At 36.1% G+C, this 230,686-nt stretch carries 207 protein-coding genes, 1 tRNA gene, 1 other RNA gene, 2 pseudogenes and 3 riboswitches (2 of these 214 cut by a window edge); of the genes and pseudogenes, 47 read left to right on the plus strand and 164 right to left on the minus strand.

What is annotated here, in order from left to right:
* Together BUC25_RS06350 and BUC25_RS06355 are read right to left on the minus strand one after the other, a co-directional pair.
* A protein-coding gene (locus BUC25_RS06350) for a YbaN family protein (protein ID WP_073200870.1) crosses the window boundary here: on the minus strand, positions 1-411 show its 5' portion. 3 nt of this gene lie to the left of the window's left edge; only the first 411 of its 414 coding nucleotides appear in the window; it begins with the start codon at positions 409-411; the stop codon falls past the left edge of the window.
* Positions 412-424: 13 nt separating this feature from the next.
* Positions 425-1,006: a molybdenum cofactor guanylyltransferase gene (locus BUC25_RS06355; protein ID WP_073200872.1), complete on the minus strand. Its 582-nt coding sequence runs from the start codon at positions 1,004-1,006 to the stop codon at positions 425-427.
* Between the two features lie 257 nt (positions 1,007-1,263).
* Between BUC25_RS06355 and BUC25_RS06360 the strand changes: the two genes are divergently transcribed.
* Positions 1,264-1,992, plus strand: a complete 729-nt coding sequence (locus BUC25_RS06360; protein ID WP_073200874.1) for a Crp/Fnr family transcriptional regulator — start codon at positions 1,264-1,266, stop codon at positions 1,990-1,992.
* Between the two features lie 39 nt (positions 1,993-2,031).
* Here BUC25_RS06360 and mobB read toward each other — a convergent pair whose 3' ends face one another.
* The 7 genes from mobB to BUC25_RS06395 form a co-directional block, all read right to left on the minus strand.
* Positions 2,032-2,511, minus strand: a complete 480-nt coding sequence (gene mobB, locus BUC25_RS06365) for a molybdopterin-guanine dinucleotide biosynthesis protein B (RefSeq protein WP_073200876.1) — start codon at positions 2,509-2,511, stop codon at positions 2,032-2,034.
* Positions 2,512-2,745 carry a molybdopterin converting factor subunit 1 gene (moaD, locus tag BUC25_RS06370; RefSeq protein WP_073200878.1) on the minus strand — a complete coding sequence of 78 codons (234 nt, stop codon included), beginning with the start codon at positions 2,743-2,745 and terminating at the stop codon, positions 2,512-2,514. It abuts the gene before it with no gap.
* Complete coding sequence (locus BUC25_RS06375; protein WP_073200880.1) at positions 2,738-3,214, minus strand: molybdenum cofactor biosynthesis protein MoaE; 477 nt, start codon at positions 3,212-3,214, stop codon at positions 2,738-2,740. Before BUC25_RS06375 ends, moaD begins: the two co-directional genes overlap by 8 nt.
* Before the next feature lie 98 nt (positions 3,215-3,312).
* Complete coding sequence (locus BUC25_RS06380) at positions 3,313-4,551, minus strand: molybdopterin molybdotransferase MoeA (RefSeq protein ID WP_073200882.1); 1,239 nt, start codon at positions 4,549-4,551, stop codon at positions 3,313-3,315.
* Between the two features lie 13 nt (positions 4,552-4,564).
* Positions 4,565-5,578, minus strand: coding sequence for a ThiF family adenylyltransferase (locus BUC25_RS06385; RefSeq protein ID WP_170862656.1), 1,014 nt, complete (start codon positions 5,576-5,578; stop codon positions 4,565-4,567).
* 17 nt (positions 5,579-5,595) lie between these two features.
* Positions 5,596-6,612 (minus strand): GTP 3',8-cyclase MoaA, encoded by a 1,017-nt coding sequence (gene moaA / locus BUC25_RS06390; protein ID WP_073200884.1) that lies wholly within the window; start codon positions 6,610-6,612, stop codon positions 5,596-5,598.
* Positions 6,613-6,726: 114 nt separating this feature from the next.
* On the minus strand, positions 6,727-7,164 hold the full coding sequence (locus BUC25_RS06395; RefSeq protein ID WP_073200886.1) for a DUF86 domain-containing protein: 438 nt from the start codon (positions 7,162-7,164) through the stop codon (positions 6,727-6,729).
* A gap of 138 nt (positions 7,165-7,302) precedes the next feature.
* Here BUC25_RS06395 and BUC25_RS06400 point away from each other — a divergent pair, with 138 nt between their 5' ends.
* Positions 7,303-7,584, plus strand: a complete 282-nt coding sequence (locus tag BUC25_RS06400; RefSeq protein ID WP_073200888.1) for an SAV0927 family protein — start codon at positions 7,303-7,305, stop codon at positions 7,582-7,584.
* A gap of 13 nt (positions 7,585-7,597) precedes the next feature.
* Here the strand turns inward: BUC25_RS06400 and BUC25_RS06405 are convergent, their stop codons facing one another.
* Positions 7,598-7,873 carry a YutD family protein gene (locus tag BUC25_RS06405; RefSeq protein WP_073200890.1) on the minus strand — a complete coding sequence of 92 codons (276 nt, stop codon included), beginning with the start codon at positions 7,871-7,873 and terminating at the stop codon, positions 7,598-7,600.
* A gap of 120 nt (positions 7,874-7,993) precedes the next feature.
* Between BUC25_RS06405 and BUC25_RS06410 the strand changes: the two genes are divergently transcribed.
* A complete protein-coding gene (locus tag BUC25_RS06410; protein ID WP_073200892.1) occupies positions 7,994-8,944 on the plus strand; it encodes a M23 family metallopeptidase in 951 nt (316 codons plus the stop codon).
* A gap of 764 nt (positions 8,945-9,708) precedes the next feature.
* Here BUC25_RS06410 and BUC25_RS06415 read toward each other — a convergent pair.
* The 17 genes from BUC25_RS06415 to BUC25_RS06490 all read right to left on the minus strand — a co-directional run bounded on the left by BUC25_RS06415 (position 9,709) and on the right by BUC25_RS06490 (position 24,147).
* Positions 9,709-9,810 carry a methionine/alanine import family NSS transporter small subunit gene (locus BUC25_RS06415; RefSeq protein ID WP_073200894.1) on the minus strand — a complete coding sequence of 34 codons (102 nt, stop codon included), beginning with the start codon at positions 9,808-9,810 and terminating at the stop codon, positions 9,709-9,711.
* A gap of 27 nt (positions 9,811-9,837) precedes the next feature.
* Positions 9,838-11,319 (minus strand): sodium-dependent transporter, encoded by a 1,482-nt coding sequence (locus tag BUC25_RS06420; RefSeq protein WP_073200896.1) that lies wholly within the window; start codon positions 11,317-11,319, stop codon positions 9,838-9,840.
* Between the two features lie 338 nt (positions 11,320-11,657).
* Positions 11,658-12,449 carry a sporulation protein YunB gene (yunB, locus tag BUC25_RS06425; RefSeq protein ID WP_073200898.1) on the minus strand — a complete coding sequence of 264 codons (792 nt, stop codon included), beginning with the start codon at positions 12,447-12,449 and terminating at the stop codon, positions 11,658-11,660.
* Between the two features lie 62 nt (positions 12,450-12,511).
* Entirely contained in the window at positions 12,512-13,609 is a 1,098-nt protein-coding gene (locus BUC25_RS06430; protein ID WP_073200900.1) for an HD-GYP domain-containing protein, read from the minus strand.
* Positions 13,610-13,715: 106 nt separating this feature from the next.
* Positions 13,716-14,024: a YunC family protein gene (locus tag BUC25_RS06435; protein WP_073200902.1), complete on the minus strand. Its 309-nt coding sequence runs from the start codon at positions 14,022-14,024 to the stop codon at positions 13,716-13,718.
* A 50-nt stretch (positions 14,025-14,074) separates the two neighbouring features.
* The gene (locus BUC25_RS06440; RefSeq protein WP_073200904.1) at positions 14,075-15,487 is read right to left on the minus strand and encodes a bifunctional metallophosphatase/5'-nucleotidase; all 1,413 of its coding nucleotides are present in this window, start codon (positions 15,485-15,487) and stop codon (positions 14,075-14,077) included.
* A gap of 15 nt (positions 15,488-15,502) precedes the next feature.
* Positions 15,503-16,336: a sulfite exporter TauE/SafE family protein gene (locus tag BUC25_RS06445; protein ID WP_073200906.1), complete on the minus strand. Its 834-nt coding sequence runs from the start codon at positions 16,334-16,336 to the stop codon at positions 15,503-15,505.
* Positions 16,337-16,600: 264 nt separating this feature from the next.
* Positions 16,601-17,998 carry a Fe-S cluster assembly protein SufB gene (gene sufB, locus BUC25_RS06450; RefSeq protein WP_073200908.1) on the minus strand — a complete coding sequence of 466 codons (1,398 nt, stop codon included), beginning with the start codon at positions 17,996-17,998 and terminating at the stop codon, positions 16,601-16,603.
* A 33-nt stretch (positions 17,999-18,031) separates the two neighbouring features.
* Positions 18,032-18,472 (minus strand): Fe-S cluster assembly sulfur transfer protein SufU, encoded by a 441-nt coding sequence (gene sufU, locus BUC25_RS06455; protein WP_058306821.1) that lies wholly within the window; start codon positions 18,470-18,472, stop codon positions 18,032-18,034.
* Positions 18,462-19,682, minus strand: a complete 1,221-nt coding sequence (locus BUC25_RS06460) for a cysteine desulfurase (RefSeq protein WP_073200910.1) — start codon at positions 19,680-19,682, stop codon at positions 18,462-18,464. Before BUC25_RS06460 ends, sufU begins: the two co-directional genes overlap by 11 nt.
* Entirely contained in the window at positions 19,682-20,989 is a 1,308-nt protein-coding gene (gene sufD / locus BUC25_RS06465) for a Fe-S cluster assembly protein SufD (protein ID WP_073200912.1), read from the minus strand. The genes BUC25_RS06460 and sufD overlap by 1 nt, the downstream gene beginning before the upstream one ends.
* Positions 20,990-21,004: 15 nt before the next feature.
* Complete coding sequence (gene sufC / locus BUC25_RS06470) at positions 21,005-21,790, minus strand: Fe-S cluster assembly ATPase SufC (protein ID WP_058306818.1); 786 nt, start codon at positions 21,788-21,790, stop codon at positions 21,005-21,007.
* Between the two features lie 313 nt (positions 21,791-22,103).
* Positions 22,104-22,256, minus strand: coding sequence for a YuzK family famiily protein (locus BUC25_RS19915; RefSeq protein ID WP_483188985.1), 153 nt, complete (start codon positions 22,254-22,256; stop codon positions 22,104-22,106).
* Positions 22,257-22,477: 221 nt separating this feature from the next.
* Entirely contained in the window at positions 22,478-22,786 is a 309-nt protein-coding gene (locus tag BUC25_RS06475) for a thioredoxin family protein (protein WP_073200914.1), read from the minus strand.
* Between the two features lie 15 nt (positions 22,787-22,801).
* Positions 22,802-23,152, minus strand: a complete 351-nt coding sequence (locus tag BUC25_RS06480; RefSeq protein WP_170862657.1) for a toprim domain-containing protein — start codon at positions 23,150-23,152, stop codon at positions 22,802-22,804.
* A gap of 183 nt (positions 23,153-23,335) precedes the next feature.
* Positions 23,336-23,719 (minus strand): glycine cleavage system protein GcvH, encoded by a 384-nt coding sequence (gene gcvH / locus BUC25_RS06485; protein ID WP_073200916.1) that lies wholly within the window; start codon positions 23,717-23,719, stop codon positions 23,336-23,338.
* Positions 23,720-23,790: 71 nt separating this feature from the next.
* Positions 23,791-24,147 (minus strand): arsenate reductase family protein, encoded by a 357-nt coding sequence (locus tag BUC25_RS06490; RefSeq protein ID WP_073200918.1) that lies wholly within the window; start codon positions 24,145-24,147, stop codon positions 23,791-23,793.
* 653 nt (positions 24,148-24,800) lie between these two features.
* On the opposite strand from BUC25_RS06490, the gene BUC25_RS06495 reads away from it, so the two are divergent.
* Genes BUC25_RS06495 through BUC25_RS06505 form a run of 3 tightly spaced genes read left to right on the plus strand, consistent with a single transcriptional unit; the run spans position 24,801 to position 26,843 of the window.
* Positions 24,801-25,553, plus strand: coding sequence for a metal ABC transporter ATP-binding protein (locus BUC25_RS06495; protein WP_073200920.1), 753 nt, complete (start codon positions 24,801-24,803; stop codon positions 25,551-25,553).
* 13 nt (positions 25,554-25,566) lie between these two features.
* Positions 25,567-26,439 (plus strand): metal ABC transporter permease, encoded by an 873-nt coding sequence (locus BUC25_RS06500; protein WP_073200922.1) that lies wholly within the window; start codon positions 25,567-25,569, stop codon positions 26,437-26,439.
* Complete coding sequence (locus tag BUC25_RS06505) at positions 26,436-26,843, plus strand: Fur family transcriptional regulator (RefSeq protein ID WP_073200924.1); 408 nt, start codon at positions 26,436-26,438, stop codon at positions 26,841-26,843. Before BUC25_RS06500 ends, BUC25_RS06505 begins: the two co-directional genes overlap by 4 nt.
* 194 nt (positions 26,844-27,037) lie before the next feature.
* Here the strand turns inward: BUC25_RS06505 and BUC25_RS06515 are convergent, their stop codons facing one another.
* A complete protein-coding gene (locus BUC25_RS06515) occupies positions 27,038-27,274 on the minus strand; it encodes a universal stress protein (protein ID WP_073200927.1) in 237 nt (78 codons plus the stop codon).
* Positions 27,275-27,445: 171 nt separating this feature from the next.
* Between BUC25_RS06515 and BUC25_RS06520 the strand changes: the two genes are divergently transcribed.
* Positions 27,446-28,591 (plus strand): glycosyltransferase family 4 protein, encoded by a 1,146-nt coding sequence (locus BUC25_RS06520; protein ID WP_073200929.1) that lies wholly within the window; start codon positions 27,446-27,448, stop codon positions 28,589-28,591.
* 290 nt (positions 28,592-28,881) lie between these two features.
* Here the strand turns inward: BUC25_RS06520 and BUC25_RS06525 are convergent, their stop codons facing one another.
* Complete coding sequence (locus BUC25_RS06525; protein WP_073200931.1) at positions 28,882-30,042, minus strand: acyl-CoA dehydrogenase family protein; 1,161 nt, start codon at positions 30,040-30,042, stop codon at positions 28,882-28,884.
* A gap of 155 nt (positions 30,043-30,197) precedes the next feature.
* On the opposite strand from BUC25_RS06525, the gene BUC25_RS06530 reads away from it, so the two are divergent.
* The 4 genes from BUC25_RS06530 to BUC25_RS06545 all read left to right on the plus strand — a co-directional run bounded on the left by BUC25_RS06530 (position 30,198) and on the right by BUC25_RS06545 (position 34,574).
* Complete coding sequence (locus tag BUC25_RS06530; protein ID WP_084543394.1) at positions 30,198-31,697, plus strand: spore germination protein; 1,500 nt, start codon at positions 30,198-30,200, stop codon at positions 31,695-31,697.
* Between the two features lie 7 nt (positions 31,698-31,704).
* A complete protein-coding gene (locus BUC25_RS06535; RefSeq protein WP_073200933.1) occupies positions 31,705-32,802 on the plus strand; it encodes a GerAB/ArcD/ProY family transporter in 1,098 nt (365 codons plus the stop codon).
* Positions 32,795-33,880 carry a Ger(x)C family spore germination protein gene (locus tag BUC25_RS06540; RefSeq protein WP_073200941.1) on the plus strand — a complete coding sequence of 362 codons (1,086 nt, stop codon included), beginning with the start codon at positions 32,795-32,797 and terminating at the stop codon, positions 33,878-33,880. Before BUC25_RS06535 ends, BUC25_RS06540 begins: the two co-directional genes overlap by 8 nt.
* Before the next feature lie 61 nt (positions 33,881-33,941).
* Entirely contained in the window at positions 33,942-34,574 is a 633-nt protein-coding gene (locus BUC25_RS06545) for a YczE/YyaS/YitT family protein (protein ID WP_073200943.1), read from the plus strand.
* Positions 34,575-35,218: 644 nt separating this feature from the next.
* On the opposite strand, the gene BUC25_RS06550 is transcribed toward BUC25_RS06545, so the two are convergent.
* The 7 genes from BUC25_RS06550 to BUC25_RS06580 form a co-directional block, all read right to left on the minus strand.
* A complete protein-coding gene (locus tag BUC25_RS06550) occupies positions 35,219-35,575 on the minus strand; it encodes a response regulator (protein ID WP_280174046.1) in 357 nt (118 codons plus the stop codon).
* A 29-nt stretch (positions 35,576-35,604) separates the two neighbouring features.
* Positions 35,605-36,072, minus strand: a complete 468-nt coding sequence (locus tag BUC25_RS06555; protein ID WP_073200947.1) for a chemotaxis protein CheW — start codon at positions 36,070-36,072, stop codon at positions 35,605-35,607.
* Between the two features lie 21 nt (positions 36,073-36,093).
* Positions 36,094-36,558: a chemotaxis protein CheX gene (locus BUC25_RS06560; protein WP_073200948.1), complete on the minus strand. Its 465-nt coding sequence runs from the start codon at positions 36,556-36,558 to the stop codon at positions 36,094-36,096.
* Positions 36,559-36,807: 249 nt separating this feature from the next.
* Entirely contained in the window at positions 36,808-37,869 is a 1,062-nt protein-coding gene (locus tag BUC25_RS06565; RefSeq protein WP_073200950.1) for a siderophore ABC transporter substrate-binding protein, read from the minus strand.
* A 276-nt stretch (positions 37,870-38,145) separates the two neighbouring features.
* Positions 38,146-38,913, minus strand: coding sequence for an iron ABC transporter ATP-binding protein (locus tag BUC25_RS06570; protein WP_073200952.1), 768 nt, complete (start codon positions 38,911-38,913; stop codon positions 38,146-38,148).
* Complete coding sequence (locus BUC25_RS06575; protein WP_073200955.1) at positions 38,910-39,863, minus strand: iron chelate uptake ABC transporter family permease subunit; 954 nt, start codon at positions 39,861-39,863, stop codon at positions 38,910-38,912. Before BUC25_RS06575 ends, BUC25_RS06570 begins: the two co-directional genes overlap by 4 nt.
* Positions 39,853-40,806, minus strand: a complete 954-nt coding sequence (locus tag BUC25_RS06580) for an ABC transporter permease (RefSeq protein ID WP_073200957.1) — start codon at positions 40,804-40,806, stop codon at positions 39,853-39,855. The genes BUC25_RS06575 and BUC25_RS06580 overlap by 11 nt, the downstream gene beginning before the upstream one ends.
* A gap of 320 nt (positions 40,807-41,126) precedes the next feature.
* Here BUC25_RS06580 and BUC25_RS06585 point away from each other — a divergent pair, with 320 nt between their 5' ends.
* From BUC25_RS06585 to BUC25_RS06595, 3 genes are all read left to right on the plus strand, one after another.
* Positions 41,127-41,726, plus strand: a complete 600-nt coding sequence (locus BUC25_RS06585) for an anthranilate synthase component II (protein WP_073200959.1) — start codon at positions 41,127-41,129, stop codon at positions 41,724-41,726.
* Positions 41,727-43,439: an aminodeoxychorismate synthase component I gene (pabB, locus tag BUC25_RS06590; RefSeq protein WP_084543395.1), complete on the plus strand. Its 1,713-nt coding sequence runs from the start codon at positions 41,727-41,729 to the stop codon at positions 43,437-43,439.
* A 70-nt stretch (positions 43,440-43,509) separates the two neighbouring features.
* Positions 43,510-43,938, plus strand: coding sequence for a BrxA/BrxB family bacilliredoxin (locus BUC25_RS06595; protein ID WP_073200960.1), 429 nt, complete (start codon positions 43,510-43,512; stop codon positions 43,936-43,938).
* Positions 43,939-44,449: 511 nt separating this feature from the next.
* Here BUC25_RS06595 and BUC25_RS06600 read toward each other — a convergent pair.
* From BUC25_RS06600 to BUC25_RS06640, 9 genes are all read right to left on the minus strand, one after another.
* On the minus strand, positions 44,450-45,685 hold the full coding sequence (locus BUC25_RS06600) for a C40 family peptidase (RefSeq protein ID WP_084543396.1): 1,236 nt from the start codon (positions 45,683-45,685) through the stop codon (positions 44,450-44,452).
* 528 nt (positions 45,686-46,213) lie between these two features.
* Positions 46,214-46,846, minus strand: a complete 633-nt coding sequence (locus tag BUC25_RS06605) for a YesL family protein (protein ID WP_073200962.1) — start codon at positions 46,844-46,846, stop codon at positions 46,214-46,216.
* A gap of 65 nt (positions 46,847-46,911) precedes the next feature.
* A complete protein-coding gene (locus tag BUC25_RS06610) occupies positions 46,912-47,751 on the minus strand; it encodes a carbohydrate ABC transporter permease (RefSeq protein WP_073200964.1) in 840 nt (279 codons plus the stop codon).
* A gap of 3 nt (positions 47,752-47,754) precedes the next feature.
* The gene (locus BUC25_RS06615; RefSeq protein WP_073200966.1) at positions 47,755-48,651 is read right to left on the minus strand and encodes a carbohydrate ABC transporter permease; all 897 of its coding nucleotides are present in this window, start codon (positions 48,649-48,651) and stop codon (positions 47,755-47,757) included.
* 227 nt (positions 48,652-48,878) lie between these two features.
* Positions 48,879-50,225, minus strand: a complete 1,347-nt coding sequence (locus BUC25_RS06620; RefSeq protein ID WP_073200968.1) for an ABC transporter substrate-binding protein — start codon at positions 50,223-50,225, stop codon at positions 48,879-48,881.
* Positions 50,226-50,348: 123 nt separating this feature from the next.
* Positions 50,349-51,890, minus strand: a complete 1,542-nt coding sequence (locus tag BUC25_RS06625) for a response regulator (protein WP_073200970.1) — start codon at positions 51,888-51,890, stop codon at positions 50,349-50,351.
* Complete coding sequence (locus BUC25_RS06630; protein ID WP_073200972.1) at positions 51,865-53,649, minus strand: cache domain-containing sensor histidine kinase; 1,785 nt, start codon at positions 53,647-53,649, stop codon at positions 51,865-51,867. The genes BUC25_RS06625 and BUC25_RS06630 overlap by 26 nt, the downstream gene beginning before the upstream one ends.
* Before the next feature lie 98 nt (positions 53,650-53,747).
* Positions 53,748-54,134 (minus strand): fluoride efflux transporter CrcB, encoded by a 387-nt coding sequence (gene crcB, locus BUC25_RS06635; RefSeq protein ID WP_073200974.1) that lies wholly within the window; start codon positions 54,132-54,134, stop codon positions 53,748-53,750.
* The gene (locus BUC25_RS06640; protein WP_073200976.1) at positions 54,131-54,547 is read right to left on the minus strand and encodes a fluoride efflux transporter FluC; all 417 of its coding nucleotides are present in this window, start codon (positions 54,545-54,547) and stop codon (positions 54,131-54,133) included. The genes crcB and BUC25_RS06640 overlap by 4 nt, the downstream gene beginning before the upstream one ends.
* 440 nt (positions 54,548-54,987) lie before the next feature.
* Between BUC25_RS06640 and BUC25_RS06645 the strand changes: the two genes are divergently transcribed.
* From BUC25_RS06645 to BUC25_RS06655, 3 genes are all read left to right on the plus strand, one after another.
* On the plus strand, positions 54,988-55,314 hold the full coding sequence (locus tag BUC25_RS06645) for an ArsR/SmtB family transcription factor (RefSeq protein WP_073200977.1): 327 nt from the start codon (positions 54,988-54,990) through the stop codon (positions 55,312-55,314).
* Positions 55,315-55,418: 104 nt separating this feature from the next.
* Positions 55,419-55,934, plus strand: coding sequence for an SRPBCC family protein (locus tag BUC25_RS06650; protein ID WP_073200979.1), 516 nt, complete (start codon positions 55,419-55,421; stop codon positions 55,932-55,934).
* A 30-nt stretch (positions 55,935-55,964) separates the two neighbouring features.
* On the plus strand, positions 55,965-56,882 hold the full coding sequence (locus BUC25_RS06655) for a VOC family protein (protein ID WP_073200981.1): 918 nt from the start codon (positions 55,965-55,967) through the stop codon (positions 56,880-56,882).
* Positions 56,883-57,698: 816 nt separating this feature from the next.
* Here BUC25_RS06655 and ssrA read toward each other — a convergent pair.
* The 5 genes from ssrA to secG form a co-directional block, all read right to left on the minus strand.
* Positions 57,699-58,039, minus strand: a transfer-messenger RNA (tmRNA) gene (ssrA, locus tag BUC25_RS06665).
* Positions 58,040-58,170: 131 nt separating this feature from the next.
* On the minus strand, positions 58,171-58,635 hold the full coding sequence (gene smpB, locus BUC25_RS06670; protein ID WP_073200985.1) for an SsrA-binding protein SmpB: 465 nt from the start codon (positions 58,633-58,635) through the stop codon (positions 58,171-58,173).
* 111 nt (positions 58,636-58,746) lie between these two features.
* The gene (gene rnr / locus BUC25_RS06675; protein WP_073200987.1) at positions 58,747-61,020 is read right to left on the minus strand and encodes a ribonuclease R; all 2,274 of its coding nucleotides are present in this window, start codon (positions 61,018-61,020) and stop codon (positions 58,747-58,749) included.
* Positions 61,021-61,058: 38 nt separating this feature from the next.
* Positions 61,059-61,799 carry an alpha/beta hydrolase gene (locus tag BUC25_RS06680; RefSeq protein ID WP_073200989.1) on the minus strand — a complete coding sequence of 247 codons (741 nt, stop codon included), beginning with the start codon at positions 61,797-61,799 and terminating at the stop codon, positions 61,059-61,061.
* A gap of 135 nt (positions 61,800-61,934) precedes the next feature.
* On the minus strand, positions 61,935-62,165 hold the full coding sequence (gene secG, locus BUC25_RS06685) for a preprotein translocase subunit SecG (RefSeq protein ID WP_058306779.1): 231 nt from the start codon (positions 62,163-62,165) through the stop codon (positions 61,935-61,937).
* 427 nt (positions 62,166-62,592) lie between these two features.
* Between secG and BUC25_RS06690 the strand changes: the two genes are divergently transcribed.
* From BUC25_RS06690 to ptsP, 3 genes are all read left to right on the plus strand, one after another.
* Positions 62,593-63,540 (plus strand): alpha/beta hydrolase, encoded by a 948-nt coding sequence (locus BUC25_RS06690; protein WP_073200991.1) that lies wholly within the window; start codon positions 62,593-62,595, stop codon positions 63,538-63,540.
* A 102-nt stretch (positions 63,541-63,642) separates the two neighbouring features.
* Complete coding sequence (locus tag BUC25_RS06695) at positions 63,643-63,912, plus strand: phosphocarrier protein HPr (protein WP_018930942.1); 270 nt, start codon at positions 63,643-63,645, stop codon at positions 63,910-63,912.
* Positions 63,913-63,919: 7 nt separating this feature from the next.
* On the plus strand, positions 63,920-65,635 hold the full coding sequence (gene ptsP / locus BUC25_RS06700) for a phosphoenolpyruvate--protein phosphotransferase (RefSeq protein ID WP_073200993.1): 1,716 nt from the start codon (positions 63,920-63,922) through the stop codon (positions 65,633-65,635).
* 122 nt (positions 65,636-65,757) lie between these two features.
* Here the strand turns inward: ptsP and BUC25_RS06705 are convergent, their stop codons facing one another.
* The 24 genes from BUC25_RS06705 to BUC25_RS06820 all read right to left on the minus strand — a co-directional run bounded on the left by BUC25_RS06705 (position 65,758) and on the right by BUC25_RS06820 (position 97,771).
* A complete protein-coding gene (locus BUC25_RS06705) occupies positions 65,758-66,087 on the minus strand; it encodes a hypothetical protein (protein ID WP_073200995.1) in 330 nt (109 codons plus the stop codon).
* Positions 66,088-66,227: 140 nt separating this feature from the next.
* The gene (locus tag BUC25_RS06710; protein ID WP_073200996.1) at positions 66,228-67,241 is read right to left on the minus strand and encodes a GGDEF domain-containing protein; all 1,014 of its coding nucleotides are present in this window, start codon (positions 67,239-67,241) and stop codon (positions 66,228-66,230) included.
* Between the two features lie 106 nt (positions 67,242-67,347).
* Positions 67,348-69,387 (minus strand): iron ABC transporter permease, encoded by a 2,040-nt coding sequence (locus BUC25_RS06715; protein ID WP_073200998.1) that lies wholly within the window; start codon positions 69,385-69,387, stop codon positions 67,348-67,350.
* A gap of 4 nt (positions 69,388-69,391) precedes the next feature.
* Positions 69,392-70,420 (minus strand): ABC transporter substrate-binding protein, encoded by a 1,029-nt coding sequence (locus BUC25_RS06720; RefSeq protein ID WP_073201000.1) that lies wholly within the window; start codon positions 70,418-70,420, stop codon positions 69,392-69,394.
* Between the two features lie 293 nt (positions 70,421-70,713).
* Positions 70,714-72,000 carry a phosphopyruvate hydratase gene (eno, locus tag BUC25_RS06725; RefSeq protein ID WP_073201002.1) on the minus strand — a complete coding sequence of 429 codons (1,287 nt, stop codon included), beginning with the start codon at positions 71,998-72,000 and terminating at the stop codon, positions 70,714-70,716.
* A 25-nt stretch (positions 72,001-72,025) separates the two neighbouring features.
* Complete coding sequence (gene gpmI, locus BUC25_RS06730) at positions 72,026-73,564, minus strand: 2,3-bisphosphoglycerate-independent phosphoglycerate mutase (RefSeq protein ID WP_073201004.1); 1,539 nt, start codon at positions 73,562-73,564, stop codon at positions 72,026-72,028.
* Positions 73,561-74,319: a triose-phosphate isomerase gene (gene tpiA / locus BUC25_RS06735; RefSeq protein ID WP_073201006.1), complete on the minus strand. Its 759-nt coding sequence runs from the start codon at positions 74,317-74,319 to the stop codon at positions 73,561-73,563. Before tpiA ends, gpmI begins: the two co-directional genes overlap by 4 nt.
* Before the next feature lie 19 nt (positions 74,320-74,338).
* Complete coding sequence (locus BUC25_RS06740) at positions 74,339-75,520, minus strand: phosphoglycerate kinase (protein WP_073201008.1); 1,182 nt, start codon at positions 75,518-75,520, stop codon at positions 74,339-74,341.
* Positions 75,521-75,606: 86 nt separating this feature from the next.
* Positions 75,607-76,614 (minus strand): type I glyceraldehyde-3-phosphate dehydrogenase, encoded by a 1,008-nt coding sequence (gene gap, locus BUC25_RS06745; protein WP_073201011.1) that lies wholly within the window; start codon positions 76,612-76,614, stop codon positions 75,607-75,609.
* Positions 76,615-76,662: 48 nt separating this feature from the next.
* Positions 76,663-77,682, minus strand: coding sequence for a sugar-binding transcriptional regulator (locus BUC25_RS06750; RefSeq protein ID WP_073201013.1), 1,020 nt, complete (start codon positions 77,680-77,682; stop codon positions 76,663-76,665).
* A 118-nt stretch (positions 77,683-77,800) separates the two neighbouring features.
* A complete protein-coding gene (locus BUC25_RS06755; RefSeq protein WP_073201015.1) occupies positions 77,801-78,055 on the minus strand; it encodes a glutaredoxin family protein in 255 nt (84 codons plus the stop codon).
* Positions 78,056-78,577: 522 nt separating this feature from the next.
* Positions 78,578-79,540: an L-lactate dehydrogenase gene (locus BUC25_RS06760; protein ID WP_073201017.1), complete on the minus strand. Its 963-nt coding sequence runs from the start codon at positions 79,538-79,540 to the stop codon at positions 78,578-78,580.
* A gap of 224 nt (positions 79,541-79,764) precedes the next feature.
* Positions 79,765-83,613, minus strand: a complete 3,849-nt coding sequence (locus BUC25_RS06765) for a ThuA domain-containing protein (protein WP_073201019.1) — start codon at positions 83,611-83,613, stop codon at positions 79,765-79,767.
* 621 nt (positions 83,614-84,234) lie between these two features.
* Positions 84,235-85,317, minus strand: a complete 1,083-nt coding sequence (locus tag BUC25_RS06770; RefSeq protein WP_073201021.1) for a substrate-binding domain-containing protein — start codon at positions 85,315-85,317, stop codon at positions 84,235-84,237.
* Positions 85,318-85,438: 121 nt separating this feature from the next.
* Positions 85,439-86,434, minus strand: a complete 996-nt coding sequence (locus tag BUC25_RS06775; protein WP_073201023.1) for an ABC transporter permease — start codon at positions 86,432-86,434, stop codon at positions 85,439-85,441.
* 16 nt (positions 86,435-86,450) lie between these two features.
* The gene (locus tag BUC25_RS06780; protein WP_073201024.1) at positions 86,451-87,926 is read right to left on the minus strand and encodes a sugar ABC transporter ATP-binding protein; all 1,476 of its coding nucleotides are present in this window, start codon (positions 87,924-87,926) and stop codon (positions 86,451-86,453) included.
* 144 nt (positions 87,927-88,070) lie between these two features.
* Entirely contained in the window at positions 88,071-88,658 is a 588-nt protein-coding gene (locus tag BUC25_RS06785; RefSeq protein WP_170862658.1) for a hypothetical protein, read from the minus strand.
* 334 nt (positions 88,659-88,992) lie between these two features.
* A complete protein-coding gene (locus tag BUC25_RS06790; RefSeq protein ID WP_073201028.1) occupies positions 88,993-89,580 on the minus strand; it encodes a CalY family protein in 588 nt (195 codons plus the stop codon).
* 754 nt (positions 89,581-90,334) lie between these two features.
* The gene (locus BUC25_RS06795; protein ID WP_073201030.1) at positions 90,335-91,252 is read right to left on the minus strand and encodes an alpha-hydroxy-acid oxidizing protein; all 918 of its coding nucleotides are present in this window, start codon (positions 91,250-91,252) and stop codon (positions 90,335-90,337) included.
* Positions 91,253-91,330: 78 nt separating this feature from the next.
* Positions 91,331-91,435: riboswitch (SAM riboswitch) on the minus strand.
* Between the two features lie 134 nt (positions 91,436-91,569).
* Entirely contained in the window at positions 91,570-93,282 is a 1,713-nt protein-coding gene (gene acsA, locus BUC25_RS06800; RefSeq protein ID WP_073201032.1) for an acetate--CoA ligase, read from the minus strand.
* Between the two features lie 24 nt (positions 93,283-93,306).
* Positions 93,307-94,035 carry an ABC transporter ATP-binding protein gene (locus BUC25_RS06805; protein WP_073201034.1) on the minus strand — a complete coding sequence of 243 codons (729 nt, stop codon included), beginning with the start codon at positions 94,033-94,035 and terminating at the stop codon, positions 93,307-93,309.
* A gap of 15 nt (positions 94,036-94,050) precedes the next feature.
* Positions 94,051-94,914 carry an ABC transporter permease gene (locus tag BUC25_RS06810; RefSeq protein WP_073201035.1) on the minus strand — a complete coding sequence of 288 codons (864 nt, stop codon included), beginning with the start codon at positions 94,912-94,914 and terminating at the stop codon, positions 94,051-94,053.
* Between the two features lie 29 nt (positions 94,915-94,943).
* Entirely contained in the window at positions 94,944-95,948 is a 1,005-nt protein-coding gene (locus tag BUC25_RS06815; protein ID WP_073201037.1) for an aliphatic sulfonate ABC transporter substrate-binding protein, read from the minus strand.
* Between the two features lie 26 nt (positions 95,949-95,974).
* A complete protein-coding gene (locus tag BUC25_RS06820) occupies positions 95,975-97,771 on the minus strand; it encodes a PLP-dependent aspartate aminotransferase family protein (protein WP_073201040.1) in 1,797 nt (598 codons plus the stop codon).
* Between the two features lie 99 nt (positions 97,772-97,870).
* Positions 97,871-97,978: riboswitch (SAM riboswitch) on the minus strand.
* Between the two features lie 71 nt (positions 97,979-98,049).
* Positions 98,050-98,167: riboswitch (SAM riboswitch) on the minus strand.
* Positions 98,168-98,389: 222 nt separating this feature from the next.
* On the opposite strand from BUC25_RS06820, the gene BUC25_RS06825 reads away from it, so the two are divergent.
* Together BUC25_RS06825 and clpP are read left to right on the plus strand one after the other, a co-directional pair.
* Positions 98,390-98,462 (plus strand) — tRNA-Arg (locus BUC25_RS06825).
* A gap of 760 nt (positions 98,463-99,222) precedes the next feature.
* A complete protein-coding gene (clpP, locus tag BUC25_RS06830; protein ID WP_073201042.1) occupies positions 99,223-99,819 on the plus strand; it encodes an ATP-dependent Clp endopeptidase proteolytic subunit ClpP in 597 nt (198 codons plus the stop codon).
* A 38-nt stretch (positions 99,820-99,857) separates the two neighbouring features.
* On the opposite strand, the gene BUC25_RS06835 is transcribed toward clpP, so the two are convergent.
* The 6 genes from BUC25_RS06835 to BUC25_RS06860 form a co-directional block, all read right to left on the minus strand.
* Positions 99,858-100,115, minus strand: coding sequence for an HPr family phosphocarrier protein (locus tag BUC25_RS06835; RefSeq protein ID WP_073201044.1), 258 nt, complete (start codon positions 100,113-100,115; stop codon positions 99,858-99,860).
* A gap of 114 nt (positions 100,116-100,229) precedes the next feature.
* Positions 100,230-101,177, minus strand: coding sequence for a DNA-binding protein WhiA (gene whiA / locus BUC25_RS06840; protein ID WP_073201046.1), 948 nt, complete (start codon positions 101,175-101,177; stop codon positions 100,230-100,232).
* A 37-nt stretch (positions 101,178-101,214) separates the two neighbouring features.
* Positions 101,215-102,168: a gluconeogenesis factor YvcK family protein gene (locus tag BUC25_RS06845; protein ID WP_073201048.1), complete on the minus strand. Its 954-nt coding sequence runs from the start codon at positions 102,166-102,168 to the stop codon at positions 101,215-101,217.
* A gap of 4 nt (positions 102,169-102,172) precedes the next feature.
* Complete coding sequence (rapZ, locus tag BUC25_RS06850; protein WP_073201050.1) at positions 102,173-103,054, minus strand: RNase adapter RapZ; 882 nt, start codon at positions 103,052-103,054, stop codon at positions 102,173-102,175.
* Positions 103,055-103,302: 248 nt separating this feature from the next.
* A complete protein-coding gene (gene trxB, locus BUC25_RS06855) occupies positions 103,303-104,253 on the minus strand; it encodes a thioredoxin-disulfide reductase (protein WP_073201053.1) in 951 nt (316 codons plus the stop codon).
* Positions 104,254-104,323: 70 nt separating this feature from the next.
* The gene (locus BUC25_RS06860; RefSeq protein ID WP_073201055.1) at positions 104,324-105,328 is read right to left on the minus strand and encodes a tetratricopeptide repeat protein; all 1,005 of its coding nucleotides are present in this window, start codon (positions 105,326-105,328) and stop codon (positions 104,324-104,326) included.
* A 244-nt stretch (positions 105,329-105,572) separates the two neighbouring features.
* Here BUC25_RS06860 and BUC25_RS06865 point away from each other — a divergent pair, with 244 nt between their 5' ends.
* Positions 105,573-106,484, plus strand: a complete 912-nt coding sequence (locus BUC25_RS06865; protein ID WP_073201057.1) for a ketopantoate reductase family protein — start codon at positions 105,573-105,575, stop codon at positions 106,482-106,484.
* 225 nt (positions 106,485-106,709) lie between these two features.
* Here the strand turns inward: BUC25_RS06865 and BUC25_RS06870 are convergent, their stop codons facing one another.
* From BUC25_RS06870 to BUC25_RS06920, 11 genes are all read right to left on the minus strand, one after another.
* On the minus strand, positions 106,710-107,240 hold the full coding sequence (locus BUC25_RS06870) for an acyltransferase (protein WP_073201060.1): 531 nt from the start codon (positions 107,238-107,240) through the stop codon (positions 106,710-106,712).
* 1 nt (position 107,241) lies between these two features.
* The gene (ppaX, locus tag BUC25_RS06875) at positions 107,242-107,883 is read right to left on the minus strand and encodes a pyrophosphatase PpaX (RefSeq protein WP_073201063.1); all 642 of its coding nucleotides are present in this window, start codon (positions 107,881-107,883) and stop codon (positions 107,242-107,244) included.
* 117 nt (positions 107,884-108,000) lie between these two features.
* On the minus strand, positions 108,001-108,846 hold the full coding sequence (lgt, locus tag BUC25_RS06880) for a prolipoprotein diacylglyceryl transferase (protein ID WP_073201065.1): 846 nt from the start codon (positions 108,844-108,846) through the stop codon (positions 108,001-108,003).
* 81 nt (positions 108,847-108,927) lie between these two features.
* Positions 108,928-109,890, minus strand: coding sequence for an HPr(Ser) kinase/phosphatase (hprK, locus tag BUC25_RS06885; protein WP_073201068.1), 963 nt, complete (start codon positions 109,888-109,890; stop codon positions 108,928-108,930).
* 696 nt (positions 109,891-110,586) lie between these two features.
* Positions 110,587-110,928, minus strand: coding sequence for a phage holin family protein (locus BUC25_RS06890; protein WP_073201070.1), 342 nt, complete (start codon positions 110,926-110,928; stop codon positions 110,587-110,589).
* Position 110,929: 1 nt separating this feature from the next.
* Positions 110,930-111,127 carry a PspC domain-containing protein gene (locus BUC25_RS06895; protein ID WP_073201071.1) on the minus strand — a complete coding sequence of 66 codons (198 nt, stop codon included), beginning with the start codon at positions 111,125-111,127 and terminating at the stop codon, positions 110,930-110,932.
* A gap of 96 nt (positions 111,128-111,223) precedes the next feature.
* Entirely contained in the window at positions 111,224-111,880 is a 657-nt protein-coding gene (gene bshB2 / locus BUC25_RS06900) for a bacillithiol biosynthesis deacetylase BshB2 (protein ID WP_073201074.1), read from the minus strand.
* A gap of 18 nt (positions 111,881-111,898) precedes the next feature.
* A complete protein-coding gene (locus tag BUC25_RS06905) occupies positions 111,899-112,252 on the minus strand; it encodes a YojF family protein (RefSeq protein WP_073201076.1) in 354 nt (117 codons plus the stop codon).
* A 440-nt stretch (positions 112,253-112,692) separates the two neighbouring features.
* Entirely contained in the window at positions 112,693-115,548 is a 2,856-nt protein-coding gene (gene uvrA, locus BUC25_RS06910) for an excinuclease ABC subunit UvrA (protein WP_073201078.1), read from the minus strand.
* Between the two features lie 5 nt (positions 115,549-115,553).
* Positions 115,554-117,539 (minus strand): excinuclease ABC subunit UvrB, encoded by a 1,986-nt coding sequence (gene uvrB / locus BUC25_RS06915; protein WP_073201080.1) that lies wholly within the window; start codon positions 117,537-117,539, stop codon positions 115,554-115,556.
* A 787-nt stretch (positions 117,540-118,326) separates the two neighbouring features.
* The gene (locus tag BUC25_RS06920; RefSeq protein WP_073201082.1) at positions 118,327-119,904 is read right to left on the minus strand and encodes a peptide chain release factor 3; all 1,578 of its coding nucleotides are present in this window, start codon (positions 119,902-119,904) and stop codon (positions 118,327-118,329) included.
* 154 nt (positions 119,905-120,058) lie between these two features.
* Here BUC25_RS06920 and BUC25_RS06925 point away from each other — a divergent pair, with 154 nt between their 5' ends.
* Positions 120,059-123,286, plus strand: a complete 3,228-nt coding sequence (locus BUC25_RS06925; RefSeq protein ID WP_073201323.1) for a DEAD/DEAH box helicase — start codon at positions 120,059-120,061, stop codon at positions 123,284-123,286.
* 1 nt (position 123,287) lies between these two features.
* On the opposite strand, the gene BUC25_RS06930 is transcribed toward BUC25_RS06925, so the two are convergent.
* The 15 genes from BUC25_RS06930 to BUC25_RS07000 form a co-directional block, all read right to left on the minus strand.
* Positions 123,288-124,478 (minus strand): PDZ domain-containing protein, encoded by a 1,191-nt coding sequence (locus BUC25_RS06930; RefSeq protein ID WP_073201083.1) that lies wholly within the window; start codon positions 124,476-124,478, stop codon positions 123,288-123,290.
* 341 nt (positions 124,479-124,819) lie between these two features.
* A complete protein-coding gene (locus BUC25_RS06935) occupies positions 124,820-126,301 on the minus strand; it encodes a S41 family peptidase (RefSeq protein ID WP_073201085.1) in 1,482 nt (493 codons plus the stop codon).
* Positions 126,302-126,448: 147 nt separating this feature from the next.
* A complete protein-coding gene (locus tag BUC25_RS06940; protein WP_073201087.1) occupies positions 126,449-127,867 on the minus strand; it encodes a murein hydrolase activator EnvC family protein in 1,419 nt (472 codons plus the stop codon).
* Between the two features lie 36 nt (positions 127,868-127,903).
* On the minus strand, positions 127,904-128,797 hold the full coding sequence (gene ftsX, locus BUC25_RS06945) for a permease-like cell division protein FtsX (protein WP_073201089.1): 894 nt from the start codon (positions 128,795-128,797) through the stop codon (positions 127,904-127,906).
* Positions 128,787-129,473: a cell division ATP-binding protein FtsE gene (ftsE, locus tag BUC25_RS06950; RefSeq protein WP_073201091.1), complete on the minus strand. Its 687-nt coding sequence runs from the start codon at positions 129,471-129,473 to the stop codon at positions 128,787-128,789. Before ftsE ends, ftsX begins: the two co-directional genes overlap by 11 nt.
* 191 nt (positions 129,474-129,664) lie before the next feature.
* Positions 129,665-130,531 (minus strand): YitT family protein, encoded by an 867-nt coding sequence (locus BUC25_RS06955; protein WP_073201093.1) that lies wholly within the window; start codon positions 130,529-130,531, stop codon positions 129,665-129,667.
* 67 nt (positions 130,532-130,598) lie between these two features.
* Positions 130,599-131,700, minus strand: a protein-coding gene (gene prfB / locus BUC25_RS06960) for a peptide chain release factor 2 (protein ID WP_139251787.1) whose coding sequence is annotated in 2 segments (ribosomal slippage) — positions 130,599-131,627 and positions 131,629-131,700 — 1,101 coding nt in all. Because the reading frame shifts where the segments join, the coding sequence is not laid out codon by codon here.
* A gap of 19 nt (positions 131,701-131,719) precedes the next feature.
* On the minus strand, positions 131,720-134,230 hold the full coding sequence (secA, locus tag BUC25_RS06965) for a preprotein translocase subunit SecA (protein WP_073201095.1): 2,511 nt from the start codon (positions 134,228-134,230) through the stop codon (positions 131,720-131,722).
* Between the two features lie 408 nt (positions 134,231-134,638).
* Complete coding sequence (hpf, locus tag BUC25_RS06970) at positions 134,639-135,199, minus strand: ribosome hibernation-promoting factor, HPF/YfiA family (protein WP_073201097.1); 561 nt, start codon at positions 135,197-135,199, stop codon at positions 134,639-134,641.
* A 691-nt stretch (positions 135,200-135,890) separates the two neighbouring features.
* Complete coding sequence (gene fliT / locus BUC25_RS06975; protein WP_073201099.1) at positions 135,891-136,244, minus strand: flagellar protein FliT; 354 nt, start codon at positions 136,242-136,244, stop codon at positions 135,891-135,893.
* Positions 136,244-136,642 (minus strand): flagellar export chaperone FliS, encoded by a 399-nt coding sequence (gene fliS / locus BUC25_RS06980; RefSeq protein WP_073201101.1) that lies wholly within the window; start codon positions 136,640-136,642, stop codon positions 136,244-136,246. Before fliS (BUC25_RS06980) ends, fliT (BUC25_RS06975) begins: the two co-directional genes overlap by 1 nt.
* Positions 136,643-136,669: 27 nt before the next feature.
* Positions 136,670-137,032, minus strand: coding sequence for a flagellar protein FlaG (gene flaG / locus BUC25_RS06985; RefSeq protein WP_073201103.1), 363 nt, complete (start codon positions 137,030-137,032; stop codon positions 136,670-136,672).
* Positions 137,033-137,325: 293 nt separating this feature from the next.
* Complete coding sequence (locus tag BUC25_RS06990; protein WP_073201105.1) at positions 137,326-138,636, minus strand: hypothetical protein; 1,311 nt, start codon at positions 138,634-138,636, stop codon at positions 137,326-137,328.
* Positions 138,626-139,747, minus strand: coding sequence for a DUF58 domain-containing protein (locus BUC25_RS06995; protein ID WP_073201107.1), 1,122 nt, complete (start codon positions 139,745-139,747; stop codon positions 138,626-138,628). Before BUC25_RS06995 ends, BUC25_RS06990 begins: the two co-directional genes overlap by 11 nt.
* Positions 139,744-140,706, minus strand: a complete 963-nt coding sequence (locus tag BUC25_RS07000) for an AAA family ATPase (RefSeq protein ID WP_073201109.1) — start codon at positions 140,704-140,706, stop codon at positions 139,744-139,746. The genes BUC25_RS06995 and BUC25_RS07000 overlap by 4 nt, the downstream gene beginning before the upstream one ends.
* Before the next feature lie 244 nt (positions 140,707-140,950).
* On the opposite strand from BUC25_RS07000, the gene BUC25_RS07005 reads away from it, so the two are divergent.
* The 5 genes from BUC25_RS07005 to BUC25_RS07025 all read left to right on the plus strand — a co-directional run bounded on the left by BUC25_RS07005 (position 140,951) and on the right by BUC25_RS07025 (position 145,075).
* A complete protein-coding gene (locus BUC25_RS07005; protein WP_073201111.1) occupies positions 140,951-142,012 on the plus strand; it encodes an NAD(P)/FAD-dependent oxidoreductase in 1,062 nt (353 codons plus the stop codon).
* 258 nt (positions 142,013-142,270) lie between these two features.
* A complete protein-coding gene (locus BUC25_RS07010; RefSeq protein WP_073201113.1) occupies positions 142,271-142,882 on the plus strand; it encodes a TasA family protein in 612 nt (203 codons plus the stop codon).
* Positions 142,883-142,987: 105 nt separating this feature from the next.
* A complete protein-coding gene (gene tapA, locus BUC25_RS07015; protein WP_073201115.1) occupies positions 142,988-143,866 on the plus strand; it encodes an amyloid fiber anchoring/assembly protein TapA in 879 nt (292 codons plus the stop codon).
* Entirely contained in the window at positions 143,856-144,401 is a 546-nt protein-coding gene (gene sipW / locus BUC25_RS07020; RefSeq protein ID WP_342039387.1) for a signal peptidase I SipW, read from the plus strand. The genes tapA and sipW overlap by 11 nt, the downstream gene beginning before the upstream one ends.
* Positions 144,402-144,445: 44 nt before the next feature.
* Positions 144,446-145,075: an LPXTG cell wall anchor domain-containing protein gene (locus BUC25_RS07025; RefSeq protein WP_073201119.1), complete on the plus strand. Its 630-nt coding sequence runs from the start codon at positions 144,446-144,448 to the stop codon at positions 145,073-145,075.
* A 53-nt stretch (positions 145,076-145,128) separates the two neighbouring features.
* On the opposite strand, the gene BUC25_RS07030 is transcribed toward BUC25_RS07025, so the two are convergent.
* From BUC25_RS07030 to BUC25_RS07045, 4 genes and pseudogenes are all read right to left on the minus strand, one after another.
* Complete coding sequence (locus BUC25_RS07030) at positions 145,129-146,358, minus strand: anti-sigma-I factor RsgI family protein (protein WP_073201121.1); 1,230 nt, start codon at positions 146,356-146,358, stop codon at positions 145,129-145,131.
* On the minus strand, positions 146,340-147,062 hold the full coding sequence (sigI, locus tag BUC25_RS07035; RefSeq protein WP_073201123.1) for an RNA polymerase sigma-I factor: 723 nt from the start codon (positions 147,060-147,062) through the stop codon (positions 146,340-146,342). Before sigI ends, BUC25_RS07030 begins: the two co-directional genes overlap by 19 nt.
* A gap of 855 nt (positions 147,063-147,917) precedes the next feature.
* A pseudogene (locus tag BUC25_RS19840) lies at positions 147,918-148,214 on the minus strand (DUF5667 domain-containing protein); the annotation flags it as partial.
* Positions 148,215-148,229: 15 nt separating this feature from the next.
* On the minus strand, positions 148,230-148,709 hold the full coding sequence (locus tag BUC25_RS07045) for a hypothetical protein (protein ID WP_073201128.1): 480 nt from the start codon (positions 148,707-148,709) through the stop codon (positions 148,230-148,232).
* Positions 148,710-148,980: 271 nt separating this feature from the next.
* On the opposite strand from BUC25_RS07045, the gene BUC25_RS07050 reads away from it, so the two are divergent.
* From BUC25_RS07050 to BUC25_RS19850, 3 genes are all read left to right on the plus strand, one after another.
* The gene (locus tag BUC25_RS07050; protein ID WP_073201130.1) at positions 148,981-149,742 is read left to right on the plus strand and encodes an EAL domain-containing protein; all 762 of its coding nucleotides are present in this window, start codon (positions 148,981-148,983) and stop codon (positions 149,740-149,742) included.
* Between the two features lie 523 nt (positions 149,743-150,265).
* Positions 150,266-150,727 carry a glycosyltransferase family 2 protein gene (locus tag BUC25_RS19845; protein WP_073201132.1) on the plus strand — a complete coding sequence of 154 codons (462 nt, stop codon included), beginning with the start codon at positions 150,266-150,268 and terminating at the stop codon, positions 150,725-150,727.
* The gene (locus tag BUC25_RS19850; protein WP_073201134.1) at positions 150,721-151,548 is read left to right on the plus strand and encodes a glycosyltransferase family 2 protein; all 828 of its coding nucleotides are present in this window, start codon (positions 150,721-150,723) and stop codon (positions 151,546-151,548) included. The genes BUC25_RS19845 and BUC25_RS19850 overlap by 7 nt, the downstream gene beginning before the upstream one ends.
* A gap of 343 nt (positions 151,549-151,891) precedes the next feature.
* Here BUC25_RS19850 and fliT (BUC25_RS07065) read toward each other — a convergent pair whose 3' ends face one another.
* The 6 genes and pseudogenes from fliT (BUC25_RS07065) to BUC25_RS19855 form a co-directional block, all read right to left on the minus strand.
* The gene (gene fliT / locus BUC25_RS07065) at positions 151,892-152,245 is read right to left on the minus strand and encodes a flagellar protein FliT (protein ID WP_073201136.1); all 354 of its coding nucleotides are present in this window, start codon (positions 152,243-152,245) and stop codon (positions 151,892-151,894) included.
* Positions 152,245-152,700, minus strand: coding sequence for a flagellar export chaperone FliS (fliS, locus tag BUC25_RS07070; RefSeq protein WP_342039389.1), 456 nt, complete (start codon positions 152,698-152,700; stop codon positions 152,245-152,247). The genes fliT (BUC25_RS07065) and fliS (BUC25_RS07070) overlap by 1 nt, the downstream gene beginning before the upstream one ends.
* Positions 152,692-152,904: pseudogene (locus tag BUC25_RS19685) on the minus strand (flagellar protein FlaG); the annotation flags it as partial. The pseudogene BUC25_RS19685 and the gene fliS (BUC25_RS07070), both read right to left, overlap by 9 nt.
* A gap of 311 nt (positions 152,905-153,215) precedes the next feature.
* The gene (locus BUC25_RS07080) at positions 153,216-153,392 is read right to left on the minus strand and encodes a YjfB family protein (RefSeq protein ID WP_073201138.1); all 177 of its coding nucleotides are present in this window, start codon (positions 153,390-153,392) and stop codon (positions 153,216-153,218) included.
* 24 nt (positions 153,393-153,416) lie between these two features.
* Positions 153,417-155,495: a flagellar filament capping protein FliD gene (fliD, locus tag BUC25_RS07085; RefSeq protein WP_244535150.1), complete on the minus strand. Its 2,079-nt coding sequence runs from the start codon at positions 155,493-155,495 to the stop codon at positions 153,417-153,419.
* Positions 155,496-155,825: 330 nt separating this feature from the next.
* On the minus strand, positions 155,826-156,041 hold the full coding sequence (locus BUC25_RS19855; protein ID WP_073201139.1) for a GDP-mannose 4,6-dehydratase: 216 nt from the start codon (positions 156,039-156,041) through the stop codon (positions 155,826-155,828).
* A 57-nt stretch (positions 156,042-156,098) separates the two neighbouring features.
* Here BUC25_RS19855 and BUC25_RS19860 point away from each other — a divergent pair, with 57 nt between their 5' ends.
* A complete protein-coding gene (locus BUC25_RS19860) occupies positions 156,099-156,347 on the plus strand; it encodes an NAD-dependent epimerase/dehydratase family protein (protein WP_425292869.1) in 249 nt (82 codons plus the stop codon).
* A gap of 56 nt (positions 156,348-156,403) precedes the next feature.
* Here the strand turns inward: BUC25_RS19860 and BUC25_RS19865 are convergent, their stop codons facing one another.
* The 17 genes from BUC25_RS19865 to BUC25_RS07180 all read right to left on the minus strand — a co-directional run bounded on the left by BUC25_RS19865 (position 156,404) and on the right by BUC25_RS07180 (position 170,465).
* Positions 156,404-156,514 carry a GDP-mannose 4,6-dehydratase gene (locus BUC25_RS19865; protein WP_073201141.1) on the minus strand — a complete coding sequence of 37 codons (111 nt, stop codon included), beginning with the start codon at positions 156,512-156,514 and terminating at the stop codon, positions 156,404-156,406.
* The gene (locus tag BUC25_RS07105; protein WP_073201144.1) at positions 156,511-158,325 is read right to left on the minus strand and encodes a motility associated factor glycosyltransferase family protein; all 1,815 of its coding nucleotides are present in this window, start codon (positions 158,323-158,325) and stop codon (positions 156,511-156,513) included. Before BUC25_RS07105 ends, BUC25_RS19865 begins: the two co-directional genes overlap by 4 nt.
* Positions 158,315-158,932 carry a DUF8042 domain-containing protein gene (locus BUC25_RS07110; RefSeq protein WP_139251788.1) on the minus strand — a complete coding sequence of 206 codons (618 nt, stop codon included), beginning with the start codon at positions 158,930-158,932 and terminating at the stop codon, positions 158,315-158,317. The genes BUC25_RS07105 and BUC25_RS07110 overlap by 11 nt, the downstream gene beginning before the upstream one ends.
* Before the next feature lie 94 nt (positions 158,933-159,026).
* A complete protein-coding gene (gene hag, locus BUC25_RS07115; RefSeq protein ID WP_073201148.1) occupies positions 159,027-159,866 on the minus strand; it encodes a flagellin Hag in 840 nt (279 codons plus the stop codon).
* 123 nt (positions 159,867-159,989) lie between these two features.
* Complete coding sequence (csrA, locus tag BUC25_RS07120) at positions 159,990-160,220, minus strand: carbon storage regulator CsrA (protein ID WP_073201151.1); 231 nt, start codon at positions 160,218-160,220, stop codon at positions 159,990-159,992.
* Position 160,221: 1 nt separating this feature from the next.
* On the minus strand, positions 160,222-160,668 hold the full coding sequence (fliW, locus tag BUC25_RS07125; RefSeq protein WP_084543399.1) for a flagellar assembly protein FliW: 447 nt from the start codon (positions 160,666-160,668) through the stop codon (positions 160,222-160,224).
* A gap of 12 nt (positions 160,669-160,680) precedes the next feature.
* A complete protein-coding gene (locus BUC25_RS07130) occupies positions 160,681-161,271 on the minus strand; it encodes a DUF6470 family protein (protein WP_073201155.1) in 591 nt (196 codons plus the stop codon).
* A gap of 58 nt (positions 161,272-161,329) precedes the next feature.
* Positions 161,330-162,244, minus strand: coding sequence for a flagellar hook-associated protein FlgL (gene flgL / locus BUC25_RS07135; RefSeq protein ID WP_073201157.1), 915 nt, complete (start codon positions 162,242-162,244; stop codon positions 161,330-161,332).
* Between the two features lie 10 nt (positions 162,245-162,254).
* Positions 162,255-163,730: a flagellar hook-associated protein FlgK gene (gene flgK / locus BUC25_RS07140; RefSeq protein WP_073201160.1), complete on the minus strand. Its 1,476-nt coding sequence runs from the start codon at positions 163,728-163,730 to the stop codon at positions 162,255-162,257.
* 18 nt (positions 163,731-163,748) lie between these two features.
* Complete coding sequence (locus tag BUC25_RS07145) at positions 163,749-164,246, minus strand: flagellar protein FlgN (protein ID WP_073201161.1); 498 nt, start codon at positions 164,244-164,246, stop codon at positions 163,749-163,751.
* A gap of 25 nt (positions 164,247-164,271) precedes the next feature.
* Positions 164,272-164,529 carry a flagellar biosynthesis anti-sigma factor FlgM gene (gene flgM / locus BUC25_RS07150; protein WP_073201163.1) on the minus strand — a complete coding sequence of 86 codons (258 nt, stop codon included), beginning with the start codon at positions 164,527-164,529 and terminating at the stop codon, positions 164,272-164,274.
* A gap of 187 nt (positions 164,530-164,716) precedes the next feature.
* Positions 164,717-165,124, minus strand: a complete 408-nt coding sequence (locus BUC25_RS07155) for a TIGR03826 family flagellar region protein (RefSeq protein ID WP_073201165.1) — start codon at positions 165,122-165,124, stop codon at positions 164,717-164,719.
* Between the two features lie 62 nt (positions 165,125-165,186).
* A complete protein-coding gene (locus tag BUC25_RS07160) occupies positions 165,187-165,879 on the minus strand; it encodes a ComFC family protein (protein ID WP_073201167.1) in 693 nt (230 codons plus the stop codon).
* The gene (locus BUC25_RS07165) at positions 165,876-167,213 is read right to left on the minus strand and encodes an ATP-dependent helicase ComFA (protein ID WP_073201169.1); all 1,338 of its coding nucleotides are present in this window, start codon (positions 167,211-167,213) and stop codon (positions 165,876-165,878) included. Before BUC25_RS07165 ends, BUC25_RS07160 begins: the two co-directional genes overlap by 4 nt.
* 47 nt (positions 167,214-167,260) lie before the next feature.
* Positions 167,261-168,103: a DegV family protein gene (locus tag BUC25_RS07170; protein WP_073201171.1), complete on the minus strand. Its 843-nt coding sequence runs from the start codon at positions 168,101-168,103 to the stop codon at positions 167,261-167,263.
* Positions 168,104-168,502: 399 nt separating this feature from the next.
* Positions 168,503-169,204 carry a response regulator transcription factor gene (locus BUC25_RS07175; protein ID WP_073201173.1) on the minus strand — a complete coding sequence of 234 codons (702 nt, stop codon included), beginning with the start codon at positions 169,202-169,204 and terminating at the stop codon, positions 168,503-168,505.
* Between the two features lie 115 nt (positions 169,205-169,319).
* Positions 169,320-170,465 carry a sensor histidine kinase gene (locus BUC25_RS07180; protein WP_073201175.1) on the minus strand — a complete coding sequence of 382 codons (1,146 nt, stop codon included), beginning with the start codon at positions 170,463-170,465 and terminating at the stop codon, positions 169,320-169,322.
* A 159-nt stretch (positions 170,466-170,624) separates the two neighbouring features.
* Between BUC25_RS07180 and BUC25_RS07185 the strand changes: the two genes are divergently transcribed.
* Positions 170,625-171,257 (plus strand): YigZ family protein, encoded by a 633-nt coding sequence (locus BUC25_RS07185; RefSeq protein WP_073201178.1) that lies wholly within the window; start codon positions 170,625-170,627, stop codon positions 171,255-171,257.
* Positions 171,258-171,421: 164 nt separating this feature from the next.
* On the opposite strand, the gene BUC25_RS19320 is transcribed toward BUC25_RS07185, so the two are convergent.
* The 3 genes from BUC25_RS19320 to BUC25_RS07195 all read right to left on the minus strand — a co-directional run bounded on the left by BUC25_RS19320 (position 171,422) and on the right by BUC25_RS07195 (position 172,642).
* The gene (locus BUC25_RS19320) at positions 171,422-171,580 is read right to left on the minus strand and encodes a hypothetical protein (protein WP_170862659.1); all 159 of its coding nucleotides are present in this window, start codon (positions 171,578-171,580) and stop codon (positions 171,422-171,424) included.
* Positions 171,581-171,628: 48 nt separating this feature from the next.
* On the minus strand, positions 171,629-172,132 hold the full coding sequence (locus BUC25_RS07190) for a VanZ family protein (RefSeq protein ID WP_073201180.1): 504 nt from the start codon (positions 172,130-172,132) through the stop codon (positions 171,629-171,631).
* A 183-nt stretch (positions 172,133-172,315) separates the two neighbouring features.
* On the minus strand, positions 172,316-172,642 hold the full coding sequence (locus BUC25_RS07195) for a helix-turn-helix domain-containing protein (protein WP_073201182.1): 327 nt from the start codon (positions 172,640-172,642) through the stop codon (positions 172,316-172,318).
* Positions 172,643-172,945: 303 nt separating this feature from the next.
* On the opposite strand from BUC25_RS07195, the gene BUC25_RS07200 reads away from it, so the two are divergent.
* Together BUC25_RS07200 and BUC25_RS07205 are read left to right on the plus strand one after the other, a co-directional pair.
* Positions 172,946-173,527: a class D sortase gene (locus BUC25_RS07200; protein ID WP_073201185.1), complete on the plus strand. Its 582-nt coding sequence runs from the start codon at positions 172,946-172,948 to the stop codon at positions 173,525-173,527.
* A 111-nt stretch (positions 173,528-173,638) separates the two neighbouring features.
* Complete coding sequence (locus tag BUC25_RS07205) at positions 173,639-175,666, plus strand: penicillin-binding transpeptidase domain-containing protein (RefSeq protein WP_073201187.1); 2,028 nt, start codon at positions 173,639-173,641, stop codon at positions 175,664-175,666.
* A gap of 997 nt (positions 175,667-176,663) precedes the next feature.
* On the opposite strand, the gene BUC25_RS07210 is transcribed toward BUC25_RS07205, so the two are convergent.
* The 3 genes from BUC25_RS07210 to BUC25_RS07220 all read right to left on the minus strand — a co-directional run bounded on the left by BUC25_RS07210 (position 176,664) and on the right by BUC25_RS07220 (position 179,007).
* Positions 176,664-177,659: a Gfo/Idh/MocA family protein gene (locus BUC25_RS07210; RefSeq protein ID WP_073201189.1), complete on the minus strand. Its 996-nt coding sequence runs from the start codon at positions 177,657-177,659 to the stop codon at positions 176,664-176,666.
* Positions 177,660-177,673: 14 nt separating this feature from the next.
* Positions 177,674-178,447 (minus strand): SDR family oxidoreductase, encoded by a 774-nt coding sequence (locus BUC25_RS07215; RefSeq protein WP_073201192.1) that lies wholly within the window; start codon positions 178,445-178,447, stop codon positions 177,674-177,676.
* Positions 178,448-178,572: 125 nt separating this feature from the next.
* The gene (locus tag BUC25_RS07220; RefSeq protein WP_244535157.1) at positions 178,573-179,007 is read right to left on the minus strand and encodes an IDEAL domain-containing protein; all 435 of its coding nucleotides are present in this window, start codon (positions 179,005-179,007) and stop codon (positions 178,573-178,575) included.
* Positions 179,008-179,237: 230 nt separating this feature from the next.
* Between BUC25_RS07220 and BUC25_RS07225 the strand changes: the two genes are divergently transcribed.
* Positions 179,238-180,278: an FUSC family protein gene (locus BUC25_RS07225; protein WP_073201195.1), complete on the plus strand. Its 1,041-nt coding sequence runs from the start codon at positions 179,238-179,240 to the stop codon at positions 180,276-180,278.
* Positions 180,279-180,706: 428 nt separating this feature from the next.
* Here BUC25_RS07225 and BUC25_RS07230 read toward each other — a convergent pair whose 3' ends face one another.
* Both BUC25_RS07230 and BUC25_RS07235 read right to left on the minus strand, forming a co-directional pair.
* On the minus strand, positions 180,707-182,437 hold the full coding sequence (locus BUC25_RS07230) for a methyl-accepting chemotaxis protein (RefSeq protein WP_073201197.1): 1,731 nt from the start codon (positions 182,435-182,437) through the stop codon (positions 180,707-180,709).
* A 293-nt stretch (positions 182,438-182,730) separates the two neighbouring features.
* The gene (locus BUC25_RS07235; protein ID WP_073201200.1) at positions 182,731-184,458 is read right to left on the minus strand and encodes a methyl-accepting chemotaxis protein; all 1,728 of its coding nucleotides are present in this window, start codon (positions 184,456-184,458) and stop codon (positions 182,731-182,733) included.
* A 210-nt stretch (positions 184,459-184,668) separates the two neighbouring features.
* Here BUC25_RS07235 and pxpB point away from each other — a divergent pair, with 210 nt between their 5' ends.
* The 3 genes from pxpB to BUC25_RS07250 are packed head-to-tail and all read left to right on the plus strand — an operon-like array spanning position 184,669 to position 187,044.
* A complete protein-coding gene (gene pxpB / locus BUC25_RS07240) occupies positions 184,669-185,367 on the plus strand; it encodes a 5-oxoprolinase subunit PxpB (protein ID WP_073201201.1) in 699 nt (232 codons plus the stop codon).
* On the plus strand, positions 185,348-186,310 hold the full coding sequence (locus BUC25_RS07245; RefSeq protein ID WP_073201202.1) for a 5-oxoprolinase subunit C family protein: 963 nt from the start codon (positions 185,348-185,350) through the stop codon (positions 186,308-186,310). The genes pxpB and BUC25_RS07245 overlap by 20 nt, the downstream gene beginning before the upstream one ends.
* The gene (locus BUC25_RS07250) at positions 186,307-187,044 is read left to right on the plus strand and encodes a 5-oxoprolinase subunit PxpA (protein ID WP_073201203.1); all 738 of its coding nucleotides are present in this window, start codon (positions 186,307-186,309) and stop codon (positions 187,042-187,044) included. The genes BUC25_RS07245 and BUC25_RS07250 overlap by 4 nt, the downstream gene beginning before the upstream one ends.
* Positions 187,045-187,510: 466 nt before the next feature.
* On the opposite strand, the gene BUC25_RS19015 is transcribed toward BUC25_RS07250, so the two are convergent.
* The 5 genes from BUC25_RS19015 to BUC25_RS07295 form a co-directional block, all read right to left on the minus strand.
* Positions 187,511-193,762, minus strand: a complete 6,252-nt coding sequence (locus BUC25_RS19015; RefSeq protein WP_084543400.1) for an immunoglobulin-like domain-containing protein — start codon at positions 193,760-193,762, stop codon at positions 187,511-187,513.
* Positions 193,763-193,785: 23 nt separating this feature from the next.
* Positions 193,786-194,772, minus strand: coding sequence for a galactofuranose ABC transporter, permease protein YjfF (gene yjfF / locus BUC25_RS07280; protein WP_244535151.1), 987 nt, complete (start codon positions 194,770-194,772; stop codon positions 193,786-193,788).
* Positions 194,769-195,812 (minus strand): ABC transporter permease, encoded by a 1,044-nt coding sequence (locus BUC25_RS07285; RefSeq protein ID WP_084543401.1) that lies wholly within the window; start codon positions 195,810-195,812, stop codon positions 194,769-194,771. Before BUC25_RS07285 ends, yjfF begins: the two co-directional genes overlap by 4 nt.
* Position 195,813: 1 nt before the next feature.
* A complete protein-coding gene (locus BUC25_RS07290) occupies positions 195,814-197,325 on the minus strand; it encodes a sugar ABC transporter ATP-binding protein (RefSeq protein ID WP_342039388.1) in 1,512 nt (503 codons plus the stop codon).
* A 571-nt stretch (positions 197,326-197,896) separates the two neighbouring features.
* Entirely contained in the window at positions 197,897-198,976 is a 1,080-nt protein-coding gene (locus tag BUC25_RS07295; protein WP_073201205.1) for an ABC transporter substrate-binding protein, read from the minus strand.
* Positions 198,977-199,240: 264 nt separating this feature from the next.
* On the opposite strand from BUC25_RS07295, the gene BUC25_RS07300 reads away from it, so the two are divergent.
* The 4 genes from BUC25_RS07300 to BUC25_RS07315 all read left to right on the plus strand — a co-directional run bounded on the left by BUC25_RS07300 (position 199,241) and on the right by BUC25_RS07315 (position 204,875).
* Positions 199,241-200,488, plus strand: a complete 1,248-nt coding sequence (locus BUC25_RS07300; protein WP_073201206.1) for a HAMP domain-containing protein — start codon at positions 199,241-199,243, stop codon at positions 200,486-200,488.
* A gap of 133 nt (positions 200,489-200,621) precedes the next feature.
* Positions 200,622-202,379 carry a sensor histidine kinase gene (locus tag BUC25_RS07305; protein ID WP_073201207.1) on the plus strand — a complete coding sequence of 586 codons (1,758 nt, stop codon included), beginning with the start codon at positions 200,622-200,624 and terminating at the stop codon, positions 202,377-202,379.
* Positions 202,376-203,875 carry a response regulator gene (locus BUC25_RS07310; RefSeq protein ID WP_073201208.1) on the plus strand — a complete coding sequence of 500 codons (1,500 nt, stop codon included), beginning with the start codon at positions 202,376-202,378 and terminating at the stop codon, positions 203,873-203,875. The genes BUC25_RS07305 and BUC25_RS07310 overlap by 4 nt, the downstream gene beginning before the upstream one ends.
* Positions 203,876-203,927: 52 nt before the next feature.
* Positions 203,928-204,875, plus strand: a complete 948-nt coding sequence (locus tag BUC25_RS07315) for a substrate-binding domain-containing protein (protein ID WP_073201209.1) — start codon at positions 203,928-203,930, stop codon at positions 204,873-204,875.
* Between the two features lie 206 nt (positions 204,876-205,081).
* On the opposite strand, the gene BUC25_RS07320 is transcribed toward BUC25_RS07315, so the two are convergent.
* The 14 genes from BUC25_RS07320 to lacZ all read right to left on the minus strand — a co-directional run bounded on the left by BUC25_RS07320 (position 205,082) and on the right by lacZ (position 223,670).
* Entirely contained in the window at positions 205,082-205,714 is a 633-nt protein-coding gene (locus BUC25_RS07320) for a YesL family protein (RefSeq protein WP_073201210.1), read from the minus strand.
* Between the two features lie 472 nt (positions 205,715-206,186).
* A complete protein-coding gene (locus tag BUC25_RS07325) occupies positions 206,187-207,197 on the minus strand; it encodes a LacI family DNA-binding transcriptional regulator (RefSeq protein ID WP_073201211.1) in 1,011 nt (336 codons plus the stop codon).
* A 260-nt stretch (positions 207,198-207,457) separates the two neighbouring features.
* Positions 207,458-208,342, minus strand: a complete 885-nt coding sequence (locus tag BUC25_RS07330) for an ABC transporter ATP-binding protein (protein ID WP_073201212.1) — start codon at positions 208,340-208,342, stop codon at positions 207,458-207,460.
* A gap of 1 nt (position 208,343) precedes the next feature.
* On the minus strand, positions 208,344-211,190 hold the full coding sequence (locus BUC25_RS07335; protein WP_073201213.1) for an ABC transporter permease: 2,847 nt from the start codon (positions 211,188-211,190) through the stop codon (positions 208,344-208,346).
* Positions 211,191-211,207: 17 nt separating this feature from the next.
* Positions 211,208-212,239, minus strand: a complete 1,032-nt coding sequence (locus BUC25_RS07340) for an efflux RND transporter periplasmic adaptor subunit (protein WP_244535159.1) — start codon at positions 212,237-212,239, stop codon at positions 211,208-211,210.
* Complete coding sequence (locus BUC25_RS07345) at positions 212,214-212,909, minus strand: ABC transporter ATP-binding protein (RefSeq protein WP_073201215.1); 696 nt, start codon at positions 212,907-212,909, stop codon at positions 212,214-212,216. Before BUC25_RS07345 ends, BUC25_RS07340 begins: the two co-directional genes overlap by 26 nt.
* 42 nt (positions 212,910-212,951) lie before the next feature.
* Positions 212,952-214,697 (minus strand): methyl-accepting chemotaxis protein, encoded by a 1,746-nt coding sequence (locus BUC25_RS07350; protein ID WP_073201216.1) that lies wholly within the window; start codon positions 214,695-214,697, stop codon positions 212,952-212,954.
* Positions 214,698-214,989: 292 nt separating this feature from the next.
* Positions 214,990-215,613, minus strand: a complete 624-nt coding sequence (locus BUC25_RS07355; RefSeq protein WP_073201217.1) for a YesL family protein — start codon at positions 215,611-215,613, stop codon at positions 214,990-214,992.
* 10 nt (positions 215,614-215,623) lie between these two features.
* Positions 215,624-216,646, minus strand: a complete 1,023-nt coding sequence (locus BUC25_RS07360; protein WP_073201218.1) for a LacI family DNA-binding transcriptional regulator — start codon at positions 216,644-216,646, stop codon at positions 215,624-215,626.
* A gap of 33 nt (positions 216,647-216,679) precedes the next feature.
* Entirely contained in the window at positions 216,680-217,525 is an 846-nt protein-coding gene (locus tag BUC25_RS07365; protein WP_073201219.1) for a carbohydrate ABC transporter permease, read from the minus strand.
* Between the two features lie 13 nt (positions 217,526-217,538).
* Positions 217,539-218,459, minus strand: coding sequence for a carbohydrate ABC transporter permease (locus BUC25_RS07370; protein WP_073201220.1), 921 nt, complete (start codon positions 218,457-218,459; stop codon positions 217,539-217,541).
* Between the two features lie 69 nt (positions 218,460-218,528).
* A complete protein-coding gene (locus BUC25_RS07375; RefSeq protein WP_084543403.1) occupies positions 218,529-219,860 on the minus strand; it encodes an ABC transporter substrate-binding protein in 1,332 nt (443 codons plus the stop codon).
* Positions 219,861-220,324: 464 nt separating this feature from the next.
* Complete coding sequence (locus BUC25_RS07380; RefSeq protein WP_073201222.1) at positions 220,325-220,507, minus strand: cold-shock protein; 183 nt, start codon at positions 220,505-220,507, stop codon at positions 220,325-220,327.
* Between the two features lie 64 nt (positions 220,508-220,571).
* Entirely contained in the window at positions 220,572-223,670 is a 3,099-nt protein-coding gene (gene lacZ, locus BUC25_RS07385) for a beta-galactosidase, LacZ type (RefSeq protein ID WP_073201223.1), read from the minus strand.
* 137 nt (positions 223,671-223,807) lie between these two features.
* On the opposite strand from lacZ, the gene BUC25_RS07390 reads away from it, so the two are divergent.
* Positions 223,808-224,791, plus strand: coding sequence for a LacI family DNA-binding transcriptional regulator (locus tag BUC25_RS07390; protein ID WP_073201224.1), 984 nt, complete (start codon positions 223,808-223,810; stop codon positions 224,789-224,791).
* Positions 224,792-225,379: 588 nt separating this feature from the next.
* Here the strand turns inward: BUC25_RS07390 and BUC25_RS07395 are convergent.
* The 4 genes from BUC25_RS07395 to BUC25_RS07410 form a co-directional block, all read right to left on the minus strand.
* Positions 225,380-226,144, minus strand: coding sequence for a sugar phosphate isomerase/epimerase family protein (locus tag BUC25_RS07395; protein ID WP_073201225.1), 765 nt, complete (start codon positions 226,142-226,144; stop codon positions 225,380-225,382).
* Between the two features lie 90 nt (positions 226,145-226,234).
* Entirely contained in the window at positions 226,235-226,852 is a 618-nt protein-coding gene (locus BUC25_RS07400) for a hypothetical protein (protein ID WP_073201226.1), read from the minus strand.
* A gap of 119 nt (positions 226,853-226,971) precedes the next feature.
* Positions 226,972-227,976 (minus strand): dienelactone hydrolase family protein, encoded by a 1,005-nt coding sequence (locus BUC25_RS07405; RefSeq protein ID WP_073201227.1) that lies wholly within the window; start codon positions 227,974-227,976, stop codon positions 226,972-226,974.
* A 237-nt stretch (positions 227,977-228,213) separates the two neighbouring features.
* Positions 228,214-229,101, minus strand: coding sequence for an RluA family pseudouridine synthase (locus BUC25_RS07410; protein WP_244535152.1), 888 nt, complete (start codon positions 229,099-229,101; stop codon positions 228,214-228,216).
* Positions 229,102-229,262: 161 nt separating this feature from the next.
* Between BUC25_RS07410 and BUC25_RS07415 the strand changes: the two genes are divergently transcribed.
* On the plus strand, positions 229,263-230,663 hold the full coding sequence (locus BUC25_RS07415) for a Na+/H+ antiporter NhaC family protein (protein ID WP_073201229.1): 1,401 nt from the start codon (positions 229,263-229,265) through the stop codon (positions 230,661-230,663).
* Positions 230,664-230,678: 15 nt separating this feature from the next.
* Positions 230,679-230,686, plus strand: partial view of an alpha/beta hydrolase gene (locus BUC25_RS07420; RefSeq protein ID WP_073201230.1) — the 5' end (the start) only. It continues 838 nt past the right edge of the window; only the first 8 of its 846 coding nucleotides appear in the window; its start codon is at positions 230,679-230,681; the stop codon falls past the right edge of the window.

Raw genomic sequence — 230,686 nt, forward strand, 5'->3', positions numbered from 1 at the left:
TTGATGCCCGTTTTTTAATTTACTATTGTTTAGATTCTTCTTTTTCTTTAACAAGGGAGAAGTAGAAATGAAGATTGTTACAAAAAGAGCGACACCGATCATAAAAACTTTTACATAAAATAAGGGAATCACTGTCAATGTAAATAAAACACTTGTCCATACAATGATTACAGCAAAAAGTTTAATTCGAATCGGGACACCTTTTCCACTTTGATAATCTGCCAGATATTTACCAAAGTATTTATTGGTGACAAGCCATTGATGTAAAGCTTTCGATGATTTACCAAAGCAAAAAGCCGCCAATATAACTAAAGGAGTTGTTGGCAATAAAGGCACAATGATACCTATTAGTCCGATAATAAGACTTATACTTCCACCGATCAACCACAATGTTCTTTTAATATTCCACATAAGATCACTCCAATTAGTCCTTCAGATAGCGTTTATAGTCTTCTTCAGTATTAATATTAGCAAAAAACACCCCCTCTTCAGATGGGAAATCAACATATTTGACTGCTAACTTAGCTAGTAATTGATGCATGGAACGTTTGTTAGTTTTGAGTTGCTGTTGGATCACTTGCATTGCTCTCGCATGGTATAAACCTACTAGAGGTTGTAATTGATCGTTAACACGCGGAATAACTGCTTCACAATCTATACTGCGACATTTTATTATTTCGGAAAGTATCGATTCTTTCATTAAGGGTGTGTCCACAGGCAATACCAGAAACCATTCAGATGTAGCCTTTTGCATTGCTGAATATATACCTGCTAAAGGACCTGCACCCTTATATTGATCGATATCGGTTATTACAGATATTTTAGCGCTCTCTACTGTAATTTGTTGTTCCAAACGCTTCACCACATATATATGATCAGTTAAAGGTTTGATCAGTTGTATTGCTTTTTGATAAAAAGGTTCATTATAATACCTTGCAAATGCTTTATCTGTTTTATATCTACTTGATTTTCCACCGGTTAATAAAACTCCCGTTATATTATTCATCATCAACACCCTTTCGTTCAAACATTCACAAAATAGTCAATTTTCCTTCACTAAATTGTTTATTCTTAATCATCAATCCTTTAATTCATTGTGATAAACTTAAACAAAATAGTTAGAAAAGTTATATAAAGTGACTTCAATTAGTAAAAGTTAGTTCCCGGAGTATCCTTATTTAAACTTTACAAGCGATATTAGAATGGTTAGCCTCGTCCGCCAACGTCTTGCTGTCTATTATTTTTCTAAATGGAGGGTTCATTATGCAACCTGTAAAACAGTTAACCAGAAAAAACCGAAAGCATTATAATCAAATTTCCGCAGAATTACGAGAATTATTAGAATCAATTAGTACGACAAAAAAAGTGAGAAAAGACACGTTTTTATTTCAAGAAGGCATGGATGCTCAGGAAATATATATTTTAAAATCTGGTTTAATCCGTATTGAAAAATTAACTTCAGATGGTAAAGAACTTACATTAAGACTCTGCAAAACGAATGATATAATTGGTGAACTTACGTTATTTAGTGACGATGCTAAGTATTTATTAAGTGCAAAAGTGCTAACTGCTGGCGAAGTATTAGTAATTGATCGAAAAAATCTAGAAGAAGCACTAGTGGAAAATGGCAAGCTAACCTTTGAATTTATGAGATGGGTCAGTAACCATATGCGCGTTTTTCAATCAAAAATACGTGATTTATTATTAAACGGAAAAAAAGGTGCATTATACAGTACATTAATCCGTTTAACTAATAGTTATGGTATCGAAACAAATGACGGTATATTAATTGAAATGGCTTTAACTAATCAGCAGCTGGCTAACTTTTGTGCAACTACAAGAGAAAGTGTTAATCGGATGCTCAGTGAATTAAGAAAGCTTGATATCATAGAAGTAAAGAAAACAGGTCATATTTTGGTGAAAGATATTCAGTTTTTGCGTGATGAAATTGGTTGTGAAAATTGTCCGATTGAAATTTGTAATATAGATTAGTTTAATCTGAAGCTGGTACAATTCACTTTGGTACTAACTTCATTTAATTGTATTCCATTCAAACGTAGCAAAGTCTTGCTCAATTTGTCTTATAAGCTCTTTATTCCTTTTGTCATCAAAAGGTTGGCAGGTGGCTTTCACATTTTTTACTCTTTTCAGTAATGTCTCGTCTCCTTCATCCAACAGAACTACCTTTGGAAAAGGGATGTTCTTATATCCTTCTACTATCACAACATCTATATTTAAACTATTATATATATCTAATAATTGCGTGAGCGACAATTTTTCATTAAGACCCGTCATCACAAATTGCTGTGCTCCTATTACAGTTGATAATGCTGCACCACTTTCCATATGTTGATAGCTATCGGTGTTTTTTACTTGATCCGGTTCTCCTCCATGCCCATGATGTTTAATGGTTGCTACTTGATAACCAGAACTTCGTAAATAGTCGACCCAACTATTAATTAACGTAGTTTTTCCGCTATTTTTATAACCTACAACTTGGATCAGATACATTTATCCACCACTTACAGGAGGAATAATCGCTACCGTATCTCCTGCCTTAATAATATCATCATCTAATGCATACGACTCGTTAACTGCTATCATCGACTCTTTAATTTGTTGAAAGCCATACGTATTTTGTAGCTGCTCTTTTAATTTCTTTACCGTAACATTAGAAAGATCCATTGTTATGTTATCTGTACCTGCTTCTTCCTGTAATTGAGCGAATAATAGAATTTCAATCATTTGTCTCATCCTTTATATCTGGTTTTGCATTGGGATATCGGACATTTTCTAATTGATCACCAATCCATGCTTCCCCATCGTCCCATTGTTCCTTTTTCCAAATTGGTACTATTTGTTTAATACGTTCAATAGCATACTCGTTCGCTTGATAGGCCGCCTTGCGGTGTGGCGAAGAAACGGCAATAACAACAGCAACTTCTAATATATCTAAAGAACCAATACGATGGGTGATCGCTACCTTTGTTCCTTCCCATTTTTGTATAATTTCTTCTCCAATTTTAGCAAGCATTTTTTCAGCCATCGGTTTATATGCTTGGTATTCCAAATATATGGTACGTTTTTCAGCAGTTAATTCACGCACTGTACCAATAAAAGTGGTGATTGCCCCTGCATTTCGATCCTCCACTTTTTTGATGATCAGTTCAATAGCAATAGGTTCTTCTACGATCTCAAATAGTTTTTGTTCCATTATTAAACTCCTCTAAATTACGTTAATTACGATGGTATCGTTCCAACGAAATAATTCAAGCTTTAACAGACAACGATCAGGTAAATTTCTTTATCACTTTATTCCAATATATGAATGATGACTTGACTTCCCTTCACATAACCGTTGCTTCCTCCAGGCAATTGAATCAAACAATTAGCAGCAGCCAAGCTATGCACCATATTCGATTTGTCCTTACCCGCAGGTCGTACGGACAGCTCCCCATGTTCGATTGAATAAGTCCCTCTCATAAAACGGTCAAAAGGGTTATCTTTTGAAATAACGACCGCTAGCTTTGCATGTTTTTTCTGATTACCGATCGCTTTTTTTCCTAAATAAGAGTCAATAATTGGTTTTGTGAATAATTCGAATCCGACATAACAAGCGGATGGATTACCTGATAAACCAAATAAAATTTGATCCTTTAATGTTGCAACAGTTGTCACACTTCCAGGACGCATTGCTATTTTATTAAATAACACATTTGCTTGCATTTCTTGATAAATCTCTGGTAAAAGATCAAAATCACCTACAGATACTCCACCGGTTGTAATGAGAAAGTCAACTTCCTTAATTACCTCTGTCATTTTCTCTAAACTCTCTGGTAAATCATCTGTAAGTTGACCAAAATATTTTGGGATAGCTCCAGCTCGCTTGATCTGTGCCATTATCATATATGCATTACTATTTCGGATTTTTCCAGGTTCCAAAGGCTGATCAACTTCTAACAATTCACTGCCTGTTGCAATAACACCGATCACAGGCTTTTTAGTTACCGGAACATCTGCATAACCAAATGTTGCAAGTAAAGCGGTGATTCCTGGATTTATAACAGTTCCCTTTTCAACTAATACTTTGCCTTTTTTAATATCTTCTCCTCGAAAAGAAATGTTGTCATGACGATTCAAGCTTTTTCTAACAGAAACAAATCGTTTTCCTTTTTCTTCAAACATTTCCGTATCTTCTAACATAACCACCGCATCAGCGTTAGTCGGAACTTGAGCACCTGTCATAATCCTTACCGCCTGTTGCTCTTCTAAACGATTGGGATAGATACTTCCTGCACCGATATGACCTACTATCTCTAAAACACTTGGGTTATTTTCGTTAGCTTGTGGTGTGTCTTGTGCTCGTAAAGCATATCCGTCATATGGAGAACGATCAAATGCAGGAACATCATGATCAGCAAGAATGTCTTTTGCCAGGACTCTTTGATAGGATTCTGATAAGGCTACATACTCAGTTTCACCTGTTACAGTATGATCACAAACTCGTTGTATCGCTTCTGTAACTGCAATCGGCTTTCTTTCATTTAACATATCTTCTCCCCTCCTACCCTACAACTTGATAATAGATCTTTTTCGCATCCTCAATCGAGTTCGTTCCATGCACAAACACACGTCCATCATGGAAAAAGACAAGTCGTTTAGTATCAATCACTACTGACACTAAAAAAGGATTTGCTTTGACTTCACCAAATCGAGATAATTTGGTATGTAAGCTTTCTAATGGATATTGCTGACCTCGAATTTGCACCGTTTCTCTTCCACATAACACTTCAGATTTTGTTCTATTATTATAAGACAATGTTGGATAAGTTGGAGTATTCCCACAGCTTTTACAATTTTCTTGTTTTGATCTACTTACATCTATTTGTTGATAATGATTATGCCACAAATCAAATAAAATAAGCTGGGTTCGAATCTTTTGGTCAGCTTCAATTAAAATCTTAATCGCTTCCGTTGTTTGATGTGTGACGACCATTTGAACAGCAGGGCCAATAACGCCTACTGCATCACACGTGGCACCGAATACCGGTGTTACTTTTAATAGGCAGTCTAAACACGGAGTTTGACCGGGTATTATTGAAAAAGTCATACCGGAGCTGCCGACACAAGCACCAAAAATCCATGGAACCTGATGTTTATTGGCAAGGTCATTAATAATGAAACGTGTATCAAAATTATCTGTGGCATCAATGATTAAATCTACTTGTTTTACATAGTTCACCATAGTATCTGCAGTAGCATCGATTACTACTGGATTTATTTTGGTTTCACTATTAATGGCTGTAAGTTTACTAGCAGCAGCAACCGCTTTTGGTGTTTTGTTCTCCACGTCTGCTTCCGTAAACAAATGCTGTCGCTGCAGATTAGTAAGTTCAACATAATCTCGGTCGAGTAATGTTAACTCTCCAACACCAGCACGAGTAAGCATCTCGGCAGCAGAGGAGCCTAGTGCACCACACCCAACCATCAATACATGCTTACTAGCTAATTTTGCTTGTCCTTCTTGACCAATTGGTGCAAATAACGTTTGACGATGATATCTATTCATGCCTGACATAGCACATATTCCTTTCTTTAACCACCTATATATGACATTTCAATTTTCTTGCGGTTTTTCGCGGTTTCCTCTGTTCGTTCATCGGAATATCGATCATCACGGTATTTCCATCTGGAGATAATTGTTTCAGTTAATTCCTGATTGGTTGCACCATCTCTAAGGATATCTTTTAAATTCAAACCTTCTCCCGCAAATAAGCAGGTAAAGAAATGGCCATCAGCTGCAATTCGTGCTCTTGTACATGACGAACAGAATGATTCTGAAACAGAGGTAATAAAGCCTACTTCAATATCTGTTCCTGTATATCGATATCGTTTAGCAACTTCACCAAAATAAGCTGGGTCAACGGCTTCTAAGTCGTGTTCGTTTGCAATCATTTCGAATATCTCTTTTTTAGTAACAACATGTTTGAAATCCCAGCCATTGGTTTGTCCGACATCCATAAATTCAATAAAACGTAAAGTTACACCTATTTTCTTAAAGAAATTAGCCATTGGCAAAATCTGATGATCATTCATTCCTTTCTTGACCACCATATTTACTTTAACTTTAAGGCCTGCTTCTTTAGCTTTTATAATACTATCAATCACCGGCTGTGATTTTACATTACTATCATTTATTTTCATAAACGTCTCATCGTCAATTGCATCTAAACTTACATTTACCCTTTTTAAACCTGCCTGTTTTAATCCGGTTGCCATCTTTCCTAATAAGACACCATTTGTAGTCAAACCAATATCCTCTAGTCCGTCTAAATTTGCCAACCGTTCAATCAAATGTTTAATATCTCGACGTAATAATGGTTCACCACCTGTAAGGCGAATTTTTCGGACACCTAACTCTAAAAACACCTTCGTTAACCGTTCAATTTCTTCAAAACTTAACAAATGTTCTTTAGGTAAAAAAGCAAAATCTTTTCCGAAAATCTCACGAGGCATGCAATAGCGACAACGGAAATTACAACGATCTGTCACAGAAATCCGTAAATCCTGAAGGGCACGACCAAATTTATCTGTTATGACTGACTGTTGCATAAAACCGCTCCATTTCTTTAATAAATTTATATATTTAGTTAAACATAATACTTAATAAAATTTTGTGATAAAAATCACAACAATTCCTAGCTTGTACTTCAACATTTCAGAATTTTATTGGTTTGAAAATGTATTTGCTACACCCATTTCATTGGCTAAATAGCTACGTATTTGTTTTGTGAAATTGGAGTACGTTTTTTGATGTTCACTAAAAATATTTTTGATCAAATCATGATCGATTTTTTGATAATTTTGTACGAGTTCTTTTCTTATATTTATTATGGATTCATAAGCTTGTTGGTCATTTTCATGGAGTACTTTTTCATCTATTAGAATGTAAATAATATCAAGGTAACTACCGGGATCGCGCATAATAAAACCATCAATCATCATGTTACCAATATCCAAAATTGATTCGATCAATACTTGAGTGGTACGTTCCAACGCTAACAAATCCCATTTTGTTTCAAACTGCTTTTCTTTTATTAAGGAAAACGTTTCATCAAAAAAATCTAGGGTTGCATTCATTTTTCTCATATCAACAAAGTACACAGTATTCCTCCTATTACTTATTACTATCATGATATCATATAATAACACCTGTCGTTAAAGATAATTGTCTGATAACCTTACAAGAATTTACACTTTTATTAGAAAAGAATATACTAAATAAAAAAAGGAGTTTTTTCAATGAGTGAAATGAAACCAAGCTATTTTAAAGATGAGAAGGAACCAAGTAACACTCGGTTTATCAGCTTTAAAGGGGGATCAGAACGCTTTGATCTTGCCATCATCACTGCGAATTCACTGGGAGATGATTATATAATACTGGACATGAATAGCAATAAATACTCTCGACTTAATACAGAAACCATTGATCAACCAAATTATGTCGAGCATGCATTGCAATATAATGAAATGGAAGCAGAAGACTTTAGAGCATATATAAAGCCACTGTTAAACAAAAACTAACACTAAGGTAGTGTTAGTTTTCTATTTGTTTTACAATGAAAAAACGGCAACCAAAATTGCAATACTCGTATAAATAATCTTCACATGTACTTATTTTCGTATCAAAAGTCGCTTTTGGGTTTTGGTCATCATAAAATCCTTTGAGCCTTAGTTGCTCATAGCCCCAGTCCCCAACAATAAAGTCATACTTACTTAATATATCGGTATACCTTTCTTTAAAAGCTTTTTCATCAAAGCCATAATCAAACTCTTTTATCACTTCATATCGATTTCCTTGAACTTCAACCACTATATTCACACCTTTTACAAGATAATCTTTTTTAGCAAATGTTACTAGCATGAAATCAAAGAATTTAACCGACAATAACGATAGGCTTTTTAATAAAACTATCCAAGGAGGCAAATTCCTTTGATTCTTAAATGCTTAGGATTAATACTTACTACATTTTTTCTTCTTACTACTATAGCACATGCAGAAGAAAATGTGGATATCGATCAAGAAAAAATCACTTTATATAAACAAATCGAAGCGATCACTTTTATCCCTTGGTATTATCTTGCCGCCATTAATCGTTATGAGGCAAATATTAGTGACAATAATGCTGTCGAAAACCAACGGATATTTATTAGTATTCCTGAAGAAAAATGGTATGGTCTCACCCCTGAAAAAGTACCAGCTGATGAAAATGTAATCTCTTTATTTGGCGGTATTGGTAAAGATGGGAACGGCGATAACATGGCCGATCCTACAAATGAATATGATATTCTCTATTCCATGGCAATGTATCTTCAGCAATATGGTTACACTAAACAAGATATTCGCACAGCTCTATGGAATTATTATCATCGAGAGCTAACCGTTTTATCGATAATGAATTATGCAAATTTGTTTAACACTTATCAGAAAGTCAGTCTGGATGAGACGGCATTCCCTATTCCGAAAGGCTACAACTATAGTTATCGTAATACTTGGGGGGATGCTCGAGGGTTTGGTGGCAGAAGGATTCATGAAGGGACCGACATTTTTGCGGGATATGGCACCCCTGTACGTGCGACTACTTTTGGAGTAATTGAATTAAAGGGTTGGAATAAGTATGGTGGATGGCGTATTGGCATCCGGGATATTTATAATCGCTATCATTACTATGCTCATTTAAATGGATTTGCAGATGGATTAGAAATTGGTGATATTGTTGAAGCTGGTCAAACTATTGGATCTGTAGGTTCTTCAGGATATGGTCCACCAGGAACATCAGGTAAATTTCCACCACATTTGCATTATGGTTTGTATAAAGACGACGGAAAATCAGAATGGTCATTCGACCCCTATCCACACTTAAAACGCTGGGAAAGAAAATAAAACGAGCTTGAAAGTACACCTTATCGAACAGAAGAAAAAAAGTACGACATAACCTTGAGATAATTATGAGATTTTATATGTGCTTTGCAACCACTTCGGCTTGTCCGCTTCCCTTTCCGCGGGTTTTTCTCCTCAGCTAACTTTTTAAGCAAAGGGCGCTTAAAAAGTGGATCTTCGGATAAAGTGAGACTTCAATCAGTGGGGTTTTTCCACTGATTGTTAGCGAAACTTATCAGGTTGTTACTGACCGTATCCCATACGATATTTTTTAGTTAATGAGAATATTACGAATGGGATTACGGACAGTTAACAACGTGGAAAAAACATCCCGCAGGAGTGGAAGCGGACGCCTGCGTTTTTGTATACTCTACAACTTAAGCAAGGGGATATATATTTTGCTTTAAGCACTATCTTTTGTGGAAAGTATTTGTAGGTATAATCCAACATATTAGCATTTGCAAATGTTGTAGAATCTCATTGAGCGCAGGCGGCCACTCCAACTCCTATGGGGCTCATTTTTCCTGCGGTTTTTGCTTGGAAAAGTTAGCTGAAGGAAAAACCCCATGGAAAGGGGAGTGGCCAAGCTGGAGCGGATTCCACACACATACACCATGTCAAAATCAACACTTCGATTAAGTCTTACTTTCCTTATTCTGTACAACTAAAAAATCCGAACGATTAGTTCAAATTCTTCTTTGCGGAATTTGTAACATCGTTCGGATTTCGCTTTTAACCAAATCAATCCTGATCGAGCATTGTATTAATTAATTTTTTGAAGCATTTCTTGCTACTAAAATACTTAGAGCTAAGCCTCCCCAAATAATAACGATCCCAATTACCGCCATCACAATAGCGCTTGTAGACATACAGGAAACCTCCCTTTAATTATGTTTTTATGCTTCATGATCTTTCGTTGGCCATTTTTTAATTGTAATCACTGCACCAAGTAACATTGCACCAATTGCGACTACCCAACCAAAGCTGAATAGAAAATCAATTGGATAATCCTCATATGCACGTGAAACTTCTGTCTTCAGATTTTGAAGCATCATATAACCTAAAACAATTGGTGTAATAACTCCTAAACATAATCTCCACCATACACCAAGCTTAATATCAGATACTGAATCTGCATGTGTTTGTAAATCTTTTAGAGATCTTGCAAACCAAGCAATTGCTACTACTTCAAACAATCCTGCCAATGCAACACCATAGTTATTAATAAAATAGTCAACAGTATCTAATAAATTCAAACCACCTTGAGTAGCATAGAAGATTGAAACTAGAAAAGCAAGTCCTCCACCAATGGCAACTGCCTTTCCACGGGTAATCGCAAACTTCTCTTGTAAACCGGCAATATATGTTTCTGAAATAGAGATCATGGAAGATAAACCTGCTAAGAATAAGGAAGCAAAGAATAAAAATCCAAAGAATCCAGACGCCGGCATCTGGCTAATAATCTCAGGGAATACCATAAACGCTAATCCTACTCCACCATCAACAACATCTGCTACCGCTGTGTTCGATTGGAGAGCCATAAAACCTAATACTGCAAATACCCCGATACCTGCCAGTAATTCAAAAGACGAATTCGCAAAACCTGTAATAAAAGCATTGTTAGTAATATCCGACTTTTTCGGTAAATAAGATGAATAAGTAATCATAATGGCAAATGCAATAGATAAACTAAAGAAAATTTGACCATATGCTGCAACCCATACAGAGCCATCCCAAATACTATCCCAATTAGGTTCAAAGAAGGCATTTAACCCTTCAAATGCACCTGGTAATGTTATCGCACGAATTACAATGATAATAAATACAATTAATAATGTCGGAATAAAGATTCTATTTGCTACTTCAATACCCTTTTTAACTCCTCGACCTAGGAAAAATAAAACAAGCACCCAAACTGCAATTAACGGAATAACAACCGCTGGTATGACGGAACCAAATGTTCCAGGATCAGCTAAATTCAAGAAATCTCCGACAAAGAAGCCTGTTGGATCGTCACCCCACTGCGTACCAAATGAGAAGTATGCATACATAATAGCCCAAGCTATAATTACTGGATAATACGTGGAGATAACGAAAGATATAAGTACTTGCCACCAACCAATCCATTCCATACCTTTACTAATTTTCGAAAAACTTCTAGGTGAAGAACTTCGATATTTATGTCCAATTGTGTATTCCATAATTAGTAACGGAATACCTGCTGTTAATAAAGCAAATAAGTACGGTACAAAAAAGGCACCTCCACCGTTCTCAAATGCTGTTGCTGGAAAACGCCAAATATTTCCTAGCCCAACGGCTGAACCAATTGCTGCCAGAAGAAAACCTAAGCGTGTTCCCCATTGTGATCTTTTCTCCATCACTCAAACCCCTTTCATTTTTTAGCCCAGTCTATCTATCAATCTCTATCCAATAGCTACAAAGTGAGACTCACTAGAATTGACGAAACTCGAAGTTAGCGTCCAAGAATCGCCTTACAGCTTTTTCTAAAGCGTAAATTCTGACGTGAGTGTATTACAAATAAGGCACTCATTGATTTACGCTTCCCATGGATTCTATTCTTCACCATAAAGTTAGAGTTGAAATTGCTTTCAAAATGGGCTTTTTTTAGAATTGAAAAAATGGTAATAATATTTCTAATCTTTGAAATTATAACGAACTTTCGAATATTCTGTCAAAGGAAATAACAGGAATGCTCTTATTCAATTACATTTGGTTCTATCGGAAGTGACAAATTTGACGATCCCTCCCCATCATGGTAATAATTTGGCACATCACCTGGATGAAATACTTTAGTTACTGGAATATCTTGTACAATTTCAACTGGCTCTGAAGCGAATGGAATAACAACCATCATTTCTACTTCTATATGTACATTAACTTCAATTAATGCACCATTTATTCCTGTTTGTGCTAATTCACTTGTTATCTCCGTACCTACGCTTCCGATCACCTCCATGTTGACAGGTACCTTGGGTCCTAAATTAGCCAGAATAGGAATACCTAATGCCTGACCAAGAGGTACTTCTACTAATAAACCTCGTTTTCTCACATCATCTAACAATTCTTGTTCATCCGGATCTAGATCTAATTCTACTTCTATTGGCACACCAGTTTCTGGTCGTTCCCCTTTTTCTAATAATTTCAGAAAATTTTCTACCCGATACTGTACATTTCTTTGAACTCTATTTTCAACAACTGAATTAAAAATATAGTGTTCTACTTTTCCTTGTTCATCTAATTGAACTTGAACAAGTTCTTCTGTTTCCAAATCTTCGGATATTTTTTTACTCACTGCTATCCCCATTGCCTGATTAGCAATTGCAGTTACCCGAACCTTAGCATAATCAAGTAATACCGGTTTTATCCCTTCATTTACAATTAATATACTAGCAATCATACATAAAACAAAGAGTAAAAAAGAGATTACGATCAGTTGATTTTTTGGAGGTGTGCCTATTTTTCTCTTATTCCATCGATTTTTCCTCATAAAAAATCCCCCCCTTTTTATTCTTATGAAAGGAGAGATCTTTTTAGAGATACAAAATATGTTTATGTTTTAGAAAGAACCAATTCACCTGTGTTTATTATCATTACATCTAAAACAACTGCTAAATCTAAATCATATGGCGTAACTTTTAATCCTTTCTCTTTGATTATTCTAATAACAGGTCGATCATACATTTGCGGGTTTTGGCTGGCAACAACCCCTTCACTACCGTCACTAAGGTAAACAGTGAGCCCGTTTGGAAACAATGCGACCGTTTTTTTGAACTTTTCCACTAAATGCTGATCAAATTGTGATCCCGCTCCACCATATAGAATCTCTAGACCTTCATGAGGGAGCATGGCATCCCGATAAGCTCGATTACTTGTAACAGCATCGAATACATCTGCTACACCTATTATCCTTGCATATGGGTGAATATCTTCGTTTTTAATCCCACGCGGGTAGCCGGAACCGTCAAGTCTTTCATGATGCTGATATGCGCAGTGAGCTACTAGTAAAGGAATACTATGCGCCTTTCTTAATATTTCGAACCCATAATTTGTATGAGTTTGAATAATTTCAAACTCCATATTTGTCAGTTTTGCTTTTTTATTTAATATTTCGTCCGGTATTATAATTTTTCCAATGTCATGAAGTATCGCACCTAATCCTATGTCTTCCAATTCTTTAGGTTTGAAATTTAATTCTTGAGCCAATGCGAGTGTATACATACTAACATTTAAGGAATGGGAAAATACATAATCATCGATGATTAACAAATCAGATAAATAATGAATCACATCATCATTCTGACTTATTTCTTTAGCGATATCTTTTACCATATCGTTCAGTTTAAAGGCAGTTCGTTCGAGCAAAAAATTATTTTTCGTTAGATCTTCCCTTTGCAAAGAACGAAATGCCGATTTGATTCTTTGAACTGCATCTATTCGTTGCTCATCTGGAATTGGAGGAGTTACTACTATATCATCCGTATCTTCATCTCTTACAATGACATAAGTAACTCCCATATTTTTCAATCTATTGACCATAGATTGTGATAACTGAATATTTTTTTGTAATAAAACCCTTCCATGTACATCATAGATTGGTTTAGCTAATTCGACCCCTGATTGAATGATAGTTGTTGGTACGATTCTCATGTCAAAACACCTATTTTTCATTTTAGTAAAATTTTATCAGATAATGTCGATTATATCTAGTCTTTTTGTCACTTTGTTAATTATTTTTAATAACTCACATTTTATATTAAGCTTTAGCAAGCAATAAAAGCGCTTCTTCTACAGGCATTCCAGGCGCCCAACCATAGCTTTTGGAAGCATTTGTCACCTTTTCTAATGTTGCATTCTGCAAATCTTCGATTGATTTTACACCTATTGCTCGCCCTGCGATAATTGGACGATTAGCTAATTTTTCATTCAAAAGATCCACATCTAAAGCACCACACATAACATAACCTTTGTTATTCGCTATCACCAAAAGAGTCGTATGTGGTAAGTTAACAGTAATAGCGGTAAACGGATACTTGTTTATATAAATCGGTTTTAATTCAATCATAATAAGCCCACTCCCCTCCCTACAAAGTATGAAGGAGGGCTAAAAGTGTGCTAGTTACTGTCACTATTTTTGCCATATGAGGATAGTATAGAATCTGCCAGTAAGTCCCTTAAAAATTCAGGTAAAAAAAACTTCTTCGTAGTGGAACGTGCTATTTCAGGAAACATTTTACCAAATGTAAACATATCCGCCGTGGCTAATGTAAAAATAGCTTCGGTGTCCATAGCTTCCCCATTATAATAAACATTTTGTACGTGACTGTTCCCGTGTTGATCCATATACGTATCTATATCAATTCCACTGAAAACAAATTTTCCAATTACTTTACCTCGAAAGCCATAACCATTAAGTTCAAGCTTCATTAATGCAGCATCAAATGCTCCTCGGATAACTTCTAATAATTCAATCCCTCTTAGTTGAACTGTGACGGGATTAATCGGATGTGGGCAAATTCGATGCACATCACCATAAGTAACATGACCTTGGTTGATATGGTCGAGTAATAATCCAGCGTTTAACATACTGATATCTGCCTTTGTCCACTCTTTTAACTTGTCTGTTAATTGTTGAATAATAGGTGTTTGTACAAACCAATCCACCTCTAAACGTTGCTCTACAAAAGCTATTCGCTTTCCTAGTAAATCATGTGCTTTTTCATTCATCGTTTGTATTGTATTAACAGTAGTAAAATCCTGATCTATATAGGCTGTCTCAACAGCATATGCTTGTTTTTTTGCTAATTTATTTTGTGTGTGATCCCATTCGATATGTATTTCACCTACATATTTACCATGTTTCCCCGCCGCTGTAAGTAGTGTTTCATTTATTAATTCTCCATTTTTAAAAAGGTGGTGGGTATGACCACCAATAATAATATCAATTTCAGGATACTTTTCGGCAATATTCTGATCATCTGTTAAGCCGAGGTGGGATAATAAAATAAGGATATCCGTATCTTCTTTTAACTGATCCATATTACGTGATAAATAATCATATGGTGTCTCAACATTCCATCCTAACGGCTGATAAAAAGGACGGAAAGGTGCCGTTAATCCTATTAATTTAACCCTTAATTGATGTTTCGTAACAAAAGAAATACTGTCATTAAGCCAAAAAGGTTTCTGTTTATTTATGGGTGTTAGATTGCCACAAGTGACTTGAAAGTCCGCATTATCGTATAAGTGATATAAATCATCATGTTCCAGTGTTATTCCTTCATTATTTCCGATCGTTGCAAAGTCAAGTTGTGCATCATTTAAAAGTTCTACGTTCGCTTTACCCTTAAAAGCCTCTGCTATTGGATGATATCGATCTACATGGTCTCCAATATCCACTCTCCAGGATTGTTCACCATGATACATATGTTGAGCTTTCTTTTGTTTAAAATAATAAACAATATTTGACCAGTTATCAAAATTACTATGTAGATCATTACAGTAATAAAAATGTAAATGTTCGATCACGTAGCATCGCCTCCTCTAAAACAAGCCTTGCCATATCAGCCGTAAACCAATTAATAGCAATACCACTCTTAACAGTTTTTCAACCGCATTACTAGATAAATGCTGATTTACCCTTGCTCCCAAAATGCCTCCAAACCACGCACCTGGTATAAATGCCCAAACATATCTCCATTCAATATGCCCTAAGCTGATATGTGTTATAGAGCTTACCATACTCAAAGCTAAGATCATAAACATTGAGGTAGCAGTGGCAATATGTGGTGGGAAATGAAAGAATAAAATCATTGCTGGCACCATTAAAGAGCCTCCGCCTATTCCAAAAAAGCCTGACAACATACCCACAATAAATGCAATCGAAATCGCAATAACAGGATTAAAAGCATAATGGTATGTTTTTTCTCCTATCGTTACCTTACGGGTAACTCTATACCAACTATTCTTCCCATCCAAAGATTTCTCACTGGATGCTGGTGTTTTTTTAAAAAGAAATATCGCAAAAATCAGCAACATAAATATTCCTAAAAACAATGAAAACATATCCGTTTCTACAAACTGATTTAACCAAGCACCAAGTACACCACCAGGCAAACTACCTGCTATAAAATATAGACCACTTTTGTAATCGATTCTTTTGGCTTTTCCATAAGCATAGGTAGAGGACATAGCTGTAAAAATCATAATGATGAGTGATATTCCTACAATAGTACTGGCATTCGCCCAATCAAAAAGCGGAGTTGTAGCGTGTAAGATAAGTAAGATTGGTACTAATATTACGCCACCGCCCAGTCCAACGATACTCCCTAGCATAGCTGAAAATAAGCCTATTACTAAACAAATTATAATGTCCATTAAATCCCCTATCCTCTTCTAAGTTGAATATTTATTGATTAAATGCTCTTTCCTATTATAAAGGTATTAATTAAAATTATCCAATTATGTAAGTTTTCAAAGCTATCTGCATTTAATGAAAAAGAAAGATAAAAAGGAACAATCAATATCGTCATAAACTTTCACATTAAAGTTAATGTCGAGAGGTTTTAAAAAAAAGAAATTCAAATATTTATCCTCCCATATTAAAAACCCCTTATCACAAAGTGATAAGGGGTTGATCTGTTAACCGATTGAACCTTCCATTTCGAATTTGATAAGGCGGTTCATTTCTACTGCGTATTCCATTGGAAGTTCTTTTGTAAATGGCTCAATGAAGCCCATTACAATCATTTCAGTCGCTTCTTCTTCAGAAAGCCCACGACTCATTAGATAGAATAATTGTTCTTCAGATACTTTTGAAACTTTTGCTTCATGTTCTAATGAAATATTGTCATTTAAAATTTCATTATACGGGATAGTATCTGAAGTAGATTTATTATCCATAATTAACGTATCACACTCAATATTGGAACGAGCACCTTCAGCTTTACGGCCGAAATGCACCATGCCAAGATAGGAAACCTTACCACCTTGTTTGGAAATCGACTTAGAAACAATTGTCGAAGAAGTATTAGGTGCTAAGTGATGCATTTTAGCTCCCGCGTGTTGATGCTGACCTTTACCTGCTAAAGCAATCGATAATGTGTTACCACGTGCACCTTCACCTTTTAAGATGATTGCTGGATATTTCATCGTTAATTTTGAACCAATGTTACCATCAATCCATTCCATTGTGGCATTTGCATCACATGTAGCACGTTTTGTAACTAGGTTATAAACATTATTCGCCCAGTTTTGAATTGTAGTATAACGGCAATAAGCATCTTTCTTAACGAAGATTTCAACCACTGCACTGTGTAATGAATTTGTCGTGTATGTTGGTGCTGTACAACCTTCCACATAATGTACAGAAGCACCTTCATCGACAATAATTAACGTACGCTCAAACTGTCCCATATTCTCCGAGTTAATACGGAAATATGCTTGTAGTGGAGTATCACATTTTACCCCTTTTGGAACATAGATGAAAGAACCACCAGACCAAACAGCCGAATTTAACGCAGAGAATTTGTTATCTGCAGATGGAATAACTTTACCGAAGTATTCTTTGAAAAGGTCTTCGTTTTCTTTTAGTGCAGTATCAGTATCTTTGAAGACAATTCCTAAATCTTCAAGGTCTTCTTTAAGGTTGTGGTAAACCACTTCTGATTCATATTGTGCAGATACACCAGCAAGATATTTCTGTTCTGCTTCTGGAATACCTAATTTATCAAATGTTTGTTTGATTTCATCAGGCACTTCATCCCAAGAACGTTCAGAGCGTTCAGATGGTTTTACGTAATACGTAATCTCATCAAAATCTAACTCTGCTAAGTCACCACCCCATTGTGGCATGGGTTTTTTGTAAAATTGTTCTAATGCTTTTAAGCGGTATTCTAACATCCACTCTGGTTCTTCCTTCATACGAGAAATTTCTTCTACTACTGCACGAGTTAATCCTCTTTCCGTACGAAAAATCGAAACATCTCTGTCATGAAAGCCATATTTATATTCGCCTATTTCAGGTGCTTGTTTAGCCATATTATTACCTCCTATTTAGGATTTCCTTATGCCTTATTGCTCATCAGTCGCGACTGCCTTCTCCATTGCTTTCCACGCCAATGTTGCACATTTAATTCTAGCTGGAAACTTAGAAACACCTTGTAATGCTTCAATGTCTCCTAAATCGAAATCCACATCTTCCAGATCTTCACCTAACATCATTTTTGAAAAAATAGTCGACATTTTTAATGCATCGTCAACATTTTTTCCTTTAACCGCCTGTGTCATCATTGATGCCGATGACATACTAATCGAACAACCTTCCCCTTCAAATTTTGCATCTTTCACTTTATCATCTTCTATTTGAAGGTGTAACTCAATTCTATCACCACAAGTGGGGTTGTTCATATCTATTGTAACAGATTCTTCCGCTAAACTTCCACGGTTTCTCGGATTTTTATAATGATCCATGATTACCTGTCTGTACAATGTATCTAAATTATTAAAAGACATCGCCGAAATACTCCTTCGCTCGCTGTAATCCTTCTACTAATCGGTCAATATCACTTTCATCATTGTATAAATAAAAGCTTGCTCTTGCTGTGGCCGTGACATCTAACCATTTCATTAATGGTTGGGCACAATGATGACCAGCACGAACTGCTATACCTTCTGCATCGAGAACGGTAGCCGTATCATGTGGATGAACACTATCAACATTAAACGTCACTAATCCTCCACGTTTTTTAGGACCGTAAATCGTGAGTCCATCGATGGTTGATAATTTATCTTGCGCATAGTTTGCCAGCTGTTGTTCATGTTCGATGATATGATTCATACCGATATCTTCCAGGAAATCAATGGCAGCACCCAAACCAATTGCGCCGGCAATGATTGGTGTACCCCCTTCAAATTTCCAAGGTAGGTCCTTCCAAGTCGAATCATAAAGATCAACAAAATCAATCATTTCTCCGCCAAACTCAACAGGTTCCATCTCTTCTAACAACTGTTTCTTTCCATATAGTACTCCTATACCAGTCGGTGCACACATCTTATGGCCAGAAAAGGCATAAAAATCACAATCTAATCCTTGCATATCTACTTTCATATGTGGCACGCTTTGGGCACCATCCACAACAATTATTGCATTATACTCATGGGCAATTTGCGAAATTTCTTTTATGGGATTAATCGTACCTAACACATTAGAAACATGTGTTACGGCAACGATTTTGGTATTTTCAGTTACAGTGGACCGAACAGCTTCAAGAGTGATTGTTCCGTCCTCTTCCATTGGTATATATTTTAGCTTGGCACCCGTATATTTTGCTGCCTGCTGCCATGGAATAATATTACTGTGATGCTCCATCTCGGTTAAGACAATCTCGTCACCTTCTTTTAATTGATGACGAGCATAGCCATAGGCCACCATATTTAAAGCTGTGGTCGTACCTCTTGTAAAGATAACTTCTTCAGTCGAACTCGCATTTATAAAGTTTTTCACTTTATCTCTGGCACCTTCATACTGATCCGTTGCTCTTGTACCCAAAGTGTGAACACCACGGTGAACATTGGAATTGTGTTGTCGATAATAAGCATCCAATGATTCTATAACAGGCAAAGGTTTTTGAGATGTCGCTGCAGAGTCTAAATACACTAATGGATGATCATTTACTTCCTGATGTAAGATTGGAAATTGTTCACGAATAGATGTAACATCCATTAGTAAACTTTCCTTTCAATTACCTCAGTCAATTGTTCACGCACTGCATTAATTGGGATTTCTTTTACAACAGGTGCTAAAAATCCGTGGATAACAAGTCTTTCTGCTTCTTCTTGTGATATACCACGACTCATAAGATAGTAAAGTTGAATCGGATCTACCCGTCCTACTGAAGCCGCGTGTCCTGCTGTAACATCATCTTCATCAATTAACAGAATCGGGTTTGCATCTCCACGTGCATCTCTACTTAACATTAATACTCTTGATTCCTGTTCAGCATTTGCTTTAGTTGCTCCATGCTCGATTTTACCAATTCCATTAAAAATGGCAGAAGAACTATCTTTCATTACACCATGTTGCAGAATATAGCCTTCACTTTGTTTACCATAATTAACGATTTTGGCTGTAAAGTTTTGTGCTTGGTTACCACGACCAACGGCTACTGTCTTAGCATAAGAAGTTGAATTATCACCAATTAGGTGTGTAATATTTTCTGAAACAGTATTCCCATCATTCATTTGACCAAGGTTCCATTCGATGCGAGCATCACGATAAGCAACTCCGCGACGATTTACATATACGGTAGTTCCTACAGCAAAATTGTCAACAGAACCAAAATTAATGTTCGCATTATCATGTGCAATTACTTCTGTGACTATGTTAGCCACTGCATGTTCATCGGTATTATGAGAAATATAGTTTTCAACATAAGTTAAAGAACTGTTAGCTTCTGCTACTACTATTACATGGTTAAATGACGCTGCTTCAGGATCTTCCTGCCAAAAGACAGCTTGCAACGGTTCTTCTACTTGCACATTTTTAGGAACATATACAAACACCCCACCGTTCATTAACGCTGTGTGAAGTGCAGTTAATTTATGTTCATCAATTTGGACAGCATCTTTCATGTAATAACGCTGTACCAAATCACTATGGTCTTTTATTGCTGTTTGAATATCTGTAAGAATGACACCTTTTTCATCTAATCCAGAAGCAAGAGATTGGTAAGCCACTGATTGATTACGTTGAATTATAAGGTTTTCATTATGATTTTCCATATCCAAAAATACTTGGATGTCTTCTGGTAGATCACGTAATGATTGGATGGACTCTCCCTTGACATCATGTTTATAGTCATTGAAGTTCCAGCGTTTAATACTAGTCTTATCTGGTTTTGGCATTTCTAATCCTTCTGCCAATTCAAGAGCTTGCAGTCTTAATTCTTTCATCCATTCAGGTTCTTTTCTATTTTCTGAAAATGATCGGACATAGTCCTGATCATATGGTAGTTTTGTTTCCACAGTCATACGATACCTCCTACCTTACGCTTTTTGTCCTACTGTTTCATCTTCGATACCTAATTCTTGCTTAATCCAATCATAACCTTCAGCCTCAAGGCGTTGTGCTAATTCTGGACCACCTGACTTAACAACACGACCTTGCATCATTACGTGTACTTTATCTGGTGTAATATAGTCTAATAAACGTTGATAGTGCGTGATGATTAAGCAACCGAATGATTCATCACGTAATTTATTAATTCCTTTTGAAACAACTTTCAATGCATCGATATCAAGACCAGAATCAATTTCATCTAAAATTGCAATTTCAGGTTTTAACATCATTAACTGAAGAATTTCGTTACGTTTTTTCTCACCACCAGAGAATCCTTCGTTAAGATAACGCTGTGCCATGTTTTTATCCATTTCTAAGTAGTCCATAGCTTCATCCATTTCTTTAATAAATTTCATTAAAGAAATTTCATCGCCTTCCTCACGGTGAGCATTAATAGAAGAGCGTAAGAAGTCAGAAGTAGTAACACCACTGATTTCACTTGGGTATTGCATCGCTAAAAATAAACCAGCTTTTGCACGTTCATCTATTTCCATTTCTAGTACATCTTCACCATCAAGAAGAACTTGACCTTGTGTCACTTCATATTTCGGGTGACCCATGATTGCAGATGCTAAGGTTGATTTACCTGTACCATTTGGTCCCATTACAGCGTGAAATTCTCCACCATTGATGGTTAGGTTAACACCCTTTAATATTTCCTGACCTTCAATTTCAACATGAAGATCCTTAATTTCTAAAGTAGAACTTGCCATAACTACATACCTCCAAAGCTTTTAGTTGTTCTGATTTGAAGTGGAATTAAATCTATTCTCACTTTATTCTCATTATAATCTTATACTATTTCGAATCTATAATCAACCATTTACGATTGTTTCAGACTATACGTCACATAAGATTTTCATTTGATATTATATCACAAAAAACATGTTACTAAAAAATTCTTCAAAAAGCACTCTTACAAATTAAATAGATATGAAATGGAAATAAAAAAACAACAGCTACTTTTATAGGTAACTGTCGTTTATTATTTTCATTTTATAAATTCTTCTATTTTATACGATCTGATTATCTGTGAACTAAACGCTCTACATCCTTCACAACTTCCTGGCTTTCCTGGTAGCTCAGTTCCCGTTCTTTTTCCACTTCTAATCGTTGAGAAAGCGTACGGCCGTACTCAGCATACCCTACTCCATGCGACTGGTGCATCGCTTTTTCCATTTCGGTTGTGTAATTTAGATGTAACTGTTGGTCACTAATAATAAATCAATCCTTTCTATTTTTGACACCATTTATTGTAACATCTTCTCACAAGATGACCAAATATCCTGAGAGATGATTAGTTACCATAAATAGTTGTTTGATAAGGATATACCCAACTCAGAATATATTTAATCATATTTTTAACAATATACTGGCAAATCTTTTAATTTACTTCATATTCAATGCCATTTTTCTAATACTTCATGCAATTTTGTAACTGATTCAAAAGCATATAAATGATCACGAACTACTCCTTTTTCAACCAGTAATAAAGCAGGAACACTTTTAATCTTATTTTTCTCCATAAACCCTGGAAAGAATGATGCGTTTAGCCGATAGAAAGATTGATTCGGTTTTGTTTCTTCAATGATCGCAAGCATTCGTTCCGCTAATTGACACGTTGCACAAAAAGGAGTATGGACAAAAAAAACTTTTTTTTCTCTATCTTGCTGTAGTTGTTTCCAGCTATCTATTGTCACTTCAATCATGCTTATCACCTTTTGCTATAAATAATTTGGATTTATCATAATATGGGATGAAACAAGGGCAACTGCTAATTCTGATTCAGGAGTGGCTGCAACCTCACGGTAGGATTTATCAATATAAATGTGCACAGCATGTGGTAATTCTTTAGATAATTGCTTTCTAAGTTTCTTCCCTGCATTGTCCTCATCCACTAAGATAAATACATCTCGATGGTCCATATGAAACATTTCAATTAAGTTTTCTAATCTTTCTACATTAATAGTGCCATTTGTACAAACAATTTCAACCTCTTCATCGAGAAGTTTTGCCACTTTATCTTTGTCTGTTCGTCCTTCGACGATGATTAATTTCTTCTCTTCTATCGACATCGAATCACCTACTTCATCATTGTTCAAAACAAAAAAGCTTTTAGTTAATTCTATGGATAAACCTTTGCAATTTATTACAGATAAAGTGATACTGAAATAATAGGAATTTTAAATCCTACTAATTGTTACGGACGAATGCGGATAAAAATTTAGCATTCGCTCAGTAGCGAATGCTAATAATTGTTATGCCTCATTAATCATTTCGTCATAGTCTTTAGCAGATAACAGTCCATCTAATTCTGCCTGATTATTTGGTTCCACAACAAGCATCCACGCTTTTTCGTATGGTGATTCATTAACTAACTCTGGGCTATCTTCTAATTCACCATTTACTTCAACAACTTTACCGCTTAATGGGGCATATAATTCAGAAACTGTTTTTACGGATTCAGCACTGCCAAACGGTTCATCGGTCTTAATTTCATCTCCAACTTCAGGTAGTTCAATAAAGACAATATCCCCCAATTCAGATTGTGCATGTTCTGTGATTCCTATCCTTACTTTACCATCTTCTTGTTTAACCCATTCATGTTCTTTCGAATATAAGTACTTTTCCGGTAAACTCATTTTAAATGCCTCCTAATTTTGCTTCTATTTGTATAACAGACTATACTGTTAAATATCAATATACCGTATGTTTATATCCACGTTTGTTCAAATGTATTTTCGTTAAAACCGACCGTAACACGATCCTTTCCTACAGTAAGCGGTCGTTTAATTAACATACCGTCCGATGCCAAATATTCAAGCATCTCTTCTTCAGTTGCATCCTTTAATTTATCTTTCAGACCTAATTCCCGATATTTTTTTCCACTCGTATTAAAGAATTTTTTATATGGCAACTGACTTTTTTCAATAATCGATTTTAATTGGGATTTAGTTGGTGTTTCATCCACAATATGTATGGCCTCATAAGCAATTTGATGTTCATCTAACCATTTTTTTGCTTTTTGACATGTCCCACACTTAGGGTACCAATAAAACTTTACAGGCATGTATAAACTCCCCTTCACATTAGATGCTTCCATTCTATCGAAAAGAAACTTTAAAAACAAATAATTAGCTAACGGCACATATGAGCTAAGTGTTGAATAGATTTTCTTATTAACGAAAAACTATTTTTATTTATAAGTAAAGAAAGTATATAATCCGGGGTGTTAACGCATTTTCAATGTAGCGCATTATTTAGCGGAGGCGGCCACTTCGTACTTCTAAGGAATCAGCGTGATCTGAAAATCCACCTTTGTAAAGTGAACTTCTTTACAAAAGTTAGCTGATGACACGCCCCTTGGTATGGGATACACTGTGAAAGCTTGCTTGAACAGATGTTGACTTATGCCCTATGGGTAAAAGCGAAGTGGGCAAGCCTGAACGGATGTTAAATCTATTAGCCATTTCAAAATTGCTACTAAAAAGACCGGGTGGGCTTCCCGGTTTTTCTTATTTTAAAATTAGATGAACTCCGATAAAACATCATATATTTTACAAAACGTAATGGTTACGATAAAATACGTATAAGGTAAGATTGTAAAAAGCATTATTGTTATACTAAACTTATCAGGGAGTTAGTTCGGTTATCCCCAGCGCTAGGAATGGAATACGATTACGCTGTGATAAGTTATAGTTACGAATTAAAGGAGACTTTAAAATGACACATGCTATTGTCGAAATGAACAATGTTAGTTTTCATTACGGTGATCGCCAAGCCTTATCGAAAATAAACTTTACCATAAATGAAGGAGATTTCATTGGCTTAGTTGGCCCTAATGGTGGGGGTAAAACTACATTAATTAAGTTGCTATTAGGGATGGAAAAACCCACAAATGGTTCCATTCACTTATTTAATAAGCCTATTGATAAATTCAAGCAGAAAAATAAGTTAGGATATGTGTCACAAAAAGCAAATACTTTTAATAGAGGATTCCCAGCTACTGTTGAAGAAGTTGTGACTATGGGGCTTACGTCTAAACTTGGCTACTTTCATAGAGTGTCCAGACAAGATAAAGAGAAAATACACCATGCCGTTGAAAAAGTTGGTATGGAAAACTACCTTAATGAAAATATAGGTGACCTTTCCGGTGGACAACAACAACGGATATTTATTGCACGTGCTTTAGTTAGTGAACCAAATTTATTAATTTTAGATGAACCTACAGTAGGCGTTGACGCTGAAAATGTTAAAAAGTTTTTTGATTTATTACATGTATTAAATAAGCAAAATATTACTTTATTGCTTGTTACTCATGATATTGGAACCATGACCCACCATGCATCCAAGATAGCGTGTCTAAATAAGACACTTCATTTTCACGGAAATCCGAATGAATTTCAGTCCATTTCGAAGGATGAATTATCCGAGTTTTATGGACATCCACTTCATATAGTGACACATGACCATTAATGGGGGAACAAAAATGTTATTGAATTTATTAGAATATGAGTTTTTAAGAAACACTTTTATTACTGGTATAATTATTGGAATTATTGCTCCCCTTCTAGGTGCTTTTATTGTAGTTCGCAGATTATCATTAATAGCTGATGCCTTGTCCCATGTTACGCTTGCTGGTATCGCTTTTGGGCTCCTATTAGAAAAGAAAACAGGCGCCATGTTAATTACACCGTTCTATTCTGGTCTTGGCTTTTCCATTATCGGCTCTGTATTAGTAGAACGACTGCGAAGAGTTTATACTGCCTTTCAGGAATTAGCTATTCCGATTATCTTATCTGGCGGTGTTGGACTAAGTGTTATTTTCATCTCGGTTGCAAATGGTTTTAACACAGATTTATACAACTACTTATTTGGATCTGTCTCAGCTGTCAGTCGCCAGGATTTATATAGTATTCTTATTATCGCAGGAATCGTCTGTCTCGTTATATTCTTATTATATAAAGAACTATTTTTATTATCATTTGACGAGGAACAAGCGGTCGTTACAGGTATTCATGCCAAAAGAATTCATTTTGTTTTCATTGTATTAACAGCCCTGGTTATTGCCGCATCAATACGAATTGTTGGCGTTTTGCTGGTTTCCGCTTTAATGACGTTACCGGTAGCATCTAGTATCCGAATTGCAAAAGGATTTAAACAAACGATTATTTATGCGATAATATATGGTGAAGCAGCAGTGATTTTAGGTCTAATATCTGGTTACTATTTGGAGATACCTCCAGGTGGAACGATTGTAATGCTGTTAATTATCTTATTAATAGGAACTATTTTAGCGAAAAACATTATAGAAAAAACAAAAAATCGAAAGCATCGTTTAAATAACGGGGTGAGCAGATGAATACAGAAGAAGCGTTGGATATTTTAAAACTGAAAGGCTATAAGTATACGGATAAAAGAAAACATATGATTAACTTTTTCGTAGACGAAAACCGTTATCGTACGGCAAAGGATCTATTAGAAAATATGGAGCCAAACTACGAAGGGATTAGCTTTGATACCATTTACCGTAATCTGCATTTATTTGATCAATTAGGGATATTAGAATCAACAGAACTAAATGGTGAAAAACATTTCCGACTAAAATGTGACCACCACCATCACCATCACTTTATTTGTAAAAACTGTGGTGTCACAAAAGAAATTCATCACTGTCCAATGGATGAGTTATCCGAAGAATTAAAGCAATATATGATAGATGATCATAAGTTTGAAATTTACGGATTCTGTCCGACTTGCCAATAAAAATAGTCACTACTCTTAGAGCAAAAAATTATACTTTAGAAAATCACCATTTACCAGTTGGTCAAAAAGCCATCTGGTATTTTTATTTTCATAGAGATAAAGATTGACATTTCATTTAATAATTAATATTGGACATGAGATATTTTTAGCCACCTTATGACTGACGCTTGCAAGAACAAATTCCTGAAATCGATTCAAACCGTCCGAAAATGCACCCCTGCCTTTTTTAACTTTCTCTTTGTAAGTTTTAACTTTTCCTCCACAGTAGTTGCCATATTGAATGAATTATTTTCGTTTAAGTGTGTCTTTATTACAATTACCACATCCAAATTATATTCTCTAACATTTTTTACGAATTTTATAGCATGAGCTGTTGCTCTTAACGCATGGTCTGAGCCATCGACAGCTAATAATATATTTTGATATCTCATGGCATACCTCCTTTTTCTTCTAACTTTTATTATACAAAAAGAAATCCGTTTTTGTAAACGTTATCATTATTGTACTTACAAACTATTTACAATCATTTAACATACTACAGTTGTTCTTTACAATTTTTCGACATATGTTTAAATTAGGAAATACTTTAAGGGGGAATCCATTTGAAAGTAGCTATTTTTACTGATACTTTTTTACCAGACGTCAATGGGGTCGCTAAAACTTTAGGTCGTTTTACGAAATTTTTGGATCAAAGTCATCATTCCTATATCGTTATTTCTCCTAAACAAACTAAAAATGAAATAAGTGCTGGACAAATCTATCGTCAATCAAGTTTTCCTTTTCCACTATACAAAGATTGTCGTATTTCTGTACCTAATACGCTTCATGTGAAGGATATTATTAAATCCTTCCAACCTGATATTATTCATATAGCAACCCCTTTTTCAATCGGATTAGCAGGGCTTCACATTGCAAAAAAATATAATATTCCAATTGTTGGATCCTATCATACTGATTTTGATCATTATTTAAAATATTATCACCTTACTTTATTGACTAAAGCATTATGGCGATATATGGAATGGTTTCATCAGCCTTTACTCCGTCTTTTTGTTCCTTCCGCAGTTACCTATCAACAGTTAGATCGAAAAGGATTCTCAAATTTGCAAATTTGGCAAAGAGGAGTCGATACGACTATTTTCCATCCTTATCCATCTTCAAATGAAATCATAAAAAAATATCAAATAAAAGAACAATTTATTTTGAGTTATGTAGGAAGACTCGCTCCCGAAAAAAATGTAGAATTATTAGCAAGGATTGCGAAGCAGTTACCACCCTCTCTTCAAAAGAAGATTCATTGGTTAATTGTTGGTGATGGACCCTCAAAAGCTACTTTACAAAAAGAATGGCAGCAAAACGTAACGTACACGGGTTTTCTACCACAAGAAGAAGTTGCTAAATTGGTTTCAAGTAGTGATATTTTTGTATTTCCATCAGAAACAGAAACGTTTGGGAATGTGGTTCTAGAAGCGTTGGCTACGGGTACTCCTGTAGTTGCAGCAAATGCTGGTGGTGTAAAAAACATTATCCAAGAGGGATTTACAGGGAAATTATGTGAAGCAGATAATAGTCATTCATTTACAAAAGCAATTCAATCCATTTTACAAGATGCTGAATGGCGAAAACAATTAGAGGAAAATGCCATCCGCTATGCTCAAAAACAACGGTGGGAAGACCGCTTCCAAGAACTTTTACATGCCTATCAAAATATCCTGGATGAAACAAAAAAACAACAAAAACACGCCTAAGCTTAGTAGCAAGTGCCCCCTTGTGACACACTAAAATTATTTCGTATAAAATCTAAACACGAAATTTTTTAAACATATGAAAAATGTTCTTCACAGGATAATGACTTCTCTTGACGGGATATACCTTTCGCTTCACGGGATACTTGGTTCTCTTCACGGGATAACAACACTTATCCTGTGAAGCGATCATGATATCCCGTGAAGATGCACGATTATCCCGTCTACAACATTACATATCCCGTGAAGAAACCAACTTTTATGAATTGTCACAAGTCCGCTGTTTGTTTAGGTTATAACAAGGCATTTTTGGCTAGCATTGAAATGACCATATCATCCATTGGTGGATTATGAAGTCCTGCTCTAATATCACGGTAATATTGTTCAAAAGGCATATTTTTTGATAATCCTCTGCCTCCTGCTATTCTCATTACAAGATCAATAATTTCGTTGGCACTATTTGTAGCCACTAGTTTTACTGCACCTAGTTCTTTCATTAATTGAGCTCTCTTTTCAGGATGTTCATCCCATTTTTCAGCAACACTGTACATAAAATAACGAGCTTGTAATAATTTTAAGTCAATCTCCCCTATTTTATTACGAACATGGTCTACCTCGGATATTGTTGTATTCAGACTGTTAGGCTGAAAGTTTTTTGCGAATTCTATTACATCATTTCGTGCCGCTATTGCCATCCCTAAATAACAAGCAGGTATATGCAACAACCAGCCTTTAGGTCCAGGTCGTTTTGGTTTATCACTTAATTCTACCAAGTTTTCTAATGGTACTCGTACGTCCTCTAAAATTAAATCATCACTACCAGTTCCACGCATACCTAGAGTATCCCAGGTTTTATCTACTCGAATTCCGTTAGTATCTTTTGGGATTAAGATGGAGCCTACAGCATCCTTTTCCTTCACATAAGCGGTAACAATATAATAATCTAAAACTAATGCCATCGTGGTGAAGGTTTTTTTACCATTAATGATTAAATAATCTTTTTCTAGTGTAGCTGTTGTTTCTGGGATGCCACCTCGAGTAGGACTACCTGTTGCAGGCTCTGTCGCACAGCGATTTACTAATTTCTGTTTATCTCCTACTTCTTTTGCTAAGAAATCATACATCTTTGGTTCCCAAAGCTTCTCTTCGCTTAACTCCTGGATCACACCCAAATGCCAACCAACGGATAATGCAGTAGCACCGTCCCCTTCCGCTAATTTTTCTTGTAATAGAAGAAATTCATATAAAGATAAATCTTCCCCGCCATACGACTTAGGTAATGTCAGTGATAAATATTGCTCATTTCTTAAATCTTCTACATTATCTATTGGCAAACTAGCATCATGATCAGCTTGTTTTCTCCGATCACGCAACTTTTCAGCTAATTGTGTAGCTTTCTGATATAGTCTTTCCTGTCGATCTGTCTGAATAAAATTAGTACTTAAATCCACCATTAATCTTCCTCTCTTAGTTCTTAAATCGATGATATCGAACGAATAGCCTTTTTACCAATAATCTACTCAATTCACCTTTCTCTATGTATATTTTTCATATAAAAGATACACATTAGGATCACCATTACTTGCTAATTAGAAAGGTTATCATTGCTATGTTAAATAGAATTAGAAAGAAAGCAAAAAATAAAGAAAAGCAGAAAGACGTACATGATTTCTCTCAACTAATTCAAATCATGGAAAAAAGCGATGATTTTAAAAAAATTAGCTTTGGTAACGTTCAGTCGATTAAACTATTTTATTACCATTCTTTAATTAACACCGAAAAACTGCAAACAAACTTACTACCCTATTGTCAGCAGCTAAATATTAAAAATATAGAAGAATTAGAAAGTATATTACCCTTCGATGACACGGAAATTACTTCTGATCTTGATATAATCGAAGAGAAAATAATGGCTGGTTTTATTGCTACTCATTTAGAAGATGATACTACAAAAGTTTTACTAATTCCTGCTAAGTTTAAAACAGATCGCGATGTGGCACCACCAGAAATTGAATTTAGCGTAATTGGGCCGAAACTAGCATTTATTGAAGATATAAACACGAATATCAACCTGATAAGAAAGCAAGTAAAATTACCACAATTACATGTAAAGCGTCTGCAAGTAGGTAAAGTAACGAAAACAACAATTGCCGTTATGTATATTGATGGAATTGCAAGCCCGGATAATGTGCAAACTGTCATCCAAAGAATCTCTGATATCGAATACGATCAAATCATAGATAGCTCATTTATCGGCCAGATGATTTCCGATAATGCACAGTCTCCATTTCCACAACTAATGGATACAGAAAGACCTGATAGGGTTAGTAGTGCATTAGTGGAAGGTAAAGTTGCAATTGTTTGTGATGGTTCCCCTCATGTTTTAACAGGACCAACGACACTGGTTGAATTTTTTGCAGCGTACGAAGATTATTTTTTAACATGGCCCATTGCTACTGCCTTTCGTATTATTCGTATTTTTGCTGTTATGTTTTCTGTATTAATTACACCTTTATATGTCGCTGTATTAACATACCATTATCATATTGTGCCTGGGGACCTGTTAGGAACATTGATTTCATCTAGAAAAGATATACCTTTTCCTCCGATATTAGAAGTATTGATTCTGGAATTAACGATAGAATTATTGAGAGAGGCAGGGGCACGATTACCGACTAAAATCGGCCAAACAATTGGTATTGTGGGCGGTATTGTAATTGGTACTGCAGCTGTTGAAGCTGGTTTAACTAGTAATGTTTTGCTGATTCTAGTAGCTTTAGCTGCTTTAGCATCCTTTACTACCCCTATATATCGTATTGGTAACACCATTCGTTTGATTCGTTTTCCCTTTATCATCTTTGCCCAAATGTGGGGGTTAATAGGCGTAACAATTGGAGCAATGTTTTTAATTACTCACTTATTACGCCTGACATCTCTTGGCCGTCCTTTTACAGAACCATTATTCCCACCAAGGTGGAAAGATTTAAAAGATGCTTTTATACGTTTACCTTTCGATTTACAAGGAAAACGACCAATTTACACATCACCAAAAGACCCGAATCGAATTAATCTCAAAAGAACCAAGCCCAAAAGAGGTAAAAGAAAGTAGGGTAATGATGAATCAGCAACAAAAACCGGATATCAGTCAAATGGTATCCCCTTTCTTACTTTTATTTATTCTTCATGCTACTCAAATCGGTGAAGGTATATTAAGCTTTGAAAGGCGAATTTCCAAAGTGGCAGGTTATGATAGCTGGATTAGTATTCTTTTGACCGGTTTAGCTACAGCCACAGTTATTTTTCTTATATGGCGTATCGTACCTGAAAATAAAGACCTTATCGACGTTCATTTAGAGTTATTCGGGAAAATAATAGGAAAGATATTTTCTGCAGTATTTGGATTATATTGTTTTGCGATTGCGATTATCGTGGTTCGATCCTATATAGAGATCATTCAAATTTGGCTATTCCCTGATTTAAGTGTATCTTATTTTCTAATCTTTCTGTATATTTTAATACTTTATATGGTATTAGGTGGTTTTCGGATTGTTATAGGATTTGCCTTTTTTAGCGTATTTGTTACAACGTTTTTAGCTATTTTTAAATATGCTGCTTTTTCCAATGGCTATATCGACAATTTATTACCTATTCTAAATACAGAGATCATTAATATTATTAAAGGCATTGAACCTATGACATTTGGTTTTCTCGGCATTGAACTAATTTTGGTCTATGCACCATTTATACATCGTTTTAAGACAGGCTTGAAGTGGGCATTACTGGCAAATGGTTTAACAACATTTGTTTACCTGTATTCAACAATCGCCATCTTTATCTATTATAATATAGAACAATTGCAACGAATTACGTGGCCTTCTCTTCAATTATGGAAAGTAATTGACTTTCCGTTTGTTGAACGTTTTGAATTTGTTGGTATTAGTCTGCATTTTATAGCTATTATCGCTTCTGCTGCACTTTATTTCTGGGCAGGAACTCAATGCTTCCACCGTTTAACAAATATATCATTCAAAAAAATTGCGATATCATTTGCGATTATTGGTGTTTCAAGTGTTTTTTATGTGACTAATTTTTTAGTTATAGAAAGAGTAACAACTTATCTGTCTAAGATAGGTGTTTACCTATTATTTGGTTATATCCCTTTTCTATTTATAGTATGGTTAATAATAACTGGAGTGAAAAAGAAAAATGCATAAAACAAAGCAACTTTTTATTTTAGTGATACTATTGATTAGTTTAACTGCCTGTATCAAAACAAAAATAATAGATGATATTGAATTAATTATGATGCTTGGTTATGATTGGAATGCTTCTGAGGAGAAATACATTGGAACAGCTGTATCGCCGAGATATGGAAGCAGTGAAGAAACCGATATGCGTGAGAATTCAGAGTATACTGCACAAGCTAAAACAATACAAAATATTAATTCTTATATACAAACGAAAGCACCTAACCCAGTAGAAATAGGAAAAATATTAGGAGTTTTATTTGGCGAAGACTTAGTAAAACATGGTATCGAGGATTTATTGCTATCTATCAATGAAGATCCTAATATAGGCAGGGGGATTCATCTAGCAATTGCACGTAACTCTGCTGAATCTTTGTTAAAAAACAAAATGATTACGGAACGAACGTTACCTCGATTTATAGAAAATTTATTATTAAATAATTCCAAGACTAATGTGCCCGAGATGAACTTACACGATTTTAACTATCGTTACTTGGGACAAGGAATGGATCCATTTCTGCCAATTATCGAATCGACAGCTACTGGAATTGAATTAACAGCATTAGGATTTTTCAAAGAAGATAAGATCATACATGAAATTGGTTATGATCAATTTTTTGTATTTAAAGTTATGTATGAAGATTGTAAAGACCATACGTATGAATTTGATTGGCAAGAACAAGATAAATCGATTGCGATTACTTCTATTTATTCTAAAACAAAGAAAAAGTGGGATGGTAGAGATAAAGTGGAAATAGACGTAGAAATAACAGGTACGTTAACCGAATCAAAACAATTAGGCATCCGTTCTTTTAAAGAAAAAGATAAAATCGAAAAGGCAATATCTGACAAATTAAAAGAAGAAGGTAAAGACCTTATCAACCAATTTCAGGAATTAGAAATCGATCCATTAATGATAGGAGCATCTGCAAAAGGTGAATTCAGAGACTGGAATAGTTCCGATTGGGAAAAGCGGTATCCGGAGATTGAAATTATACCTGACATCGAATTTAACCTTGAACAAAGTAATATTATTCAACAGTAAAAAACGAAATGGGTGTATACCTAAGTGATTTTTGTTATAGTTAGCTAGGGAAGTGAAAATCATGCTAAAACTATATCAAAAAGGATTTTTTTATTATATTTCCGGGATCATACTTTTAACGTTAGGTATTTCCCTTACGATACAGTCACATTTAGGTACTTCTCCATTCGATGCACTGTTAGTTGGTCTCTACCGTACATTTGGGTTAAGTATCGGCAGCTGGGAAATTGTAGTTGGTTTTTCCATTATCGTATTAAATGCATTATTTACTCAGTCAAAACCAGAATATTTTGCGATGTTAACTTCACTCTTAACTGGAATTGGTATCGACACTTGGCTATATGTACAAGGAACATGGTTAACCACAAATTCCATATTTGAGCAATCTGTCTTATTATTGCTCGGAATTATATTTACTGGAATTGGTGTAGCAATTTATTTAGAATCCAGTTTTGCGCCAAACCCCATGGATCGTTCCATGGTTATTTTAACCGATAAAACAGGCTGGTCGTTTAGTAAATCTCGTGCAATTATAAGTATTACTTTAGTAATTGTAGCCTTTTTCTTTAATGGTGCAATCGGAATCGGAACCTTGCTAAACGCGTTATTTTCCGGGATTATTATTCAACGTATACGTCCATACGTATTATCATTTAAACATAGAAACTATACTAAAAAAGTAAAAGTAAGCTGAGAAAAAAAGGATTTCCCATAACGTTTTCCTACACTTTAACAATAACAGCACAATATTTAATGTTGCGCATTATCAGGATACTATGTAATCGATGAGGTAGTAATCTTGAAATGTATTAATTACTAGATACCCGCTCCGGCTGCCCACTTCCCTTTCCGTGGGATTTTCCCTTCAGCTAACTTTTTCAAGCACAGATCGCTTTAAAAAGTGGATCTTCAGGTAAAACATTCCCACAGGAGTGAAAGTGGGCGGCCTGCGCTAATATATTTGTTCTACAATTATTGTGACAGGTAGCATTTTTAGCTTTTACTGCAAATAATGTTTTTCAAATGATAGAAATACCAATATACTTCCTGATAATAGCGTTGTAGAATATCAAATTAGCGCAGGTGTCCACTTCGACTCCTGGGGGATTAGCATGATCTGAAGATCCACTTTGAAAAGTGCTTTTCTTTTCAAAGTTAGCTGAAGAGCATGCCCCCCGGAAAGCGAAGTGGGCAAGCCGGAGCGGTTGGTACGCTCATATTTACTGTCAAAATGACCACATCAGTTATTGCGTAGTATCTTCCTACTATGCAATTAAAAAATCCAAACGATTGAAATTTGCATCGTTTGGATTAATTGGTATAGTATCGAACTTTTTCTTACAATAGTTTTTCTAATGTTTCTTTGACACGTTCTTCTGTAAATGGCTTTACAATAAAATCTGTTGCTCCTGCTTTTATAGCATCCAATACCATTTGTTGTTGTCCCATTGCTGAACACATAATTATCGTTGCATTTGCATCTTTGCCTTTAATTTCTTTTGTTGCTTCCACACCATTCATCTCAGGCATGGTTATGTCCATCGATACAATATCTGGATTTAAATCTTGGTACATTTGCGTTGCTTGCTGACCATTCTCAGCTTCTCCAATTACTTCATGTCCTAAATTAGTAAAAATATTTTTTAATTGCATACGCATAAACGCTGCATCATCAACAATTAGTATCTGTGCCAATTCTTTCCCCTCCATTAACTATGTGAAAATTACTCTTCTGCAACTTGCTGTACTTCATCTAACTCGTCTAAACTCAATACATGATTTAAGTCTAGTAATAATAACATACCTCTCTCTTCTAGCTTTGCAACACCTTTCATGTAGCGATGATCCACACCTTTTACTAATTCGGGCGCATCGTCCACTACCTCAGGTGAGATATCAATCACATCTGTAGCTTCATCAACAATTAAACCAACTTGAACATCTTGCACTTTCGCAATTAATACTCTGGTTTGTTCCGTTGGCTCCAATTCCTTCATACCTAGTCTTGTTCTTAAATCTATAATAGGTGTTACATCTCCACGTAAATTAATAATCCCTTTGATAAAGTCAGAGGTTTGAGGTAATGATACAATCTCCTCTAATCTTTCAATAGATAAGATTTGATCAATATTAGCACCATATTCTTGGTTGTTTAATTTAAAAACTATTGTTTTTGTCAAAATCTCTTCCATTTTATTCACCTACTCCTTTTATTAATTTAATAATAGTGACATTTTCATATTGCCGACATCCTGATAATGTATAGCTACTTCCAAAACCCGCTTAAATCCAGTTAACTTTGCATTACCACTAATGATAGTCGGATGCGTAATATCCGTGTCAATGCCAGTGTTGGCTAAATGCGTGGATAGACTGCCTGCTAGCATATTTCCCAATTCACCTGAAAAAGAATCCAACATTTCCACGGAAATTTCCATACCATATAATGCTTCCCCAATTGCACTAAATACGCTATGTTCCGCTTGTATCAATAAATCTCCTTTAAAAGTACCACTATAACCAATTAATACACCGAACTCTACATTTAAAGGTTGAGTACTCATTTTAGGTGCTTCAAACTCATGTTCAACAGGTACAACATTTTTTATCGCTTGAACAGATCCATTGTATAACTCTTTAATAATTTCATTTGCGTTAGTTTCCGTCGATGATGACATATAACCATTCCCCTTACTTTATACAAAAATAGTAGTAATTTAATATTATTACTTATAATTCATAATACCTAATTTCGAACGATTATACAACTAAAATTTATAGACAAATAGTCATATCGTATAAAATAATCATTATTTTCTCTAAATTAAAAGAGCCTGAATCCGACATCAGTATTCACCGACGTACGAAATCCAGTCTCTCCATTGTACTAACATATAGTAGTTACATTCTCAAAACAGAATAATATTTTACTTCAATTCAGCTATAACTTCCTCAATTTTTGCAAGTTCTGACTGTAGACCACCGCCACTCAAGTACCAAAGTGCACCGTCTAAGTAAACGATTTGATCATTTTTGTAAGCCGTAGTTTTCTGGATAATGTCATTTTCCATGTCCGTATCAATATTAGAATCGCCATTTATTGCTGCTGTTCGATCAATAACGAACAATACTTCAGGATCGAATTCTAATATTGCCTCAAAACCAAAGTTTGAACCATGTGATGATGCCTCGATATCTTCCGTAACAGGTTGGAAACCATATACGTCATAAATATAACCAAAACGAGAATTCGTAGCAAAACCTGATAAGCTACCTTCGTTGTACATCGTTACTAAGCTAGTTTCATAATTACCAGCTAACGTTTCAACTTCTTCAATTGCTTTATCAAATTTAGCAACATATTCGTCCGCTTCCGCTTTTTTTCCAAACATCTTAGCTGCTATATCCACTGAATTTAAAAATGAATTCCAATAATCATCTTGAGTTGTTCCGATAAATACTACATTTGGAGTGATCTCCTTCAATTGGTCATAAAATGCAGATTGGCGTCCAGAAATAAAAATTACATCAGGCTCTAATGCTGCAATATCCTCAAGTAAAGGCTCTTTTAAACTACCAATGTTCGTATATTCATCAGAGTTATATTTCTCTAAATGATCGGGTAATGTATTTCCATTGGCAACACCAACAATGCCTTCTACTCCTAAAGCATCTAGCGTGTCTAGGAAACCATAGTCAAAAACTACTATGTTTTCTGGTTTTTCTGTAAATTCGACTTCTGCAAAGCTATACTCTGTACCGTCTCTATCTTCTGTTCCTGAAATTGTTGGTGAAATTGTCATTGGATAACTTGAACTGTCTCCCTCTACTACTTCATCTTGAGACTCTTGATCCTCTGCTGCTTGTTCTTCTGATGCAGAAGCTTCATCTGTTCCTTTGCTATCTGTGCTGCTTTCTTCATCCGTCCCACACGCTGCTAACATTACTACGAAAACTAAAAATACTATAGCTAATTGCCATTTTTTCATTATTTTCTCTCCTCTTATGTAATATTTTATTATTAATAATGATAATCATTATCATTGATAACAATTATCATTATACTGTTATTGAGCAATACCGTCAATAACATTTTTCATTTTTTTGAATATTTTTACTTAATTTCACTTATATTACATGAAAAAGTCTAGAGAGTTAAATTTAACTGTTTCTCTAGACCGTCTTTCCTATATATCATAAATTGTTCAAGTTTTATACTGCCGAATTGCCTAGTGAAACGTATCATGAGAATAAGGACCGTTAGCTTACGTATGAGAATTAAAATAGACACAAATTCTGCAACCGTTTTGCTCTTGAATCGGAATATTCATATCATAAATTTCTCTCAACGTATCTGAATTAATTATTTCATTTGTTGTACCATTTTTTACAAGTTTACCATCTTTCATAGCGACGATACGATCTGAATAAACAGATGCGAAGTTAATGTCATGTAAGACAATGACAACGGTCCTGCCTAATTCATTTACCAGTTTACGTAGAATTTTCATAATTTGAACCGAATGTTTCATATCTAAATTATTTAGAGGTTCATCTAGTAGGATATAATCGGTATCCTGGGCAATAACCATCGCAATAAAGGCACGTTGCTTTTGTCCACCAGATAATTCATCCAAAAACTGATTTTGCATGTCTATTAAATTCATATACTCCAACGCCTGGTCCACAAATTGCTCGTCTTCAGCAGTTAGTCGCCCCTTTGAATAAGGATATCGACCGAAGGCAACAAGTTCACGGATGGTTAAGCGGACATTAATAAAGTTTGACTGTCGTAATATCGACACACGCTTAGCTAGGTCATTAGATTTCCATTTTTTCACATTATTTTTATCAAGTAATACTTCCCCAGTATCTGCGTTTAATAACCTGCTCACCATTGAAAGAAGTGTTGATTTACCTGCACCATTTGGTCCGATAAATGAAGTGATCGTTCCAGGTTCAATGTTGACTGATACATCTTCTACTACCGTCTTTTTACCGTATCGTTTCGTTAGTTCCTTAATCTCAATCATGCTGCAGCCCTACTTTCCTTTAATAATAAGTAAATAAAGTAAATCCCACCTACAAAATTAATAATCACACTTATTGTAGTTCGTAACTCCAATACATGTTCGACTAGAAATTGACCACCGACTAAGGCCACAATACTAAACAAGCTTGCTCCTAATATTAAAGTCGAATGCTTGTAAGTAACGAAGAATTGATAGGAAAGATTTGCAACGATTAATCCAAAGAACGTTATAGATCCTACCAACGCTGTTGAGGTGGCAATTAATACAGATGATAATATTAAAGTGTTCATTACCATCCGATCATAATTAATACCCAAGTTTATCGCATTTTCACGACCAAGCGACATAACATCCAGCTTTTTCATAATGAAATAACCGTATAGAAACGCGATTAACAAAATTCCCAAAGCAATATATAGTAACTCTGCCTTTACCTTTGTAAAGGATGCAAATAATTGGGATTGCAAGCCTAAATATTCCACAGGATCGATCAATACTTGTAAAAATGTTACAAAGCTTCCTAATAGCGTGCCAATGACCATCCCGATTAATAAAAGTAAGTAGATCGGATATTTATCTGGACGGAATAAATAACGATATAACAATAAAGCAAATACAATCATTGCCGTGATCGCAGCACCAAAATTCAAATATTTATTAATTACCCAAATGGACATCGATCCTGCAAAAAAATAGATTAAGGTCTGTACTACTTCATACATAGAACCAATACCTATTACACTAGGTGTTAAAATACGATTATGGGTGATCGTTTGGAATACGACGGTTGCATACGAAATTGCAACACCTGTTATAACCATTGCAGCAACCCGTATCATACGTCTAGGGAAAGCATAATCAAATCCACCCTTAATATCATAGAATCCATATAAAAGAATACTAATAATCACTAAAATAAATAATAAAATCATTTTTGTTCTATTTCGCATATGCTCTCCCCCTAAGTAACATAATTAAGAAGATCGCACTACCGATGACTGCTACCGTAACGTTAACCGGAATCTCATAAGGGTGAATAATAACACGGCCAATAATGTCACAAATTAATAGAAAGACTACCCCTAATAACATCGTATGTGGAATGATTTTCCTTAAATTATCACCTAAATAAATCGATACAATATTAGGTACAATCAAGCCTAAAAATGGGATAACTCCAACCGTCAACACTACTGTTGTAGAGATAATTGCAACAAGAAATAAGCCCAAATTTAAAATAACTTTATAACTTAAACCTAAATTTTTCGCGAACTCTTCCCCCATCCCCGCAACTGTAAATTTATTCGCATACAGATAGGCTAATACAATGGCAGGAATGCTTACATATAACAGTTCATAACGCCCTGATATAATTAAGGTAAAACTTCCCATTAACCAAGCAGATATATTTTGGATCAGGTCTGCTTCATATGCAAAAAAAGTGGTAATAGATGACAGAATATTACCATACATAATCCCGATTAATGGAACAAAAATAGCGTCTTTAAACTTGATACGATCCAGAATTTGCATAAAAATGAATGTACCAAGTAACGCAAATGCAAAACTAAAAATAATTTGTTGTGTATATGTAACGTTAGTAATAAACAGCATAGAAATTAAGATTCCTAGTTTTGCAGCATCTAACGTACCAGCTGTTGTTGGGGATACAAATTTATTACGACTTAGCGCCTGCATGATTAACCCAGCGATACTCATACCTGCACCCGCCAATATAATCGCTAATAAACGAGGTACTCGACTTATTATAAAAATTTGTGCTTCATCTGAATTCCAGTCAAACAAATCACTAATGCTGATATCAATTGCACCTATAAATAGTGAAATGAATGAAAGTATGATAGTAGTAATTATTAATATCCATAGCTTCATTTTGTAATCCTCATAACCCTGTTAAAATTTATTTATATAATTGAAAATGATTATCATTACTAATGTGAGTTAATTATAATTAATTATGAAAATAATGTCAACCTGAAATTACGCTTTATGAAAGACTCTCGCTCATTTAACACAGTGTAACCGGACATAACTCCCCCCACTTCTTGATTAGCAATGAGAGTAAACGGACGCTTACATTTTGATAGTTTCATTGCACTATATCTTTAATAGAAAAGATATACTAATCTTTTTAACCTTTGAAGATTACGTTATAATAATTAGTAATTCTATTTTTAAGTGAGGGAACGCTCATGATTGTAATTATCGATAATTATGATTCTTTTACATATAACCTAGTACAGTATTACCGACAAATGCGAGAGGATGTCGTAGTATTTCGAAACGACTCGACATCGATTGATGAGATTGCATCATTGAATCCTACTCTTCTTGTTTTATCACCAGGTCCAGGAACACCTACAGACAGTGGGATTTCTTTCCGTGCTTTAAAACATTTTCACAATACAATTCCTGTTTTCGGTGTATGTCTAGGCATGCAAATTATCATCGAATTTTTTGGTGGTAAGATCATTCGGGCTAATAAACCAATGCATGGGATGACAAGTACGATTCATCATGAAAACGTTGGAGTCTTTCACAACTTACCTTCTTTTTTTAATGTTACGAGATATCATTCTCTAGTTGCAAAAAAGAACTCTATGCCTAACACCTTATTAATAACTGCTCAAACAGAGGATCAAACGGTAATGGCAGTAAAACATCAGTTCTTACCGATAGAGGGTGTACAATTTCATCCAGAAGCTATTTTGACGGAATATGGTTATGAACTGTTAGAAAATAGCCTGCACTTGATAGGTAAGTCTGACAACTATCGAAGGGAAGTGTTGTAATTGAATGTCTATCTACAATTTGACTTTAAAGGAATGGAGAGTAGCTTTACACAACCAATAGAAATAATTACTGCAACAAATATAGAAAGTGTGCCCAATGCTTTTACAAAAATAGAAATGGCATTAAAGGAAGGTTATTATGTCGCAGGGTATGTTTCTTACGAAGCGGCACCTGCTTTTGACAATAGTTTTAAGGTAAAGGAAGATACTTCTCTACCATTACTTTGGTTTGGCGTTTTCAAGAAAAAAACAGATGCTATTAAAAAGCAAGAAGCTTTATCTTATTCTATTTCCGCGTGGAAAAATACGATTAGTAATGATCGATATATTCAAATGATAGAGAAAATCAGATCATTAATCAGTCAAGGCAGTACATATCAAGTAAATTTCACGACAAGGTTAAAGGCTCAATTTGAAGGTGATAGGTATTCGTTTTATCAACAATTGTTAAGAAACCAATCTGCTTCCTATAGTGCTTATTTAGATTTAGAGAATTTTCAAATATTATCAGTTTCTCCTGAGCTCTTCTTTCAGGTGGATAATGGAAAGATAGTTACGAAACCAATGAAGGGAACGATAAAACGAGGAAAAACTTTAACTGAAGATTTAGAGTTAAGAGACCAATTGCAAGGATCTAAAAAAGATCAAGCAGAAAATGTAATGATAGTTGATCTATTGAGGAATGATTTAGGGCGAATAGCTAAATCAGGAACGGTTCACGTAGAAAGTTTATTTGATATTGAAACATACCCGACCTTGCATCAAATGACCTCCACTATTACAGCTGAATTAGAAAAGAATAGTGTATTTGATTGGTTTAGGGCGTTATTTCCATGTGGTTCTATAACAGGTGCTCCGAAAGTAGAAACAATGAAATATATTGCAGAATTAGAAGATACACCACGTGATGTATACTGTGGAGCAATAGGATTTATCACTCCTGAACGAAAAGCAACGTTTAATGTACCCATCCGCACGGTTATTATTAAAGATGGACAGGCGACTTATGGAGCTGGTGGTGGAATAACTTGGGAGTCGACCTCTACCGCCGAATATCAAGAGTTAAATCAAAAGGCAGCTGTACTTTATCAAAAACAAAAAGATTTCTCTCTATTGGAATCAATTAAGTTGGAGAATGGTAATTATCCATTATTGCCTTATCATTACAGTAGGTTACATCAATCAGCTGACTATTTTAAAATTCCTATCAATCTTGAACATATAGATAAACATCTGAAAAATCTAGCCCTTGAAAATTCAAAGGGACTTTTTAAGGTAAGGGTACTTGTTCATATAGACGGTAATTTTGAATTAGAATCCCAACCAGTAAAACCTATGTCAAATTCCATAAAAGTAGTTATTGCAAGCAAATCCATAGATAAAGAAAATAACTATCTTTATCACAAAACGACAAATCGGTCCTTATATGAAACTTTCGATCAAGAAAAGCCTGATGATGCCATGACGACGCTCTTGTGGAACAAGGATGGATTTATAACAGAATTCACTATCGGAAACATCGTACTAGAAAAAGCGGGTACTTACTATACACCACCCATCACGGACGGACTGTTGCCCGGTACATTTAGGGAAAAGTTATTAGAAGAAGGCATTTTAATAGAGAAAAGCATACACCTGAAAGATGTAAAAAACTTCGAACAAATATGGTTTATTAACAGCCTGCGAGGTTGGCTAAAGGTTTACCTCCCTTAAATCATAAATGTCGCTAACACAGTACCTTTTTGTTAAAATCAGATTAGAATAAAAAATTAGGAGGCTAACTATGAATGCATATGAAGAATATATGAGAGAAATTTCCCAACCAATGCGTGATGAATTAACAAACGCTGGTTTTGAAGAATTACAAACTCCAGAAGAAGTCAATGAGTTTATGGCAACGAATCAAGAATCGGCTCTTATCGTAATAAATTCAGTATGTGGTTGTGCTGCAGGTCTTGCTAGGCCGGCTGCTATCGAATCCCTTAAAAATGATAAGAAACCTGCAAAAATTGTTACCGTTTTTGCCGGGCAAGACCGAGAAGCTACCGCGCAAATGCGCGATTACTTTGAAGGAATCGAACCTTCATCCCCTTCTATGGCAATAATCGATGGTGGTGAGTTAAAACACTTTATACCACGTGAGCAAATTGAAGGATATGAACCAGAAGATATCGTAGAACAACTAACAACAGCATATCAAAAATATTGCTAAACACTAGCAATAGAACGAAAAATAACCGGCTTGGTTAGCCGGTTATTTTTTATATCTCATTGACATAATAGACAAAAACTGCGAAGAATTGAAAATTTGATTTTACAGGATTATGATGAGTGATCGACCATCGCTACGGAAAAAAACTCCCTTTCCGGGGGCACGGCGGTCTGCTAACTTGATAAAGAAAAACACTTTACCAAGTGGATCTTCAGCTCGTGCTGATACCCCAGGAGTGTCGCATTTTCCCTCCGCTTTGAACAGCCCCCTGTTCTAGTACGAAGAAATAACCTTTATATCAATTATCAATATTCTAGCTATTACTATATTTATAGACCTTTACTAAAGCGAAGTAATTGGACGGAGCTTTTGTGTTCTACTCATCCTATTTTCAAAGTCAGCAGAGTTTTTATTTTAAAGTTTAATTTCACTGTGGAGCGGGTAATTACTTATATATAGAAGCAAAAAAGCAAATGACTTTGCTGGAAAGTCACTTGCTTTTGATTAGCTATTATTGTGCAACACGGCGAACGTGGCCAGAAAATGTTGAGCTCCAGTAGCCACTCATACTCGCAACAGCAACGCCAGTTGAGCTTTGAGCACCGATAAACTTATTGTTTCCTAGGTAAATACCTACATGTCCATTGGTTTTATATGTGTTAAAGAAAACTAAGTCACCTGGTTTTGCTTCACTCATGGATACTTTTGTACCTACTGAAGATAAACCAGAAGTGCTCGCAGGTAAGCTTATACCAGCTTGTCTAAACGCCCAGCTTACAAATCCAGAACAATCAAATCGTCCATTTGCAATATCTGATGCAGTTCTTCCACCGCCAAATACATATACAGAGTTACCGATATAACGATTACCTACAGTCATTGCTGTCTGTAATGCTCCACTACTTGCTGAGACAGGAGCTGATGAGCTACTTGCATATTGTTGGATAGCACCATTGTTACTAGAGCCATTTGATCTTGAAGAAGATGAATTATTTGCCATTTGTTCTTCTGCTTCTTTTAAAGCTTTCTCTTTATTTGCTAAAACTTGATCTTCTATTTTCAAATCTTCTAGAACATCACTGTTTTCTTCTTCCTTCTTACTTAATTCTTCTTTTAATTCTTCGTTCTTTTCTTTCTGAGCAACGATTTGTTTTTGCATTTCTTCATATTCTGTTTTCATCGATTGTAAATCTTCCAATTTATTGTCGAGTTCTACTTTGCTTTTTTCTACTTCTAGTTTATCCTGTTCCTGACTCTCTAAAAGATCTTGATCTGCTTGTGTAATTTTATGTACTAAAGAAACTCGATCAATGAAATCTACGAAACTAGTAGCACCAAAAACGACCTCTATATAACTGGAAGATCCACCATTTTCTTGAAGCGAAGAGATTCTTTCTTTTAATATATCGTTTCTTCGATCAATATTTTTTTGAATTTCGGCAACCCTTTTTTCTAATTTCTCTACTTCAGCTTCCACTGACTGCATTTCTTCTTCCGTTTCTGCTATTACTTCTTCGTTTGCTTCGATCGCTTCTTCATAGCGAATGATATCTTCATTCAACTCTACTAATTCTTCTTTAATTTTATTTAATTCTTCTTCCTTTATATCAATATCAGATTGTATTTCGGAACGCTGTGCTTGTATCTCCTCTTCCGTTTCAGCACTTACTGATTGTACAAAGAACAAACTAGACATGACCGTTACAGCTACTACAGAATTTTTGACTAAACCTTTTATCTCTGGCACTCGTTTCCCCTTCTTTCAAACAAATTTTGATACTTCAGACATTTCTCTATGTAATAGAAAACCTATATTCGTAAAAGTTTTCATGTTGTATATCTTTAGAACCAGACTCATTGTAACATAGAAAGATTTCAACAATGTTATATGAATGTTACAAAAACATTTCAATATTATGAATTCTTATGTTAGAAACTGTCGGATAATAGAATGATAGATTTAAGAAAACCAGGAAGGTCTTTTTTGTAGTAATTTTGAAATGGATAATAGCTTTAAAACCGCTACGGCTTGCCCACTTCGCTTTTACCCATATGGCAGTGTATCCTATACCAAGGAGCGTTTTTCCTTCAGCTAACTTTTGTAAAGAAGTTAGCTGAAGGAAAAACGCCATGGAAAGGGAAGTGGTCAGCCGAAGCGATTGATTCATATACACTATATTTCAAAATGGCTACATTGAAAATGCGGTGATACCGCGGATTATATGATCTCTTTACTTATTAAAAAAGCGAGCCGTGAAATACGGCTCGCTTTTTACTAAAAATCGGATAATGTCTGATTTTTGTTATACAATTTTTTCTTCTGTACCTTATCAAATGCTTTGATAGCTGGCATCATTAGGGCCACTGCTAGCAAACTCAAACTAAAAAATAAAGCTAATCCTTGAAATTGCCACAGTATAAAGATAATTCCAAATGACCCAAGACACATTATTAATGTAGGCATCGGATTTAGTATCATGATAAAAAAAGCACTTTTAATAATTTGAAAGAATTTCATTTCAAAATATACATAAACCGGAAATATATATAATGCTGTTAATGCGAATAGAATACTGATGAATATAAAAGGAATCGTAAATAACATGATATAGTCATTTTGCACTAATGTTATAAATAAAAAATCCAAATATAAAATGTAAGCTATTCCAACCATTAAATATCCCAGTAAATTACTCTGTAATAATGATTGATTAAACGCCTTCCAAAACGTTTTAAAAATAGCAACATCTGGATAACCTGTCATCCACTTTCGAGCAACTGTAAATGTCGCAGCAGTTGCAGGAAATAAGCCAAATACAATTAATCCTAAAATAGTGAAGCCTAACCATAATAAATTCAAATATGCTATTTTAGTTATCCACTCAAATGCTTTATTTAATGCACTCATGCTACTATACCCTCCAATACGTGTAGAGAGGTAATAGTTAGAAAATAACGATTACCTCTTTAAATTCATCCTTTTAATCCACTGGTACTTATACCTTCTACTACATAACGTTGGAAAATAAAGAAGATAATAAAGACAGGTACTAATGATACAACTGACATTGCAAACATTGCACCCCAGTTGGAGACAGTTTCATTACTTAAGAACATATTTAATGCCATTGAAACCGTGTATTTAGATGGACTGTTTAAATATAAAACCGGTCCAAGTAAGTTATCCCATGTCCAATAAAATGTAAAAATAGCTGTAGTCGCTAATGCTGGTACAATTAATGGAAGAATAATTCGATAATAGATCCCAAATATATTGGATCCATCTATAATCGCTGCTTCATCCAATTCTCTTGGGATTGTTCGAATAAATTGAACAAGTAAAAAGATAAAAAATGGATGTCCGAAGTATGCCGGTACAACTAATGGCTTTAGTGAGTTTAGCCATTCTAATTGGGCAAAAATAATATATTGCGGGATCATTACTACTTCATATGGAAGCATTAATGTCATGATCATAATGGCAAACCAAAAATTACGTCCAGCGAAATTAAGTCGTGCAAAACCAAAAGCAATTAATGAACAGGAAATTAAATGGCCAATCAAAACTAATACGACAAATATAGCTGTATTAGTAATAAATGTTCCGAATCCATAATCACCGAAACCTTCCCACCCTTGGGCATAGTTGGAGAAAACAAATGGATCAGGAATTAATTGATCAGCCGTAACAAATATTCGCTCACTTAATTTGAATGAGCTCATCACTAACCAAAATACTGGATACAATAACAGAATGGCAAACCCACCAACGATCACATGATAAATAAGTCTTTTGAGATTTTTTGGCTGCATCGGCTATTTGCCTCCTTCTGATTCATAGTGAACCCAATATTTTGATGATAAGAAGATTAATGAAGTTAAAATCGCAATAATAATCAACATTACCCATGCCATTGCGGAGGCATATCCCATATGGAAAAATTCAAAACCTTGCTTGAATAAATAGAGTGAGTACAACAATGTTCCGTCCAATGGACCACCAGTACCTTTTGAGATAATAAAGGCTGGCACGAATGTCATGAATGCTGCTATCGTTTGCATGATCGCATTAAATAGAATAACTGGGCTTAACATCGGAATAGTAATATTAAAGAACTTTTGAAAGAAACTAGCTCCATCTACACTAGCTGCTTCATAATAACTTTGTGGTATCGATTTAAGACCTGCCAAGAAAATTAACATGGACGAACCAAATTGCCAAACAGATAAAAAGATTAACATCCATAATGCTGCTGTCGGATTCCCAAACCATCTTACCGGATCAATACCCATCGATAATAAAGCAATGTTAACAATTCCATCATCTCCAAAAATGTTCCGCCACATAATAGCTACCGCTACACTACCTCCAATTAAAGATGGTAAGTAATATAAAGTACGGTATAGTCCAACCGCTCGTGAGGCTGTGTTTAATAACATTGCTACCACAAGTGCAAATATAAGTCGAAGAGGTACACCTACAAAAACATAGATAAACGTGATTTTTAAAGAATGTAAATATCTCGGATCAGATGTAAACATTTCCTTAAAGTTATCTAGCCCTATCCACCGTGGTGCATTAAAGAGGTCGTAACTTGTAAACGAAAAATAAAAGGAAGCAATTATCGGAATAATTGTGAAAGCTAAGAACCCAATAATAAAAGGTCCAATAAAGATATATCCCCAAAGGTTTTGTTTCATATTTGTCTGCATTTTTCCAGTGACTCCCTTCCCATTAAAGAGTGATTGAAAAACAATAGCTGACCACTTAAGGATCAGCTAATGCCTTTTATCATGGTGTAACTGTCCATCCCCCTCACAGGGTGCAAAAAGAAGCTAAGTAAGGAGGCCGCGGACGTTAACTACATGATAAATTTTCGTCATCGATCAGTAGGAGTTTTCGACCTGCTGATCGAAGTCTCGTTTTATATTGACGACAATTAGTTTCCTAATATACTTCCTGCTTGTGTTCTAAAATGTTCAGCAGCATCCTCAGGTGTAATTTCACCATAAGCGATTTGTTCTGAGAGATTACTCAATAATTCAATAATTTCGCCTGCACCAGCCGGATCTGCAGCACCCATTTCTGTACTATTCTCTTCTACCCATTCGACGTATTCAAATACTTCTGCCTGGGAAGCTGAAACTTCTTCTTTTAATGCTTCTTTTACAACAGAAGAAACTGGAACACCACGATCACCTAGAATTAATTTATTCGCTTCCACATCGTTAACAAAGTAGCTGATAAATTTAGCTGCTTCTTCTTTCGCTTCCGAATTTTCTGAAACGGAGAAGAACATACTAGGCTTTAAGAACAATCCATCTGCCACATTTGGTCCGGGCATAGGTGCCATTTCGAATTCATGTTCAGAAATATCTTCTAACCCAACAAACTGGTTAGACCATTGGAAGATACCAATACCTTCACCTTTTACAGTTGGATCATCTTCTGGACCAGCTAATTGAGCCAGATAATCTGGAGTAGGCGTAGCTTCTGTTTCTACTTGCTCCTGAACCATGGAGAAGAAGTCGACAAATAACTGATCATCTTTATAACCTAAACCGCTTCCATCTTCAGCATATAAACGTTTTCCATTTTGACGTAAGTAATAGTTGAAAAATACATCTGCTTGGAAACCAGTATCGAAAAACACGCCTGCATCCACTGCTTTTTGAGACATTTCTTGATAATCTTCCCATGTCCAATTTTCTGGAATTTCATCAATTCCTGCTTCGGCTAATAATTCTGGATTATAATGAAAACCTACCGCATTAACACCTAAGTTAAATCCATAAATTCCGTCTCCCACGGTACCACCGTTAACAACATCTTCTGATATGTTTTCAACATCAATCTGATTACCTAAGAATGGATTCAAATCTGCTAATTGTCCATTATCGGCATATTGTGATAAATAAGATAAGTCCATTGCTAGAATATCAGGTAATTCATTTGCTGCAGCCTGAGGAGCTAGCTTTTGCCAATAATCATCCCAACTAGCGTATTCCGGTTCGATCGTAACACCAGGATTTGCTTCTTCATACATTTCGATTACTTCCAGTGTATAATCATGACGTGGTTGTGAACCCCACCATGCAATTCTTAAGGTGACATCTCCTCCACCCGAATCTGCTTCAGAATCTGAATCTGTATTTTCATCTGTTGTTTCTTCAGTTGTATCTGTCTCTGTGTCTCCACCTGCTTCTTCTGATCCTTCATCGCCACCGCAAGCAGCTAACCAAAGAATCATCATCAAACCTAACAGTACTAACAAAGATTTTTTCATTTCTTTCCCTCCCCTTTTTATTCGCTGTAAGCGATTACAGTAATATCATATCAGATTTATTCACGATAGCATGATAGAAAAATCAGTGGTAAATGTTTAAAAAAAAGAGGAATTGAAACCGTTTTATTCAGAATCATTTGTTTTCATTATCTCGGAAGGAGTAAAACCCTTCATCCTTTTAAACAGTTGGCTAAAATACTGAGGGTTATTACCAAAACCTAACCTTTCCGCTAATTCGAATACTTTAATATCTTGCTCAGACTCAATTATTTCAACAGCTCTATTGATTCTGGCATTTGTCACATATGAAGAGAAACGATGACCAGTTTCTTTTTTAAAGGTTTTACCTAAGTAATCTGCATTCATATATAAACAATTATTTGCTAACCATTGCAATGATAATTCTGGATTTTCAATTTCCTCGTTAATGCACTCTAACATTTGACTAATAACCTTCGGATACTTTTTAGGGTGTTCCACTTGATCTACCATTCTACTAAATAAGTCTTTAAAGAAAGTAATAAATTCTGTAATATGTTGAAAATCTTCTAATTTTCCAATCGCTTGTATACGATCTTCTGTCGAATACCTGGAATGTTTACTCATTAACAATAAATAAATTTGAATAAAATAACCCCTTGTCGTTTTGGGACTTATCTTATCCACTTCCAATTGATTAACAAACATTTTTACATAGTTCAAAGCTTCGGCTTGTTGATTTTTTTTCAAATAATACAATAGTTTATCTAGATCCATTTCGATATCAGCGTTTAAATTCTCATAAAAGGACATCCAATTTTTATAGTTAACAACACTATAAGCAGGAAGATAAAATAATTGCTGAATGATATCTTCTAATTTCGGAACATTTTTTAAAGTATCTTTCGTATAACACTCAGTAGATACAACACTATAACCATTTTTAAATGCAGAAGAATACGCATCTAAAAAATCATACACCTCTTTTTCTGAAATTGTTTTTGGCATCATGATAAGAATTTTATTTTCGATAAAAGTTGTAATAACTTCCGATTCATCCCATCGGATTTTAATCGATTCCACTACTTCCGTAATTTGATCGTATGAAACGATTCCATCCATATCAATATACCAGAAGTAAAAGGTTTCTGAAGCATATACTTGTTCTATCAGACTTTTCATTTTCTTGTCTGTAGCGTCTGTTAACTGTTGATACAGAAAAAATTGCCTAACGATTTCCTCTTGCTCGGATAAACTGTTTTTCGTGACTTCTTCTTCCATTACCTTCATATATGTTAGTGCTTTTTCCTCTTCTTGCTTTTCTTTAACCACTTCTTTTAATGCTTCTGCAATATTATTTTCGTTACACGGCTTTAACAAATAATGCTTGACACCATAACGCATTGCTTGCCTCGCATATTCAAATTCATTGTATCCAGATAAAAATATCCATTTTATATCTGGATATTCTGTTTTCGCTTTTTTTACTAATTCGATTCCATCTAACCCTGGCATGGTTATATCTGTGATAACAATGTCAGTTTCGTTTTCGGAAATAAAATCATACGCTTCCATTCCGTTCATGGCTTTTCCAATTAACTCCGTTTGGTGGCTAGACCAATCGACAATCACCGATATACCGTCTAGAATCATTCGTTCATCATCTACTAACAATACTTTGTACATAGGCTTGTTTCTCCTCCTTTGGCAGCATGATGGAAACTTTTGTACCTTTACCGATCACACTATCCACCTTCAACCCATACTCTTCACCAAATAACAACTTAATTCTTTCATTAATATTTCGTAACCCGATACCTGTTCCTTTTGGTTGATATTCTCCAGTTTCAATTTGCTCTAGAAATGCTTTTTGCATGCCTGGTCCATTATCCTCAACATGAATAATAAAGAATCCTTTTTCTTCCATAACAGATAGTTGAATTTTACAAACTCCTATCATTTCCTGCAGCCCATAGCGGATAGCATTCTCTACTAATGGTTGAATAATAAACTTTGGAACTTGCTCAGATAAATAGGAATCTGGTATATCTTTACTAAACTCTAATCTTTCTTCAAATCGATAACTTTGAATGGTTATGTAGTGCTCTGCTATCGATAACTCTTCTTCTAAGGAAATTAATGTGTCCTTCATATTAATGGAGGCACGCAATACATATCCTAAAGATTCCGCCATTTGAGATATTTTCTTTTCTCCCACTATTTTTGCGGACCAATTGATCGACTCAAGTGTATTATAAAGAAAATGTGGATTGACTTGTGCCTGTAGTGTTTTAAATTCTGATTCTTTAATTAATAATTGCTTTTTATAATTTTCTCCGATTAGATAATTGATTTGATTCATCATCTTTTTGAAGTTTTCATGCATTTGCCCTGCTTCATCCCTGGTTAACTCGGTTTCCATTCCAACATCATAATAGTCGAGGTCACCTGTCTGCACTTTTTTCATTTTCTTATTGAGGCTTTCAATTGGATTTATAATCGTACCTGTAAATTTTGTTCCTAAAAAAATCATAAGCAAAAACAATCCAAAATACGTTAGAAAAACAGCTGTTCTTGCTTTCGTTATTACAGTAAACAAATTACTGTAAGGAGTTAAAATCATATAAGTCCAATCCAAATGATTTGCTTCAGAATAAGTAAGAAAATAGCGTTCTCCTTTATATTTGATAATTTGATAACCTTGTTCATTTTTGTTCATATATTCTGATGGATTAATCGAATCGATGCGATGTTCATTGGCAAATACAGTGTTGTCATTCTTATCAAATATTAGAAAATCCGTTTCCTGTTCTTCTAAATTGTTTGTCAGTTCATTCATGATTTCATGAATATCAACACGTACACCTACCGTACCCAGTCTATCAAAGGAGAATTCCAAATACTCTCTTATATCCCTGACCGCCATTACAGTTTGGTCATTGCCTGAAGGTGAGACCCAGTTGACTCCTCCTTCTTCTTCTCTTGCCACTTCCTTCATTGTTTGTAATCTTTCTTTTGACATATTCAACATGAAATTACCACTGGCATATTCTTTATCAAATACATCGTATACCTGGATTGATTGCACATATTTGTTTAGTGCACCTATATGTAATAATCTTTTTCTTAATTCATTTCCAATCATGAATTTATCATAGCTTGAATCGGTACTGCTTAGCTCTTGAAGATAAGATTGAACATAGGAATCCGTCGAAATCTGATAAGATAATCGTTCCATTTTTTTTAATTCTGCTTCAACCGAATTGGTAGATACCTGTAATGCTTGAGCAGATTGACGATATATTTCTTTATTATATAAATTAAAGGCATATTGTAAAATCGATAAACCCCCAATACTAAAAGCGAGTAAAACCAACGAAGTTAGGATTACCATTTTATACTTCAGACGCAAATTCAAATAATATTCACGGATTTTTCGAAACATAATCTCACCTCGCTTTTTAATGTTAACGCTTCCAATTAAGTGCACTATTATTATATGGGTAAATAATAATAGCGTCAATTCTATGAACTATTCTTACATTAATCACCAGGATTTACTATATAAAAACCGAAAGCAAATAAAAAGATAGCTCCCATAATACTTATCAAAATATAAGCAATCAATTCTTTCCATTTTTTATCATTGAATAATTGGACAGATTCTACGCTAAAAGTAGAAAAAGTTGTGAATGCTCCAAAAAAACCGATCACTAGTCCTAAATAAATCGGATCTGAATAATCTCCACTATGGTATTCTCCATAATAAAAACTGAAAAATGTACCTAAACCGAACGATCCCAGTAGGTTAACAACAAGCATCGCAACTGGAAATTGTGGTTGTTTGTTTCTTTTCATCAGTAACACACCGAATAAATAACGACTAACAGCACCAATTGCTCCACCAATGATAAGTAGTGAAATATTCATTTTGCATTCACCTCTTTTCGTTGATTATTTATTTTTGCAGCGAAGCGGGTACCAATTAAATAACCGCAAAACGCGAGCAATATACCACCTAATACAGATCCAATAACATATGTGAATACTTCTATGAATGAAAATGTGGCAAATAAGCTCAATGTATCTGCTGCGAATGTTGACATTGTGGTAAAACCACCGCACAGTCCAACCCCTAAGCCTACTTTCAGCCATTCTTTCCGAATGAGAACAATAAACCAAGCTGTTAAAAATCCTAATAAAAAACTCCCAATAAGGTTTTCTAAAATCGTTCCGATCGGATACACTGAATTGCTTGTTAGAATATTCAGACTGTAACGACCATATGTACCAATAGCTCCACCTATCGCGACCGCTAGTATGTTTTTCCAATGGTTATTCATTAATAAAGCCGCCTTTCTTGGAATGTACCCTCTATCTATATACTTTACATCTTTTCACCTGTATTAGTAAGAGCTTCAGTTAAAAGAATTAGCTTTTGATTAAAATAAAAATTTTTGAGGATATGGTAAAATCACTCACCTTATCTAAAAATTTCTAAATATTACTTGACAGGAATATTCCTGTAATGGAATAATGTAATTAACAACAAGATGTAACATGAAAATAATTATACGACCATTATCGAGTCTATATTCACTGTTAACTAATGGTTAGTAATCTTATCATGAAGTTAACGACCGTCTTCTCTTAGCATTTTTGTAATACTGTGAGAGACAATGAAGGTTTGTTAACATTTGATAAGTAAAAATACGGAGGTGGTATTTTTCAACAGCTTGAATAACAAACCTAAAAAAATATACCAGACAGGAGATTATACAACATGAACGTACAAACATTTCGTGCACTTTCAGAACCCAATCGGCTTGCAATTGTCGAGCTTTTGCTTGAAGAGTCTCTTCCAGTAGGAAAAATTGCTGATAAACTAGATTTAAATCAGCCGCAAACATCTAAGCACCTTCGTGCATTAAGTGAAGCAGGACTCGTTGAAATGCAACCAATAGCAAATCGTCGCATTTATAAGTTAAAGCCAGAACCACTTCAAGAGTTAGACAAGTGGCTTGAATCCTATCGTCAAACATGGGACTCACGGATGGATCGATTGGACGATTATCTTGATGTTTTACAAGGAAAAAAACCACTAAATTAATAATTAAAAATAAGATTAGCAATTGCATAGTTAATACAATTATACAAGCATCACGAAAATCACACTTATAACTTTTTGTATATATAAAGGATGGAGGAATGACAATGTCAATTAATGAATTAAACTCTAGAGTTGAGAACGATAAGGTACTAGTACTGGAACGTACCTTCGATGCTCCGCGTGATCTCGTTTTTCTAATGTTTAAAGAACCGGAACATCTTAAGCATTGGTGGGGGCCTAATGGATGGGAACTTCCCGTTTGCACAATAAATTTCCGACCGGGTGGTTCATGGCATTACTGTATGGAATGTATGGATCGAAACCAAGGAGATTTTTTCGGAATGGTATCCTGTGGAAAAGCTATATATAAGGATATTATCGAGCCAAAAATGATTATTTATACCGATTACTTTTCTGATGGTGATGGGCATATCGATGAAACGATGCCGTCATCAGATATAACGTTAGAATTCATCGATTTGGGTGAGTCGACAAAGCTTATTAATCGAGCAGAATATGTATCTTCTGATGAGTTGAACAAAGTTATGGATATGGGCATGCTAGAGGGTATTACAGAAACTTGGAACCGTCTGCAGGAGCGTCTGAACGAAGTAAAATAAACTGAATCTTTAATCAGGAGGAGATTTTTTATGAGTGAACAAAAAATCATTCCGCACTTATGGTTTAATAATGAAGCAAAAGAAGCTGCACAATTTTATACATCTATTTTCCCCGAGTCTAAAATCACGAGTGTTACGACTATACATGATACACCGTCAGGAGATAGTGATTCTATTTCTTTTAATCTGGCAGGTCATTCATTTATGGCTATAAATGGTGGACCACATTTTCAATTCAATCCGTCAATTTCTTTTTTTATTAATTTTGATCCCTCTAAAGATAAGAATGCTAAGGAAAATCTAGTCAAGCTTTGGGATAAATTATCTGAAGGTGGTACACCACTTATGCCTCTTCAGGAGTATCCATTCAGCAAACAATACGGATGGATTCAAGATAAGTTTGGTCTGACATGGCAGTTGATTCTTACAAATCCAGATGGAGAAGACCGCCCATTTATTATACCTTCTTTAATGTTTGTTCAGGAGGTAAACGGTAAAGCAGAAGAAGCTAGTGATTTTTATCTATCCGTCTTTTATGATACAAGACGTGGTGAGGTCGTCCGTTATCCCTCAGGGATGGAGCCAGATAAAGAAGGTAATGTAATGTTTACAGATTTTATGCTTGAAAAACAATGGCTAGCTGCAATGGACAGTGCTCAAACCCATGACTTTCAATTTAATGAAGCTGTTTCACTTTTAGTTCAGTGTGATAACCAAGAAGAGATTGATTACTACTGGGAAAAGCTTTCCTCGGATCCGAACGCTGAACAATGTGGCTGGTTGAAGGATAAATATGGAGTCTCTTGGCAAGTTTGGCCAAAAGTTATGGGAGAAATGATGGCTAATGGTACAAGTGAACAAATGGAGCGAATAACTAAAGCTTTTCTACAGATGAAAAAATTTGATATTGAGAAATTAGAAGAAGCCTATCGAGATAAGTCAAAATAAAACTTTTATAAATTTAATTCTTTGTGAAAGCTAATAATAAGAAGTGGGTCTATGCTTTCTAAACAATTTGTATAAACCTTACTTCTTTGTAGAAATATACATTGGTTGTCTTATTTTTACTTATTATTCATTAGTTGGAGGTAAAATGATGGAGGTTCCAAAAGCTGCTTATTTAGCTTGCAGACTATTACGAACGGGAAAATCTTAAATAAAAAGAACTATAAACCTGATAAATATAAAAATTCATATATCTTAAGTATTAAAAAGAAAGTGGATGTTTTCTATACATTAACCGCTATTTTACCCTACCTTCGTATCGAACAAAAAAGAAAAAGAGCCGAATGGATTCTAAAATATTATGATATTGTTACAGTAAGAAATGGAAAATACTCAAAAGAGAAATTAATTAAAAAAATGGAATTTGAAAATAACTTTTTTACACTTAATTAATAAGCGAATAAAAATCAAAGATCATTATTTTCTTTAAAGCACAATAAAAAACCACCAATTATGTATTGGTGGAGACGGTGGGACGTGCTATTCCATGCTTTCGTCATGGCACTGACTATATCTTGAACCTGTTTAATGCTAACAGGTTCTTCGGCGTATTATGCAAAATGCAGATTTACTTTCGTATGCTCGAAAGTAGTATTTTACATCTTAGTACTACCTAAAAGGTAGCCTATAAGTCGATACACGGCTGTTGGATCACTCCACACACCGCTCGGTATTGCCTTATTACCAAAAAGGTAACGTAGGTTTCACCGATAAAGCCGAATTTTCACTTATGTGTTACCACATAAGGCGACTAATTACTAATCGAACCCACGTCCAAGGATATCGGCACTCAGGCGTCTACACGCATAGTTGGTATATTAGTTGTTCGCTAGCTCTTCTGCCTACCAACAGGCGTCCGAGTAGCTAGTCTGATTAGACTCTTCTACAAATCCACAGACGGAGGATCGTAGCGTAGCCCACTAATAAGTGAGACCCTTCGATCTATCACATGGGCGATGATAGGAAGGATCCTTTAGGCAGTGCTTACGCAGCTGCTAAAGAGTAATTGTTTTCTTTGCCAGTTATTATTGGCGATAACGTTTTACGAGTCGTAACCTCGACGCGCAACCTGAGCTCGACCTACCCCTGTCGAATCCGGAACGTCCCCATATAAATATAGGGCATACGGACAAAAGCATTCAAGCTTACTTTATTCAATTATAGATGTCCTGCCGATGTCTCTATTATAACACATTGGAAACAGATTTCAAGGTAATGAAACTGGTAAATACTAGTTCAATCGATCTTTGATAGCTCGATCCATATCTCGTTTCGCTTGCTTCTGTTTTAAATCTTCTCGTTTATCAAATTTCTTTTTACCTTTACCAAGTCCAATTAATACTTTTGCAAAACCATTCTTAATATACACTTTTAAAGGAATAATTGAATAACCTGCCTGTTTACTCTCACCAATTAATTTATCAATTTGCTTTCGATGTAATAGCAATTTTCGGGCTCGAGTTGGCTCATGGTTAAAACGGTTTCCCTGTTCATAAGTCGAAATATGCATATTATTAATATATGCTTCCCCTTGCTTAATGGTAGCGAAACTATCTTTTAGATTAACCCGTCCTGCTCTAATAGATTTAATCTCTGTACCTTGTAAAACTAGCCCTGCTTCATATGTTTCTTCTATAAAATAATCATGATTTGCTTTTTTGTTTTGTGCTATGACCCTGCTTTGATTTTTCGCCATATCCGTTCCTCCTATTGTTACCGTGACACTTATTTTAACAAAAAAAAGAGAAACGTGCTAATCCTTATCTGTGCGTAGAGAAATAAAAGTAGAAAGGCTAAAAAAGCTTTTCTACTTTTTCTTTTTCTTTCTACCACCGTTTTTCTTCTTCTTGCCACCTGCTTTTTGTGATTTTTTTGCTGTCTTTTTTAATTTATTGTTATCCCGCTTCGTTTCGATAACTTTACCTTTCGTATGAGGACGGTTCTTTCTAGGTTTCATCCCTAGTATTTCAAAATCAACCGCTCTTTCGTCCAAATTGACTTGAGCTACTTTTACCGTAATTGCATCGCCTACCTGGAAGACATTACCGGTACGTTCACCGATCATAGCATAAGCCTTTTCATCAAAATGGTAATAGTCATCAGTCAGATAACTTACATGAACAAGACCTTCAACTGTATTAGGGAGTTCTACGAATAAACCAAAATTGGTAACAGAACTTATGACACCTTCATACTCTTCACCTATCTTATCCTGCATGTACTCCGCTTTTTTCAAGTCATCCACTTCACGCTCTGCATCTACTGCTGCACGTTCTTTTAAAGAAGCTTGTTTAGCGATATCTGGCATACGGTCTTTCCAATGGTTACGCGTTTTCGCATCTAATTTTTTTTCAACTAAATAGGTGCGAATTAAGCGATGAACCGTTAAGTCAGGATACCTTCTAATTGGTGATGTAAAGTGGGTATAAAATTCTGTTGCCAATCCGAAGTGGCCAACCCCTTGTGGATCGTATTTCGCTTGTTTCATCGAACGTAACATAAGCTTGGAAATAATCATTTCCTCTTCAGCTCCAGATACTTCATCCAATACATTTTGTAATGCTTGTGGATGTATCTCATTTGAAGAGCCTTTAACGACATATCCGAACCTTGCGATAAATTCAAAAAAGGTTTGTAATTTTGATGGATCTGGGTCCTCATGAATTCGGTGGATAAATGGTACATCCATCCAATGAAAATGCTCCGCAATCGTCTCATTTGCACATAACATGAATTCTTCAATTAAACGTTCACCGACGGAACGTTCCCGGATCACTACATCATTTGCTTTACCTTCGTCATCTACAAGTACTTGTGCTTCTTTAAAATCGAAATCAATCGCACCACGGCCAAAACGCTTACCGCGTAATATTTCTGCAAGCTTCTCCATATCCTGAAACATAGGTACTAACGATGAATATCTTTCCATTGTTTCTTGATCTTTATCAGCTAGTATTTGGTTTACTGCTTTATAAGTCATTCGCTCTGTTGTATTAATTACCGCCTGAAAAATGTCATGGTTTACAACTTCACCCTTAGGAGTAATTTCCATATCACAACCAAGTACAAGACGGTCCACCTGGGGATTTAATGAACAGATTCCATTCGATAAGCGATGCGGAATCATTGGAATGACACGATCAACCAAATAAACGCTTGTTCCACGTTCATAGGCTTCACGATCAATTGGTGAACCTTCCTTCACATAATGTGTAACATCTGCAATATAAACACCTAGTTTATAATTGCCATTTTCTATTTTTTTCACAGTAACTGCATCATCTAAATCTTTTGCGTCTGCACCATCAATTGTTACGATCACTTCGTCTCGAAGGTCTCGACGATCTTTTATTTCTTCTTCTGTTATTTCCTCGGAAATACTCTCTGCTTGTTCTAGAACTTCTTGAGGAAAATCAATTGCAATACCGTTTTTATAAATGATCGATAAAATATCCATACCTGGATCATTTTTATGACCAAGAATGTTAATTACTCTACCTTCCGCACTCATTCTACCTTCTGGAAATTTAGTGATCTCAACAATCACTTTATGTCCACTTACTGCTCCCTTAGCTTCTCCCTTTGGAACAAAAATGTCATTGGGAATTCGTTTATCATCAGCAATTACAAATCCGAATGCTCCATTATCCTCATAAGTACCGATAATTTCTTTCATATTCCGCTCGATGATTCTGACAACGACACCTTCTGCACGTTTCCCATCATCATCACGGTGATCAACACGAACGAAAACTTTATCACCATTCATCGCTGACGATAAATCCGCATGGTTAAGATATACATCTTCCATTGTCTCATCGTCAGGTAATAAAAAGGCAAATCCTTTTGCATGCATTTGGATCGTGCCTCGTATTAGATTCATCTTCTCAGGTAATCCATAACGATTTTTTCGTGTTCGAATTAGCTCTCCATGTTCTTCTAGTTCATTTAGCGTTTTAATTAATTCTGTAAATTGGTCTGCATCCTCTAACTCAAGAACATCCTCAAGTTCTTGCACAGACAGTGGCTTTGTAGCATTTTCTTTAAAATAATCTATAATTTGTTGTTGTAAATTTGCCATATTACGCTTCACCTCTTTCTTATTTTTTAGTATGGCTATTACCAATCAAGTGATGCGAGGAATTCTTCAACATCTTGATGTAATTGGTCTTTATCTTTACTAAATGTAATGGCATGTCCTGCATTTTCATACCATTTAATATGCTTATTATCTGATTCTACATTCTCATAAATATAATTCGCACTTTTTGGATTAATCATTTGATCGTGAGTTGCTTGTGCGACAAATGTCGGGGTATAAAGCATATCGACATTTTCTTTCACTCTCGTGATCGACTTTTCAATTTGTTGAAACAATTCTTTAGAATTCGTCAAAAGGTTGTCTACTTCCTCTTTGATAGTTTCTTCATCTTTTTTTTCTAATTGCTTGTATTCTTTCGCGAATTGTCTAAATCCAATTGTTAATTGTTCTTCATTATCAAAGAACATTGGAGAACACATCGTTACTACGCCTTGGAGAGGATTATTGCAAGCAAGTCGCAAGCCTAGAACTCCCCCTAATGATAAGCCTGCAACCGCAATTTTTTGATAACCCTTTTCTTGTAAATGCTGATAGGCTTCTAGTACGTCTTCCCACCATTGTTCAGCGGTCGCCTCAACTAATTCTTCTGGTGATGTGCCATGTCCGCGATAAATCGGTGCATAGCATGTATAACCTAAACTGTTTAAATGTCTCCCTAACATTCTGACATCTGCCGAGTGTCCAGTGAAGCCATGTAATAGTAATACCGCACGTTCGTCTCCTTCAAACATAAATGGTTGAGGTTGTTTCATTTTCATGATGGTCACTCCTTTCGTATCTAGTAAATATTTCTAAGTTTACTACACATTTAATTACTTTACTAAAGAAAAACATCCTCTGCATTAGTGCTGAGGATGTTTTAATTGATGCTATTATATTGTCCTATTTCTGGATTATAATAAATACGCAATCGCAAATGTTAGAACAAACAGTAACACACCAGTTACGATCGTTCCACGATGCAATACAGCATCGACACCTTTTGCTTTTTGTTTACCGAATAATTGTTCTGCTCCACCTGAAATTGCTCCAGATAGTCCTGCGCTTTTTCCTGATTGTAATAATACAAATACAATTAATACGATGGCATCAATAATTAATAAAGTCATTGCAACGGTTAACATGTTGCAAACCCCCCTTAGACGTACAAATACATATTAACAATGTAGCAAAAAGTATCATAAATAGCAAGAAGTTTTTCTAAATCGATCACCATCATCATGGTATGATATATTTAAGTAGAGATCAAGACCAACTCAATCTAATATTTAAACTATACTGCGAAGTACCTGAATAGTAATTTTGAAATAAGGTAAGTGTGTATCAGCCGCTTCGGCTTGCTCACTTCGCTTTCCAGGGGCATGCTCTTCAGCTAACTTTTTCAAGCGGTCTGTGCTTGAAAAAAGTTAGCAGAAGGGAAAATCCCACGGAAAGGGGAAGTGGGCAGCCGAAGCGAATATTTAATAATTAGAATATTTCAAATTTACCACTTAGATTTATAAAATACCCATCAGTTACTTCGCAGTTTGTGTCTACAAGGAGGTTAAGTATATGTATGAAGAGTCGTTTTGGTATCATACTAATGATCAACATCAGCTTTTTGTCAGGTGTTGGCGGAATACGGTACAACCAAAAGCGGTTGTACAGCTTGCTCATGGTATGGTCGAACATATTGAAAGGTATAACGAATTTGCTACATATTTGGCAGATCAGGGCTTTATTGTATACGGTCATGATCATCGCGGACATGGAAGAACAGGGGAAAAAGCTGACAGTTTAGGCTTTTTTGCAGAAAAGGATGGGTTTGAACGTGTGGTGCAAGACTGTATCGAACTAACAGAATTCCTAAAGAAAGAACATCCCTCTCTTCCTGTTTTCCTCATTGGACATAGTATGGGTTCTTTTATCAGTCGTCGTTATATCATGTTAAATCCAGAATACCTTAATGGAGTAATATTAGTAGGAACGGGATTCCAGCCATCAGGTTTACTCAAATTTGGAAAAGGGATGGTCAAATCCGTCCGTTTATTAAAAGGGAAATTATCTCCTTCACCATTAATGAATAACCTTACCTTTTTGGGCTATAACAAAAAAACGGATAAACATACTAAGTTGGATTGGCTCTGTTCCAACCCAACGGAAGTTAAAAAATATCAAAAAGACCCATTGTGTGGTTTTATACCAAGTCTTCAATTTTTTTATGATTTTTATAAAGGTATTGAAAGTATTCAATCAAAAGCAAATTCGTTTCATATACCTAAAGATCTTCCACTACTATTTCTAAGTGGAAAAGAAGATCCTGTTGGTCAGTATGGAAAGGGAGTTGAAAAGACTGTTTCCTTTTATCAATCAATCGGGATGGAGTCTATTGAATATCACTTATACAATTATAGTAGACATGAGTTATTAAACGAAACGAATAAAGAAGAAGCATTCCAAGACATTAGCGAATGGCTAAATAGGCAAATTGCTTGTAAGAAAAGCACCCAATACGTATAATTAGCATGCTACACATGATTTCCCTTGAAATATGACCCATAAAAAGAGTAAAATTAAGTTGTAGTATTATCTAAAATCATATTACTTAGGAGGTTTTTTATTATGGCAGTAGAAAAAACAGTAACAATCACAGACGAGACAGGGGTTCACGCACGTCCAGCAACAGTACTAGTAAATAAAGCAGGTAGTTTCGCATCAGATATGAACTTAGAATATAACGGTAAGTCAATTAACCTTAAATCAATTATGGGTGTTATGTCTCTAGGGATCCCACAAGGTGCAGAAATCAAAATTGTTGCAGACGGTTCTGACGAGCAAGAAGCTCTAGATGCAGTCGTTGAAGTAATTAAATCAGAAGGTCTAGGAGAGTAATTTTTAAATGAGTTCATTAACAGGTATAGCAGCATCTAACGGGATAGCTATAGCTAAAGCTTATAAATTAGCTATTCCTGACCTTTCTTTTGAAAAAAAGAATGTAGAAGATACGAACAGTGAAGTAGACCGTTTAACGAAAGCCTTAGATATTTCCAAATCTGAATTGGAAAAGATTAAAGAGCATGCTCGCACCTCATTAGGTGACGAGCATGCAGAAATTTTTTCTGCTCACTTGTTGGTTCTAAGTGATCCTGAATTGATTAACCCAATTGAGGACAAGATCAAGACTGATAGTGTAAATGCTGAATTTGCATTAGACGAAACAGCACAAATGTTTATTCAAATGTTCGAAAACATGGAAAATGAATATATGAGAGAACGTGCCGCAGATATTAAGGATGTAACCAAACGTGTGATGGCACATTTATTAGATGTATCATTTCCTAATCCAGCTTTAATAGATGAGCAAGTCGTTGTAATCGCAGAAGACTTAACACCGTCGGATACGGCACAATTGAATAAACAATTTGTACAAGGTTTCACTACAAATATTGGTGGACGTACATCACACTCCGCCATTATGGCTCGCTCGCTGGAAATTCCTGCAGTTGTAGGAACAAAAGATGTAACAGAACAGGTGAAACAAGGAGATATCTTAATTGTTGATGGCATCGATGGTGAAGTTATTATTAACCCATCAGAGGAGCAAGTAAAATCCTATCAACAAAAACAAGAAGACTTCGAGAAACAAAAACAGGAATGGGCGAAATTGAAAGACGAACCTTCCGTTTCAAAAGATGGGCACCATGTGGAGCTTGTAGCTAATATCGGTACACCAAATGATGTCGAAGGTGTTTTAAATAATGGCGGCGAAGGTGTCGGCTTATACCGGACAGAATTTCTATATATGGGTAAAAACGAACTGCCAACAGAAGATGAGCAATTTGATGCTTATAAATCTGTTCTGGAACAAATGGGTGAAAAACCTGTTGTTGTTCGTACGCTTGACATTGGTGGCGACAAAGAGCTGCCATACCTTGAATTACCTGAAGAGATGAATCCCTTCCTCGGTTTCCGTGCCATTCGTTTATGCTTAGAGCGCGATGATATTTTCCGTACACAGCTACGTGCACTACTTCGTGCAAGTACATATGGAAATTTAAAGATCATGTTCCCTATGATCGCTACCTTGGATGAATTCCGTCAAGCGAAAGCACTACTTCTTGAAGAAAAAGACAAGCTTACACAGGAAGGTACTGATGTATCAGATGATATCGAAATCGGTATTATGGTAGAAATTCCTTCTACCGCTGTAATTGCTCGTCAATTTGCCAAAGAAGTCGACTTTTTCAGTATCGGAACAAATGATTTAATTCAATATACATTGGCAGCTGACCGTATGAATGAACGTGTTAGCTACTTGTATCAACCATACCATCCTGCAATCCTTAACCTTGTCCATAATGTGATTGAAGCAGCGCATGCTGAAGGAAAATGGGCAGGTATGTGTGGAGAAATGGCTGGCGATTCGATCGCGATTCCTATTCTTTTAGCTCTAGGTCTTGACGAATTCAGTATGAGCGCAACTTCTATCCTACCAGCTCGTACACAAATCAAAGACTTATCTAAAGAAGAATTAGCTTCTTATAAAGAGCAACTACTTAGCATGAACACGGCAGACGATGTAGAAGCTTTTGTCCGTGAAAAGACAAATCAATAATTAAAGAACAACTGAATTTCCATCTTAGTTGTTCCGATATAATTAACAAAAAACGCTTGGATTTTTATCTAAGCGTTTTTCACGTTAGGAATGTATTGGATTTGATGAAATGCGAAGCAGTTTCACCTGTTTTCCGTTATTTTTGAAGATACAACTTTGTCATCCTCGATTATTATTTCATATGTTGTTTGTAAATCATCCTGAAGTATGATCACCTCATAAATTGTAGCGTTATCAGAAACTCCAGCTCTTGCCTTCATATTCTTTGAAATATTATCAATTTCATAGTCACCGTCTATGACAGTATTAAAATGAGGTTCGATTATATTCTTTTCAAGATCACTTTGTAAATTAAAATTTGGAAGTATCATAATCAAAATTATAATTGACAGTGGTATAGCGATAAGAAAAAATATTTTAATATCAAATTTCTTTTTCTTAGCAGTTTCCATATTCAATCTCCTTTTTAAGCAAACATTACCACTTATATATTAACATACAATTCCTGTTTTCATTTTATCTTTTAGTAGTTCGGACAATAATTGTGATTATCCTACCTCAAGATATTATGAGGTTCGAGCCATACGGACAGCTAAGCCGAGATAAACGTTTGATTTTTACCATTTGCTTTTGCCTGATATAATAACTTGTCCGCCTCTACAAATAATTGTTGGGAAGACAATCCTTTTCGACCTTCTGCCAGCCCTATGCTAATAGTAACTGGATTATCAGCCTTTATTTCATGATGATATTCATCTTTCAATTTGATTCTGATGGTTTCAATTAATTGAAAGGTTTCTTCTAGCGTTTTATTCTCCAATACAACGATGAATTCTTCACCACCATATCGAAACACTTCATCATCCAGTGATATTTGCCGTTTGATTGTTTGCGCAATCCTTTTCAAAATAATATCGCCTACATGATGACCATAGCTGTCATTGATCGTTTTAAAATCATCAATATCGATAATGGCTATTTGAAAGAAGGCTTTATTGTTTAATTGTTGGATAGCTTGTACATTAGCTATATATTCACGAAATACCTTTACATTATAAATTCCTGTTAAACTATCAATTTTCGCCTCTTTTTCTAATAATACACTTTGACTTCTCATTCTCTCGCCCAGAAGAGACTGTGCGATTATAATGCCAGTAAGTAAGGCATGTAGTGCTAATAAAGGAATCAGATAATATATCGTATTGTCAGTTTGAAAGACTTCTGTACCATATTTGTTTACATAATAGTATGTGTAGATTAAGTTAGCTATTCCCATTAACAAGACCGGTTTATAGTTAAAGTATAACGATAAAACAACCACATAAAAAAAACTAAACATATAACCTGTTATGTAATGCTCAAAAAAATAAGGTTGAATGGCAAATATAAAAACCAGTAGATATTGGAGACCGTTTGTAAATATCCTTCTCCAAATAAGGAATGTAGGTATAAAGTAACAAACAACCCCACCAATAAATAATTCCAGTCCTATCTTAACGCCCAGACCAGGGATCGCTACAAGGCTGCCAACTGTTAATAATATCCAACAAGTACTGATTAATAATTTATTACGCGCATGTAAAGAAAAAACTTCTGAGCTTTTCATTGATGTCACCGCCTGAATTCGGTTTAAACTACTTTTATTATAGTTCTTTATTCCTAACTAAGCAATAAAAAAGAGTTACCAGCCTAACATGCTGATAACTCTTCTTTTACATCTTCCACTTATTTGAGCGGTTCATTAACCATAAAAAGTAAGGGGCCCCAATAATTGCGATAATGATACCTGAAGGAATTTCTTTAGGCACCAGCAGAGTTCTGCTAAGTACATCCGCTATCATTAGAAATACACCACCTAACAAAGCCGATGTCATAAATAATTGTTTATGCGCTGGTCCTAAAAGCATACGAGCAACATGTGGAGCAATTAATCCAACAAACCCAATAGTTCCAACTGTTGCGACACTGGCAGCTGCTACAATCGATGCTAATAATGCTAAATAAAATCGAGTTTTTAGCACAGGTAAACCTAATCCTTTTGCTGTGTCATCCCCCAATGCAAGTGTATGAATTCGATCACTAATTAAGAAGACGATCGGCACCAATATAATCAAAGGTCCAACAAGATAATATAATAATTCTGTCCAACTTTTAGCATAAGTTGTCCCTGACAGCCAAGTTAATGCAGAAGCAACGGCCATATCTGAGCGTACTACAATGATTTGAATGATCGCAGAACCAAAAGCAGAGACACCTATTCCTAATAAAGCTAATAACGCTGGTTGAAAATCTGCTCGATAAGCTAACACCATAACGATTAAGAAGGCTATAATTGCACCAGTAAATGCCCCCACCGGCACCCATACTGCTGAAACCGATCCTATAAAAAGGAAAATCATTGCACCTACACCTGCACCGGAAGTGATACCGATAACCGATGGATCTGCTAACGGATTTCGTAAAACTCCTTGAAAAATATAACCACTGATTGCAAGTAAAATACCACTTCCTGCTGCTACGAGTAATCGAGGCAAACGTAAATCCAATGCCATATTTTTAATAAAGGTATCATTATTCATAAATATCGCTTGAAACGTTTCTACTAATTGTATGCCTTTGTTTCCTGTCGATATCCCAATAAAAAGTGTCAAAAGTGCAATCGCTACTAAAATAGGGATAATCCATCTTTGGAATTTTACAGATTTAATCTGTCCTGCTAATATTCCTGTATCCTTACTGCTATAATTTTTGTTTTGTTTTCTCATAATAAGAAAAATTAACCATGGCGCACCAATAAATGCTGTGATTGCACCAACAGGTAGCTCAGAAAAAGTTGGATCTAAAATTCTAGCAAGTACGTCTGCTCCTATTAAAACAATTGCTCCCCACAAAAAGGAACCTAAAATAACCAAATAGTGTTTTTGAAAACCAAGCAGTTTTATTAAATGAGGTGCAATAATTCCTACAAAACCGATCGGACCCACTACACTCACAGTGACGGCGGTTAGAAATACGGCTAGAGTTATGGTTATGATTCTCGTTCGTTCTATGTTTTGCCCTAAACCAGTAGCCACCTCATCACCTAATTGAAATAAATCAAGCGATCTCGCAATTAAAAGTGAACCGACCATCCCTACGAAAATAAAAGGATAAGTAAACTGAACCCCTTCCCAATTATTTTGAACTAAAGTACCTGATCCCCATAAAAATAAACCAGCTGTTTCATTTTCAAAGAAAATTTGCAACATTGACGTAAATGCCGAAAACATCATGGTAACTACCATTCCAGCAAGCACCATTTTAACGGGGCTTGCGTTTGCTACACCTGCTAATGTATAAACTAAAACAGCAGTCAAAATACCACCAACAAATGCAACTAGTAAACCACTCCAACCACTAGTTGAAGATATAAACACACTAGCAAACACGACAGCAAAATATGAACCGGAGTGGATTCCAAGTGTACTAGCAGAAGCCAGTGGATTTTTCGTGATTGTTTGTAATAACGCACCAGAGACTGCCAGTGCTCCACCTGCTAAAACACCTATTACGGCTCGCGGCATTCGTAAATATCTTATGGTGTGGTGTTCTAACACATCTTTTGGAGCAAATATTGCTTCTAATATTGTCTTTGGAGCGATCGAGACACTTCCCTGATTCATATGTATAAATAATAATAAAAGCAAAAGGACGGTTCCGCCCCCAAAGGTCAGAACCGTTCTTCCAATATATGTTTTAGTTTTCGTTACCATAAAATCACTTCGCTTGTATTAATGCTTCTTTAATCTGGTTTGCAAAAACTCCCGCAGATAGTGGTCCACCAAATGTCCATGTATCCCCAGGTAATTGGTACGTGCTCTCCTCTTTAACAAATGCTAACTCTTCCCATGCAGGATTTCCGGCCAGTTGATTAGAGAAAATGTTATCATCTTCTTGTACAATATAGAAAAATTGTGCATTTTGTGCTGTCTGTAATGATTCTACACTAGTTTCGTCAAATCCGTAAACTTGGAACCCTTCAGATTCGTAAGCATTTTCTAAACCTATCTTCGTCATGATCTCAGTTGCCATTGCATTATCTTTAAATAAGCGAATGACCGGGGAATTGTCAGAGCTATATGCTTGAGCTAAGACAAAGTCAGTGTTATCAACACCTGCTTCATCGATTTCAGTCTCAATATCGCTATATGTTTGATCTAAATCAGCTAGAAGTTGATCTGCTTTATCTTCTTTTTGTACCAATTTAGCCATCTCTTTAAATGTCGATTCCATTTCTTCGTATTGTGTTCCTTCTCCCTCTTCAGGGTAGGAATTATAAGCAAGTGTAGGCGCGATTTCTTTTAAGCTATCCATGATCGCTTCATGCCGGAAATTTGCCGTGATAATTACATCTGGCTCAAGCGCTTGAATCGCTTCTAAATTTGGTTCTTGTCTCGTTCCAACATCTTCTACATCTTCACCAACTTCAGGTTCAATATTTACCCAGTCATGATACCCTTCAATATCTGCCATACCCACTGGCTGTACATCAAGTGCTAGCAAATTTTCGGCATATACCCATTCTAAGACGACAATCCGCTCAGGCACTTCATGAAAGGTCTGCTCTCCATACACATCTGAAACAGTGATAGATGTTTCTTCACTTGTCTCTGACTCATTAGCCTGTTCTTGATTTTGTTCTTGTCCTTGTTGGTCGTCCTGATCTGATTCAGTACTATCCTCTCCACAGGCAACTAAAATAACACTAATAAACATGATAAATGCGATAAAAAATAACTTTTTCATAAGTATGTCCCCTCTCTTACATTATGTATTTTTTTGTGTGGTGGCAAATATAATCCGTTTATCGGATAAACGGGGGCTTTTCCTTTGCGTGTTGGGCGATATATGCGTTTAACGGACAAAAGGAGTGCTTTTTCTCAGCGCTGAATGAATATAAAACCTCATCTAATTGAAAAAGATTATCATTTGCACTACCTAAAATAATACACATTAAATAAATGCTTGTCAATTATATTTTTCAAATAAAAAGTCCAAACGATTATCAATAATCGTTTGGACTTTAGACACTCTTAAACTTATTTATTTAGGTTATAGAATGCTGTCTTTCCAGCATATTTTGCTGTTCCAATTAGTTCGTCTTCAATGCGAAGTAACTGGTTATATTTTGCTACACGGTCTGTACGAGACGGTGCACCTGTTTTGATTTGACCAGCATTTGTAGCCACTGCAATATCAGCAATTGTTGCATCTTCTGTTTCACCTGAACGGTGCGAGATAACAGCCGTATATCCAGCAGTTTTCGCCATTTCGATTGCTTCAAATGTTTCTGTAAGTGTACCGATTTGGTTTACTTTTACAAGGATAGAGTTACCTACACCTTGTTCAATACCTTGCGCAAGACGCTTCGTATTGGTAACAAATAAATCGTCACCTACTAATTGTACTTTGCTTCCGATACGATCTGTAAGAAGTTTATGACCTTCCCAGTCATTTTCATCTAGACCATCTTCGATTGAGATGATTGGATACTTATCTGTCATTTCTTCATACCATGCAACCATTTCTTCTGAAGTACGGACAACACCTTCACCTTTAAGGTTGTACTTACCATCTTCATAGAACTCAGAAGATGCTACGTCCATTGCAAGCTTCACTTCTTCACCTGGTTTGTAACCAGCTGCTTCGATTGCTTCAATGATCGTAGACAGTGCTTCTTCATTTGATTTTAAGTTTGGTGCGAAACCACCTTCATCACCAACACCTGTGTTATATCCTTTGCCACTAAGTACTTTTTTCAGGTTGTGGAAAATTTCTGCACCCATACGTAGTGCTTCACGGAAAGTTGGCGCACCTACAGGCATGATCATGAATTCTTGAATATCTACGTTGTTATCTGCATGCTCTCCACCATTAAGGATGTTCATCATTGGTGTTGGAAGTGTCGTAGCATTAAATCCACCTAAGTACGTGTAAAGTGGTACTCCTAGGTAGTCTGCCGCTGCATGTGCTGCTGCCATTGATACACCAAGGATTGCATTTGCACCTAGTTTACCTTTGTTTTCTGTACCATCAATTTCTAATAAAAGTTGATCAATGACAACTTGACGAGTAACATCAATACCAAGTAATTCTGGTGCAATTACTTCGTTGACGTTTTCTACTGCTTTTAAGACACCTTTTCCAAGGTAGCGGTCTTTGTCACCATCACGTAATTCTACTGCTTCGTGTTCACCAGTGGAAGCACCACTTGGAACTAGTGCGGAACCGAATGCTCCTGTTTCTGTATAAATTTCAACTTCAACGGTTGGGTTACCACGGGAATCTAATACTTCGCGTGCATAAACATCTGTAATAAATGGCATAATATAAAACTCTCCTTTTAATGAATTATTTTTTAATAAGGCTTGCGCCGGTCATTTCTTTTGGCAGATTCACTTCTAATAAGTCTAATAATGTTGGTGCAAGATCTGCTAAGATACCACCATCTCGTAATTCAACGCCATCTTTTGTTACGATGACAGGAACCGGATTGGTTGTATGGGCAGTCATCGGCTTACCTTCTTCGGTTAACACTTCATCAGAGTTACCATGGTCAGCTGTGATGATTGCATTTCCACCTTTTTCAATAATCTTGTCAACAATTTTACCTAAACACTCGTCAACCGTTTCAATTGCTTTAATCGTTGGCTCCAACATACCTGAGTGACCTACCATATCAGGATTTGCAAAATTTAAAATAATCGCATTTTGCTCGCCCTTATCTAGTTCTTCTAAAAGTGCGTCTGTTACTTCATATGCACTCATTTCTGGTTGTAGGTCATAGGTTGCGACTTTAGGTGAATCAATTAATATACGCTTTTCACCAGGAAATTCCTTTTCACGTCCACCACTCATGAAGAAGGTAACGTGCGGGAATTTTTCTGTTTCTGCAATACGTAATTGATTTAAATTGTTTTGCGCTAAAACTTCCCCGACTGTATTATCTAGGTTCACCGGCTCATAGGCCACATAACCATCAACAGTTTCACTAAAGTTTGTAAGACACACAAAATGGATATCTTTCGGTGCTTTAGCTCCTCTGTCAAAGTCACGGAAATCTTCATTTGCGAAGGTACGAGATATTTGAATAGCACGGTCTGGTCGGAAGTTATAAAAGATCACAGAATCTTCATCTTGAATCGTTGCTTTCGGCTGGCCATTCTCATCCGTAATAACGGAAGGAAGCACGAATTCATCATAGATTTCATTCTTATATGAATCTTCAACTACTTCAATAGGATCTGAATAGGTTGGACCTTCACCGTTTACCATCGCATCATACGATTTTTTAACACGATCCCAACGTTTGTCACGGTCCATCGAGTAGTATCGACCAGAAATGGTAGCAAATTCACCCACGCCGAATTCATCCATTTTGGCTTGTGCATCTTTAATATATTTTTTTGCTGATTTTTGACCAACATCACGGCCGTCTAAAAAGGCATGTACATACACTTTTTTAAGACCTTTATCTGCTGCTAGTTTGAGCACAGCATATAAATGTTCGATATGACTGTGTACTCCACCATCAGATAATAATCCAAAAATGTGTAGTGCTTTGTCATTGTTTTTGGCATGATCTGTTGCGTCTAGTAAAACTTTATTTTCAAAAAAGTCGCCTTCTTTAATCGATAAGTTGACACGGGTTAGACTTTGATAGACGATTCGTCCTGCACCAATGTTTAAGTGACCAACCTCCGAATTACCCATTTGTCCATCAGGTAAACCAACAGCTTCACCGGAAGCAATTAGCTGACTTGTTGGGTACTTACCCCAGTAACGATCAAAGTTAGGTGTGTTTGCTTGTTTGACTGCATTTCCTTTTTCTTCATCTCGAATCGCATAACCATCCAAGATGATAAGTGCAGCTAATTTGTTTTGGCTCATTTGGCACCAGCCTCCACTAGCTGTAAAAAGGAATCTGCTTCAAGACTTGCACCACCTACTAAAGCTCCGTCAATATCTGATTGTGAAAGTAACTCATCGACATTTGCTGGTTTTACACTTCCACCATATTGAATACGTACTGCTTCACCTGCAGCAGTTGAGATTGTATCGGCAACTACTTTACGGATATGTGTACAAACTTCATTCGCTTGTTCCGAACTAGCTGTTTTGCCTGTACCAATTGCCCAGATAGGTTCATAAGCAATGATCGTAGCTTTAACTTGGTCTTCACTTAGACCAGAAAGTGCCGCTTTGACTTGGTTTTCGACAACATCCATTGTTTGATTTGCTTCCCGTTGTTCCAATGTTTCACCAACACATACGATTGGAGTTAAATTATGAGCGAATGCTGCGTGTGTTTTTTTGTTTACCGTTTCATCTGTTTCAGCAAACATTTCGCGACGTTCTGAGTGTCCTAATACAACATAAGTTACGCCAATGTCTGCAAGCATACTTGGGCTTACTTCACCTGTAAATGCACCGTTTTCTTCAAAGTGCATTGTTTGAGCCGCTACAGCTAAATCTGTACCTTTTGCTTTTTCTACTAATGTTGGTAGGTAAGGAAAAGGTGCACAAACTACTGATTCTACCTTTTCTGTGTTTGCTACTTTGTCTTTTGTATCTTCGACAAATTGTACTGCTTCACCTAGCAGTTTATTCATTTTCCAGTTACCTGCAATTACTTTTTTACGCATGTCATTCATCTCTCCTTTATTACTTGTCTGTTAATACACTTACACCTGGTAGCTCTTTACCTTCCATAAACTCTAAGGAAGCTCCACCACCTGTTGAGATGTGGTCCATTTGATCTGCGTAATCAAATTTTTCAACAGCTGCTGCTGAGTCACCACCACCAATAACAGTATAACCTTCTGTTTTGCTTAATGCATCTGCTACTGCTTTTGTTCCATTAGCGAAAACTTCTAATTCGAATACACCCATTGGTCCATTCCAGATGACTAGCTTAGAGTCTTTAACGATATCTGCATATTTTTCACGCGTTTTCGGACCGATATCCAATGCTTCTAAATCAGCAGGAATTTGGTCAATTGCCACGATTTGTGTGTTCGCATCATTAGAAAAGTCATCCGCAACTACAACATCAACAGGCATTACAAAGTTGACACCTTTGTCTTTAGCTTTTTGCATATACTCTTTCGCTACTTCAATTTTATCTTCTTCTAAAAGTGATTTTCCTACTTCATGACCGAGTGCTTTTACAAATGTATAAGCAAGACCGCCACCGATAATGAGATTATCCACTTTATCTAAAAGGTTATCAATCACACCGATTTTATCCTTTACTTTCGCTCCACCAACGATTGCAGTGAATGGACGATTTGGATCTGATAATGCTTTTCCTAATACATCTAATTCTTTCTCTAATAAGAAACCTGCTGCCGAAGGAACGTGCTCAGCAATACCTGCTGTTGACGCATGTGCACGGTGAGCAGCACCAAACGCATCATTTACATAGAAATCAACAAGACTTGCAAATTCTTTCGCTAGTTGAGGATCGTTTTTGGTCTCGCCAGCTTCAAAACGTACATTTTCAATCAATAAAAGATCGCCATCTTCTAGTTGACTTACTGCTTGATTTACTTCGTCTCCATAAACCTGGTCTGTTTTTATAACAGTTTTGCTGATTAGATCACTAAGACGTTTTGCAACTGCATCCATGCGAAGTTCTTCAACAACTTCTCCACCGGGACGACCTAAGTGGCTTGCGAGGATAACTTTTGCACCTTGATCTGATAAGTATTGAATCGTTGGTAATGCTGCTTTTATTCGTGTATCATCTGTTACTTCTCCATCTTTCATAGGTACATTAAAATCTACACGACAAAATACTTTTTTACCTTTTACGTCAATGTCTTTAATTGTTTGTTTGTTCATTTGTATGAACCTCCTTAAGGACTTTGATTCTTTAATCATAGGAAAAAACGGGAGGAGGAATGATCCCCCTCCCGCTTTTTGTTATCTTATAGTCCTTGTTTTTTAAGATATGCTGCTAAATCTACACAACGGCTAGAGTATCCCATTTCGTTATCATACCAAGATACTACTTTTACCATGTTACCTTCCATTACCATTGTTGATAATCCATCAATAGTAGAAGAGTTTGTGTTTCCAACATAGTCAGCAGATACAAGTGGCTCATCAGAATATCCTAAGATACCTTTTAAGTGGCCTTCTGCAGCTTCTTTTAATGCATTATTTACTTCATCAGCAGTTACATCTTTATCAAGTTCTGCTACTAAGTCAACTAGTGAACCGTCTGGAGTAGGTACACGCATTGCCATACCATTTAATTTTCCTTCTAATTCAGGTAAAACTAGAGAAACTGCTTTGGCAGCACCTGTAGAAGTTGGAATAATGTTTTCTGCTGCTGCACGCGCACGACGGTAGTCTTTATGCGGCAGATCAAGAATTTGCTGATCATTTGTGTATGAGTGAATAGTTGTCATCATACCACGCTTAACACCGAATTTATCATTTAATACTTTTGCATATGGTGCTAAACAGTTTGTTGTACAAGATGCATTAGAGATTACATCATGCTTTGATGCATCATATTTATCTTCATTAACACCCATTACAACTGTGATATCTTCATCTGTTGCTGGTGCTGAGATTACTACTTTTTTCGCTCCTGCTTCTAAGTGTTTAGCTGCAGCGTCACGTTTTGTAAAAATACCTGTTGATTCAATTACAATTTCTACTCCTAAGTCTCCCCAACCTAAATTAGCTGGATCGCGCTCAGAAAGTACTTTAATTTCTTTTCCACCTACTGAAAGTGCATCACCTTTTACAGAAACTTCTTGATCTAATTTTCCGTGTACGGAGTCATACTTAAGTAAATGCGCAAGCATATTTGCATCAGTTAAATCATTAACTGCTACCACTTCTACCTCATCGTTATTTAAAGCTTGACGAAAAACGTTACGACCGATACGGCCAAAACCATTAATACCTACTTTTACTGCCATGCTAAAATTCCTCCTTATAATATGCTTTATAATTTATATTTAAAGGGATTAACCCTTTAACAACTCTTTTGCGGCTGCTTCATCTGTTATCAATACATTACTTTTTCCTTGTTTAAAGTAAGATTGAATTGCTTTCGCCTTTGAAGATCCACCAGCTACTGCTACTACGTACTGAGCAAATGCTAGTTCTTCTAATTGCATGCCGACTGTTCGGACTTTATATACCACTTTTCCTTGTTCATCTAAATAATAACCAAATGCTTCACTGACGGCATTTTCGTTTTTTAACTTATCGATTACAGCTCCTGAAGCTTTCCGGCGTTTTGCCATTGTAATAGCATCTCCAATACTGTGGAGAACAATTCTCGAGTCATGGATCATTTCCAGGATATCCTTAATTGCCGGCTCTTCAATAATCGTATGATACGTATCTTCACTTAAAGGATCAGGTACATATAACATTCGATAGTTACCGTTAACCTTTTTCGCCATTTGCGCACAGATCGTATTTGCCTGGTTTTCCACCTGTTCGCCTAGACCACCTCGTGCTGGTACAAACGTACAGTTAGCAGCATGCTCCATTGGCTTCATTTGGTTTGCAACCTCCGCCATTGACGTTCCACCTGTTACAGCAATCGTTTGATTGGAAGTTAATATTGAACTTAGAAATTGAACACACGCTTTCCCTAAATCATGTTTTACAGATAATTGTTCATCACTATTACCTGAAACAATAATGACATGCTCCAATTGTAATTTATCCTTAATTTCTGATTCTAAAACACGAAATTCAGAAATTTCATTCATAAACACAGATAATTTCTCAATGATATTCTCACCATCGGCTGTTAATTGCATGCCTTTTGATGTCACCATGATAAATTGATGCTTATTCAGGAATTCTATTTCTGTTCGAACGACACGCTCTTTTAACTTGATATTATCAGCTAAGCTTCGTCGACCGATAGGCTGCATTAGTTGTATGTAATGTAATATTTTATATCTTCTTTGCATGACATCAAGTAAATCAGGGAACAATTTTTCTTGAATATCTAATAAATCCTTCAATCGAAAAGCTCCTTTTTTAGCGCCGGGATTTTTTTGTCCCTCCTAGCCGCATTTCGTCCCGCTCAGAACAAAAAAAATTAACTTCCATAGATAATTGTACCAAATGCTCTAAATACTCTCAACTATTTTCTGAATCTTTTTTCGATTTCAGATAAGATTCGACCTTTTCGATGTCGATATGCTCTGAGTCAATCAAGTATTCCTTGTGTTTAATCACCGGAATTAACAAGTGGTATTCTTCTAAAAGCTTATCATCATTATAAATATTTATTTCTTCTATTTCAATTGAATAGTCTTGCTGCAGTATCTCTAGCGTAACTTTGGCCTGATCACAAAGCCCACAATTTTCCTTACCATACAAAGTCAGTTTCATAACACCCTCCACATATTGTTAAATTTATTAAAATAATACTCATTATATCTAAACTGCGAAGTAACTGACATAGGATAATTGACAAAAGTATTGAGATGAGTGCTAATCCAACGCTACGGAAAAACACTCCCTTTCCGGGGGCACGGCCTCAGCTAACTTGGTAAAGAAAAACACTTTACCAAGTGGATCTTCAGCTCGTGCTGTTCCCACAGGAGTGTCGCATTTTTCCTCCGCTTTGTGAGATATCTGTCCAAGTACGAGGAAATATGCTGTGACATCAACATTCTAGCTGTTTCTATATTTGTAGAACACTATGGAAGCGTAGTCCATTTACGTAGACTCCAGCGAGAACAGCGTCTTCCGAAGACCCCACAGGCAGTGATTTTCTGCCGAGGAGGCTGTGGTGACGCCCGCGGAAAGCGAAGTAAATGGACGGAGCATTTGCCTAGCATTCATCATACTTTCAAAATTGTCACAACTTCGTAGTTTGTATCTACGGCTAAATTTTATTTATTTGATTTTTTACTGGATTGCTTTCATTCCGGTGTCGATCATTTCCTGGATAACATTTGCTGATTTTTCAAAGTGTATCTGCTCTTTTTTAGAGAGGTCGAGTTCCATTACTTCACGAATACCATGTTCATTCAATAACGCTGGAACACCGATGTACATGTCATTTAGTCCATATTGTCCATCTAAATGAGCAGAAACAGTAAGTATCGCATTCTCGTTATTCAATATGGCTTTTGTTAATCGAACTAAACCAAGTCCAATCCCATAGTATGTTGCCCCTTTTCGCTCAATAATATGATAAGCAGCATCTCTAACATTCTCAAAAATGTCAGTCATTTCCTTATTTTGATAGACGTCTTGAATGTTGGCGTACTGAATAAGTGGTACTCCACCAATTTGAACATGACTCCATACCGGTAATTCTGAATCGCCATGTTCTCCAACGATATAGGCATGCACATTTCGAGCATCAACCTCAAAATGTTCGCCTAAAAGGTAACGGAATCTAGCCGTATCTAAAATTGTACCTGAACCAATTACGCGTTCTTTTGGTAAACCAGAAATTTCACGAGTAAGGTGTGTTAAGATATCTACAGGATTTGTGGCAACGACAAATATTCCTTGAAAATCAACAGCCATGACTTTATCAATAATTCCTTTAAATATCTTCGCGTTCTTTGAAACAAGGTCCAATCTTGTTTCACCAGGCTTTTGATTCGCTCCTGCTGTTATGACAACTAAATCCGCATTATGACATTCCTCATAATCACCCGCTTTAATACGCATTGGATTTCCAAATGCCATGCCGTGATTTAAGTCTCGTGCTTCTCCGTCTGCTTTTGCTTCATCTAAATCAATCAGTACCAGCTCATTTACAACACCCTGGTTCAATAAAGCATATGCATAACTTGTACCAACAAAACCGGTTCCAATTACTACTACTTTTCTAGTTTTTGTTTTACGAATTGTCATAACAACCATTCCCTTCATACAAAAATAGGCTATAGTTATACTATATCCCAATTAATATACTTATGAAACCATATTTTGTAACAAATTTGTGAAAAAATGAGCAATAAGACTCTTTTATGAAACAATCAGCATAAACTGACCTAACTTGATAGAATCTTTTATTACATAAAAGCACCTTCTGCAATTAGATATATTCTAACTGCAGAAGGTTATTTGCTACATAATTATTGCCATAATGTAATTAAATTCTCTGCATTTGCTTTAAGGTCAAAATGAGCTAGTTCTGAAATAGCGTTTTGCTCTCTCTGATAATCTAGCAAAGCGATGAATGTGTTTAGATGCTTGACCACTTTCTCGGCTTGGTCATTATCCGCGAAAGTGTTTAAAGATGTAAGATGTGTGTTTAATGCACGAGCCATCTGTTCGTTACTTATGTCATCAGATTCTATATACTCAGTCAATAAGTTACCTAGTTCATCCACCGTATCAACTAAATCGAGCTCACCAGCCATTACCTGCAAATCATGAATAGCCAACCACATGTCACCTTCTACATTATCTTGTGTATTCGTTATTTTGACATAACGGGCAGGAAGTGCATCAAATTCCGCATTAATGATATACTCCGTGTTATCTTCTTTTTCAGCTACAGTCTGCCATGTTTCTCCATCCGCAGAAACTTCAACTTTATAGCCACGGAACCAATCTTGATGGGAATCTTTCAATCCTCTTTCTTCCCAATGTGATCCAGAATCAACATGAATTTGATCAATTACGGTCATTTCTCCAAGATTTACTTGATAGTACATTCCTTCTTGTATGTTTTCACCCGAAGACCACCGTGTACCTAGATCGTTATCTAATGGATATTCTAATGAACTAGGAGCATCCCCTGCATCAGGTGATTCTGAATTATGACTCGCATCAACCGTCCAATTACTTCGATCGATAGAATTTTCAAACTCGGTAATTGGTTCAAAGCAATAATTACTTCCACAATCGACAGTCGGTGGTGGGAAATCCGGTCCTGCAAATTGAATCCAGTTGATATTTGTTTGTCCAGATACATAATAAACATAAATATCATGTGTGCCACTAACTTCTGCTAATTCTGTACTGATTGTATTCCACTGTTGCCAGTCACCTGTAGCTGTCCCATCAATTGAAGCTATGGCCTCACCATCAGGAGAGTCTAAACGTATTTCAAGTTCATAATCCATTGTTGATGCTGTTCGAAGATAAATCTCTTCCATACGTTCTAAGTTTAAACCTTCGTATTTTAGCCATTCTCCTTCTCCAGTCCAGCCAATATTCTGGCCGCCTCCTATATCTGAAGTAGTTTCAGTATCAATGGAGGCTGACTTGTCATCAAAGTTTTCTGCTTCAATTCTCGGTTTAATAAATTCAATCGTTTGTGACCCTTCTAGTACAGGCGCCCCGTTATTCCCATTATCATTAGCTACGAGCGTGATTTGCCACCAAATATTGTCGTTATAATTGTGACCTTCATCTAGTAATGTATAGGACACTTCACAACCTGTTTTATATTCTTGTGGATGACCGTGTTCATCATGCAATAAATCCAGTCGCCATTCTAAGTTTTCACATGCAATTTCTCCATCTTCTTCATCATATGCGCTACCCTTAAATGTAAAGGTATCACCATTCATAAAGAACGTTTTGTCTGCTGGCTCTAAGATTTCAACCGTTGGTGGAGTGTTACCAATCGTGATTGTTTGATTCCAATTAGCCGATTTTCCAGTATGATCTGTTACCGTTAAGCGAACCGTATATTCCCCATTGTCTGTATACGTATGAGAAGGACTTTCTTCGGACGATGTTGTCCCATCACCGAAATCCCATTCAAAACTAATTTTATCGCCATCTGGATCTTCCGTACCTGTTGTATCAAATGTGATTTCTTCTCCAATTTGTGCATAGATGGCACTTGCCTTTACTTGTACATTTGGAGCACGTTCTAATACACCCCAGGAAATCTTACGAATACCAGAGAATTCATTTACTTCCCACCATGAATCACCGAATTCAGCTACATAAATACTACCATCGGGACCAACCTCTACATCCATCGGCAGCATTAGCCCATCAATAAAGTCATCTACAGATACGATCTCACCATTTTCATCTGTTTCTACTGCTTTCATCCACCCACGAACGAAATCGTATAATAAGACTTTCCCATCGTAGCTTGATGGTAACGCATTTTCTCCAGATCCCGGGTCATAAACCGGTCCTGCATTCGATGTACGACCTCCACTTCCCCAAGGCTCCTTCGCTCCATATGGATAGAAAGCGATTGGATCTTGCGCTTCATTCTCTGCAAAATCAAGGATTTCTTCTGGCTCTGTTAAAACATCATCAGCTGAGAAATCTCCAGCTACTGTACTAAAATCAAAGTTAGCAGCAAAATCTTTAAATCGTTGATCATAGTCATCATAAGGTGTATCCCCTATCACATATGGCCAACCAAAGTTTTGCCCTGGTTCGGTTACTACATTAAATTCGTCATAGTCATTATCACCATCTGGTCCAACATCTCCTTCATAGATGTAACCTGTCTCAGGATCAAAGGAAATACGATAAGGATTTCGGAAACCGTAAGCATAGATTTCGTCTCGAGCACCTTCCACATCAACAAATGGATTATCTTCAGGTGCTGAACCATCCTTGTTCAACCGTAAAATACTTCCCCGCAGATCTCCAAGATTTTGGGCAGTTTCAACGGACTCTGCTTGAGGACCATTTGTAGCTGGTTTGTTATCACCAGTGGTTACATAAAGTTTATCATCTGGACCAAACTCCAAAAATCCTGCTTGATGGCAACATTGAGGATCGGACGGAACCTCTAACAATACTTCTTCTGTAGAAGGACTGACGGATCCATCTTCATAAGTGAAACGGGATAAATTATTAATAATCTCACCATCTTCTGTATATCCCGGTACAGAATAGTAAATATAAATGTGACCGTTATCCTCAAATTCCGGATCCAGTGCAATACCCATTACACCGTGTTCTCCTTCTGTTGTTGTATTGATCTCTAAAATTTCATTAGTAGATCCATTTGGTTGTGTTTCATACACTCCACCATTGATACTAATTGAGAAAACACGGTTATCATCTGTCACCTCTAAGGAAGTAGGACGTGGGACAGCATCTGTCAAAGTTTCAGAAATCAAGCCAGGTTTTACACTAGGTTGATCACAATTAGTATCTGTTTCCATACCAAATGCATAATCTAATCCTCCAAGAATGTGTTGCTTAAACTCCTCTTCAGATGACCAGGTTTGGGAATGGTGACCTAACGCAGTAATGAAAACACGACCAGATTCTTGAGGACTACACCAAGAAGTTGGGTGATCATCAAACTGACCGCCGCGTGGACCATCCACAGATTCTGTATCCAAACTCAGTAAAATATGCTTTCCTGCTTCACGGGGGTTCATATCTTCTGGAAAGATATATACTTCTTCCAGTTTACTCCATTCACCATTTGTAAGGTGTTCAGTAGATGGGTGCTCATCATCTTCTACTAAAAAGTTCACTTCTTGTGTCCAAGGATGTGAATCGAAATAGGTTCCTACCATTTCACCATATTCTGGCCAGTCATAACCTGTATCGATTGCTGCATGTGCCCCTACGAATCCGCCACCATTTTCCACAAAATTAATAACTGCTTCTCTTTGTGCTTCTGTTCCAAAGTTTGAAGTTGTGTTTGCAAACATGATCGCGTCATAATCTGCTAGAAACTCATCCGAAAATGCCTCAGCTAATGTCAAATCATCCGGCCGAGCATTTTCAGTTTCATCAACAAAGGTTACTTCAAAATTATTCTCTTCTCCCCACTCTGGCAATACATCTTTTGCATCTTCAATCGAGCCGTGACGGTATCCTGCTGTATGTGTTACTACAAGTAGTTTATGAACTTCCTCACCTGTATGCTCGCCAACATGAGCGAAAGCCGCTATTGGATTTAACATAGGTGCTATTAGTAAGGAAAGTACCATCGCAATTAATAGACTAATTTTACTTAATTTCTTTTTAAAAACCACTCTTTTACACCTCCGATTTTTTTTAAATCCTTGGTGTTGATTCAAGATGTTAGTTAACCAGAACGAAACATCAATGACAAAGATCTATTACTCGTTTCCTTATCACATACCATCTCCTTTATTCCATAGTGACCTAGTAAACTTTATCTTTATTTCGTTTTCTCCAATAAAAAATACATATGAAAATAAAACGAATCATACTATAAACCAAGTACACATAATGATTCATTTACAAAGATAAACTACTTGGTCATCCCCACCCACTTCCCCACTTTTCTTTCATTAGCTATATTGCTGACAGAATGCTCGAAACACTTCCAAAATCTCTTTCAATATTAGTCAAAGTTTTTTTTATGGAGATCGGGCATGTGTGTCTACTTGTTAACTAACATCGCTACTAATCAAACTTTTTATTTTTGGTTAGCTCTGACTCTATCTCCCTCTTTACTTCCCTACTTCAATCCGTTTCCAAGTTTCATGATATAACTAAGATAGACCCCGATAAGCATGAAAATAAATTTTAAATGATTGAAAGAAACTGGAATATACATATTTTCATAGAATCTATTGAAAATAACCATGTATACTCCAGCTACTTATATTTGAAACTAATTACCTTATTTAATAATTGGCATCTGGGTCGAAATAGTCTTCTACATTTTCCGGAGTAATCGGTGTTGCATCAAGAACAATATTGTGTGGAATTAATTCTCCTTGGAAACCATCTAACGTCTCACCTGCTAAAATTTTTGTTGCAAGGTTAACACCGATAGCACCCATTTTTGGAGTATAAGTGACTGACACCGTCACTTCGGGTTGTGTTCCTTCTATCATCATGTTATAAATTTCTTTCATACCACCAGAACTTACGATAAACATCTCTTCTTCGCGTTGTGCATCTTTTATCGCCTGAACAATACCTACCGTCATATCATCATCCTGAGAAAAAACAGCATCGATTTCATCGTTTGCTAGTAAAATATTTTCCATCGCAGCTAAAGAAGCTTCTGCAGTAAAATCACCTGGTTGACTTGCCACAATTTCAATATCTGGATAATCAGCAATATAATCTCGAAATCCTTGCGAACGCAAATCCGTTACAGTAGAAGGTACTCCACTAATTTCTACCACTTTACCAGCTGGTTCCCCATTCCTTTCAATCAATCCTTCTACCAAATACTGTCCATCAACCCAACCAATACCGTAGTTGTCACCACCAATATAAGTACGGAAATTTTCCGTTTCTAAACCTCTGTCTACATTAATTAATGGGATACCTGCTTCTGCGATTTTTTCTGCCGTTGGGGTTAATGCTGCAGATTCCAGAGGCAGCATGACGATCGCATCAACACCTTGTGTAATGAGATCATCGATATCTGAGGATTGCTGTGCAGGATCATCTGCCGTGACTAAACTATATTCGATATTATCGTGTTTTTGAGCTTCTGCTTCCGTGTTCTGAACCATGGCTCCCATCCATCCATGTGTAGCAGCTGGAAGTGAAATGCCGATGGTATACGTACCATCTGAAGAATCTGATTGTTGTTCTTCCTCAGCTTCGCTTTCTTCATCCGTATTTTCCTGTTCTGTATTATCTTGTTCATTCGATGTATCTTCAGTTGTGGATTCATCACTATTATCAGTACACGCTACCAGTAATAAACCTATCATAATAACTAACATAAATTGCATGAGCTTTTTCATTTGTTACATTCCCCCTCATATTTAAATGATTCCAAAAACAAAACATAATGTACTATTTCCAATCACATGACCAATCCCCCCTTTACAGTACAATTTATACGATATTAGATTTTCTGCAATTTTATGATCTCTTCTGTAAGAGTACGGCTACAAGGATGATTGCACCTTTCACTGCCCCTTGTATATATGGTGATATATTCATTAGATTCATAATATTACTGAGGATTGCTAGAATAAGAATCCCAAAAACAGTTCCAATAATTTTCCCCTGGCCACCCGTTAACCTTGTTCCGCCAATAATAACGGCAGCTATTGCATCCAATTCATACATCGACCCAGAGCTCGATGTTGATACTGAATTTAATCGCGATGTTTCAATAACGGCACCAATAGCAGCTGTTAATCCACAAATCATATATGCTGCAATCGTCACTCGTGTAATTGGAACAGCAGATAAGTGTGCAGCTCTTGAATTTCCACCTACAGCATAGATATGACGTCCAAAAGCTGTTTTTTCTAACAAAATAAACGAGATTACTACCACAATGATGAAAACATAAACCGGTATTGGTAATCCAAATAAATATTCATTTCCTATAATGGTATAATCAGAATTCAACCCGGAAATAGCACCGGCATCTGCGTAATATAAAGCTGCAGACCTTGCAATGGTCATCATCGCGAGTGTGGTGATAAAAGCTGCAATTTTTCCATAAGTAATGACTAAACCATTTACCAACCCGACTAACAATCCCGCAAACAATCCAAAAAGTATTGCTGTAAAAATCGAAGCACCAAAATCTACTTGAGAAGCCATAACAACTGTGCCAGTTAGTGCCAATACAGATCCGACAGATAAATCAATACCTCCAATTAAAATAACAAAAGTCATTCCTATCGCTAAAATACCAATAACAGAAATTTGTCTTAACATGTTTGTTAAATTTAACGGTGTTAGAAAATGTTCACTTGCTATTGATGCAAGAATAAACAGAATAATAAATGCGAAAATCACGCTGTAATTCGCCCAAAAATATTGCAGCCAAATGAAAAACTTATTATTTGAACTCGACCTTTCTTCTACTTTAGCCTCTGGAGATGTTTGCATATTTGACATATTTTAAGCTCCTCTCTTATAAACCTGTTGCTTTTCTCATTAATACTTGTTCTGATGCTTCTTCATGGCTAAATTCACCATTGATTTCACCGTTATACATCACTAATATTCGATTACATATACCTAATAATTCAGGTAATTCTGATGATATTACGATAACTCCTTTGCCTTCTTTGGCTAAATTGGAAATTAAATGATAGATTTCTCTTTTTGCACCAACATCTATTCCACGTGTTGGTTCGTCAAAAAAGAAAATTTCTGTATCAGCGACTAACCACTTGGCAAGTACTACTTTTTGTTGATTCCCACCACTTAAGTTCTTCACTGCCTGGTACATGTTATAAAGCTTTATATTTAAATCTTTTATTTGTTGTTGAATATCTCTGTATTCTGACTTCTTGTTGACAAAACCAGCACGCTTGTATTTCTTTAAGCTTGGCAAAGTAATATTGTTAGCAATACTCATATCTAAAATTAATCCAGTCTCTTTGCGATCCTCTGTTGCGAAACCAAAGCCATCCTGCACAGCTTTGATGGGTGATTTGTATTTAATTTTTTTTCCTTTCCAATATACTTCTCCTTCATCTGCAGGATCTCCACCAAAGATAGCATTTGCTAATTCACTTCTTCCTGCACCAATTAAACCTGAAAATCCAAGAATCTCCCCTTGTTTTAAGCTGAAATTTATATTATTAAAATGACCACTCTGTGTTAATCCTTCCACACGTAGAATTTCTTTTCCTATGTTTGCAGGGACAGAGGGATACATATCTTCTAACTCTCTCCCAACCATTAAATTAGCGATATCATGTTCAGTAAAATCCTGTATCTCTGCTGTTTTCACCCATTTCCCATCACGTAATACGGTGAATTTGTCACAAATGATCTTTAATTCTGGCAATCTATGAGATATATAAATAATGGAGACGTTTCTTTTCTTCAACAGCTGCATTAATTCAAACAACTTAGAGGTTTCTTTTTCCGTTAATACCGCTGTTGGTTCATCCATAATTAAAATATCAGGTTTTAAAGAAAGCGCCTTCAAAATTTCAACTACTTGTTGTTCTCCAATACTTAAATCTTTAACCAACGCTTTTGGGTTTAGGTCTAAATCAAATTGCTTTATTAATTCTAATGTGTTCCTTTTCATTTTTTTATAATCTACAAAGCCTAGATTTTTTGGTTCTCTCCCTAAAAAAATATTCTCAGATACGGTTAAATAAGGAATTAGATTTAATTCCTGATGAATGATTGAAATACCTAATTTTTGTGATTCAGATGGAGAAGAGATAGCTGCCTTTTTTCCTTGTACGAATATTTCGCCACTGTCTGGTTGGTATACGCCGGCAATGATTTTCATTAAAGTAGATTTACCAGCTCCATTCTCTCCCACCAAAGCGTGAACTTCCCCCTCATTTAATTGAAAATCTACTTCATTGATGGCAACTACATTGCCAAATTTCTTAATAATTCCTTTCATTTCTAAGATCATGAGCAATCCTCCTTTATTTAAAATTAAACTTTTTACTGATACAATAAAGTGAAACCACAATCAGGGCGTTAACGAATCCTTTTAGGAAGTTATCGTCTGTTTGGTTATACCGTAGAAAAGTGAATATTCAGAGCAAAAATGTATTTACTGACTATTTGGATGTATATGATCGCCTTCCTGTTTCATATTCTCTATTTCTTGATAATCCGGTTCACCTTCTGGATGCTTTTCATAATGATGATGAAAATGATCAAAAAAATCTTTATAATATTGATCCTCTTCGTTACTGCCGATCCAACCAATTTTATATCCCCTACTATAATAAATCGTTGCAGGAAGAGATATATTATCCAAATCCAATAAAGGCAATAAATCCTTATTTTGACTGGCATTAAAGCGAGATACTGTGATGTTTTGTTGTTCTGCTAAAGGAAAAATGATCGAATCCATTTCTTCGCATGCATCACATCCAGATTCATACACGTAAATAAATTCACCGGTTGGGCTTCCCATCAGGCTAATTAAAGCTGCCCTTATTTTATTTTCTTTACCTGTCAACTCATATTCCTTCCATTCTTCTGGTATATCTCCTGCTTGCAGGCTTTTATTATCAATAAGATCAAATACTATAAGCGTTATCACAACTAAAATTACTATTATACCTATACAACTAAGCCATATCTTATACCTAAGTCTGTTCGAGTTTTTTTTTGACAGTTTAGACTTCATCAATAGAAAAAAACCCCCTTATCAATAATGTGAGAACACACCATGCTGGGAAACGCTTGTGTTTTTTGTTTAAGTTATTATGGATACTATAATAGTAAGAAACAGTTGAAGGTTACTTCATCTTCACATGTTAAAATGATATTGTTATCAGCTTAATAAATTACATATGTACTAATGTATTCTGGTAGTAGACCCCTTTACTGCTGGGGTCTACTTTACCTGTACAACTTTTGACCAGTGGGGATATTACATAAGTTTAGAGCTGTGATCAAATGGAATGTGATAGATTGATAATTGATTTAGTAAAAGAATAACGAATCTGATCTACACACTAATATTATCTTTCTTCACCCTCTGTTTGTTCAGCAGTAAACGTCCACTTCAATTCTAAGGAATCACCTTGGAATTCATTTTGATCTTGTCCATTATCTACAAATTCGAACTTAACCGAAAGATCATCTAGTGTGTCTGCTTCTAAACCGCCGTCTTCAAATATGACCGGGTTAATTTCTTCTGCAACTGCTTCCGGACTCATTGTCTTTAAATCGGCTAAAGAAGTTTCAAAAATAACTTCATCTAATTTATCCATGTTGGATAAAAATGAAACCTGAATGTGTTTACCAAAATCTTCTGAATTATTACTATTTGCATCATTCACCGTATAATCAGTATCTAATAATACCTTTGAAATATCTAACGTACCGTCGTTGATCAATTCAAATGTACGAACCATCGTATCCCCTGGTTTAATATTGTCCACATTAATAATTTCTGTTGGGTTTACTGATAAATCCAACGTTCCTGCTGCAAATGTGTTATTTGTTACTTCCGTATCACTAAAGTAAGCGTATGTTCCTCCTCCAATTAGTGAAATACCTAATACTGCAGATGCTAAACCTAATCCTAGTTTCTTTTTAATACTCATATAAAACTCCTCCTGATTTTTTACCCACATGGGTTATTTATTTTAATTTCCCAAACGAGAAATTAGAACCTTTATTGATTTGCTTAGATCGATCGTCTACACTTACATAGTTTGTCCTATCAACAAACATTGCATGAAGATGTGGTATTACTTGAAATAGAAGTTTTTTCATACCATAGTTCTTATTAAAGAATGTAGATCGGTTTTATTTTATTAACTTAATTAACACAGCTGTTAATATTTTAGTATCCAAGGGAAACCTTTATAATTCGGAGTAATATCTATGATTAATTTCATTCTTTATAAAGAACGTTTTTACAAAAAATAAAACTCTATCTAATAGTAGAGTACAGGAAGCAATCTTTGGAGCTAAACAAAAGTAAGTTTTATTGAAACCGCTTACTTTTATGTTTTTTTCAAATTTATCAGATTTTACTAGACTTGTCAATGAACAATTCTAAATTTTTACATAATTATTAGTTATTACCCATTTATTGCGACAAATCCCATCTTTTTAAAAAAGGTACGGATGAATATACAAATGTCTATTTCCAGTATTCATGCTAATACAATTTTACATGAAGCAGTAACGGTTCAGTTGAGGCTCCATGTAAAATTGAAGAAGTTTTAATATTATAATTTTCTGTCACGTTTTTCCAGCAATAGTCTTAGCTCCACCTACGTTCTTATAAGTTGAAAGAGCGACATTCAAAAATGAACACAGCAGTGAAAATAAGCTGAATTAGTAATACCCTCATGCGTTAAGTTCATCTATCACTCTTTCCACACCCGATACGCCCGAAGTAGCCAAGCCATAAATATAGTTCATTTTAATCGATATCGCGTCGGCACCCTGAAGGAGATATTGATTTAAATTTTCTTGTGTCTCCACATCTGTTTCAATCACCACTTTTAGTTTATCCCCAACAATTGTATTCACCTTTGCTAAAAGATCTGTCGTTGATGAAGGAATATTTGTGAATATAAGTCCGTCTATTTGATGACGCAAGGCACTGCGAACATCATCTATCGTCAAATCTCCATAAATATATATAGGAAGTGTAGTGAATTGTTGTAAATAACGAATATCCTCCCAAGTTATTTCACGATCCTGATATTCCTGAGTAATTTGCTCCTTAATAGTTAGGGAACTTTTATAGTTCTTTTTTGCAAAAATTGGATCTACTATAAAATTGGTAATTCCTTTATCCAATAAATCTGCATTAAGGTTTACTGTATCATCTGAGATCGATAAAATAATGGCTTGATATCCTGAAAGTTCTGCCCTTTGAATAAAGTTTTTAGTCAGTGAACGATCTTTGAAAAGATGGGCCTGGAACCATAACTCACTATCTGGTACAGCATCACTAATTTCTTCTAAACTATATGCAGAATGACTGCTAACAACAAAAGGTATCCCTTGTTTTTGTGCAGCTATTGCACTAGCAAGTTCACCATCCTCATGGAAATATGTCTGTGCTCCAATCGCTCCTAATAACAAAGGAGAAATTTTATTTTTTGATGGTTCTCCCTTATTCAACTGGAAAGAGGTAGGACGTATACTTGGTTTTGTGATCTCGCTCAAATAATCCTGAGAATCTTTTGACAATTGGTTAATAGCCCTTTCCTTTACTTCTTCCTCTTTACTTTTGCGGATAATTGTTTTTACCATTTTCTTATTCCTCCTAATAGTAAGGGAAACAAAAAGTCCCTCTTGATAGATCAAGAGAGACTAACATTTATTATCTCCCTCTTATTTTTCAAACAATTGTTTGCAGGATTTAGCACCTTTTAAGCATTTGCTTAAGGTTGCCGGGTTTCATTGGGCCAGTCCCTCCACCACTCTACATAAGAGTATTTATATGTTTATATTTTAACTTTATCACGGTATAATCGTCCGTAAAACCCCCACTTGAAGATTCGAGCGAAAGCAAAGAAGTTAAGGTGGGGGATAACGGACGCTAACTTCCTAATAAGTTTCGCTAGCAATCAGCGGGAGTGTAAAACTCCCTCTGATTGAAGTCTTGCTTTATTAGCTCTTTCGATTTCTAATGCTTTTAATTGTCGTCTTAAAATTTTTCCACTAATTTTGGTTTTCGGCAGTTCCTCCACCACTTCAATTTCCCTTGGAGCGGCATGTGCAGATAAGTTCTTTCTAACAAAAATGCGAATTTCCTCTAACAATTCTTTGGATTGGCTAAAGCCCTGTCGTAAAGTTATAAAAGCTTTTACAAGTTCCCCGCGTAATTCATCAGGTTTACCAATCACACCAGCCTCTTCCACTGCCGGATGTTCGATTAATTTACTTTCCACTTCAAAAGGTCCAATCCGCTCACCAGCAGAATTGATCATATCGTCGTTACGACCTTGGAAGAATACATAACCTTCCTCATCTTGTAATGCTAAATCCCCAGAAATGTACCAGCCTTCATATTGGAAATAGGATTTGAATTTATCCTGGTTTCCCCAAATCTCTTTCATCAATCCTGGCCACGGAGTTCGAACGGCTAATTGTCCTACTTCACCACGAGGTAACTCTTGCCCTTCATCATCTAATATACCAATCTGTACTCCTGGAAAAGGCCTTCCCATTGATCCAGGTTTGATTTTTTCAGCAGGGAGATTAACGATTAAATGTCCACCTGTTTCTGTCATCCACCATGTATCATGAATTCGTACTTTCAAGCTATTCCATGCCCATTGAATTACTTCTGGGTTTAATGGTTCCCCGACACTTAATACATGTCTGACGGATGAAAGATCATACTTTTTATATAAATCTCCTTGTGATAACAACATACGGAAAGCGGTAGGAGCACTGTACCAAATCGTCACCCCTAGCTCTTCTATCAGAGAATACCAGTTTTCAGCACTAAAACGTCCACCTTGAATAACAACAGTCGCTCTATTTAATAACGGGGCAAATAGACCATAAACACTACCTGTTACCCATCCTGGATGTGACGTACACCAGTAGACATCTTCATCCTTGATATCTAACACCCATTTACCTGTTACAATATGATGCTGAACTGCACGATGAGCATGTAAGACACCTTTTGGCTTTCCAGTTGAACCACTCGTATAATGAATAATTAATCCGTCTTCCCAGTCGACCCATTCGACAAATTGATCACCATCCACTGATTGTAATGGTTCTTTTTCAATATCTTCGACATATAAAATAGTATGAAGAGACGGGATATCCTGTTGTGGTACTCGTTTGGCTAGTTCTTGATCGGTAATTAACAAGGTACCATCACAATCATTGATTCGGTCTCGTACCGCATCTTCCATAAATGCCTCAAATAATGGGCCAGCAATAGCTCCCACTTTAATAGCCGCTAAGATGGCAATATAACATTCTGGTGTTTTAGGCAAAAAGATGAATACACGATCCCCTTTTTTAACACCGTTTTCCTTTAAAATTCTTGCATAATGATCTGTTTTATCTTTTACTTCTTTAAATGTATAAGATCTCTTCTCAGTCTCATTTATATAATGTAAAGCTGTTTTGTCTCCAAATCCTTCATCCACATGACGATCAATCGTCTCATATGCTGCATTAATTTTCCCTGTTTTGGCTGCAGACAGTAACTTTTTCGCATCTTTCCAGTCAAAATTTTCATAAATCGTGTCATAGTTACTAAGATTATAGATACCATCTACTTTTTCTATATGTGATGTTGCTTGTTTTGTCATGAGATTATCCCCCTTGAAGACGATTTACTTTTTATTTAAGTCCAGGCATTCCAAAATTTCTGATTTCAAATGTGCTAAATATTCACTACCACGATCCCGTGGTCTTTCCTGATCTACTCTGATTTCTCTTTCGACTTCTCCAGGCTGTCCTTTTAAAATTACGACACGATCACATAAATACATCGCCTCGTCAATATCATGTGTCACCATAACAATAGTAGATTGATACTTTTTCCAAACATCTAGTAACAAATCCTGTAGTTGCATTTTAGTAAAGGCATCCAATGCACTGAAAGGTTCATCTAATAGTAAGATTTCTGGAGACGTAACAAGCGCTCGTGCGATTGCCACGCGTTGCGCCATACCACCGGATAATTCGCGAGGATAAAGTGATTCTTTACCACGTAAACCAACACTTTCTAAATAATCAATTGCTCTATTTTCTTTGTCTTTACGTTTACCTGTCAATCCGAATGTCACATTATCTAGCACATTTAACCATGGTAACAATCTAGGTTCCTGAAAAATAAAACTTGCTGTATCCTGAATTTGTCTGGAGACATTGCCGTTAATTTCAATTTCTCCATCATATTCTGAATCCAATCCGGATATTGCTCGTAATAAGGTACTTTTCCCACACCCACTTGTGCCGAGTAAACCAATAATTTCTCCTGGTTCTACTTCTAAATTAACGCCTCTAACAGCAGTAGTTCCATTAAATGTACGACTAACATCTCTAAGTGCTAAACTCATGTTAAATACCCCTTCCTATTTCTCGAGCCGATCTTGCCAATGCAGAGAACGAACTTCTACTTGTTTTAAAACCCAATCTGAAAGCTTGCCAATAATCGCAAAAAGGATAATACTTGCTAAAATCGTTTCCGGACTCGACATATTCTGACCAAACACAAGTAAGAAACCAAGACCTTGGCTAGCACCCATTAATTCTGCAGCTACGACAAACATCCAGCCAAGTCCTAATCCACTACGCATCCCTACTAAAAAGGAAGGTAATGATGCCGGAAGAATGATTCGTTTGACAAGTTGGAAGGTATTTAAACCATACATTTTTCCTACTTCAATTAACTTTCGATCGACACCTAAAATCCCACTAACAATGTTTAAGTAGACAGGGAAAAATACCCCAACAGCAATCATTACTACTTTTGATGTTTCTCCGATACCCATCCATAAAATAAACAATGGTACCCATGCTAGAGATGGAATCGAACGAAACGCTTGAATCATTGGATCAAATAATTGTTCGGCCTTCTTATAAAAACCAACTACTGCACCTAAAACAATCGCTGCAACTGTTCCGATAATAAATCCTGCGAAGACTCGGTACGTGGTGATCCAAATATGTCCCCAAAGTGACCCATCCTGACCCAAACTAATGATTTTTTCTAAAATAGTAGTTGGAGCTGGTAGTTGATTGGAAGGGACAACGCCAGCACGACTGAGCAGCTCCCATAAGACAATCAACGCAACTGGAATGATACTTCCGTATAAGACAGTTTGTAATAACGATCCTTTATTCTTTTTTGAGGAATCTTGTTTTCCCTTCTGTTTTATATCGATTTGCGCTGGACTAGCATATCCAGAGACTGTACTATTTTGCTGTTCTGCCATTGTTTGCCCCTCCTATTAACCTTTACCTATTATTCAATAACACTTTCTGCATATTCTGGATTAATCAATTCATTGGTTAATGCTTCGACATCATCATCTTCTTCCAGATCTCCTGCTTGTTGTAACACATCGCCAGCAGCCTTAATTGCTTCTACATGCGCATCACCAGGTACTGGATTATCTAGAATTGTTCTTTCTACTAGTTGAATATTTGCAACTTCGGTACTGATATCGGCTTCTTCTGCTAACAATTCTGCCGCTTCATCAGGATTTTCCAAAACCCATTTACGAGCTTTTTCATATACTTCAATGACTTTTTCAACATATTCTGGGTTATTTTCAGCAAACTCTTCTCGTACATTTAGAAAACCATACGTATTTAAATCAATATCTCTAAAAAACAATTCTGTGCCTGACTCTAACTCATGCTTTGCCATGTGCGGATCAAGTCCTGCCCATGCATCAACATCACCATTTACAAGCGCGTTGCCACCATCAGCATGCTGAAGATTAACTAATTCAATATCATTAATAGTCATACCTACAGAATCAAGTGCTCTCACTAGGAAGATGTATGGATCTGTACCTAGAGTTGCTGCAACTTTCTTACCTTTTAGATCTTCAATGGATTCAATTCCTGATCCTTCGTTGGTTACTAATGCTGTCCACTCTGGTTGTGAATAAACATATACATTTTCTAATGGTACATCATTTGATTCTGCGATCAGTGCTGCTGCACCTGCGGTTGAACCAAAGTCAACACTGTCACTATTTAAATATTCAATCGCTTTGTTACTTCCTTGACTTAGAGTCCATTCTACCTCGATACCTTCTTCTTCAAATGCTTCTTCTGCCCATCCAAATTCTTTTAATACAATACTTGTTGGTGAATAATAAGCATAATCTAAACGAATTTTTGATGGTTTACCTTCTGCTTCACTATCAGATGAACAACCTACTGCTAATAATAAAATAATGCCAAATACTGCGATTGCTAAAAAACTTCTTAAATCAATTAATGGTACTCTTTTCATGATAATGTCCCCTTTTTTCTTTTATTTTATATTTCACATGCATACGTTGAAATCGTTCCTCTTAATCGTTGTGCTTCTTTATAAGTACAGCGGTTATGCACTACTTGCAGGCCTCCTTCTAAAGCAACTTGTTCTGCCTTCGGTGATACTACACCTTCTTGTAACCAGAATACTTTCGGATTTACTTCAATTGCTTCTTTGGCAATTTCGATTGCTGCATCTGGACTGCGGAATACTTGCACAATATCAATATCTACCGGTACACTCTTCAAATCCGGATATGCTTTTTCTCCTAGAATTTCTGTTTCTCTTGGATTGACCGGAATGATTTTATAACCAAGTCGTTGCATTTTTCTTGCAAGACGGTAACTTGGTCTTGCTTCTTTGCCGCTTAAACCGACAATTGCTAACGTTTTTTGGCGTGTTTTTTCTTCACCATTTTCTGTATAACGCTGATGTGGTGAATTTAACGCCCACTTAATAATACCTTCATCATTAACGATAATTTGCTGCTGTTTGTCTGTACCGATGCCAGTTGCTTTCGTTAGTGCTTGATCTAAGTCGTTTTTGATATCTCGAAAAGATTCAATACCAACCGATAAGCGAACTAACTCTTCTGTAACTCCGGTTTCATCTAATTGATCTTTTGTTAATTGCTGGTGCGTTGTTGATGCGGGGTGTATAATTAATGATTTTGCGTCACCAACATTGGCAACATGTGACCAAAGTGCAACATTATTAATTAAGTCACGTCCAGCATCTCTGCCGCCTTTAATACCGAATACAATGATCGATCCAAATCCATTATTTAAAATCCGTTTTGCTAAACCATGGGACGGATGACTTTCAAGTCCCGGGTAAGTTACCCACTCAACTGCTTCATGACTGTTTAAATATTCTGCAAGTTCTTGAGCATTTTGATTATGACGTTCAATTCGAATGTGTAAGGTTTCTAATCCCTGGAGAAGTTGGAAGGCATTAAATGGACTCAATGCTGCACCAAAGTCTCTTAATAGTTGAACTCTCACCTTCGTAATAAATGCTAACGTACCAAAATCAACTGCGTAACGAATGCCATTATAACTTGGATCAGGTTCCGTAAATGCTGGATACTTTTCAGAATTCCAATTAAATCGCCCACCATCAATAATGATTCCACCAATCGAAGTACCGTGACCACCTATCCATTTGGTTGCCGAATGTACAACGATATCAGCACCTAATGTTATTGGCTTACATCCAAATGGTGTAGCAAACGTATTATCAACAATTACCGGAACACCAGCATCATGTGCAATCTCTGAAACTCTTACCACGTCTAATACTTGCAATCCAGGGTTACCGATAATTTCACCGTACACAGCTTTCGTTTTATCGGTGATTGCTGCTTTAAAGTTCTCTGGATCTGTTGGATCAACGAATTTTACGTTAATGCCATATCGTGGAAGTGTCACATTAAAAAGATTGTAAGTCCCACCGTATAAGTTAACCCCTGCCACAATTTCATCACCTGCGTTTGCCAGGTTTAGGATCGAAAGCGTGATAGCTGACATACCCGATGCAGTGGCTACTGCTGCAACTCCATCCTCTAACAGTGCTAATCTTTTTTCAAAAACATCTACTGTTGGGTTTCCGATTCGTGAATAAATATTACCTGGTTCATCTAGAGCGAATAATCGTTCCGCATGTTCGGTATCGTGAAATACATAGGAAGTAGACTGATAGATTGGTACCGCTCGTGAACCTGTTGTCGGATCTGGTGCTTGACCGCCATGTAAGTGAATTGTCTCTGGATCATATGTTGAATTTTGAAAGTCTGTCATTGCTATTTCCTCCTCGATTTTCTATTTCAATCATTTTTTGGTAATAAAAAAGCCTTCTTCGATAAGAAGAAGGCTTTAACTGTCATTGCAGTTGTCCTCCTCTTATCTACCAGGATTCACATCCTGCAGGAATTAGCACCTTTTAAGCTGTTGCTTAATGGTTGCCGGGCATCGTCGGGCCAGTCCCTCCGCCACTCTTGATAAGAGTTATTATTAAATTTTAAATCAAAAAAGTCTCTCTATATGGAGATAGAGAGACTTAAATATCTGGATTCGCTCTCTTATCTCTCTAGGTTTTAGATCACCTAGTGGAATTGGCACCTGTATTAAGCGACGTTACGCTCAATGGTTGCCGAGGTTTCAAAGGGCCAGTCCCTCCACCTCTCTGGATAAGAATTATTTAATTCCGAGTAATCAACTCGCTTTTGCTTTTCGATATTTATAACTTTAGCATGAGGTCTGAATGATGTCAATATATTTTCTGAATATTTTTGAATATTGTTTTGACTATCTTTCTTGTCTTGATCAAAATGTTTCTCTTTTCATTAGATCTATTGAAATTAATGGCTATCTTCGCTATAATAAATCTTGTCGCCATTTTCATAACATTCATATCATGCGCCCGTAGCTCAGGGGATAGAGCAATGGTTTCCGGTACCATGAGTCGGGGGTTCAAATCCCTCCGGGCGCGTTACTCAAAAAGGTTAGAACAAAATAGTTATCATCACAAAAATCCAAACGTTTACTTTTCGTTTGGATTTTTGTGTGTATTAGTAGGATTATACGACACAACCTGATGGTAATTTTGACATTTTATATGAGTGTGGTATCCGCTCCGGCTTGCCCACTTCGCTTTCCAGGGGGCGCGTCTTCAGCTAACTTTGTAAAGAAGATCACTTTACAAAGTGGATCTTCAGATCGCGCTGATCCCCTAGGAGTCGAAGTGGCCGCCTAGGCTCAATGGAATTCTACATTTTTAACAAATGCTAATATTTTGGATTATCTCTAAAATTTTTTACCACAAAAAGCTAGTGATTATAGCAAAAATACATTCTCTTGCTTCAGTTGTAGAGTATAAAAAAGCGCAGGCGTCGGCTTCCACTCCTGCGGGATGTTTTTATCCGAAGATCCACTTTTTAAGCGCACTTTGCTTAAAAAGTTAGCTGAGGAGAAAAACCCGCGGAAAGGGAAGCCGACAAGCCGGAGCGATTGCGAAGCACATATAATATCTCATAATTACCACTACATTAGTGTCGTATAATCCTACTTTTATTCAGTAATTATATTTTAACGATCACCTTTTTTATGCTTGGTCGTTTAAGCGGCGGTGGTTTGGGGTAGTATGAATATAGAAAATCAAATCTTTTGACCTTTTTTGACCATTGGGTTAAGATGTACATAGTTAGAAAAATACTAACGAAAAAGCAAGTGTTTAAAGGAGGAATTGTTTTATGAATTTAATCCCAACAGTTATTGAACAAACAAACAGAGGCGAACGTGCATATGACATTTATTCTCGCCTATTAAAAGACAGAATTATTATGTTAGGAAGCGGTATTGATGATAATGTATCCAACAGTATCGTAGCGCAACTGCTTTTCTTAGCAGCAGAGGATCCAGATAAAGATATCTCTCTATACATTAACTCACCAGGCGGTTCCATTACTGCAGGTATGGCAATCTATGATACGATGCAGTTCATCAAACCAAATGTTTCTACCATCTGTATCGGTATGGCAGCATCTATGGGTGCCTTCTTACTTGCTGCAGGTGAACCAGGGAAACGTTTTGCATTACCTAATAGTGAAGTAATGATTCACCAACCATTAGGTGGTACGCAAGGTCAAGCGTCAGATATCCAAATCCATGCAAATCGCATTATTGAAATGCGCAAAAAATTAAATCAAATTCTCGCTGATCGAACTGGTCAACCAATTGAAGTAGTAGAAAAAGATACAGATCGTGATAACTTCATGACAGCAGAAAAAGCAAAAGAGTACGGTTTAATTGATAAAGTAATGGAAAAGAAACCATCTGACCTTAATTAAACAGAAAAAAGTGGCGAACTCAATATTCGCCACTTTTTTTATTTTTTTCCTTCTACATACTCTACTAACTCCTTTAATGCCTCCTGTTCGTCTGAACCATCTACGATAATTTTGATCTGAGTTCCTTTTGATAAAGCGAGACTCATCAAACCCATTATACTTTTCGCATTAATTCGTTTTGAATCTTTTTCAATAAAAATTTCTGATGAAAAGCTATTTGCCTTCTGAACAAATTGGGCAGCAGGTCTCGCTTGTAATCCAGGTTCAATTGATATAACTACCTCTTTCTCTAACATGATATTCCCCTCCTGTTTAACATGCACGCTTTAGTAAGCGTTATCATTTTATTTTACTATTTAACAACTCGTCTTATTCATTTTAATGAGATGGGAGGTCCCCCCCCCTATTCATTAATTTACTGGTAATTCTTCATTCCGCAACTGTTCCGCGAATTGATCAATTTTTTTCAAGCGATGATTAATTCCTGATTTACTGATCTTTCCACCAGAAACCATTTCACCTAATTCTTTTAACGATACATCTTGATGTTCCATGCGAAGTTTGGCAATCTCTTGCAATTTATCGGGTAATGCTTCCAAACCAACTGTTTTATCAATAAATCGAATGTTTTCTAATTGTCTAAATGCTGCCCCTATCGTTTTATTAAGGTTAGCTGTCTCACAATTCACCAAACGATTAACGGAGTTTCGCATATCTCTGACGATTCTTACATCTTCAAACTTAAATAAAGCTTGATGTGCACCTATATAGTTTAATAACTCGGTAATTTTTTCTGCTTCTTTGATATAGGTGATGAAACCTTTTTTTCGTTCTAGGATTCGTGCATGTAAACCATATTCATTCAATAAATCACAGAGCGACTGATTGTGCTCTTCATGAAAATTATATATTTCTAAATGATAGGAAGAAGTCTCTGGATTATTAACAGAGCCACCAGCTAAAAATGCTCCTCTTAAATAGGCTCGGCGACAGCACTCTTTTTTCGTATATTTAGTTGAGATCGTTCGAATGAATTGTAACGGTTCAACAAGTATTTCCATATCTTGCAACATTTCTTTTACACCTTTACTCATTCGTACGATATAGACATTATTTTTCTTTAATTTCATCTTTTTCCGTACGAGTAACTCCACCGGAATAGCATACATAGCTTTAATAAGTGTGTAGATGCGGCGCGCAATAGCTGCGTTTTCTGTTTGCACATCCAGGGAGTAATGACTTTTTGAAAAAGAAATTGCGCCATTCATTCGAATTAATGCTGCCAATTCTGATTGTTGACAACAATCATCACTTTCAATTTTCGTTAACTCTTTTTTTATATCTGCCGCAAAAGACAACTTTCTCCCTCCCGTCTCATCCTGTAAAAAGTTGTTACTATATTAATGAACATAATACGTTAGCTACCTTATCCGTGTCATGCCGTAGTGAATGATTACGTTCTTTTACAATATCCTCTTCAATTATTTCTAATCCCATACTTCTTAATTTATCCAAATCATAGCGAACAGGTTCCGCATTTTCTTCTGCATAGACCATTTGTACATCTTGATCAATTGTTCTGTTATGCATTACAATCGCCTGAATACAACCTGTTCCAATATGATCAGCAATGGCTTGTACATGATCGGATGCACTATAATGGTTGGTTTCACCTACCTGTGTCATAACATTACATACATATACGACTTTTGCAGTTGTTTGGCGTAATGCTTCTCCAATTTGTGGAACGATCAAATTTGGAAGTGTGCTGGTATATAGACTTCCAGGTGCAATTACAACAAGATCCGCATCATGGATTGCTTCTACAGCTTCTGGTAAAGGCAGAACTGGATTTGGCTTAAGAAATACCCGTCTAATTCGCTTGTTTGCTTTAGGAATATTTGATTCACCAATCACAATGTCTCCGTCTTCATACTCGGCATGCAAAAACATATTTTGATTTGCTATTGGATAAATATTACCTTTAACATTCAACACGCGAGAGATTTCTTTTATTCCTGTGTAAAAATCGCCTGTAACAGACGTCATAGCAGCTAACAAGAGATTACCCATTGAATGACCTGAAAGGCCATTTCCTTTGGTAAAACGATGTTGGAATAATTCCATCAGCATTGGCTCTACATCTGACAATGCTGCGATCACGTTTCTTATATCCCCCGGTGCTGGCATTTCCATTTCGGATCGCAGACGACCAGAACTGCCTCCATCATCTGCTACCGTTACAATTGCTGATAAATCAATGGGGTGCTGTTTTAGACCGCGCAGTAAAACAGGCATACCCGTTCCACCACCAATCACAACTATTTTCTTGAAATCGGATTGTACCATGTAATTATCCCTTTCGCTTCTCTATATCACGATGACTGACATGTGTGACATAATTTTTTTGAAAATGTTTGGCTAGATGCTCAGCAATTGCGACTGAACGATGTTGACCACCTGTACAACCAATCGCAATCACTAACTGGGTTTTTCCTTCGCGTTTATATTGAGGAAGCATAAATTGTAATAGATCGATCACTTTTTCTAAAAACTTCTGTGTATCTGACCATCTAAAGACGTAAGATGATACTTCCGTGTTTAAGCCTGTTAATGGTTGCAGTTGCTCAACATAATGTGGGTTTGGCAAAAATCGCACATCAAATACTAAGTCTGCATCAATAGGTAAACCGTATTTAAAACCAAAAGAAAGCGCATGAACGGAGAAAATTTCTTGATCCTTTTGACTGTATCTTTGGACAATTTCTTCACGTAATTCCTTAGGCTTTAACTTAGATGTGTCAATAAAATGCTGCGAACGTCCTCTTAATTCATCTAAAATCTTCCGTTCAGCATGAATCCCTTCTAATGGTAAGCCGTCTTGCGCTAAAGGGTGTGAACGTCTTGTTTCTTTATATCGTGAAACTAACACATGATCACTTGCGTCTAAAAACAGAATATGTTCTTCTAACCAATCTTCTTGTCCAAGTGTATCTAATGCTTCAAATAATGTATCAAAAAACTCACGACCTCGTAAATCCATTACAAGTGCGACTTTTTGAATATTATTTGTTGCATCTTTCATCAATTCGAGGAATTTTGGCAGGAGCGCGGGTGGAAGATTATCAACACAATAATAACCAAGATCTTCAAAACTTTGAACGGCTACGGTTTTACCTGCACCTGACATTCCTGTAATAATCACTAATTTTGTTTCTTCAGATTGTCTCCCCATCTCTCATCCACTCCTCTCTTCCACATTTATCACTAACGATTCTATCTTTAATTATACTACTATTATACACGGAGTGAATGACCTCTACCACAAAAAAAATTGGCATAGGTATGAGAACCTATGCCGTCAAGTTATATTTATTAAAAAGGGGGTCAATTAGTTAACTACATTGTATCGCATTTATATTTCGTCCGTGTTACAGCCACGTTAATTTCTATTTACGTGTATATGTCGAAATGATTACAGGACTAGCTTGGAGTATTCACAGCCTCATCTAAATTCTCAATATACGCTTGTGCAGCTTGTGCTGCAATACTTCCATCGCCTGTTGCTGTAACAATTTGACGCAATTCTTTTTCGCGAATATCTCCAGCAGCAAATACACCAGGTACATTTGTTTCCATTTTCTCATTTGTTGGAATATAACCTTCCTCATTAGTAATACCTAATGACTTGAAAGGTTCACTTAATGGCACCATACCGATATAAATGAACGTACCATCTATCGCACGATCATATTCTTCACCTTTGTTTTTATCATAAAGAGTTACACTTCCTACCTTACCATCTTTTTCATTAATGGATTTAACGATCGTGTCCCAAATAAAATCAATTTTTTCATTTTTAAAGGCACGGTCTTGTAGGATTTTTTGAGCACGTAGTTGATCACGTCGGTGAACAATCGTCACTTTTTCGGCGAATTTCGTTAAATAAACTCCTTCTTCAACAGCAGAGTCTCCACCACCAACGACAATTAGTTCTTTTCCTTTGAAGAATGCACCATCACATACCGCACAATATGACACACCTCGACCACCTAGTTCTTCTTCACCAGGCACTCCAATTTTCTTATATTGCGCACCAGTGGTGATGATAAGTGCTTTTGTCTTATATTCTTTAGACCCTGCGACTACTGTTTTATAATCCCCATGATCAATCACTTCTTTAATATCCCCATAAGCATATTCTGCACCAAATTTTTTAGAGTGATCAAACATTTTCGTTGATAGGTCTGGACCTAATATATGGTCATATCCTGGATAGTTTTCGACATCTTCTGTATTCGCCATTTGGCCTCCAGGTATACCTCTTTCAAGCATTAATGTATCTAAATTTGCACGTGATGTGTAAACAGCCGCTGTTAAACCAGCTGGACCAGCACCTGCAATAATAACGTCATACATTTTTTCCTCAGTCATTATTGTCATCCTTTCTCCTTTAACTTATCACTATTATCTTATGCTTATAAAAAAACGTCTAATATTCTGCTCATTCACCTTTTTCCCAAGCTGGAGACTGTACCGAAAGAATGTTATGTTGCTTACATCCCTCTTTCCAGAGACGCATCGCTGAATCTTCCATTCCCAAGTAATATTGACAAGTACTATACCATCTATAATAAGAAGGATGACCCTTTAGTTTAGATTTATGCAGCATTTTAAATCGATCTAACGCTTGTTGATACAAGCCAACCTGAGCAAAAGTGACAGCAATCCGCAATTTTTGTTGTTCATGGATGGGATAGATATTTGCAAGCATTTCCATATAGTAGTCATATTTAGACTGCTTATCCTCATGCTTATAGAAGATAGCCAAATTCATACAACTGAATAAATTATCGGGATGCTCTTCTAAATACTCTTTTTCCAAGGTGATCGCTTCTTCTCTTTCTCCAATAAAAAATAACGCATAATGATATTCATGCCTTGCTTGAGAAAATTCCGGAAACAATGTAAGCATTTCTTCCAAGACCGCGATTGCTTCTTCCCACTCTTCACGTTCTAAATGGTAAAAAGCAGTTTCCTGGTAAATGATCAGATCGTCTTCTTCCTCTAATGTCCAATCATCGTCTTCTTCCTCTTCTTCACTAAAGTCCAATAATTCTAATAATGTGTTAGCTTCTTCCTGAAAATCACCGTCTGGTGCCTTTTCTAAATAAATTTGAGCATATTTAGTTGCATCTTCTAACAAGCCCAAATGTGCGTAATTGTTTGCAATTAAGTAATAGCAGTCAATATATTCCTCACCGTGTTTGGATAATACTTTAGTCAACAATTGATTCGCTAAATGATAGGAACCGATTTCTGTATAAACAATCGAAGCCTGACATTGATATAATGGGTTTTCAGGTTTTTCGGATATCGCTTTTTGAAACCATTTTAAGGAGAGATCAAATTTCTTTTTTTGATAGGCTTCTACACCTTTTGAAAAATAAAAATCCCCTTCAGGAATGAAAGGTATAATGTTTCCTTCTAATTTATTTGGATTTTGCACGTGTGTATCTCCCCTCCCATTCTTCTTTCACTTATATTTTATTCACTCATTAATTTAAAATTCGATGACTTTAGCATTATAACACATTTTGAGCACATTAAAAGACATTTTTTATAAAGTCAGATTACAATCCGGATGTTCCTTTTCGTTAAACCCATCAGCTCATTTTAAAAAAACTTCAAACTGTCTAAACTGATGAATTCAACCATTTCCTGTATAATTATTGTTCAAGGAGGAATTCGATATGAATATTGCGATCATTGGCGCAGGTGCTCTTGGTAGTTATTTTGGAGCAAGATGGATAAAAGCGGGAGCAAATGTGCAATTCATTGTAAGAGAAAAAAGAGCGGCCCAGCTGAAAAAGTATGGTCTGAAAATCAATAGTGTTCACGGTAATGATCTCATTGAAAGTCCGGATCTTGTAACAGATCCAGCTAGCGCAAATGCTGCCGATATTATTGTTATAGCTGTAAAAGGGTACCATTTAAATGGCATTATAGACACCGTCAGCCAGATGATTGATGAAAATACGTATATTCTGCCTATTCTAAATGGATTTCAACATTACTCCATTTTATTCGATCATTTTGGAAAAGATAAAGTATTAGGCGGTTTAGCGAATATTATTGCCACATTGGATGAATTTGGACATGTAGTACATACGAGCAAAATTCATGAGATTCGTTTTGGTGCATTACTAGAGAACCAACAAGAAGTTTGCGAGAAACTAGCTGTTTTGTCAGAGGATGCTAAGATGGCTAGTTCGTATAGTCATGAAATTTTAATGGATATTTGGTATAAGTATATGTTTATTACCGCTTTTTCGGGAATAACCACCGTAAGCAACCTTGAAATAGGTTCACTTCTAAAGCAGGAAGCAACTAAGTCAATCATTGATCATTTATTAAAAGAAATGCAAATTATTGCGAAACATGAGGGTGTAGTACTCGGGGATCAACATTTAGATAAAGCTTGGCAAACGTTGAATAACTTGCCAGCTGACGCTACTTCCTCGATGCATCAGGATTATCGCAAAGGATTGAATATTGAAGTGGATCACCTGCAAGGCGCTGCAATTAATTTAGCGAAGAAACATCAATTGGATGTGCCTTATTTAGAAACAATCTACGGCATCATTAAAGTGAAAACAAGCTAAAATCAGTGCACCCTCAACTACACAAACAGCGAACTTTAGATTTTAGACGGGATAATTGATTGTCTTAACGGGATATATTGGTCTCTTCACGGGATAAATCAACTTATCCCGCCAAGCGAACCAATTATCCCGTTAAGCGCAAAGGATATCCCGTCAAGAGAGGTCCATATCCCGTGAAGAAGAACTTTTCACATGTTTTAATAACGTCTATACGAACGCGTTGTATTAAACATTTGATAAGAATGTGTCATTTTTTTTCCGTTCTTGCATTTGTTCTTTTGTATAAATGACACGCATTGGGTTACCAGCTACAAAAGTACCGGCTTCGACATCTTTATGTACTACCGTCCCTGCCGCGACAATTGCCTGATTGCCAATAGTCACTCCTGGTAAAACCGTACTATTGGCACCAATCATCACTTCGTCACCTATGATTACTTCACCTAATCGGTATTCTTCGATTAAATATTCATGCGCTAAAATAGTGGTGTTATAGCCTATAACGGTATTTTTTCCAACAAAAATCTTCTCAGGAAACATGATGTCTAACATAACCATCAGTGCGAATGCTGTTTGTTGGCCCACTTCCATTTTTAGAAAGTTGCGATACATACTATTTTTCAGCTTTAAAAAAGGAGTGTATCTAGCTAATTGTATAATAAAAAAGTTTTTTACTACTTTCAAAAAAGGTACCGTTATATATATATGCCATAAACTGTTTGCACCTTTAACGCGATAACGTTTCGTTTTCCGCATATTATTCCACTCCAACAATTTTTAATAGGTCACTCATTTCCTCTAGCATATAATCTGGATCATGATCTTCCAAAATTTTTCTACCTTTAATCGTCCAAGCTACTCCTGCTGTCTGTACACCGGCATTATGTCCTGCTTCAATGTCATGGTAATTATCGCCGACCATCATTGTTGTCATTGGATTGGCATGCAGTTCATCTATCGCTTTAAGAATAGGCTCCGGGTGTGGCTTTGCATTTTCAACATCATCAAGTCCAATCAGTACATCAAATAACTGATCCATCCCGGTAATTTTTAATCCTAATTTAGCTGTATCAGATAGCTTTGTTGTAACGATTCCTAATTGAAATCCTGCATTTTTTAACGTTTTAATGGTTTCAACCACCGTAGGATAAGCCTCGACATATTTTTCGTGGTTCGCATAATTATGCTCTCGATAGGTTGTCATCATATCTTCTACTTTTTCAGCGTTGACTTTTTTTAAACTGTCAATTAATGGCGGACCAATAAAATCAAGAATCTCTTCTCTCGTATATGGACGATCCCCATACTTCTCTACTGTATGTGTAAAGGAAGCGATAATTAATTCATTGGTGTCAATCAATGTTCCGTCTAAATCAAATAATATTGTTTCTACTTTCAAATTCATAACCTCCAAAATATTCAAAAAACGCGGTGTTCGACTCCTCTATTAAATAGTGCAGACGTTTTAGTTTATTACGAGAAACGAGCTTTTGCTTCTAAGCAAAAGCTCTTATTTTTATTTTTTCTTATGTTGTCTAATTTTCTTCCCTTGATACGTATGTGTAGTTAAACCTTTTTTGCGACGGTAAATAATCAAAATAACAGCACCGACAATAAGCAGGATGGATATAAATTGTGCTGTTCTTAATTCGCCAACGATATAAAGGCTATCCGTTCTCATACCCTCAATAAAATAGCGACCAATAGAATACCATATGACATAAGTTAAGAACATTTCTCCACGACGAAGTGGGTATTTGCGCAATACTAATAATAAAATAAATCCTGCAATATTCCAAATCGATTCATACAAAAAGGTAGGGTGATACATCGTGCCTTCAATACACATCTGATTCATAATAAAATCTGGTAAGTATTGATGAAAACTTTCATATGTAGATTGTGAAATCGGGCCACCATGTGCTTCTTGGTTCATGAAATTACCCCAGCGTCCAATCGCTTGTCCTAAGATAATACTTGGCGCAGCGATATCAGCAATTTGCCAAAAAGATAGCTTTTTCACTCTTGTAAAGACAATGGCCGTAATAACCGATCCAATTAACGCACCGTGAATCGCAATGCCGCCTTCCCAAACCGCGAAAACTTTCCACCATGGTTCACCAACATAACGATCCCATTCAAAGACAACATAGTATATTCGAGCTGACAAGATAGCTATTGGAATTGCAAATACTACTAGATCAACAATATAATCCTTTTTTACACCTAAACGATCTGCTTCCCTGGTTGCAACCCATAATGCTAAAAAGGCACCAGTAGCTATAATCACCCCATACCAATAGATCGGTAAGGGACCAAGTTGCAGGAATACAGGATCAAGTGCAGGAGCTTCACACGACAAATTCAATCTCCTCCATTCTCTTATCAGGTTGTTAGCGTCTTTTTTTTAGTTGAAAGGTTTTAAAGACCGTTAGCAACATAATTAATCCATATCTAAATCTGTTTCGAATTCTGACTCCTCATGTTCGCCGTTTTGTATCATCTTTGATAGTCGTTGAGAAAATTCTTCTGCTGCATTAACTCCCATTCGTTTCAAACGAAAATTCATGGCAGCCACCTCTATAATAACAGCTAGGTTACGACCAGGTCGAACAGGAAGCGTTGCTTTCGGTATTTTTACATCAATAATTTTCATTGTCTCTTCTTCTAGGCCTAGACGATCGTACTGTTTCTTTTGATCCCATGTCTCGAGATTAATCACAAGCGAGATACGTTTATGGGAACGAACAGATCCGGCACCAAACAATGTCATCACATTGATGATCCCAAGTCCACGAATTTCTAATAGGTGTTCAATTAGTGGTGGTGAAGATCCAATAAGACGATCATAATCCTCTTGACGAATTTCAACACTATCATCTGCTACTAGACGGTGCCCTCTTTTTACTAACTCTAAGGCTGTCTCACTTTTACCTACACCACTTTGTCCTGTGATCAGCACACCGATACCATAGATATCTACTAATACACCATGAACCGCAGTAAAAGGTGCAAATTTTGCTTCAAGGAAATTGGTAATACGGCTTATTACTCGTGTTGTTTTATACGGTGAACGCATTAATGGAACACCCGACATCTCGCATGCTTCAACAAGTTCTTCTGGTATTTCCATATCTCTTGTCACTACAATTCCCGGTGTTATATCTGTACAAAGTCGATAGGAACGATCTTGTTTTTCTTCTTTAGATAACTCAGAGAAATAGGATAATTCTGTTTTCCCTAACAGCTGTAATCGGTCTTTCGGATAATATTTAAAATAACCAGTTAGTTCGATACCCGGACGTGAAACTTCGCTCATAAATATTTCCCGATGCACACCTTCTGAACCTGCGATTAATTCTAACTTAAAACGATCCAACAAATCTTGTGTACGCACTTTTGCCATTACTTAGCCCCCTATTCACATCACATCTTTTTATCTCCATGATGTAACTATTGTAGCACTTTTTTTAAGAGATAGTACAGATTTGTCCAAAAAAAATCATCATTTCACGCTATTTTAAATGGGAGAGACGGTGGAACATAAATAGTGTTCTTAGCTTAAAACACGAACAGTGCGATATTGATACTTACGCAATAGAAGGAAACTGTGCACTAAATGATGTAGTAATTTGACAGTAAATTTGTGCGTAACAACCACTTCGGCTTGTTCGCTTCCCTTTCCATGGGAGTTGAAGCGAACGCCTACGCTAGTTATAGTGCTACAATAGAGGCAAGAGTTTAAATAATGACAATATCGCATAATGTAGATGAAATACTATAGAAAGGTCAAAATGATAGCTGTGACCACAGTTGTAGTATCCATTTAAAGCGAAGGCGTTTGTTTTCACTCCTGCGGGAAGTTTTTACCCTGAAATCCACTTTTTAAGCGAATTTTGCTTAAAAAGTTAGCTTATGGTAAAAACCCGCGGAAAGGAAAACGGGCAAGCCGAAGCAGTTGCAAAGGACATATAAAATCTCATAATTACCAATTCTGCTATTTCGCGGTATCTTCCTACTACGCATAAAATCCAAACGATTCGAGTGTGAGCTTTCGAATCGTTTGGATATTTAAAATTAAGATATTCGTTTTTCGGAACCTCTAGTCTTTAATTATTTTGTTGATAATTAAATTCATGATCGAGAATAGGATGGCTGCAATGATTGCTGGTCCGAAACCTTCAATTGTAAAATTGTCTCCTAGTAACAATTGTGTAAGCCACAGGGTCACAGCGTTTATCACAAATAAAAACAAACCTAAAGTTAATATGGTGACAGGTAATGTCAAAAGAACTAAGATCGGTTTAACTATTACATTTAAAACGGCAAGTATCACGGCAGCAATCAACGCTACAACAAATCCATCTATCATAAATCCTTCAAATAGATAATCAATCAGCATTAATGCTAAAGCATTAAAAACAAGCGATAATATCCAACGCATTTTACTCGACCCCTCTTCTCGGTATGATAATAGCAGCTGCTATATACAGTATAAAAAGTGGAAATCCTGCAGTGAATATTAACAAAATGATGAAGATTAAACGCAGGATGGTGGCATCTAAATTTGTCGTTTCTGCTATACCACCTAACACACCAGCAACCATTTGGTTTGAATTCGAACGATACAATTGTTTTGACATGTTTATCCTCCTTTACACTCCATTCTATACTTTTCCACAAAGTGATAAGGATAAACCTCTGATATCATTCTATGTTTAAATTTCATTTGTCATGTCTTAAAATTTCCAAGTATAGAAAGATTCTACCCCTAACCACTGTTTAGCAGCTTCTTCCATATCTTCTTCTTCCTGCTTCATTTTTGCCAGCATTCCATCTGCTTGTGATTTATGCGCCATTATCGTTTCAAACTTTTTATGAAAGACAGAACCTACATCTTTTTGAATGTCTGGTTCACCAATTTCCTCTACATGGGTTCTGCTGATTGCTTGAGCCCAAACAACTGGACGTTGATCTACAGGGAATTTCTCAACGGCTCTGATTGCAGCAGCTCCAAATGCATCATGATCTGGATGGACCGCGTGTCCTGGGTAATGTGTAATCACCAATGACGGCTTTATTTTATCTAGATAGGTAAAAATATGGTCAGCTACCTCTTCCGTTGACTCGAATTCAAGAGTTTTATCACGATACCCTAACATTTCTAATTCTACATCCATCACTTCACATGCTTTGATCAATTCAGATTTTCTGATTTCCGGCAATGTTTCTCTGGTTGCAAAAGTTGGATTGCCCATATTACGGCCCATCTCACCTAATGTTCCGCATAAATATGTAACTGGAATCCCTTGTTCGCGAAAGGTTGTGATCGTTCCAGATGCTCCAAACGCTTCATCATCTGGGTGTGGATATATTACTACAACATGCTCAGACACTATAATTCCTCCTTCACATTAATAATTAAATGGTGTTTCACTTATTTGCAAGGCAACCATCAAACGTCCTTCACGGTCATGGCCTGCCATTAATAATTTATTATTTTCATCTACTTCATACTGGTTAACACCTTCAGCATAAATCCAGCCAATATCTAACTTAAGACCCACACGATATGTTGTTCCAGCACCTACGACTTTACCTCGTTGGTAACTTACCTTAGCATTTCTAATAAATGCACCAACATTATACGCATCTTGATTAAAATGACTCGCATACGCCCCATTGGTTGTCTCCAAGTGTACGTATACATCTTTATTGGCATGTTGGTCGATCAATTTTTGCAAATGATTTATTTCAATTGGTTCCATAGTGGGATGCCTCCTCTTCCTACTTTCATAATTTATTTTAGCACAGTATGATCAATAGTTCTTGTTATACAGATTGAAATTTCCCTTCTTTTAAAAATTACGTACTGACTACTCTTATAATACTGGCAACTTCGAGGGCATTACTGTCAAATTCTTGGATTTACTGGCAACTCTGAGAGTATTACTGTTAACTTCTCGAAATTACTGGCAACTCTGATAGTATTACTGGCAACTTCTCGGAATTACTGGCAACTCTGATAGTATTACTGGCAACTTCTCGGAATTACTGGCAACTCTGATAGTATTACTGGCAACTTCTCGGAATTACTGGCAACTCTGATAGTATTACTGGCAACTTCGAAAATTTTATGACCCACTAAAAAAGGGACTGCCCTCTAATATTGAAGGCTGTCCTTTTATCACTACTCCCACTGGCTAAATTAATTATTTATTTTAGCTTCCATTCGTTTTTTATCTCTTTCCAGAATTGGTTTAAGGTATCTTCCTGTATGAGATTCTTCAACTTCAGCTACTTCTTCTGGTGTACCTGTTGCAACGATCGTCCCTCCACCATCGCCACCTTCTGGACCGAGATCGATAATGTAATCAGAGGCTTTGATAACGTCTAAGTTGTGTTCGATGATGATTACGGTATCACCGTTATCAACTAACCTTTGAATCACAACTAGCAATCTGGAAATATCATCAATATGCAAGCCGGTCGTTGGCTCGTCTAATATATAAAGGGATTTACCATTGGAACGACGATGAAGTTCACTAGCCAATTTTACACGCTGGGCTTCCCCACCAGACAATGTAGTGGCAGGTTGGCCTAGTCGAACATATCCCAATCCTACATCATAAACCGTTTCTACTTTACGTTTAATCTTCGGAATATTTTCGAAGAATTTTAATGCTTCTTCGATTGTCATATCTAATACATCCGCAATATTTTTACCTTTATATTTCACTTCTAATGTTTCACGATTGTATCGTTTTCCGTCACATACTTCACATGGTACATAAACGTCAGGTAAAAAGTGCATTTCGATTTTGATAATACCGTCACCACGACAGGCTTCACAGCGTCCACCCTTGACATTAAAACTAAAGCGACCTTTTTTGTAACCGCGAATTTTTGCTTCATTAGTTTGGGCAAAAACATCACGAATATCATCGAACATTCCAGTATATGTGGCCGGATTCGATCTAGGTGTTCTGCCAATTGGTGATTGATTAATATCGATTACCTTTTCTAGATGTTCGATTCCTTTCATTTCTTTATGCTTACCAGGCTTTTGTTTCGCCCGGTGCAGGTTTGCTGCCAGACTCTTATGCAAAATCTCATTAATTAAACTACTTTTCCCTGATCCTGACACACCGGTGACAGCCGTATAAATACCGATAGGAATTTTTACATCGACATTTTTTAAATTGTTTTCTTCTGCACCAATAATTTCAAGATAGCGCCCATCGTTTTCATGGCGCCTTGCTGGAACTGAAATGAATTTCTCACCTGACAGATATTGTCCGGTTAATGATTTTTTCTTCTTTTTCACTTGATTCGGTGTACCTTGGGCGATAATTTCACCGCCATGTTCACCAGCGCCAGGTCCGATATCGATTAAATAATCGGCCGCAAGCATCGTATCTTCATCATGCTCGACGACAATCAGCGTATTACCTAAATCACGCATTCTTTCTAACGTTTGAATTAAACGATCATTATCACGCTGATGAAGACCAATCGATGGTTCATCCAACACATATAACACACCTGTTAGAGCGGAGCCAATTTGAGTTGCCAGTCGAATTCGCTGTGCCTCTCCACCAGACAGGGAACCTGCTGAGCGTGATAAAGTTAAATAATCTAAACCTACATTTTGCAGAAAGCTTAAGCGATCATCCAGTTCTCGGACAATCATGGCGGCGATTTGTTTTTCTTTTTCAGATAATGAAAGAGTAGCAAAAAAGTTATTTGCTTCCGTAACAGACATTTCGGTTACTTGACCAATATGCAGATCGTTCACTTTTATTGCTAATGCCTCTTCCTTCAACCGATAGCCGTTACAGCTTGGACAAGCTGTGTTCGCCATATATTTTTCCATCTGCTCACGAATAAAATCGGACGATGTTTCTCGATATCGACGAGCAATATTATTTAATACCCCTTCAAAGAATATCGAGGTTTCACGTCTCATACCGTATTCATTTTCATAATTGAATTCAATCTTTTCTTTTCCACTACCATGCAAAATTTTATCTAATTGTTTCTTAGTGAGCTTCTTAACTGGTACATCCATATCGATCTTGAAATGTTTACATACACTCTTTAATAATTGCGGGTAATACTGTGAACTGATTGGTTCCCATGGCACGATAGCACCTTGATTTAAGGTTAACTCCTTATTTGGGATCACAAGGTCTACATCTACTTTTAATTGTGAACCTAAACCATCACAGGTCTGACAAGCTCCCCATGGACTATTAAAAGAAAATAATCTTGGTTCCAATTCATCAATCGAAAATCCACAAATCGGACAAGCATGATTTTCGCTAAATAATAACTCTTCATCATCGATAATGTCGACAATTACTTTACCGTCACCCAGTTTTAATGCAGTTTCCAATGAATCAGAAAGACGTCCTGCGATGCCTTCTTTTACGACAATTCGGTCAATAACTACTTCGATCGAATGTTTTTTATTTTTATCTAACTGGATATCATCGCTTATCTCACGCATCTCACTATCAATACGCAGACGAATATATCCTTCTTTTTGTAAGTCTTCTAATACTTTTACATGTGTGCCTTTTCGCCCTGATACAACAGGTGCAAGTATTTGTAATTTCGTACGTTCTGGGTAAGCAAGGATACGATCGACCATTTGCTCTACCGTCTGTGAAGTAATTTCTTCACCATGAATTGGACATATCGGATGTCCGATTCTGGCAAAAAGTAAACGCATGTAATCATAAATTTCAGTTACAGTCCCGACAGTTGACCGCGGATTTCGACTGGTTGTTTTTTGATCAATCGAAATTGCTGGTGATAAACCTTCAATTGAATCAACATCCGGTTTATCCATTTGTCCTAAAAACTGACGAGCATAAGCAGACAATGATTCGACATATCGTCTTTGACCTTCTGCATATATCGTATCAAAGGCTAATGAGGATTTACCAGAACCAGATAAACCAGTTAGTACGACTAGCTTGTCTTTTGGAATGTCAATTGATAGATTTTTTAAATTATGTGCGCGTGCACCTTTTATTGAAATGCTTTTTCTAGCCATTACATTCACCCTTCTGCTTTCAATTCTAATACAGCATCACGAAGCTCTGCTGCTCGTTCGAAGTCGAGGTCGCGAGCCGCTTGTTTCATTTCGGCTTCCATTTTCTCGATTAATGCTTGTTTTTCTTTTTTGGTCATTTCTTTGACTTTTTTTGCTGTGCCTTCGTATTTCTCTTCATCTTCCGCTGCGATTGTGGCACGGATGACGTCTCGTACTTTTTTGTTAATCGTTGTAGGAGTAATACCATGTTTTTCGTTATATGCTTGTTGTTTTTCACGACGTCGATACGTTTCATCGATCGCCTTTTTCATGGAATCCGTCATTTTATCCGCATACATGATAACCATACCTTTTTCGTTACGGGCAGCACGCCCCATTGTCTGAATTAAGGATCGTTCAGATCGTAAGAAGCCTTCTTTATCCGCATCTAAAATCGTAACAAGCGATACTTCTGGAATATCCAATCCTTCTCGTAAAAGGTTAATACCGACAATTACATCGTATTTTCCAACCCGTAAATCACGAATAACTTCAATTCGTTCCAACGTTTTAATTTCCGAGTGTAAATAGGCAACTTTTAAACCAACTTCTTTTAAATAATCGGTCAAATCTTCCGACATTTTTTTAGTCAAAGTTGTCACTAGCACCCGTTCATTACGATCGACCCGTTTATTAATTTCACCGATCAGATCATCGACCTGACCATCGATTGGTCGAACATCGACAACGGGATCTAATAAACCAGTCGGCCGAATGATTTGTTCTGTCATGTATGGTGTATGTTCTAATTCATACGGACCAGGTGTAGCTGATACAAAGATAAGTTGGTTCGCCTTTTTATCAAATTCATCAAAGGTTAACGGGCGATTATCTAACGCTGATGGTAAACGAAATCCATGATCAACTAATACTTGTTTACGAGCCTGGTCTCCATTATACATACCACGAATTTGCGGTAAGGTAACATGGGATTCATCAATTACAATTAATGAATCCTCTGGAAAGTAATCGATTAACGTATACGGCGTTGAACCTGGTTCACGTAACGTTAAATGACGTGAATAATTTTCAATGCCTGAGCAGAAGCCCATTTCTTCCATCATCTCGAGATCATAATTGGTTCTTTGCTCAAGACGTTGTGCTTCCAATAATTTATCTTCTTCACGAAATTTTGCTAGTTGTTCGTTTAATTCTTCTTTGATATTAACCATTGCTTTTTTTAATTTTTCTTCACCAGTGACGAAGTGAGATGCTGGGAAAATAGCAATATGCTCACGGTCACCGATTATTTCACCTGTTAATGCGTCCACCTCACGTATCCGATCGATTTCATCACCAAAAAATTCAACACGCAGACAATGTTCCTCACGGGATGCTGGAATAATCTCCACCGAATCCCCGCGAACTCGGAATGTTCCACGCTGAAAATCAATGTCATTCCGTGCATATTGAATATCGACAAGTCCTCGTAGTAATTGGTCACGATCTTTCTCCATACCGACTCGTAAAGACAGGACTTGATTTCGGTATTCTTCAGGTGAACCTAAACCATAAATACATGAGACACTCGCTACTATTAAGACATCATTTCGTTCAAAAAGGGATGAGGTCGCTGAGTGACGTAGCTTATCAATCTCATCATTGACACTGGCATCCTTTTCAATAAATGTATCTGTTGATGGTACATATGCCTCTGGTTGATAGTAGTCATAATAACTAACAAAATATTCGACAGCGTTATTCGGAAAAAACTCTTTGAATTCACTATAAAGCTGACCGGCCAACGTTTTATTGTGAGCGATAACTAATGTTGGTTTGTTGATTTCTGTCACCACATTGGAAATCGTAAATGTCTTCCCTGTACCTGTTGCGCCAAGTAGAGTCTGGTGGCGTTTGTTTTGTTTGACACCCGTAACTAATTCTTTAATCGCGCCAGGTTGATCACCTTGGGGTTGATATGGTGCCTGTAAAGAAAAGGTTTGTTGTTCCAAATCAATTCCTCCGTTCTTTTTGCTAGAAATAGTATACACTATATTTTATAAAAAAGCGAACAAATATTCGTTTTTTGATTTCTTAACTCTTTCTTCATTATAACCAAAGCGGTCAGGATGTTAAAAAGATATGATGTAATTAATTAGAAAGAGGCTGAGAAATAGTTATTATGCTTATCCGCAAACCCAAATGAAGAAATATGCTTTTTACTTAATATGAGGATACTGCGTAATAAATGATGTGGTAATTTTGACATAGTGTGTGTGCTTAGAAACCGCTACGGCTTGTCCGCTTCCCTTTCCACGTTTTTTTCTTCTCAGCTAACTTTGGTAAGCAAAAACCGCTTACCAAAGTGGATATTCGGATAAAAATATCCCGTAGGAGTGGAAGCGGACGCCTAAGCTAATTTGGATTCTACAACGCTAGCATGAGGAAGCATTATGCTATTTCTATTATGTAAAAAATGAATTGTTAAAGTAACAGCTAAAAATGCTACCTGTCACAATAGTTGTAGAATTCTTATATTAGCGTAGGCCGCCCACTTTCACTCCTGTGGGAACGTTTTACCTGAAGATCCACTTTTTCAAGTGATCTTTGCTTGAAAAAGTTAGCTGAAGGGAAAACCCCACGGAAAGGGAAGTGGGCAGCCGAAGCGGATGTAAATCAGTTAAAACAATTTCAAAATTACCACACAGCTTGTTAAGCAGTAGCTTCCAAATACGCAGAAAATCCAAACGATTTGGTCGTTTGGATTTTTATAAATATATATTTTTTTAGATATTTTCCTTATGTGGTTTGATCATATTGGTTTACTTCAAATAAATCAATTAAATCAACTTCAGGGTGTTTGTCGATAAACCATCTTAAGGCAAAGTCATTTTTGAATAATACAAGAAATTCGCCGTCACGGTCTTTTACTAAAAGATTACGCTCATCAAATAGCTTTGGATCAACCTGTTCCTTTTTGAGCCAGCGTGGAATTCTGTCACCTATTGATTCAAGTAATACTTCAACATTATATTCGTTTTTCATTCGATGTTGAAAAACTTCGTACTGTAATTGCCCGACTGCTCCAATAATCATTGAATCGGTTGGATAACCACGGAATAATTGAATCGCACCTTCTTGTACAAGTTGCTCAATTCCTTTTCTAAATTGCTTAGCTTTCATAACATTCTTAGCAGTTACGCGCTGAAACATTTCTGGCGGAAATTGTGGCAATTCGTCATATTCAAACGTCTGTTTACCATCCACTAGTGTGTCACCAATTCGGTAGGAACCGGGATCATATACCCCAATTATTTCACCAGCAAATGCTTCTTCAACTGTGTCGCGGGAAGAAGCGACAAATTGTTGGGTTTGCCCTAACCGGATTGTTTTCCCTGTGCGTGCAAGTTTGACATTCATGCCTCGTTCGAACTTTCCTGAGCATACTCGTAAAAATGCGATACGATCACGGTGTTGTGGATTCATGTTCGCTTGTATTTTAAAAATAAATCCAGAAAAGTCAGGATAATCTGGACTGATAACTTCTTCTGTGGTTCTTCTTGGACCAGGGGCTGGTGCCATTTTGATAAATGTGTCGAAGAATGACTGTACACCGAATGGTGCTAAGGCACTACCAAAGAAGACCGGTGTTTGTTCACCTTCCAACACGCGATCAAGTGAAAATTGATCCCCTGCTTCATCCAATAACTCTAATTCTTCCACCGTTTCCTGAAAAGTCGGTTGCTGGGACACCTCATCGTGATCAATCTCACTCATCGGAATATAACTTTCTTCTTCATTACCGTTATATTTAATAAATTGATCATGATAACGATCAAGAATTCCTAAGAAGCGTTTTCCCATACCTACTGGCCAGTTGATGGGATATGTTTCAATATTTAAAACCTCTTCAATTTGATCTAATAAATCAAGCGGCTCACGGCCTTCCCGGTCCAATTTATTAATAAATGTAAAAATCGGGATACCACGCATTTTACATACTTTGAATAACTTAATCGTTTGTGCTTCAATCCCTTTTGTTGCATCAATAATCATAACCACACTGTCAACAGCTGTTAATGTTCGATAGGTATCTTCACTAAAATCTTCGTGGCCAGGTGTATCGAGAATATTGACTTTATGACCCATATAATCAAAATTCATCACACTGGAAGTAACAGAGATTCCACGTTGTTTTTCAATCTCCATCCAATCCGATGTGGCAAATTTTCCTGATTTTTTCCCTTTTACCGTACCTGCTGAACGAATTAAATTACCAAATAACAAAAGCTTTTCCGTCATTGTTGTTTTCCCTGCATCAGGGTGTGAGATAATGGCAAATGTTTTTCTTTTTTGCACTTCATCCTGTAGTCCCATTTTATAACCTACTTTCTCATATGCGTACCTTTTAACCTATCCTATTTTAACACTAATCAAACGGACTGAAAATAAAAAAAGACAATAGGATGGCATGAATTTGGAAATCTGCTATAATATAATGATGGATTCTTTTAATAAGGATGGGATCAATTTGCAACAAATACAAATGACAGAAGAATCAATTCGCCAACTGACTGGTGATCGTTTTTATACACGAGGATACAGCTATTACAAAAACGGAAAAGTATATGGCTTATCTTATAATCCTGAAAACAATTCATGGCGTGGTCTTGTTAAGGGAAGCAAAATCTATACAGTGAGAATATTTTTCACAGACGAAATGATGGTCGATACCACGTGTAATTGCCCTGCCTTTGCCACGCACGATACGTGCAAACATGTGGCTGCTGTTCTTTTGGCGATTACTCAGGATGCACAATCCAATCGCAAAAGGTTTGCGGTGGATCGTAATGCACAGTCTACACCTGTTCAAGATACCGATCTGTTTGCCAAACAGTTATTACATACGTTTCGTGATAAAAAGGAACATGCGGCAACGCCTCAAGTAGTAGTCACGGAATATATGCTGACTTTGACAAAAGCTAATAGAAATTCACAATATGTGCTTACTTTTGAGCTGAAAATTGGAGATAAACGCCCCTATGTAATAAGAGACATTCGGGGATTTCTAAAAGCTTTAAATAGTGGAGAATCCTATAAGGTTAACCAAAGTTTCACATTTTACCCAAGCATTCATTACTTTACATCAAAGGATCAAACAATGATTGAGATGCTTTTAACCTGTTATGAACAGGAACGATTATTCGGAAATAGTTATGTATTAAAATTAGACCAACCCCGAAGTATCTATATACCGCCAAGTTTAATAGATCAACTGTTAGATCAATTGGTCGAAATGGAATATATTTTCAAACAGGAGTCACAAAAAGAATATAAATCGATATTCGTTAGTGAAATGACCGATCAGCTACAATTTCAATTAGATTATCAGCAGCAAAAAAGTTACAGCTTAGAAATGACCGATCTCTCTGACTATTATTTTTTGGAGAGCTATCGTTATGTGATTCACGACAATCACTTCTATAAAGTAAGCTATCAACAAAAACAAATCCTTGAAAAATTATTCCGAATTATGCCATTTCAAAATAAGAAAAAGCAATTTATTTCACCAGATGAAATGGATGTTTTTGTAAAAAATGTAATGCCCCAATTCGAACAAGTCGGCACACTACAAATGACGGAGCGGATGGAAAATCAAATGAATACCGCTCCTTTAAAGGCGAAAGTATTTGTTGAGGAAATCGATGGCACCCTAAAGGCAGATGTCGAATACCATTACGGTGACTCGATCTTCACTCCTTTTACAGAGAGTGGTTCAGGTGATTCTATCGTAAAGCGGGAAACAAATAAAGAACAACAAGTTCTGCAAATGCTACGTGATGAGGCCTTTATTGAAATCAACCAAGCCTTCTATTTATTTAATGATGATGCGATTTATTCTTTTATTCACGAAGGTGTCTATCAACTCGAGTCAATTACAACGGTTTATTTATCACGAAATGTCAAACAAATGCTAGAAGGCATCGACCAAATTAGTTTACAATCAAGTGTCGATTATCGCCCGTCAGAAGGGATGCTTGATATCCAATTCGACATGGATGGGATTTCAACAGAAGACGTTTCAAATATTTTGCAGGCATTAGTCGAAAAAAGGCGTTTCTATCGGATTCCGAATGGCGCACTGATCAATTTAGAATCAGATGACTTTTCTTCCTTTCAATCGTTACAGAAGAACTTACAATTATCTAAAAAACAAATGGAAGATGGAAAAATCTCGATTCCAGCGGCCCGTAGTTTTCAAGTAGAAGAAGCTTTAAATAAAACGGATTACCGTTATAGTGATTCGTTTCAAAAAATGTTGGAACAATTAAAGCATCCGGAACAATTACAATTTGAACTGCCGGATCATTTAGATGCTGACATGCGTGATTACCAGGTGACCGGTTTTCAATGGATGAAGGCTTTATCCCATTATCATTTAGGTGGTATTTTAGCAGATGATATGGGGTTAGGAAAAACATTGCAAACGATTAGTTATATGTTGTCGGAAGCGAATGAAAAAAAAGACCATTATCAAGCACTTGTGATTGCACCTGCATCCCTTTTGTACAACTGGAAAAAAGAAATCGAAAAATTCTCACCTACGTTGACAACAGGTGTGATTATCGGACCAAAGCAACAACGAAAAGCTCTTTTAGAACAACATAATGATGCTAATATATTAATTACGTCCTATCCGACATTACGCAAAGATCAAGACTTGTACGAAGATTATTTGTTTGATTGTATCGTGTTAGACGAAGCACAGGCGATTAAAAATCACTTAACTCTGACAGCAAAAGCAGTTCGTTCACTTAAAGCGAAACAATTCTTCGCTTTAAGCGGGACTCCAATCGAAAATGCTCTGGATGAGTTATGGTCGATTTTTTATACGATATCACCTGGTTTATTTGGAAGTAAAAAAGCGTTTAGCAACCTTGATGCCCATTATATTTCTAAAATAACACGCCCTTTTATATTACGTCGTGTCAAAAAGGATGTATTAGAGGAACTGCCGGATAAAATTGAGTCGGTACAATACTCCGAATTAACCAATCAACAAAAAGAAGTATATATCGGTTATTTACAACGGATTCAAAATGAGTTAGACGAGACCATTGAATCAAAAGGATTTGACCGAGGTAAATTGCAGATCTTAGCAGGACTGACTCGATTAAGACAGATCTGTTGTCACCCAAGCTTGTTTTTAGAAAATTACAGCGGTGCTTCAGGAAAATTAGATCAATTAATGCAATTAACCAGTGAATTGGAAGCAAACGGGAAACGAACGCTCATCTTTTCTCAATTTTCCAGTATGCTGCAAATTATTCGTAAGTCACTGGAAGATAGTGGTCACCAGGTCTTCTATTTAGATGGATCGACTCCATCTGAACAACGTATGAAAATGGTTGAAGCTTTTAATGAAGGGGAACGCGGCTTTTTCTTAATCTCCTTAAAAGCTGGCGGAACAGGCCTCAACTTAACAGGAGCCGATACTGTTATATTGTATGACTTATGGTGGAATCCAGCTGTAGAAGAACAAGCTGCAGGCCGTGCTCACCGAATCGGCCAGAAAAAAGTAGTACAGGTCATCCGCTTCATTACAGAGGGAACGATTGAAGAGAAAATTTATCAACTTCAACAAAAGAAACGTGAGTTAGTAGATCAAATCATTCAACCAGGGGAAACTCTATTATCCAAATTATCAGAAGATGAAATTCGCGAGTTATTGCAATTTAATGAAAAACAAGAGAGCTGATTCAGCTCTCTTGTTTTAATTGTGTATATGATTCTATTTCACTAACAAATAAGATCCCCAGCTTATGGTGTTCACCTTCGTACAATGCTCTTTGTGCAAAACGAGTCTCTCCATTTAAATCTTTAATCGCTAGTTTACAAAATGCGCGATTTTCATTTATTGCCTGATAATATTGTTGCTCATTTTCGACAACTCTATCATTTACTTTAATGATTCGCTCACCTGGAATTAAACCTAAATCGACAGCTGGCGTATTTGGCAATGTACCAAGCACTAATAAACCTTTGCTTGCTGGCTGAAAATAAGCAGGGTTTTTAAGTTCAAGCGTACGATAAAAATACTGAATGATTTCTTTGCCTAGAAATCCAGTTGCTAACGCAATCACCGTTAATATTGGAACAAAGAAACCACCTATAGCTAAAGTCAAAACAACCAAAGCTAATAATGCGATCCGTTTTGCCAACCAGTTCGATGCAGTTTGAGGTAACATCGATTTTGTTATATATTCAAAACCAAACAAGTAAGGAATTACGATTAAACCAAAAGAGGTTTCTCCAATTTCAAATATTGGCCACCAATCCGCATATGGTTCAATTACCCCTGCAGGGAATAATGCTACAAAAGGGATAATCGTCAATTTTTTAATTCGATGCTGACCTAGATTCTTTCCGCGATTACTTTTAACCAATTCAGGAAATGTATCAGAACCATCCACTCTTGCTAAGTACCACGTTTCCGCTAACAAAAATATCACGACAAGAAAAGGAATATAGAATAGATCAGTAACATCTAAACTGTTAATCCAGCTCATCTGAATATATCCTTCTCCATAGACATTGATGAAATACATCACTGCAGCAGAAATCGCTAATACATCCCCCGCAGAAAGCCAACTAAATCGATTTGTTATCGCAATTACAAAAATAATTAGTCCTACTAATAAACTAAAATGAATCGACACCATAAAACCGAATGCGATCGACAAACCGGATAAAAGTAAACCAATAACAATAGCGATAGACCAGGTATTTTTTGTCTCATAAAAATAAGGATATACCTTGGACCCAAAGCTTTTACGGTCCTTCTTAATTCTTCGATATCCACTAATCAAGATAATCAGGAAAAATAAATAAATAAATGGTTGCATAAAAATCCGAGCAAATGCTAGTCCTATTTCGATCATCCAATCCATTCCGTCGACCCCTTCCCAACAAAACATTACAAACGATATGTATAGTACTTCTATTATGATCAATAATTTGAAATTTGGCTACCCATTTTTTTATTTTAGTTACAAAATATTATAAAACCTTTTGGACATAAAATTTTTTTGTTGAAAGACCCTTTTAGTGGTTTCTCCGATTTTTTGTCCTTCATTTCCATTATGAAAGACACTTCTTAGCTTTTTCTCTGATTTCTGTTCGTAAGATAAAAAAGTGACAAGACAAGTGGTTACTGCTGCTTTTACTACTATTTAATTGTAGCTTAGAGTGCAATAAATAATCCGAACGATCGCTCGTTCGGATTACTCTTTTATTTTGTTAATGTTTCAACCGCTTTTTCAAGTTGAAGATCATCTTCACCTTCTTGGACTTTTTCAATGATTGCTGTTTGTAAAAGCTCTGCGGTTTTCTCATCGACTTTGCCTGTAACTTCAGTCTCCTGATCTTGTTGGAAAGCTTCGACAGCTGATTTTGTTGCCTCATTAAAGTAACCATCCGTACGTCCGGGTTCATAACCTAATCCTTCTAGCATAATCTGAACATTTTCGATTTTACTATCACTTTGATCTAATGTTAATGGCTCTTCAACCTGAACTGGATTCGTATAGTAATAGTCTGGCATTTTTTGTTCGATCGTTGGTTTTACGCCAACCTCATGAATCGAGTTACCATCAGGTGTTAACCATTTAAAACGGGTAATTTTAATGGTACTGCCATCACCCATAGAAACAGTTTGTTGCACAGTACCTTTACCAAATGAGGTTTCTCCTACGATTTCATAATCTAAAGCTTCATTAAGTGCTGCTGATAATATCTCAGAAGCGGAAGCACTACCTTCGTTGATTAGCGTCACGATAGGATAACCTTTAGCTTTCTCGATCTTAGAAAAATATCTTGTTTTCTTCCCACTAGGATCTTCAATTTGAATATACGGGGTATCTTTTGGAATGAAGTTTTTTAGAATTTGTTCAACCTCTGGTAGTAAACCACCAGGATTACCTCGGACATCAATCACCAAACCTTCGATTCCTTGTTCCTCTAATTGACTTAGTTCTTTCTCAAAATCATTCGCTGTATTTTCAGAGAAAGAAGTCAATTCGATAACACCTATTAATTTACCATTCTTTTCTTTTGTGTCTGCATAAACAGTTTCGAGTGGAATAGAATCTCTGGTGATTTCAACTTCTAATGGATCTTCCACTCCAGGACGATTCACTTCAAGAACAACAGTTGATCCTTTTTCACCTCGAATTTTATTGACGGCTTCATAGAGATCTAATCCCTCTACACTTTCACCATCGACTGATAGTATCTGATCATTAGGTTTTAAACCTGCTTCTTCTGCAGGTGAATCTTTAATTGGTGCAACAATCGTCACATTTCCCTCTTTCATAGACACTTCTGCACCTATACCTTCAAATGAGGATTCAATTTGTTCATTAAATTGTTTCATTGTCTCTTGATCCATGTATACACTGTATGGATCTTCAAGCGAACCTAACATGCCTTGAATTGCGCCTTCAATAAGCTGTGTATCCTCTACCTCTTCCACATAGTTTTCCTGGATAATTGAAAAAGCATCGACCACCTTCGACATTTTGCCCATGTTTTCTTCGATATTCTCTTGTTGATCAGCTAATTCCGCTATTAAATCAGGATCCGAATTAGCAAACCCACTATTATTTAGGCTTGTATCTTCTGCAAACACTGATAAGCCTACATATGTACCAACTGCCCCTAGCGCAATTGCTACAATTAAAATTAACGTTAAATACCTTTTTCTTATATTCATTACTCCACCCCATAGACGTATTAGAAAAACAAACTTAGCATTTCAAAAAACTACTCTATTATATATTATGAACGTTTAAAAAAGACATCACAAGTTTTTTGTGATGTCTTTTATTTTCAATTCTTTTCAATTAACCATGAATGATGATTAATTTAAATAATTCATTGGGTTTACTGGGTTTTTATATCCACCAGCATGAATTTCAAAGTGTAAGTGTCTTGCCGTAGAACTTCCTGTTGATCCCATGACACCAATTTGTTGCCCTTGACTTACAGATTGACTAGAAGAAACATGGATGCTACTTAGATGCGCATATAATGTTGCGTATGTCTTTCCATTGATGGAGTGAGTAATCATAATCGTATTTCCATAACCACCCATCCAGCCTGCATACGATACAACGCCACTTGCTGATGCCTTGATGTTAGAAGCACCAGATGCTCTCCAACCAAAATCCGTCCCATTATGTGGTCTTACTACATTATAAATGGGGTGTAATCTGTTTGGATTAAAATGGGAAGTCACTCTCCCTGTAGTTGGTTTAATAAAATCCCTGTTTCCACCATTTGATGCACTGGTCTGACTCGATGAACTTGACCCTTGTTCTTGAGATTTTTGAGCTTCTTGTTTTGCTAACTGGTCAATTTTTTGTTTTTCTTTTTCTGCTTGTGCTATGGCCTTTTGAATATTCGCAGCTTGAGCATTTAGTAACTGCTGCTCTTCTTGTGCTGACAATTTGATTTCATGTAATTCTTCCTCTTCTGTTTCCAACTCAGCCATCAAACTCTGTTTATTCGATTTTTGTTGATCTAATGTTGATTTAATCTGATTTAACTCTTGTTGTTGAGCTACCAGACTTGCTTTCGTTCCTTCCAACTCTTCTTTATTTTCTTCCAATGCCACTTGTTTCTCTTCTACTTCTTTTTTATTTGCTTCTACAGTTAACTTGCTTTCTTCCAACTTCTCTTTGTCACTTTGCTGTTCTTCCATGATTTTCTTATCTGAATCCATGATTTTTGTTACAGCTGTTGCACGGTTGATAAAGTCACCAAAACTTTGGGCACCTAAAATGACTTCTAAGTAACTTGTATTACCACCATTTTGTTGAATCGCACGAAGTCTATTTTTTAACAGTTCTTCCCTTGCAGCGATTTTTTCCTCAAGTTGTTTTATTTCTTCTTTTAACTCTTCAATTTCCTCTTTTAATTTCTCAATTTCTGATTCTGTTTTGGAAATTTCATCTTCCGTCTCTGCTATTTTATTATTTGTCGTAGCAATTTCATCTTGTTTAGCCTTTAATTGAGCTTGAGTCGATTCTAAATCACTATCAATTTCTTCAATTTCATTTTTAGTCTCTTTTTGTTCTCCTTGATTTTCAGCAATTTTTTCGTCAGTTTCGTTTACTTTACTTTTTATCCCATTTGCCTCTTCATCAATTTGACTTTTTTCTTCCTCTAAACCATTGATTTTCTCGTTCAATTCACTTTTCGATTCAGCAAAAACAGAGTTGGATGATATAAAAAGTGAAAGCATTACAAAAGTAAGCACTAGATAAAACCGTTTCATGTAATTTCCCCTCTCTAAGACGTTTCTCGTATTCTATCAGACTTTTAAAAACTTACGTACACTCATTAAGCTTCCCCAAACACCAATTGTTGCGCCAATCCCAATTATTAAAGCTGATACTTGAATGGCAAATGGATAAAAAGGAAGTATCGTCACAAAATCAAATTGTTGCAATATATCTAAATTCTGTGTTAAGAAATAATAACCAACTAATATAACCGCAATCGGTAGTAGGCTTCCAAAAACACCTAACAACATACCTTCCACAAAGAATGGCCATCTGATAAAGTTATTTGTTGCTCCTACCAGCTTCATAATCCCAATCTCTTTTTTACGTGCTAAAATTGTTATCTTAATAGTGTTTGAGATTAAGAATATCGCGGTGAAAACTAATGATATTATTAATGCAAGACCAATATTCCTTGCATATTCATTGAATTTAAACAAACTGTCTACATATTCTTGTCCATAATTAACTCGATAAATAGAATCGATTTGTTCAATTTCATTTGCGATTCTTTCGGTTTCAAGTGGGTCTGTTGCTTTTACAACAAATGCATCATTCAATGGATTATCCTGTTCATACAATCCCCAGGCTTGTCCTTGATCACCCATACTTTCCATTAAGTTTTCCAATTCTTCTTCCTTGGTAAGAAATTCAATGCTCTGCACACCTGAGATACCGCTTATTTCTTCTTCGATCTGATCAACATCTATCTCTTCAGCTGTTATTTCGACCAATGCTTTTATTTGAACATCTTTTTCTAACTCACCTGCAATGTGATTCAGATTGAGCATCAATACAAGGAATACACCTACCAAGATGAGTGTTGTTGTTACTGCACCTACAGAAGCTACTGTCATCCAACCATTGCGCCAAGTGTTTCTCGCACCTTCTTTGAAATGTCGCTTCACCGTATTAAATTTCATAACCATACTCTCCTCGATGCTCATCGCGTACAATTCTACCGTCTTCCATAGCAATTACACGTTTTTTTACTGTGTTAACAATTTCCTTACTATGTGTAGCCATTAAGATGGTTGTACCACTTGCATTAATTTCTTCTAAAATCGACATTATTTCCCATGATGTGTCCGGGTCTAAGTTACCAGTTGGTTCGTCAGCAATTAACAGTGCGGGACGATTTACCATAGCCCGTGCTATTGCGACCCGTTGCTGTTCTCCACCGGATAGTTCATCAGGTATAAATCGTGCTTTATTCTTTAAACCAACCTGATCTAACACACTCATCACACGTTTTCGAATATTTTTTGGTGTTTCTTCTATCACTTCTAAAGCGAATGCAATATTCTCATAGACGGTTAACTTCGGCAATAAACGGAAATCTTGGTAAACAACCCCGATATTTCTTCTGAAGTAAGGAACTTCCTTCCATTTTAGCTTTATCAAATCTTTATTATTAACTTGTACAGTTCCATCTGTCGGTACTGTCTCACGGAATAACATTTTGGTGAAAGTTGATTTACCTGCACCGCTCGGACCTACTATGTAAACAAATTCTCCTTGCTCTATAGTTACATTGACCCCGTTAAGAGCTACTACACCATTAGGGTATGTCATATACACATCTTGCATCTCTATCATAAAGTAATCACCTTTTTATCATATTATAGTACATTTCAACGAAAAATGGAATAAATTCCCCGATTTCGTATCACGCTGACTACATTATAACATCATTTTCGCTATTTTTTACTAAAAATTATATTACATTTTTATTTCAATTTCACCAAAAAATGCTGGAACATACTGGAAACTTGTGGTTTTTAAATCAATTAGGACCGTTTGAAACCTTCACCTAACACTTCCGTTGCGTTCATTGCTACTACAAATGCATTGGGGTCAATTAATTTAACTGCTCTTGTTGTTTTACTAAATTCATTCTGATGAACCACACACATTAAAACTTTACGATCTTCGTCTGTATAACCACCAGAACCATTAAAAATAGTAACACCTCTATCAATATCATTCAACAGAATTCGACGAACTTGTTCAGGTTGATTCGTGATTACCATAATATTTTTTGAGGTATTTAGTCCTACTTGCACAAAATCGATCGTACGACTAGTGACAAATAAAGCAATAATTGCATATAAGCCCTGTTCTAAAGAAAAAACTAAGGACGCTGTCAATACAATAAGACCATCAAACATAGCCAGGCATACGCCTAATGGTAATCCAGTATATTTGTGTAAAATTTGAGCAGCTAAATCTATTCCACCTGTGGAGGCTTTCCCACGAAATACAATACCAATCCCAATTCCAACGATCATTCCACCAAATATGGCTGCTAATAACGGTTCTTCTGTAGCAGGCTGAACATCTTTTGTTAAGAATACGTAAAAAGGTAAAACCACTGTTCCCACTAAAGATTTAGCACCAAAGTTTTTACCTAAAATTATAATACCAGCGATAAATAGTGGTATGTTAAGGGCCCATTGTACAATGGATGGTTCCCAATTAAATAACGACTTTGTAATCGTACTGACACCCGCGACACCGCCAGATGCGATTTCATTTGGTAATAGAAATACATTAAACGCTATCGCGACAAAAAAGGCACCAATGAGTACATAAGTGTAATCCAAGGTCTGTCGTAACATATTAGGCATTTGTTTTCGTCTATATCTTGCAATCATGTTAGTACACTCCTTTTTCACAGTAAAAACGAGCAAAAGGAAACGATTCCCCTTTTGCTCGCTTGGATTAGTTCATTACAGAACGTAAATAAGCATCGATAAAATTGTCTAATTCACCGTCCATAACTGCCTGACTGTTTCCTGTTTCATAGTCTGTACGGTGATCTTTCACCATCGAATATGGGTGAAAAACATAGGAACGAATTTGACTACCCCAGCCAATTTCTTTTTGTTCTCCACGAATTTCAGCCATTTCCTGTCTTTGTTTTTCAATTTCAAGTTGATATAGTTTCGCTTTCAGCATCTTCATTGCTTGATCTCTATTCTTGATTTGAGATCGCTCTGATTGACAGGTGACAACCGTATTGGTCGGAAGGTGCGTAATTCTTACCGCAGAGTCGGTCGTGTTAACATGCTGACCACCTGCACCACTGGAACGATAGGTATCAATTTTTAGATCCTCTGTTTGAATATCAATATCGATATCATCATCAAGCTCTGGTGTCACATCACAAGAAACAAAAGATGTGTGACGGCGACCAGATGAATCAAAAGGTGAAATTCGTACAAGACGGTGCACGCCTTTTTCTGCTTTAAGGTAGCCATAGGCATTATGTCCCTTAATCAGTAATGTCACACTTTTGACACCTGCCTCATCACCTGGAAGATAATCAACCGTATCAACTTTAAATCCTTTTGATTCGGCCCATCTCGTATACATACGAAGCAACATGCTCGCCCAGTCTTGTGATTCTGTGCCACCTGCACCTGGATGTAATTCGAGAATCGCATTATTTTTGTCATATGGTTCACTTAAAAGAATAAACAATTCAAAGCGATTTAATGCTTCTGTCAAAGCGAGCACTTCACCTTCCAGATCTTCACGTAAATCTTCATCGTCTTCTTCTTTAACTAATTCGTACGAAACCTCAGCATTTTCCAACGATTCTTCATTTCGATCAAATGCATTTACCAGCTCTTTGATGCCATTCGCTTCATTAATAGTTTTTTGAGCTGCTCCTTGGTCATCCCAAAAGCTCGGGTCTGACATCATTTCATCCAACTCGGCAATACGAGCTCTCTTTGCTTCTAAGTCAAAGAGACCCCCTAAAGTCCGCTATACGATTTGCCATTTTATCTAGTTCTTGTCTTATTTCTACTAATTCCATCATTTCACCTCATTTAAGCTTAGCGTCCATGACAATTTTTATACTTTTTACCACTACCGCATGGGCATGGATCATTTCTTCCGACCGTTTGTGCTTTTACAAATGGTTTTTTTACTTTTTTCTTTTCCTGATTGCCACCAGAGACAGCTTGTGTATCTTTTACAACTGCTTCCCGTTTTAAGTTTTCACGAATTTGTGCTTTCATCACATATTTGGATACTTCTTCGTTAATAGCTGCCACCATTTGTTCAAACATGGCGAAACCTTCCATTTGATATTCACGTAACGGATCATTTTGTCCATACGCACGTAAATGAATCCCTTGACGAAGTTGATCCATTTGATCAATATGGTCCATCCATTTCGTATCGACTGTACGTAAAAGGATTACTTTCTCAAATTCACGCATTTTTTCAGGTGTTAATTCTTCTTCTTTTTGATCATACTTTTCTTTTACTTTACTAATAATTAGATCGATCACTTCATCTTTTTCCTTATCATTAAGGTCATCCTCGGTGATCCAGTCAGATTCTATTAATGTGCCGTGGAGGTACTCGGTTAAGCCAGAGATGTTCCAGTTTTCTGGAACTTCATCAGCCATGTACGTATCAACCGCACTTTCCACTGTAGTTTGAATCATTTGTTCAATAATTTCTCGTAAGTTATTAGAATCAATCACATCAAAACGTTGTTTGTAGATAATTTCACGTTGCTGACGTAAGACATCATCATACGACAGAATCGTTTTACGCGCATCAAAGTTATTCCCTTCGACACGCTTCTGTGCGGATTCCACTGCTCGTGATACCATCTTACTCTCAATTGGCTGCGTGTCATCCATCCCTAAACGTTCCATCATATTCTTCATATTATCTGAACCAAAGCGACGCATTAATTCATCTTCCATCGAAAGGTAGAATTGAGTCACACCAGGATCTCCTTGACGACCAGCACGACCACGCAGCTGATTATCAATACGGCGTGATTCATGTCGTTCTGTACCAATAACGGCAAGTCCACCTACTTCCGTCACACCTGTACCCAGTTTAATATCGGTACCACGACCAGCCATATTTGTCGCAATCGTTACTGCTTTTGGTTGGCCAGCATTCTCGATGATTTCTGCTTCACGATAATGATTTTTTGCATTTAATACATTATGTTTGACACCGGCACGAGATAATAGCTTTGAAATTAATTCGGACGTTTCAACTGCAACTGTACCTACTAATACTGGTTGCCCTTTTTCATAACGACCTTTAATCTCTTCTACAACAGCTTTAAATTTGCCGTCCATTGACTTATAGATTAAATCGGCTTTATCTTCACGTATAATCGGCTGATTCGTTGGTATCGCAACAACATCCATCGCGTAAATGTTACGAAATTCTTCTTCCTCAGTTTTCGCTGTACCTGTCATACCGGCCAGCTTCTCGTACATACGGAAGTAATTTTGAAAGGTGATGGACGCAAGGGTCATACTTTCATTTTGGATCTGAAGCCCTTCTTTTGCTTCGATCGCTTGGTGAAGACCGTCACTGTAACGACGACCTTTCATTAAACGTCCTGTAAATTGATCGACAATCACCACTTGATCTTCTTCGACTACATAATCTGTATCTCGTTGCATGGCAACATGTGCTTTCAGTGCTTGATTAATATGATGTGTTAATGTCACATGATTTAAATCAAAAAGGTTTTCAATGCTAAAGAATCCTTCTGCTTTATTTATCCCTTCTTCTGTAAGCTGCACACCTTTCGATTTTTCATCATAAGTATAATCTTCTTCATTTTGAAGCGTACGTACAAAAGCATTTGCTTGCTGATATAGGTTTGCTGATTTTTGAGCAGTTCCTGAAATAATTAGCGGTGTACGTGCTTCATCAATTAAAATCGAGTCGACCTCATCAATAATGGCAAAGTGTAAAGGACGCTGCACCATCTGTTCTTTGTACAGGACCATATTATCTCTTAAGTAATCAAAACCATATTCATTATTTGTACCATATGTAATGTCAGCCAGGTATGCTTCTCTTTTATCTTCTTTCGACATACCATTTTGGTTGAATCCTACTGTTAAACCTAAAAATTGATATAACTCTCCCATTTCACGCGCATCACGATCTGCTAAATAATCGTTCACCGTGATAATGTGCACACCTTTTCCTGTAATCGCATTTAAATAAGCAGGCATGGTGGAGGCAAGTGTCTTACCTTCCCCTGTTTTCATCTCTGCAATATCGCCCTTATGCATCGCAATTGCACCTAATAACTGTACATAAAATGGACGCATACCTAATACACGATTTGCTGCTTCACGTACAACAGCATATGCTTCTGCTAATAAATCATCCAATGATTCACCTTGTTGATATCTTTCTTTAAATGATTCCGTTTTATTGGCAAGTTCATGATCTGACAGTAATTGAATCGATGGTTCTAACGCCTCTATTTCATCTGCAATCTTCTCTAAGTTTTTTAATTGTCGTTGGTTACCATCACCGAATACTTTCTTTAATAATTCACGCATTCTAGCCGCTCCTCTTTATCTTAAAATCGATACACGAAATATTAAATAATTTCCATACTTATCATAACACTAGCTTTATAAAAATTACAACAATCGGCTAAGTGAAAGAGGAAGCAGTCATAAATCAGACTGCTTCACTAAGGTAAGAGGCGAAATGATTTACACCATTTCGAAAGGAGCTAATCTAGTTATAACATAGTAGGAGCATTGCACAAAATTACTATATTTAGATTTTCATAAGTAACTATAAAGTGGAAATGATTTTTATAAGGAAAGATTATTGCTTTTTAGATCTTTTCTCTAGTGTAAAAAAATTATTTTGTATACTTATAAGAAAATGTACAAGATAGCTAGTGTGAAACAACGTAAAAAAGCGACCCATATTAGGTCGCTTTTAATTAAGTATTATTAGCTTGGTTCAATCAAACCATATCTGCCATCTCGACGTCTATATACCACATTGGTATTACCTGTAATAGAATTCTCAAAAACGAAGAAAGCATGTCCCAACATGTCCATTTGCAATACTGCTTCTTCAGAATCCATTGGTTTTAAATCAAATCGTTTCGTTCTCACAATTTCTAATTCATCATCATCGAATTCTTCTTGTTCTCGAGCTTTTAATGCTTCATTTTCCAGTTCCGCAAATACATGCTTAGGAGCACCTTGCTGGCGGAATTTACGATTTACTTTTGTTTTATGCTTACGAATTTGCCTTTCTAGTTTGTCAACAACAAGATCGATCGCTGCATACAAATCAATGTGTTGTTCTTCTGCTCTTAATAACAGGTTTGTCATCGGAATTGTAACTTCGATTTGTTGCTCGTCATTATAGACACTTATGTTTACATTTACATCAGAAGCGGGAGGAGTATCAAAATATCTTTCCAGTTTGCCGATTTTTCTCTCGACATACTCCTTAATTGAATTGGTCACTTCTACATTTTCTCCACGGATGTTGTATTTCATAAAAAGTGTCCTCCTTTCAAACTATAAAGCTATAATAAGCTATATATCTATAATACCACAACTACGACTCTTTAAACGAATAATAAGTCAATATATGTGATGAATTTTTAACAAAATCTTTACATGGGATTAACGACACTATTGTAGTGGTAATTATGAGATTTTATATGTGCTTTGCTACCGCTTCGGCTTGTCGGCTTCCCTTTCTGCGGGTTTTTCTCCTCAGCTAACTTTTTAAGCAAAGGGCACTTAAAAAGTGGATCTTCGGATAAAACATCCCGCAGGAGTGGAAGCCGACGCCGGCGCTTTTTTATACTCTGCAACTCAAGCAAGAATAATCATGTTGGCGTATTTACTATTTCCTTTTCAATCTATAGTTAGATCATTTTTATTAATATAAGCTGGCTTATTGTCTAATTGTAATAATCCAAAAATATTCGCATTTACAATAATTGTAGAGTCCCCCTAAGCGTAGGCGGCCACTTCCACTCCTGTGAGATCGTTTTCCCTGAAGATCCACTTTTCCATGCGGTTTTTGCTTGAAAAAGTTAGCTGAAGGGCAAGCCGTAGCGGATTCTACCCACATACATCATCTCATAATGACTACAAAAGTTATGTCGCATAATCTTTCTTATGCACAGGAAATTGTTGACTGTACAAAAATAAAGACCACTGCGCATCAGTGGTCTTGTTATTTCTTGGAATCAAGAAACCTTCCGTCAAAGCTTGCGACGTTTTTATATGGATTTAAATAGGAATTATTAGATCGTGGTTGTTTTTTTGCATTACGAATATCTTTCTTTAAATGTTGATATACTTGCTCCATGGAATTGGATAATTGCTGGTCCAATACTAGCGCCTCTTTACCAAGCTCTTGTTCGGAGGTTGAAAAAGGACCTTTGATTTGTTTCGTGATAATTTCTCTTTCTTCGATCAATTGATTAATAGTTTCAATTGCCTTTTCCCGTTGTTCATTTTTTAATGGTTTTTCCAAAAGCTTGATCATTTTCTCGGTTTTTTCAATATATTTGCCAATTGCATCCATTAGGCGTTAACACCTTGCCCATATTGACGGATTCGCTCTTGCTTGATAACTTCTTTCCAAGTATCACGAAAATCCTGAATAATCTCTCTCGCTTGTTCGAGTTGATCCAGATCGTTTTTTACGTTTGCTTGTGTTAGAGCATGATAAGCGAAATCATATAATGGCATAATCTCTTTGGTAATTGGGGCTTCTTGATCTAACGTTACCATCAATTCCCGTATGATATTTTGCGTTTTTTGAATCATCACATTTTTAGTTTCATGTTCATTATTTTCAATAGCTTTTTTGGCTTGCTTGATAAATTTTAAGCAACCATTGTATAACATTAAGGTTAATTCACCTGGTGTTGCTGTGTTGACTGAATTATTCTGGTATGCTTGATATTGCTGGTAAGCCATAAATCGGACGCTCCTCTAGTATCTTTCTTAAATTTTTTCATCTACTATAAATCCCATTAATTCTGCCATGGATGCATAAACATCTAACAGTTTTTTAGGTGGGATCTCTCTTACAACCTCTTCCGTTTGTTCGTCAACTACTGTGACATAATAACGGTCTAATTTATCGTGCAACTCATAACGAATACTCGTATTAGATGGTTCTAAAAATGAATTAAGACCATCGACCATACTTTTTGCCTGCTCTCTCGACAATTCTTCCTGTCCATTCAATAATTTTATTTTTTCTTGTTCATGGTTATTGGATCGCTCTCTTGCGGATGTGGATTGCTCAATTGTCTGTTCTGTTTGCATGAGTGGAGACCCAGTGATCATTTTACCAACTTCCATGACAAAATTCATCTCCTTATTCAGTTGTTTATTTTATTATCGGATTATGTTTCGAAAAGGTTTAGTTTTTTCTAAAATAAACCTAATATATACATAAAAGGAATCCAGATTATCCAGATTCCTTTTCATGTTTATCCTTTTAGGCACGTCCTATAAATTCATTATTATCGGACAATCCCATCACATGTTTAATAGAGCAAAAATATCATATTGGAATATGTGCCTTCAACTCAGAGGAAGTTTCACATAGAAAACTGATGAAATAGGAATTTTTTTACTAATACATTAGACAGTTATTTTTGTTCTTTTAACTTTCGCCATATCTCGCATAACGGCTGTTCATCCTCCTGTGCTATATTTTTATTTCCATACCGTATATCGTCATACATATTTTCAAGTCTTTTCAGCAATTGATCTTTTTCATTTAAAGCTAAGACTTCATGAGCTGTAAGTGACGCTCGCCACTTTTCTTGTTTTTTTAAATCAAGAGCAACTAAGCGATATAAAAATCGCACTTTCTCTTCTTTCGTCATTTGTTCAAATTTCGGCTTACTCTTTGTTATTCTTCGAAAAGCTTCACCTATTTTTTCCTGATTTTCTTTACGCCATTTTCTCCAATCAAACAAGTTCTCCTTTTCATCCTGATAGTCAGTTGTTTCAGCTAAATCTCTCTTACCGGTGATGTTTTTGATTATTGCCCAAAGAGAACGAACAATCCGTTTTAGCAAATCTCGGGATTTCTTAAATAATAATGCAAGGAACAACAATACTAAGCAAATCGCCATAACAATACCAATGATATACATAATTTGGTCTGTCCAACCAGCAAATTTTGAAGGCTCTGACTCCGCTTGTGGAAAAGCAGGCATCTCATTTGCTTGTGGTTCATCCTGAATTGGTTCGGAATCATTTCCAAATAAAGAAGCGAACCACATCACTGATTCAATCATCGACCGTACACCATTGTAAACCGCTGCCTGTACTACTTGAAAATTAGTAATCGCAAAAACTAAAAAGAGTGTTAATACTAAATAAATTCGATTTAATCTTGTAATTTCCCCACCAATCTTTTTCTTTTTACCACTTGCTAAAGATTCCTTTTGTAAATGCTCTTGATTAGTGATAAACAGCATGATGATAATAAATAAGAAACCAACATAACTAATTTGAGATTGATAGGCTGCTAGCGTATCCAGATTAATAAACAAAATGTATCCAACAAAATATATAGGCATACTGACTGCCCAAAATATTCGGCTCGGTAATATATCTTCCCATTCATTTTCAGCATGCTGAATTCCTCTGAATGATACAACAAATCCTATTAATATTCCGGGAATAAGAGACCAAACAGAGGTCATTACCAACATATTTGTAAATATTGTCAACACAATGGCTATAACCAATACATTCCAGCGATTTTTAATCAACAGACGAACAAAATAACAGGCGACAAACAATGCCAATAAAGCTATATACCAGAAGTATCTGTCCGGCGTATCGAAAAAAAGCACCGCCACTAACAAAAAAACAGGAAAGAATCCGATAAATTCCACGACTCCATGGAAAATCGAGGCAAGGTGATTTCTTATGTTAACTGGCATGTGCCTCACCACCTTTTTTTCTATCATCTAATAAAACCACTTCCACTGCATTACCGTTACTCTCTAATTTAGCTATATTTCTTTCCATTTTTTCAGTACGATTAAGGGTGAAAATAATAATATCTGTTTTGGTTAAGCCATTCTCAACATCCTCCTGCAAAAAAGCCCTGAAATTACGGCTACGATCCATTTTAACTTTTGCAATGGCATCCAAAATATAGGCAGCCTGCTGACCACTATTGGACGGTTCTACCCGAATAGAAGGTTTAATTCGTTCTGTCGTGTTTGTAAATGGTTCCACATAATAGCCATTACAGCCAAAGCCTGTTGATATCCCTTGTTCAATTGCATAATTGGCAAGTGACGCCGCATAAGACAATCCTTTTTCAATTATCTCTGGCTGTTCAATCGGCATCCGAATGTCTTCATTAGTATCGAAATTAACATAAATCATTAAATGGTGATCGGCCGTAAAATCCTTTTTGTTAATTTGTAAATCTTGTGTTCTGGCCGTTGCTTTCCAGTTAATCGAATTTAAAGGATCCCCTTGCTGATATTCACGAATTCCCGCTTGCAAAAAGGGATCTTCGACAATCCAACGTTTTACAATAATATCGCCTAACCAGCTATGTGAAGGTAGAGGAATATCCTCCAGTGAAACGATAGAAGGATAAACCGTGACAGCTGTACTCGCTTCAAATGAGTCAAATACCTCACCAAAGCCGATGCCATCACCGGTAGTTACTGATACAGTATTCAGAGGGTAATACCCTCTTTTCATGCCAATTAATTGATGTCGTCGCGTGATCTTTTGATAAGGTAATAGACTAAAAAGGGTGCGGTGAAACATCTCTCCTTCTTCCTTCCGTAGATCACGATCCGATTGTGTGACAAGATAAGGACTCATTTTCGACTCTAAACGAATCCATGGTATAGGCAACAGCTTTTTATTAGCTATTTCATCGACCATCTCAATTTTTTCACCTTCAAAAACGGTTGTTTGAGTAAAAGCTCGCTTATATGTAATACCTCGTAAACCAACTTTTCCATAGAGCAAACCTTGCAAAAAAACAATAATCAGTAATACTACGATGACCCATGCGATATTCATGCATTCATGCCTGCCTTCTCTGTTGGCACCGGAACTTGTCCTAAGACATCCGTCAATACCGCTTCTACCTCTCCTTGTTTGATTCCAATACGTTGCGCTAATACGATGCGATGGCTTAGTACAGGCTTTGCCATCTTTTTAATATCATCAGGTATCACATAGGTACGACCTTGTAATAAAGCATACACTTGTACAGCTTTTAATAATGCTTGACTTCCGCGTGGACTTACACCCAGTGCCACACTTTCATGTTTACGAGTTTGTTCAACTACATCTATTAAATATTGCAAGACATCTTCATTCACTTCAACCTGACTATACACCTGTTGCATTTTAATGATGTCTTCAACAGAAAGAATTGATTGTAATGTTTCTAATGGGTTGACTGCTTTAAATCGTTTTAATATTTCGAGTCCTTCTTCACGAGTGGGATAGCCCATATTTATTTTTAATAAAAACCGGTCTAATTGCGCTTCAGGTAATGGAAAAGTCCCTTGACTCTCAATCGGATTTTGTGTCGCTATTACCAAAAATGGTTTTTCTAACGTATGGGTATTTCCGTCAATCGTTACTTGACGTTCTTCCATACTCTCTAACAAACTGGATTGCGTCCGAGGTGTGGCACGATTAATTTCGTCTGCTAGTAATATATTTGTGAATATCGGACCTGGTCTAAACTCGAACTCGCCTTTTTGTTGACTATAGAAATGAATACCGGTGATGTCTGTTGGTAACAAATCTGGCGTAAATTGAATCCGTTTAAAGTCACCGGATAATGACTTTGCTAACGATTTGGCCATTAAGGTTTTTCCTGTACCCGGTACATCCTCCAATAGTACATGACCAGAAGAGATCATCGCCACTAACAAAAGATCAATGGTATCTTCTTGTCCTACCACTACTTGATTAACGTTCGCTTTTATTTTACTTGTTACATGCTGTATTTCGTTTAATTCCATCAGTAAAAACTCCTTCAATATATGTTTGCGCTTACAAGTCCCTTTCTACTTTTATAACATTTCTTATAGTAATAGGCAAAATATTACACTTGAATTTTCAGAATAATTAAACACTTAGTTATCAAGCTTTTTTTACAGTTTTTAATAGTTTTTTTGAACTAATTTTGGTAGTCTATTTATAGATCAGTAAAGTAAAAACAATTATAAAGAACTTGATTTTATGATAGACAGGGGATTTGCAATAATGAAAAAAGTTGTTTTAATAGGTGGAGGCTACGGTGGAATGAACGCCTTGCATCAATTAATGGATAACGAAATACCACGAGATGTACAAATAACCGTGATTGACCGGAACCCGTATCATTCATTGAAAACAGAATTTTATGCTGTTACGGCAGGCACGAAAGCGGATAAGGAAGTCCGAATTGATTTCCCTATTCATGAACAGATTAACTATGAATTTGGTGAAATTCTAGAAATTGATACGGAAAACGAACGAATCCGCATCAGAGAGAAAGAGGTGCCCGTAGAATACGACTATTTGCTGATTGGACTTGGTTGTGAAGACAATTATCATGGTGTTCAAGGTGCAATGGAATATACGGAGAGTGTTCAGACGATTACAAAAGCAAGGCGAGCAAGCTTCAAGGTAAACAACTCTTCTGCCTACAGTCAAGTATCTGTAGTGGGAGCTGGTCTGAGTGGGATTGAAGTTGCTTCAGAAATCAGAGAAAGTCGTCCAGATTTAAACATACGGTTGTTAGATCGAGGTGCATCGGTGCTCTCTGCCTTCGATGAAAAAGTACAATCCTATGTGGAAGACTGGTTCCAAAAAAACGACGTAGAAATACTGCATCATTCGAATGTAGAACTAGTGGCAGAAGGTATTTTTTATAATAATGGTGAAGGTATAGATAGCGATGTGATTATTTGGACTGCAGGAGTTCGACCAAATTATTTAGTAAGAAGCTTGCCTTTTGAAAAGGATCGCCAAGAAAAAATTATTGTAAATGATTTTTATCAAGTACCTTCTCACCCACATGTTTATGTCGTTGGGGATTGTGCTTCATCTACCTATTCCCCTAGTGCTCAGCTTGCTGGGGTTCAGGGCGAACAAATAGGAGATGTATTAGCAGATGTATTAAAAGGAAAAGAGCCACGAAAACCAAATGCGATTAAATTAAAAGGCCAATTAGGCTCACTAGGAAAATCAGATGGTTTTGGAAATATGTATCGCCAACCTGTAACAGGACTATTACCTCGTTTAGCCAAATCCGGGGTACTGTGGTTAAATAAACGACATTAATAGACAAATATACAGTTTGAAAACAGACACGTTTGTAATAGCGTGTCTGTTTTTCGATTATTTTGATCGCTACAAAGAACAAATAATTTAAAAAAGATAGAAATCCATTGAAAACAAGAGAAAATCCAAGATATAGTTCGTTATAAAGATCGAAATAGGCTTTTTTAAGCTTTTTCAAGACTTTATTTCTTTAAATTAAAATAGTATTATTAATTTGCAGTTCTTAATAGAGAACAAAAATTTAAGGAGGAATTATTAATGTCATTGAAGAAAAAATTAGGTCTAGGTTTGGCGTCGGCTGCACTTGGTTTAGCACTTGTAGGAGGAGGTACATATGCGTATTTTAGTGATACAGAAGTGACTAATAACACGTTTTCAGCAGGTACGCTAGATTTAGCAGTTAATCCTACCACTATTATTGATGTCGATAATATTAAGCCAGGGGATTGGATGAATCGCTCTTTTGAACTTGAAAATATCGGTTCATTAGACATTTCAACAATTGAATTATCCACTGACTATACTGTAAGTGATGCTCAAGAAGATAATAATGAAGATTTCGGTGATCATATCCGTGTTAACTTCTTCTGGAATGAAGACAAAGCTTTAGCCGGACCTTTATCACCTGATCAGGTAGCCTTCCAAACGACACTTTCTGATTTACAGTCTATGTCTCCTGATACTGTTGCAAACAACATCTTCCTTCCGTGGTTTGAAGAAGAAGCTGGCTTAGTGAGTGGTAATAGCGATACGCTATACGTTCAATTTGAATTTGTAGACAATGGCGAAGATCAAAATGAGTTCCAAGGAGATTCTTTAGAGCTTGAATGGACATTTGAAGCAATGCAAACAGAGGGAGAATCTAGATAATTAATTTAAGTGGGAGAGAAGTCAATTCTCTCCCCTATTCCTATACATAATTCAGGCCAATTATGTATAGGAATGGTATGTATTAACTATTTGGGAGGGAATGCGATGAAATACATAACTACTCTAAAACGTATGATAAAAAGAAAACACTTGAATTTAGCAATTTCTATATTGATATTCGGAGTATTAGGTTTATCCTTCTTAGCTACCTATACTGATGCTAAGTTTTTTAACACATCTGGAGATACCTTCAAAATTCAAAGTGGTACATGGTGGGATGGCAGTGACCTCTCTTTTACTCAAGAGCCTGAACAAGATATGAATGCATGTCCAGCACTACATATTTCATTTCAACTGAAAAACACAGGATTTACCATGTTAGACACAACGGCTTATCAACTCTATTATTCATCTGAAGATGAGCCCTCAGAGGGGGAAATTGTAAAAGAAGGTTCTTTACCCATCATCTCTGAAAATGGTACCTACAGCTTAGATACTGAGGTCAATTCAGAAGGAAAGTATCAATTAAAGGTAGATCAGCGACCAATGTATCAAGATGATGAAGAAACTCAGCATTCCATTTGGAGTGAAGCTATATCAGTAATTTGTGAAGAAGAAGAGGAAGAAGAAACGAATGATGAGAAAGTAGAAATTGAGGAAAAAGACAAAACATCTGAACCTCAAAACGAAGAGGAAAGCTTAGAAAAAGAAGAAGTAATTGAGGAAGAAAAAGACCCTTCTGGTAAGGAAGACGAAGAAAATGAGAATAAACAAAATGATGAAGAAACCGATGAACAATCAATAGAAGAACCTGTCAAAGAAGAAGACAAACAAGTAGAAGACGATAATGCAGAGGCGGAAAGTACTATTGAGAATGTCAAGGAACAAACAGTAAAAGAAGGTGAACAAGATGGAGACTCGATCCCAGAAGGAACAGAAAAGCAAGAAGAAGATTTGGAAAAAAATAAGGAAAGTGATCAGTAGTACAATCACAGTTCTATTATTCCTTATTTTGATCACAGTATCGACTTTAGTAATTATTACGCGACTCGGTGACGGTGAACCTGAACTTTTTGGTAAGCAGTTAAAAGTTGTATTGTCAGGATCTATGGAACCAACTTTCCAAACGGGATCGATTATAGCTGTAGAAGAATACTCAGATAATAACACATTGAAAAACGGTGATGTCATTACCTTTGTAAATAAAGATGAGACACTTGTCACACATAGAATTATCGATATTGTTGAGAGCGGAGAGCACACCCTTTATGAAACGAAAGGTGATAATAACAATGCAGCAGATAATGAATTAGTTCAACAGGAAAATGTTGTGGCAGTATACACAGGATTTACGATTCCATATATAGGTTATGCGGTTGATTACATGCAAACTCCATTTGGAAGTGCATTATTATTGATCATCCCAGGTCTATTGTTAGTGGGATATGGAATTGTGACTGTATGGCAAATCATTATTGAATTGGATCGAAAATCAAAGAAAGTATCCAAAGAAAGTTAAAAACAAATCAATCCAAATAGCTTATTAAAAGGTAGGTGGTATTATTGAAGCGGATACTCACATTTTTCACTTTTATATGGATCCTCTTTCTTTTCATGGCCTCTCCTGTTCATGGGAGCCAACAAAACATTATTGATATATCAGGTACTTTTTCAGAAACAAATCAATTATTTGATTTAGAAAATATTAAACCAGGTGATTGGGCAGACAGAGAATTAACTATTTCAAACAAACGAGATAATGAAATTAACTATGATATAGAAATAGAGTATGAAGATGGATCAAGAATGTTTTATGATGAACTTTTTATAGAAATCAAGTCTACAGATGAGCAACTTTTTTATGATAAACTTACTAATTTTACTACGATTAAAGATCTTACCTTGGCTGCAAATGAAGACGAAACACTTAAGATGCAATTGACCTTTCCTCCGGAATTAGGTAATGAATTTCAAGGACTGACAACTAAAGCAACAATTACAATAATTTCTCATGATGATAACGACGAAGAATCGTCTACATTTACACTATCAACTGACAGTCAATCAATGAATAATGATTCTTTTCTTCCAGACACAGCTACCTTTATTTTTAACTTTCTAGTAATCGGAATCGTCTTACTACTTGCTGGAAGTATTATTTACCTTATTATAAAAAAGAAAAAACTTGCATAACTTTTATAAAAGAAAACATGCAATATCCCTTAACTACTTTTGAAACAGGAGCATTAATTACTCCTGTTTTTTTGGTTCTCTTGCTTTTTATCTTCTAGCTTTCCTTTATCTGGTTCTTCTTGTTTCGGTTTTCCGTTATTCTTTTGACCATTTTCAGATTCATTTTCTTTGTTGCGATTCTTTTCATCACTTTTACCATTTATATTTTTGGTAGATTGTGGTTTTTCATTCTCTTGTTTCCTATTTGATTCTGGTTTTGAGGATGTGTCCTCAGCACTTTCATTCTTCGGCACGTTTTCTTGTTTTTCGTCTACAGGTTTTCTATTTGTACTATTTTTTCCTGACTTTGGAGTAATTTGTTTGTTTTGCTTTTGACTGTTAGACGGAGCATTCTTGCTTTTGTTCTCTAGATTTTTTTCTATCCCCGATTCCGGATTTTCAGATTCTTTCTCACTGCTTTTATCTATTATTTTTTGAGTTGGTGGTGGATTTTCATTCGTATCTTTTGAATCTTTGTTACTTGATTCATTTTGTTTCGTCATTTTCCGTATTTCTGCAATAGATTTATCCTTAAACTCATCCATATCAACTTTCTTGTCTTTTTCAGATATTTTTTGATAGATGCGATAGACATTAACTGAAAGCTGGGACTCAGTAGCCTCTTCATAAAATTGTTTATTTTCTTTATTCAAATCTAATTTTGCCGCAATCTTCTCTTTAGCTATAGATAATTGGAATACATTCTCGACAGTTTCTATTCGAGTATCGGATTGTCCAACTGATGTATTAAATTCAATTAAAGTACTACTAATTATCGATGATTCATTTTCTGATAGATAGTTTTCTTTTTTCAATATTTTTATCAAATTAGAGATAACTCTCTCTATATTATTTTCCTTTATTTTTAACTGTTCAATAATATCTCGTGCATCTTCGTTTAGTCCTCTAACGTCTATGACATGGAAATTTTCATCTAGTGAGATTTCGATACTGGGGTTAATATCGATTGCGAGAACATACGCCTGTTGTTGACTAGGTTGAGACAAGAAGAAGTTACCCAGTAAAAATATGAGCAGAACAGTCAAAGATAAAGCTGGAAGAACTATGTTACTTTTGGTAAAGTGAAATCGTTTATTTTTTACTCGATAGGATACGTACTCACCAACCATTGGAACGTCATCCTTCTCGCGTGGTACATTGCGAAAAGTGCTATCATCACAAAATAATACAATTTTGTCCTCTTGAACTTCCATCACTGTTCCATTTATCTTTTGATAGGCCATTTCTCCCTCTCCCTCTCCCCGCTGACATACGCTTGTAAATTCTCCCACTCAGGATGTAATAAAATGATAATAACTGCAATTAAATACTTCCTATATTTTTCGACTGCTTTTATACGATAGCTCGTCCTGTTTATAAAGTCTTTCATCGGAAAGTGTTTTTTTTGAAATAATTGCTGAATTAAATCGGACTGTTGAATAAAATCTTCAGCTATCTGTAGAACTTTTTTTCTTGATCTTTTCTGCTTTGGGCAAAACGATTCTAATTCTCCAAATCGGATATAAAAAAATGACAGCTCTTCATTAAATGCGATAATTTCCTCTGTGATATTGCTTACTTCTTGTTCATACAGATATTGATCAAATGATTTTTGAACCTCTACAGGTTTTAATAGTTCTCCATCGCTCCTGATAACTTCTTTATATCTGTTTTCTTTTCGAAAATAATCGATCAATTCACGATGTATAAGTAAATATACATAATTTAGAAAAGTCCGTCCCTTGGAAGGTTTATATGTATCGATTGCTCGATTAAATGCAATTAAACCAATACTTGCTTCATCATCATTCCATGTTTTAAATTGTTTACAGACTTGTCCTACTACATTCAATATATATGGTTGATAATAACGTATAAGTTGTTCACGCAAAGCTTCATTTCCTTTTTGAATTTCTGCAATGGAATGTTCGATGTCTTCTGGATTCATATGCCCTCTCCCTTATCCACTCTCTATTGAGCACTTAAAAAAGAAAGCTTTATCCTTCAATTAAAATTGAAGGATAAAGCAATACTATATTTAATGTACGCGATAAGTTTAAAAGGGTAAAGATAAATCACGAAATTCGTCGAAAAAAATTATACGCTTAATTTATCTTTGCTGACCCTTTTGTTGATTATTTCCCTTTCCTTTTGACTTGTCTCCTTTTTCCTCAGCCTTCTCAGCTTTTTTATTAGCCTTTTCTTGAGCTTTCTCAAGCTTTTTTTGGGCTTTTTCTATTTTTTCCTCAGCCTTTTCTTCAGCTTTTTTACGTTTTTCTTCTGCTTTCTCCTGTGCTTTAGCTGCTTTTTCCTCTGCCTTTTGTTTTTTGTTTTCTACCTTCTCAGTTGGTTGGTCTGTTTCTTTTGATTCATCTGGTTCCGATGTTTCTTCATTTTCCGTATACTCATCTTCATCTGGCAAGCTTACCTCTTCAACTTGTTCGTCCTCTTTTTCTTGATTTTCTTCTTGTCCTTCTTCATCTTCTTTTCCTTTAGCACGAAGATAATTTTCTTCCGCTCTTTTTTGATTTTCTAATGCTTTAGCAATTCCAGCTTTGGCTTGTTCGGGTAAATCTTCGCGCTCCAATAGTGCTTGCAATTTAATGGTTCGTTGTTTAGCATTTTCTCTAAGTTCATCTTCTGCTTGTTCATTTTCATCTTGATCTTCTGTTGATTCTTCCTGCTCTTCTTCTGTACTTTCCTCATTTTCGTCAGGTACTTCGCCTTCGTCATCTTCCTCAATAGCTTCTTCTTCCTCTGCTACATCTTGGTTGTTTTCTTTTTCTTCAAGCTCACTTTCCAAACGATCTAAATATTTCTGATATTCTTCAAGCAACGTCTCAGCTTCTTCTAGATTACCTGCTTCAACTAAAACTTCAATCTCACTTAAGCGATCGTCTGCAAACTCATCTAACAAAAGAGCTCTTTCTATCTGATCTTCTGTGAATGCTAATTCAGTTTCTTCAATTAGAAGCGAAGTATCATAAAGTTCATCTTCCGGTGTAATACTTGTTTCCTCTTCATTCTCATTTGCATAAGCTGTGCTACCTACAAAAAATACACTAAGCGTTGTAATTGTTAACCACTTTTTCATATTCATTTCAACATTCCTCCATTAGAATAGTTCTATATTTTCATTAAATGTATGAATCTTTGTTTGATCATAATCTTGTTCAGGTGTCATAAATACCAACACTACTTTGCCATTTGATCCTTGATGAATATAAAGATCACCACGAATGTTTTCATCTCGGTTCGTTTCTAAACTTAAATAGTTCTTATTTTCTTCAATTACTTCTACTTTCTTTGAAAATGAGCTGAGGATTTTACTTTTTAATGCGTCATTTGACTGATCATTACTTGCTGTCGTAATAATCACTCTGGTATTTTCATTTCTAAAAGATACATTTTGATCTTCAGAGATTTCTTCTTCTAAAACCCAACCATCTACTGCACAAATTTGAAATAATTCATTGTGATAGAGTGGAGTATCTTGATCAGCATTAGTCGCGTTTTTCACACTATTAGCATCACTTTCGGCTTGACCACATGCGATTAACACGAGTAAAAAACAACCTATGTATATTTTTTTCAACGCTTCACCCCCATTTTATTCCTTAGTAGTTTTCCAGCTTAATCAGAGATTAAGCTTTACTCGATGTAATGTTTGCATTCCCTTGTATCTATCTATACGAATATAATGTAGAAAAAAAGGGGGGAATCTATTAATTTTTTTACCATTTACGCATTTTATGTAGAAAAAACAGGATTAATGATGTAATATATTAGGTATAACTAATTAGTTTAACCGATAGACTAAATGCTTATTAGTCATAAAGTGGTATTTGTTCTGAGGGGGTTGGTTTATGTCTATTGCAAAAATTAACGATTTAATTGATAATGAAAAATTCGAACATCATTTTCAAGCATTATATGATCTACACACTCTATCACCCATAGGTTATGAGGCATTATTACGTACAAATCTATTTAAAAACCCTGAGATTTTATTTGAAAAAGCAAGCCACACGGACCGTTTTTTTGAATTGGAGATACGCTCTGTTAAGAAAGCGCTTTATTCATATGATTCAATTCTTACCAGTCCATCTGATAACAAAAAAATACTAATTAACGTTTTTCCTACTAATTTAGCAGATCAAAGATTTGCTGAAATTTTAAATCATACGTTACATGAAACAAAAATTACTCCTGACCAAGTAATTATTGAAATAAATGAATCAGAAATCATCCAGAATGTTGATTATTTTAGTGATAGTGTACAAGAATTAAAAAATCAAGGGTATTTAATTGCGATTGATGATGTAGGAAAAGGTGTCTCCTCTTTACAAGCAATCGTTGAATTACAGCCGGATTTCGTCAAGATGGATCGCTATTTTGCAAAGCATCTAGCACAGTCGAACAGAAAGCAGGAAATGGTTCGATCCATTGTAACTTATTGTCTTAATACCAATACGAAGTTTGTCTTAGAAGGGATTGAAATTCCTGAGGATTTAGAAATGGCTAAAAAAATTGGCGTTTCGATTGTACAAGGCTTCCTATTAGCGAGACCTGAACCGCTTGAAGTAATAAAAAAATACGAAGAAGATCATCGAATGACTGAGAATTAATATACTAGTATTCATTTGCTGCTAAGGCTTGAAATAACTAAATCTACATAAATACAAAATAGATTGCTCGCTTGAAAGTATACGCAACCTATTCTTTCAAGCGCAAGTATCTTCCTTAAAAGTTACACTTATCTTCTCTCTTTCAATTAATACTTTAACCATCTAACAACTAAGTTATAAATTACATATATATCAATAGAACTACATAACATACATAAAATGCTCTTATTTAGCTATATTTGACTTGTTTCAGATTCTAAATAGACCTAACAACACATGAATTACTAATATAATCACATAACAATAGAACCTATTTACATACCCATTATGAAAGGATTAGGTATTTTAAACTAAAAAAAGCTTGCGTTCGATTTATAAATGTAGTATTGATCTTTATATAGAACATATTAAGAATCGGAGTGATCTTATATGAAACGTTTTTGCTTAATTATGCCTTTTATGATTATTTGTTTATGCATATTATATAACTTTGGTCCTATCCACGTGAATGCAAGGCGGTTATTTGCTATCTACCCGTTATAAGGAAACCGCCGAACAATGGCAACGAAATCTACCATATTATCCTTCGGTTAGCATTCCGATCCCTGCTCACAATGAAGAAATGGTGATCGAAGACACTTTAGAAGCAATGAGTAATTTAAGATATCCTACGCAACAATTGCAGGTACTAGTGATTAATGACAATTCCAATGACCGTACCGGTGAAATTTGTGAAGCATACGCTAAGCGATTTCCTTACATCCAAGTCATTCACACAAAACCTCCCAATGGTGGAAAAGGGAAATCAGCTGCACTTAACAATGGTTTAGCTCATTCTACTGGGGAGGTCATTTGTGTCTATGATGCAGACAACACTCCTGAAGCCGATTCAGTGTATTGGCTTGTGCTCGGATTAGTGAATGATCCAAAAGCAGGAGCTATTGTTGGAAAATTCCGTGTCTTAAATGCAAACAAAAATTGTTAACGAGGTTAATTAATATCGAGACCTTAACCTTTCAATGGTTAGCACAGGCTGGCAGATGGTTTTGGTTTAAGCTTGCTACTATTCCCGGCACCAATTTTGCTGTACGTAAGTCTGTCTTAGAAGAACTGGGCGGATGGGATGAAAAAGCCTTATCCGAGGATACCGAACTAAGCTTTCGCATCTATGACTTAGGCTATCACATCCGCTTCTTCCCTAATGCTATCACATGGGAACAGGAACCAGAAACTATAAAAGTATGGTGGCGACAACGTACACGCTGGGCACGAGGCAACCTTTATGTTATTTTTAAGTTTTTCTTCCTCTTTTTCAAACTAAAACATAAAAAAGTCGGACTTGATTTAATTTATTTCATGTTCACCTATGTGTTCTTTTTTGGAGGCGTAATTTTATCACATGCTCTATTTCTAGCCAGTCTTATTTTTGGTGTTCAATTATCTGTTGGCCTTGTTTCATATCTCTTATTAATTTCTGGTTTTTTATTATTTATCATTGAAGAGCTGTTGGCTTTGAATTTTGAAAAAAAACAATTAACAAAGAAAAATGTCTTAACTGTGATATTAATGTATTTTACGTATTCACAAATGTGGTTATTTTTAGTAGTCTATGCTGCTTTTATCGAATTAAAGCGAGTGATTTTCAGACAGGAAGTTACTTGGTATAAGACAAAGCGGTTTAATCAGAAGGAAAAGCAGGATAGAAAGTCGGCATGGGGAGCAGATGGAACTAGTTTTTTCAATTTAAATAAGTCAAAAAATATAAATTATTTCTCTACTTCGGCCTCCTTGTTACAATGGCTTTGACCTAATTGTGATGTTAAAATAATAAGTGAGTCTACTCAAGAAGTTACCATCTGTTTCTCCTTCTTTTGTTATTAATCGGGCAATTTATACGATATTTGATAGAAATCCAAATACATTGAAACTATACAGTGCTGTACCTTAATTTGTAAGACTGTATATTAGAAAAGACATCTTTTTGCTGATTTTCTTACAAAAATTTTGAAGTTGAAGTGATGCTCGTCTTCATACATATCTCAATGTTACAAAATATCATAGTTTGTTCGGATAACTTGTGCAACTTACTATGTGTTAATGAAACAGTTGCTCCGTCCCCATGTTGCAAAATAAGCACTTCGATAAGTGCTTATTTTTTGGAGTCAAGAAATTTTCCATCATAATGTGCAATACTTTTATATGGATTTAAATAAGAATTGTTAGAACGAGATTGTTTTTTGGCATTTCGCATATCTTTTTTTAGATGTTGAAAGACTGTTTTTAATTCTTGATCTAATTTTTGATCCAATGAGATTGCTGTTTTGCCCAATTCACGATCTTCTCTCGAAAAAGGTGGTTTAATTTTCTTAGTTAGTGCTTCTCGTTCTTCTATTATTTCAGTAACTTCGCTAATTGCTCTTTCACGTTTGTCATTGTTTAATGGTTGAGATAATATTTGCAACATGACCTCTGTTTTTTGAATGTAATCTTTTAATGCATCCATTAAGCATTGACACCTTGTCCGTGTTGACGAATTCTTTCTTTTTTAATGACTTCTTTCCACGTGTTACGAAAATCCTCTAATATACTGCGTGCTTGCTCCAATTGCTCTAGATCATTGTGTATATTCGCTTGTGTGAGAGCATGATATACATAATCATATAATGGCATAATTTCCTTAGTAATTGGAGTATTTTGATCTAAGGTAACCATTAACTCTCTAACAATGTCTTGTGTTTTCTGAATCATTATATTTTTATTCTGATAGTCTTTCTCTTCTATCGCTTTTTTCGCATGCTTAATAAATTTCAAGCAACCATTATATAACATTAATGTTAATTCACCTGGTGATGCAGTGTTGACTGAGTTGTTTTGATATGCTTGATATTGTTGATAAGCCATAAGTGAGCGCTCCTCCATTGTTATTCCTTGCAATTTTTCGTCAACAATAAATCCCATTAATTCTACTATTGATGCATAGGCACCTAAAAGCTTGTGAGGTGGAATTTCGTTAACTACTTCATCTGTTTCTTTATTTACTATTGTAACGTAATATCGATCAAGCTTATCATGTAATTCATAACGAATACTTGTATTAGAAGATTCCAAAAATGAATTTAAACCTTCAACCTTACTTAGAAGTTGATCTTTTTTAAATTGTTTTTGTTTAAAAGCTTTTGGGTTTCTAGTTCATGGTTATTGGATCGCTTTCTAGAAGTTGTGGATTAATCTAGTGGCTACTCTGTTTGCACGAGTTGAGATCCAGTGATCATTTCACCAACTTCCATGACAATCCCCTCTCTTTATTTAGTTGTTTATATTAATATCGGAAGATTCACAGAAAGTTTTAGTGTAATTTCGATTAATAGTTGTTCTAGTCAAAAGTTAGACACTATGAATTTCTTATAGTATAACCTAGAAGTAGAAGAAAAAGAAGGAACCTAGATATACCATCCAGATTCCTTACGATACTACTAACCCTTCACATCAATGTTGCTACCTAAATGAGGCTGCACAGAGGATTCTAGCATTTTAATCATATTACTAGATTGTGCTTCTGCCTGGTCTAGCGCTTTGTCCATTAATGAAACACTTGTCTGTTGTTTTACCTGTGCTTGATTCATAACAACTGACATTGCTGCTACATCCATATTAGCTCCTCCTTTCTTTCATAGTTACATACCACCAAGAGCTTGTTGTAAATATGCTGATTGTTGATTGGCTTGTTGCATAGCTTTTTCCATTGCCGTAAATTGACTCCAATAACGATCTTCAACTTGAGTCAAGCGATCTTCAAAGCCTCTTATTTGATCTTCAAGATCTTCTAAATTTCGTCCAATTGTGAATTGTTCATTCGTATAGGTTGCACGACCAGCACGTTCATTTATACGATCCATGGTTTTGTTTACTGTATCTGTTAAACGACGCATGATGCCTTGCTCACCATATTCTTCACCGTCTCCACGAAATAGGTTCTCTACTGAATCTGGATCTTCTTCAATTGCTTCTTTTAATTTAGCCTCATTTATTTCTAACTTACCCCCATTTAAATAATTTGATGATGTAGTGATACCAAGTTCAGCTAATTGATTATATGCACCTGAGTCAGCATTATTAACGGGAGTATAAAAATCCCGACGCATATTTGTTAATCCACTTTCCAAAATACTATCATTTTTAAGAAGACCACTCTTTGCCATTTCTGTCCAATCTTCTTGTTGTGTGTCTGATAAGGTTTCTTTCTGATCATCTGTTAACGGATCATAGTCACGATAATATTCTTCATTCACTTTTGAATTTATCGAATCAATCAACGTATTGTATGTGTCCACAAACTTTTTAATATTTTCATAAACTGCTTCTGTGTCGTTAGATACGTTTATGGAAACAGGGCCCTCAGCCGCTGTAAAGGTTTGTTTTAAATTAAAAGTAACCCCATCTATTTGAAAATTGTTCGAAGTTCTTTGTGTTGATAAGCCATTCAGAGTGAACTCAGCATTATCCCCACCTGTTTCATTTGTTCCATCATTTGCCTCATCAAATTTTAGTACATTTGAAATAAACGAATCATTCGAGTCAATTATAATCTCGTTACCTGTTCCATTTGTATTAAAGTTACCTGTTTCAGTACGGTTTAGAGTTAATTGATCCGTATATGAATCATACATCATAGATAAGCCTACATCGGAGTTATTGACTTTACTAATCACTTGATTTAACGAGTCGTTTCCTCTAATTAAAAAGTCTCTGTGAGTCTGCCCATCTTTAGTATGTGCGCCCAATGAAAAAGAACCGTAATTTTGCTGATACTCAGCAGATATTGTTGCCCCTTCGCTAAGTTCATTATTAAAAGAGACAGAACCAGTATCTGTATTGATGGTACCAATAACATTACCACCATCTACTAAATCATAAGTATTACCATCTTTAGAGTTTACATCAATCGTATATGTGCCATTCGAATCGACTGAATCACTAATACTTAAACTAAAGCTATCAACATCAATAGACCTTCCACTCACTCTATAACTATCCGTAGCTTCCGTTAATACTTTATTATCTGTATTGAAACCGTCATGTGCATATTCTGCATTTACTTCATCGCCTTCTTGCAATACTCCAGTAGCAAATGTAAGTGTTTTATTTCCTTCGTCTAAAAGCACCTGGTTCTCACTCAAGTCAGCCTGGGTTACTCCTGTAACTACTTCATACCCTTCACCATTCATGCGAACATTTATTGCTTCAGCATCAATATTTCCAGAAGCATTTAATTGAATTGGATTTCCACTTGAATCTGCTGTAATGGATTCATTTTCAATAGCTCCCTGAGACCAAGTAATTCCAGTAGCTAATTTGCTGTTTTCGTTCCATAAACTTTTTGTTGGATCAATTTTATCAGTACCCGAAATAGCACCATCATTTTTAAGTTTAGCAGCAGTTGCTAATTTGCTGACTTCTGACATTTCATACGAAGTTTGACTTGCTGCACTAGAAGCAGTAGCAGTCAATACGTTTTCATTAGAAGATGATACTTGTCGTGACCGATAGCTTGTCGTTAATTTCATGTTAGTTAATGCAGAACGAAAATCAAGTAACAATGTATTCATTGACCGATAGTCATCACGTTTCCACTCTAATACTTGCTTTTCCTTTTCCATACTCTGAAGCGGCATACGTTCTGCTTTCATTAAGTCTTTAACCATGGACTCGATATCCATACCACTGGCCATACCAGTAACTCGCATCGCACTCATTGATATTCACGACCTTTTTTAGTTTGTTTATTTTATTATCGGACATTATTATCAAATCTTTAATAGCACTATAGTAGGGTATTAGAAAAAACACCTTACTTTTATAAAAACAGCTAATTTATTCGTTAAATACCTTAAATAAATTATAAAATATAAATTTTATTGCATCCTCTCAGCAGTTTTCGCTAACCTTTTTTTAAAGCCATCTACATTAGCAAAATCAGGTTGCCAGCCCATCAATTGTTTTACTTTTTGATTATCTACTCAAAGCCTTTCCACTTCACTTTTTTCCGGCCTTATACGTGTATCATCTGTTTTAATTGTAATTTCCTAATTCATCACTTCTGCAATTAACTCTACTGTTTGACCAATCGACACTTCGTAATTACTACCAATGTTAATGACTTCGCCAATTGCTTTATCACTATTCAACATAGCAACCAAACCATTTACCGTATCTTCTATATAATTAAAATCTCTTGTTGGATGGATAGAACCTAATTTTATTGTTTCTTTTCTAAATATGTTCCAATTGATGAGGGTCATCCATTACAAGGTCAATGACCTTATTCTGCTTCGAAAATAGGTGCGGATCAGTTAACGATGTCTTTTCATGCGTCGTTTGATACACCTGTTGCTATTATTAGACCATTCAATACTTATGGACCAAGGCAATCAGCAAGGGCAGTAATCCCTACGATCATTTCTCAAATCGCTAGTGAGCCGTACCATAAACTTCACTTGTGGATGTATGTACGACTTTTTGAATATCTAACACTCTTGCAGCTTGTACCACGTTTAGTTTTCACTCCTTATGAATCGCGAATATCACCACTAAACACTTCTATTTGATCGATAATCTCCTTTGGTGAATCTTCTAGCCATCCCCAAGAATTAAAGGAGTTATATTAAATGAAGGCTTTGACTTGATAACCTTGTTTAACTATGGTTTCCGTTAAGTGAGAGCCAATAAAACCATCTACGCCCGTTACTAGTATTTTATTCATAAATTTTATCATTCCTTCAGTTTTGCTAATGATTCTTCTAAATGTGGCTCAATAAAATCAATATGATTAGATACTTCATTAATAAAACTACCAAAATGTAGTTCGATCAACTGAAGTTTTTTTCCAATATTATTTACTAATTTTATATCTTTGGCGTCTTCTGATAGACGTTCTATTTGAACTCTCATCATTTGACTAACAATATTTTTATAATACATATTTTTCTTCATTTTTTTGAAATATTTATCAAATCTAATCAGTTTATTTTCTATTTGAATTGAATTGCTGCGCGGTATTTCATTGCATTGCTGTATTATCTCCAATAATTCCTTCGTTATTTTTCCCAATTCCATTTTACTCTTATAAAGCTGGTTTTTATACGATAAAACATCGAATTGAGCATTCTCCTGTTTTATATTATTCAACCAGTTGTTATCAACTTCTTTTTTGTTTAAATATTTTTGAATGACGTCTTCTAATCTAAGAAATACAGTGCCTTTGATCTTTGCACCATTTACAGTAGTATTATATACCTCAACGTTTGTAGTACTATTAATATATAATTCTAATTGTTTCCTCATTCTATCAAAGCCTTCTTCAGTATATACCGTTTCACCATTGACATTTTCTACAGAGATCAACTTATTATCATTTATCTCTCCACCATACTCTATACCGCTAGCATATGACTTATTATTATCATAAGCTAAATTTTGCCCTACTAATATAACTTTTCGAAAACCTAAATTGGCCAATAATTGGAAAGTGACTACTGCAATTGACGGAGCGTCAATTACTATTTCCAAATCTTCTTTTTCGTTTAACAGAAAAGGTGTAATGGTATCTTGGGATGTGATCATATGAAACATTTCACCTGGATAATCCTCAATTGTTTCATATCCTACAGTGCTTCCAAAAATTAATGGTATATCTCTGATTTGTTTTGCTTTAAGTTTTTCAAAAACAATTTGATTTCGTTCTGTTGGATCATAAGTACAAGCTGCATCTGGGTATATTCCATGTTCGATTAACGAATTTATGGATGAACCAACTGAAAAGATGTACGCTAATCCCTTTTCTTTTATCTTTCTTAAATTTTCATATTCAAAATCTAGACTAGGACCTGCTGATACAATAATTGCCGGTTTATCTTCAAATTGAGATTTATCAATATCTTTTAAGACGTTTGGTGTATTAATAATTTTCGGTAAATTTTTCACAGCATTTAACGTCCATCTTTTTTGAAAAGAAACATTTGTTACTAATGTGCTTTTTTTATTTTTTAAATGGTCAACCATATATTGATATAAATCATTTAATTCTTGTTTATATAATTTTTCATAAAATGGTAAGGTAAAAATTTGTAATTGATTATTATAGGTTTGTAATAATGTCCTTAACTCTTGGTTTATTGTTCGATTTGTTAATATCTTTATAGCTTCATTTCCAAAGAGTTCTTTGAGTGAAAGTGAACCTAAAATACTAGCTAATACTTCTTCACTTGGTTCATATACTGTGAAAGTTACATCTGGAAACTTTTCTTTTAAAGAAGTATAATGATATCCTAATCCTAAACCAAATAATAGGATATGTTTTTTACCTTCTTCTAGTTCAAATTGATCGACTAGTCTACTCATTTCTCGTATGGGATCATATTTACTATGCACATATTTAAAAACATTTCGATGAAACATTTTTAAGGTAAGCTCACCTGTTTTTGACTTTTCTATTTTAGTATCTTCACTATTAATTTCAACTCGATTTAAAATATTTAACAAATCACGATTGTGTAATCGTAGGTAGTTTTTATTATCAATTAGCATTTGGTCGACATCCTTCAGTATCGATAGTTGTTGTGATCAATTTATTAAGTTTTTCATATATAGATTTTATTTCATAATTAATAATATCAGCTATCAGTATTTCATCATTTCCTTCCACAGCTTCTGCTAATTCTCTTACGCCATTTTCTAAATCATGGTATATCTTTACGTAGTCATTCCAATTACTTGGTCGTTCTTTTAAAGAATCAATATTAAGTATCACATTATTTATCCAGTTCAATCCATCTGTGAAATTTTTAAATTGGTTCCAATCTTCTTGGGTTGGGGTTTGATAAAATTGATCAGCTAAGTGTTCTATCGCATTTATTCCGTGTTCTAAATAATTTTCAGCGGTTAATAGTGTGTCATTGACAAATTCACTTTTTGTTTTAGTAATTATCTGAATTTTTTCTATGTCATTTAAGTGTCGATCAATGTAATCTTCTATCTCAATATAAATAGGGTAATCATTAATTATAATATGACTAAGAATATTGCCATCCACTAATTTATCGATAGTTTCGATGATCCCTTGTTTTTTTTCAACCGTTTGTTTAATTATTTGTTCTTCATCATTTAAAATTATCTTCATAAGTACCTCCACCATTATAGGTTACTATGTATTATATCGGCATTCCAATTAAAAATTCAACACCACAAACAAAAAAAGGTTCTGGAAAATTCCAGAACCTTTTCATTTATTAACCTAATAATTGTAGTACTGCTTGTGGTTGTTGATTTGCTTGAGCTAGCATAGATTGTGATGCTTGTGATAGAATATTTGCTTTTGTCATATTCATCATTTCTTTTGCCATATCTACGTCACGGATACGAGATTCAGCAGCAGATAGGTTTTCAGATGAATTGTCTAGATTACTAATAGTATGCTCTAAACGATTTTGAACCGCACCAAGTTCAGAACGTTCTGCAGAAACTGTTTCAATTGCAGTATTAATAACTGTAATTGCACTATCAGCACCACTTTGTGAACTAATATCAAGACCTCCACCACCAGAACCACTTACTCCTAATCCAGATGCAGTCATCGAATTGATTTCAAGCGAAATATTTTGTCCAGAGTTTGCACCGATTTGGAATTTAAGAGCACTGCCTGATCCAGATAAATTTCCATTAAGTAATTCTTGCGTGTTAAATTCAGTATTGTTTGCAATACGATCAATTTCCTCAGTTAACGCATCAAGTTCTTTTTGTAACTCACCACGATCAGTAGCTGTGTTTGTATCGTTAGCAGACTGAACAGATAATTCACGCATACGTTGTAAGATTGAATGTGTTTCTTGTAATGCACCTTCAGCAGTTTGAATTAAAGAAATACCATCTTGTGCGTTACGGCTGGCTTGATCTAAACCGCGAATTTGTCCACGCATTTTCTCAGAAATTGCAAGGCCTGCTGCGTCATCTCCGGCACGGTTAATACGAAGACCTGAAGATAATTTCTCCATTGAAGATTGCATGTTGTTTTGGTTGATACCCATTTGACGATGTGTATTCATCGCTGGGATATTGTGATTAATAATCATAAGTATTGTTCCTCCTTGAGAATTGTAATTTTCCACATCCTTGTGGTGCATACTAATTAGTGAAAGCGGCCGCCAGTCACTTATTAGCTACTAATTATAATATCGGTGATATTTTCTAGATGTTTAGGACTTTTCATCATTTTTTTTTATTAAATCGATAATATTTGATGATAAATTAGCTGCATGACTATTTTCATCTTGTATGAGATCAAAGATTTCTTTTCGATGCACCTCCACATTCATAGGTGCACTTATTCCTAACTTTACTTGCTCACCATCCACTGCTATTACTTTTATTTCTATATCATTACCTATTTTAATCGCTTCATTTGCTTTCCTTGACAAAACAAGCATCTTATTCCCCCTCTTTCCTAGAGGTTTTTGTGAATATTTGCTCTCGTGTTGAATAAATAGAACCTGATATAATATATTGTTTACCTATTTTTTTCGATTGATTTATAACAAGTGGTGCATTTAAATTTGCTGTACTTAATTTCAAAGGTTCTTTAACGGTAACAATAGATAAAACTATTACCTCTTCTTTTTTGTTAATTTCTAGTTGATCAATTGTTGCTTGATTTATATCAATTTCAAAATTTTTCACAAATAAAAAAGGATCGATAACAATAAAGGCAGGATCCATTGCTCTTGTTGACTGAAGTACATTAAACAAACCATTTTCTTCAAAATTTAGCACTACAAATTCCTTTTCATCTTGGAATCCAGGAAGTCCATGAGGAAAATAAATCATTTGTTCTTGTTCGATATTCATTTCTCCAAAATACTTTGTCTTAATTTGCATAATCTCACCCTTCTAAATTTCCATTTCAAAATTGTTACCTACGTAGTTTACATTCACAAAATCAATATCTATCCATTTTTTTTGTTCGAGATAGTTTTCAACACCACCTCGTTGGTAATAAAATTGATTCTCTGTAGGTTCTACATTTATGATTGGTTGATTCGCTCTATTATTAATTTCTACTTTTGCAGGTTCATAGTCAAACTTCACACCATTACCAGAAGGTATCCATCCAATATTAAAGTTCTTAATTGGTTTATGACCATATTGTTTGGCGATTACTGCTAAAGGCTCTCCATCATTTTCAATTTTCATTAACATATCTCCTTGATGGCGTCTTTTTTTAGAACCCTCTATAGCATCTCGCATCGCTTCATTAGCATTTTTTTTAACTGATTGTTCTGTCGGAATTATCCCAACATCTGCAAGTGCTTTTGATTGGTCGATTGTTAATTTACCGGGGGTTGTCCTAATTTGAATGTCAGCTTGTGGCTGTTGTATTGTTTGTTTCGCTGCACCTGATTCAACGGTTAATTGTGCATTCTTTATTTGTAACCCTAATTTAGCGTCTTGTGATTGAATCCGTATTTGGGGTAATCTCATTTATTATTCTCTCCTTTGAGAAAAAGCCTCACCTTTTCTCAAAGGCAAGGCTTTTTAGTTAACGTAAGAAGTCTAATAATGATGGTTGTATTATGCGCGCACCCGCACTTAAAGCAGCACGATGAATTGATTCTTGTGATGTTAAGTTCATAATAACTTCCTCTATGTCAGCATCTTCATTTTTTGACATCATGTCTTTTGCAGTTACTTGCTGTTGTGTCAAACGATTTTCTACTAATTCTACCCGGCTTTGACGAGCACCCAAGTCTGCACGAGCATTCACATTATTATCAATGTGTGTGTCTATCACGCCAATATAGTCTCCAATTGCCTCATCATCTGTTCCATTTTTTAATTCATTAGAAAAATTAGTTATATCAGTGAAAATACTTGTATCAAAAAATTCACTAGGGTTCACATTAACTTGTACCTTATTACCATCAGATACTTCTATTCGTACAGGATCATTATTATTCGGAGCGTTATTATTTGAACCATCTGCAGCTATTTCATATGGCGGTTCATAATCACCGGTTGCATTTTCCACTCCTGTCGTACCTGCCCCATTAAATAAATACTTATTGTTCACTTTTGAATTAGCGAGATCTTCCAAATGACTTCGCAACTGATCTACTTCTTCTGCCATATTTTCTCTTTGTTCTTCTTCATATGTGCCATTAGCACCTTGGACTGCTATTTCTCTTAAACGTTCAAGTACATCATTTGCTTTATCTAGTGCATTATCCGAATTATCCATCCAATTATGAACTTCACCTAAGTTTCGTTCATATTGTTCGACATTACTAACCATGGAGCGATAATTCATACCTTTCATTGCTACTACCGGATCATCAGACGGTCGGTTGATTTTTTTACCTGTAGATAATTGATCCATATATTTACCTAAGCTTTGATAACTGTTACTTAAATTACGTAAAGAATTATGGCTTAACATACCTTGAGTTACACGCATTTTAGTTTACTTACCTCCCTACTAGTCCCATATTATTTATAATTCGATCTAACATTTCATCTACTGCGGTCATATTACGTGCCGCAGCATTGTACGCATGCTGATATTGGATTAAGTTTGTCATTTCTTCATCTAAGGAAACAGAGCTGATTGATTGTCTGTTTTCCTGAACTTGTTGTTTTAATACTTCAGAGTTACTTTGCATACGATTAGCCTCTTCTGCATTTACGCCCATTTTTCCAATCACTGATTCATAATATCCTTTAATCGATGAGTCACCATTTATGACTCCTGCTTCAGTATATACATTAGACAAGTCAACGGCATTCTCTCCATCACCTTGGGCATCCGTATTACCTGCCGCAATATCAAATTCATCGTCAATTGCTACTTCAATTGTACTTGCTGAAGAACCACTAAAGAAATTAATATTTTGATCACCGTTATATGAGTAACCAGTTTGGTGTACTGCATTAAATTCATTAATAAAGTTTTCTGCTAAGGTATCAAGATCAGTTAGCATCTGCTTATATTCCCCTACAGCATTACCACCATCCGTATAGCCTACACCTTCTATTAATGCTTTTAATTTTCCATTTACATTATAATCTTCAGGATCAAAATTATTTGTTCCAATAGAAATTTGATCTACATCACCAGTAGTATTATCTGTAGAGACAGTAAAATGATTAACATCACCAGTAGCCCCATCAATTAATTTTACTTCACTTGATAAACCTTCTGTAATTTTAATTGTCACATTTCCTTGTGCAAGGGGACTAGGGTTCCCACCGGCAGGTTCATAGCTAACCTCTATGTCTGCGTATTCTGATAATTCATCTATCAACTTATCTCTTTTATCATATAAGTCATTGGGAACATATCCATGTGGTTCAATCTTTTCAATCTGACCATTAAGTTGACTAATTTGATCAATTAATGAATTCACTTCTGTATTGTCCACTGAGATTTCATTTCTTAAATTATCTCGTACCCCTTCTAAAGAACTATTCAAGTATTGAAATGTTTCAGCTACTGATTTCCCGCGTTCTAATACTACAGAACGCGCTCCAGAATCTTCAGGATTGACTGACAAGTCTTCTAATGACTCCCAGAACTGATCCATTGTTTTTGCCAGTCCTTCATCAGAAGGTTCATTTAAAATGTCCTCCATTTGACTCATCATTTCTGCTTTAGATGTATAATATCCTACCTTTGTGTTTTCCTGTCTATATTGCTTATCAATAAAACTATCACGAATCCGCTCGACAGATCCAACTTCTACCCCACTACCAACCTGTCCAGGTATTTCTGGTCTGTTTCGCGATGCTGGCGGGTACGGAGAACTCGCTTGCATATTGACACGCTGTCTTGTGTACCCTTCTGTATTCGCATTTGATATGTTGTGACCTGTTGTATATAATGCCGCTTGTTGTGTATGTAAAGCACGTTTGGCGACTTCTAAACCGTTAAAAGTTGATGCCATTGAGATATTCCTCCTAATTTAAGCTCTTGAATCAAAAGCTGAACGTTTTGATACAGCGTCTGCGGATTGTTGTTTAGACTTGCCATAGTTGATATTTTTCATTGATGGCTGCATCATATCTAGTGTTATCTGCACGAATTGCATGGATTGCTGGGTTAACTGTTTATTTAAATCTTCTTGCATGCGTAGTTCCATTAATTGTTCAGCAAGTTTTAAGGTAACTTTCTCTAATTCCTGTTGATCCGTTCCAGTTGTAAAGTCTTCAATAATTGATGATACTGTGATAGCTTCTGGATCAAGATTGTTTTCATTGGCCCAGCTTGCAACTGCTTCGATTCTTTTTTGTTCGATTTGGTTAATCGCTTTTACGTGTTTTTGCTCTTGCACTAATAATTTTTGCAGAGCATCTATTTTATTCTCTTTTAAAATTTCGGTTTTATTACGTGAAACCTGCAGTAAGCTATCATGTAACTCAATTAATTTAGTAAGATGTTTTATAATGTTCTGAACGGACATAAACGCCTGCTCCTTTTTCTTTCAATTATACTTTCCAGAAATTCAAAATCTTTTTCGCTGTTTCTTGAGTATTGACATTATACTCACCATTATCCACCTGTTGTTTAATCTCATTAACATATGTTTGGCGAGCGTCTTTTTGTTGCATTTTTAAAGCTTTATCGGATATTTCCAGCTGATCTGGCTTATGGGCTCCGCCAGTCGATTTTGCATCGTTTTTTTGTATGTTTTTCTGGTTGTGATAAGGGTTGATATTTGAATGGTTGGGTCCATATATTTTCAAGACCTTTCACCTCTTTCCTTTGTTCGCACGTAGTGATTTATCTATTATATCGGACGATTGCAATAAATGTTTAATAATTCTTTTAGTATATCTGACTGTAGTGATAATGAGAAGAGGTCGAAAGTATTAGAATGACCTTGCTTTGACAAAAAAAATCCCCTAAATCATTTAGGGGAACATAAAGTTATTATTTTGTAAAGTAGGTACGCACCTTGTTTTTTTCATTATCATTGCGTCGTTTAATTCGTTCCAGTTCTTGCTCATGACGTAAATCTGAAGAGATATCAGAAGTACAACCTTCACATAATTTCCCCTGTGCAATAGGTTCACCGCAACGCTCACATGGAAAGCTTAAATTCGGAAACTGTGTCGAACGTAATCTATTATCTTTGACGAACTGTAGTATAATGTCCTCTCTCACTTCTGTTGCCTCTACAATTTCTGGGATGGTTGCCTGTCGATTTTCACGCTTCTTTAAAAAGTTATAGACGATTTGAAATAGTTTTTCGTCTTCCTTTACACATTCTGGACAGACCACTTTAGTTGTTTTAACAAAAACTTTATCACATCTAGCGCAATTTGCTAATTCGCTCATCATTAACACCCCTCTTTATCTATTTTTGTTCTATTATATCATAATTAGATAGGTTGATAGAACTATCTAATTAATGTAAAGCTGTAGATATTTGCGGATCCTGCACCTTTTAATACTTTGGCTGCATGATGAATTGTCATACCCGTTGTATATATATCATCGACAAGAAGGATGTCGGTTTGAAGCGATTTTGTTAATCGAAATGGATTTTTTGTGGCCATCCGTTCTTTTCTCGATTTTTTGGACTGTTTTTCTGATAGCTCTGAATTTCTCTCTAATGCTTGTACAATTGGCATTTTCGTCTTCATTGCAATAATTTCAGCGATTGCTAATGATAGATTAAATGCTCGTTCGTACAATCTCTCTCTGGTTAACGGTATAGGGACAATTGTCAGAGATTTACTTTGATAAAGTTCTGAGATTTTTTCGAAAATATCCTTCTCGAAAATAGAAATTAAGTGATAATCGCCTCGATATTTCCATTGCGAGACAACCTCCTGCATAAACGAAGTGTATTGGTAAATGGACCGGTTATATATGAGGACAGATTGATAATCATTGCTATTTAACCATTGCTGACAATCAGGACAAAGACTTTCATTACTCGATCTCCCGCATTTATTACAAATCTCATCCGCTATTTTTTGAAGTTCGGATCTGCAACCCTGACATAAATGATTGGTGTGAACTGGATGTAAAAGTGTAGACCATGTTACTGGTTGATCGATCACCTCCTGGCAATAGAGACAATTCATAGATTAGCCCCCTTCCTGTTCATCATTTTAATTTGCGCAATGGCTTGCTCGATGGCATTTGTTTTTCCTTGATGGATCAGCACTACTTCACCTGTCGGATCTTCTGGACTTCTCCCTGCTCTCCCGGCAATTTGGACTAAGGCTGCTTCATCAAAAACACCATGACCTGCATCAAGTACCACAACATCAACTGAAGGGAATGTTACACCACGTTCTAAAATCGTAGTGGTAACAAGAATGTCTAATTTTTTTTGACGAAAATCCAGAACTTTCTCTTTTCTATCGGGATCTCCTGCATGAACAGACACCGCATTTAGTAGAGTAGATGCTTTATCCAAAATTGCAATACTAGGAACAAAAATCAATAACTGGCGTATGTTTGGACGATTATCCATAAACTGTTGAAGTGCATTCGGCGTGTTTCCTCGTTCTAGCTTTTTCTTTAAATTCCACTCGATTTGCGGTTGAGGTATTGGTAAGGGATGGCCATGGTAACGGACCGGAATAAAAATGGTGGGTAGCTTCTTTTTAGTGATTTGCTTTTGCTGGCTCGGTCTCGGGGTTGCTGTTAAGTAGATTTTACTGGCAACTTTTTTGCATGCTCTGTTTGCCAAAAAAGGAAGTGTTGAATCGTGGTGAAAGGGGAAGGCATCAATTTCATCAATAATCATTAGGTCAAAAGCCTCTTGATAGCGGATTAATTGGTGTGTGGTACTGATGACTAGTTGACCTGTGCCGGTTCGGTCAGGGGAATCAGCATATAAAGCTTCGATTGCAGTCTGAGGAAAAGCCTGGTGCATTCTCGGGAAAAGTTCTCTTACAACATCCGCTCTAGGTGTTGCAATACCTATCCGCAGATTATCCTTAATTGCAGCTTCGATAACTGGAAAAAGCATTTCTGTTTTTCCTGATCCACAAACGGCCCATACTAATTGTTCTGGCTGACGGGACTCTAAAGCATTTTTTAATGTTTCTGCTGCCTGTCGTTGATGTTTGGTTAAGGTGCCTTTCCAGTTACAAGGTTTTATTTGTTTTGGCCATGTCGGTGGATCACCCGCCCAGATAGTGAGGTTTTCACATGCTAACACTCTGCCGGTTGCGATACAATGTCGACAATAAACATGTCGGTTATGACATCGGGCACATGGCAAATTGGCAAATAATGATTGTTTACTATTGCCACAACGCAAACATTGGTATCGATTGTATTTTTGTTTAATACTCGGGAGTTGTGAGATCTGATTGGTCCGTTGTAAATAAGCTATTGTAGGTATACTAAGTGGAATTTCCTGAGGTAACAAAAGTTTTCCAGCGAGGACATCGGTAAAATTCATCAACTTCCCCCTTTTTTTTGGGTACAAAGGCGGGAAAACCCACCTTTCTATTTTTTATACCAGCCAAGGCCAAGTGCTCCTTCACCCAAGTGGGTTCCAATAACCGGGCCAAAATAACTGACACATACATCAACATTGTCAAAACGAGATTCTAACTGGTGTTTTAATTCCACTGCTTCCGCTTCTCGGTTGGCATGAATAACCGTAGCTTTAATTGGTGAGCCAATGGATGCATCTTCTTCAAATAATTGAAAAATGCGCTTTAATGCCTTTTTCTTCGTTCTAATCTTTTCATATGGAACAATTTTCGTATCTTCAAAATGAAGAATCGGTTTGACTTGAAGCATACTACCAATCAATGCTTGGGCACCATTTAAACGGCCACCACGATGAAGATGTGTTAAGTCATCGGCCATAAAATATGCTCTTAGTGATGTTTTCATTTGATGGAGCCTTTTCATTATCGATTCGGCTTCCAGACCATTATTGGCCATTTCGGCAGCTTCTAATACATAAAAGCCTTGTGCCATACAACTGATTTCAGAGTCGAATGGAAATACTTCCACTTCTTCTACCATTGCCTGAGCAGTCACGACAGATTGAAAAGTACCGCTAATTCCACTTGATAATGTGATAAAGATGATTTGCTCGTAGTCTTTTGCTAACGCTTTTAACTTTTCGGTGATGATACCGATCGATGGTTGCGATGTTTTCGGTAATTGTTCTACTTCTTTAACTTTTGGGTAAAATCCTTCTGTTGTAATGTCGATTTCTTCCTGATAAGATTCGGTACCAAAGACTACATTTAGTGGGACCATATGTATATTCATTTCATTTCTTTGTGATTCTGATATATATGCGGTACTATCGGTAATAATAGCTACTGTCATGTTTTTATCGTACCTTTCTACTTTTATATTGGATATGCTTATTATATTCTACCTAATATTGTGTAGTTTGCATAGTCCAAACTAATAGGAGTAATTACGAAAAACTAGAAAGGCCAACCCGGTCTTTTAATAGTAATTTTGGAATGGGTTATAGCTTTAAAACACGCTACGGCTTGCCCACTTCGCTTTCCAAGGGACGTGTCTTCAGCTAACTTTTTTGAACGGTTTGTGCTCGAAAAAGTTAGCTGAAGAGAAAACGCCATGGAAAGGGAAGTGGACAGCCGAAGCGATGGATTAATAGTAACTATATTTCAAAATAGTTACATTGAAAAAGCGTTGATACCGCGGATTATATACTTTCTTTACTCATAAAAAAAGCCCCTTTTCAGGGACTTTTTTTTATAATATTTCAACCCAGCCTTTTTTAATAGAAATAACAACTGCCTGGGTACGGTCTTTTACTTTCATTTTTTGTAAAATACTACTCACATGGTTTTTTACTGTCTTTTCACTAATATACAGTGATTCAGAAATACCTTTGTTACTTTTGCCTTCTGCTAACAATTGTAATACCTGGCATTCACGTCTAGTTAAAAGGTGTAGCGGTTTACGGTGCTCAATATCTTTTAATCTGGATAACGTGTTGTCCGAATCATATAAAGCATCTTCCTCTGATACAAGTCTTCGATATTCTTTCACAAGATTATGAGTGACCTTTGGATGAAGATAAGAACCACCTTCAGATACTACTGAAATAGCATCAATTAAAGCGTCTGAGTCCATCTCTTTTAAAAGATAACCTTGTGCACCTGATTTCAAAGCGTGCGTCACATAGTTTTCGTCGTCATGAATCGACAAAATAATTACTTTAACTCCAGGATATTTTTCTAATAATTCAGCAGTAGCTTCTACCCCATTTACTCCAGGCATATTAATATCCATTAGCACTACATCGGGTTTATATTTTTTTACTAGATCTATTGCTGCTGAACCATCATCACCCTCAGCTAATACGTTAAAACCATCTTCCAATTCTAAAATTCTTTTTACACCTTCACGAAACAACTTGTGGTCGTCGATTAATACAATATTGGTTGTCATAGTTAAAATCCTCCTACATATTTTGATTAGTTTTTGCTCCATCTGCGATTACTTTTGTTGTATTATTTCTATCTGCTTACTTGTTCATCATCCCTACTATTATACCTAATTTTTGTTAATTTGCATGAATATTTTCTTGGTTTAATGGAATTTTAAAGAAAACTTGTGTACCCTCTCCTACTATACTATTGATTCTAACGTCTCCTCCAAGCATTTCAATACGTTCCTGCATCCCTATTATACCAAAAGATTTTTCTTTTTTCTGAGATTGATCAAATCCCTTGCCGTTATCAGAAATGCCAACGAAAATCCTATCACAAGTGATATCCAAATTGACCTTAATTTCACTTGCCTCTGCATGTTTGATTGCATTTTGGATTGATTCCTGGATTAGACGGAATAAAGCGACTTCGTATTGACTATCTAATCGTTGATCAAATGATTTATAGCTGAAATGTATATTTGGATGTTGATCTTCTAACGTCGAAATATATTTTTTAATAGTTGGAATTAATCCAAGGTCATCCAATGCCATCGGTCTTAGATCATAAATAATACGTCTCACTTCATGTAACGAATCCCGAACCAGCTTTCGAACACCACGCATTTCCTGAACCGCATTATCGATATCTCCTTTTTTGTAAGTGCGATCAATGATTTCGGACCGCAACATAATATTAGCTAACATCTGTGCAGGTCCATCATGCATTTCTCTTGATAAGCGTCTTCGTTCTTCTTCTTGAGCTTCAATAATTTTCAAACCAAATTGTTGTTTTTCCTGGGCATCATGGATCAAATCGGTTACTTGCTTAAAATCTTCACTAAGATAATTAAGTACAATTGATATTTTACCAACCAATCCTTCCGCACGTTCTACCATTTGTTCAATGGATTTTAATCGTAACTCAATCTCATCTCTTCGTTCCCGTAAATTTTTCTCTTTTTTACGTGTGACAACTAGCTCTGTTTGAAGGTGATGGGCATGGTCATATACTTTCCTTATTTCCGCCTCAGAATATTGATGAAAATTCTTACTAACCGTGGAAAGTTTTTGCCTGGCTAGCTTGGCATTCTTATCTAATTGATCTCCTTCGTCGATGACGATAGCAACTTCCTCTTTTAAAATAGCAAGTTCCTTACTTAGATTCTCATGTTCTTTACGAGAATCTTCAGCAATTTGAAAGACTTCATCTTTGCTGTTTTTTACTGTATCTATCATCTCTTCTATTATATAATTTAATGTACGGTCATTATTTCCCATATATAAAAACCCTCACTATCTAGTGTCATTCATACGATACGAAATATGTAGTTCTTTTTTAGGGGGTGGTTTTAATATTCTTTATTCCCTATTACATTTATTTTACACTTGTTGTTTTTAAGAATACAACTTTAATCCCAAATTGAAGGAGATTTTTTTATGTTGGAACGATATTTTACAGTTAAAGCCGAAGGATCTGATCAACTGATTATTCAGAAATCGCGTTTTATTGGTTATGTAAAACGGGTGAGCTCTGAGCAAGAGGCTCAGGACTTCATCCAGGCAATTAAAAAGAAACATGCCGATGCCAATCATAATTGCTCTGCCTATATGATCGGTGAACATGATCAAATCCAAAAGGCAAACGATGATGGGGAACCTAGTGGTACAGCAGGCGTTCCTATAATGGAAGTATTAAAAAAAAGGGAATTAAAAGACACTGTCGTTGTAATAACTCGTTATTTTGGAGGAACGAAACTTGGAGCAGGAGGTTTAATTCGTGCTTATTCGAGTACAACAACATTAACTATTAATACTACTGGAGTAGTGGAAAGAAAAAGAATGCAAACCTTCCATGTCAAGGTTGACTATACCATGCTAGGTAAAATCGAAAACGAACTGCGAAATTCAAATTATTTGTTAGAAAACATCGAATATTTAGATAATGTGACAATGGATGTTCGAGTTCTTATCGGGGAGGAAGATATCTTTAATGATTGGATAACAGATTTAACGAGTGGTACGGCAGATTTAACGACAGGTGAAGAATCTTACATAGAACTAGACGTTTAAGCTATTTCCCAGGAAATATTGCAACTGGAATATAGGAGACTTCAGGACGAAGCTCTTATATTCCAGTTGTTTTGCATTTCATAATGTTATTAGTTTATGACCAGTATTTTAGTGTTTGTTTATTCTTGAGATACATACACTTTCATAAAGAGTTCTATAGAAAGTTAGTGACGTGATAAATTTTCTTGAATAGTTGAAACTTTCGCTTGTTTAATCTCGTTTGTTAATTTTTTAATAAAATCTTGAGAGTTATCGATTTGTTTTCTTTCCGTTTGATCTAACATTTTTTGAAGAATCGATCGATATATATCCTGCTCTGTCAACTATCTCAGCCCCTTTTGCTATCCTTATATTAAAATATGAAGTTGCCTCTATTTTCGTAACTTGTTAGATTTGTTATTTTTTCGAAAGATGAACAGTATCAACATAACAGCTAATAATGCACCGAAGCCGTCTAGAAGAACATCTCCAATGTACGGTGTGCGATTAGGTGTCCATCCCTGGTGCCATTCATCAAATATAGCGTACAGTAAAGTTGCAGAAAATGCAAAAATACTTGAAGTTCTGTGATTACTATATTTACTTGTTTGCCGAATTGCAAGATAAAACCAGATACACAACACCATAAAAACCCCAACATGTGCACCTTTACGAATGAAAAATTCGATAAATCCAGCCAAACCTAATTGATCTACACTCACGACTGATTGATTATAAGTAAATGTGATTGATTGTAAATAAGGTTCTAAAAAAGATAGATTGATATAATCTGATAAAAAAGGTTTAATATCCTGCTCCTGGTATGGCTGATCGGATGAATAATAGATAATTGCCATCCATAGAATTGGAAGTAACCAATACCCTATTTTCTTCATCTTAAAACTCCTCTATCCAAAAATTTAATTTTTCGCTATGTACTGTTTACTATTATTCTCAAAACCTATTATGACATGATCAACCATCGCTATCCATTTTTTAGTTACAAAAGCCTTTGAACAAACAAAAATAGCCAGCTCCTACTTTCCAGTCGCCGACTATACAATCTATAATTCAAATCTCTATTGATTTTGTTTCCACTTATTAAATTCCAGAAATTCTTTAAATTCTTGTTTGGAGACCCCGGAGTTCATTGCATCTTCCGCAAGTCGTAACCATTCATCATCTAAATTTTCTTTAATTTCTTCATCAGATTGTGACATTAACAACTCATTCACAGATACACCTAATACTTTTCCAACCTTCTCCATAAATTGAATAGAAGGATTTGATTGAATTCCACGTTCAATGGAACTTAAATACGATTTGGCGACTCCTGCTTGTTCTGCAACTTCTGATAATGACATACGCTTTCTTTTCCTTAACTCTTGAATCTTGGGACCAATCACAACAATTCACCTTCTTTCTTAATAACGATTTTTATTATATCATATTATACATATTCGTTCTATATAAAGTTACGACTTTTTGTCGAAATATGCAAGGGTTTATGACTATTTAATGGATTTTTGATCAAAAACTAGACTAAAGTCCCGGTATACAATTCGTTAAAACGTCATAACCTATCTTTGAATTTCATATCTATTCTCACTATACTAATTTAACCAAAATTCTTCGTTCTCAAACACGTGCAATTTTGCTATATTATTAGTATAATATGGATAATACATATTAAAGAGGTGTTAAATCATATGAAAAAAGTAGCTCTACTTTTTATCCTTGCTGGATTTGTATTACTTGGAATTGGTGGGTATCAATATTTCAAAATTCAAGCCGCCGAAAAACAGGCGATGACCGAAGTTAAAGCATTACTTGAGCAATCCTCTAAAGAAACGAATGAAGCCAAGAAAGCTTCACCTGAGAATTTCTTTCCAGAAACTGGCGATAAAGTTGGAATGTTAACAATTCCAACACTTGAAGCAGAACTTCCAATCGTAGAAGGAACGGATCCTGATGAATTAGAACAAGGTGTTGGCCACTACCGTGGATCTGCCTATCCTGAGCAAAACGATCAAATTGTACTATCAGGACATCGCGATACCGTATTTCGCAGCTTAGGCGAAGTTGAGATCGGTGATACCTTTATAATTCATCTTCCATATGGAGAATTTGAATATGAAATGGTAGACTCCAAAATAGTAGACGCGGATGATACAAGTATTATTAAATCTACAGCACCGGATGAAGAATTGGTTATTACAACCTGTTACCCGTTTTCATATGTAGGAAATGCACCAGACAGATATATTATATACGCCAAACCAATAAAGTAGACTTCAATCGGTTAGAGATACTATATTACTATTCGTTAGCGTTTATGAGTCAGAAGCGTATTGAATTTTACAATACGCTTTTTTTACACTTATTTAAGGGGGACCAAATAAATGAGAAGAGCTATACTTATACTTATGGCAGGTTTAGCGATTTTTCTGGTTGCATGCCAAGAGGACGAGGAACAAATTATGCCAGAAGATCGTTTACAAGAATATGTTGATTTATGGAATGAACAAGATTTTGAAAACATGTACAACATGGTCGAAAACGCCGATAAAGAAGAGTTTGATCGTTATCAGAAAATTTATGGAGATATTGAAGTTACTGACCTTTCTGTTGACTTTCAAATACCGGAGACTGGTGAGGAAAAGGAAGAAGTAGATATCGAGGAAATTGAACAAAAAACCTTTCCACTGCAAGTCAACATGGAAACCGTAGCAGGTCCTATCTCCTTTGAAACAGACATTGAAATGGTAAAAACAACCGAAATTGTAGAAGAGGAAGAACAAATTGATTGGCTGGTCAATTGGCATCAAGGTTTGATTTTTCCAGAATTAGAAGACGGCGGTGAGGTTGGTATGTCAACTACAGCACCCTCTCGTGGTCAAATATATGATCGAAATCGACGTGGGCTAGCAGTTAATGAAAGCGTCTATGAATTCGGGGTCGAGCCTCAACTATTTACTGAAGGACAGGAAGAAGAGGAAAAAGAAGCAATTGCTGAAGTCTTAAATATTTCGATTGAAGATATTGATTCTGCAATGAGTGCGGGCTGGGTAGAGCCACACCTTTTTGTTCCACTAAAAGTTGTTCCAAGCTTGAATGGTGACCTTGAAGAAGCATTAGCGTCTTTAGCACCACTAAAATATCAAACACCGACTGGTAGAATTTATCCTTTAGGAGAAGCCGCAGCACATCTTGTTGGATATATTGCACCAATCACAGCTGAAAAATTAGAAGAAGTCGATAGTGAGATCTATTCCGAAAGTGATATGATCGGTTATCGCGGATTAGAAGAATTATTTGAAGAAGAGTTACGTGGGGAAAAAGGTGTAGAAATTTATGTGACAAAAGAAGAGCAAGATCCAATCACTTTAGCTAAAAAAGAAGTAAAGAATGGAGATAATATTAACTTAACAATTGATAGTTCGATACAAGAAAGCATTTTTCACTCGTTTAGTGGTGATGCAGGGGTAGCATCTGCGATTGATCCTACGACTGGCGAAACACTGGCATTAGTCAGCAGCCCTTCCTTTGATCCAAACGCATTTGTCTACGGACTTAGTGGTGATCAATGGACGGAGTGGCAGAAAGATCCGAAAAATCCTTTATTAAATCGCTTTTCAGCAACTTTTGCTCCTGGATCAGTTTTTAAACCAATTACAAGTGCGATTGGTTTAGAAAATGGGAGCATTGATCCAAATGAAGGAATTACAATTAATGGTCTAACATGGCAAAAAGAAGGCTGGGGAGATTATTCAGTACGACGTGTATCAGAATCTAGTGGTCCAGTAGATTTAAAAGACGCACTCGTTCGTTCTGATAATATCTATTTTGCTCAACAGGCGCTAGCTATGGGAGAAGAAAGCTTTATAAAAGGTTTAAAGCAATTTGGAATTGGCGAAGAATTTCCTTTCACTTATCCGATTGAGGATAGCTCGATTTCCTCGGATGGCTCTTTGAGTAGTGAAGTGTTATTAGCCGATACGAGCTATGGTCAGGGACAGATTGAAATGAGCGCCTTACAGTTAGCCACAAGCTATTCGGCTTTCTTAAATAACGGAAACCTTGTACAGCCCACCCTTTTATTAGATGAAGAAAAGGGACAGAGCTGGAAGGAAGGATTATTATCTGAAGAAAACGCCAACTTTATTCAAGATGCTTTACGTTCTGTAGTAACAGATGGAACCGGAAGTGGTGCAAATGTAAATGGACTAAGCGTATCTGGTAAAACAGGAACAGCAGAGCTGAAACAAACTCTTGAAGAAAAAGGCGCTGCTGAGAATGGCTGGTTTGTCGGTTATCCAGAAGATAACAGTATTCTCATCTCGATGATGGTAGAAAACATAGAAGACAAAAGTAACGGAAGTGGATACGTCGCCGAAAAAGTAGGAAGCGTCTTATCTGAGATTAAATAAGGAAGAGCTAGCCAAGTGCTAGCTCTTTTTTATTATTTCGGGCACTTTTTCCTATAATTCGGGCACTTTTTTTATTTTTCCGGGCACTTTGGCGAGGAATCCGGGCACTTTTTCACATTATTTGGGCACTTTATAAAAACGGAGCCAAATCACTATGTTTATAATACGCGCCTTTTGTCTTCCCTACTCGAACAAGCGGGGATTTTTGCAATATTTTTTTGACTATTTCTGGTGATGATACCTGTAGAAATGTCCTTGCATTTTTATTCGTAATCATGTTATCCGTCAGTAATGCTAGTTCATATAAGGCTTTCTGATGTGCATTGGTATTTCTTTCTCCACAATGTGGGCATTGCCAGCGCATCCTTGATCTTGTCATAGCATATTGATGACAATTTGGGCATCGAATTCCTTTAATAATATCCTTCCAAGCAATTCCATACTTATCGAGAATCGGATAGTAGGGTTCTGTGTGCCTGTTAGTTAGAAAATATGCTATCTTTTGATTTTTAAAGTGTGAAATTTTTGCTTGATGATTCGCATTGATTTTTTCTAAAAAGGAAGGGATCGCCTGTGCTGTTAAAATACGTTAACGTTCGGGGTAATCATGAAGTTACAATTCTGCATTACGATTGACGAATACAGCAGCTGTAAAGGTTGGTAGTTGCTCAATTTTATGCTCCAGGAGAAAGTTACGCAAATGCATGTTTCGATTTGAAAAGGAGTATGATGTTCTAAACGCAAACCTTTTAGAAATTGAAGTGAAGATATTTGGGATTGATTGAGGTGAAATTCGAGGTTGGTTTCTCCTGTTTGTCCTGAATCATATCGCCGAAACCGCTCATATACCATTTGGTACAGGGGATGACGTTCTGGCAGTCGGTGTAATAACGCTTGATGCTTGGATAATTTTATTGAGTTTTATGGTAACATTTTTCTCTTCCTTCCTGCAAAATAACACAGAAGACACAGCAGAAACCTACTGTGCTCCTGAAAATTAAAGTTTTACTACTTCCCCTTTTTTACTACTTTCATATACGGCATCTAAGACTTTCATCTGGTTTTGCATTGCTGTTAAATCATAAGTTAATGGTTGATTATTAAGAACGGCGTCGGCAAAGTCTTCTGCCATCAAGGTATATTGATCCCCTGCCTCTTTTACTACTTCTGTTGTTCCGTCGTCTTTGCTTACAATAATTTCACCAGCCATGTCTTCATTCGTATCTGGACGGAAGGCTGATGTTACAGTAATACTTCCTTTTGATCCTACCACTTCATAACTTTCACGTGATACACTATCAAAACTTGTATCAAACGACGTGACAATACCATTATCAAAGTTTAATGTGCCTGTCATTGTCATATCCACTTTTAGCTTTGGATGATAATTTGCACTTGCATAAACACTCGATGGCTCTTGACCTAGAATGTTACGGATCGCATGTAATGTATAACACCCGACATCGAACATAGCGCCTCCTCCTAATTCATTGCTTAATCGAATATTGGAGCGGTCTTCTAAATAAAAGGAAAAGCTTGCACGCATAAAGGCAACATCACCAATCACGCCTTCTTTAATTAATTGTTTTACTTTTTGATGTTGAGGGTGGAATTGATACATAAATGCTTCCATAAATACAACATTATTCTTTTTACACGCTGTGAGCATCTCATCTAATTCACTATTGGTGATTGCTACAGGCTTTTCGCAAAGCACATGTTTTTTCTTATTAGCCGCTTGAATCATCCATTCTTTATGCATGGCGTTCGGTAATGGGATATAAACGGCATCAATGTTAGGATCATCTAACAAAGAATCATAACTATCATATGTCTTTGGAATTCCTAGTTCTATTGCTGTCTCGTCTGCTTTTTGTTGGTTTCTTGAAGCAATCGCGACTACTTCTCCATTATTGGATCGTTGAATTGCTGGTATTACCTGTGTTCGTCCAATTTGAGCTGTGCTTAAAACTCCCCATCGTAACTTACTCATCGATATCTCTCCTCTTATAATGTTTTCATTGCACCACCGTCTACGATTAAAGTCTGACCGGTGATATATGTATTTGCTTTAGAGCCTAGAAATAGAATGGCTTTAGCAAATTCATCTGGCTGGCCAATTCTGCCTATCGGTACCTGTTCTCCTGCTTTTAGTAAACGCTCTTCGATTGATTCTGTCGATGCTTGTTGTTTAAAGATATCACGGATCCGATCTGTTTCCATTGTGCCTGGACCGACTGAATTGATTAGAATATTATCGGAAGCAAGTTCTTGTGACAAGCTTTTTGACAGACCTACAATTGCTGGCCGAAAGGTATTTGACAATAATAAGCCATCTAATGCCTGCTTCATCGAGCTAGAAGTAATATTAACAATTCTTCCAAATTGTTGTTCTTTCATACCTGGTGTCACTGCTCGAACAGTACGTATGATGTTCATAAGTAATAACTCAAAAGCATGCTGCCAATCCTCGTCAGCAAAATCGTCAAATTTCCCAGCTGGTGGCCCACCTGCATTATTGATCAAAATGTCAATCGTTCCAATACGTGTGATCATTTCTTTAATGTCTTCCGCTTTAGTAAGATCACAAACGATCGAGGAAACCTGATGATTGCCAGTTTCTTTGATAATTTCCTTTTTCGCCTGTTCTAATTGTTGTTTATTTCTACTTGCTATGTATACTTGCGTGCTTTCATTTGCATAAGCCTTTGCACAAGCTTTACCGAGACCTTTACTCGCTGCTGTGACAAGTACCTTCTTACCTTTAATTCCTAAATCCATGTCACACCTCCTCCTCTACTATTTTACGAGGTATGCGATTACAATAGCAAGCAACATGGATTCAATCAATTACAGCTTGACAAAAAGTAAAAGTAGCAGATGCTTGTGCAACTACTACTTCATGTTTACATTTCATTTAATTTTGTCGTATATAATTGAAAATTAGTTGGATTTTTTTCATCTAAGGCTCTGTCTATTAAACGCAATAAGTTACTTCTTTCTAATTCGATGATGACATGATCAATGTTATCAGTTTTTTCTTCTGATTCATTCATAATGATATATGGACTTAAAATAGTTGTTAGGTGTTGTTGAAAATCCTTAACCTTCATTAAATCAGCTAAAGTTATGCGATTGTACTGTTTCCCTTTTTGAAATACAAACACCGCATCCTGATTTTCTATTGTTTGCGTCTTGCGATTAATTCGGATTTCTCGTGCTTCAAGTGGAAGAAAATGATATACTTCGTCTTCCATCAATAAAGAAAAATATTGATAAGCTAACACCACTCGAATATATTTATCCTCTTCCTTCACGTAATAGGGTTTTAACATTTTCACAGAAAGCAAGATCAACACCTCCTCAAAAATTCACAAAGCATTTAACAACACTAGAAACTATACCTCTTATTCTACATCATATGCGACAAATAAGAAAGCGTTTACAAGTATTTTACAGAAAGTTTTTTCTGATTGCAAAAGATACGTTCTTTTTTTTCAATATCACCATGGAAACAGATATCTTTATGTTGTATACTATGGAATAGATTGTTTGAAAGGGTCTGTCTGTAATGAAACTATTCAAGTTACGTTATCGCCTTTTTGGGAGAAGAGTCATCAAAACAGCTTTAGCGGTCTTTTTAACTTCTTTAATATGTGAGTGGATCGGCTGGCCACCTGTTTTTGCCGTAATTACAGCAATTGTCACGATCGAACCGACGGTAGCAGCCTCGATAAAAAAAGGTATTGTACGTTTTCCAGCGTCAGCAATTGGTTCTGCATATGCCGTATTTTTTATCTTTTTATTTGGTGACTCCCCGATTACATATACGTTGGCTGCCTTGTTTACGATCATTACTTGCTATCGATTGGGTTTACATGATGGATTACTTGTGGCAACATTAACTTCTGTCGCAATGATAGAAGTGATCCATACTAATTTCTTTTACTCTTTCTTTATTCGTCTGGGAACGACAACAACCGGCCTTCTTGTTTCAACATTGGTTAATATGTTTATTTTGCCACCAAACTATACCAAAAAGATTATGACCAATATCAATAAATTATTGAAACAAACCGGTGAAGAACTGGAAATGATTATGAAACAAGTAATTAGTCAAGGAGATTTGACAAGTAAAAAGACGGAAATTGACTATCGCTTTGCCACTTTAAAGCATACATTAGATCAGACGGATAAATTATTGGATTTTCAATCAGACGAATCGAAATATCACCGCTTAGATGCACGAACAAAAAATGTATTTGAATACGAACAGAAAAATTTAACCAGGTTACGACTCATTCACTATCATATGGGAAATTTAATAAATATGCCGATTCAACAAGTTTGCTGGTCTAAGCAGGAATGCGAGGATATCGTACAAATGGTGGAAACATTGGTTGACTTTATGAAATATCCTGACCACTATAAAGCAAGTGCATATCGCCAGCAAGTGAAGAAATTAATGAACCAATTTTGGGAAAGCAAAAAACCGAGTGATGATTCTAACCCTACCTTGTTTACCCCAGAAGTTATTATTTTATATGAGTTGTTATCCATATATAATATCGTCAATGACATTTTAATAAGTGAGAAAGATTTTGATAAATAAGAAAGAACGGAAGTCCACCCGGTCTTTTTAGTAGTAATTTTGAAATGGATAATAGCTTTAAAACCGCTACGACTTGCCCCCTCCGCTAAATAATGCGCTACAATGGGTGTAGACTTTTATTTCATATTGTTCATAAACTTCGACAAGTTAGCTGTCACAAATGATGTAGAACCACTTTATAGTGTAGGCCGTCCGCTTCCACTCCTATGGCATTCGTTTTACCTGAAGATCCACTTTTTTGAGCGGTTTGTGCTCGAAAAAGTTAGCTGAAGGGAAAACGCCATGGAAAGGGAAGTGGACAGCCGGAGCGAAGGATTCATATACACTATATTTCAAAATGGCTACATTGAAAATGCCTTGATGCCCCGGATTATATACTTTTACTTATAACAAAAACATCCCAAGTATTTTGCCTGGGATGTTTCTTGTTATAGTTTGAACTGACTTACCAATCCGTTTAATTCTTCTGCTAATTTTGCTAGTTCATCTGAATTAGTTGATACTTCCTCCATTGAACTACTTGCTTGTTGTGCGGAAGAGGATGTTTGTTCGACACCTGCAGCTGATTCTTCAGAGATCGACGCGATTTCTTCTACAGAGCCATTAATTTCTTCACTGCTTGCTGTCATTTCAGAAAGATTACCTGTCACTGTTCGAATACTTACAACCATGTCGTTTACCGCATGATTAATCTGTTCAAAGGTTTCCCCTGTTTTCTCTATTTGAGTTGTTCCTTCTTCCACTTCTCCATAGCCTTCTTCTAAAGATTGTGAAACATCGGAAGATTCATTTTGAATGGTGGCAACAATGCCTGTTATATCTGTAACAGAGTTTGCTACTTGCTCCGCTAATTTACGGACTTCATCTGCCACTACTGCAAAACCTTTTCCATGTTCCCCTGCCCTGGCAGATTCAATTGCTGCATTTAGTGCTAATAGGTTCGTTTGTTCAGCAATATCCTTAATGACTGCCACTAATTTTGAAACCTCTTTCGTCTGACCATCAAGACCACGGACTTTTTCCACCGCTTCTTTTACAATCGTATTAACCCGATTCATTTGTGTTACGGATGATGACATCATCTCCCGACCATCCTGCGTCATATCTAATACGTTCGTGGATGCACCTTCAATTTTCTCTCCGTTTTCATTTGCTTCTTTTACTTTTTGAGAGAAATCACTCATTTTCGAAGCGACATCACCTGCATGATTTGCTTGTGTTTCAGTACCGGAAGCAAGCTCCTGCATCGTAGTAGCGATTTGCTCAGTACCAGACTTTACTTCATTGGCGGATTTACTTAATCCATCACTTTGTGCACTGACTGTGTCAGATACATTTGAGATACGTTCAATGATTTGTCGAAGATTAGCACTCATGGTATTCATTGAGCTTGCTAGTTGTCCAATTTCATCTTTTCCAAGATAATGAATCTCTTCTACTTGTAAATCGCCATCTGATATTTGGTTACTAACAGCTACCACTTTGTTCAGATTTCTAGATACCATTCGATTAATTACTGTAATCAGGACGATGCTGATCACGATCGAAATAGCAATGCCGATAAGTAACGATGTTAAAGCAATCATCTGACTGTTTTTCGCATTTCTTGCAGCTAGCGCTTTATCTTCATTTACGATAGTGGTTAGTTGATTTAAATGCTGTACTGCTTCAAGCTGGATCGCATTAGCTTCTTCTGCAGTTCTAGTTGCTATTTCTTCTTCCCCTTGCCTCATATACCCTATTACTTCATTAAATTTACGATTTAATTCGTCATCCAATGTTTCCATTTGTTCAAAGAGCGCTTTTTCGGTATCGGTATTCATTCTTGGTCTTAATTCTTCTTTTAGAGTATCAAGTAATTCACTTCTAGTCGTATATTCTTCTTCCACTTCTGTAGAAGGATCAACCATATATTGATAGACACGAATACTTTTAGCGCGTATGAGTGACCCCATTTCGGTAACATCTACCGCTCGATCTCCCCGTCTATCCATGGACTCAATCTCGGTTTGAATATTTTGCAACAGAAATCCCACAACAACTGCTGAAATAATAAATAGTGCAAGTACAATCGATAATATGAATGCGTATTTAGAACCAATCTTTAAATTACTAAAACGTAGCTTTGTCCGTTTAGACTTACTAAATAGTTTCTTCAATATTATCCCCCCTAATTTCAGTATCGGTGTTACTGTATGTATAATGACAAAAAGTAACAATCTAAATCTATTTTATCACGATAACGTATACATTACCATCACTTTTAGTAGTTCTTTTTACCTTTTTGTGATTCTTTAGTAATACTTTATATATTAAATAGCATTGTCGAATAAATTGGAAAAAGATAAATATGTATATCCTGTGTGGTAATTATGATTCGGATTAACTGTATAGATTCACATTTTTTCTTATAACAGAAAAATCCCATATCGACGGATACGGGATTTTTTGCTTATAATTTGAATTGACTTACAAGTCCGTTTAATTCCTCTGCTAATTTGGCAAGTTCTTCTGAGTTAGAAGAAACCTCTTCCATTGAACTGCTCGCTTGTTGGGCGGAAGCGGATGTTTGTTCTACGCCTGCAGCAGATTCTTCAGAGATAGATGCAATCTCTTCTACAGAACCATTAATTTCTTCACTGCTTGTAGTCATTTCCGTAAGATTCGTTGTTACTGTTTGAATACTAACCACCATATCATTAACAGCGTCATTTATCTTTACAAACGTTTTTCCAGTTTTCTCAATTTGCTCAGAACCTGCTTCTACTTCACCATAACCCGCTTCAAGCGATTCTGAAACACTGGATGACTCGTTTTGAATATCGGATACAATCCCTGTGATATCAGTGACAGAGCTTGCCACCTGTTCTGCTAATTTTCGAACTTCATCGGCTACGACCGCAAAGCCTTTACCATGTTCTCCTGCTCTGGCAGATTCGATAGCAGCATTTAATGCTAACAAGTTCGTTTGCTCTGCAATATCTTTAATAACGGCTACGAGTTTTGATATCTCTTTTGTTTGGCCGTCTAGTCCTCGTACTTTATCGACCGCATCTTTCACAATCGAATGCACACGTCCCATTTGGTTAACCGAAGATTCCATCATTTCCTGTCCATCAGCTGTCATGCCGATAACGTAAGTGGAAGCAGCTTCGATTTTATCACCATTCTCATTTGCTTCACGTACTTTTTGAGAAAAATCACTCATCTTGGATGCGACATCCCCTGCGTGATTTGCTTGTGTTTCTGTACCGGAAGCTAATTCCTGCATAGTCGAAGCGATTTGTTCGGTACCTGTTTTCACTTCATTAGATGACTGGTTTAATTCTTCACTTTGGGCACTGACCGTATCTGAAACATTAGATACTTGTTTAATAATGTTTCTTAAGTTCGCACTCATTGTATTCATGGAGTTAGCTAATTGGCCTATTTCATCATTTCCATTATAATTAATTGTGTTTACTCTTAAGTTACCATCCGCAATTTGATTACTGACTTCTACCACTTGCGTTAAATTTTTTGCAATTATACGGTTAACTATTACTATTAAAATGATGCTTATAATGATGGAAATCACAATCGCAATTATAAGTGCAATTATAGCTCGTGTTTGACTATCTGTTGCAGATTCAGAGGCTAAACTTCGTTGCTCATTAACTAATGTTTTTAATTTGTCCAACTGTTCTACGGTTTGTAACTGAGCATCATTAGCTGACCCCGCAACATGTGCGGCGTTTTCTAAATCTCCTTGGCTGACAAAAGTTACTACTTCAGCAAATCGGAGATTAAATTGTTCATCCAGTTCGGTAATAATTGTAAATAGAGACTTTTCTGCTTCTGTATCCATTGTAGGTTCTATATCATCTCTTAACTCATTAAATAAATCTCTTCTTTCATTGAATTCCTTAACTAATTCTGATGATGGTTCATTCATATATTGATAGACCCGAATACTTTTTGCTCGAATTAATGATCCCATTTCGGTTACATTTGCAGCCCTGTCTGCTCTGCGATCCATCGCATCAATCTCAGACTGGACATTTTGCAAAAAGAACCCTACTACTACTGTAGAAATAGCAAATAACGCTAATACAATTCCAAGAATCCATCCATACTTAGCCCCAATTTTTACATCGTTAAAACGAAATTTTTTCAGTTTTATTCTTGATGAAAATTTCATCACACAGTTCCCCCTACTATTAAATAATTTCTAGCTGTCATTTTTTCTTTGACAAACTTAAACACATTTGACTATTATAACATGACCCTTTAGTCATATCCACACTTTTATCATAGGACCAATGAACTGTATTTACTTAATGTTTTATTCTTCAACCTTTATTCGTTAAAATAGAAACAATAGATTTTGTATAAAAGAAAGGATGTTTTTATGCATCTTCAATCGATCGCAGAACATGCCATCCTGATTAGTTTCCAGGATGAAAAAGATCTTTCATCTAAACTGATTTCTTATAAAAAAGAGATTACTAATCATACAAACCTGCCAATAATTGAAGTAGTGATAGGTTATTGCACCATAACTATTTATTTCGATCCTTTTAAGACGACCCATCAACAATTGAAAATGAAACTGCAAGAAAGGATGAAAAGTTTTGATGTTTTAAAAAAAGAGCAAGGCACTGTTCATCAGATTCCGGTTTGTTACGAGGAAATATTCGGAAGCGATCTATCGACATTAGCAGCAAAACATAATTTTTCTATTGAGGAAGTAATAGAGAGACATACCAGACCGATCTATCGTGTCGCCTTTTTAGGCTTTTCTCCTGGCTTTCCTTTTTTAATGGGTATGGATCAAAGTTTATCTACGGATAGAAAAGATAAACCTAGATTAGAAGTAATGGAGGGATCGGTAGGTATTGCCGGAGCACAAACTGGTATCTATCCGAGTTCCTCACCTGGAGGATGGAACATTATAGGCAGAACTCCGATTTCCCTATTATCTTTTAGAAATAATAAGCCGACTTTATTTCAACCTGGAGACCAGCTTAAGTTTTATGCGATTTTCAAATCAGAATTTGATCGGATTTACCAAGAGGAGCGTAATACACATGTCAATAGAGATTATTGAAGAAGGTTTATATACCACCATTCAGGATAAGGGTCGTATCGGTTATCAATCCTATGGGTTCTCTGTTAGTGGTGTTATGGATGAGTTTGCCGCTGTAATGGCCAACCTTTTAGTAGGAAACCATGATCAAGAAGCTCTGATAGAAATGAGCTTTATCGGACCTACCATCAAATTTTATAATAATGCCATTATTGCAATAACAGGTGCTGATATGTCTGCGAATGTAAACGATCAATTAATCCCATTAGGAAAACCCATTTCTATAAAGGAAGGGGATGTTCTTCAATTTCGCACTGCAAAAACTGGTTTATACAGCTATCTTGCTGTAAAAAGCGGGTTCGATGTTACTGAAGTGCTTGGAAGTCGAAGTACTCTTGTTCGTGCTCAGTTAAATGGAATCCTGGGCAGAAAATTAATGATTGGTGACACCATCTCATTAAAAGATAGCTTCACGGTCGACCGATCCATGGAATGGCGTTTGGATCCTTCCTTATTCAACTATATTTCTCAATCTTCACATATCATACGATATATCAGGGGACCTCAATTTGATTGGTTTGATCATTACTCATTTGAAACAACTGATTGGACTACTTCGACACAATCCAATCGAATGGGCTACCGGTTAAAAGGTACAGCTGTTAAGAGAAAAAATCAAAATCAATTATTAACAGAAGCGACAACATTTGGTTCCATTCAAGTACCCGCAAATGGACAACCTATTGTTTTGATGGCAGACGGGCAACCAACAGGCGGATATCCGAAGATCGGCCAAGTAGCAAAGGTTGATCTCGGAAAATTAAGTCAAATACGGCCAGGCCAGTTATTCCGTTTTCAACAAGTTACAGTAGAAGAGGCTATTCAACTTCTACACAATCGCTATCAATTATATCTACAATTGCGGCTATTTATAAATGAGAAATGGGCAGGTGTTTCGTTATGACACGAGTAATATTAAATTGTGATTTAGGAGAAAGTTTTGGAGCTTATCAAATTGGTAATGATGAAAAAATTATTCCACTAGTCGATGCTGTTAATATTGCCTGTGGTTTTCATGCTGGAGACCCTGAAACAATCCATCAAACCGTTAAGCTAGCAAAACAGTATAACGTTAAAATAGGCGCACACCCTGGTTTTCAAGATTTACTAGGATTCGGTCGCAGAAATATCGAGATGCATCCTGAAGCCGTTTATAATCTTATTATCTATCAATTAGGTGCATTACATGGATTTACGAAAGTACAAAACGTCAAAATGCATCATGTAAAACCTCATGGTGCACTATATAATATGGCATCAAAGGATCGCAAGCTTTCAGATGCCATTGTTGAGGCAATTGCAGACTTTGATAAAAACCTTACATTAGTTGGTTTAGCCAATAGTAAGTTAATAGATGCAGGAATAGACAAAGGGTTGAATGTCCTCAACGAAGTGTTTGCAGATCGTACGTATCAAAAAGACGGTACTTTAACACCTCGGACAGAACCTGGAGCAGTTATTCAGGAAACAGAAGATGCAATCAAACAAGTAGAAAGCATGGTCGAACATGGAATGGTCACAAGTCCAACAGGAGAAGAGATAGTGATAAAAGCAGATACCATTTGTGTTCATGGAGATACAGAGCAATCTTTATCATTGGTAACCGCCCTAAACACGTTGTTAAAACAAAGTAGGTAACCAAATCGATTGTATAATAGGATAACTAATAATAAGAACCGGGAACCCACCCGCTCCTTTTAGTAAACAAAGATTAGTTGTTGAATCATATAGACGCAGCTATCAATGAGTAACAGTGATGAAAGTGGCGATAGGTCTCTCATCGGCATTTTCATCGATATTTACCAGCATAATGCCGATGAGACTGGTCCTCGTCGGCATTTTAATCGATATTTACTATCATAATGCCGATGAGATTGATCCTCGTCGGCATTTTAAACGATATTTACTATCATAATGCCGATGAGAATGATCCTCGTCGGTATTTTCATCGAAACTTACTGGTAAACTACCAATGTGAATCTTCCATAATTAAAAGGTACACAATATTTTTTATTATTCACAACCAACTAGTAAAAAATCCGAACGCGTAATTATACTCGTTCGGATTCCACTATTATTGAATCTCTTTTGTTTACAGCTCCTATTATTTATATCTTGGATTTCGAATTAAAAACAATCCTACACCGGCTACTACTAACAAAAATCCGACCGATAACCAATTAAAGAGTGTTGTAGCTGTATCAGGTAATTCTTTGTTATTCCTATCTTTTTGCTTATCTTCTCCATCTTCAGGCTTCTCTTCATGTCCTGGTTCTTGTGGTTGCTCTGGATCGGTTGGTTGTTCTTGTTCCTCATTATCTTGCGGATCTTCCGTTTCTAGCGCCAAGACACCATAAATAGAAAAGTGAGTTACTTCAGCAGAGATTGTTCCTGCTTGTGCATCATTACGATTACTATCTTGTATTTCCCATTCTTGGTTGGTTTCATTATAATAGTAGATCGCTATGTCATCATCTAGTTTTGTTTCATCGATTTCTAATGTTAGCAAAAATGGATCAGTTGGTTGCTCACTTCCATCCGGGTAGACGATTTCAAAGTCAAACATACTACCAGCAAGTGCAAAAGGTTTGTTCACTAATGCTTCAACATCTACTTCATTAATCGTTAATAGCGTACCTTCAGGCAGATCACCTGGCATTTTGATGGTAACTTTGGTACCAACTAAATTATACAATTTACCAGCAGATACTACTAATGGTGTACCGTTCTCTAATTCATTGGAAGGTTCTGGGTCGGTTGCATCCGTCACTACCACTCTAGAAACGTCTGAATGCTTGCCATTTGCTGAACTAACGGTTATAAATGCTTCTCCCTCTGCAATTGCTGTAATCTTTCCATTCTCATCTATTGTAACGATTTCTTCATTATTGGAGTTCCACAATAAATCTGCGTTTTGCGTTGGAGTTATTTCTACCGATAATTGTTTTTCTTCTCCAACGGTTAATGTTAGTTCCCTTTCAGTAAATGAAATCGACTCAATTAGGTCCATGTCCTCTTCTATTTCTTCTGGTAATTGATGTTGTAATGCCTCGTATTCTGTTGCTGTTATCGGTAATACGGTGCCATGACGAGGTCGATTAGGTAAATCATATTGATCAGGAATCGTCCATTCTCCTGAAGCAAGATCTGTTGTTTCAAATGGCACATACCCTCTCCCACCAAATTCATCAATAAACAGATACCATTTTTCTTCTGTATTTGATTTAAAGATGGCTGGTCCTTCTCCTTGGTTGATGATGCCTTTACCAATGCCTTCTTTAACCATTTCAAAATCAGGATCTAAGACAGAATCGCCGACTTCCTGGAAGATAAATTTACCATTCGGAGAGTTGTCTGCATGGTAACCTCTCTCATCTTTGGTAAAACGGTAGAACTTACCATCATGCTCAATCATCGTCGTATCGATAATCGAATAGCCATAATCCAAATAAACTTCTGGCTCTGAAAAGGTGTGAAAATCTCTTGTTTTTGTATACATCATTCGTTGGTAACTGCTGCCATTATTGCGATCTGTATCATTGTCATATAATTTAGATGCCCAAAAAACGATGTATTCTCCTGTTGTCTCATCATAGAAGATCTCAGGAGCCCATGTATTCCCAGCTTCTTTTGGTGCAATCTCTACTTTGCGCTGTTTTGACCAATTGATAAGATCATGAGATTCCCAAACCATGATCGAACGACTGCCATGTGTCTGAGCTTTATTCCAATCCCCATTACCGTGAATTTTTAAATCTGTCGCAATCATGTAAAATGTATCGCCTTCTGGAGAACGAATGATAAATGGATCACGTAATCCTTTTTCTCCGAGCTCTGAAGTAAATACTGGATTGCCATCATTTAATTGTTGCCACTCCAATGGATTATTTCCTTCACTTAAAGCAAAATAGATTTGCTCGCCATTTTCATAGCCCTCACCTGTAAAATACGGGAAGAAATAACCTTGATATTCTTCTGGCTCAGGTAATTCCATTACTTTCGCTTTAAATGACTTTACTAATTTTTGTCCGTCCAGCTGCAACGTTGCAGTTAATACAACATCTGTATTTCCTTCACCGAAAGCAGGCCTTGATACTTCGCCTGTTGCGGTAATAGTCGATGAATCTGAAGTCGTCCATGTTACGTCAACTTCTTCTGCAACGTTCGTAGGTAATGTCAAATTCCCCTTGACTTCTTCCACGTTATGAACAACTAATGCTTGTAATGCTTCTTTTAAACGTTGTTCGACAGATGGTTTTTTTAGTACCGTTACACTAATTTCTTTTTCTGCAGAGACATTATCATCAGAGATGGTCGCTGTTAATGTGACGGTTTTGTTTCCTTCACCATGGTCCGGTCTAATTACTTTTCCTTGATCACTTATCCATTGTGGATCAGACGATTTCCATGTAATTGTTGTGTTATTGCTTCCTTTATTAGGCAGATTAAGATCCACCGTAATTGTTTCTGCGTCTTTATTTTCACCGAGTATTTGCGAGACCGTTAATCGTTCTTTTGCTTGTTCCACCAAAATCGAATCGATGGCATTCCTTTTTATTTCCGCCTCATTCTCTAACTGTTGTATTTCGGCAGCAGACAAGACCCCATCATAGACTTCGAAGTCAGCAATAAGTCCTTTAAAATAAGGGTCGGCACTATAAAAAGATTGTCCAATATAGCCACTTGGACCAGTTGGATTGGCAATATCCGCTAACGTAAATTCACCTGCTGGTTCACTTGAGACAAATTCTCCATCAATATAGAGTTCTAACGTTCCCTGACTGCCATCAAAAACTGTTGTCACTAGTTTCCATTGATTAGATGCTAATGTATCTGTTTTCGACGACACTTCATTTCTCCATCCATCTGTGGCAATGCCAAAACGAGCCGATGCATCTGCATTATATCTAGGAGTAAAGTATAGATATTGTTGATCGTTCTGACCAAAGGTGTACAACCATTCTGCTGCATTCTCACCATTCCAATTGACAAGAGAAGATACCGTGATACTTTCTTGTTCATTTAAAACCCCTTGCGGCATCTCAATATAAGCATTCTCACCACTAAGCTCGATGATCCCAACGTCATCAGTTGTAATGATCTGTTCCTCATTGATACCGCTTAGCATTCCATCAAAATCACCTGCCTGATCCATGATCATATCGTTCTCCACATGTTGCATATCATAATCAAGTAGAAGATCGACTTCTGCTGGTGGTGGTTCCTCCGTTGCTTGATCGGCTAAACTTACAATTTCCTGCTCTGTTAAAGCACGGTTATAAATTTGAAACTCATCTATTCCACCCGCAAAATAGGATTGATTATCACGGCTTGATTTACCCAAGTAATTCATCGTAGTCTCCATCAACATTCTTGGTTCGACATTATAGGTATCAATTGAATCAACCAGTTCACCATTAACAAAGGTTTTTGCTGTAAAGCCATCAATCGTTATGGCAACATGTTGCCACTGATTCAATCCTAATCGATTAGATGTTAAACGATATTTATAATCAGATGGCAGATCAGAGGAAGCATTGCCAAATTTTTCAGTGAAAGGTGTGACGGTTGCAAATTCCAACAGTCCCGAATCACCTTGCGTACTTAAATACATACTGTTTCGATTGGCAACCCTGCCGGTGTCAGAACCAAAATCAAAGATACGTTGATCGGCTTGGTTTTGATCAACTTTTACCCAGGTTGAAATCGTCATTTTTTCCAGATTTTCTTGTTGGATCAAATTTTCTGGCATTTCGACATAACCCGTGTCGCCATCTAACTGCACAAATCCTTGGGAATCCCCAATAGCTTCTTCTGATTCAATCGTAGCGTTACCATGCAATTGTGCATCATATCCGTTACCGCTTACATCTGTAACAGAGCCATCTTCACTTTGATCAAAGCGATAATGAACGACAGGTTCCTCTTGTTCTTTTGGGCCTTCTGGCAAGTATTTATCGGTTAATGCTTGATATTCTTGATTTGTAATCGGTATGACGGTACCATGTCGAGGACCTGGTGGCAGTGCATAGTCCGCTTCATCTAATACATTATTCACTAGTTGACTACCATCTTCTAAGTCATCCGTCCAGCGCACATGGTATGGCCATGAATCGAGGAACAAATACCATTTTTCTTCATCGATTGCTTTGAAGATTGTTTGTCCTTCATTATTTCCTCCATGTCCAATTAAACCTTGGTTTCCACTTTTGGTCTCATCAATCAGATCAAATTGATAACCATTTTCTTCAATTCCATCAACATCTTCAAAGATATCTGTTGCTTTTTCGTAATATACTTTGAAATTCACTTCTGACTTGGTAAATCGGTACAAGCTTTCATCATCCTGAATAAAAGTAGTATCAATTGTTGGAAAACTATCATCAATATATACTTTTGGTTCCGAGAATGTATGAAAGTCACGTGTTGTCGCATAATACATCACATTATACTGACCATTTGGACGACCATTCGGATAATTACCATAGGTTTCCTCATTAGGAATCGAGGATGCCCAAAACACGACATACTCTCCAGTTGGTTCATGGTAAAATGCTTCTGGAGCCCAAGTATTACCCCCGTTTTCTGGTGCAACTTCCACCATACGCTGTTCACTCCAATTAACAAGGTCATCTGATTCCCAGACCATTATTGAGTGACTTCCAGTAATTTGAGCTTGATCGAAGTTTGTGCTCTCACCCATTTTCAAATCAGTAGCAATCATATAAAATTTATCGCCTTCTGGAGAACGAATGACAAATGGATCACGTAATCCTTTTTCACCCATTGTCGATTGAATGACAGATTGTCCATTATTTAACGCACGCCAATGTAAGGGATCTTCTGCAACGGCAAAAGAAATTTCTTCTCCACCTTCATATTCTCCAGTAAAATAACTAAAGAAATAGGCATCATATTCTTGTTCACCTGGATCTTTTTTTACGGTGACCGTAATCTCTTTGGTAATCATTGCTTCATTATATTGAACACTTGCTGTCAAGGTAACTTCTGTATCGGTAACCGGGCGCTCTACCCAACCTAATTGGTTAGTATCATCTATAACTTGCTCAGTTCCTTTTATAATGTCTGGATGGGAGGAATCCCAAGTGATATCAGAACCATTTTCTCCAGTTGTTACAAGGTGGAGATTTCCTTTTACATTAGAAGAATTATAAACCGTAATTGATTCTGCATCCCGTTCCACTCTCTCCATATCGGAAAATTCTTTGATCACTGTTACAGTAAATGTTTTTGTAGTAATCATACCCTGATAGCTTAGAGTTGCAGACAAATCAACTACTGTATCGCCTTGTTCTACTCCAGGACGAGTAACTTTACCATCTGGGGTAATAACCTCTGGATGAGACGAGTCCCAAGTTAGGGCCACACCATTCTCTGTTTCTGCCGGTAAAGAAAGATTTTGTGTAACGGCATCCACTGTATCTTCTGAGTCTAAATACGGTTCAATAGCTAATTGTTCTTGTTGCCTGTCGAGTAGTAATTGATTTAATGGATCAATTGTAGTTTGTAACTGATCTGATAGGTTTGCTACCTCACCTGCTGTTAATGCTTTTCCATGAACACGAAAATCGGCAATCCTTCCTTTAAAATATGCATCATTCTGAAAAATAGATTTACCTATGAATCCCGAAAAATCTGCACTTGAATCAATAATTTTGGCAAGTTCATTACCTTCCGTAGAACCTGTAGCAATTTCTTCCCCATTCACATATAAAGTGAATGTATCCTCTTTCCCATTAAATACTGATGTAATTACATTCCATTGATTTGCTGAAATCATTTGGTCTCCTTGAATTATTGATTCATTTCGCCAACCAGACTCCGATATACCTGTTGTTGCAAAATTACCATTACTATGTCTCGGGGTTGTGAACAAATAACTGTTACCTTGTTCGATGTTTTCATCAACTTTACCGAATCCATAAATCCAACGATTAGTTCCATCGTTTGACCAATTTACCAAAGAGGTGACCGTTACACTTTCTATGTCACTCAATAAATCACGCTGTCCATCTGCTTTAGGTATTTCAATATATGCATTAGTATCACTTGCAGGACCACCATCTAATTCAACAAAACCCGCTTGTTCATTTGAGTAATAATCGCCTTCACTCTGATTTTGATAACGACCATTAAATTCTGACCCTGCTCTATTATCAAATACTAGATTACCATTGTTTTCTACTGTTTGTTTCATATCATAATGAAGAAGCAAACTACTCTCAGAGTTGTTTGCTTCTTCTGCTGCTTGAATTGTATGAGGGACACTTCCAGCGAACAATTGGAATAAAAGTACTGAAATCATCAATATGGATAGATTACGGTTATTGTTCATATCCTTAACTCCCTACTAGATTATTATTCTTTTGCTTGTTTTTTCTCACTGCGAATCACAATAATTCTTTGTAAAACGATAAACAAAAATAATAAGACACCAATTGCAATTTTGGTCCACCACGAACTTAAGGTCCCTTCAAAAACAATGATGGTTTGAATGATCCCAAGAATGAGCACACCAACAACACTGCCCGCTACATAACCTGCACCACCAGTTAATAATGTTCCACCAATAACGACCGCTGCGATGGTATCTAATTCCATACCATTTGCATGTAAGCCATAACCAGATAACATATAAAATGTAAAGATTAAACCAGCCAATGACGCACAAAAGCCACTTAACGTATAAATCAGTACTTTCGTTCTTCCCACAGGCAATCCCATCAACATTGCCGATTGTTCACTGCCTCCAATCGCATAAATCGTTCGACCGAATTTTGTAAAATGACCCAGAAAAATTGCGATAATGACAATGATAATAGCAATCACAACACTTATCGATATGAAGGTACCACCTGGTAATGGAATTTGTGTACTTGCCATATAACTAAAAAAAGGATGTTCAATTGCAATGGTTTCGACACTTATGACATAACTTAAGCCTCGTGCTAAAAACATCCCTGCTAGGGTAACAATAAACGGTTGCAAATTATAGAAATGAATCAGGGATCCTTGTACCATTCCTAGCACCGTACCTACTAAAAGACTAATAGGTACTACGATCACTGGAGATAATTGCGCTTCCATTGTCAAACTTGCTGCAACCATACTTGTTAAAGCAATGACAGATCCTACCGATAAATCAATTCCACCAGATAAAATGACAAACGTCATCCCTACGGCTACAACGATAAGAAAGGCATTATCAATAAATAAATTAAGAAATACCTGGGTAGAAAAAAAGCCGGTATAACGTAAGGAACCAAAACTAAACATAAGAACAAATAAAGCAATGGTGGCAATTAACGGAAGTTGTTTGTAATCAATTGATAATCGATTAATCATGATAAAGTAACACCCTCACTTTCTTTTTGTTCTTTTGTCTTTTTCAACTTACCAGTTCCGAATACTTTGCTCCGAAATTCTGGAGATTGTAATAAACAGACAATCAATACAACAACCGCTTTTACCACTAGGTTCGTTTCTGCTGGGACACCAATTGAATAAATCGTAGTGGTTAAACTTTGAATAATCAAAGCGCCAATGATTGTTCCCATTAAATAGAAGCGACCACCCATCAGAGATGTTCCTCCAATAACAACTGCTAGTATCGCGTCTAATTCAAACCACAATCCTGCGTTGTTTCCATCCGCACTCATTACATTAGATGATAATATTAAACCACCTACTCCAGCACAAAATCCGGAAAACAAATAAACCATAAGCATAATATTTTTCGAATTAATACCAGCTAATCTACTCGCATCTGGATTCGATCCGACTGATTCAATAAATAAACCTAACGCTGTTTTTCTTGTTATCAGTACTGCTAATAATAAAACAAATGCAACGATAAAAACGGAGAATGGTAAGGCAAGTAAATACCCTCCACCGATAAAATTATATGGATCATAATAAACGGTCGTAATTTGACCTCCCGTAATTAACTGGGCGACCCCTCTACCTGCTACCATTAAAATTAAGGTTGCGACGATCGGCTGCACACCTATTCTTGACACAAGTAGTCCATTCCAACCACCTACTAATGTAGAAATCACTAAAGCTAGGGCAATAGCTGTAAATAGTGGTCCAAGGCCATCTGTCTCTGCGTTTGCCACTGACATAGCACCAATTGCACCAGACATTGCAATCACAGAACCAACACTTAAATCAATACCTTTGGTGGCAATAACTAATGTCATGCCAATCGAAATTAACATTAATGGTGCCCCACGATTTAAAATATCAATAATACTTCCAGTTAGGCGACCATTGCGCACCTCGATTGATAGAAAACTACTATCAAAAAATAGATTGATTAATAGAATAAGTATTAACACCATGATTGGCCAAAATAATCTTGATCTCATAATAGATTTCCCCATATCACATTCCTCCGGCCATTTCTTTCATTAATTCTTGCTGTGTTAAACCTTTTTGGTTTTGATACTCCGATACTTTCTTTCGATCTCTTAGAACAGCTATCCGATGACTGGTTCGCAAAATCTCTTCCAGTTCAGAGGAAATAAATAAAATGGCTTTATTTTTTTGACTTAATTCTGTCATTAACTTCATAATTTCTGTTTTTGCTCCTATATCAATTCCTCGTGTAGGCTCATCTAAAATAAGTAATTCTGGATCAGTGACTAACCACCTAGCCAACATTACTTTTTGCTGGTTACCGCCACTTAAATTTTTGATTAATTGTTCTGGATTCGCAGGGCTGATATTCAAAAGTTCGATATACTCATCGGCAATTTTTGTTTGTTTGGTTTTCGATATATAACGAAACCATCCATTAACACTTTGGATAGCTAAAATAATATTTTCTCGAACCGTTAATTCTGGGATAATTCCTTCAGCTTTACGATCCTCAGAACAAAATCCAATATTATTTACGATTGCTTGTCGAGGTGAAGAAAAATTTAATTTTTCACCCTTTATTTTGATCGTTCCTTGATCTGCTTTGTCAGCACCAAATAATAGTCTTGCAATCTCGGTACGACCCGAACCTAATAAACCTGCAAAACCAACTATTTCCCCTTTTTTTAAGTCGAAATTAAAGGGGTGTATTTTTCCTTTTAATCCGACTTGATCAGCCGTTAAAAAAGTTTCTCTTTCTGCTGATTCGTGTGACACATTTTTCGTAACAGCTTCAAGTTCTTGTAGTTCCTTACCAATCATCTTAGAGACAAGATCGACACGGTCTAATTCTTCTGTCATGTATTCACCGATCCATTCACCATTTCTAAGCACAGTAAGCCGATCGGTAATTTCATAAATTTGATCTAAAAAATGACTGACAAATACAATTGCTAAACCATCTTTTTTTAACTTCCTAATAACAGAGAAAAGTTGTTTTACTTCATCACGATCAAGACTAGAAGTTGGTTCATCTAAAATTAAAATTTGCGCTGATACATTCAATGCACGCGCAATCGCAACCATTTGTTGAATCGCCACAGAATAAGAAGATAATAGCTTAGTGACGTCAATTTTTAATTGGAGACTCGCTAATAATGCTTCTGCTCGTTTATGCATTTCCTTCCAAGCCAACCGACCATGCTTTTTAATTTCTCGCCCGATAAAAATATTTTCGGTAACAGATAGGTTGGTACATAAATTTACTTCCTGGTAAACGGTACTAATCCCCTTTTCTTGCGCGTCTTGGGGATTTTTTATATGAACCGTTTTCCCATCCAATACAACGGAACCATTATCGATCGAATACACCCCAGTTAGTACTTTAATTAATGTTGATTTTCCAGCACCATTCTCTCCCATTAAAGCGTGTACTTCCCCTGGATAGAGTGATAGCTGAACATTCGACAATGCTCTCACACCAGGAAACTCTTTCACAATATTCTCCATAACCAATCGTGGCTGTCGCTCAGGCAACTCCATTACCTCCTTTTTGGCAAAGTGGTAATTTTGAATGATATAAAAACGTAACAACCGCTCCGGCTTGCCCACTTCGCTTTCCAGGGGACGTGTCTTCAGCTAACTTTTGTAAAGAAGTTCACTTTACAAAAGTGGATCTTCAGATCACGTTGATCCCCTAGGAGTCGAAGTGGACGCCTGCGCTAAGTAAATTTCTACAAATGAATGTAAGTAGTATAATAAAAGTTTTTTTCACTTTGTTATTAGACTCTTTTGTAAGTATCAAAATTCAACTGTCACAAACATTGTAGAGTATCATTATAGCGAAGGCCGCCCGCTTCAACTCCTGTAGGAACGTTTTATCCGAAGATCCACTTTGGCAAGCGGTTTTTGATTGCCAAAGTTAGCTGAGGAGAAAATCCCACGGAAAGGGAAGCGGGCAGCCGCAGCGACTGCTAAGCAGAAAAATAATTTCAAAATAACCACATTAAACATTTACCCTCATACGTTCATTCTTTTGATCATTTGTCTTTGGCTGGGACATGGATATTCTGTCCCAGCATCTTACAGTTTGCTTTGTTTCTTTTAATTAATATTCACGCGTTGGTAATAATTCTTCTGCTTGATCCATTGTGTACATGCTTTCCTCAACAGCAATTCGTTTCTCTAGTTCTTCACCAGCAAAGTGCTGCTCAATTAAGTCTACTAATTGTGGACCGAATAATGGATTACACTCGATCGTGACATTCATTTTTCCATCAGCCATTGCTTCAAATGCACCTCTTACCGCATCGACACCAATGATAATGATATCTTCACCTGGCTTTAGCCCATATTCTTCAATGGCTTGAATCGCACCGATCGCCATATCGTCATTATGAGAATATAAGACATCAATATTTTCTCCATCAGATTTCAAAAACGCTTCCATTACCTCTTTACCTTTCGCTCTTGTAAAGTCACCAGTTTGAGATTTAATAATTTCGAATTTATCTTCTGAACCAATAATTTCCTCAAAGCCTTCTTTACGATCAATTGCTGGAGCTGAACCAACTGTACCTTGTAATTCAACAATATTAACTGGTCCTTCTTCATCAGCCATCTCTTCTACTAACCAGTTTCCAGCTTTACGACCTTCTTCAACAAAGTCTGAACCTAAGAATGTAGTCCATAATGAATCATCTTCTATGTCTACGGATCGATCTGCTAAGAAAACAGGAATATTTGCATCTTTTGCTTCTTGTAATACGGTTTCAAAACCAGTCTCAACAACTGGTGAGAATACGATCGCATCCACTTTTTGTGTTATAAAAGAACGAATCGCTTTAATTTGATTCTCCTGTTTCTGTTGCGCATCAGAGAATTTCAGTTCATGTCCTGCGTCGGTGATGGCGTCTTGAATTGATTTGGTATTTGCTGTCCGCCACTCACTTTCAGCACCTACTTGTGAAAAACCAATAACTAATTTTTCACCAGCTTCTTCGTTTCCTTCTTCCTCTGTATCTGTTTCTGTTTCTTCTGCCTCATTTTCCTCTTCTGTTTGCTCTGGAGTATCATCTGCTGCAGACTCCTCGTTACTGCTTTCTTCTGATGATCCACATGCAGCCAGTAATAATAACAGACCTAATAATAAGACCAATATCCCCTTACTTGCTAAAAATTTCTTCATGTTCGTATAACCTCCCTTTTTTCTTTACCAAAATTGAATTGGTATGCTTTTATTTTAAAACGCTTTCATCAACTTTGTAATAGAATTTTTTTTGAAAAAAATTAATTATTTATCAAATCGTTAGAGAATAGTGTAATTTTTAAAGTAATAATTGTAATTTTTTTAAAAATATTTAAAATAGACTATAGAAACTTATTCTTATAAGTTAGAATAGGAGATACGATATGAGCGTATCATATTTCACGTAGTTAGGAGCAAATAATAATGAATGCGTTTTCAAAATTTCGAAAATTGCCGATTCGCTCTAAATTTCTGTTTGTATTTGTTCTACTATTTTTGTGGTTTGGTCTTATTCAATTAGTGCAGCTCTTTTTCTTTTTTAGTTATATCAAACAATATAATGAAATGACAGAAACCATCCATTTAACAAATTCTATTCATGGTCAATTAAGGGATCAATTAGAAGAAGAAATACGTGATATTGTTTATGGGAAAGTATATTTCGAAGATGGCAAACAATATCAGATTTTGAGTCAAATGGAAGAACATCTTAATACGGTGGCGAGTCAGGAAACAGCAAAACCTTTTACAAAAGAAATAACTGAAGTCCGAACGGTAATTGGTACCACAACCGAGTATATTGATCGTTTGGGAAATCAAATTAAAACAAATGCACCTGCTGAGGAAAAGTACATTACCCAGGAATATATCGGTATTGCCTCCGGTTTAATTAATGAACATGTCCAAACATTATTACAAGAAACATTGACAGAAAGCGAGAACCAGAAAGAAGCCATTAAGGATAAAATAAACCGAGATATACGTATAAGTATTATGGTATATATGTTTTTAGTTGTAGTTACATTCCTGTTAATTTGGACTGCATCCAAATACATGTTAAAACCTATTTATTTGTTACATAAACATGCAAGAGAAATCGCAAAAGGGAATTTAACAGAATCGATTAAACCCATTAAAGCCATGAATGAAATTGATGATCTCTACAATGCCTTTCACGTAATGACGAATTATTTGAAACATATCATAAGCCAAGTACATCAAACAAGTAATGAAATCATTCAGACATCACATTACATTCATAAGAGTACGGAAGAAAACTTATCTGCCGGTGAACAAATGACCGCCACTAGCCAAACCATCATCCAAGATCTTCAAACACAAAAACTCCAAATCGAATGGCTGCAACAACAGATTAATCTATTGTTAAAAGATCAACTTCAATTTCAAAAACGACTCGAAAGTCCAGAAATATCTAATAAACAATATCACTTCCAGGAACAGATCACTAATTCTATCAAGATGATGAAACAATTACAAAATCATATGAATGAATGCAATTCACAAGTAAAAAAATGTTTTAACAATATGGAGATTATCGGTGGGCTAGGCGAGGAACAATTAACTACCATTGAAGAGATTGCAGAAATCTCTGACAGACAACTTGCCTATGTAGATCAACTACGACATCAATTAAAGCAATTCCAAATATAGTGATTGACTTTCAATCAATAGCAGTTAGCAACTTCAGTTAATTGCTATCGAACCTTTTCAGGACTTTTTCAAGTGAAGATTTACGCTTGACTTTCGCTTTTCAAAGCTCAAACGATGAAAGATAGGTGGCCTCATGCATTGGAACTGGTTCAAGTTGCTAGACAAAAGCTTACGCACGAAAATGCTTGTCATGTTTGTACTGTTAACGGTGTTCCCGTTGATATTTATTGGTTTTATATCTTACACCAAATCATCCAACATCATATCCGAACGAGCATATAGTCTGGCACAAATTAAAAATAGCCAAATAGCACGTGAGATTGATGTTTTATTTCAAGATATTCATCGTTTTAATGAAATCGGCAAACAACAAAGTACTGTTCAGTTTCTTTTGCATCAAGAAGATACCTATGATGAAGCTAAAGAAATATTAAGCCTGTTTGATTTTTATCAAAAAAGCTATCTTTCTGGAGAACATATCTTTGATATTGAAATTATGAATCTTGAAGGAAAAACAATAAGTGATAAACGTGGTGTCTATCAACGAGATGTTACGACAACCGATGAGCAGATACACGCATTATTTAGTGAGGATCCCAGTCAGACCCAAATGAAAATTACGTATCAGGATGGGTTTCCTACTTTAGAAATTACCAATGCCATTGTGTGGGATATTACAGAGGCAATAATAGGAACGATGAAAATCACGATAGATGCTTCTACTATTACATCGATCTTAGCCGATAAGACATTAACAGATACTGAAAATAGTTCCTTTTATATTTCATCCGAAGACCGCGATATCTTTTTTAAACAAAAGAATCGTAATAAGGATCACCCGGTATATATTGACATGAGCCAAATGGATGAGAAGGAACAAGGTTATTATACTAGTGATGAAATGTTTTATGTATATGAGACTTCTAAAATGACCAGCTGGAAAGTGATCGGGCAGGCGCCTGTTAAAGAAATTATGAAAGACAGTAATGAAATTCGCAGCTTAATCGTTTTAACGGTAATTAGCAGTATTATTTTTATAATTGGATTGTACATGTTCATTTCCAATCGTTTAATACACCCCATCCGCTTATTAAAGAATAAAATGCAACAAGCTGCCCAAGGCAATTTGGAAGCAAAGGTAATACCTGTTGGAGAAGATGAAATTGCCACTCTAGGTGATAGTTTCAATCAAATGATAGTTAAAATAAAATCATTGTTAGATCTTAGTATTGAAGAAGAAAAAAAATTGAAAGCAGCAGAATTTCGCACGATGCAAGCGCAAATTAATCCACATTTTTTATACAACACACTAGATACAATTATTTGGCTTGCAGAAGCTAAGGAACATCAATCTGTAATCGAACTTACCAAAGCGTTATCACAATATAGCCGTATTTCACTTAATAAAGGAAAAGACTGGATTACGATTGCAGATGAGATCTCCCATATTGAAAGTTACTTATATATTCAAAAGACAAGATACGAAGACATATTAGATGTATCTGTTCAAGTTGATTCCGATATTTTACGCTATCATATTTTAAAATTATTGTTACAACCAATCGTTGAAAATGCGATCTACCACGGCATTAAAAATAAACGAGGACAGGGTTTTTTACGCATCAATGGCGGAGTAAATGAAGACGATTGTATTCGATTCGAAGTAATTGATAATGGGATTGGAATGGATGAAGAACGATTACAAGAATTAAGAGACCATCTCCACACCGGTGAGGTCTTACCAGAAGCTAAAAATGGTTTTGGACTAATCAATGTCCAGCAACGCATACAATTATATTATGGAAAAGAGTACGGGCTACAGGTAAATAGCTGGAAAGGTTCAGGTACAAGAGTAACAATTACGATTCCAAAATCGGGGGGAAGAAAATGAAAAAGATATTTTTAGTGGACGATGAAGCTGTTATTAGAAGAGGAATTGCCCAAAAAATTGATTGGGAAAAGGAAGGCTTTAGTTATTGTGGAGATGCCTCAGATGGAGAAATGGCCCTGCCTCTTATTGAAAAACACCAGCCAGACATTGTCATAACGGATATTAAAATGCCTTTTATGGATGGATTAACACTATCAAAAATCATCAAAGAAAAAATGCCGAACATAAAGATTATTATTCTCAGTGGTCATGATGAATTTGAATATGCCCAACAGGCGATTCGGCTTCAAGTGGAAGAATATTGCCTAAAACCTGTTAGCAGTCAGGATTTACTCACGATTTTGCGTAAAGTAAAAAAAGAAATGGAAGCACCACTTATTCACTATGCTAAAATTGACACCAAAGAGGATCTGTATGATCACTTATGTAAAGGCTCTTTGTCAACAGAAGAAATAGCACATCAAGCTAAAGCATTACAGGTTGATCTAATGGCTAGTTATTATACAGTTGTGGTAGTCGAATATGATGAAGAATTAAAACGTGTAGCTCCGTTTTATCAAAACGACCAAGCCTTATTTTTTGTTAAGGATACCAAATGGATTGTCATTTTAAAACATGACGTGGAACATATGTTAATGAAACAAATTAATCAAATACGCGAATCGCTCTCTTCCGTATTATTTGGTATCGGGTCAATTGAAACAAGAACTGAACATATTACATTGTCTTATGAAAATGCCATCGAAGCTTACAGTTACAGTCGCGCGGTTCATTCATATACCTCAACCATGTTTCTTAGTGACAATGAGGGCATTTATCAAGATTTGATGAGAGCTGCCGACCGTCGGAAGTTAATTCATTTTTTAAAATTTGGTCAATTAGATCAGGTCACTACATTCGTTCAGCGTTATTCGGACGTTATTTTAAATAAAAAAGAACACCCAAATGTATTTATCTATTACTTTTTATTAGATTTCACTATAACCATTAAACATCATATCGAAGAAACAGAACAATACGATGATGATTGCATGAAAGTGATTCAACAAGTAGAGGAGCAGATTCAAAAGGTACAGACGAAGCAGCAGATAGTTGAATACATGACAAATATGCTACTTCCTCTCTTTTCAAACAAAGATACTGGTAAATATGCAAAAGTGATTCAACAAGTAAAACAAGTCGTCTCCGAACGTTATCACGAATCTGGATTATCTCTTCAACAAATCGCGCTCGACGTAAATATAAGTGCTTCCTATCTCAGTAATATTTTCAGTAAAGAGATGAAGCAAACCATTACAGAATATTTAACAAAAACCAGAATCGAAAAGGCAAAAGAATTATTAGAAATGACAAATGACAAAACCTATGAAATAGCTGATAAGGTGGGATATAATGATTCTCATTACTTTTGTCATATTTTCAAAAAAATAACGGGAATGACTACAAAAGAGTACAAAAACCACCTAACAAATCAGTACTCTGCTACTATAGGATAATTTACTCCTTTGGTGCTGTAGCCAAACGTTCATTTTTAAATGAGGGATACCGATGAAAAAATGGAGTATTATGCTTATCATCCTTTTAAGTATTATTAGCTTCCTTTTAATGTTTATTGATTCTGGTCCAGAAGAAACTGTGATGCCTATCAAACCTGTGAAAACGATAGAAGAAAATACTCAAACATTTGCGATCATATATCCTGTTGCACACCCTTTTTTTGAGAAAATTACAGAAACAGCTCAAAAGGAAGCTAACAGATTGGGCATTAATGTGCGAATTGATGCACCAAAAATCGCATCTGCTGAGGATCAGGCTACACTTCTAGAACTATATATTAAACAAGGTGTGGATGGTATTGCTATCGGTCCCACCGATCCCGAAATGATCACACCATTAATTGATCAGGCAATTGACCAGAGCATCCCAGTTGTTTGTTTTGATACCGATGCACCTAACAGCAAAAGGCATACGTATATCGGTACGGATAATTATCTGGCGGGTCTCCACATTGGGGAAACAATAGCGCAATTACTAAATTATGAAGGTGAAATCATCGTAAGTAGTGGATTACCAACAATGGAAAATTTGAAATTAAGAATCGAAGGATTGCAAACAGTCATAGATAGCTATCCAAAATTAACAATCGACACTATTACACATAGTGACGGAACAGCACCTTCTACACTGGAAAACATTGAAACTATGGTCGAGGGCTATCCAGACTTTGATGGCTTTGTAGGGATCGATTCTCTTGCTGGACCAGCTGCTATAACAGTGTGGAAAGCTCATGGATTGAATAAAACAGCAGTTACTTTTGATGATTTACCACTGACTATGGAAGGGCTTGAAAATGGACAGCTTACAAGTATCATTTCTCAAAACCAAGAAAAGTGGGGAAAATTAATCATTCAGAGTCTGTTCGAACAATTAGAAGGTGAAAAGGTAAATCAAACGAAGTATACAGAAACAGTCGAAATTAAAAAGACTCAAGATTAGCAACTAGCAAAACAGCAATTACTGTAACATCTTTATTTACCGATGTATGTAAGCAATATACCCACATCAAGTCAACTAGCTATTAGGTTAGGACGTACTTTCCTTCTAGTATGCATAAAACCCAAACGAATATAAATCGTTTGGGTTTTTCTAGTTGAGAAATTCTTTTTGTTCGACTCTCGTCGCTTGGTACTTTTTCATATATTTTATCGATAGCGATACTTTAGTAAACATTGATCGAGAAAGTCCTGTGGTAATTTCCGCACTGCTTTCTGCCAAATATGAATGTGAATAAACGCAAAAACACTCACTAAAGCTATGATTGCCATTGGAATATAAAGTGTAACAATAGCGAACACGAAGCCGATCAAACCAATTAATATAATATCCGGCAATATAGTAATTGAAGCTATCCAAGCATTTTTCCATAGTTTTAATCCTTTTAAATGGGAGGTCACAATTAATGGTATCATAGCTAGTACAGTGAAAATTAAAATGCTAGCAGCAAATAACCAAATGATCTGCATAAATAAATGCACAATACCTGTCAATGTTGGAATAAAAATAGCATTAATGACGAGGATCATCGTTATTGCTCCAATATTAATACCTAAAAGCCATGTATTCCTAAAATTCTGCTTAAAAGATTGGAAAAATGTCTTCCATATTCCAATCTCAATTCCATTCTTGGACCATTCCACTATCACTGAATATAAGGCAACGGTAGCGGGAATTACTGTAACAACCCCTAAAGAGAAAAAAAACCAAAACAACTGTAAAGTGACAAATGAAGCAAAAACATGCAACATACGAAACAGCGCCGGTTCAGATTGATTCACTCCATCACCTACTTCGATTTATTTTTTAGAATTAGTTGTTACCATTATTACCTTTTTCTAAAAAAATAAACGTAATCATAGTGGTGATTTTATATTTCTCCAAGGACGGAATTGTAATCCTCGGTATCAACGCTTTTCCAATGTAGCTATTTTGAAATATAGTGACTATTAAATCACCGCTTCGGCTGTCCACTTCCCTTTCCATGGCGTTTTCCCTTCAGCTAACTTTTTCGAGCACAAACCGCTCAAAAAAGTGGATCTTCAGGAAAAACAGATGCCATAGGAGTGGAAGTGGACGGCCTACGCTATAAAGTGGTTCTACATCATTTGTGAGAGCTAACTTGTCGAGCCTATAAACAATATGAAGTAAAAGTTGCGATATCACTACTTACATCTATTGTAGCGCATTATTTAGCGCAGGCCACTTCGACTCCGCATTTGTCAGCGCGATCTTGAGATTCACTTAAAGTATCTAAATTTCACTTGAGTTTCTTATAATTAACTCAGGGTCTACTAAAACAGATTTTTGTACCTTTCTTTCATTAATTAGGTCATGCAGCATATTGGCTGACAACCTGCCAATCTTGATTTGATCTTGTTTAACCGTAGCTAAACTGGGCTCACTGTAACGACATGCTTCAATATCATCACAACCCACAACTTTTATATCACGAGGGACAGATAAACCTGCTTCTTTAATCGCCTTCATTGCCCCTAATGCCATCATATCTGATACTGCGAAAACAGCATCTGGTTTTCCCTCAGCTTGTAGCATTTCTTTCATTTTTTCATAACCACTTTGCTCGAAGTAATTTCCGTATTTAATCCATTCTTTACGTAAATCCATGCCAAAGTCTTTCATTGATTGCACAAATGAATCCTTACGCACATTAGAAATCACCGAATCTTCCTGCCCCCCAATAAATGCTAATTTACGGATGCCATTCAGATAAAAATATTCTACTACCTGTCGCGAAATTTTGTGGTTATCTGTCATCACATAGCTGGATCGTTCACCTGTTAATTTTAAATCGACAGCAACCGTTGGTATATCACTTTGATCTAATTGGTGAATGGTTTCACCGATATTTTCACCAGCGATAATTAAACAGCCATCTAATTGATAGTGTTTCGCTCGAGCAACGTAATCTTCTTTTCCAATATTAAAAGCTTGATTTGAAAATACGAGAATATCATATCCTAATTGCCCTACTGTATTTTTAAACACATTGATGACTTGATTGAAAAAGGGGTGGTTAAATTCTACATGTACTTCCCCTGCATAAATAAGTCCAATCATATTCGATTTTTTAGTAGCTAATGCTTTTGCTGAAAAACTAGGTTGATATCCAGTATCTTCTATAATTTTCTTGACTTTTTGAATCGTATTGGGACTGATACTTCCTGTCTGATTGATAACTTTAGATACTGTACCAGGTGAAACCCCAGCCATCTTTGCAATCTCTCTTATCGTTAGTTTCATATTATGATCCCTCTATTTGAATTTATGAATGTTTACTAGTTTATTTTTAGCTTTTTATGGTACCCTTTGTCAAATTATAATACTCAATAGTTCTTTAAGCTAATTTTATTCGTTTTGCCACCGTTTAACCAGTTGTTAATGAAAATCTTAATAAATGGAGACCCCAAACCGTACCCTAAACTATGATCATCGAAACCTGACAGGAAGTAAGCATCCACTTACACACAGGTACGTTTACCAATGAAAACATTTAATTCATACTAAGTATCTTCTGGATTTAAAATAATAATTTTACCGTCTTCCAACATTACTTCGAGTTTATTCTGCTCCGGTGTTAATCCGATCCCATCCAGATATTCTCTTGGAAGCTGAATTCGGCCAGTCCGATCTATTACCGCTAACTCAACGTGTGTATCCTCTTCTTTATCTTCCTGAGTATCTAAGTCGTTTTCAGAAGAAAAAAAGTTGCGTCTTAAAAATTCACTTGAGGTTTGACCATCTCGAATAGATACAACTCGATCCATTTTCTGTGTCAGCTGAGTATCATGGGTAACAATCACGATAGTAATCCCGAGTTCTCGATTCAATTTGCGAAAAAGATCGAGGATAATATCTGCAGTTTTAGTATCAACGCTGCCAGTCGGTTCATCCGCCAATAAAAGACTAGGATTATTAGCTAAAGAAATTGCAATTGCAACTCGCTGTTGCTCCCCACCGGATAATTTATCTAACTTACTATTCATTCGATGGCCTAAATCTACCATGTTTAATAGTTCCATTGCACGCTCCCGTTTATAACGACCCTTTAAAAGCATTGGCAACTCCACATTTTCAACTGCTGTTAAGTAAGGAATTAAATTCCTCGCATTATTTTGCCAAATAAAACCGACTGTATCTAGCTTATATTTAACAAGATCTTTATCAGATAGCCTAAGCAAATCTTTACCATCAACGATTAACTTCCCGGCAGTTGGCCGGTCCAATCCTCCAAGCATATTTAATAATGTGGATTTCCCGCTGCCACTGTTTCCGATAATACCCATAACTTCCCCTTTTTCCACTTTCAAATCAAGCCCTTGAAGAGCCATCACTTCCATCTCATCGTCAATTTTATAGATCTTTACTAGATTCTCACACGTTATCATATTAATCCTCACCTAACTTTATTGCCTGATGTATTTTAATTTTTTTCAATAACAAAACAAGAATCGTTAGTCCAACAACCAGCATAAATCCAACAAATAGATAAATTCTCCACATATCAGCAGGATCAAATATTACTTGAAAAGGTGGTACGATCGTTTGCGGATCAAATGACAATTGAAAAAGAGGTACGAATAACCTGCTCGTTATTCCGCCAATAACTATCCCAAATAAACAAGCCATACCAGATGTCAGCAGTTGCTCCCAAACGAGCATTCCGATTAATTTATGGATTGGAAAACCCATTGCACGGTAAACTCCATATTGTAATGTACGTGATTTCACAGTAAGAATCCAATATAATAAAAAGCCAATAAAAGTAATCATCATCGAAATGATAAACCCTAATGTCAACGTTCCATTTATTCCTAATAAGAATGCACTCGTTTTTAACTGGATTAATAGAGGCTTGACATCTTTCAAATCTCTCACAGGCAATTTATCTTGTTTGATCGCTTGATATAATTCGTTTCTAGTTATTTGCGGATCCGTTTTCAACCAAATGTGATACGGTTCTAAGCCCATTAAATTTTGAACGTAAGGTAAATTAGCAACAATTAATGATGGATTCTTATCTTCTTCCGTGTCTGATATTGGATTAAATGTTGGCCAATAGTCAATTATCCCATAAACGACAAATTCAGCAGTATCTGAACCGTCCCACTCCACCGTTAAGTAGTCTCCCTCTTTCACACCTAATGAGCTGGATACCGATTGTGATATAAGCACAGCGCTAGGCTCATTCGCAAGTAAATTTAAATAATTGTACCAATGGTGTGGAAGCAAAGTGGATTTAAACCATGCAGTCTGACCAAAATCATTCGGCTCTATGCCAAGCATTTCTGTTGAAAATAATGTATTTCCCTTTGCCTCCACTTTAACAGGGTCTTTTGTAAAAACTCTTGTTGCATGTTCGACACCTGTTAATTGAGTATAAGGTTCAAATGGTGGTTCACTATAAACAATTTCTTTGGTTTCCACTTCTTCTGTTACATCGATGTCTTCTTCTGTTGTTGCGTTTTCAGCGATAGCTTGGTTTCCTGCCAATATTTCATTACTTTCCCACTCGACTTCAAGCTGTATATCAGCACCATTCTTATAAAGAATTTGTTCTTCTAAGTTGTTATTAATGGTACGAGCAGCACTGGCACTGTACATACCAACACCAATTGTCATTATCAAAAACAACATTAAAAATTGATATTGTTTCGTAGAACGACTTACTTGCAAAAATGTAGTGTATAGGGAAATGGACCAAAACTTCTCTCCCAGACGATAAATGATCTTTAAAGCAAAAGGGTATATTCTTAATAGAAATAGACCAAGTCCAATAATAAATATCGCAGGTAAAAAAAATAAAATCGGATCCATATAAACATCTTCACCTGGCATAACGGAAGCTAATGCCTTTTGTCGTTTCTGTAAAGAAAATAAGCCATATATAGCTATAGCAATTAATGATGTATCAATAAGCAGTGTATACCATTTAAAATGATTTTTCTTATCCTTATTTGACTGTTTTTGATGAATAATACTTTGGTTGGAAGCTATGTAAACTGGTATCATTACCATAATTATAGCGGCGAAAACAGCAACTAATCCATAAATATAGGACTCGGGTGAAATTTCTATTGGAAGTGCACTTCTATTCACAAACTCCAAAAAGCCATTGGTTGCTCCTAATAATTTACAAAATTGCAATCCAATAAACGGTCCAATCACAAAGGCTAGCAGACCTAATATAGCTATTTCAATGAAATACATAACTACAATTTGCAATCGATTCGCACCACGACTAGCTAATACTGCGATTTCATTTAACTGTCTATGAACGATTAATCGAGACACCATAAATAAATAGATACCCAGCATGATTAAAACCGGTATATTCAGTGACCACAACATTGTCTTTAATTGTTCACCTTTTTTTAAATAAGATGATAATATATCCTGTGTTGGAAATTCTACAAGAATAATTGTTTCCATCAGCGTACTTACTTCCGCATTCACTTTTCTTTCAAGATTTAATAAAGACTGTATATCGCTACTTTCGAAAGCTGTATAATCAAAAGCTGTCACAAACTTACTAGTTTCCAGTAAGTCATGATTATTTTTTATTAAATCGTTTTTAAATAATTCTTCCGAAATAATAAAATCTTGACTATACGCATTAGGGGATAATGTCCAATATGGGTCATTCGTTTCTTTCACACTGAAGGTTCCAACTGGTTTTACTTGATATTGAGCTTCTCCTTCCCCAATTGTTAGTATATTTCCCACAACCATTTCCCTGTCCAGCAATGCCTTCTCCGGTACCAAAGCTTCATAAACTCCTTCGACCTGCTTATCACTTGGGAGTCTGCCATCCGTAATCGTAATATGATCCTCTATATTTGATAACGAGAGAATTCGGGTACTCTTTTCTTGGAGTTCTTCCTGGAGACGAACCCGCTGGGGCGATGTACTCAATATAGTTACTTCTGTTTCTTTAGGCAGTTCTGTATTCATCACTAATTCTTGGTTTAACTCTTCCACTCTGTTTAAAATAGACAAACGATTAATTTCATCATCTTTCGAGTAATTCACTGAAAAGGAAAATTCTCCTGGATACTCTTGTTCTTCTATTTTATAATCTTCCAATTCTCCTACCAGCAATTTTTGAAGCACACCGGAAGTATAGGTCGGTATACTGGAAACAAGTGATACCGTAATCAACAAGCCGAGGAATAAGCTAACAGTGAGCCAGCGATTGTTAAGCATTTTCCGAAAAATTATTTTTATGGTTGCCATAGCTCAATTTCCCCCCTCTACTTGAGTATTACTTCGTCTCCCTCTTCTAACCCTTTAGTTATTTCTACCTCCGTAGCTGAAATAATTCCTGTTCCTACATCAATTTCTCTTTTTGTATTATCTACAAGAATCTGAACATAATTTCTAGCTCCAGATGTTCGTAAACCGTTTTTAGGTATGATTAATGTTTCCTCTTTTTTAGCGATAACTATTGCAATTTCCGCACTTTGGCCAACCTCTATATCGATTGACTCTGTTTCTACATCAATTAAAAGCGATCTGCTATATAAATCGGAATCAGTTTCTGCAATATCTTCCGGAATGTCGTCAGGTGTTTGAACAACCTCACCTTGCATTTTTTCTCCATTAATGGTAACGTTTACACCCATTCCGATTTCTATTTCTTCTAATTCGCTAGTATTAATTGCTGAATAAAGAAGTTGTAAATTAGCTGTATCAGCCACACGAACAATGGATTCGAATGCTTCTATGTTCTCACCAATTCCCTTATCTGTTACAAAAGTTACCATACCATCCATTGGAGCAACAATTTTAGATGCTGCCAATTGATCCTTTAACTGGGAGAGACTTAGTGCTAATCCTCGCTTATCTAATTTTGCTATTTCAATGGAATATTTATCTGCCCTTTGTTGCTCCAGCTGTTTGACTCGCAAATCGGCTTTTTGATAGTCGATCTCTAGTTGTTGTATTTCACTTTTCACATTTCCACTGTTGACCTCAATCAAGGTATCACCTTTTTTAACGATATCCGATTCTTTCACATGTACTTTTTCAAGACGCCCTCCTGTTTGTTGGTAAAATAAATTCTCGCTAGTGTGGGGGCTAAATGTCGCTGTTCCTGTTAACTGTTTAACAATAGTCCCTTTTTCTACTTCTGCTACGTCATAATTTACTTTCGCAGGCTCCACTAATGGAGGAGCAATTACTTGCTCCTCTTTAGGAAATATGGAACAAGCTGTTAACAGTAAAGTTATAGCCATAAACAGGAACAAAAAAATAAGTCTAAGCATGATTCTCTTTTTTTTCATCTGCAAGCTGCCCATCCTCCAATGCATAAACATTGTCTAACATTTCTAAAATTTCCGGATCATGTGTTGTCATCAAAATGGTCATGTTATCCTTTTCGGTTAACTCTTGAAATACATTAATAATACGAAATGCCCTATTAGAATCTAATTCTGCGGTTGGTTCATCGGCCAAAATCAATGGTGGCTTAGGTGCGATTGCTCTAGCAATGGCGACACGTTGTTGTTCACCACCAGATAGTTCAAACGGTCGATGATTTCTTCTTTTCGCCAGTCCAACAAGATGAATCGATTCATCGATTCTCTTTTTCCATTCGGCCCTTGGTACATTTGTAATTCGAAGACCGAATTCAATGTTCTCTTCTACAGTCAACAAAGGTACTAAACCGTATGATTGAAAAATAATACCCATATGCAACCTTCTTATTTCAGAACTTTGCTTTTCCGTAAATTGACTTATTTGCTTATTTTGAAAATAGATGTCGCCTTCTGTAGGTTTATCCAAAGTACCAATTAGGTTTAATAAGGTCGTTTTTCCTGAACCAGACCTTCCTCTTAAAGCTGTTAAACCACTTTTATTAATGGTAAAATTGATGTCTTTCAAAACTTGAACCTTATTATTTCCTTTACCAAAGGATTTTCCTAGATGGCGCACCTCGAGGAGAGAATTCATTTTATTTGCCACCACTTTTCCATTAAGATGAGCTTACTAAAATTAATACCTGAACTGTCTTACCAATTCGTTTAATTCTTCCGCTATTTTGGAGAGTTCTCCAGCATTATTTGCAATCTCTTCCATCGAACTATTTGTCTGTTGAGAGGAAGCAGATGATTGTTCAATGCCTGCAGCTGCCTCTTCCGAAACAGTAGCTATTTCTGTAACAGCACCACTCATATCCTGACTGTTTTCTGACATCGTTGCGATATTACCTGTAACAGTTTTAAAATTGCTCACCATCTGTTTCATCGCTTGATTTATTTCTGTAAATGTCTCACCTGTATTTTCTATCTGCTTCGTTCCTTTTTCAACTTCTTCATAACCACCTAATAACGATTTGGCGACACCTGTAGATTCTATCTGTATATCGCTTACAATATTTGTAATGTCCGACACTGAAACAGAAACCTGTTCGGCCAGCTTTCTTACTTCATCGGCTACCACGGCAAAACCTCTACCATGTTCTCCTGCTCGGGCTGCTTCAATCGAGGCATTTAATGCTAATAAATTTGTTTGTTCCGCGATATCCTTTATGACAGAAATCAACTTGGTTATCTCTTGAGATTTGCTATCTAAACCTTGTACCTTCTTCACTGATTCGTTGACTATTTGGTCGATAAGGTTCATTTGGTGTACAGATGTTTCCATCAATTGTCCACCTTTTTCTGTAATGGCAAGTACTTCATTAGATGAATGATTAATATGATCACCACTTGCGCTTATTTCCTGTAGCTTACTAATAAATGATTCCATGGAAGAAGATAGAGCACTTGTATTATCCACCTGTGTTTCAGCACCAGATGATAATTCCTGCATAGTTGCAGAAACTTGTTGAGAACCTGCCTTTACTTCAACAGATGATTGCGTTAATTCTTCACTTTTCCTACTAACAATGTCAGATACTTTAGAAATTTGTTGAATAATTAACCTTAAATTATGACTCATTGTATTTATAGCTTGAGCAAGTCTACCAATTTCATCAGATCCATCGTAATCAATTGTATCTACCTCAAGATTGCCATCCGCTATACGATTGCTTACTTTAACTAATCTATTAAGATTACTAGAAATTACGCGACTAATAAAAAATACGAGCAGTCCACCGATCACAATGGATATGATCATAGATATAAGTAAGACCATTATGCTAGCTTGCTGGTTTTCTTTGGTTTGAGACACAGAGGCTGCTTGCTCTTCTATCAGGTTTTTTCTGATTTCTTCTAATAAAAAAACCGACTCATTTCTTAAATTTCTAATTTGAGTGGATAGACTCTCCGTGTTTGTTTGGTTACCTGAAGATCGTTCTTCCATAATATCTGTTAAAAATAGTTTATTGATCTCTTCATCATTTGCAATTACTTTGTCTAGCAATTCTCTTTGCTTGTCTGTTTTCATTGAGCCTTCAAGATTTTTTATTAATGTATTAAATTCCTGTTGTTGTGTTTGATACTCATCAATAAACTGTTGATGGCCTTCTTGAACAAAAGTCACGACATTAATACCTTTTGATTGTATAAGTGTTCCTAATTCTGTAATTTCGATTGCTTGATAGCCTGTTTGTTCTAAATTTAAAATATTCTCTTCTGTTTTATTCATCAAGGTTAAAACGATCGCTGTAGATATTGCGAATAAAATAAATATTAAAGATAATGTCAGTCCATATTTCTTGCCAATATTCAAATTTCTAAGCGTACGTTGATGAAAGTTAATATTTTTAATTTTTGTAATAGATGCATTAAACATATGTAATCCCTCTTTTCTAATAAAAACAAGAATGTATGTTCTTTGTTGAAGATAAAGTAAGACTCCAAATCATTCGCACTGATTGTTAGCTAAACTTATAAGGAAGTTAGCGTCCGCTTTCCCCTACTAAGCTTCCTTACAAAAGCTCAAATTTTGAAGTAGTGGTAATACGGGCGATTAGCACTGTGATAATAATTTTTGAACTAGAACAACTAGAAAAATCGCACTATGAAGATAGGCCGTCAAGAACTTACTTGACAGCCTATTATTAAATAAGTCATTCTATTTTTTACTACACACGAAGACTTCTACTCTTTATTTCTCGATTTTCTTGATTTTTAGACAATCTAGCAAAAACGTTATAAATGGAGAATGCCAAAACACTCCCGACGATCATTAAGAAAACTGGTGCAAAATAGGTTACAGTTAGTACTCCAACTATTATTAGAATGATTAAAATAGTTTGAAGATAGTAACCAATAGATAAGAACAACGCATTTTTGAGAGATTGTATAACAGATAATTCATAATGAACGAACACGAAAAAAATGTAAATGGATATAAAGAGATAGAGAACACTGGAAAAGATCAACAAAATTAGTACAAACAGTTTTCCAGTAAAATCGACTTGCATTAAAATTGACAAATCAAAATATAAAATAAATCCTGCAACTAACCACATTATTCCTATAATAAAGCTTTTTTTAAAGTTGTCCTTAAATAGTAAAAAGAACAAATAAACAACTCCAGCATCTGTTCCTTCTGTGTGCCATCTACGGACAACGCCAAATAAAGCAGTAGTAGCTGGAAATATAGTCAAAATCGGTATACAACATATCACCCATAAGACATTAAGTAACAAAAAGTGGGCGAAAATATCGATTATACGAAAAAACATGTTTTCAGATGTATTCATAGCGTCACCTTCAGGAGGAAATCATTATTTCGGTTTCAATAAAACATGATTCTCTTATCATTAATTGAGGATCAACTAATAAAGAACCTGGCTCTGCGTTATCAGAAATTAAATCATGTAACATATAAGCAGCTAATTTTCCCATCTTTTCTTTGTCTTGTTTGACCGTTGCTAGGGGTGGATTGCTATAACGACTAGCCTCAATATCATCACAGCCGATTAATTTTATATCCTCTGGTACACGAATTCCCTTTTCTTTAATAGCCTTTAGTGCCCCAAATGCCATCATATCTGACGCAGTATAAACCACCTGTGGGTAAGGAGAACTAGTCAGTATTCGTTTCATCGCCTGATAACCACTCTCTTCAAAGTAGTCACCATATTGTATCCAATCTGCTCGTTTTACCATTCCAAAAAGTTCGATAAAATGAATAAATGCATTCTTCCTAATGTTAGAAATCTTGGAATCACTCGGACCACCAATGAATGCTACCCCTTTAATCGAATTCAGGTAGAGATATTCGACTACTTTTGCAGAAACCTTATTATTATCTGTAGATACATAACTTGATCTTGGTCCTTTTAGTTCGATATCAATTCCTACACATGGAACATCACTTTGATCCAATTCATCAAGAGGGGCTTCCAACTCTTCTCCAGAGATAATGACACATCCATCTAACTGAAAATATTTACATCTTGCCACATAATCTTCTTTATTACTACTAAAATTTTTATCGGAAAAAACAAGAATATCGTAACCTAGTTTTCCAATCGCTGTTTTAAATGAATTCACCACTTCGTTAAAAAAGGGGTGGCTAAGTTCAACATGGAAAATCAAACCAATTAGATTCGATTTTTTCGTCGCCAAAGACTTGGCGGAAAAACTAGGTTTATATCCTGTTTCCATAATTATTTTATTTATTTTTTTTCTCGTCTCGGAACTGATACTCCCAGTTTTGTTAATTACTTTAGATACAGTCCCTGGTGAAACACCCGCCATTTTTGCTATATCTCTGATTGTCAACTTCATGAGAATCCCTCTATTAATTCAAAATTAAAGTTCTTAACTCTTTACAGCACCTTCTGTTAAACTTTGAATGAATAATCGATTTAACAATAAGAAGATAATGATTAGTGGAACGGTAGCCCAAAATGTTCCGGATAAAATCATGCCATTATCACGTACATAGTTATCAATCAAACCACGTAAAGCAACCTGTATCGTAAAAGAAGACTCTTCTCTTAAAACAACAAGCGGCCATAGAAAATCGTTCCAAATATACATAAACTTAATAATCGCTAATGTAGCAAAAGCCGGTATAATAACAGGAACTGCTATATTCCAATACACTCTAAAGTTCGTACATCCATCGATTTTGGCAGCATCTACAAGTTCATCAGGAACATTACTACTAATATATTGCCTCATCCAAAATATACCAAATGCATCAATTAGTCCTGGTACAATAATTGCCTTTAGATCGTTTAGCCAGTCTAATTGAGTTATGATGAAATACTGCGGAATTAACCCAAGTTGTGGAGGTATCATCATGGTCACAAGAATCGCCACAAATAAGAAATTTTTTCCTTTGAACTCAAATTTAGCGAAAGCAAAACCTGCTAAAGAACATAAAAATAACACACCTATTGTTGTTACAACAGATACAATTAAGGAATTCCAAATTGCACCAAAAAAATCGATTGTATTGATCACATTTGTAAAATTAGTAACTAATTCCGAACCGGGAATAAACGCCGGTGGTACACTATTAATTACACTATTATGGTTTGTAGCCATTACAAACATCCAATACAATGGAAAGATAGATAGAAAGGCAGCAATTACAAGTAATAAATAGACAAACAACTTAGAAATTGAAACCTTTTTAGATCCTGTTTTTTCACTCATTTGCTAACCCTCCTTATCGTCCTATCCGATTTGCAATGAATACGTTAATAGACGATATTATAATTATTATAATAAATAAGATAATCGCAGCTGCGGAAGCTGGACCAAATGATAAATTCGTAAATGCTTCACGATATAAATATAAAACCACGGTTATACCTTCTTCTCTGAATGACCGACCAATATAAATTAAGGGCTCTGTAAACAATTGCAAAGCACCAATAGTTGAAGTGAAAACAGTCAATATAATGATCGGGCGTAGCATCGGAATGGTTATATACTGTATTTTCTGACGTATCGTAGCTCCGTCAATTTGTGCTGCTTCATACAATTCGTTTGGTATAGCTTGAAGTCCTGCAAGGTAAATAATTGTGTTGTAACCAACCCAGCGCCAAAACACCATAGTAGAAATGGCTATTTTAACCCCCCACCAGGAAGTTCCCCAACTAACTGGATCAAATCCAAGCCAGCCTAAAATAACATTAAACAGACCAAAATCCTGATTATTAAACATAATCCCAAAAACAATCGCAACCGCAACAGTCGACGTTACATACGGCATAAAAATCGCTACTCTGAAAAGACTTTTCATCTTAATAAGTGCCGAATTTAGGGCATATGCCAAAATGATACCAATTATTAATTGTGGGATCGTTCCTAATACCCACATAATTAATGTATTAGATAAAGAAGTCCAAAATATCTGGTCCGTTAATATCCATTCGAAATTTTGCAAACCTACATATTCCATTTCACCTAAACCATTCCACTTTTGAAATCCTAAATAAAAACTAAATAAAATTGGAAATAGCCCAAAAATCCCAAACAATATAAAAAATGGTGAAATGTATATGTAAGCAGAAATGGCTTCTTTTGTTTTCTCACTTAAGGATGATTTTTTTTTGGTAGTTAGCGTCGTTTCTGTTTGAGCCATCATAATCTCTCCCTTCATTGATTTCAAACGGTCTATGAATGGATTCCATAGACCGTTTGCACATCATCCTTATTGTCTTTCTAATTGTGAATTTATACGTTCCACAGCTGCATCCCATTCATCTTGCGGATCAGCTCCATCTACCGCGACATTTGTAAGTGCCGTTGACAACTCTGTATCAACAACTGCATAATTCACACCCATGTGTACTGTTTCTACTGCTTGTGCAGCTTCAGCAAAAATCTGTGCAGTCGGAGCACCACTAAAGTATTCATCAGTAGTTGCTAAAAATTCTTCATTCTCATATACATCTGGTGTAGATGGGAACAATCCAGCAATTTCAAATGATCTCAACTGTTGTTCAGGTGCTGTTAACCATGAAATGAAATCAAATGCTTCTTGCGGATATTCTGATTCAGCTGGGATAGTTAAGAAAGAACCGCCCCAGTTACCAGCACCTTCAGGAATAGATGCAATATCCCATAATCCGGAAGCATCTGGTGCATTACCTTTTACATTAGCAACCATCCAACCAGGAGCACCCGGCAATGTCGCATAAGTACCTTCAGCCATTGCAGTTCCCCACTCTGGGGTCCAAAGTTCATTTTGTCCAACTAAGCCCTCTTGAATCATTTTTGTCGTGTAGTCATATGCTTCTTTTACAGTTTCTTCTATGATCAGCTCGTTATCTTTATTAAAATATTGTTGCTCTTGTTGATCTCTTAATGCATTAAATACGAGTTTTGGTGTATCTGCAATAAACTTACCTGTTTCTGCTTTAACTGTTTTAGCTGCTTCATAGTAAGCATCCCATGTATCAATTTCAGCAGCTAGTTCTTCACGATCTGTCGGAAGACCAGCTTCTTCCATTACATCTGTACGATAAAACATTGTGGTTGGACCAATATCAGTTGGTAACCCAATTTGAAAAGATCCATCTACATTTTGAGCTTGTGCCCATTTCCAATCAAGGAAGTTACCAGAAACATCATTTGCACCGTAGTCATTTAAATTATAAAACTGATCGGATGCTTCCAGGAATTTTTCAACTTGACTGATTTCTATCTGAGCAATATCAGGTGCACCACTTCCTGCAGAAATTGATGTAAACAAGTTGTTGTGCATATCATTCATTTCACCTTCATTAATGGTGATTTCTACATTAGGATTTTCCTCCATATACTCATCTACTAACTCTTGATAGCCTGTGCTACCAAAAATCCAAAAATCCAGAGCCACTGTTTCACCACTGTCGCTGCTAGTTTCTTCTTCATTTCCACTATTTTCGCTGGTGCTATCTTCTTCACCACTATCGCCACTTGTACTGTCACTATCATCACTACAAGCAGCTAAAGAAAAGACGACTAGAGAAAGTAAAATTGTCATTAACCATTTTTTCATCACACTAACCCCCATGTTTTTAAATTTAAAAATCACTTACTAATCCAAGCATCGAATTCACAGTTTCGATAATGTCTTTTACAAGGATGCATGCTATAATTCCAACGAAACTAAGAAAACGGTTTCCTTATCAAGAAAAAAAAAGATACAAATATTTCCGCTGCAGCGTTGTGTATCCGTTTTCTTAGTTCATTATATTACGATAAGTTTACAAAATCAAGTGTTTTTTAGAAAAAATATCCGTTAAACTGGGAACTAAGGGAAAACGGTTTCTGATACAGTGGTTATATTAAGGAACTTCCTATAATAACATCACTAAAAATTCCTGACAGTTTAATTTTGGCATTCCTAGTCTTTCCTGTGAATTATTAACCTAAATGCACGATCATGAATACTTAAAGTTAAACAAAGAAAAAACTACTCCTCTCCTATAAGTTGGAGAAAAGTAGTTTTCACTGTACTCTCTATTTCATCTCTGGTATCACTCGTACCTCTTTTTTCATTTCAGATTGACAGATTGGACAAGCTGGTTCTTTTTCAAACGAATAATTTTCGCGCATCCATCCTTGGCAATCGTCACTCACACAAGACCAGACATTTGTTTCTACACTTTCTACAGGTTCTTTTTGGTTATTAAAATAAGCCATTCGGCACTCCCTTTCATGGGTTATACCTCTATTATACGCTTAATTATCTTTAATTACAAAGTTATTACGATAATCCTTCAAGCGTGAAACGATAGACATAGTTTTGGTTTGCGAATAAACGATATTCTGGATGTGTTTGTTGTCCCCAACTATCGTCACCACCAACACCCATTTGCCATCCGTTAACTCTTACGGAGACCTTATCAGAGACAGGTAATTTGTAATGGTGACTGGCTTTTTCAAGTTCAAAAGGTGTGTAGGCTAGTGCATTCACTTCAACGGTTGGATCTCCCGTTATTTGAATGCCATTACCTTGGTTATCAGTAATTTTCATCCAACGCACTCCACATTTATTTCCGCTCTCCTGTGGTTTTAAATAAGGCTGCAGCTGTTCTGAAACTTTTCCTTCATGTTTCGCAACTTTACCACTTTTTTGTCGATCCCAATACGTTTCATGTGGTCCTTTGCCATACCATTCCAAACGGTCAAATGAATCTGCCAATTCAAATCTCATACCTATTTCTGGAACATCAGACAAACCTTTTCCTGGTTGTAACTGATTTTCTACCTCAATCTTTCCTGATGCATGAATCGAATAACGTACAGTTGCAAATGAAACTGATGTTGTCGGTAATTGATAAAATGCTTCAACGACTACAATACTTTCCTGTTGTTCGATATGAAGGTCGATTAATGTTCTTTCAAGACTAGCCTTACGCCACTCACTATTCTTTTCATCTACTTTAGCACCACGGTCATTATCGGTCATAGCCCTCCAATAATTAGGAACCATCGGACTTTTGATTAATTCTACCCCTTTGACAAGATACGATGTGAAATCACCTGTAGTTTGATCAAAAGAAACACTAAATTCTTCTCCTGTTATCTGATAAGAATTAGACTGTTCGTTTACATTTATCGTACCTTTAGCAGCATTACTTCTCGTTATTGCAGGGATAAAGAATTGTTCAAATGCCACCTCATGATCAGGCTTAGCCCAAAATGGAAGGTTTTCATAGACGATTTGTAATGTAATCACTTGTTCCTTAGATGAATCGAATTTATCATTTTGGTAAGCTAAAGTTACGATCTGTTCTTTTTGTGGTGCTGCATCTAATAATTGGACCCCAGATTCGATAACTTCGCCGTTCTCTTCAACGGTCCATACTAATTTATAGTCCTCTAAGGATTGGAAAAGGTGCTTATTGATAATATTAAATACACCTTTTTCTAGGTCTTGTTCTTCAAAATCGATATTACGATAGCATGCTTTAACCTCTAGTAATTTAGGTGATACGGCGCCATCTGCGAATATCAGACCATCACCAGCAAAATTGCCATCATGAGGTGACTCACCAAAGTCGCCACCATATGCTAAAAATTCTGTACCATCATCGGTCTGATGACGAAGTGCTTGATCTTTCCAATCCCAGATAAACCCACCTTGTAATGAAGGATATTGATCAAAAAGCTTAGTGTATTTATCTAAATTACCTGTTGAATTCCCCATTGAATGTGAATATTCACATAAGATATATGGTTTTTTATCACCAGGTTGCGTTGCATAAAATTCTAACTCTTGTGGGCTTCGATACATGGTTGATTCCATATCTGACGCATGGTCAGACGGGCGATAATGGAAAACACCTTCATAATGCACCAAGCGAGTCGGATCTTCTTTCGTAAAATAGTCATGCATCTTTACGAAATTATCTCCACCAAAAGATTCATTCCCTAATGACCAAATGACAATGGATGGATGATTCTTATCACGCTCGTACATCGATTTACAGCGATCCAACACATTTGCTGTCCATTCTGGCTTACTACCAGGCAACGAATCTTCTAAATTTTGCTGTCCATATTCCCATGTTCCGTGTGTCTCTAAGTTTGTTTCATCAATTACGTACAATCCATATTGGTCACATAAGTCATACCATTTAGGATGATTTGGGTAATGAGAAGTACGCACAGAATTTATATTATATTTTTTCATAAGCACAATATCTTCAATCATATCTTGTTCCGTAACAGCTCGACCTTTGTCAGCAGTAAATTCGTGACGATTGACACCTTTAAAAACAATTCGTTTGCCATTAATATGCATAATGTTATCGATCATTTCAAACTGACGGAACCCTACTTTTGTCGCAAACACTTCGAAAACTTGACCATCTTCACCTTTTAGCGTCAGAACGACAGTATATAAATAAGGATTTTCCGCACTCCACTGAAAAGGTTTTTTAATATTTGTTGTAATTGTAGCCGTTGAAGACTCTTTTTGATCCAAGTCTAATTCAATCGTTTGTTTGCTTACGGTCTTATTATCAGCTGACAACAATTCTATTTCCAGTTGACTTGTAGGAAGAGATTTTTGAAAATAATTAAGCACATGTGCTTGTACTTCAAGGCTTGCATCCTGATAATTTTGATCAAATGAAGTACGAATACGGTGATCATATAGATGTAAGTCTGGTAATGCATAGGCATAGACGTCACGAAAGATCCCGCTCATTCTCCAAAAATCTTGATCTTCTAGCCAACTAGCGTCTGCCCAACGGTATACTTCAACAGCTAATTTATTTTCACCTTTTTGTAAATACGGTGTCAGATTAAATTCTGCTGGGGTAAAGGTATCTTCACTATAACCAACTAATTCTCCATTAAGCCAAACATAGAAAGCCGCTTCCACACCTGCAAAATGTAAAATAATCGGCATCTCTTCCCATTTTTTTGGAAGATCAAATGTAGTTACATACTGACCAACTGGATTATAATTTGTCGGAGCAAATGGTGCCTCTATCTCCTCGTGTTCAATCCAAGGATATCTCGTATTAACATATTGAGGGTAGTCATACCCTTCTAACTGCCAGTGGGCAGGTACATTAATATTTTCCCAATTCGAAACATCAAAGTCACCTTGATAAAATTCCTTTATCCGCGCGTCCGGATTCTTTGAGAAATGAAACTTCCATTCACCATTCAAACTTTTCACAAATGGTGACTTTTCATCTTTAAAACTAAAAGCTTGTTCACGACTCTGGTAAGGAATTGCTAAAGCGTGTTGAGGCATACGGTTCCATTCAAATATCTCTGGATTGTTATTCCACTCTGGAAAGCCATTTTTTGGTGGTGTGTAGGTTTGTTTTGTTTTGTTAAACATCAACTTAATACCTCCTATTATTGTAATCGAATACATTTTCATCTTTCGTATTTATTTACTTATGTAGTATAATAAAATAAAAGGTAAAAATAATCAAGTTAAATTTTACTTGTTTTACTTAACGGATGGTGAAATAAATGGCAACAATAAAAGATATAGCGAAAAAAGCTGGTGTATCCATTGCAACAGTGTCTAGAGTTTTAAACTATGATCCAACCCTCTCAGTGGGAGAAGTGACTAAAAAAAGAATCTTTGAAATTGCAGAATCGATGTCCTACCAAAAAAAGAAGACCCGAAAAAAGATAACACGACGAATTGCTTTCGTGCATTGGGTGACAGAGTCTGAGGAACTGACGGATTTATATTATATGGGCATACGTCACGGGATTGAAGATCAAGCGAAAGAGATGCATCTTCATTTAATAAAATATACAGTCAACGATATCGACGATATCCCCTCTGATGTAGATGGTATTATCGCAGTAGGACGTTTTAGTAAAATTCAAACAGAACAATTAAAGTCTATTTGCACGCACGTAGTGTTAGTGGATTCGGACTTTGACCATAGTGGATGCGATGCCGTGCTGACTGATTTTCAACAAGTGATTAGCCAAGCGCTATACCATTTGATTGGTCAGGAAGTAGCACATATTGGTTTTATCGGTGGGAAAGAAACATTACAAGGAACAATTAAACCAACAGAAGATATTCGTGAACACTTCTTTCGTCGATTAGCAAAAGAAAATAATGTATTAAATGAAGAGCTTATTTTACAAGATCATTTTAATGTAGATAGTGGGTATCTATTAATGAAAAAGTTTATATCTCAAAACACATTAGAAAATATAGGTTTTATAGCTGCCAATGACCCACTTGCGATTGGTGCTTTAAAGGCATTAAATGAAGCAAAAGTCGACGTACCTGCACAAGTTCGTTTGATTGGTGTGAACGACATCAGTGTTTCTAAATATGTTTATCCTTCGTTAACGACTATAAGAATTGAAAAAGAACTAATGGGCAAAACAGCCGTCAATTTAATGATGGAGCGTTTACGCGATGATCGTCAGATTTCCAAAAAAGTTTATATCGATACTTCTTTAGTGAAACGAGAAACAACCTGAACGATACTATATGTATTGTTGCGCAATAACAGGATTCTATGCATTAATTGATGTAGTAATTTTAACAGTAAATTTGTGCGTAACATTCGCTACGGCTTGTTCGCTCCCCTTTCCATGGGGTTTTTCCTTCAGCTAACTTTTCCAAGCAAAAACCGCATGGAAAAGTGGATCTTCAGGAAAAACGAATCCCATAGGAGTGGTAGCGAACGCCTACGCTGGTTGAAATTCTACAATAGAAGCAAAGTTTAAAAAAAGACTACTATCAATAATGTATACGAAATACTTATAGAAAGTTTAAAATGACAGCTGTTACAACAGTTGTAGTATCCGTTTAGAGCGAAGGCGTCCGTTTTCACTCCTGCGGGATGTTTTTACCCTAAGATCCACTTTTTAAGTGAATTTTGCTTAAAAAATTAGCTTAGGGTAAAAACCCGCGGAAAGGGAAACGGGCAAGCCGAAGCGGTTGCAAAGCAGTTATAAAATCTCATCATTACCACTTTTACTGCGTAGTCTCTTCATTACGCATAAGAATTGTGTTGTCACAACCTCTTTAATCATTAACAGAAGCAGTATTCAGAAGCTATTATGTTACTTAATCATTGCTTTTAATTCGTGTAATGTTTTCGCATCCTGTAAAAATTGTCGTTCATCATCATCCTTTACAAATTCCATAAGCACATAGCGTTCTTTACCGTCTTCCTCAATTAATTCTATATAGTTTTGCCATTCTTTAGCACCACTTGCTAAATTTAATCGTTCATGAAAAGATAACCAATGAAAAATATGAATATTTGATATCCATTTCTTTACCATCTCAATACTAGTTAGTCTCTCTTCAATGGTTACTCGATTTGGTGGCTGCCAATATATAAATACATTTTGATGAGATATCTCTTCCATTAACTTTGTAGCACTTTCTTTCGTATCTGTTAAGGTATGATCATGATACTCCAGATGAACACTAATCCCCTCTTCTTCTGCTAAATCTGCAATATTAATCGCATCTGTAACCACTTTTTTTCGATAATTTTCATCTGCATCTTTGCTTCCCATCATGCCTGGCCAAACCCTTATTGCTGGTGCTCCCAATCTTTTAGCTGTTTCCAAAACAGTAATAAAATCATACTCATTACCAGAGTGATCTGCTAAACGATAATAGGATCCATATGAACTTACTTCTAATCCTCGTGCAACTGTCAAAGCAGCTACTTGCTCTGCCTTTTGATATTCACCAGGTGAAACATGAACGTCTCCCCCCCATTCAATTCCATCTAATTCTGCTTTAACTGCTAAATCAATAATTTGCTCAGGATCTTTGTCACGAAACGTTACAGAGCATAATCCTAACTTCATCTATTAATCTCCTCTCATTTATAGTTTTTCTTGTTTTCATTAATATTAGAAAAAATCGACAAGCATTTGAATGTCTTGTCGATTTCTATGTTAAGATTCAAGTAATTCTTCTAAAAATTGAGTCGTTTTGTCTAAATTCTCAGAACTAGCAGGTATTATCAGAATACGATCTTCAAAGGCTTCCATGTCATTAAACACATCAAATTGATTGGTACTTATACCGTATACTTTTTCGGTATCAAATTTATATAATTCTACATTATGTTCTTCAAGTAAAGAAACATCTATGACCTGATTAAAATCCAATAACCCTTCTTGACCAAGCATTTCAGCTGCAAATTCTTCTTCAGTTACCATAATATCTATCATTCCTGTCGCAATTCGAGCAACTAATTTTTGCACCTGTTCATATGACTGTTCCGATAAAGAACCCCCATCTGAAATGATGTTGTCCGTTGCTACTTGGAAATCATCAAAATATTTGTCGTTTATTTGATTCGAGAATTCTTCTGTCACATCATAGGATATTTCGCTTACCACCATTAACTGATATAATTCTTCTTTTTCTTCAAATATGGTAGTTAAAATAGATACTAAAATAAACACACCAAAAACAATTCCAAATATATGTAATTTATAATATTCCCAAATATAATCGACTGCTTCTTTAAAAGACATCGTTTTCAATGTTGCCCATAACTTTTTCATTTGATGAAACTCCCCCTGATTATTGCTTCTCTATTTAAAAGTATAGCACAATTAAGATATTATGAAATTGTATATGGTTTTTTACATAAATTTTACTTGTTTACGCTTCCAACTATCCTTTATAGAACTCCCTTTAACCAATCATATGCAATTCTTCCACTAATTTCATGGGTTCCTGGAAAGATGTCATAACGGAACTTTTCCGGTCGATTTTGATAATTTTCTTCAATTTGCTTGATTGCGTCTAATACAAATCTATTCGGAAATATCGGATCCTTTTCGCCGGATTCTATAAAAAGACTCCTAGGTGATATTAACGAGATCCATTCCGGCAATTCTGCGTAGTTTAAGATGCCAGGAATATAATTGTCAATACAGTGATGCATTGCCATAATACTTCCCTTAAATGTGTTTGTGAAACCAGTTAAGACAGTCGCTGCTACTCGCAAATCAAGAGCTGCCGTGTAAGCCGCAATCAATGCACCTCCTGAGAAGCCCATTATCGCTATTTTTTCTTTATCGACATCACTAGCTTTTTCTATAAAGTCCAGTATTCTTCTTGCTTCCCAAATTCGCAATCCTGCCAACGTTTTTCCTTCCATTAATAAGTTGGTTGCCATCGCTTCACAGGAATTAATGTTACCTTGTTGCATATCTCTTGTTAAACGGCGATCACCAAAACCGATCACTTCAGGTGCGAAAACTTTAAAACCTTTTTTAACTAAGTGTACCGCAAATTGATTGTGTATTCCCGAAACCGCTTCTTGCTCTCCATCTTCTGTTAAACCTACCGCTTCCTTCACACCATATCCATGACCATGAAGTGCTAATACAGGAGCAATATTTTTTTTCTCTGTTTTAGGTGTTAAAACGTACATTTTCACTTCCAAAAGATTTGTTAAGGGTAAGATTATTAATTCTCGTTTATATTCATTAAATTGTTCCGTTTCAACTATTGTGGCTTGAAGTGGCACTCTTGTTTCATCTAAATAAGAAAAGTCACCTAACAGTTCCAATAGAGTACTTTTTAATGCTAACTTCCTTTCTATTGGGCCTGCAGCTTTAATAGTTTCTTCTAACGCATTATTATAAAATTGTTCAAATAATCGATCAAGCTGATTCATATATCCAACTCCTTTTAAAAAGTTTCTCTCAACAAAAATGAAAACGCTTTGATTATTTGTGTTTCTATTATAGCTTATTTTCTCATTTGCGAAAATACATAGGCGCTACAATGCTAAATTTTTATTCAAAGTAACATTAGTGCGTAATTTGATCCTAATACGTATGAAATCCAAACGATGTCCATCTAATCGCTTGGATTTTCAAATTGTAAACTATATAAATTACGATAGAATGATTTACTTTTTTTTCAAAAACTCAGTAGGTATATTCGACTTAAAACGTAGAAGTTCACTTGTGACTGGATGCTTAATAGCTAACACAATCGCATGTAACCCAAAACGCCCAATAGAGTTCGCCTTTGCACCATACTTTTTATCTCCCACAATCGGATGTCCAATATCAGACATATGAACACGAATTTGATTTTTTCTGCCTGTTTCTAAATAAACCGACAAGAGTGAAAGATTATTATTAGCTTTAATGACCTTATAGTGCGTGATCGCCTTTTTGCCATCTCCTGCTTTCTTACTAGAATACATTTTAAATGTTTTCGTTTCTTTTAGCCAAGACGTAATCGTATCCTCACTTTTCTTGACAATACCTTCTACAAGCGCCACATAGGATCGCTCCTGTACCATTTCACTCCAGCCTTCTTGCAAGATCTTTTTGATTTTTTCACTTTTTGCGAACAACATCACTCCAGATGTTTCTCGATCTAGACGGTGAACGACAAAGATACGATCGTTCGGATTGCTTTGTTGAACATATTCCATTAATTGCTTATAAGCCGTTAATGACCTTTCCTTTTCTGTTGCTATAGATAATAGGCCTGAATCTTTTTCAATTACAATAATCGCGTCATCTTCATATAGGATTTTCATTTTTTCAAATGTAGCCGCTTTGGCTGCTTTATTTTTTTGAACGGTAACACTGTACCCTGGCTGAAGTGTATAATTATGCTCGGTAATTTCTTGGTTATTAACATACACCTGACCACGTGTCAAAATTGATTTAACGGCATTTCTACTACGATTAGAAAAAGTTTCAAGCAAGAAAGGAAGCAATTCTGTCGTTTTTTCCACTTTGTACTCTTCCATATTCGAATTTTGTCTGTTCGTTTTCATATTCTTAGCCTCCATCCTAATTTCATTATACCCTTTTTCGCTTCAAAATGTTGGTTTAAAGAATATTTTCATCCTTTTTAACCATGCTAATATAGTGAGACTTCAATACATGTCAGCATTACATATGGATAGTAGCATGAAAAAAGTAAAGGAGATGGACTATGGAAGGAAGTTGGATTGCCATTGTTCCATTTATTGTGGTGATTGTCACTGCGATGTGGACCAAGCAAGTTTTTCCAGGTTTAACACTAGGTTTGATCATTGGTGCTTATTTTATTCAACCGACCCTCCTGGGTGGTATGCAAATATCGATTCAATATATCGTCGATGGCTTAACAGATATTAATAATTTACAAATCATTATCTTTTTGTATATGTTCGCCGGTTTAGTTGGCATAATAAAAATTTCTGGTGGAATCAAAGGGTTTGTTGATCTAACTTCCAAACGGATTGATAGTAAAAGAGAAGCGATCCTTCTTACATGGGTATCAACGTTAGGTACCTTCAGTGCACCTAGTTTTCGAATTGTTACCGTGGCACCTATTATGAAGGCATTATTAACAAAAATAAACATGACAAGAAAAGAATTGGCATTTATGATTGAAACAAGTACACAGCCTGTTATTGTACTTATTCCCATTGCGACAGCTTCAGTTGGCTATATGGTTTCGGTAATTGAAATGGGCTTGCAAAATCATGGTATCGAGAAAGATGCCTATTCGATTTTTATTCAGAGTATTCCCTTTAACTTCTTTGCGATCTCTATGATCATCGTTGGTACTTTGTTTGTATTTTTCCGACATTCAAAAGAGCCACTAAGGGAAGAAGAACGAGATCCTGACAAAGTCACTATCGAGAAGGAAAATACAGCTACTGCTGACGATTTACCTTCTAAACCTTGGAATCTTATTATCCCTGTCACATTGGTAATTACTTTGACATTGTTTTTAACATGGTGGGATGGTTTTACAAAAGGCTATCCGTTTCCGCAAGCATTTATCGAAGCTAATGTCTTACAAGCAATGGTACTAGCTTTGTTTATCACTGTATTAGTTACTTTTATGATGCAAGTTGCTCAACGAAATTCATTAAAAAAAATGATACATGAATTCATTGAAGCAGGGAATAATCTAATGTCTGTTATTTTATTACTGTCAGTGGTTTGGGCATTGTCATCTGTCACAGATGAACTTGGTTTTTCTTCCTTCGTTACAAACAATGTGGATTGGATTCCTTCATTATTCATTCCACCTGTTATGTTTCTGATTGGCTCTTTTGTTTCTTATTTTATTGGTTCATCATGGGGCACATGGGGGATATTAATGCCACTTGGATTTTCGTTAGCGCAAGCAGCTGATGCTTCCCTGCCGTTAGTAGTTGGTGCTGTTTTCGCCAGTGGTTCATTTGGTTCCTTTTCCTCTCCATTAAGTGATAATACGAATACCATTGCCAAAATTCTCGGACTTAATGTCATAAGGTATGCACGGTACAAATTAGGTCCTGCATTGGTCGCCGTTATTATTTCAACCATCCTTTATAGTATTATGACACTTATTCTGTAATTGCTGGAGGTTGCTATGTACAA

Source organism: Gracilibacillus kekensis, assembly GCF_900143085.1.
Taxonomy (GTDB): Bacteria; Bacillota; Bacilli; order Bacillales; family Amphibacillaceae; genus Gracilibacillus; species Gracilibacillus kekensis.

Bases quoted from the DNA above. Each gene is read 5' to 3' on its own strand.
- BUC25_RS06355 (WP_073200872.1), bottom strand. From the start codon at position 1,006: ATGAATAATATAACGGGAGTTTTATTAACCGGTGGAAAATCAAGTAGA.
- BUC25_RS06360 (WP_073200874.1), top strand. From the start codon at position 1,264: ATGCAACCTGTAAAACAGTTAACCAGAAAAAACCGAAAGCATTATAAT.
- mobB (WP_073200876.1), bottom strand. From the start codon at position 2,511: ATGTATCTGATCCAAGTTGTAGGTTATAAAAATAGCGGAAAAACTACG.
- moaD (WP_073200878.1), bottom strand. From the start codon at position 2,745: ATGATTGAAATTCTATTATTCGCTCAATTACAGGAAGAAGCAGGTACA.
- BUC25_RS06375 (WP_073200880.1), bottom strand. From the start codon at position 3,214: ATGGAACAAAAACTATTTGAGATCGTAGAAGAACCTATTGCTATTGAA.
- BUC25_RS06380 (WP_073200882.1), bottom strand. From the start codon at position 4,551: ATGTTAAATGAAAGAAAGCCGATTGCAGTTACAGAAGCGATACAACGA.
- BUC25_RS06385 (WP_170862656.1), bottom strand. From the start codon at position 5,578: ATGTCAGGCATGAATAGATATCATCGTCAAACGTTATTTGCACCAATT.
- moaA (WP_073200884.1), bottom strand. From the start codon at position 6,612: ATGCAACAGTCAGTCATAACAGATAAATTTGGTCGTGCCCTTCAGGAT.
- BUC25_RS06400 (WP_073200888.1), top strand. From the start codon at position 7,303: ATGAGTGAAATGAAACCAAGCTATTTTAAAGATGAGAAGGAACCAAGT.
- BUC25_RS06415 (WP_073200894.1), bottom strand. From the start codon at position 9,810: ATGTCTACAAGCGCTATTGTGATGGCGGTAATTGGGATCGTTATTATT.
- BUC25_RS06420 (WP_073200896.1), bottom strand. From the start codon at position 11,319: ATGGAGAAAAGATCACAATGGGGAACACGCTTAGGTTTTCTTCTGGCA.
- yunB (WP_073200898.1), bottom strand. From the start codon at position 12,449: ATGAGGAAAAATCGATGGAATAAGAGAAAAATAGGCACACCTCCAAAA.
- BUC25_RS06430 (WP_073200900.1), bottom strand. From the start codon at position 13,609: ATGAGAATCGTACCAACAACTATCATTCAATCAGGGGTCGAATTAGCT.
- BUC25_RS06435 (WP_073200902.1), bottom strand. From the start codon at position 14,024: ATGATTGAATTAAAACCGATTTATATAAACAAGTATCCGTTTACCGCT.
- BUC25_RS06445 (WP_073200906.1), bottom strand. From the start codon at position 16,336: ATGGACATTATAATTTGTTTAGTAATAGGCTTATTTTCAGCTATGCTA.
- sufB (WP_073200908.1), bottom strand. From the start codon at position 17,998: ATGGCTAAACAAGCACCTGAAATAGGCGAATATAAATATGGCTTTCAT.
- sufU (WP_058306821.1), bottom strand. From the start codon at position 18,472: ATGTCTTTTAATAATTTAGATACATTGTACAGACAGGTAATCATGGAT.
- BUC25_RS06460 (WP_073200910.1), bottom strand. From the start codon at position 19,682: ATGGATGTTACATCTATTCGTGAACAATTTCCAATCTTACATCAGGAA.
- sufD (WP_073200912.1), bottom strand. From the start codon at position 20,989: ATGACTGTGGAAACAAAACTACCATATGATCAGGACTATGTCCGATCA.
- sufC (WP_058306818.1), bottom strand. From the start codon at position 21,790: ATGGCAAGTTCTACTTTAGAAATTAAGGATCTTCATGTTGAAATTGAA.
- BUC25_RS19915 (WP_483188985.1), bottom strand. From the start codon at position 22,256: ATGGAAAAAGCGATGCACCAGTCGCATGGAGTAGGGTATGCTGAGTAC.
- BUC25_RS06475 (WP_073200914.1), bottom strand. From the start codon at position 22,786: ATGATTGAAGTGACAATAGATAGCTGGAAACAACTACAGCAAGATAGA.
- BUC25_RS06480 (WP_170862657.1), bottom strand. From the start codon at position 23,152: ATGTCGATAGAAGAGAAGAAATTAATCATCGTCGAAGGACGAACAGAC.
- gcvH (WP_073200916.1), bottom strand. From the start codon at position 23,719: ATGAGTTTACCGGAAAAGTACTTATATTCGAAAGAACATGAATGGGTT.
- BUC25_RS06490 (WP_073200918.1), bottom strand. From the start codon at position 24,147: ATGCCTGTAAAGTTTTATTGGTACCCTAAGTGTGGGACATGTCAAAAA.
- BUC25_RS06495 (WP_073200920.1), top strand. From the start codon at position 24,801: ATGACACATGCTATTGTCGAAATGAACAATGTTAGTTTTCATTACGGT.
- BUC25_RS06500 (WP_073200922.1), top strand. From the start codon at position 25,567: ATGTTATTGAATTTATTAGAATATGAGTTTTTAAGAAACACTTTTATT.
- BUC25_RS06505 (WP_073200924.1), top strand. From the start codon at position 26,436: ATGAATACAGAAGAAGCGTTGGATATTTTAAAACTGAAAGGCTATAAG.
- BUC25_RS06515 (WP_073200927.1), bottom strand. From the start codon at position 27,274: ATGAGATATCAAAATATATTATTAGCTGTCGATGGCTCAGACCATGCG.
- BUC25_RS06525 (WP_073200931.1), bottom strand. From the start codon at position 30,042: ATGGTGGATTTAAGTACTAATTTTATTCAGACAGATCGACAGGAAAGA.
- BUC25_RS06530 (WP_084543394.1), top strand. From the start codon at position 30,198: ATGTTAAATAGAATTAGAAAGAAAGCAAAAAATAAAGAAAAGCAGAAA.
- BUC25_RS06535 (WP_073200933.1), top strand. From the start codon at position 31,705: ATGAATCAGCAACAAAAACCGGATATCAGTCAAATGGTATCCCCTTTC.
- BUC25_RS06540 (WP_073200941.1), top strand. From the start codon at position 32,795: ATGCATAAAACAAAGCAACTTTTTATTTTAGTGATACTATTGATTAGT.
- BUC25_RS06545 (WP_073200943.1), top strand. From the start codon at position 33,942: ATGCTAAAACTATATCAAAAAGGATTTTTTTATTATATTTCCGGGATC.
- BUC25_RS06555 (WP_073200947.1), bottom strand. From the start codon at position 36,072: ATGGAAGAGATTTTGACAAAAACAATAGTTTTTAAATTAAACAACCAA.
- BUC25_RS06560 (WP_073200948.1), bottom strand. From the start codon at position 36,558: ATGTCATCATCGACGGAAACTAACGCAAATGAAATTATTAAAGAGTTA.
- BUC25_RS06565 (WP_073200950.1), bottom strand. From the start codon at position 37,869: ATGAAAAAATGGCAATTAGCTATAGTATTTTTAGTTTTCGTAGTAATG.
- BUC25_RS06570 (WP_073200952.1), bottom strand. From the start codon at position 38,913: ATGATTGAGATTAAGGAACTAACGAAACGATACGGTAAAAAGACGGTA.
- BUC25_RS06575 (WP_073200955.1), bottom strand. From the start codon at position 39,863: ATGCGAAATAGAACAAAAATGATTTTATTATTTATTTTAGTGATTATT.
- BUC25_RS06580 (WP_073200957.1), bottom strand. From the start codon at position 40,806: ATGAAGCTATGGATATTAATAATTACTACTATCATACTTTCATTCATT.
- BUC25_RS06585 (WP_073200959.1), top strand. From the start codon at position 41,127: ATGATTGTAATTATCGATAATTATGATTCTTTTACATATAACCTAGTA.
- BUC25_RS06595 (WP_073200960.1), top strand. From the start codon at position 43,510: ATGAATGCATATGAAGAATATATGAGAGAAATTTCCCAACCAATGCGT.
- BUC25_RS06605 (WP_073200962.1), bottom strand. From the start codon at position 46,846: ATGAGTGCATTAAATAAAGCATTTGAGTGGATAACTAAAATAGCATAT.
- BUC25_RS06610 (WP_073200964.1), bottom strand. From the start codon at position 47,751: ATGCAGCCAAAAAATCTCAAAAGACTTATTTATCATGTGATCGTTGGT.
- BUC25_RS06615 (WP_073200966.1), bottom strand. From the start codon at position 48,651: ATGCAGACAAATATGAAACAAAACCTTTGGGGATATATCTTTATTGGA.
- BUC25_RS06620 (WP_073200968.1), bottom strand. From the start codon at position 50,225: ATGAAAAAATCTTTGTTAGTACTGTTAGGTTTGATGATGATTCTTTGG.
- BUC25_RS06625 (WP_073200970.1), bottom strand. From the start codon at position 51,890: ATGTACAAAGTATTGTTAGTAGATGATGAACGAATGATTCTAGACGGT.
- BUC25_RS06630 (WP_073200972.1), bottom strand. From the start codon at position 53,649: ATGTTTCGAAAAATCCGTGAATATTATTTGAATTTGCGTCTGAAGTAT.
- crcB (WP_073200974.1), bottom strand. From the start codon at position 54,134: ATGAATATTTCACTACTTATCATTGGTGGAGCAATTGGTGCTGTTAGT.
- BUC25_RS06640 (WP_073200976.1), bottom strand. From the start codon at position 54,547: ATGAATAACCATTGGAAAAACATACTAGCGGTCGCGATAGGTGGAGCT.
- BUC25_RS06645 (WP_073200977.1), top strand. From the start codon at position 54,988: ATGAACGTACAAACATTTCGTGCACTTTCAGAACCCAATCGGCTTGCA.
- BUC25_RS06650 (WP_073200979.1), top strand. From the start codon at position 55,419: ATGTCAATTAATGAATTAAACTCTAGAGTTGAGAACGATAAGGTACTA.
- BUC25_RS06655 (WP_073200981.1), top strand. From the start codon at position 55,965: ATGAGTGAACAAAAAATCATTCCGCACTTATGGTTTAATAATGAAGCA.
- smpB (WP_073200985.1), bottom strand. From the start codon at position 58,635: ATGGCGAAAAATCAAAGCAGGGTCATAGCACAAAACAAAAAAGCAAAT.
- rnr (WP_073200987.1), bottom strand. From the start codon at position 61,020: ATGGCAAATTTACAACAACAAATTATAGATTATTTTAAAGAAAATGCT.
- BUC25_RS06680 (WP_073200989.1), bottom strand. From the start codon at position 61,799: ATGAAAATGAAACAACCTCAACCATTTATGTTTGAAGGAGACGAACGT.
- secG (WP_058306779.1), bottom strand. From the start codon at position 62,165: ATGTTAACCGTTGCAATGACTTTATTAATTATTGATGCCATCGTATTA.
- BUC25_RS06690 (WP_073200991.1), top strand. From the start codon at position 62,593: ATGTATGAAGAGTCGTTTTGGTATCATACTAATGATCAACATCAGCTT.
- BUC25_RS06695 (WP_018930942.1), top strand. From the start codon at position 63,643: ATGGCAGTAGAAAAAACAGTAACAATCACAGACGAGACAGGGGTTCAC.
- ptsP (WP_073200993.1), top strand. From the start codon at position 63,920: ATGAGTTCATTAACAGGTATAGCAGCATCTAACGGGATAGCTATAGCT.
- BUC25_RS06705 (WP_073200995.1), bottom strand. From the start codon at position 66,087: ATGGAAACTGCTAAGAAAAAGAAATTTGATATTAAAATATTTTTTCTT.
- BUC25_RS06710 (WP_073200996.1), bottom strand. From the start codon at position 67,241: ATGAAAAGCTCAGAAGTTTTTTCTTTACATGCGCGTAATAAATTATTA.
- BUC25_RS06715 (WP_073200998.1), bottom strand. From the start codon at position 69,387: ATGGTAACGAAAACTAAAACATATATTGGAAGAACGGTTCTGACCTTT.
- BUC25_RS06720 (WP_073201000.1), bottom strand. From the start codon at position 70,420: ATGAAAAAGTTATTTTTTATCGCATTTATCATGTTTATTAGTGTTATT.
- eno (WP_073201002.1), bottom strand. From the start codon at position 72,000: ATGCCATTTATTACAGATGTTTATGCACGCGAAGTATTAGATTCCCGT.
- gpmI (WP_073201004.1), bottom strand. From the start codon at position 73,564: ATGAGCCAAAACAAATTAGCTGCACTTATCATCTTGGATGGTTATGCG.
- tpiA (WP_073201006.1), bottom strand. From the start codon at position 74,319: ATGCGTAAAAAAGTAATTGCAGGTAACTGGAAAATGAATAAACTGCTA.
- BUC25_RS06740 (WP_073201008.1), bottom strand. From the start codon at position 75,520: ATGAACAAACAAACAATTAAAGACATTGACGTAAAAGGTAAAAAAGTA.
- gap (WP_073201011.1), bottom strand. From the start codon at position 76,614: ATGGCAGTAAAAGTAGGTATTAATGGTTTTGGCCGTATCGGTCGTAAC.
- BUC25_RS06755 (WP_073201015.1), bottom strand. From the start codon at position 78,055: ATGAAACTGACTTTGTATGGTAAGGAAAATTGTGGGCTTTGTGATCAG.
- BUC25_RS06760 (WP_073201017.1), bottom strand. From the start codon at position 79,540: ATGACAATTCGTAAAACAAAAACTAGAAAAGTAGTAGTAATTGGAACC.
- BUC25_RS06770 (WP_073201021.1), bottom strand. From the start codon at position 85,317: ATGAAAAAGCTCATGCAATTTATGTTAGTTATTATGATAGGTTTATTA.
- BUC25_RS06775 (WP_073201023.1), bottom strand. From the start codon at position 86,434: ATGTCAAATATGCAAACATCTCCAGAGGCTAAAGTAGAAGAAAGGTCG.
- BUC25_RS06780 (WP_073201024.1), bottom strand. From the start codon at position 87,926: ATGATCTTAGAAATGAAAGGAATTATTAAGAAATTTGGCAATGTAGTT.
- BUC25_RS06790 (WP_073201028.1), bottom strand. From the start codon at position 89,580: ATGAGTATTAAAAAGAAACTAGGATTAGGTTTAGCATCTGCAGTATTA.
- BUC25_RS06795 (WP_073201030.1), bottom strand. From the start codon at position 91,252: ATGGTAAAAACAATTATCCGCAAAAGTAAAGAGGAAGAAGTAAAGGAA.
- acsA (WP_073201032.1), bottom strand. From the start codon at position 93,282: ATGACAAAACAAGCAACATCACATATAGAAAAAGTAGATGGTATCTAT.
- BUC25_RS06805 (WP_073201034.1), bottom strand. From the start codon at position 94,035: ATGAGTTTAGCACTTAGAGATGTTAGTCGTACATTTAATGGAACTACT.
- BUC25_RS06810 (WP_073201035.1), bottom strand. From the start codon at position 94,914: ATGGCAGAACAGCAAAATAGTACAGTCTCTGGATATGCTAGTCCAGCG.
- BUC25_RS06815 (WP_073201037.1), bottom strand. From the start codon at position 95,948: ATGAAAAGAGTACCATTAATTGATTTAAGAAGTTTTTTAGCAATCGCA.
- BUC25_RS06820 (WP_073201040.1), bottom strand. From the start codon at position 97,771: ATGACAGACTTTCAAAATTCAACATATGATCCAGAGACAATTCACTTA.
- clpP (WP_073201042.1), top strand. From the start codon at position 99,223: ATGAATTTAATCCCAACAGTTATTGAACAAACAAACAGAGGCGAACGT.
- BUC25_RS06835 (WP_073201044.1), bottom strand. From the start codon at position 100,115: ATGTTAGAGAAAGAGGTAGTTATATCAATTGAACCTGGATTACAAGCG.
- BUC25_RS06845 (WP_073201048.1), bottom strand. From the start codon at position 102,168: ATGGTACAATCCGATTTCAAGAAAATAGTTGTGATTGGTGGTGGAACG.
- rapZ (WP_073201050.1), bottom strand. From the start codon at position 103,054: ATGGGGAGACAATCTGAAGAAACAAAATTAGTGATTATTACAGGAATG.
- trxB (WP_073201053.1), bottom strand. From the start codon at position 104,253: ATGACTGAGGAAAAAATGTATGACGTTATTATTGCAGGTGCTGGTCCA.
- BUC25_RS06865 (WP_073201057.1), top strand. From the start codon at position 105,573: ATGAATATTGCGATCATTGGCGCAGGTGCTCTTGGTAGTTATTTTGGA.
- BUC25_RS06870 (WP_073201060.1), bottom strand. From the start codon at position 107,240: ATGCGGAAAACGAAACGTTATCGCGTTAAAGGTGCAAACAGTTTATGG.
- hprK (WP_073201068.1), bottom strand. From the start codon at position 109,890: ATGGCAAAAGTGCGTACACAAGATTTGTTGGATCGTTTTAAGTTAGAA.
- BUC25_RS06890 (WP_073201070.1), bottom strand. From the start codon at position 110,928: ATGCGTTGGATATTATCGCTTGTTTTTAATGCTTTAGCATTAATGCTG.
- BUC25_RS06895 (WP_073201071.1), bottom strand. From the start codon at position 111,127: ATGTCAAAACAATTGTATCGTTCGAATTCAAACCAAATGGTTGCTGGT.
- BUC25_RS06905 (WP_073201076.1), bottom strand. From the start codon at position 112,252: ATGGAACCAATTGAAATAAATCATTTGCAAAAATTGATCGACCAACAT.
- uvrA (WP_073201078.1), bottom strand. From the start codon at position 115,548: ATGGCTAGAAAAAGCATTTCAATAAAAGGTGCACGCGCACATAATTTA.
- BUC25_RS06920 (WP_073201082.1), bottom strand. From the start codon at position 119,904: ATGGGACTACAGGATGAAGTGCAAAAAAGAAAAACATTTGCCATTATC.
- BUC25_RS06930 (WP_073201083.1), bottom strand. From the start codon at position 124,478: ATGGATTGGATGATCGAAATAGGACTAGCATTTGCTCGGATTTTTATG.
- BUC25_RS06935 (WP_073201085.1), bottom strand. From the start codon at position 126,301: ATGAATATAAGAAAAAGGTATTTAACGTTAATTTTAATTGTAGCAATT.
- BUC25_RS06940 (WP_073201087.1), bottom strand. From the start codon at position 127,867: ATGAAACGGTTTTATCTAGTGCTTACTTTTGTAATGCTTTCACTTTTT.
- ftsX (WP_073201089.1), bottom strand. From the start codon at position 128,797: ATGAAATTTAATACGGTGAAGCGACATTTCAAAGAAGGTGCGAGAAAC.
- ftsE (WP_073201091.1), bottom strand. From the start codon at position 129,473: ATGATAGAGATGCAAGATGTGTATATGACATACCCTAATGGTGTAGTA.
- BUC25_RS06955 (WP_073201093.1), bottom strand. From the start codon at position 130,531: ATGATTGCAAGATATAGACGAAAACAAATGCCTAATATGTTACGACAG.
- secA (WP_073201095.1), bottom strand. From the start codon at position 134,230: ATGCGTGAATTATTAAAGAAAGTATTCGGTGATGGTAACCAACGACAA.
- hpf (WP_073201097.1), bottom strand. From the start codon at position 135,199: ATGAAATACAACATCCGTGGAGAAAATGTAGAAGTGACCAATTCAATT.
- fliT (WP_073201099.1), bottom strand. From the start codon at position 136,244: ATGGATGCAATTGGCAAATATATTGAAAAAACCGAGAAAATGATCAAG.
- fliS (WP_073201101.1), bottom strand. From the start codon at position 136,642: ATGGCTTACCAGCAATATCAAGCATACCAGAATAATTCAGTCAACACA.
- flaG (WP_073201103.1), bottom strand. From the start codon at position 137,032: ATGGAAGTTGGTAAAATGATCACTGGGTCTCCACTCATGCAAACAGAA.
- BUC25_RS06990 (WP_073201105.1), bottom strand. From the start codon at position 138,636: ATGCCAGTTAACATAAGAAATCACCTTGCCTCGATTTTCCATGGAGTC.
- BUC25_RS06995 (WP_073201107.1), bottom strand. From the start codon at position 139,747: ATGAATATCGCATGGGTCATCGTAGTATTACTGATTATTGTTTTTTTG.
- BUC25_RS07000 (WP_073201109.1), bottom strand. From the start codon at position 140,706: ATGGAATTAAACGAAATACAGCATGTAACAAGTAAAATAAAAGCGAAC.
- BUC25_RS07005 (WP_073201111.1), top strand. From the start codon at position 140,951: ATGAAAAAAGTTGTTTTAATAGGTGGAGGCTACGGTGGAATGAACGCC.
- BUC25_RS07010 (WP_073201113.1), top strand. From the start codon at position 142,271: ATGTCATTGAAGAAAAAATTAGGTCTAGGTTTGGCGTCGGCTGCACTT.
- tapA (WP_073201115.1), top strand. From the start codon at position 142,988: ATGAAATACATAACTACTCTAAAACGTATGATAAAAAGAAAACACTTG.
- BUC25_RS07030 (WP_073201121.1), bottom strand. From the start codon at position 146,358: ATGGCCTATCAAAAGATAAATGGAACAGTGATGGAAGTTCAAGAGGAC.
- sigI (WP_073201123.1), bottom strand. From the start codon at position 147,062: ATGAATCCAGAAGACATCGAACATTCCATTGCAGAAATTCAAAAAGGA.
- BUC25_RS07050 (WP_073201130.1), top strand. From the start codon at position 148,981: ATGTCTATTGCAAAAATTAACGATTTAATTGATAATGAAAAATTCGAA.
- fliT (WP_073201136.1), bottom strand. From the start codon at position 152,245: ATGGATGCATTAAAAGATTACATTCAAAAAACAGAGGTCATGTTGCAA.
- fliS (WP_342039389.1), bottom strand. From the start codon at position 152,700: ATGGGATTTATTGTTGACGAAAAATTGCAAGGAATAACAATGGAGGAG.
- BUC25_RS07080 (WP_073201138.1), bottom strand. From the start codon at position 153,392: ATGGATGTAGCAGCAATGTCAGTTGTTATGAATCAAGCACAGGTAAAA.
- fliD (WP_244535150.1), bottom strand. From the start codon at position 155,495: ATGAGTGCGATGCGAGTTACTGGTATGGCCAGTGGTATGGATATCGAG.
- BUC25_RS19855 (WP_073201139.1), bottom strand. From the start codon at position 156,041: ATGACCCTCATCAATTGGAACATATTTAGAAAAGAAACAATAAAATTA.
- BUC25_RS19860 (WP_425292869.1), top strand. From the start codon at position 156,099: ATGTCTTTTCATGCGTCGTTTGATACACCTGTTGCTATTATTAGACCA.
- BUC25_RS19865 (WP_073201141.1), bottom strand. From the start codon at position 156,514: ATGATAAAATTTATGAATAAAATACTAGTAACGGGCGTAGATGGTTTT.
- BUC25_RS07105 (WP_073201144.1), bottom strand. From the start codon at position 158,325: ATGCTAATTGATAATAAAAACTACCTACGATTACACAATCGTGATTTG.
- BUC25_RS07110 (WP_139251788.1), bottom strand. From the start codon at position 158,932: ATGGTGGAGGTACTTATGAAGATAATTTTAAATGATGAAGAACAAATA.
- hag (WP_073201148.1), bottom strand. From the start codon at position 159,866: ATGATTATTAATCACAATATCCCAGCGATGAATACACATCGTCAAATG.
- csrA (WP_073201151.1), bottom strand. From the start codon at position 160,220: ATGCTTGTTTTGTCAAGGAAAGCAAATGAAGCGATTAAAATAGGTAAT.
- fliW (WP_084543399.1), bottom strand. From the start codon at position 160,668: ATGCAAATTAAGACAAAGTATTTTGGAGAAATGAATATCGAACAAGAA.
- BUC25_RS07130 (WP_073201155.1), bottom strand. From the start codon at position 161,271: ATGAGATTACCCCAAATACGGATTCAATCACAAGACGCTAAATTAGGG.
- flgL (WP_073201157.1), bottom strand. From the start codon at position 162,244: ATGCGTGTAACTCAAGGTATGTTAAGCCATAATTCTTTACGTAATTTA.
- flgK (WP_073201160.1), bottom strand. From the start codon at position 163,730: ATGGCATCAACTTTTAACGGTTTAGAAGTCGCCAAACGTGCTTTACAT.
- BUC25_RS07145 (WP_073201161.1), bottom strand. From the start codon at position 164,246: ATGTCCGTTCAGAACATTATAAAACATCTTACTAAATTAATTGAGTTA.
- BUC25_RS07155 (WP_073201165.1), bottom strand. From the start codon at position 165,124: ATGAGCGAATTAGCAAATTGCGCTAGATGTGATAAAGTTTTTGTTAAA.
- BUC25_RS07160 (WP_073201167.1), bottom strand. From the start codon at position 165,879: ATGAATTGTCTCTATTGCCAGGAGGTGATCGATCAACCAGTAACATGG.
- BUC25_RS07165 (WP_073201169.1), bottom strand. From the start codon at position 167,213: ATGAATTTTACCGATGTCCTCGCTGGAAAACTTTTGTTACCTCAGGAA.
- BUC25_RS07170 (WP_073201171.1), bottom strand. From the start codon at position 168,103: ATGACAGTAGCTATTATTACCGATAGTACCGCATATATATCAGAATCA.
- BUC25_RS07175 (WP_073201173.1), bottom strand. From the start codon at position 169,204: ATGACAACCAATATTGTATTAATCGACGACCACAAGTTGTTTCGTGAA.
- BUC25_RS07180 (WP_073201175.1), bottom strand. From the start codon at position 170,465: ATGGGAAATAATGACCGTACATTAAATTATATAATAGAAGAGATGATA.
- BUC25_RS07185 (WP_073201178.1), top strand. From the start codon at position 170,625: ATGTTGGAACGATATTTTACAGTTAAAGCCGAAGGATCTGATCAACTG.
- BUC25_RS07190 (WP_073201180.1), bottom strand. From the start codon at position 172,132: ATGAAGAAAATAGGGTATTGGTTACTTCCAATTCTATGGATGGCAATT.
- BUC25_RS07200 (WP_073201185.1), top strand. From the start codon at position 172,946: ATGAAAAAAGTAGCTCTACTTTTTATCCTTGCTGGATTTGTATTACTT.
- BUC25_RS07205 (WP_073201187.1), top strand. From the start codon at position 173,639: ATGAGAAGAGCTATACTTATACTTATGGCAGGTTTAGCGATTTTTCTG.
- BUC25_RS07210 (WP_073201189.1), bottom strand. From the start codon at position 177,659: ATGAGTAAGTTACGATGGGGAGTTTTAAGCACAGCTCAAATTGGACGA.
- BUC25_RS07215 (WP_073201192.1), bottom strand. From the start codon at position 178,447: ATGGATTTAGGAATTAAAGGTAAGAAGGTACTTGTCACAGCAGCGAGT.
- BUC25_RS07225 (WP_073201195.1), top strand. From the start codon at position 179,238: ATGAAACTATTCAAGTTACGTTATCGCCTTTTTGGGAGAAGAGTCATC.
- BUC25_RS07235 (WP_073201200.1), bottom strand. From the start codon at position 184,458: ATGAAATTTTCATCAAGAATAAAACTGAAAAAATTTCGTTTTAACGAT.
- pxpB (WP_073201201.1), top strand. From the start codon at position 184,669: ATGCATCTTCAATCGATCGCAGAACATGCCATCCTGATTAGTTTCCAG.
- BUC25_RS07245 (WP_073201202.1), top strand. From the start codon at position 185,348: ATGTCAATAGAGATTATTGAAGAAGGTTTATATACCACCATTCAGGAT.
- BUC25_RS07250 (WP_073201203.1), top strand. From the start codon at position 186,307: ATGACACGAGTAATATTAAATTGTGATTTAGGAGAAAGTTTTGGAGCT.
- BUC25_RS19015 (WP_084543400.1), bottom strand. From the start codon at position 193,762: ATGAACAATAACCGTAATCTATCCATATTGATGATTTCAGTACTTTTA.
- yjfF (WP_244535151.1), bottom strand. From the start codon at position 194,772: ATGATTAATCGATTATCAATTGATTACAAACAACTTCCGTTAATTGCC.
- BUC25_RS07285 (WP_084543401.1), bottom strand. From the start codon at position 195,812: ATGGGGAAATCTATTATGAGATCAAGATTATTTTGGCCAATCATGGTG.
- BUC25_RS07295 (WP_073201205.1), bottom strand. From the start codon at position 198,976: ATGAAGAAATTTTTAGCAAGTAAGGGGATATTGGTCTTATTATTAGGT.
- BUC25_RS07300 (WP_073201206.1), top strand. From the start codon at position 199,241: ATGAATGCGTTTTCAAAATTTCGAAAATTGCCGATTCGCTCTAAATTT.
- BUC25_RS07305 (WP_073201207.1), top strand. From the start codon at position 200,622: ATGCATTGGAACTGGTTCAAGTTGCTAGACAAAAGCTTACGCACGAAA.
- BUC25_RS07310 (WP_073201208.1), top strand. From the start codon at position 202,376: ATGAAAAAGATATTTTTAGTGGACGATGAAGCTGTTATTAGAAGAGGA.
- BUC25_RS07315 (WP_073201209.1), top strand. From the start codon at position 203,928: ATGAAAAAATGGAGTATTATGCTTATCATCCTTTTAAGTATTATTAGC.
- BUC25_RS07325 (WP_073201211.1), bottom strand. From the start codon at position 207,197: ATGAAACTAACGATAAGAGAGATTGCAAAGATGGCTGGGGTTTCACCT.
- BUC25_RS07330 (WP_073201212.1), bottom strand. From the start codon at position 208,342: ATGATAACGTGTGAGAATCTAGTAAAGATCTATAAAATTGACGATGAG.
- BUC25_RS07335 (WP_073201213.1), bottom strand. From the start codon at position 211,190: ATGGCAACCATAAAAATAATTTTTCGGAAAATGCTTAACAATCGCTGG.
- BUC25_RS07340 (WP_244535159.1), bottom strand. From the start codon at position 212,239: ATGAAAAAAAAGAGAATCATGCTTAGACTTATTTTTTTGTTCCTGTTT.
- BUC25_RS07345 (WP_073201215.1), bottom strand. From the start codon at position 212,909: ATGAATTCTCTCCTCGAGGTGCGCCATCTAGGAAAATCCTTTGGTAAA.
- BUC25_RS07350 (WP_073201216.1), bottom strand. From the start codon at position 214,697: ATGTTTAATGCATCTATTACAAAAATTAAAAATATTAACTTTCATCAA.
- BUC25_RS07355 (WP_073201217.1), bottom strand. From the start codon at position 215,613: ATGAATACATCTGAAAACATGTTTTTTCGTATAATCGATATTTTCGCC.
- BUC25_RS07360 (WP_073201218.1), bottom strand. From the start codon at position 216,646: ATGAAGTTGACAATCAGAGATATAGCAAAAATGGCGGGTGTTTCACCA.
- BUC25_RS07365 (WP_073201219.1), bottom strand. From the start codon at position 217,525: ATGAGTGAAAAAACAGGATCTAAAAAGGTTTCAATTTCTAAGTTGTTT.
- BUC25_RS07370 (WP_073201220.1), bottom strand. From the start codon at position 218,459: ATGGCTCAAACAGAAACGACGCTAACTACCAAAAAAAAATCATCCTTA.
- BUC25_RS07375 (WP_084543403.1), bottom strand. From the start codon at position 219,860: ATGAAAAAATGGTTAATGACAATTTTACTTTCTCTAGTCGTCTTTTCT.
- BUC25_RS07380 (WP_073201222.1), bottom strand. From the start codon at position 220,507: ATGGCTTATTTTAATAACCAAAAAGAACCTGTAGAAAGTGTAGAAACA.
- lacZ (WP_073201223.1), bottom strand. From the start codon at position 223,670: ATGTTTAACAAAACAAAACAAACCTACACACCACCAAAAAATGGCTTT.
- BUC25_RS07390 (WP_073201224.1), top strand. From the start codon at position 223,808: ATGGCAACAATAAAAGATATAGCGAAAAAAGCTGGTGTATCCATTGCA.
- BUC25_RS07395 (WP_073201225.1), bottom strand. From the start codon at position 226,144: ATGAAGTTAGGATTATGCTCTGTAACGTTTCGTGACAAAGATCCTGAG.
- BUC25_RS07400 (WP_073201226.1), bottom strand. From the start codon at position 226,852: ATGAAAAAGTTATGGGCAACATTGAAAACGATGTCTTTTAAAGAAGCA.
- BUC25_RS07405 (WP_073201227.1), bottom strand. From the start codon at position 227,976: ATGAATCAGCTTGATCGATTATTTGAACAATTTTATAATAATGCGTTA.
- BUC25_RS07410 (WP_244535152.1), bottom strand. From the start codon at position 229,101: ATGAAAACGAACAGACAAAATTCGAATATGGAAGAGTACAAAGTGGAA.
- BUC25_RS07415 (WP_073201229.1), top strand. From the start codon at position 229,263: ATGGAAGGAAGTTGGATTGCCATTGTTCCATTTATTGTGGTGATTGTC.